This window comes from Cryobacterium sp. M15 (assembly GCF_002929675.1).
Lineage (GTDB): Bacteria > Actinomycetota > Actinomycetes > Actinomycetales > Microbacteriaceae > Cryobacterium > Cryobacterium lyxosi.
Genome location: NZ_PJJW01000034.1, coordinates 1 through 189,133, shown reverse-complemented (window position 1 = coordinate 189,133; position 189,133 = coordinate 1). Strand labels below are relative to the sequence as shown.

The window sequence follows — 189,133 nt, the reverse complement described above, 5'->3', positions numbered from 1 at the left end:
TACATTACGGCCACCACACCCACCCGTCAAAACGCCCCCCACCCGGGCGTGTCGCACCACCAGCATCCGCTCCCCCGAACGTGAAAAACCGGGCCCACGTTATGAACGTGGGCCCGGTTTATAACCTGGGCCCAAGGACGGGGCCCAGGCCCCGTCCCAAAAAGCAGGGGCTAGTAGCGGTAGTGGTCTACTTTGTAGGGGCCTTCTACGGGAATGCCCAGGTAGCCCGCCTGCTCGGGCGTAAGCACGGTCAGCTCGACGCCGAGAGCGTCGAGATGCAGGCGGGCGACCTTCTCATCCAGCAGCTTCGGCAGCACGTACACGCCAACGGGGTACTTCTCCGGCGAAACGTACAGCTCAATCTGCGCGAGGACCTGATTGGTGAAGGAGTTGCTCATAACGAACGAGGGGTGACCGGTGGCGTTGCCCAGGTTCATCAGGCGCCCCTCCGACAGCACGAGCACGCTACGCCCGCTCGGCATGCGCCATTCGTCGACCTGCGGCTTGATCTGCACCTTGACCGCCCCCGGCAGCGACTCGAGCGCGGCCATGTCGATCTCGTTGTCGAAGTGACCAACGTTGGCGACGATGGCGAGGTGCTTCATGCGCAGCATGTGGTCGACACCGATGACGTTGAAGTTTCCGGTGCCACTGACGAAGATGTCGACCTGTTCGACGACGGAGTCGAGGCGGGCGACCTGAAAACCGTCCATCGCGGCCTGGAGCGCGTTGATCGGGTCGATCTCGCTCACGATCACCCGAGCGCCTTGGCCGCGTAGTGCTTCGGCGGCTCCCTTGCCAACATCACCGTAGCCAGCGACGAAGACGACCTTGCCGCCGATCAGCACGTCCGTGGCCCGGTTGAGTCCGTCCGGCAGTGAGTGGCGAATGCCGTACTTGTTGTCGAACTTGCTCTTGGTGACCGAGTCATTCACGTTGATAGCCGGAAATAACAGTTGTTTGCCCGCGGCAAGCTCGTAGAGTCGGTGGACACCGGTGGTGGTTTCCTCGGTGACGCCGATGAGATCGGCGGCCACCAAGGTCCAGCGGTCGCTCGATTCCGCGAGCGAGTGACGGAGGGCGGCGAGGATGACTCCATATTCGTGGCTGTCATCGGCAGCATCCGCTGGTACGGCGCCGGCCAGTTCGAACTCGCGACCCTTGTGCACGAGCATGGTGGCGTCGCCGCCGTCGTCGAGGATCAGGTTCGGGCCGGTCCACGCGGCTCCGGCCGCAGCCGCTTCGGCGCTCCAGTCGAAGATCTGCGACGTGCACCACCAGTACTCCTCAAGGGTCTCCCCCTTCCAGGCGAATACGGGAACACCGGCCGGGGCATCGGCTGTGCCGGTCGGGCCCACCGCGATCGCGGCGGCCGCGTCGTCCTGCGTGGAGAAAATATTGCAACTGGCCCAGCGCACTTGAGCACCGAGTGCAACGAGGGTCTCGATCAACACGGCGGTTTGCACGGTCATGTGCAGCGATCCGGCGATGCGGGCGCCGGCGAGCGGCTTGGTCTCACCGAATTCGGTGCGCAGAGCCATCAGCCCCGGCATCTCGTTTTCGGCCAGGCGCAACTGATGGCGGCCAGCCTCGGCGAGCGACACATCGGCGATCTTGTAGGTGAAGGTGGAGGGCACGGTGGGTGCGGCGACAGTCATGCTGCTATCTTGCCATTTCTCTCTGAACGAACTCCACATTGTTCTGCTGGTGCGTGGGCAGGCCACCCAGCGAGCGGATGCCACCCCCACCAAGAATGGGTCACGGCAGCGTCGGGCTTTCAACGTCGGGATCGTCGGCCAGAAGCCGGTGGCGTATGAGGTGCCAGCCACGCGGAGCACTCGTGCGTTCCGCATGTCGAGAGCACAGGTCAAAGCTGTGTGGTTCCGCTTGAATGGAGAGCGGGCCGAGTACTGCCAGGGACTCCCCATAGTCAAAGGTGAGCGTGGCCACCGAGGGTTCGAGGCAGGCGACACGAGAACACGGGCGGAATGTCATTGCCTGTAAGGGTAGCCGCTTCCCGGCCGCCGTAGGATGGCAGCATGTCTCGATCCCGTCGTTCAGCAGCGCCCGAACCGACGGTGCGCGGTCGCGGACGCGACCGGCACGGCCGCGGCATCCGTAGTTCGGCGACCGGCCCGTTCCTGCCGCCACTGCGCACCCGCATCGACCTGTTTGACATGACGATCGCCAGCACAATCGAGTATTTGCGCGGCGTCTGGCCGGAAGAACTGGGCAAATCCGTGTTCGAGGTCGCCTCCGGACCGCCCTCGGTCATACCCGGCATTGGCGTGGAACGCTGGATGGTGACGCCGGAGACGAACCGCGTCGTGTTCTACCGCCTGCCGATCCAGCGCCTGTCACGCCTGCACGAAAACGATGAGATACACCAGCGCATGATGATCGAGACCTGCGTCTTTCGCGGCGTCGCCGAACTGCTCGGCAAAGACCCCTGGGACCTCGCGCCGGATCGCTTCCGCCACTTCTAGGTATCGGTCCACGCCCGGCGACCACCGCGCGGGTGTCGCCGGCACGTGTGCGAGATGGTGACACGTGATCGAATCAGTGCACTTCTCCGACGCCTGCCGCGAGCAGATAACCGGTTCGACCGGCATCCGCCTTTCGGACCGATCCTCGCTATGACTGGGATCGCGGCCTTTCGGCGCGATGAGTCGGCGTGTCAGCGCGTCTGGACGTTTGCTGTATTTAGTAACAGAAAGATAACAGATCGGGGCAATTCCAAACCGATTCCGGGATGGAGCCGAACACCATGCAGACCCCAACACCACCTGCTCTATCGACGGAAAAGGATTCATCCTATGCGTACATTCACCAAGGCCACCATCGGTTTCGCCTCTGCTGGAATTCTCATCGCCGGCCTCGCCGGCTGCTCGTCGGACGCCGGCACGACGACCCCGGCGCCCGCTTCGAGCTCAAGCTCGTCCAGCTCGGCCGAAGCCACGCCGACGCCGCTCGCCTCGATTCCCAGCCTCTCCGGTGTTGACACCGCCGTGTTGCTCGACGCCGACTTCGGCGCTGCACTGACGAGCCTCGGCCTGACCGCCGGAACCGTGGGAACGGCCACTCTCGAAGAAGGCAGCCTGCACTTTCCGATCTCCGGTGGCAACGTGGACTACTACGACCCGGCCGAAAGCTACCGCCCCTTCGTTCAGGGCTCCATTCAGCACGAGGGATCCGGATTCTCGCTGACCGCCGGCGATACCGTCGTCGAGCTGACCAACTTCACCATCGACCCCGGCACCTCGGAGCTCTTCGGTGACGTCTCGGTCAACGGCGAGTCCGCCGCCACCCAGGCCCTGCTGTTCGACCTCTACGGTTCGACCCTGGAGCCGCTCAAGATGGAAGGCGACAACGCCATCCTCACCGGCACCACGGTTCACATCTCTTCCGTCGCCGCCGGCCTGCTGAACTCCACGTTCAGCACCGACGCCGTCACTGACCAGATGCTCGTTGGCATCGCAACCATCACCGCCGCCACCAAGTAGTGGCTCGGCTCTCCACGAGCGAATAGGCAGTACAGCAAAGATCGGGGCCCGCCACACGGCGGGCCCCGATCTTTGCGTGCCCCGGGCCGCTTACGGTTCGCGGCACTCGGTAGGGAAGCGGGCACCCGTTCGTACGAGTGCCCGCTTCCCTACCGAGTGCCACGACACGTTTGCGCCAGACACGACTGGACCACGACACGATCAAGCCCCGGGATGCGCCAGCGGGCGTTCAGCGCATCAAACGGATGCCGCCACCCGGCTGCGCAGCTCGTCGCGCACGCTCACGGCAAGGTCGGGGTGGTCGACGAAGACCCCGTCGATTCCGCTGCCCATGACCGCCGCGAACTCGTCGCGCCAGTGGCCGAAACTGCCCGGCTGATCCCCAAGGCGACACGACGCGGTAAGAAAAGCATTCTCCGGCCGCAGGGTCCAGCAGAAGATGTCCAGCCCGGCCGCGTGGGCGTCAGTAACGAGAGAAGAAATCACCAGGTCGCCGACGGCATCCGCCTCGATGATCAGGGATTTGTCTACGCTGATGCCGTCGACGGTGCTACTGAGGGCATCGAGACCGGTTGCGGTGAGGTAATCGGAGTAATACGGCGCTCCGGCGCCGAGCCGGGCGACCTGATCGAGGGGCTGACCGGTTGCGGCGATCAGGAACACGCCTCGAGCGGTCATGCCGCGTGCCGCAATCTGCTCAAGCACGGTCGCCTCGAAGCTCTCGATGATGAGGCGGTCGTCGTCGTCGTTCCAACCGGCCGCGCGCACCTCGTCGACGAACAGCTCGTCGAGGGGCAAGCCGATCGAGGCGAAATAGGCGGCGTTCTTGATCTCCGCGACCATGCCGAGGGGGCGCCGAGAGGTGTTTGAGGCCTCGTCGATAAGCTCAAACAGGTCGCTCAACCTCATGATCGGGTATCGGTCGTCGTGCTGCGCATTCTGCGGGCGCACGTGTGCAAGACGCTCCCGGGCGCGCAGAGTGGCCAGTTCGGCCCAGGTGAAGTCTTCGGTGAACCAGCCAGTGAGGGTGTGACCGGCGAACTCCTTGGTCGTGCGGCGGCCGGTGAACTCGGCACGAGAAGCGACATCCGTGGTGACGGAAATGTCGTTTTCGTGGCGCAGCACCAACACTCCATCTCGGGTGGCGACGATGTCAGGTTCGACCGAGTCGGCGCCGAGCTCGAACGCGAGGGCGTAGGCGGAACGGGTGTGTTCGGGGCGGTAGCCGCTGGCTCCGCGGTGACCGATGACAAGAGGGGACATCTGCACACCGTAACGCCGACGAGTGACACCGACGGTCGGTTCAGGTGAACACCCGCTGAAGTTTTGACGCGGTGCAGGCGAACGCCACGCGACAACTGCGCGTATACGCGTAAATCGGCCGATCAGCTATCGATACGTTGCCTAACCTGACAGAGTCTGCTGCTTGGCCGACGGCACTTTTCAGGGGGATTTCAGCGCATGCCCACCATCGAGGACCTGCACCGCGGCACTGCGTCAGCGGTAGCGGCCCCGACGAACGTCACGACACCGGCGCCGCGCCGCACATTCACCCCGCGCAAGAAAAAGAAACCGTGGAAATCGTGGCTGCTGTTTCTACTGTTCGCCGGGCCGAACGTGGCCCTGCTCATCGTCTTCACCTACAAGCCACTCCTGCAGTCGCTCTATTACTCGACCCTGCAGTGGAACCTGGGTTCGGCCTCGGCAATTCCGGTGGGTCTTGGCAACTATGTCACCTGGTTCAACGACCCCGGCACGGCTCGGGTCGTCACGGTCACCCTGATCTTCACCGTCGCAACCGTGGGCGGCGGCATGGTGATCGGCCTGCTGTTCGCGGTGTTGCTCAACCGCAAGCTGCACGGCCGCGGCGCCGCCCGCACCGTTATCGTTGCGCCGTACGTGCTCTCCGGGGTCGCGGTCGGCCTGCTTTGGCTGTTCGTTTTCGACCCGAACTTCGGCATCACTGCGGCGCTGCTCGACGCCATCGGCGTGGCCTCACCGCCCTGGTACAACGATCCACAGTGGGCGCTGGTCATGGTCATCATCGTCTACCTCTGGAAAAACGTCGGCTACGTCGCGCTCATCTATCTGGCGGCCCTGCAGTCGGTGCCCCGAGACTTGCTCGAGGCGGCGTCGCTCGACGGCGCAACGCCGGTGCGCGCATTTCGCAACATCGTGCTGCCGCTGCTCGGCCCGACGACCTTCTTTCTGTCGATCACGACGCTGCTGAGCTCGTTGCAGTCCTTCGACATCATCCAGGCGATGACCAAGGGCGGACCGCTCGAAGGCACCACCACGATGATGTACCAGATCTATCAGGAAGGCTTTCAGGCCGGTCGAGCCGGATATTCTTCCGCGGTCGCGACGATTTTGTTCGCCGTCTTGCTCGTGGTCACTCTGATTCAAATGAAGTACGTCGAGAAACGAGTGCACTACTGATGTCCACGCCTACCTCGACCTCGCGTCGCCGTACACCGCTTCAACTCGGCGGCTACCTTGGTCTGATTCTGGCCATTGCGATCATGATTCTGCCGCTGGTCTGGATGTTCCTGGCCGGGTTCAAGGAACGCGACGAGATTTACACGGTGCCGATCCAGTGGCTGCCCGACAGCTACGACCTGTCAAACTATGCCGCAGCCCTGGCCGCCGTGCCGTTCGGAAACTTCTTTCTCAACAGCACCATCACCACGGTGATCGGCGCCGGACTGAAAATGTTGCTCGGCCTGACCACCGCGTACGCTGTCGTCTTTCTGGAGTTTCCGTTCAAGAAGTTCGTCTTCGGCCTGGTGATCTTCGCCCTCCTGGTCCCGCAGCAGATCGTGATGATTCCCAACTTCACCCTTGTGGCCTCGCTCGGGTGGATCAACACGTATCAGGGCATCATCGTGCCCGGCCTCGCCAGCGCGTTCGGCACCTTTCTGTTTCGCCAGCATTTTCTGACCCTGCCGATCTCCATTCTCGAAGCCGCAGCACTCGACGGAGCCAGTCACTGGACCCGCCTCTGGCGTTTCATCGTGCCCATCTCGGCACCAACCATCGCCGCGGTGGCTTTGATCTCGATCGTCTCCGAATGGAACGAATACCTCTGGCCGTTGCTCGTCGTCGACCGCTCCGACATGATGACGCTGCCGGTGGGACTGACCCTGTTGCAAAACAACGACGGCGTCACCAACTGGGGCGTACTGATGGCCGGCACCGTGCTGGTCACCGTGCCGGTGCTCATCGCGTTTTTTGCGCTACAAAAACGCATCATCGCCGGGCTGACCGCCGGCGGCGTAACCGGCTGACGCATCGGCATCCGGTTATTCAGCGGATGCCGCCCCTCAATTTTCCACTCGAGACCACCCCCCACCAGGAGAGTTCTATGAACACGACACCCTCGTTCACCATCAACCGCCGGCAGATCTTGAAGCTCGCCGCCGTGTTCGGCGCCACGGCCACCCTTGCCGCGTGCAGCGGACCGTCGCTGGGAGCGGGCGCCGGTGCCGCTGACGTCGCGGTAATGGACTGGACGGGCATCACACCAGCCAAGGAAATCACCTGGTGGAGCAACCACCCGGGAACCTCGAAGCTGATCGAGGAAGAGATCATCAAGCGCTTCCAGGCCGAGAACCCGCAGATCACGGTGAACCTGGTCACGGCCGGCGCCAACTATGACGAGATCGCGCAGAAGTTTCAGGCGGCGTCGGGCACCAACAGCGTGCCCGACCTCGTGCTGGCCAGCGATGTGTGGTGGTTTCGCTACATGATCAACGGCCAGATTCTTCCGATCGACGATCTTGCCCGGCACCTCGAGATCGACACCGCCGACTTCAACAAAACCCTGTACGACGACTACACCTTCACCGGCAACCACTGGGCCATCCCCTACGCCCGCTCGACGCCGCTGTTCTATTACAACAAGGCCGTCTGGGCCAAGGCCGGGCTACCCGACCGCGCGCCCAAGACCTGGGCCGAATTCGATGAGTGGGCACCGAAGATCCAGGCCGATGGCGGTGTGACCCCCCTCGGTCTCGGCAAGGGTGCGTCCTGGGCTGCGTGGTGGTTCTGCAACATGCTGTGGGGACAGGGCGGTGCCTACTCTGACGAGTGGACGATGACGCTTGACACCCCCGAAGCGATCGCGGCAGCGGACTACTTGCAGTCACTGATTTACGACAAGAAGGTCGCCACCGTAGCGGCTGTGGACCAGGTCGCCGACTTCGGCGCCGGTCTGACCGGCTGCATCATGGGCTCGACCGGATCGCTCACCGGCATTTTGGAAGCCGCCAACTTCAAGGTCGGCACCGGCTTCCTGCCGGAAGGGCCCGAAGGCCAGGCCTGCCCGACCGGCGGAACCGGCATCGCCATCGCCGCCGACCGCACCCCGGAGCAGCAGTTGGCCGCCGGCATGTTCTTGAAGTTTCTCACCAACTCCGAGAACACGGCGTACTTCTCCTCGAACACCGGCTACATGCCGGTACGTACCTCCGCCCGCGACGGCGAGACGATGACCAAGGTCTACGCCGAGTTCCCGCAGTTTCGCACGGCCGTCGACCAGCTCGAGACCACCCGCTCGCAGGACTGGGGCCGCGTCTTCGTGCCGAACGGCGACAAGGAGCTCACTACAGCGCTGGAGAAGATCATGCTCCAGCAGACCGACCCGGCCGAGGCGTTCGCGGTCGCGAGCACGGCGATCGCAACCTCGTTCGACGAGAACGTGAGCGCTTACCTGTAGTTTCGGGGTTTTGTGGAAGCGGGTCCGCCGAGCAGGCGGGCCCGCTTTTGTGCGGGTGGAGATGGTTTCCGGGCGTTCGATGCTGATTTCGGATCGAAGCTCACTGGGTCAGCAAAGCGACTGGCCCGCGATGCCGGTCAGGGCCTTCAGCGCCCGGCCGCCGTAGACGGCGCGAGTTCGGCCAGTTCCGCGTCAAGATCGTCGTCGAGAGGGAAGTGACGTTCTGTATCCGCGCCAAGGTCTGTCACTCCGATGGCTCGATAGAATTCCGCAACCGCCCGGCGTCCATACGCCTCATGGTCGAAGGCGCTCGCGACGACGTCTCCGCGCAAGAAAGCGGTGAGGCCGGCCGCGAGACCTGCGTCGGTCTGCGGAACGACGAGACCGGCGGCCTGCGGCAGCGCATCGTGAACGGATGCGAAGGCCACCGTCACCACCGCGCGCCCCAGTACCAGTGCTTCCAGAATGACCATCGGGGCGCCCTCGTAGTCGCTCGACAGCACGAAGCAGTCCGCTGCCGCGAGCACAGGGTAGGGATTGGCGAGCGCTCCGGTCAGGGTGACCGCGGCCGACAGCTCCAGATCGAGGATCAGCGCTGTGAGTTCGGCTTTCAGTGGCCCCGAGCCGACAATGACGAGCCGGGTGAACGGATTCCGAGCGTGCACGAGGGCGAACGCCCGAATCAGTCGGGTCTGGTTCTTCTCCGGAGAGAGGCGCCCGATGGTGACGAACGTGGTCGTGGCTGCGGTGGCCGGCGACTCGATGCACGGCTGGGACACGTCAGCCGCGCCGCGCAGGATTCGTTCGACGTCGACGGTGTTGTGCGCAACTGTGAACTTGGAGCGCGGCGCATAAGCGGCGAGCGCTTCGGCATTGATTTCGGAAAGCGCCGGCGACACGGAGACCAGGTGGTCGTACCGGTCGTAGCGGGCGAAGGTCTCGGTGAGGCCGCGCAGCATCCGCTTGACTCCCCCGATGGCGCGGTGGGCGTCGGCGCCGAGGTCATTGTGCAGCCAGATCGAGCGCACGGCGGGAGGCGAGTGCAGCAGTAATTCAGCCCAAAATGGACCGTAGCCGCTGAAATCCACGACGTGATCGAAACGGCTGTCGCCAAAGCAGCGGGTGAACTCCGCAGTGAAGTCGGCGTCAGCCGCGGAGGTAGCACGGGCTCCGGACGTGATGCGCGCTCCGAGCGAACCAGCCCCGCCGGGGGCGTCGGCCCGAGCCGCGCGGCGACGAGCAAGCCGCTGCCTCACTCCGCCATTCATGCCGCCGATACGGGCGAACTGTCGCACTCGCGGGTCGATCAGGCGCTGGTTGGCGCGACGGGCCGGGGCTGCACTCTTCGCGAAGGTGACCGAGATGTCAAACCGTTCGTGGTCGATGGCGCCGAGCAGGTTGAGTGCGGCAGAGGTGATGCCGTTGGGCTTCATGCCGCCGAGATAGATGAGCACGGAGGTGCGGACGGCGGCGGACGGCACGCGCAGCAGCGGACTGGAGTCGGCACCGCGAAAGACGATGTCGATCACGCGGGCACTCGCAGCGCCGTCATCCTGGCCGACATAGTCGTGTTGGGCGATTCGATAGCGCTCGGTGAAGGCCGGCAGCCTTCCATGGTCTGCGATTTGGCCAATGAATGCGACGACCTCCGCTACCGTGCGACAGACCGGGCCGGGCAGCTCAGTCGGCGCCAGGTAGAGCCCCCGGGTCTGCTCGAAGTCGGTGAGGTCGGGCGTGAAGAACACAATCGGCAGACCGGTCGCGAGAAAGTCGAAGAAGATGCTCGAGTAGTCCGTGACGAGTATGCCGGCGAGCCCGAGCACGACGTTGGTAGGCAAGTCGTTCGGCACCAGAATCCGGGCGAGGTCCGCGCGGCCGGAAGCGAGTGCGTGCACAGCCTGGTGAGTTTTCAGCAACACGATATAACGACTGCCGTCGATTCCGGCTTCGATGTGCCGAACGCGCTCGAGCAGGGCGTCGAGGTCGTCGTCGGGGTGGGCGAAGGAGGAGCCCTTCCACGTGGGCGCGTACAGCACGATCTCGCGGCCACCGGGGTTGAGCTGCGCGAGCCGGGATCGTGCGCTTTGGGATTCCGCCGCGGAGAGCGTCTGCCGGTCGATGCGGGGGTAGCCGGCCAGCAGCATCCGTCCGTGAAAGATGCCGTCGAGTTTGTAGGCGCGCTCATACATTTGACGGGCCATGAACGGGTTGGCGGCGAGCAGATAGTCGGCACTGACAAAGTTGCGCACGATATTGGACGTCCCGAAAGCGCCGTCGGCCATGTCGTAGCCCATGTGTTTGAGCGGCGTGCCGTGCCAGGTGTTGAGGTAGATCTGGCCGACTCGTTTGGAAAATTGCGGTGGAAAGGTGGCGTTGCTGATGAGGTAGCGGCTCGTGGCGAGTGCCCGATAGTAGGCGGGCGAGCCGCTTTTCACAAAGCGCACCGTGCGATCGTGGCGAAATTCCCGGCGTGCCAAGCGCGGGTCCTTGAGCGCCCAGACATGCCGTAAGTGCCCCTGATCAGGCGTATTACGCAGTTGCCGGAACAGTGCCTCTGGGTTGCAGAGCAGCCCGGATCCGTTGAACGCTTCGTACAGCACGTGGTGCGGGCGAATCGGACGGGTACGCCAGTAGGCGTGGGCTTCGTAGCGTACCGCCCGACGGATGCGGCCAACCAGCCTGGTGAGGCGGCGACGCGGCCCATCGCTCCAGCGTGAAAGTACGGGAGCGAAGAGCAGCACGAGCGTGCCCAGTTTGGCGGCGAGGCTTGAAGCAGGGGGCCCAGCGATTTGGAAGGCGACGGGTTCAGTGTGGGGCCGGGGCGGCAGTGCGGGCACGGTCACAGCGCCGGGTACGCTGTCGGGAGGCTGAGGCCGCGCTCGGTGAGCACGCCGCGCAGCCGGGTGGGATAGTCGGTGATGATGCCGTCAACTCCCAGGTCGACGAGGGTGTGCATGAGCGCGGTCTCGCTGACCGTCCATGGGATCACGGGCAGTCCGGCGGAATGGGCTTCGGCCATGAGCTCGGGCGTGACCGTCTTGAACGTTGGCGACAGCGCGTCATAGCCCTTTGCGGCAGCTGCCCGGGCGACGGAGCCGTCGTAGTCGTCGATATCGATCCCACCGAGGTGCACGCTTCTGCCAGGCTGGCCCACTTCGAGCCAGTCGTCGTCCTGGGCAAGGGCGACAAGTCGCAGCTCGGGCGATATGCGCCGCACGAGGTCGAGGGAGGCCCAGTCGAAACTCTGCACGGTGATTCGGTCGGCACGGCCTGAGACCGCGATGGCGGCGACGACGGCGCGCGTGAGCGCCATCATTTCCCCTTCACCGGTTGGGCCTGGGGTTTCGATCTTGGTCTCGATGTTGAGCTGCACGGTGTCGGCCTGGTGAGCGTCGACGAGCGCGAACACGTCGGCCAATTCGACGATCATGTTGCCGGGCACGTTGTGCTGCTCCGGATAGCCGGGCAGCTGCTGGTATCCGCAGTCCAGCGTTTGAATCTGGGCAAGAGTCAGTTCGCGCACGCGCGTGCCTGCATAGGGGAAGGCGGGGTCCTTACGGAAGGCGGCCTCCGTGTCGCGGCATTTGCTCGTGGTGAGCACATCGTCGTGCCAGACGACGACGGCGTCATCGCGGGTGAGGTGCGTGTCGAGTTCGAGCGTGCTGACGCCGAGTTCGAGCGAGGCAGCGAAGGCGGCGAGGCTCTCCTCGGTGTGTTCACCGCGGCCGCCACGGTGAGATTGCAGGTCGAAGGCGGCGCTCTGGTCGAGGGGCGCAGCTGCCCGGGCCGGTTCGGCGAGCGCCGACTCTCCTTGCGCGGCCACGACAGCCCCGCCAACCAGAACCGTACTGAGGGCGGCGGCCGCCGCGATGATCAAAATCTTGCGCATGCCGGCACTCTTTCGTGGATCGCAGTACGCCGAAAAGGCGCGCTGCTGCTCACGTTATGGAGCCGAGGTGACCGGCATCCACCGCGCAGCCGTCAGGCGGATGAACTCTGTGTGAACACGAACGGGTGACGCATCCGTTTCAAAACTCCGGGGCCGGCGCGACGCAGTGACACGGCGACGATCACGATGACCGCGATCGCGATCGACACCCGGGTGAGCTCCGGGTTCGGCACGAGCAGCCGCAGAGTGAGCGCCATCGGAACGAGCAGCCATTCCCAGCGGCCGCTGAGTGCCACGAACGGCAGCAGCAGCAGCGCATACCAGGGGTAGCGGGGGCTGAGCACGAGCAGGGTCGCGCCGATCATAACCAGTTGCCCGACCCAGGGCCGGTTCTGGTCGGTGGTGAGAATCACCAGCACGGCGACCACGGCCAGGATCAGGCCGGCCACGATAATAGCGGATGACCCCGGCGCGACCAGAGACACCAGCGCGAACCGAGAGCCGTCCTGGTAACCCTCCTCACTCAGGTAACCGGGCAGGTAGCCCAGCACCCCGATTCCGGTGGCCAGCACATAGGGCACATACAGCAGCGCAAAGCTGAGAACGGATGCCGCCACCATGCGCCAGCCGCCCCGCTTGAGCAGGGCCGGCGCCGCCAGTACCGGGATGAGTTTGGTACCGATCGCTATTCCAAGCATGATGCCGCCGCGCCAGACCTTTCTGGTCGAGACCAGAAAAACGGCTGCGACGACGAAGATGACGCCGAGCATGTCGACGTGCGAGTTGGTGACGGCCTCGGTCGCCACGAGCGGACACCAGGCCCAGAGCGCCGCATTTCTTTCATCGAGGCCGCGGCGGCGCATTCCAACCAGCAGCATGACGGTGGTACCGAGGCTCAGCAGCAGCCCGGCGAACTGCAACGGCCAGTAGGCGGGGCCGGGACCAGTGAGAAAACGTACGCCGGCGAAGAAGATCTCGCTGGCCGGCGGGTAAATCGTGGGCACGGCCGTGCGGTTGAGGGCTGAGCAGAGCAGATCGCCGTCGGTCGTGCGGGCGCGCGCAATGCGCTCGCCGATGCAGACTTCCGTGCCGGCGGCCGTGGTCTGGGGCGCCGGGAAGAGCCAGTCTGGTCTCAGGGAATCGAGGCGGGCATCCGCTGGTGTGAAGGCGTAGGGGCTGATGCCATTATTTTGTACGATGCCGTCCCACGCATAGCGAGCCGAGTCGGTGCTCGTGTTGGGTGGACCGACCATAGCCGCGCCGCCGATCAGCGCGGAGCCAGCCAGGATCAGAGCAACCACAGCCCTGCCGTTCACGCGACGCAGCAGCCACCAAGCCAGGCCGAACAGGAGCCAGAGCGCACTGGTGACCAGCACGAGTGGTATCTCGTCGCGGTCGGGTGCGAACAGGTGGAGGGTGCTGACGCTGAACGCGGTGAGGGCAGCGCTGAGCACGAGCAGTCCCGAGATCAGAATAAGTCGCACCAGACCATCCTCACCTACCTCTGCCCAATCGCGATGTTTTCGGGGAAGCGCGAGTGAGAAACCTGCAGACTGTAAGGCCTTCGGGGTAAACGCTCCTCGCCCAAGGTGACGGGGGAGCAGGTCGAGATTCTGCGGTCCGGCAGCGAGGATGCTGCTTAGCCCCACCCCTCGGGTTCAGTGAGCACGATCAGCGAAGTGACGCAGCGATCTCCGTCGCGACCAAAACCTTCATCGTGCTTCTCCTGAGTCTCGGCACGAGTCTCAGCGAGTAGATACCCATCACGCTAGTGACACCCACCGACAGTGCGGTGGGTCAGGGAGCGAAACCTCCCGGTAATGGCCTCAATGCGCCTGACCGACCCGGCCAGCCCGATGAAAAATGATTCCGACCAGCGACTTTTCTGGGAATAAGTTTGGCCATGTGCACATCGTAAGAAATTCACACCGCTTTTAGCGACCGTGTGGTGATGAAATAGAAGCATGCGGCGATTGATGTACGAGGCCCAGCGAGCGCTGGCATCGCCGGTGCGCAATCCGCGGATGGCGACAGTGATCGGGCGGCTGCTCGGCGCCGCTTTTCTGATCTGCTTCGGCACCGGCCTGTACAGTCATTTTTTGCAGGAACCCCTCGACTGGATGCGATTTGCGACGCGACCGGAGTTTCTGTACCAGGTGACGCAGGGCACGCACATCATCGCGGGAATCGCCTGCTTTCCCCTGTTGCTGGCCAAGCTGTACATCGTTTTTCCCAACCTGTTCGCCTATCCCCCGGTACGCGGGCTCGTTCATTTTCTGGAACGGGCCTCGATCGCCCTTTTTGTGGGCGCCTCGCTCGTGCAGATCACGATGGGGCTGCTCAACACTTTTCAGTGGTATCCGTGGCCGTTTCCGTTTCGGCAGGTGCACTTCGCGCTCGGCTGGGCGCTGATCGGGTTGCTGGTTATACATATCGGGGTGAAACTCCCGATGATCACTCGGTACTGGAGCAAGGGGTCCCTAGACAGCGAGCATCCGGAAGACGTGTACTCGGTCGATCGGGCTTCCAACGCGGAGGCCGTGCGATTGTGGGGCAGCAGCCGGCCCGGCGGCGTGACCGGGCGCGTACTCGATTACATCGACGCGACGCCGCGCACCCTGATCAGTAGCGTCAGTCGGCGCGGATTCCTCACGACGGTCGGCGTGGCCACCACTGCCGTCGTGGGCCTGACCGCTGGCCAGACCTTCACGCCGCTGAACGCGGTCAACCTGTTTGGGCCGCGTAAGAAGGGCGTCGGCCAGCAGGGCGTTCCGGTGAACCGCACGAGCGAGCAGGCCAAGGTAGCGGATGCCGCCCTGGCCGCGGGGTGGACCCTCACCGTGGCGGTGGCCGGCACCGAACGCTCCTTCACCCGTTCCGAGTTGCTGGCGCTGCCGCAGACCGAGGTTCAGCTTCCGATCGCCTGCGTCGAGGGCTGGAGCCAGATGGCCCACTGGCGCGGCGTGCGATTGAGCGACCTGGCCGACTTGTTGAGCGCCGACCCGGACACCTCGTTTCGTCTGATCAGCCTTGAAGAACGCGGCAGCTTCAGCAAAACCCAGATGGGCCGCGAGTATGTGCGGGACCCGCTCACCCTCGTCGCGCTCGAACTGAACGGTGAGACGCTCGACCTCGAGCACGGGTATCCTGCGCGCATGATCGCGCCGGGCCGCCCCGGCGTACTGCAGACCAAATGGCTCAGCCGAATCGAGGCGATCTGATGACGACGAGTAGGACGGGGCTGAATCCCCCGCCGGCCGGAATCCCGGCGTCGACCAGCCGACGGATGCGCAGCATCCGCCTGGCTCTGCTGGGTCTCGGTGTGCTGCTGCTTGCCTGGGGCGCGTTTGTGATGTTCGATTCGGTGCGGCTAACCCGCATACCGGGGGTCGCCCTGTGGATTGCGGCGGCGATTGTGCTGCACGATGCGATTCTGGCGCCGATCGTGTTCGCGTTCGGGATCGCGCTTCGGCGTGCCGGTCGGCGCGTAACCGGCACGGTCATTGCGATCGTTCAAGGCGCAATAGTGGTCGGGTCGATCGTGTCGCTGATCGCGGTGCCGACGCTCGTGGCGAAGAATTTCGCACCCGCGAATCCGACCGTGCTCCCGCTGAATTACGGACTGAACCTTGCGATCTTCTGGCTCCTGCTGGCCCTGGTCACCGTGGGGCTGTCGGTATGGGCTTTCCTGCGCTGGCGGAGCCCGGTCGAGGCCTTCCCGGATGACTCCGGGCGGTGACGTGCCGAGCTCCGGGCCCACCTTGTGGCCGTGGGCCAAGTTTATAGACTGGGCCCATGGACGGGGCCCGGGCCCCGTTCGTGGGTGCAGGATGGCAGCTAGGAGCGGGCCAGGCGGGCGAAAGAACGGCCGCCTCTGGTCCATTCGGCGACCTGCACCAGTCCGACCTTCGCGGCCCGACGACACAGGGCGCTGACGCCGAGTTCGGCCCACGGGAACGCGTCGCTCGTGTGTCCGGCGGCGTCATGCAGGGTACCTTCGTAGGCGAGGTCGTGCTCGGGGTCGCGGTGCACCTCAACGACGAGCACACCGTCGACGGCGAGCAACGACGCGCATCGGTCGAGCAGGGCGTCGGGATCACCACCGATGCCGATGTTGCCGTCGACGAGCAGCAGGGTCGCCCAGGTTCCCTCCAACGGAATGTCGTCGAAGACGGAGCGTTGCAGAACGGCGAGACCGGCCGCGAGGGCGATTCGCACGGCGGTCGGCGACACGTCGATTCCGAGGGCGCTGAGTCCCGCGTCGAGGGCGGCTTGAATCATGCGGCCCGGTCCGCAGCCAATGTCGAGCACCGGTCCGGCAGCCCCGTCGAGCAAGGAATGGTCGATCGGATCGGCTCCAGCGCTCCAGCGCCCGGCGTGCATTGTCGACACGCGCATCGGCGTGCCCGGGTCGGCACCGGCCCGATTGCCGTGGAGGTAGAGCACGTTGTCGTCGCTCTGCAACGCCTGGGCATACGGTTCGGACCCGCCAGCTCCGAACGTGCTCGGGCGGCGAAAGCGTTCCGCGGTCGCGCGGTCCACGTTTTCGACTGTGCCGTTTGCCCACTGCTCCCACAGGCGAGGCGACACGAGGGTCACGAGCGCGCCCCGCTCAGGGCTGTGGGCAGAAAATCGGCGTTCTGCAGGCGAGCGGATGCCCGCACCCCCGCGAAAGCACGCGCGAAGCGCGTGCGGGGGGCGACCGAGGCGACGGTGTGAGCATCCGTTATGGTGTCGATATCGGTGAGTGTCGGCAGGAGGCGCACGCTGAGCCCGGCCTCGTCGAGGCGTCGCAGCTGGTGGGCACCGGTGTCGGAGCGGCTCATCGGGACACCCCGGAGCAGCGTTCCACTCGGGCTTTTCAAAGCGAGCGCCCAGAAGCCGCCGTCGTCGGCCGGGCCGAACCAAGCATCCGTTTCGTCGCCCCAGTCCGTGAATACGGGGGCGAGCAGCTCAGCACTGACCTGGGGGGTGTCCATTCCGAGCAGCAGAGTGGGCTCGGCGAGGGTGTCGAAGATGGCAGCGAGGCGTTCGTCAAGGCCTCCAGTGCTCTGCGGCAAAATTTCCCACGCGGAGGCCTCCACCGGCGCAGTCACGCCATCAAACGCCAGAATGTAGCGCGTTGCCGGCAATTGTGACGCAACGGCGAGAGTGTCAGCGAGGCTGGCGGCGGCGAGTTCAGCCGCCTGCTCGAGCGAGAGCGGCGGGTGCAGCCGGGTCTTGACTTTGCCGGGCAGGCATTCCTTGGCAATGACGACGATCGCGGTCATGAGCGGGCCTCGTTCCGGATGCTGGGGTCGATGTTGGCGGCAGCGGCTGGTCTTCTGTAATCGGTACTGAGCAGCGCGGACATGTCTTTGATGGCGGTGAGGGTGCCGCGCACGGTTCCGGTCACTTTGCTGCGGCCGACGCGCGGCGCGTAAGGGGTATCGACTTCACGGATACGCCAGTTGGCCGCTGCGGCACCCAGAAACATCTCCAGCGGATACCCGCTACGGCGATCGATGAGGTCGAGGGCGAGAAGGTGGTCTCGGCGCGCCGCTCGCATAGGGCCAAGGTCATGAATATTCACACCTGTTGTTCGGCGCAGTCGCCAGGAAAGATAGGTATTTGCTAGACGGGCGTGCGGAGGCCAGGCGTTGCGGGTGGTGGGGCGGCGGCGCCCGAGCACGAGATCAGCCTCGTCAGCGCTGATCGGGTCGACCACGAGCGGCAGGTCGCGGGGGTCCATCGAGGCGTCGGCGTCGCAGAATGCCACGATCGGAGCCGTGGCCGCCAGGAGACCGGCGTGGGCAGCGGCACCGAATCCGCGGCGATTTTCGTGCACGACCTGTGCGCCGAGACTACGGGCGATTGCGGCCGATCCGTCGGTCGAGCCGTTGTCGACAACGATCGCGCGGTAGCCGACCGGCATGCGTTCGAGAATCCACGGCAGGGCCTGCGCCTCGTTCAGGCAGGGCAACACAACGTCCACCCGGAAATTGATCATTAGGCGAACTTAGGCGGGATGTCTGGGTGTGCGGGGTGAAAAAGATTACGAAACACGGAAAAAAGCTGGGGAACCCGTGTGGAAAGTGTTCCTCGGCGGGCGGATGACAGTGCCGGGTGGGCGCGAAACACTGGCGCCACCCCGGCGACCGAGCCCCGGTTCCAAATTCGGGCTCGCCCCGGTTCGTCCCGAAGGCAAAGGCATCCGCCTGGCTGGTGCGCGCGCGGCGGCGGCGCGCCTAGTCTGGGGGGGTGCCCCCCACCCAACATTTTGCGCCGCCCCAAACGGATGCCCTCGCTGGCCGCCGCGTGCTCGTCATCGAGGACGACCCGATGGTATCCGAGGTGGTCGGGCGGTACCTGCGCGCCGCCGGATTCGTCGTGGATGAAGCCACCGACGGGCTCGCCGGCCTGCGTCAGGCCGAAATCGCCCTGCCCGATCTGGTGGTGCTGGACCGTATGCTGCCGCTGCTGGATGGTATCGAGGTATGCCGGCGGATCCGAGTGAACTGGGGCGCGTTACCGGTGATCATGCTGACCGCGCTCGGCGAAGAGGAACACCGCATCGAGGGCCTCGAAGCTGGCGCCGATGACTACCTGGTCAAGCCGTTCTCGCCGCGGGAACTCGTGCTGCGGGTGGAGTCGGTGCTGCGGCGAAGCAACACCGAGTACATTCCGGAGGGGATTCTCGATGTCGGCGACTTCTCGCTCAACCTGGCCGCGCACGAGATTCGACTGCGCGGCCAGCCGCTCGTGCTCACCGCCCGCGAGTTCGATCTGCTCGCCTATCTCATCTGGCGGCCGTCGAGGGTGCTGACCCGCGAGGAGTTGCTCCGTTCGGTCTGGGGCTGGGAGTTCGGCGACCTGTCCACGGTGACCGTGCACGTGCGGCGGTTGCGGGAGAAGATCGAGGCCGACCCGGCGCATCCGCTTCTCGTCACGACGGTGTGGGGGGTCGGGTACCGGTTCGATCCGGTTCCGCTCGGCGCCAGCGAAAGCAGCGTTGATGAAGGCAGCGTTGACGAAGGCAGCGTTGATGAAGGCAGCGTCAACGAAAGCAGCGTCGACGAAGGGTCTCGATGAGCGCTGAGATGTTTGCGACCGTCGTCGGCATCGCGCTCGGGTGCGCGCTCGTCGTAGGGGCGCTCGCCCTGCTGACACTGCGCCTGCTGTCGCGGGGGTCGCTCGTGATTCAGGTGGTCATTGTCGCGTTCGCGACCATTGCGTCGGTGGTCAGCGGAACGTCTGCGGTGGCGTCGCTGATGTATATATCGGCGCACGACCTGAACATGTTCTATACGGTGGCCATCGTCGCCGGAATCGTGTCGCTCGTGATGGCCGCGGTGCTGGGGCGCTCACTCGCGCGCGACAACCAGTATTTTCGGGCCGCGGCAGCAAGCATCGGCCGCGGCGAAGCCGTTACATCCCCGGAGCGGCATACGAGTACGGAGTTCGCCTCGCTCGCGGGGGAACTGGCCGAGACGGCCGATCGACTGACCGAATCCCGCGAGCGGGAGGAACGCATGGAGGCGTCCCGCCGTGAAATTGTGGCGTGGATCTCGCACGACCTCCGCACGCCCCTCGCCGGTATACGCGCCATGGCCGAGGCCCTCGAAGACGGCATGGCGCCAGACCCCGAGCGTTACTACGTGCAGATCCGTGGGCAGGTCGACCGGCTCAGCGGCATGGTCGATGACCTGTTCGAGCTGTCCAAGATCCACGCCGGAACCCTCCAGCTCCACCTCGAACGGGTCGCCCTGTATGACTTGATCAGCGACACAGTCGCCGATCTCGCGCCGGTCGCCCTCGCAAAATCCCTCCACCTGCGGTTCGAAGGCGAGCGCGGTCTCACGCTGCAGGCGGATGCCCGCGAACTCGCCCGCGCGGTCGGTAACCTGGTCATGAATGCTATTCAGCATTCCCCGGCCGGAAGCGCTATCGTCGTCTCGGTCACCGCGCACGCCGACGGGCGGGCGGTGATCTCGGTCGTCGATGCGGCCGGAGGTATTCCCGAGCGGGACCTTGGCCGGGTGTTCGAGGCCGGCTGGCGAGCGAGCGAGCCGCGTACCGCGTCCGCTTGCGGAACCGGCGCCGGCCGCAGCGGCGGTGCCGGGTTCGGCCTTGCGATCGTCGAGGGAATCGTGCGTGCACATGCTGGGCAGGTGACCGTGACCAATGTTGAGAACGGATGCCGGTTTGAGCTGCTGTTGCCGCAGCATCCGCTGGCGTGACGGGGTTGGTTGCTCATTCAGGAAAACGAGGTGCGGCCGCCGGGGCCCGCCCGAAAAAATGAGCGGCAGCCTGTGAAAATCTCCCCGGCTTGCGTGAATCGGCCGCTGAGCGCACGCGCGGGGCTCGGTCAGGGACGCACTGCTGCGCGCAGCGGGGCCGTGGCGAACTCGCGCATACCGTCTTCGAACGAGACCTGAGCCGACCAGCCGAGTTCGGTGCGCAAGCGCTCGGAGGACGCGGTGATGTGCCGCACATCGCCGAGCCGATACTGCCCGGTCACGATCGGAGCCAGGCTGCCCGCCGTAGCAGCAGCGAGGGCGGTGGCCATGTCACCGATGGTGTGCACGATTCCGCTGCCCACGTTGAATGGGCGCACAGCTCCGGAATGCGCGGATCCCTCCCAAGCGGTGAACTCCAGCGCGGCCACGTTGGCCGCGGCAACATCTCGCACATGCACGAAGTCGCGGCGCTGGCGCCCGTCTTCGTAGACCCGCGGAGCCTCACCGCGCTCGATCGCCGACCGAAACAGTGACGCGACTCCCGCATAGGGCGTGTTCTGCGGCATGCCCGGACCATAGACATTGTGGTACCGCAGGGCGGCAACGCGCCCGCCGGTCGATCGAGCCCAGGCCGTGGCGAGGTATTCCTGACCGAGTTTGCTGCTCGCGTAAACGTTGCGCGGGTCGAGCGGATCAGTTTCAGTCACTAAAACGGGTTCGAGCGCCTGCCCGGTCTCGGGATCGAGGGGGTCGAAGCGTCCGGCGTCGAGGTCGCTCGCGAGGCGCGGGCCCGGCCGGGTGGGTCCGTTCGGACCACGGTAGCTGCCCTCGCCGTAGACCACCATGGACGAAGCCAGAACCAGGCGAGAGATGCCATGCTCGGTCATCGCGGCCAGCAACACCGCCGTTCCTACCTCGTTGCTGTGTACATAGTCGGGGGCATCGGCAAAGTCGACGCCGAGGCCTACCTTGGCGGCTTGGTGGCACACCACGTCGATGCCGGCGAGGGAGCGGGCGACCGTGGCGGGGTCGGTGACATCGCCGTGCACGAACTCCACACGCGGGTCCAGCCCCGCCGGCCGAGCGTTCCCGGCCCCGAACCCACGTTCCGAACCCGGAACGTGGGGAAGCACCGAGGCAGGGCCGTGAACGTCGGCGCGCAGGGAGTCGAGCACGCGCACCGTGTAGCCGTGGGCAAGAGCGGCATCGACGATCGCGGACCCGATGAAGCCTGCGCCCCCGGTGATGAGCACGACGGTCATGCGATCTCCGATGCCACGCCACGTGCCAGCACGGCGTCGACCTCGGCCGGGTCGATGAGCTCGCGCGGGACGAAGTCCGTCGGCAGGGCACGCAGGATCCCGTCGATCGCGGCCAGGATGCGTGGCTGGGCGTCGCGCAGGCGACGGAACACGGCCGACGCGGTGACGGCATCCGTCTCGCTGGAGGTTGTGATGACAAACGGCGTGAGGCTGCCGGAATCAGCGGCGTCAGCGGCGGCGACCGGGGCCAGGCCGGCGTCGGCGTCGGTCACGAACGACAGGTTGACCGTGGCCATGTTGAGTTCGCCGGCCAGCACGATCTCGGGGTAGGCGGTCATGTTGACGATGTGCGCGCCGATCGACCGGAACCAGACCGACTCGGCCCGGGTCGAGAACCGCGGGCCCTGAATGACGACGACGGTTCCGGTCGGCGCGAAGTTCTCGCCGAGGTCCTCGAGCGCGCGTACGGCATAGCCGCGCAGCGACGGGTCGAACGGGTCGGCGGCGGAGAGGTGCTGCACCGATTCCCGGTCGTAGAACGTGTCGGGGCGACCGCTCGTGCGGTCGATGAACTGGTCGGTGACCACGAGCAGCCCCGGCGCGTACTCCGGAGTGACGCCGCCGACGGCCGACGAGGAGATGATCGCGCGCACTCCGATCGAGGCGAGAGCCCAGATGTTAGCGCGGTAGTTGATCCGGTGCGGAGCGACACTGTGGCCACTGCCGTGCCGCGGCAGGAACGCGACGCGGCGACCGGCGCGCAGGCCGATCGTGACCAAAGCGGTTCCGTAGGGCGTCTGCACCTGGTGCGTCACGGCGCCGGATGGGTCGATGAGTTCGTAGAGTCCGGAGCCGCCGATCACGGCGATCTCCGCCCGGGCGGTTGGGTCGGCCACAGGGTCAGCCACAGAATCGACCACGGGGTCGACTATCGAGGCAGTCGGGTCAAGCGTCACAAGCGGCTCCCAAGCGGGTTACAAGTCGAGTATCCAGTGTGCCATCGAAAGCTGCATGCCGCGGCAGCCCGCCGCTGCCACACAGGCTCCTCACACGTTCCGGGCCTGGGCCCCGTCCCCGGGCCCAGGTTATAAACTGGGCCCACGGTCCGGGCCCGGGCCCCGTCCACGGAGAGCTAGTGCGTGTAGACGCGGATCGAGGACGCCAGCGGCCCGGGCGGGTTGAGCGCGAAGGACGACAGCACCCCGTCCCCGGAATAGTCCACGAGCGCCCAGAGTTTCAAACCACCGCTCACGACGTAGGTCGCTCCGCTAGACACCGGTACCGTGGCGCTGGATCCGGCGTCGATCTGGAGGTCGACCGGGGTGCCTTGGGTGGGCGTGAGGGTGAGTGCGGCATCCTCTGCCCCGCCGTTGACCAGGTGCAGGGTCGGCGATGGACCGGCGGCCACGGCTACGGTGAAGGAACCGACCAGCGGTGCCGAGGCAGAGAACCAGCCGAAGTCCTTTCCGCCGGCACTGTCGGTGGCGGTGCGCGCGGCCGCGACGATCGGCTCGTCGGAGCGCAGGTGCACGGAGAAGCTGCCCACGGCCAACGGCGCCAGCGGAATCTCGGTGGCGATGCCGGGTTCGACGTCCACCTGGGTCGACGTTCCCTCTGTAGAGCCATCGGCACTCGTCACTCCGATCTGCACCGTCGCCGCGCTGGAGCCCGGCACGAATACCCGAATCGACGGGGTGTCAGCGTTGAAACCCTCGCCCGTCGTGACTGTCTCAGCGCTGACGGCCGCCATCACGCGCACCCCGGCAATGATCTGGTTGGTGGCGGGCGTCGCGGTGACGCCGACGATCTCGACTCCGCCCGGTTCGATCCCCTGAATTCTGCTCTGCTCCAGTGACGCAGCCACCTGGCCGCCGCGCGATGACACCTGCAGCACGGGCGACTTCAGGTTCGGCGCGAGGCCGGCCAGTGAGATGACCCGCTGCTCACCCGGCTGCACCAGAATGCCGGTCGCTCCGGGCGCGTCAACGAGGCCGCTCTCGCCGAAGACCATCACGTCGACGGTCGCGAGCACGGGGGTCGGGTTGCTCAGCAGCAGCAGGCTGGTGCTTCCGATATCGGTCGACCCCCCGACGATCCAGCTATCGCTGACCGCTTCAGCGCAGGCAGCGACGGCGAGTCCGCCAATGGTGTCGGTGGCGGCAACCTGCGACTGGCTGCCAGCCACCAATGGCGGCACGGTGGCACCATTCTGCACGGGAACGGTCAACACCAACGGCGGCTGCCGACCGTTCGAATCGTCGACCGCGGTGATCTCGGTCACCTGCGGCCGAATCTGTTCCAGCGACACCGCATCAACGGCGCCATACACAGCGGATGCCGCCCCCACACTCGACGCGGACTGCGCCTGCGTCGAGTCCTCGGCGAGGGTCAAAAGCGGCCCGGGGCAGACCCGCTGTTGCTCGCTCGGCAGGGGCAATATCTCGCTGGATTGCGGGCCGCGTTCGATAGTCGGCAGGGTCACGAGCGTGGCTGCGCCGAGCGTTGCAACGACGACGGCGATGCCGACGAGGCCGAGCACACCGCGTCCGGCCCGGCCGCCGATGCGGGCAAGTTGGCTCTTATCGGGCATTGTCGTCCTCCACGGAATCGGCGGTGCCACCATCAGGTGCTTCCAGTTTGGTGCCGACGCCGGTCTCCCGGTCTACCGCGAGGTCGGCTTCGAGGTCGGTGCCGAGCGGCACGTCCCGGTCGGTATTCAGGTCAGACGCAACCGAGCCCTTTCCCCGCCGCACCCGTCTAGGCTTCTGTTTGGCGTCAGCGCGGGCCGCCCGGCGTATCGCGTCCCGATTAGCCTGCCGCACAGCTTCACGGCCGGCGCCGATGGGCAGCGACAACAGCACCGCGCTTCCCACTACGGCGAAGGCGATGAGCAGGGTCACAAACCCGAAGACGCCGCCGGCGCGAGCCGGTATGGGCATAGACGCCGCAGTATCCGTTTCACCGAACTGCCACAGGCGGCCGAACTCGGTGTCGCCGACCGGAGCGAGCGCCGAGTTGCCATCGAGGGCGGTTTCGGTGCGCAATGCGGTGTCGGCGGCGTCGATGCTGGAACCGGCCGGCTGTAAGACGATAAAGCGGATGCCCAACTCGGCCAGGTCCGCGCTGGCGTCGCGTCCGCTGCGTGAAGCCAGGTTGCCGGCAAGCTCCGCGAGCATTTTCTCACGGACGCTGAGGGTCTGGTCCGTGCTGTCCAGAGTGGATTGTTGGTTCAGGGTGGCGCCAACGCCGCGCTCGATTGACGCGAGCAGGCCGCCGTCGGCCTGCGGGGTGAGCTTGAGCGTGCCGACCCGGTTGTCGATCTGGGCTTCGGCGGCGACGAAGGCCGGCTGGGTCTGTCCGGTTCCCTCGCGCACGACCGCGGTGCCGACGTGCAGTGAACCAATGAGCGGGAGTACCACCACGGCCAGGGCGAGGGCTGCGACAACGCCGGGCGTCGAGGCGAACCGGCGCAGCGAGCGCAGACCGATAATGAGGGCGCCGACCAGGCCGAGCCAGTACAGGCTGAGGCCCGCACCTGACCAGACGCGCACCGGTTCGGCTCCGATCGCGGCGAGCACGAGCTGGTTGGCGACGAGGGCTGTGCCCAAGCCGAGCAGCGCGACCAGCCAGGCGCCGCTGGCCAGGCGCGCGCCGGGCAGCAGCAGCGCCAGCAGGGCGAGCACGGCCAGAGGCGCGAGCAGGATGGGCACGAACAGTTGCGGATCGAAGCCGACGATCCCGAACCGGTCGAGCACAGCCGCCCAGCCGTCGGAGCCGGGCAGCCCGAGCAGCAGTTGCAGGGTGGGGGCGTGCCCGCTGGGCACGGGCAGGCCCGGGTCAGCGACGAGGGCCAGCCAGTCCCCGCGCAGACCCCGGTCGAGAATGAGCGGCAGCGCCAGAGCGAGCGCCGGCATCGGAATACCAATGAAGCGCATCACCCGACGGCCGGCCAGGGCCACGCTGAACAGCCAGCCCACGAGCAGTGCCGGGGCCAGCGACGGCGCGCAGGCCGCAACGGCAGCGAACAGCAGGGCAGCAGATGCCGACGCCGACCAGGTGCGCGCGGCGGCGAACCAGGCGAAGAACAGCCAGGGCAGCAGCAGGTGCACGAGAATCGCGGCGGGGCGTCCGGTGGCGAGGGCGATCAGGAACGTCGGGGCCAGCACCCAGAGGGCTGCGGCCAGGGCCCGCAGGCTGCCGCGGTCGGTCAGTCGGGTTGCGGCCATCCACGCGCCGATTGCTGCGAGCGGAAAGGCCAGGGCGTAGACCAGCACGAGCGCGAACGAGGGCGACCAGAACGCGATCGAGCCGAGCACGGCCACGACCGCGGCAAAGGGGTCGGCCGCTCCGACGAAGCCGAGTCCGAGGTCGCGCCAGCCGTAGCCGACGCTCGCCCACAGTTCGGGCAGGCTCGGTGAAAGCGGCAACAGGCCGCCGCCGGTCAGGGTGTCGGCGCCGAGCAACGGCACCATCATGATGATTCCCACAACGGCCGCGGCCAGCATGGTCCAGGCGCCGCCGCCGGAGAAGAATCGAATTTCGGGCCGTTCGCCGTGCAGGCCGAACAGGCTCGCCTCACGCTTGAGCGCGTGCCGTCGGCGCACTTCCGCTGAGGGAACCCGCAGGGTCGCAATGGCATCCCAGCCGAGAGTTCGGGTCCTGGCGAAGGAACGGCGGGCATTGCCAACGCGCGTTCCGTTGAAAGCGGCGCCGAATGCCGCAGCGAATTCACCGACAATCGCGCCCGGTTCTTTGCGCAGCAGTTGCCCGATCGATCGGAGAAAGGCGAGCGGCAGTAGAGACAGCCAGTGAAAAACCAAGGTCCAGGCCGGAGCATAGACCAGGCGGCGATGCAGTTGGGCCGAGCGTTCGGCCCGTACCCGACGGCGACGGAGGCGCCCCCGCGAGGACTGGTTTGGTCCGGCAACACCGTCACCGGCCGATGCCACACGAGCAGCCGGTACGACCGACACCCGATACCCGGCCAGGCGCACGCGCACGCAGAAGTCGAGCGAGTCGTCCACGGTCGGCAGAGCCGGGTCGAATCCCCCGAGCTGTTCCCAGACCATGTGGCGCACGAGCAGACCGCCGGCGCTGACGGCGAGCACGTCGCTCAGGCCATCGTGCTGGCCCTGGTCGAGTTCGCTCTCGACCAGGGTGACGGTGGTACCGGTCGGCGTCATCGACTCACCGAAGTTGTGGATATATTCACCGGCGATCCACTCCATCGCCTTGGGTCCGGCGACGGCTACCGAAGGGGCGATCTCGAGTGCGTCAACGAGCACCTCGAGCGCAGTCGGATCGGGCGCGCTGTCCTGGGCGAGCAGCCAGAGCAGCTCGCGATCGTGCGTGGGCGGCGGCGTCACGCGCACGGCGGCAGCGATCGCCTGTCCAAAGTGCAGATCGGCGTCGGCGGCAATGAACTGCGTCGGCCCGAATTCGGCGAGCAGTTGCGCGGTCGCATCGCTTGAGCCGCAGTCAACGGTGATGACAATGTCGGGTTTACGGGTCTGTAGCGACAGCGCCTTGAGAGTTCGCTCAAGGTGTTTCGCGCCGTTTCGGGCGACAAGGATGGCGGTGACTCTCGGTTGCATAACAGAACCAGCCTAGGTCGGGATCGGCGGGCGGCCCTGAACCGAGAGGGCGCGCCTCGAATATTGGCTGGGCGGATGCCGCAATTTCCGTTCACACACCGCGTCGCGACAACGGTCCGATCAGGAATCCGCTTGGGCAGGCCGGGCGTGACCCGACGAGCGAACGCTAAGCGCGCTTACGCAGTTTGCGGCGCTCGCGCTCAGACAGGCCGCCCCAGATGCCGAACCGTTCGTCATTACCGAGCGCGTACTCGAGGCACTGGTTACGAACCTCGCAGCCGGAGCAGATTTTCTTAGCGTCGCGCGTGGAACCGCCCTTTTCAGGAAAGAACGCCTCGGGGTCGGTCTGCGCGCAAAGCGAGTCGGCCTGCCAGGCCAACAGGTTTTCGTCACCGAGATCTTGTCGTATTCCCGGAACACCGAGGGTGACGGGGTCAACGAACCAGTCCTCTGGTACTCCGGAACGATAGTCAGGTATAGCCATATCGTCTCCCAGCGCTCGCTCCGCACCGTTTAGTGCTGTACCTAATTACACCGGTGTAATTCGATAACGTCAAGTCGCGGATCGTAAACCCTCAATACGGGCTAGAGGGTTACGACGCGCCGACGGTGACGACGAATTCGCACGTTCGAGGGCAGCAAGCGAGATGCAATGTTGCGAACGTAGCACGATCAGGCCCGGAGTCGGCGTGTCGCTGCCCTCAGTGCACGAAGGCGCGCGAGGAATCCCAGGCGCTCTGCACCATCTGCTCGAGGGTGTGGCTCATGCTCCAGCGCAGATCACGGGCCGCCAGCGCGCCGGAGGCCACGATGCGATCCGGATCACCGGCGCGGCGCGGGCCGATCTCTGGCACGAAGTCGATACCGGTGACTCGGCGCACGCTCGCCATGATTTCACCGACCGAGACGCCGTCGCCACTGCCGAGGTTGTAGACCGGCTCGATCGCGTCGCCGGCGTCGAGACGGCGGGCTGCGGCGACGTGCGAGAGCGCAAGGTCGGCCACGTGGATATAGTCGCGCACGCAGGTCCCGTCGGGCGTGGCATAGTCGTCGCCGTTGATGCGCGGGATGCGCCCATCGAGCAGCGCGGCGAAGATCAGAGGAAAAAGGTTGTGCGGGCTGGTATCGCACAGGGCGAGGTCACCGGAGCCGACGACGTTGAAGTAACGCAGCGAGGTGTGGCGCAGCCCGGTTGCGACGGCCTGATCGCGCAGCAGCCATTCGCCGATCAGCTTGGATTCGCCGTAGGGCGACTCCGGGTTCTTCGGTGTGTCTTCGGTGACGAGGTCCGTGCGCGGCGTGCCGTAGACGGCAGCGCTCGATGAGAACACGATACGGTCGATCTCAGCCGAGTTCATGGCGGCGAGCAGCGTGGCGGTCGCCGTCACATTCTGTTCGTAGGTGTGCAACGGTCGCTGCACCGAGACGCCGGCGTACTTGAATCCGGCAACATGCACGACGCCGCTCACGTGATGCTCGTGAAAGGCCTGCGACAGGGTTCCACCGTCGAGCACATTCGCCCGAATGAACGGGACCCCGGCCGGCACAAACGACTCGTGGCCGCTCGAGAGGTCATCGAGCACGACCACGTCGAGGCCTTCAGCCTGGAACGCACGCACCACGTGGGATCCGATGTAGCCCGCTCCGCCGGTTACCAACCATGCCATGACGCCCCGTTCGTTCGTGCGACACTCGGGTGCGCCACCGCTACAGGCTAGCGCCAGCGAACCGTGGCATCGTACTCGTCGGCCATCAGGGGTGTTCTCCGGCTATAGCCATCGCGCCGAATGGCGCGAATCGTGCCCAGAATAGCGGTGACGGCGAGGGCTGTGAGGAGGAAAAAGAGAATGAACATGGCAGAAATTCTATGAATTGTGCTTTTCTGCCGCGAGTGTCAGAGTCGTCACTGTTTGATACATTCCTGCCAATTTTGACGAGAGGATGCTCATGCTCCAGAAAATCGTCTGCGTCACCCTCCCGGGTCTGGCGCCGTTTGAATTCGGTGTGATCTGCGAGGTGTTCGGTATCGACCGCAGCGCGCAGGGCGGGCCATCCTTCGACTTTCACGTCGTGGCCGCCGAACCCGGACCGATCCGCGCCAAGATCGGCTTCGATATCGTCGTGCACGACGACCTGTCAGCCGCGGCCGATGCCGACCTCATCGCCATTCCCGGCTATGAGAAAGGCGAGCCCGTCGACCCGCGCGTGCTGCAGGTGGTACGCGACGCTGAAGCCCGCGGCGCCTGGGTGCTCAGCGTCTGCAGCGGTGCATTCGTGCTCGCCCAGGCCGGCATCCTCAATGGCCGCCGCAGCACCACCCACTGGATGTACACCGACGCCCTCGCCCGCTCGTTCCCCGAGACGACCGTCGACCCCGATGTTCTGTTCGTCGACGACAGCCACGTCGTCACCGGGGCCGGCACCGCCGCGGGCATCGACGCCGCGCTGCACATCGTGCGCACCGAACTCGGCGTGACGGCCGCCAATGTCATCGCCCGCCGCATGGTCGTGCCGCCGCAGCGCGACGGCGGGCAGTCGCAATACATCGAAGCATCGGTCGTCGACTGCCAGAACGAATCCTTCGCCGCCGTCACCGAGTGGATGCTGCGCCACCTCGACCAGGACTTGCCGGTCGACCTGCTCGCCCGCAAGTCGCTCATGTCGCCGCGCACCTTCGCGCGCCGGTTTCGTGCCGAGCTCGGCACGACGCCCACCCGCTGGCTCAACCGGCAGCGGCTGCTGCGGGCGCAGGAACTGCTCGAAGACTCCTCGCGCAGCCTCGAAGCAATCGCCGTCGATACCGGTTTCGGCGGAGCCGCCGTGATGCGTCACCACTTTCTGCAGGTGCTGCACACCACCCCTACCGCCTACCGCCGGGCCTTCGGCGCCCGCAGGGTCGGCTAGTCGATCGGGCGTGCTGGTATTCGTCGAGAACCGGGCTACGCGCCGGGCATCGCGAGAAAGACCTCGCCGGTGCCGGCAAACGTCAAGGTGCCCTCATCCGGCGTGATGTATACGGCCTGGCCGTGCTTGAGCGGTCGCGACGACGCGCCGCCCGCGATCAGAAATCCGCCGGCCGTGCAGATCGCGATGGCCGGGCCGGTGAGGGTGACCTGTCGCATCGTGACGGGCGCCGGCGACGCGGCGTCCGCATCCGCGTGAATGCGCACGAGCTCGAAGTCGGCAACCCCGGGCCGATACCGTGAAACGCCATCCGCGAGAATGCTCGGAGCGAGGAGCGGCGACGTCGCCGGAGTGAAGTCGAGCACCGCGAGCAGCTCCTCGATGTCGATGTGTTTGGGGGTGAGCCCGCCGCGCAACACGTTGTCGGAGGCGGCCATCACCTCCACGCCGAGTCCGGACAGATACGCGTGGATGCTGCCGGCCGGCAGATACAACACCTCACCACGCTTCAGGGAAACCCGGTTCAGCAGCAAAGCGAGCACGATTCCGGGGTCGCCGGGGTACTCGGCGGCCAGCACGCGCACCGCCGCCAGCTCATTCGCGTAGCCGATGATTGCTCCCCCGCCGGCTAGGAACTTAGCGTGCTCGGCGAGCAGGACCACCCGTTCGACCAGCCATTTCACCTCGCCGGAGTCGCCTCCGCGGCCGTCACGCAACAGCCAGTCCACGGTGTCGCGCAGGCCCTCGGCCAGGTGCTGCTCGAGCAGGTCGATGGCGGCGGCCTGCGGGTTCTCGTTCGCGAGGTCGAGCAGGCGCAGCTCGGCGATGATGCCGCGCACCTCGGCGAGCGGGCGGAACCCGCAGAGCGCTTCGAACGTGTCGCTGAGCGCAAAGAGAAGTTCGGGCTTGTGGAAAGGGTCGCGGTAGTTGCGGTTGCCGGCGTCGACGGCGATTCCGGCCTCGTTCTCAAGCGCGAACCCCGCACGGGCCTGTTCGGTCGTCGGGTGCGCCTGCAGCGACAGCGGGCGTCCCGCGGCCAAAATCTTCAGGAGGAACGGCAGGCGCGGGGCAGTCGTGGCCGCCGTGGCCGAGCCGGCGGTATCCGCTTGCCGCGTCGCCCAGTCCGCTCCGAGTGCCACCGCCGGCGAAGCCGCGATCCAGCCAGCGAGGTCGGTGGAACCGCCCGCCTGCTCCGCATCCTCGATCACCGAGGGAGAGCCGGCGTGGGCCCCGAGCCAGAGCTCGGCCTCCGGCCCGCCCGACGGCGTATGACCGAGCAGATCGGCGATGGCTCGTGTGGAGCCCCAGGCGTAATCGCGCGGGGTATTGGTGATGCCCACAAACATTTTCGGCTCCTTCGTACGCTGTTTAGACCAAACTACCAACCGACTTCAATCATCCAGCCAACGACCCTAGGCTGACGGCTAGACCGGTTGCGTATCGACCGCCTATTTTGCAACGGAGCATCCATGACCTTTGAGCTACTCGGCAGCGACATCTTCGGCTATGAAAACCTTCTCACCGCGCCCGAGCAGGAGGCCATCCTGAAGCTGCGCGCCTACCTCGACCAGGAGATTCGCCCCATCGCGAACGGATGCTGGGAGCGCGCCGAATTCCCCGCCCAGATCATCAAGCCGCTCGCCGAACTCGGTGTGTACTCCTTCGGCTGGGACGAAACGAAACCGTTTACGAATTCGGCCGTGTTCCGTGGTTTCGCGGCGTTGGAACTGGCGCGAGTGGACGCATCCGTTGCCACCTTCGTCGGCGTGCAGAACGGGCTGTCGGCCGGGTCGATTGCGGCCTGCGGCTCCGCCGAGCAGCGCGCCGAGTGGATTCCGCGCCTCGCCTCGGGCGAGATCGTGGGAGCGTTCGGGCTGACCGAGCCGCTCTCCGGCTCCGATGCGGCGCAGGGCCTGCGCACCACTGCGACCCGCACGGGCGATACCTGGACCTTGAACGGCGCCAAGCGCTGGATCGGCAACGCCACCTTCAGCGACGTGACCATCATCTGGGCCAAGGACACCGCCGACAACCAGGTCAAGGGCTTCATCGTTCCCACCAACACCGCCGGCTACTCGGCCACCAAGATCGAGGGCAAGATCAGCCTGCGCACGGTGCAGAACGCCGACATCACCCTGACCGACGTGGTCGTGCCCGAGAGCCTGCGCCTGCAGAACGCCAATTCGTTCAAGGACACCGCCAAGGTGCTGCGGGCCACGCGCGCCGAGGTGTCCTGGGCTGCCGTCGGCAATGCCATCGGTGCCTACGATGCGGCCGTGGCCTATTCGAAAAAGCGCGAACAGTTCGGCAAAGCCATCGGAGGTCACCAACTCGTGCAGGATCTGCTGGTGAAGAGCCTCGGCAACATCACCGCGAGCCTTGGCATGGTCGTGCGGGTATCGCAGCTGCAAGACGAAGGCGTGCAGCGCGACGAGCACTCCGCGCTGACCAAGGCCTTTACGACCAGCCGTATGCGGGAGAGCGTGGCGTGGTGCCGCGAGCTGTTCGGAGGCAACGGCGTGACCCTCGAGTACAACGTGGCTCGGCACTTCGCCGACGCCGAGGCCATCTACTCCTACGAGGGAACCCGGGAGATGAACACCCTTATCGTGGGCCGCACCATCACCGGCCAGGCCGCCTTCGTCTGAGCTGATGCCAACGGCCCCGAACCCACGCGCGGGGGTGCGCCCGGACCCCGGCGCGGGATACGGTGTCGGAATGAGACCACAGCAGCGCGGCTCGGCGTGACCACCGACCAGGGGCTCGACGCGATCGTCGTCGGATCCGGCCCGAATGGCCTTGCCGCCGCCGTCACCCTCGCCCGCGCCGGCCTCAGGGTGCGCGTCTACGAGCGCAACCCACAGATTGGCGGCGGGGCGGCGACCGCCGAACTCACCCTGCCCGGGTTCCGCCATGACGTGGGGAGCGCCGTGCATCCGCTCGCGCTCGCCTCCGAGTTCTTTCAGAAGTTCGGCCTCAAGGACCGCATCGAACTTAGAGTTCCCGAGATCTCCTTCGGGCATCCGCTGCCCGGCGGCCGCGCCGGCGTGGCCTGGCAGGATATCGAACGCACTGCCGCCGGCCTCGGGCGCGACGGCCTGGCCTGGCTGCGGCTGCTGGGGCCGCTCGTGCAGAATATCAACGCCATCGCCGAGCTCACCGGGGATGCGCTGCTGCGCGTACCGCGGCATCCGCTCATGCTGGCCCGCTTCGGGCTGCGCACCCTCGAGCAGGGCAGCCCGGCCTGGAACTGGCGCTTTTCCGGCGTGACCGCGCCGGCGCTGCTTACCGGAACGTTCGCTCACTCGATCGGGCGGCTGCCCAGCCCCTCCACCGCTGGCGCCGGGCTCACCCTCGCCGCGCACGCACACGCTCGGGGCTGGCCCATTCCGATCGGAGGAAGCGGCGCCATCGTGCAGGCTCTCGCCGACGACCTGCTCGCACACGGCGGCGAAATCGTGACGGATGCCGACATCACCAGCCTGAAAGAGCTGCCGCCGGCCCGCATCGTGCTGCTTGACGTGACGCCGCGCGCCCTCGTCGACCTCGCCGACGGGGCATTGCCCGCTCGCTACGCCGCATCGCTCACGAGCTTTCGCTACGGTAACGCGGTCGCCAAGGTGGATTTCGCGCTCTCCGAACCGGTTCCCTTCACCGCGACCGACCTGCGGCGAGCGCCGACCCTGCACGTGGGCGGCACCCGCGCCGACCAGGCCCTCGCCGAGAACGCCGTCGCCCGCGGACGGCACGCTGAGTTCCCCTACGTGCTCGCCGCGCAGCCGAGCATTCTCGACGCCACGCGCGCTCCCGCCGGAAAACACACACTCTGGGCCTACACGCATGTGCCGGCGGGCTCCACCCACGACCAGACCGAGCAGATCACCCGGCAGATCGAACGCTTCGCCCCGGGATTTCGCGACACCATCCTCGCCTCCTACAGCCAGACTGCCGCGCAAATGCAGAACCACAATCCCAATCACGTGGGCGGTGACATCGCGGCCGGAGCGATCAGCATGACCCAGCTCGTGCGCCGCCCGGTGCTCTCCGGCGACCCGTGGCGTACCCCACTCGCCGGTGTCTACCTGTGCTCCTCGTCGACTTCTCCCGGCCCGGGCGTGCACGGCATGTGCGGCTACCGCGCCGCCCTGAGCGCCCTGGCCCACGAATACAACGTCGTTGAGCCGCCCGATCTCACACCCCACAAGGGCAACTAGGGTCCATCCCGCTGCCGAGTCGACCACGAAACGTCACGTGCCGCGCATAACTCCTGCAATTTGAAGCTGTTGGGACAGACACCCGCGTAATTCCGGGCGAGTCGTGTGAACACCAAAGGGAATTGCAGGAGTTATGCGCCTTCGCCCGTAGAGACCAGCCTGATCGGGGGCCGCTCATCGACCCCTCAGCCACCCCGAAACCCCCTGCGCATCCACTTGCGCCAAGACCAACCCCAAGAAGGTCCGATGCCCGTGAACTATCACACCCTCGCCTGTCTCCCCGAACAGGTCTTCGCGGCGCGCACAAAGCGGATGCCCCGCGCGCCTGAGCGAAGACGCCGCCGGCCCAGCCCGCCTCGATCCCACTCCCCTGAACGGCCTGGCATCGCTTACCGCACCACGGAGCCCTCCGCCGCCTCGTCCACCGGACCGAGGGCCACGCCGACCAGCGGCGCGGAACCCGGCGCACCAACACCGGTAATCTGAAACCATGTCCGCCGTGCAGAGTCGCCTCGCCATTCGACTCTTCGCGACCTTCGTCTGGTTCACCGTTCTGGCCGGCCAGTTCTGGCGCAACCTCGGCGGCTGGTGGGGCTTCGGCGCCATCGCCGTGATCGTGGTCGTCGGCAGCATCATCGGCCTCAGCACCCAACGCGCCAATGCCCGCAATCGCGCCGCAGTGAACGCCGCAGTGAACGCCGCAGTGAACGCCGCAGTGAACGCCGCAGCATCAGACGACACCCCCACCGACCGCGACATTGCAAGAGGCCACACCTACCAGGCGGCGCTGGCCCCGCCCCTGAACTGGCGCAAGTTTCCCAAGACCATCACCGCGTTTTTACTGTTGGCCACCCTGTCGATCGCGTGGTCGTACTACCCGGGGGCATCCGCTCTCGGAATCACCCTGCAACTCATCACCACCCTGGCCGCCCTGTTTCTGGCCGTCACCCTCACCTGGCCGGAGCTGCTGCGCACCCTGGCCGCCGCGCTGCGCTGGGTGCTCGCGCTGAGCCTCGTGTTCGAGCTGTTCGTGGCGGTTGTCGTACAACACGAAGTGCTGCCCTTCTTCGTCGATTACGGCACCGACGACGTGCCGAAGGCGTTCTACTGGAGCCGGGGCCTGCTGCTGAATGGCGGCCCGATCGAGGGCATCGTCGCCAATCGCAACCTGCTCGGATTCATCGCGCTAACAGCCGTCATCGTCTTCATCGTGCAGCTGCGAGCCCGCACCGTCAGGCGCAACTCCGGCCTGGTCTGGCTGGCGCTGGCCGTCGGCATGCTGCTGCTCACCCGCTCTGCCACGGTCACCGTGTCGCTCGTCGCGGTCGTCGCCGCCCTGGTCTTCGCGCTCTGGGCCAGACGGGTGCACGATCAGCACCGACGGCCGCTGTATGTCGTGGCGGCGGCATCCGTTCTGGCGGTGGGAGCAGCCCTCGCCCTGTTCTCCTCGCAGCTGTTCGGGCTGCTTGGTCGCAGCGACGACCTCACCGGCCGCTTCGATATTTGGGCCAGCGTCACCCAGCTCGCCCTGGAACGACCGGTGTTCGGCTGGGGCTGGGTGAGCTACTGGGTGCCGTGGGTGGAACCGTTCAACGGCCTCGCCGTGCGCAAGGGCGTCACCTACCTGCAGGCGCACAACGCCTGGCTTGACGTGTGGCTGCAGCTCGGCATCGTCGGCGTGGTTCTGTTCGCCGCGCTGGTCGGCTCGACCCTGTGGCGGGCCTGGTTTCTCGCCGTCGACCGGCCCCGTCTCGGCGTGAAAGACACCGAACCGTTCGCCGTGTCGGCCCTGCTGCCGCTGCTGCTGCTCGCCGCGCTGATCGCGCAAAGCATCGCCGAAAGCCGCCTGCTGATCGAGAGTGGCTGGGTGATTCTCATCGTGCTGGCTGTGGTCACCAAGCGGCAGCAGCACGCGCCACGGCCGATGCCCTGACGCCAGCGCGGTAAATTAGAGGATGCCCAAGCTGCCCGACGCCCTGCGGCGCGTACTGGCGTCGCCGAAATTCGCGGCTGCGCTCACGCTCGCCATTCTGACCACCGCGTTTGGCACCCACCTGCTGCGCAGCGTGATGGGCTGGGCCGGTCTCATCGGCATTCTCGGCGGCCTCATCGTGCTGGCCGTGCTCTCACTGCTCGCCCGCCGCCCGATCGTGGAGTGGCACGGTCTGTTGCCCATCTCGATCATCGTGTTCGTGGCGTGGTGCACGCTTTCCGGCGTGTGGAGCGGCTACGTCTCCGAGACCATCATCGGCGTCAGTTACCAGATCACCGTGGGGTTCCTCGCCATCTACGTGGCCCTCGTGCGCGACACGTTCCAGGTGGTGCGCGCCACCGGCGACGTGCTGCGGGCGCTGCTCGCACTCTCCATCGTGCTCGAAGTGCTCTCGGGGCTGCTGCTCGACCTGCCGATCGCTTTCCTGGGTGTGGCCGGTAACATCGACCAGCTCGGCCCGATTCAGGGCGTGTTCGGCTCCCGCAACGTGTTCGGTCTCATCACCCTCATCGCGGCCGTCACCTTCTACGTGGAGCTGCGCGCCCGGTCCATTCCGCGCGGCCTCGGCATCGGCTCCATGTGGCTGGCCGGCATCTGCCTCGTGCTCACCCGCTCCCCCGTCATCGTGGTCGTCGCCATCTGCGTCACCGTCGCCGCGCTCGCCCTTTATGGTTTGCGTCGCGCCCCCGTCGACGGCCGACGGATGCTGCAGCTCGGCCTCCTGAGCGCGGCTCTCGTCGCCGCCGGCGCCGCCTGGCTCGGACGCATCACCATCATCGACGCCCTCAACGCCGGCAGCGAGTTCGAGGTTCGGTACTCGCTGTGGAGCGAGATGTGGCGGCTGGTGGACCTGCATCCGCTCGAGGGCTGGGGCTGGGCCGGATTCTGGCCCCGAGACGTCACGCCCTACGGCTGGATTGAATTCACCACCGGACGCCTGCACGCTACCGGGCTCAACGCCTACCTCGACGTGTACTTTCAGGTGGGGCTGATCGGCTTTCTCGCCTTTCTCGCCTTGGTGCTGCTGGCCTTCGTGCGTTCCTGGCTGCTCGCCTCGAACAAGCGCTCGCTGGCGTATGTCTGGGCACCGCTCATTCTGGTCACCCTGCTGGTGACCAGCGCCGCGGAAAGCACCATTCTGTTCGAGTTCGGCTGGCTGCTGCTCGTGATCTGCTCGGTCAAGGCCGCGCAGGGCCTGAGCTGGCGCAACGCCCTGCCGCACAAACCGCACCCCGACGCGCTGTAGCGTCCCTGGGCGCGCCAGTGCCGCGTTCGCCCACCATGAATTGAATGTTTGTGCGCCACCACTCGTATTCGCTCAATATGAGTTCGTCAAGGCGAATGTGACTTCGCCAGAAACGTGAGTTGATCCCCGGTTCTGCATGCGTTAATGAAGGACCGCGTACGAATTCGGTTATTTGCCGAAGGACTCTCGCAAGGCAACGATGCCTTCATCTGTTGCACCATCGAAGATGATTTGGCCGTGCGACAACACAACGACGCGATTACAGAGGTCCTCAACCTGCGCCGCAGAGTGGGACACAAATACGATCGTGCGCCCTTCCGCCTGAAACTCACGAATTTTCGCCATGCACTTCTCTTGAAACGGCTCGTCCCCGACAGAGAGCACCTCGTCGACGAGCAGAATGTCCGGGTCGACGTGCACGGCAATGGCGAACGCGAGACGCACGTACATACCCGAGGAATAGAATTTTACCTGCGTGTCGATGAAATCACCGATCTCCGAAAATTCCACAATGGAGTCGAAGTATTCCGCAGTCTGCTTCTGAGTTAGTCCGAGAATGGACCCGTTAAGAAAAACGTTCTCGCGACCGGTGAGGTCTGGGTGAAACCCGGCCCCAAGCTCGAGGAGCGCAGCGAGACGACCACGTCGTTCTACTACTCCGTCATTCGGCTGAATGATGCCACCGATCACCTTGAGCAAGGTGCTCTTGCCCGAACCGTTGGCCCCAACGAGACCGATGCTACTGCCTGCCTTGATCTCCAGCTTGATATCTCGCAGCGCCCAGAAGTCTTCTTTGTGCCGGCGCGAGCGCCCAAAGTTCACGATCCGCTCCTTTAAGGATTTGTCCTTACGAATGACGAATCGTTTGGACACGTCGTTCGCCCGAATGACGACAGGCGGGTTCTTGATCTCCGGGAGGTTGAAAAGCGATGACATTAGATCTCCTGCGCGAAGTTGCCTTGGAGCTTCTGAAAGACGCGCTGGCAAATGATGAGTAGAACCAAGCCAACGACGGCGACGATAGCCAGTCGAAGGTCAAGATCAGCGGGCCACGGCTGCGGCAAGATGCTCACACCGTCAATGAGACGGGTCTCGGATCCCGCTTGCCACATGCCTTTTTGAAAGGCAAGTACCGCGTTCGATATCGGATTGAGCAGAAAGACGTTGGGCAGCCAGGACGGCACGTCGACGGCGTTTACCACGTAAGACCAGGCGTAGACGATGGGCGAGGCCCAGAACAGCAAGAGCATGGCGACTTCGACGAGATACTGGATATCACGTAGATACACGTTGAGTGCCGAGAGCAGAATCGCAAAAGCAATTCCGTAGATCAGGACGATCGCAATCGCGACGGGTACGTAAAGCAGATTCCAAGATACTGGAAATTGTCCCAGAACGATGGTGGCCAGGATAAGCACCGACATCTGCACCGCAAAATTGAACAGAGCAGAACCCGTGGCGGCGAGCGGGAAAATTTCCCGCGGCAGGTAGACCTTTTTGATCAACCCAGCGTTGCTCACGATCGACATTGTTCCGGCCGACACAATTTCGCTGTACAGGCCCCAGATAGTCAGCCCCGCGAACACGAAAATCGCGAAGTCGGGGATACCCCGGGCGGCACCGAGAAACTGCCCAATGGCTACGTAGTAGATAAGCAGCAACGTCAGCGGCTTGATCAGGCTCCACAGAAAGCCGAGGCTGCTGTCCTTATAGCGGGCTTTCAGCTCGCGACGAATCAGCAGGTCGAGCAATTCGCGGTGCGCCAGGAGCTCCCGAATAGAAGCCCAAAACCCGCCGATGGCGCCTTCTTTCGATGAGGAAGACGTTTGGAACGGAAGAGTTGAGAGGCGATCAGAACGTTCTTGCGCGGTGCTAGACATTGTGCTCCGGAATATCGTGGACGACGGCCAACCGACCGAGAGATAAATGCCTTGGGCAGCGTTTTCCCATTGGGCGATGGCGCTTAAGCCTACGTGTTGGGATCAACACCTGACACCGTTCGTCATGCGATACCCTCATGGCCGACGAAATAGGTCCACAAATCAGAGGCGTACGCATCCCACGTGCGCGGCACCCGCAGCACGGCTTCGGCGGTGAGTTCGGCGAGCACCGCATCATCCGTCAAAAGCGTGCGCATCGCTGTGCCAATGCTGTCATCATCGTAGGGGTCCACGAGCAAGGCCCCGCCACCGTCGTCGGCAATCTCGCGCATGCTCCCGTAGTTGGAGGTCACGACGGGTGTCCCGCAGCTGAGCGACTCCGCAACAGGAAGGCCGAAACCCTCGTTGAATGAGGGAAACACGCTGAATCGGGCAAGCCGATAGGCCGCCCACAAGACGGAGTCCGCAATCGCCGAGGCGGTCACGATCGACCGGCCGTTCTCCTCGAGGCGCTTCGCCTCTAGCATGAAGGCCTCACTCTTCCATGAGTTGCCACCGATGAAGACTAAGCGAAATCGCAGGCCTTCCAGCCACAACGCCTCGGCGGCAGCGAGCACGGCAACGTGATTTTTGCGCGGTTCGTGGCTGCCCACTACGAGCACGAGCGGTTCGTCTGCCTCGAGTTCGAACAGTTCTGACGCCGCAGCGAGAGCATCATCGGAAACGCTCTCCGAGCTGGACGCCAGGCTGATCGGGTGGATGTCCGGCCCGGCAATACCCGCAGCCGACAACATCCTCTTCCAACCTGAGTACTCGCCCCCGGCCGCGTACGAGATGGTCGAGACCCGATTCATGTGTGCGACCGCGCCGAGGTTTCCGGCGAATGCGGCCGGCATGCCCTCACCGACGGTTTCCACCGAGGTCAAGGGAACGCAGTCGAACCCGATGACACCGGTGTCGGTGCCGGAATATTGGGCTAGCGCCCCCAAACGTTCGGTGCGCCATGTTTCAGCACCGAGCTCGGGAAGAATATAATTACCGCCCCAGGGCACGATTCGAATGTGTGGAACATTTTCAACCGCCGACGCTGGCTTCGTTCCGAACAGCGCACGGGCACGTTCATCGGTTGAAAGGGGGCGTAGCGCGCGGCCGTCTGTCGTCCAGGTCACGAGCACGATGTTGTGATTACTATCCCAGCGCTTGATCGTTTCTCGAGCTACTCGCTGAATTCCGGTAGCGAGTTCCGTCTGCGAGGTGTGAAAGACATCAACCAAGACCGAATCGGTCAGCACCTCGATGGTTGCGCCATGAATGGCCGTGGCCTTTACTCCGAGAGAAATCAGTTTTCCCACGAGGTGGTCGATCCCAAGAAGCTGCACCTGGCGTTGCGCCCAGCGCACCTCGTGTTGGCTCGGCAAGTCGCCGGTCAACACCGACCACGCCAGCCACAGGTGCCGTGCATCGGGTGTCGCGGTAAGCAGCCGACTCACATCGGCCACTGCCGGAGTGCGAATCGTGTCAGTGGATGCGGCCTGCTCGGTGCGCAGCGTGCGCACGAGCAGGACGATGCGCGCCTGCATCTTCGGAGGAATGATCATTCGACGACCCCCACTTCGGTAGAAAGCGATGCGTGCCACAGTTCGTCTGCGTAGTTGTCCCATGACCGTGTCGGGCGCGCCAAAATTTCCTTTTTCAAGGAATCAACGAGCGCATCATCGGTCAAAAGCAACCGCATCGCTTCTCGGATGGAATCATCGTCCCTCGGGTCGACCAAGACGCAACCGCCCTGGCGGGCGATGTCGCCCACACTGCCGTAGTTACTGGCGAGAACGGGGGTTCCGTGCGCAAGAGACTCGCCTACGGGAAGCCCATACCCCTCGTGCAGCGATACAAAAACTGAGAATCGAGCACGCTCATAAACTTCAAGCAACGTTTCGTCGCTGACATTGAGCATGATCGTCACGGCCCGCTTGTTTTTCTTTACCAAACCAAGAACTTCCTGAAAATCACCGCTCAGCTCGACAGCGTCACCACCGACGAAAACAAGCTCAAAGTTCAGGCCTTCGCGCCACAATAATTCCGCCGCCACTAAAATTGATGTCTGGTTCTTACGAAACTCGCGCGTGCCGACCGACAGCACAACAGGCCAGGCTGATGTCGAGGCGCTCGACCCAGCCTTGGCCGTGACAGTGTCCACCGGCAGCGGGATACTCAAAACCTGAGGCCCGGCGATACCCTGCATTCGCACAGCGTCTGCGAAACCGTTGAATTCCTCAGCGGCAGAGTCGCTGATGGCCAGCACCTTGCTCATGTATTTCACCACGGACAGATACTGCGCGTATTTATTGGAGTCTTCGCGCGTGACCAGGCCCGCACTCACAATGGGAATGGCATCGTAGCCGATCGCCACAACCTTATTGCCGGAATACCGGGCAAGGCCGCGCAGCGCTTCGGTGGACCTGATATTGCAAACCTCCGGAAAGACAACTGTCGTCTTCCACGGCACGATCGTTTCATCGTCGTGCAGGGCGCGCAGTCCGGGGCGAATAGTGCGCATGGTGCTGGTCCATTTCAGAACGAGGTTACGTTCCTTCTTGGTGACACCCCGCATGACCGTTCCGTACTCCGTCCAGACGGCGAGTTCAAAGACTCGTTTGGACGCCCAGCGGGTGAGGGTTTCCCGCACCACGCGCTGAATGCCAGTGTTGTGACCGTGAGTGGCCGAGAAGTCGACGTCCACAACGGGACGGTCTGAGACAATCCGAATTTTTCGCTTCACGCCGCCTTCTCGGCATGCGCCGGCCAGGGTGCAATCGAGTACGACGAGAAAGGCGTCCCCCGCGTTGCCCCCGAGGAGCCTTCGCCGAAAGCGCTGTACTTCCTCTGCGCTTGGAAAAGCGCCGGCGACGATGACGAACGCCAGCCAGACACGGTCAAGGCTCGGATCGTCCCACAGCGCCCGTGCCAAGCGGTCCAGGATGAATGATGTTGATTCCCCCGTGGCGAATGACTCGCCCGCGACGAGGCGCGGCCACCCTTCGAGAAGGCGCGCCCGCAGAGCATCCAAATCGCCGGGCATGAACATTGGCTCAGTTGCGGCGTCGATTGCCAATGGCCCTCCTGAGATATCCGCTCGACTTGGAAAGAGCGCGAAGGTATCCAACACGGGCCGCCTTGATCTGAATGTCCCTGACCACGCGAAGTGGTTTGGTAACGCGCCAAGACAAGCTAGAGCGCATGCCGTTTACGATGGCGGATACTGAGGCATCTGACTTCGCAACGGCGGCCCAGTGTTCCAGAGTGTGTTGACGCAGCTGTTCATTTTCTTGAAGAAGCTCATCTCGCTCTCGACGGAGCTGGAGTTCTGCATCGGCTATGTCGGACAACGCGACCTCATTTTCAACAACAGTTTGATTCGTACGTGCAGCGGATGCCACACGTCGACGATTGCACTCAGCTTCGCACGCGAAATGGCCGGGCTGGAAAGCATGAGTCTATCTAACCTCGCTGGCACCCCAGAGCGGCTGCGACGCCTCCCAGAACCGGACCGTTATACTTGGCCAGTGCGACCATGCCCTCGATTCTTCGGGGACAAGCCGTCGTCAGGCACATCACTAGGAGCGATCGTTGGGTTCGGATCACGGCACGCCCTTTGTGTTGTCCATCATCATCCCGTCCTACAATTCGGCACGGTGGCTTACTTCGACACTGAGCGCCCTGCAGGTCGCGCTTGCCAAAACCGAGTGGCGGGCCGAGGTCATCGTCGTCGACGACGGATCCACCGATGACAGCGTGGCAGTGATCGCAGCGCTCCTACCTGAATTCAAGTATCCCTTGCGAGTCGTTTCGCAATCTAATCAGGGGCGGTTCCTCGCGCGGTGGAGAGGGCTGCAAGAATCGCAGGGAAGCAACGTTTTATTGCTCGATTCCCGGGTGCTGCTGGCACCGGATTCACTCCACCACATCGCACAGGTTCAACGAGATAGCCCCAGTGAGACAGTCTGGAATGGTCATGCGGTAACCGACCCGACATCCTCGCTCGTCGGCCACTTCTGGGAAGTTCCAATTCATATCTTTTGGGGTGGCTACCTCGCGCACCCACGCCCGACTCAACTGACCTTGCAGAATTACAACAGCCTCCCCAAGGGCACCGGCGTCTTTCTAGCACCTCGCGAACTTCTGATCGCCGCTTGCGAACATTCCTGGCCGGTCGGGGATGCCGCGCTCGCCAGCGATGACACAAAGGTTCTTCGCTTCATTGCCGAGGCGCAGCCCATCCGCCTTGATCCCGGGTTCATGGCTATTTACCGTCCGCGCACAACAGTCAGAGCCTTCATCTCGCACTCTTTCGGCCGCGGCACTTTTCTCGTCGACAGCTTTGGCGGCACGTCTTGGCCCTGGAATCTTGCCTTGGCAGTGAGTGCAGTCGCGCCTGTGGCAATTCTTGCCACACTGGTATTCCTCGTTGCCGTCAACCAGATCCTGCTCGCCGCTGGCTTCATCGTTTTCTGTATACTCCTCCTGGTTGCCCCGGCTGCTGCGGCCGCCGCGCGACGCTGCCCAGCCCGAGGGATTCAGTCGTACTTTCTCTACGCTGCCGTGTTCATCTTTCCTTACTGGATCGGGCTTGTTCGCGGTCTGAAAGTCCATGGAACCAAACTCCTGAGCGTGCAGCGCACGCTCGCAACCACTGGCGGGACACAGGCCAAATGATCATCTTCTGTTACGGAACGACTGCCGAAGCGATTAAAGTCGCTCCAATAATGCGACGGTTGTCGGAACGCGGCATTCCCTTCGAGCAATGGTTGACACTTCAGCAGTCTGATCGGCTGCTCGACGCGCTTCCGGGGCTCGGACTGCCCAGTCCCGACCGCATCATCGTCAATGGCCGGCACGGCCGCCCTCTCACCGGGCTGGGGGACGTACTGTTCTGGCTATCCCGCATCGTACGTTGGACGGTGGTGAATCTCAGCAGGGCGCGACGTAAGCTTGGTAAGAAAAGCATCATTGTAGTGCACGGCGACACTATGACGAGCGTCGTCGGAGCCGTGCTCGCTCGCATGCTCGGCGCGGACTGCGCCCATGTCGAGGCGGGTTTACGTTCGGGCAACTGGCGACACCCATTTCCTGAAGAGTTGGATCGGCGCATCGTCGGCCGCATCGCTCAGATTCACTACGCACCATCACCGGAAGCCGAAGCAGCGCTTCGTGGGCGCAAAAACGTCGTGCCAACCCACGGCAACACGGTTATTGACGCAATTCTGGATCGTGCCAGCAGCCAGGGAACTAACGTTGAAGCCCCATACGGCATCGTGTTACTACACAGGTTTGAATTTCTCAACAATTCACCGCTAGTCGCCCGCACTTTAGAGTCGCTCGCCAACAGTTCCCCGCTCAAGCTCCTCCTCGTTCTGGACGACCACGCACGCCATGCGTTGCGGGAACAGCTGCCCAACCTCGACCCGACGAAGTTCGAGTTGCGTGACAAACTGTCACATGCCCTCTTCGTAGAACTGGTCACTTCAGCGAGTTTCGTCGTAACCGACTCAGGCGGCGTGCAGGAAGAGACCGCACTGCTGGGCATTCCCACCCTGATTCACCGCATTGCCACGGAACGCTCGGAAGGGCTAGGGCACAACGCGGTTCTCTCGCAGTGGAATGTGGATACCCTCACAACATTCCTCAACACCTACAGCGAGTACCGTCGCCCCGTTAGCCCGCCGGAGGACTCACCCTCTGAACTGATCGTAGAGGACCTCATCTCTCGTGGTTATCAAAACTGAACTGGCGGCGGTATCGGTCGTTGTTCCTGCGTACCAGGAGGCAGCAAGCATCGTCGAGGCGCTGACCCGGCTATCAATGGTGCTGGGGACCACCGACCGTGACTACGAGATCATTGTGGTTACCGACGGTTGCACCGACAATACTGCCGAACTAGCGAGAAAGATCGGCCTACCCCACCTCACCGTTCTTGAGTATGCACAGAATCAGGGCAAGGGCTACGCCCTGCGATACGGTTTCGCCCGCACGGCGCATCCACTTGTCAGTTTCATTGACGGCGACCTCGACCTTGACCCGGCTGTTTTGCCGGCATTCTTCGCACTGCTTGACAGTGGGGCCGCTGACGTTGTCGTAGGTTCCAAGGTGCACCCGGAATCTCAGGTCAGTTATCCGCTCAAACGACGCATCGCAAGCCGGGTATTTCGACTTGCGACGCGTCTGGCCACCGGGCTCAACCTCGGGGACACTCAGACGGGAATCAAGGCGATGCGACGAGAACTCGTGGCACCCCTTATCGCCCGCTGCACCGCAACGGGGTTCGCCTTCGACCTCGAGCTCTTGGCGGCTCTGTCAGACCACGGCGCTCAGGTGGTCGAGGCACCCGTCATCCTGAACTTTGATTTCACCAGCACCATCCGAATCTCTTCTGCCGTGGCAGCATTCGCTGACCTTGCCAAGGTCTCCGTGCATCGGCGTCACCTGCGCCGCCTCGAGGCACGAGCCGGCTCATCACTATGACGACCGAGCCGACCCCGAGCTTTTTGAAACGGCACTCGGCGCCGCTCATGACAGTTGGCATCTTGAGTATCGGCGGGATCGCGGCGACCGGTGGGTTCCACGTCGTGACCGGCCGGGGACTCGGACCTGGTGCGTTTGGGTTGTTGGCGGCATTCTTGGCCATCGTCAACATCGCGTCCATCGGGGCATCCGCCCTGCAGAACTCAGTTGCCGTGGTGACCGCCCGAGACCTGCACCTGCCGCCCAACGAAAATCCACGCCGGCGCTTCGGTCTGGACAGTTCAACCTTTGAGGCGCTGGTGCTCGGCCTCGCAGGAACAATCGTGGTCGCCGTCGCCGCTCCGGCGCTGGCCGACGTGCTCGGCACGAGCACTACCGCGCTCTATCTTGCGTCGCTCACGATCATCCCGGGATTCTTGTTTTCTCGAGCCCAAGGCATTTTGCAGGGTGTCGGTGACGCCCGATCCGTGGCGGCCTGGTCAACCGTTTCCCAAATTCTTCGACTTGCTTTCGCAGCTGTAGCCATAGCGACCGGTCTGGGTGCTGTCACCGTGCTCGTCGCTGTTCTCGTAGCGATCTGCGCTGTGACCGTCGGCGCTATGTGGCAGGCCAGCCGCTTGTCGGTGCATTCCGCCGAGATTCCGTTCAATACGAACAGTGTTGTCTTGCTGTTGCTGACCATATCTTTCGCCTGGATCACCAATATCGATGTCATTCTCGTGCGGGGCGGTACCACGGAGCTTGTCTCGGGGGCCTTCGCGGCCGCCGCAGTCTTGACCAAGATGATGCTCCTCATTCCCACCACGCTTTCTTTGTACCTCCTGCCGCGTTTCGTGGCCCGTCAAGGTGACCACAAAACGGTTCGATTCGGTATCAACGTCGTTCTCCTCACCGTGCTGGGAGGCGGCCTCGCCATGATGGTTGGGGTAACCGTGCTCGGTGGACTAATTGTGCACATCCTCTTCGGTGCGGGTTACTCGATGGCCGTTGGTTTTCTTCCGTGGCTCACTCTTGCTTACCTACCGTGGGCGATGGCCCAGGGCCTGTTGATTCGCCTGACGGCGACCGGCTCAAAGTCGGCACTAGTCGTGTTGCTCTCGGCCGCCGGAGCCCAATGGATCGCAGCGGGCATCCTCCTACCAAATGTCGAGGCCATGATTGCTGCAATCGGAGTGATTGGCGCTCTCACCCTGGCTCTCTTCTACCTTCGCCACCTGTTCACCAGCAAAAACGTCATCGAGGCTTCAGATGCTCCTGCTTAAAAAACTCGTCTGGCCCGTCTTCGGCTCAGTCATGCTCGCTTTGAGCTTTCTGGCGGCTACCCGGGTTCCTATTGTCGGCGACGACTTTCAGGCGCTCCAGGAAGCTTTCGTTCGGAGCGGCGGAGACCTGGCCGGTTCCATCGCATACGGCTGGACCGCTGGCATGCAGGCTGGACATTTCAACCCGGTGGGGCAGCTGCTAGGAGCGGTCTACCACTTCGCGGCCTACGAATTCAGCGTGGTCTTTCAGATCACGCCCCAGTTCTTTCACGTTGCCTCCTCGTTGGGACTGATCTGGCTCACCACGCTCGCAGCCAGCTATGTCGTGGTGTGCGCCGCAAAGTTCGTGCGGAACACCAGCGCGCTTCCGCTCGGGCCGATCTTTGCCCTCGTCGCCACGATCACCGGCCTCACGCTGCAGATTCATCCGTGGTCAAACGACCCCGTGACCACCTACAGCATGGCCGGATTCGGCTCTGCTGCCGTCGCGTTCTTGTTGCTGGCCCTGGCCCTGCGCGCCCTCAGCCCAGGCACTTCTCGTTGGGGCGGCCCCGTGGCTGTCGCCGTGGTCAGCGTCTTTGCGGTGCTCTACTACGAAATGCTGGTCGCTGCCGTTGCCGCGACGGCTGTGGTGTACGTGGGCGCGATACTGCCTCGGGCCGATCGCACCCGGTCGAGCGTGAGGAAAAGCCTGCTTCTTCTCATAGTCGGCGTGGCGCTTCCGGCCGTTGTGTTCGTCGGCGGGCGTCTTTTAGCCGCTCCGGCCGCCTCCAGCGGTTATACGGGAACCTCCGTGGCGCTCGGCCCCGACGCCCTGCGCACCTGGGTCTTCTCGATGGTCAGCACCCTGCCGGGTGGCGCGTGGTCCTACTCCATGTATCGGATTAACCCTCTCGCGCTCAGCCGACCGGCCGTGGTCGTCGCCGGCCTGCTCTGCCTGGGCGTAATCGGCCTGGCAATCATCTGGTGGAAGTCCGCTCCCATCCGACTCGATCCGACTCGGCGTCTCTGGGTGCCGGCCGGGGCACTGTTCACCCTGTGGGCACTCAGCGTCGCGGCCCACGCGGTTACACCCAAGTACATCTCGGAAATAACGTCTCCGGGGCTCGTGTACCTTTTTTATGCGGTTGGAGTAGTGTGCGCCGCTGTATTCCTCGCCATTGTGGTCCTAATTCTCCCCCGCACTGCGCTGTTGAAGACCAGCATGATCGCCCTGCCGTTGCTGTGCGCCTTCGTCGTGGTGCAGCAAGCAGTCAACTGGACCCTGGGCGACCTCATGCGGTCGGCATATTCGTCCAATGCTCAACTCGCAGCGGTCTCGACCAATGAAACTTCCTCCGAAGCGGAACGGTGTGCGGCCTTGCAGTTGTGGCTAGAAAAGCCCTGGCCTGAGTACTACGAAGATTCCGTGACAACCAATATCGAACGTAACTTCGAGACAAGTTTTGACGACGAATTCTGCGGGCTGGCAATCGCGGTTCCGGCCAAATGAACACTTAGGGTGCACAGATTCATTTCGTTACTCTGGCGACGTTCTAAGTTAGGCTTGTTGGGAATATAAGTTGACCCGGCGCCGAGCTTTGCCAATTTGAAACTGCTTAGGAACAGATAACATTATGAACCGTCGATTTTCTGCCAGTGTGGTCGCTCTGGCGACCTTGATAGTCCTAATGATGGGGCTCGGCACCGTTCCCGCTTCGGCCGCAACGGCATCAGATTTTAATCCTGGTTACCTCATGAGCGATTCGGTCTTTTTCGACAGTGCGTCGATGAACCCGGCTCAGGTACAGCAATTCCTCAATGACCATAGCAATCCCTGCAAAGCTGGCTATACCTGTCTGAAGGACTACGGTCAGGCGACACAAACCATCACCGCCGACAATCCTTTCAACTTTGCTCCGAGCGGCGCACGTTACTGCAATGGATACATCGGCTCGTCCTGGGAATCGGCGGCCTCGATCATCGCGAAAACCGCAGTCAGCTGCGGAATTAGCGCGAAAGTGCTCATCGTCCTCTTGGAGAAGGAACAGGGCCTCGTATCGGCAACCGCTCCCAGCTCTCGAAGCTACAGCGCTGCTACCGGAAACGGCTGTCCCGATACATCAGCCTGCGATCCTGCGGTTTCCGGGTTTTTCTTTCAGATGTACCACGGGGCCAGAGCATTTCAGCGCTACGTAAAGAATGCCGGCGATTACGGATTTCAGGCCTTCCAAAATAAGAACGTTCTCCACCACCCCAACTCTGCTTGTGGAACACAAGCGGTCTATCTCGCTAATGCGGCGACCGCCGCTCTCTACAACTACACGCCTTATGTACCGAATGCTGCGGCTCTGAACAATCTCTATGGTTCCGGAGATGCGTGCTCGTCCTATGGCAACCGAAACTTCTGGCGTATGTATACCGACTGGTTCGGTTCCCCCATCTCCGGATTGAACAACAAAGACGCCCTCTCTCTCGTGCATTCCGTCTACAACGATGTTCTTGGGCGCAGCCCCGACGCTGCAGGACTCGAGACTTGGCGCGGCTACCTGATCGGTCGGGGATGGCCCGTCACCCAGGTCGCAAATTCCATTCTCTACAGCGACGAATACCTCGTCACCCAGATTAAGCTGGCCTACACGAACGTCCTCCATCGCGAGTTCGACCAAGCCGGTCTCAATGACTGGTTGAACCGAATCAAAATTGGCACCGCAAACGTCGATGAAGTTCAGATGACCTTCATGAAAAGTCTCGAGTACTACGAAAATGCTGGCTCCACACCGTCCGGTTTCACAAACGTGATGTACCAAGACATGCTCGGTCGCTCGGCGGGGCCACAAGAACTCTCGTACTGGGCCGATCAGGCCGCGCAGTTCGGCACAGCACGCAGCGTAAATGGCATCTGGAATTCAACAGAATCTGCGGCTCGACGGATCGCCCTGGTCTACAACCAATTCCTCAAGCGCGGAACAGATGATGCCGGCATTCGCAGCTGGACGCCTCTTGTCATCGCCCAAGGTAACCAAGCCGTTCGATCGGCCGTGCTGAGCAGCGCCGAGTACTTGCAGAACGCTCGAAACCGCTACCCGCAGTAGCGCTTCGAAGCGTCTACTAAGCTGATTCGGTCGGCATTGCGCCGAGCATCATGTGTCTCTGCCGTCTTCATCCCCTGAACTAGGGATCTGATCCAAAGGAAATCTATGCCCCGCGCTCTCATAACCGGCATCACCGGTCAAGACGGACTGTATCTCGCTGAACTGCTCCTCTCCAAGGGGTACGACGTTTACGGGTTCATGCGCGGCCAGAACAACCCCAAGCGCGAACTCGTGGAACAGACCGTTCCGGGCGTGAAGATTCTCACGGGCGATCTGACCGATTTGTCAAGCATTCTGCGGGCGCTTGAAACCGCGCAGCCCGACGAATTCTACAATCTCGGCGCTATTTCCTTTGTCGCTTACTCATGGGAAAACGCTCACATGACGAGCGAGGTGACGGGCTTGGGCGTACTGAACGCCCTTGAAGCCGTGCGTCTTTACTCGCACGACGAGCCACATAAGGTGCGCTTCTACCAGGCCTCAAGCTCGGAGATGTTCGGTAAGGTTCAGGCCGTCCCGCAGAAGGAAGACACTCTTCTCTGGCCACGCTCTCCCTATGGTGTTGCCAAGGTCTACGGCCACTACATGACGATCAACTACCGCGAGTCCTACGGCATGCACGCTTCGTCCGGCATCCTGTTCAACCACGAATCCCCCCGTCGTGGCCCGGAGTTCGTGACACGCAAGATCAGTATGGCTGTGGCACGCATCTCGCTGGGGCTGCAGGAGCACATCACGCTCGGAAACATCGACGCCCGCCGCGACTGGGGTTTTGCCGGCGACTACGTCGACGCCATGTGGCGCATGATGCAGCAGGAGACTCCCGATGATTACGTCATCTCGACGAACGAAACCCATGAAATCCGCGAGTTTCTCGATCTGGCTTTCCGCAGGGTGGGCATTGACGACTGGGCACCGTATGTCAAGCAGGACCCTCGTTTCATGCGCCCTGCCGAGGTCGACCTACTGATCGGCGATTCCACCAAGGCGCGCACTACCCTCGGCTGGGATCCGAAGGTGGGCTTCACAGAACTAGTTCAGATGATGGTCGACAATGACCTCGCTGAACAGAAGCTCAACCTGGCTTAAGCGCACATGGCATCCGTCGTCGTCACCGGAGTCACCGGACAGGATGGCTCGTATCTCGCCGAACGCCTCATCGGCGACGGGTGGGACGTTCACGCGATCGTTCGCGACGGAAAACATGCCGACGAGCAGGAGATTACCCCCGGCGTGACCGTTCACGCCGGGGATCTTGTCGACATCGCGTCCATGCGGTCGGTAATCGACGTCGTCGAACCCGACCTAATCGTGAACCTCGCCGGAATCAGCAGTGTGGCGCAGTCGTGGAGCCAGCCCGAACTCACCGCCCGCGTCACGGGACTCGCTGTGTCCGGCCTGCTCGCTGGAGCATGGGATCTTCAGGAACGCCTGGGGCGCCCGGTCCGTTTTGTACAGGCATCCAGTTCGGAGATATTCGGCGCTGCCGAGCAACGTCCTCAGACCGAGACCACACCGATCGCGCCAATCTCCCCCTACGGCGCGGCCAAGGCCTACGCGCATCATCTAGTCGGTGTCTATCGGGGCCGTGGCTTGTTCGCTTCATCGGCCATCCTCTACAACCATGAGTCTCCAAGGCGCCCCGAGACCTTCGTGACTCGCAAGATAACCCGAGGAGTAGCCCGCATCGTGAACGGCGATTCAACCTCGTTGCTGCTTGGGAACCTTGACGCGCGGCGTGACTGGGGCTGGGCGCCCGACTATGTCGATGCGCTCCTGCTCATCGCCGAGGCCGACGCCGCAGATACCTTCATCGTGGCAACCGGAGTCGAACACAGTGTTCGCGACTTCGTAGCCGCTGCGTTTGCTGCGGCCGGAATCTCGGACTGGAAGTCGCTCGTGGAACTCGACCCACGGTTTGCCCGGCCCGTCGACGCCCCAATCATGCTGGGTGACAACTCAAAGATTCGCGAGACACTTGGATGGTCACCTACGTTGAGCTTTGACGAAACCGTTCACGCCATGGTGACCCACGACCTCGAGCTGCTCGCGTAATCAAGTGGCTCGCCATATTCCCGACCGTCCGGCTACCCTGAATCGCGGTCCGCTCGTTTTATTCGACGCTACGGCCGTGCCCGCCAATCGTGGCGGAGTGGGCCGATACGTTGACGGGCTCCTGGCCGAGCTGGGAGGGCGTATTGAAATTGCCTGCCAGTTGCGCGATGCCGCGCACTTTCGCAGCATTGCTCCCCACGCCGCCGTACTGCCACAGGCGATAGGCATTGAGTCCCCGGTTCGGCGCCTGATCTGGGAACAACTACAGCTACCAGCCCTTGCGCGGCGACGCGGAGCCACGGTCATTCACTCCCCGCACTACACACTCCCGCTATTCACCACACGCGCCCGCGTCGTCACCCTGCACGATGCGACGTTCTTCAGTGATCCGCACGTACATACTTGGCTCAAAGGTGCATTCTTCCGCCTGTGGACGCGCATCTCCGTGCGCCTGGCCCGACAAATAATTGTGCCGAGTCAAGCAACGGCTGACGAGGTCAACCGTTACACCCGCCGCCACGTTACTTTTGTTGTAGCCCACCACGGAGTTGACTTCGACGTCTTTCATCGGCCGACACCGCAACAGATTCAGCAGGTCTCGAAAGAATATGACCTGGGTGAACCGGGTTGGATCACATTTCTGGGCACACTCGAACCACGCAAGAACCTGCCAGCGCTCATTCGAGCGTATGGGCTCGTCGCCACGTCCATGGCCGGCAGCGGTCTTCTGATCCCCCCGCTGGTCCTGGTGGGCGCGCGGGGTTGGGACTCGACCATCGAGGCTGAAATTGCGGCCTTGCCCGCTGTAGCACGGGTCAAAACGCTCGGCTACGTGCCCGCCAACCAACTGAGCGCAATACTCGGAGGGGCGGCCGTCATGGTCTACCCGAGCCTGGGAGAAGGCTTCGGTCTTCCTGTGCTCGAGGCAATGGCCTGCGGAACTCCCGTGCTTACAACGCGCTGCCTGGCGCTCCCCGAAGTTGGGGGAGATGCAGTTGCTTATAGTGAAACAACTGAAGTCTCGATTGCCACAGAATTGCTTGCGCTACTGTCGGCCCCGGACCGACAGGCCGACCTTTCCATGCGAGGCGAGATACGGGCACACTCTTTCACGTGGTCTAGCTGCGCACGTACACATACGCTGGCTTATCGCCGTGCGCGCGCGATCTAGCCGCACCCTATTTCCCGGCCACGTTTGCGAGTCTCGAAGCGACACCGTCAAATCGTGCGTTGCGATTCAGCAATTTCATTGAGTCCCTCTAGACTAGCTAGGGCTATTTCAGTCAGATCTACGAGTGTGGCGTAATCAGAAAACGCTACAACCGGTCGGGGCGTCGGATGCTCAAACTGCGGTGGGTTCAAATATGCCGAGGGGACAAATTGAACATAGACAAAGACCGGCGGGTTCTCATAACGGGTGCGTCCGGCGTAATCGGCGTTGCCGTACAGGACTTATTGTCAGCTCAGGGCTACGACGTTGTCGCTGTTTCTTCAGTTGATGCTGACCTTACCGATGAGAGCGCTACATTTCGCTTGGTTCAGTACGTGAAACCCAAGTTTGTAATTCATCTCGCTGCGCGCGTGCACGGACTCATGGGCAATCTGCACCAGCAGGGCGCGATGTTTTATGACAACGCGCGAATCAATTCCAACGTCGTCGAGGCATCACGCGTCGCAGGCGTATCAAAAATCGTCGCCATGGGTTCAGTAGCGATGTATTCAGACTCGGTCGAATTGCCCATGAACGAGGCGGACGTCTGGAACGGCGCACCGCACGCTTCCGAGGCTGGTTACGCCCACGCCAAACGGGCGATGTTGGCACAACTTGAGGCTTACAAAGACCAGTATGGACTCGATTATGCTTTCGCATTATCAACAAATCTATTTGGTCCACGGGATCGTTTCGATGAATTGCAAGGGCATGTCTTGCCGTCTCTCCTGTCAAAGTTTCATCGCGGGGTCGAGTCCGGCGATCCAGTAACCGTTTGGGGTTCGGGCACGCCAACACGCGACTTTCTGTATAGCAAGGACGCGGCAATTGCTCTTCAACTTCTTTTGGAAAAAGGCACAGGTGTTTACAACCTGGCCAGCGGTCGCCATCACTCCATACGGGACACGGCCGCGTTGATCAGTGACATCAGCGGCTACACCGGAGAAGTCCAGTGGGACCGTAACAAGCCCGATGGTCAGTCTGCACGCGCCTACGACGTGACCAGAATCACGGATCTCGGATGGGAATCGACAACGACGTTCGAAGACGCTCTCCGTGAAACTTACGCGTGGTACTCGAACAACACAGTGCTGGCACGGAGGTAACTACATGACGTTCAAGTCGTATGCTCAAAACTTTGAAGACGTCTTGCTGAACCGGGTCTTTGGCGACGAAAAAGCTGGCACCTACATTGATGTCGGTGCCGCAGATCCCGAGCTCGACTCGGTCACGAAGGCCTTCTACGATCGTGGCTGGACGGGGATCAACATCGACCCGCTCCCGGCTTCCTTCGACCGCCTCGTGCAAGAACGATCTCGCGACGTTAACTTACAAGTGGCTGTCGGCAGCGCAGAAGGTCAAACTACTTTTCATATCGTCGATGCCTATCCCGAGTTATCTACGACGGTCGCCGTGATCGCCGCACAGTATGCGGACACCGGCCGAGTCCTTAACGAGTTAGAGGTACCTGTTCGAACGCTAGCCTCCATCTGCGCCGAGCACGTATCGGGCCCAGTGCACTTTCTGAAAATTGACGTGGAAGGTGCCGAGGCGGAAGTTCTGCGCGGCGCGGATTTCACCCTCGTACGCCCCTGGATCGTTCTGGTCGAGTCCGTCACATTTGGCTCCTCAACCGGAGAGACTCCCGACTGGGACAGCATCCTGCGTGATGCGCACTACACGTTTGCGTATTTCGATGGTTTGAATCGCTTCTATGTGGCCGCTGAGCATGCCACCCGATTAATCAGTTTCTTCGCACTTCCAGTAAACGTTCGGGATGATTTCACCGTTGCAACCGAGGACCGTGCCAACCTAGCCGTCTCTAAAATCGTGCATCTTCTCGGCTTAGACAGTACGGCAGGAACACATGAGATTCTTGAAAGGGCGACTGTGCTGATTTCAGACAGAATTTCCTTCGAGAACGAGGCCTTGGACGCATCCTCTCGCCTTCGGGATATTCAGGTCGAACTACGTGCAACATCCGATGAACTCGACGCCATGAACCAGCAGTCATTTGAGCGAGAAAGACACATCGCTTGGCTCGCTATGGAACGCTCACAGCTTCGAGCAGCTGTGCGACAGCAAGAAGTGACTCACGCGGCAGAAGCAGAGCGCCGATCTTTAGATTTCGACGAGATCGTGCGCCAACGTGACGAAGCTGTCATTCGAGTGCACTCACTTCAGACCAGCGCTTCATGGCGGATCGCTCTGCCATTGCGTGCAGCGCGTCATCCAGCGTCCTATCTCCGAAAGATGCTCAATCGATGACACAATCAGACTTAGCCGCCAAAGGCATCTGTGTCATGGGCCGCTCCGACTTTCACACCGGTATCGGCACCGTCTCAAACGCGGCACTGGAACTATTTTCACGGGTCGTACCCGTTGGGTTTTACCCTGCACGCAACAGAGGTGCGATCTCGACAGATACGATTCACTTACCCGGCGGTCGAGTTGTCCCCATCACGCGTGAGGCAACCAACCATGCCGTCTATTTCTTCTGTGATGTGCTCTGGAATGGCGCAGATGACCTGAACTATACGGCACTGCCTCACGATGGTTTCAAAATAGCCCACATGGCATACGACTCCGATGAATTTCCTCCAGAATGGGTGGTTATTCTAAATGAGCGCTTTGATCTTGCACTGTTTACCAGCAGATACTTAGAAGAAATTGCCGTAAGGTCCGGTGTCCGCATTCCGGTCGGAACTCTTCCCGTTGGATTAGACATTGAAGGACTACTCGCAGAGAAGTACATCGCCGCGCATCCAAGGCGCGTTCGGTTTGGTAGTGTTGCTGCTTTCCATGAACGCAAGCGTCTGGACCTCCTCGTCGAGTCATACATCGAAGCATTTGGCGATAGAGATGACGTAGAGCTCGTTATCCATTCCAACCTCGCCTCGGGCTCCACCTTCGAGCGTGTACAGGCGCTCACGGCGAAGGCCCCCGGGGCTCGCATCACCTTGACGTACGGCAACCTATCCGACGCTGAGAAGAATGACCTGCTCTCGTCCATGGATATCTACGTGTCCACGTCCAGCGGAGAGGGGTACTCGATCGGACCCCGAGAAGCTCTCGCCCTGGGGAAACCACTCGTACTGTCTGGAATTCCCGCACATCGCGATCTTGGTGGCGTGCCAGGCGTATTCTTCGTCGAACCCACAAGCCGGGTTCCTGCACGATATCCGGAAATTGACAACCGGGTCTTTGGACGACAATCAGACTTCTCGTCATCTGACTTTGCGCAATCGATGTCCGAGGCGCGAATTTTCACCCTCTCCCCTGATGCTAAGGCGACAGCCGCTCAGCGCAAGGAGTTGGCCTCTCAGTTTTCGCTCTCCGCACTGGCTGCGCCGTACCAGTCACTCATCGATCGGGATGCTCGCGCCGTTCGTCCCGATGCACCATGGTCAACTTTTGTCCATTTCCCTGACCAAATAGACTCACTTGTTCGGCCGGCTGGCGGGCGTCACGGACAAAGAATCGGTGCCAGGAAGGTTGTCGTCCAGGCCCACGATGGTGGCTTCTTCTCTCTCTTCAACGCCTTTCTGAGCCACCTCGTTTGGGGCCTTCGTGACTCGAACGTTTCAATGGTTATCCCAGACTGGGACGCGGGGCGTCTCATAGAACGAGACGGCCACCCGGAAAGCTATTGCTATAGTCGCCCCGAAGACGGAAATATGTGGCTCGAACTCTTCGAACCTCTTTACGACCTGACCCCTGATGAAATGAACGACGCAGACTTCATTTACGCAAACTCAGTTTTACCTGAATTGCGGCACAATGAAGCTCGCGAGCCTCTCCTTACTTATACAAACGCGTTTGAACTTTATCGGGCGCCATGGTTCAGACAGTTCCGAAGCCAATACAGCCGAGTCTTACAGGAACATGTTCGGCTGATCCCTCCCCTGCAGTCCGAGCGAGATAATTTCGTCAATACCACGATGGGTGGCCGTTTCGTCGTCGCAGCGCACGTCAAGCACCCGAGTCATTCTGTTGAACAACCGGGTGGTTCGATGGCGGAACGCTATCAATATATTGATGAAGTTCGCCAGGCCTTGACGAAACGAGGGATCGTCGAGAGTTCGGACGACTGGCGGGTGTTCGTAGCAACCGATCAAGATCGAGTGGTCAAGCTCTTCAATGAAGAGTTTGGTGACAAGGTCATTCGCTTCGACGACGTTGCACGCGTAAGTGTCGAGTCCGATATTGCCTTCGACACACTTTCCAAAGAAGAACGAAATCAATCCGGTTTTCAATTGCAACACGTTATGGCGGCTGACACCAGTAATTGGTCATCTCGACTGGCATGGGAAGTCTGGCGTGATGCTGAAGTAATGGCACAAAGCGATGTCCTCATCCACGCAGTTAGCAATGTAGCCACGGCCGTTTCCTACATGGGGAAGAATGTCGAAATGGTCTACTGCGATCCCAAGGTATAGCAACGGAAGCTAGCTATCCATCTAATACCTTGATGCTCCGATAGTTTTAGGTGTCGTAAGGTCATAACAGGTGGCCTGATGCCATTTTTCAACAGCTCATGACGTCCGCGGTCGGTCGGTGAGCTACATTTGGCGGGCGCGGAGTCTTCCGTGTTCCAGACCACCATCGTGCATCCGCCCTTATGCACGATCGTGAGTTGCAAATTGACAACCAAGAAACGATGAACAGTTAACAATGACAACTGAAGTTATAACTGTCAAGAAGCCGCTTAGGGTTTTGTCACAGCCTCGTCGTCGTTTTTACCGCCGCGTAGGGCTACAGCAAGTGTTGACAGTCGCAGTCGTTCTAATTCTCCTTGAACTAGTTGTCTTCGGCGACTACTTCAGCGGGGCAAATACGCCACAATTCGACTTTGTAGGGTACAGCGAAGAGGCTTTTGCATGGTGGCACGATGGCACATTTTTTTCCCCAGCCCAGTGGATGCCCTATATGTGGGGTGGATACCCCGCGGTCTCGAATCTCCAAAACAGTTCCTTCTACCTCCCCGTTGGACTTGTAGCGAGCATTACACCGTTTAACCTAACTGCTTCGGCCTGTCTCTCTGCCCTCCACGTTGCATTTGGCGCCTTGGGCGCTTATATGTTTGCGCGCGCATTCGGTCTTCGTCACTTCGCCGCGTTACTCGGGCTAGTCGGCTGGTTCTTCGTTATCGGCAATTATTCAAATGCAGCCCAGCTCGACATCATGCGCGCGTATTCTTGGGTGCCGTGGATATTTCTGGTCATATCGCCACGATGGCCGTGGCGCTCTTGGTGGGCTTATCCGATTGCAGCCCTGATTCTGTGGCAAGCTGCCTTGGGCATCTATCCGGGCATGCTAATTGCGGGTGTCTACGCCTCTGTCACTTGGGTCGCCTTAAACCAATTTTTGTACCGGCCACGATTCAGAACGTATTTACTCCCAATCTTTCTGGTGGGTAGTGCTGCGGTTGCCATGACAATGTTGCGATTCCTTCCCGCGCTCAATGCACGTGGCTACTATCCTGCAGTTCTTCTCGACACCTCAAATTTCAACTTTCACACTTTAAGCACTTTCTTTTTTCCACCCCAGAACATCGCCGACGGACTGGACACCTTCGGCCTCTACTTCCTTCCGGTCCCGCTGTTTGTGCTCCTCGTATTTGTGCCATGGAGGAGTCTCTTAGCGAAAGCACTCATTTCCGTGCTCCTAGCGTCAGTACTGATTGGGCTTCCATTCTGGCCATGGCATGATTTAGTTCAGTTACTCCCAGGCATGTCACTGAGCAGGTTTCGTGCCTCCGACTTCAAAGTCTTTATTCTGTTTGCGATTTGCATGTTGGCGGTCATGGCTCTCGATGAGATTCTTCAGAGTCGCGATTCACGAACAAGCCCCATGTTCACAGCCTTATCCCGCACCACCAAACGGCCGCCTCGAATATTTAAAAGTTTTCCATGGCAAACAGGGATGATTTTTCTGCTGGTTCTGGGGGTATTTTGTTTGGGTCTGAGGTATTCCCCACTGAATCCGTCGAATTGGTTAATCCAAGCTGAAATTCTCGTCGCGTCCGCTGCGATTGTCATATTCAGTACCCGTCGGATGAAAATGATTTCCCTGAATACAGCCGCTGGTGCTCTCGTCTTCTTGTCACTGATCTCAGGGACGCATTACGTATACTCCATCTCGAACGCATGGACCGTTTCGCGATCTGCTGTCGAAGAAGCCAACCTCGGAGAATCCGTAGATTCGCTGATCCAGGAGAGAATCCCAGTCACGACTTCGCCAGGGCGTCCCGCACGCATCGCCCCCCCCGAGCCGCCGAGCGATTTGGAGTCGATCGCGCGGCACTACGGCTCCGCTTTTTATACAGGGGATGACTCCTTTTTTGGATATGTCAATCTCCGCGGCACCCAAACGTACGAGATGATTAAAGTGTCTTCATATTTGCCTGACGAGCTCGGCGTTGCATCGAGAAAATTTTGGACCGCCCCTGGAATAGTTGTGGAATCTGTAAATAGTCAACTGCCTAGCGTCGCAACTACCGCCGCATGCGTTGCCGATGGACTCTGTGGCCCTAATCTGCGATCGATTCCGCTGGCATACTCGGACGGATCCTTCGTTTACGAAGTTGAATCCGCCGCAAATATACGGGTCATTTTGAATGACGCTCATTATGTGGGTTGGTCGGCGCAAGTCTGTCCGCCCACAGGCAGCCGAGGAGAGTGCATGCCAGTGCATTCGGAACGTGGACCGTCAGGTGAAATAGCCGTAGATCTTCCCACGGGACATTGGCAGCTGGAGTTGGACTACACGCTACCGGGGCAGAGAACCAGTTGGATTCTCTTTTGGGGCGGAGTTGGGGTCGTGGCTTTGAGCAGCATTGGTGCCGGAGTGCTATCCAGCCGGCGCGGGCGTACCGATCGAGTCCCAAACCGCGACTGAAAGTAAGCGAGACGTGGCTATTACTAGTCATCCACCTCGAATCGACGCATTTTCCGTATTTGCACATAGATGATCGTAGAATCTGCCACGCGGAGCAGCCCCATAGACTGCTTATACAGTCAGTAATGTTAGGAATGTACTTTGAGCCACCCAGGGATAGCAACTTCAGTTCCCATGAACGACCTTTCGCGCGGCATCGCGCGCGACCGCACCTCGTTGGATTCAGCGGTAGCGGCGGTACTCGACTCCGGGTACGTAATTATGGGTCCGCACCATAATGCATTCGAGTCGGCTCTGGCCAAGTATTTGGGCGTCGATCATGTGCTAGGGGTAGCCTCCGGGACCGACGCGCTGGAGATTGCAATCAAGGCCGTAATGCCTGCAGGGAAGACATCCGTAATGACCGCCGGCAACGCGGGGGGCTATACGTCGACCGCTGCACGACGTGGGGGATTTCAGGTGCGGTATGCCGACATTGACCCCAACTCACTCTGCCTGAGCCGACAGACTGTTTCTGACGCACTCACCGATGACATCGGGGTGGTCGTGGTCACTCATCTGTACGGCAATCTCACAGACATTTCAGCGATCGTTGCACTGTGCCATGAACGGGGAATTCGCGTGGTCGAGGACTGCGCACAAGCGATTGGAGCCCGCCGGGATGACGGAGCTGCCGGTTCATTTGGCGACATTTCTGCTACAAGTTTTTACCCGACAAAAAATCTCGGGGCAATCGGTGACGGTGGGGCCATCGCAACGAACAACGCTGACTTCGCGCACAGAGCGTCTCAACTACGCCAATACGGGTGGGTGTCCAAATATCGTGTTGCGGTCCCCGGAGGCACAAATTCGCGGCTCGATGAATTACAGGCGGCCTTCCTCTTGGTTCGGTTGCCACTGCTCGATGCTTTCAATGAACGGCGTCGAACAATCGTGCAGAGATATGGCGCTGCTGCGACGAAATCTCCATTGCAAGTTCTCGCAGCGGACGGGCCCCATCACGCCGCCCATCTTGCTGTTGCCCTATCGCCGCGGCGTACTGACGTGCGCGAACAGCTCCTAAAAAAGGGCGTCGTTACCGACGTACATTTCCCAGTGCCAGACCATCAACAAGTCGGTTTTGGCGCCCTACCGCAATCTTTGCCCCACACCGAGAGAGCGTCACTCGAAGTATTATCACTACCCTGTTTTCCAGAGCTGACGGACGAAGAAGTTGACCTGGTATGCGATGCTATTCGAACCCTCGAATGAATAACACGATTACCTACTCGATCGTGGTTCCTGTCTATGGAAATGCCGGGAGCATCACTGACTTATTGGAAAGGTTGGAAGGGATTTCCTTTCAACTCGACAGAGAACTCGAAGTTGTCTTCGTCGTCGATGGATCTCCGGACGATTCTTATGACGTTCTGACCGCGCAACTCCCCAACGCGACATTCGCGACTCAACTCTTGCAACACTCGCGCAATTTTGGCTCCTTCGCGGCCATTCGCACCGGAATGGCACACGCGCGGGGCGACTTCATCGCCGTAATGGCAGCCGACATGCAGGAGCCACCGGAACTAGCAATAGAATTCTTTCGCGTCCTCGCATCCGGTTCCGCAGATGTCACCGTCGGACGACGAGAAAGTCGTCACGACCCTCGTTTGAGCGGGTTCTCGTCATCGGCCTTCTGGCGGCTGTATAGAAAATGGGTATTTCCGGATATGCCCGAGGGTGGCGTCGATATTTTCGCTTGCAATCGTGCCGTAGTCGAGGAAGTCCTTCGATTGGACGAATCGCACAGCAGCTTGGTTGGGCTGCTCTACTGGGTTGGTTTTCGGCGTGTCGAGGTGCCCTATCACCGCCTGCAACGCGAGCACGGCGAAAGCGGTTGGTCGTTCTCGAAGAAGCGCAAGTATCTGCTGGACAGCATTTTCTCATTCACCGATCTCCCGTTGCGCCTCCTGATAAGCATCGGTTCGACTGGAGCCGTGATTACAGTCCTGTCGGCATTTGCCGTTCTTGCATCTTTCCTTCTGGGGGGTATTCGTGAACCCGGATATACGCCGCTTATGTTGGTGATCTTGTTCTCCACATTTACGCTCTTAGTCGCGTTAGGAATTGTCGGCTCATATGTTTGGCGCGCGTTCGAAAACACCAAAAGACGACCCGGTTCCATAGTGATGACCCGCTGGGCCTCAAGCGACAACGCCCTAAGTGAGCGAATGCCCAACCACACCGAGGAGAAGAAACCATAGCCATGGCAACCCCATTCGTACACGCCCAAGGAATCTGTGAATCCATAACCGTCGGTTCAGACACAACGATCTGGGCTTTCGCGCATGTGCTTGCGGGCGCCGTTATCGGCCGAAACGTCAATATCTGTGATCACGTTTTCATCGAGAATGATGTGATCGTGGGCGACCGGGTGACTATCAAATCTGGGGTTCAGCTCTGGGATGGTATTGAGCTGCAGGACGACGTCTTTGTGGGCCCGAACGCGACCTTCACCAATGACGGGTTCCCCCGAAGCAAAAAGTATCCCGAGAGCTTTCCCCGCACGATCGTCGAAAAGGGAGCCTCCATCGGCGGAGGAGCCGTTATCCTCCCCGGAATCCGCATCGGCCGAGACGCCATGATCGGTGCCGGAGCAGTGGTCACCCGCGATGTGCCACCGTTTGCCATCGTCGTCGGCAACCCTGCCCGCATCACCGGATACGCCGACAGCGAGGGGCACCGTCTGGTGTCCACGGAGTCCGCCCCGCTCACATCCGGGCACGTTCCGGTTAGTAAGTCTCTCGTCCAACTGCGCAAGGCGACGGACATGCGCGGAAGTTTGGTCGTAGCCGAGCTCGGCGCCGATCTCCCGTTTGTACCGCAACGGTTTTTCATCGTCTACGACGTACCGTCAAGGGACGTGCGTGGCGAGCACGCACATCGCACGTGCGAGCAATTTCTTACCTGTCTCAAGGGAAGTGTGCGCGCAATCGTTGACGATGGCGCCAACCGGGAAGAGTTCCTGATCGACTCTCCTGACATTGGCCTGTACATGCCAGCGATGACCTGGGGCACACAGTATGCGTATTCGCCAGATGCCGTGCTCGGCGTCTTTGCATCCCTGCCCTACGACGAAGCCGACTATATCCGCACGTATGCCGAATTTCGGGCCGCCGTCAACGCGTAGAAGGACATTTCTTTCATGCACCGATTTTGGAACCGGCTGGCTAAACTTGCCCGCGACCAACGTTTGCGATTTCTGGCTGTTGGCGGTACAAACACCGTGGTCGGCTACGCTCTGTTTGCGGTTTTCGACTTATTTGTTTACGCGGCCGTGCCATTCGGCTATCTTCTTAGCCTGGTGAGCGCATACGCTATCGCCATCGTTCTGGCGTTTGTACTGTACCGTCGGTTCGTTTTCCAAGTCACCGGGCGAGTCTGGTCAGACTTCGTGAAATTTGTCAGCGTTTATTTGGTCGTAATTGGGGTGAACCTGGTGACGCTGCCATTGCTCATCGAAGTCTCAGGATTGAATTCGCTCGTCGCGCAGGCGATAGTGCTCATTGCGACGACTTTCATGAGCTTTTTCGGCCACCGCGACTTTTCGTTCCGCCGCGAACCCGAAGCTGAATCCTGAAAGAGATTATTCCGAGCGTGTGGCGAGTAGTTCACCGAGATACCGGCCATAACCACTCTTGCGCAGCGGTTCAGCCAACGCCGCCAGCTGGCCATTATCAATCCAGCCGGCGCGCCAGGCGATCTCCTCGATGCAACCGATTTTGAAACCCTGGCGATCTTCAATCACGCGAACGTATTCGCTCGCCTGCATCATCGACTCGAATGTGCCCGTGTCTAGCCAGGCAGTGCCACGGTCGAGTACCTGCACGTGCAGCTTTCCTCGATCCAGATAAGCCTGATTAACTGTCGAGATCTCCAGCTCACCCCGTGCGCTCGGCTCGATCGACTTCGCAATCTCTACAACGTCGTTGTCATAAAAGTACAGGCCGGGCACCGCGTAGTTGCTCTTGGGGACAGCCGGTTTCTCTTCAATGGATACAGCACGCATCTCGCTGTCGAACTCGACGACGCCATAAGCACTCGGAGCGGCGACGTGATACGCAAAGATTACGGCACCGTCTACGTCCGCGTTTCCCTGAAGAGCCGTACCGAGACCCGCACCATGAAAGATATTGTCGCCCAGAACGAGGGCGACGCTTTCGTCGCCGATGAACTCTTCACCGATTGTGAAGGCTTGGGCGAGACCGTCGGGTGAAGGCTGCACGGCATATTCGATACGCATGCCGAAGTCGGAACCGTCGCCAAAGAGGGCGCGAAATTGCTGGTTGTATTCGGGCGTTGTGATCAGTAACACTTCGCGTATTCCGGCCATCATGAGCGTTGACAACGGGTAGTAGACCATCGGCTTGTCGTAGATGGGCATTAGCTGCTTGGAAATGCCCTTGGTGATCGGCCATAGACGTGTACCGGAGCCGCCTGCGAGAATGATGCCGCGCATGAATCAGTCCTTTGTTCTGAGTGAGTCGTAAAACGAGCGGCATTCATCCCAAGACGGGAGAAGGGCCGCGGCCGCGGCCTCCTGAAGTGACGGCGCCTCGATGTCCTTTGGCGACAGCGAACGCGATTCCAAGTCCGCGGGAAAAACCAGATTGATGTCGAGGTCGAGCGGACTAATTCCGTGCTCCCGTTCCGGGTTGAAGGTGTCCGAAACAAGATACGTCACGACGGCATCGGCGGTCAGCGCGACAAAAGCGTGGCCCAATCCTTCAGACAGGTACACGCTGCGCCGGTCGACATCGTCGAGCAAAACCGAATCCCACTCACCATAGGTTGGCGAACCTATCCGAAGGTCAATGGTGTAATCGAGAACCGCGCCGTGCACCGCCGTAACGTACTTCGCCTGTCCGCGTGGAACGCTGGCAAAATGGATACCGCGCACGACTCCCCGACGAGACACAGACAAATTGGCCTGGCGCAGGTCGAGTGCATGCCCAACCGCCTGCTCGAGCTGGTCGAATCGGTACCACTCAAGAAATACCCCGCGATCATCCGCATGTTGTTTTGGGGTCATTTCGTAGGCATCGGGGATGGAGAGCTCACGAATCTGCACGCTGCGCAGTCTACACAAGGGCTCCCCGGTAGAATCGACGAGACTCACCCGCGAACTGAACGGTACTGGCACGCATGCATCTTCTCGTCCCCGGTTGCACCGGCGGTATCATTCTGCGAAACCTCCCGGAAGCCGTGCAAGGGTGATCGCGGTTGTCACGGTCAGTCACGGATCTGACGATGTTCTCCAACCGTTTCTGGCCAGCGTTGCTGCCGCCTCGCGGCATCCCCTCACCATCGTCGTCGTAGATAACAAACCGGAGGGAAGCTCAGCGAGGAATATAGCCGCCGACTTTGGTGCCAGCTACGTGACGGACGTGAACCGTGGCTACGGGCACGGCATTAATCTGGGGGTTGCCAGCCTTAGAGATGCCGCCGACTGGATTCTGGTCTGCAACCCTGATCTGGTACTTGAACCCGGCTCGATTGATTGGTTACGCGGCTGTGGAGAGTCTGACTCACAGATCGGGGCGGTCGGCCCACGCATTCTCAATGCGGACGGCACGACCTACGCATCCGCGCGATCGCTACCGTCCATTCGCACGGGGATCGGCCATGCGCTCTTCGCCAACGTCTGGAAGAGTAACCCGTGGACGAGACGCTACCTTCACGTCAGTGCCGCTGACCCACACCAACGAGACGCTGGGTGGCTGTCGGGAGCGTGCCTCCTCATCCGAGGCTCCGTGTTTGAACAACTCTCTGGTTTCGATGAGTCCTACTTCATGTATTTCGAAGACGTGGATCTCGGCTACCGCATGCACAAGGCCGGCTATCGCAGTGTCTATGAGCCTGGCGCTGCAGTTACTCATACCGGTGCGCACTCCACGCAAACCGAATCGGCACGCATGTTAAAGGCCCACCACGAGAGCGCGAATCGGTTCCTCGCCCGCAAGTATCACGGGCACTTACTCTGGCCACTAAGAAAGGTCCTTGCTGCGGGCCTCGCCGTTCGTTCACGCTTTCAGCAGCGACACTGAGGCAGCTGACCTCAAATCGGTCTGCGTACAATTGGCGTATGGGGGAAAGAAAAAAATTGAATACTGCAAGAAAATCATCGTCGCGCGTGATCGCGGTTGGCTTCAAGAGTCCCGGGCATGAACATCAACTTTCATGGGTAATATTCTTGAGCTTTATTGGGGCCACGCTCGTTATGGGCGTTGGTGTATTCAGATACGACGCGTGGGCCTATTGGGAGACTGCGCAATCTGCCTTCGGTCCACGACCGGGAGTTGAAGAATACTACTGGGGCCTCCGCGGAGTGCTCGGCAACTTCATGTTTTTGCCAGCGGCTGGCCTAGCCAGACTCTTTGGCGCAGGTTTTGATGGCTTCTTCGTTCTGCTCCAGAATGCCCTGCTCTTTGCTGCATTCGCGTCTTTCTTGTTACCCCGCTGTGTCGCCATTTGGCGACCTGTCACAGCCCAAATTCGACTCCTCGGGGCGCTCCTCGCTTGGATAGTTCTTGTCGGTTTCGCGCCTTACCCACTGGTAGACGCGTACCCGGCGATCGCCATATTTGGCATTCTGGTGTTACTCCAATCGACCAGAAGCTCCGTCTTGGTCTTGGCGGGGGTTTTTGCGGGAATTGCTGTCAATATCCGGCCGTCTTACCTCGTTGTAGTCGGAGGATTCTTAGTCGTGGCGTTTATTTGGCGTCAGTGGAGAGGTATCTGGTTTGCCTTTGGCATACTCGTCGGGCTCGTCCCACAACTCATAATGAATGTAATTCGAATCGGCGAATGGAGCCTTTGGCCACCACTTTCTGCCTCTCTTGTGTCTCTTCAGGCGGAGTACGGGTCCTATGTAGTGCGTTATGACACTCTTTTCGGCGCGGATGCGCCCCAACAGTTCTACTGCTCCCCCGGAATGGCACAGGCATTGACGCTGCCTCTTCCTCAGACAGCCGGAGAGCTCGCATCCGCGTTTCTCTCACACATACCCACCTCAGTAGTGTTTGCGCTGCAAAAAGTAGGAGCGTCACTTCACTGGCCGCTTTCTACTCCGTATACAACTTCAAACGTCGGCGTGGATGGACTCTTCGCGCTGGCCATCACACTCATTACTGTCTGTGGTATTTCGAGTCTTCTTTTTACAGTTTTTCGAAAGCGTCTTGGCGAACGATGGCGGCATTCGAGTTGGCTAGCGGCTGCTCTGGCTGGTGTTGTCGTCATTGGCGGCACTCTCACCATCGTCGCATCGGCTTCCGAGAGTCGTTTTGCATTGCCGTTAGTACTGATTGGAGTCCTCGGCTGCGCATCCTTAGGCAACGCTAAGTTACGCAATTTTTGGCAAAAACATCGATATTGGATAGCGTCCACGGCCCTTATTGCTGTCGTCGTTTGGTTCTTCGGTGTGTCCGGTCTCCAGCACCCCGCACCCGCCGGTCCAGTCGACCAAGGGATATGTGCTTCCCTTTGATCGACCACGTTGCCGTGCCCAGCCCGCCGTCTACTAGACTCGGCGCGCCACGTTCCCGAATGAAACGGTTAGGTTTTATGAGAATTCTCGTCACCGGCGGCGCCGGTTTTATCGGCTCCAACTTTGTTCGGCGCACGATCGAAGACAAATACCCGGGCTTGGAAGGCGCCGAAGTCGTGGTGCTCGACGCACTGACCTACTCGGGCAACCTCGAAAATCTCGCCCCGATCGCCGATTCGCCGCGCTACTCGTTTGTGCACGGCGACATTCGCGACGGCAAGCTGCTTGACACCCTGTTTCCCGGGCTCGACGCGGTGGTGCACTTCGCCGCGGAAAGCCACGTTGACCGCTCAGTGATGGATTCGACGATCTTCGTCGAGACCAACGTGCTGGGCACCCAGCAGCTATTGGACGCGGCGCTGCGCCACAAGCTCGCCCGGTTCGTGCACGTCTCCACCGACGAGGTCTATGGCTCCATCGCCGAAGGCTCCTGGAACGAGGAGCGGGCGCTTGAGCCCAACTCCCCCTACAGCGCGTCGAAGGCCGGCAGCGACTTGCTTGCCCGCAGCTACCACCGCACCCACGGCCTCAACGTGTCGATCACGCGCTGTTCGAACAACTATGGCCCGTACCACTTTCCCGAAAAGGTCATTCCGCTGTTCGTCAGCAACCTGATCGACGATGCGCACGTTCCCCTCTATGGCGAGGGCAACAACATTCGCGACTGGCTGCACGTAGATGATCACACCCGCGCCATCGCGATGGTGCTCGTCGGCGGCCGCGCGGGCGAGATCTACAACATCGGTGGCGGCACCGAGCTCACCAACAAGGAGCTCACCCAGTTGCTGCTCACCTCGACCGGTAAGGACTGGTCGTACGTTGACCGCGTCGCCGACCGCCTCGGTCACGACCTGCGCTACTCGGTGGACATCTCCAAGATTCAGGCCGAACTCGGGTACGCCCCGGAGGTGCCCTTTGAACAGGGACTCGCCGACGTGGTGCAGTGGTACCGCGATAACCGTCAGTGGTGGGAACCGCTCAAAGCTCGTGCGGCGCTGACTTAACCGACAGCCATTTGGCCGCAGTCAGACAGATACAGTGGGAGTGCTGCGTCAGTGATGATTTCCGCGCGTTTTGGTAGTCACGCGTAAATTCACGTGTTGCTATTCAGAAGACTCAATCCCTGGAGGACCACATGACGTATCGGATTACCGGAGCGCGCCGTTCGCCGGGGTGGGACATTCAGTTGGCCCTCGCAGGGTGCCTCGTATTCGCAGGTGCGGTGCACCCGTGACCGGTACCGAGGTATTCGTGAGCTATGCCCAAAATCGTGAGGACGTCGTGCTCTGGCGCGCGCTAGGCCACATTGTCGATGGTGTCTATATCGACGTCGGGGCGAACCATCCGTCCGAGGATTCAGTCACCCGCAGCTTCTACGATCGTGGTTGGAGCGGAATTGCAATCGAGCCCAGCCCCGTCTTCGCCGCAAAATTTCGGGCCGAACGCCCACGCGACGTGGTTGTCGAAGCCGTCGTTACCGACAGTGCTGAGAAGATTGGCACCCTGCACATGATTAACGAAACGGGCCTTTCTACTCTCGTCGACTCCATTGGTCAGCGCCATTCGGAGACGGGGTTTGACGTGATTGACATCGAGGTCGCGGCGCGACGTCTCGATGACGTGATCGCAGCTACCCGCTACGCCGCCGGCGAAATCCACTTCATGTCAATCGACACCGAGGGTGCCGAGGGCGCAGTGCTCCGCTCTCTCGACTTCACTCGTTTTCGCCCCTGGGTACTGATTGTCGAGGCCACCGAACCGCGCACGACAGTGAGGAATCACGAGAGCTGGGAACCTCTGGTGCTCGCCGCCGGATACTCGTACTGTCTCTTCGACGGAATCTCGCGGTTTTACGTGGCTAACGAGAGGCGCGGGGAATTACAACCCAAACTCGACCATGGGGCATGCTTTTTCGATCAGTTCGTGACGGTGCGTGAGATCGAGCTCAACGAAACGATGCGTCGATTGAAATCGACGATTCAAAGTGAGACTGCGCGAAACACCCGTCTCGAGGCCGAACTAGCCAGCACAGTGCGCACGGTTTCATGGCGGTTAACGCGGCCCTTGCGTTTCATCCGCTCAATTATTCACCCTGGAACAGAGAAAAAATGACAACCCTGCGCGTGATTGTGGAACAGATGAATTCACCGGTGCCGGGCGGCATCGGTCGATACACCGAAGAGCTCACTCGACAGTTGATCTCCACTGCGCCCGACGACTGCGACGTTGAAGGTGTGGTGTGTGCGTCGACGCCGGAGAAATACGAATCCGTCTTGGATCGACTACCCGGCCTGGCCAGCCTGTACAAGACGAGTCTGCCGCGCCGCGAGCTTGCGGCTGCCTGGCAGCTGGGGCTAACTTCCCTGTCCGGCGGCGGCATGGTTCATGCGCCGAGCTTGTTGGCACCGCTGCGGCGGCACAATCGAGCAACCGACCAGAATCAGGTCGCGGTGACTATTCACGACGTCGTACCGTGGACGCACCCGGAGACTCTGACACCACATGGAGTCACGTGGCACAAAGCTATGGCCAAGCGGGCTAGAAAGCACGCCGACGCGATCATCGTGCCGACCCACGCCGTGGCGCGCGCGCTGTCTGAGATCATAGACTTCGGTGACCGAATCCGTGTGATCGGGGGGGCCGTTAGCAGCGAACTGCGCTTGCCGATGAACGCGGATGCTCGTGCCGCTGAACTGGATTTACCAGACGAGTTCATTTTGACCGTCGGCACGCTGGAACCGCGCAAAGGGTTGACCTCTTTGATTAGCGGGCTAGGTCTGCGCGGCTCTCCCGACCTGCCGTTGCTGATCGTCGGGCCGCAAGGCTGGGGTGACCTGGATGTCGCCGCGGTGGCCGACGAGGCGGGGCTTGCAGAAGGGCGTGTGCGGGCACTGGGCTTCGTCACCGACTCCGATCTCGCCTTGATTTTGTCCCGTGCGACCGTGTTCGTGTATCCGAGCCAGGCGGAAGGATTTGGACTTCCGCTACTCGAAGCGATGAGTTTCGGCACGCCCGTGGTGCACAGCGACGCCCCCGCGCTCGTCGAGGTTGCCGGAGGCGCCGGCATGGTGGTGGCACTCAACGACCTCACCGGGTATCCCGAACGACTGGTAGCAGCCATCGCGCGCGTACTCAGCGACACGGATTGGAATACCGCTCTACGGCTGAGGGGTCTGGACCGGGCGAAAGCCTACAGTTGGCGGGACTCTGCCGAGCGAGTCTGGCAGTTGCACGCGGACTTGTAGCACCGATTTGCGTCGCATACCGATGACCATCAGTAGGACGCCAGCAGAAATCAGGTAGGCTCCCAAAGGTTTCGTCTAATCACGGGCGCGCCGACCTCTGGTGTAGCACTGCGGCACTGGGCTGTGGACGAACCGCTCAAGACCCATGGGGCTGAACTAACATGACCCGATATCTGATCACCGGCGCCACCGGCATGCTGGGAAGCGACCTGCGGACGGCCTTGGCCGGCCGCGAGGTGACGGCTCTCGGCCGGAGCGATCTCGACGTGACCGACCTCGAAGCAGTCAAGGCTGCCGTCGCCGGGCACGATGTCATCATCAACTGCGCCGCCTACACCAAGGTCGATGATGCCGAAATGCATGAAGATGAGGCCTACCAGGTGAACGCGGTGGGGCCGTGGAACCTGGCGGTGGCGGCATCCGCTCTGCAGGCGAAGCTCGTGCAGATTTCAACGGACTACGTCTTCGACGGCAGCGCGACCACGCCCTATACCGAGAACACACCGCACAGCCCGATCTCGGCCTATGGCCGCACCAAGGCAGCCGGCGAAGAATTCGTGCAGGTGGAGAACGGCGCGCGCAGCTACATCGTGCGCACCGCTTGGTTGTACGGCAAGAACGGACCGAACTTCGCCAAGACCATGCTCAAGGCCGCTGGCACGCGCGACACGCTGAACGTCGTCAACGACCAGGTCGGCCAGCCCACCTGGACGGTGGACCTAGCCGCGCAGATCGTGCTGCTGCTCGACTCCGACGCACCCGCTGGCATCTACCACGGTACGAACTCCGGTCTGGCGTCGAAGTTCGACCAGGCTCGAGACGTATTCGCCCTGGCCGGACTCGACCCCGAGCGTGTACTGCCGACCGACAGCTCAGCCTTTGTGCTGCCCGCACCGCGGCCGGCCTACTCGGTACTCGGCCACGCCAACTGGACTGCCGCCGGGCTCGCACCGATGCGCAGTTGGCAAGACGCTCAAGCCGAAGCGTTTGCCTCCGGAGTTTTCGAGACAGCATGATCACTCTGCGGGTAGTCATCGACCAGATGGTCGCCCCGGTTCCGGGAGGTATCGGGCGTTACACCGAGGAACTCACCCGCGCGCTGATCGCAACGGCACCGGCCGAGTGTGACGTTGAGGGCATCGTCTCGTCGTCGACCCCCGCACAGTATGAAATCATTGAGGTCGCCCTGCCGGGCCTGGCCAACGTGCACAAGACGAGCCTGGCCCGCCGGGAGCTGGCCACAGCCTGGGCTCTTGGCGTGACCGCGGCGTCGGGTACCGGCCTGATCCACGCACCAGGGCTGCTTGCCCCACTCCGCCGTCACAACCGGGGGGACGACGGCACTCAAATCGCGGTGACGCTGCACGACGTGCTGGCGTGGACGCATCCGTCATCGCTGACCCCGACGACAGTGGCCTGGACCAAGGGCATGCTCAAACGCGCCCGCAAGCACGCCGACGCGATTGTTGTGCCGAGCCACGCTGTGGCGCGGCAGCTGACCGAGATTATGGACCTGGGCGACCGGGTGCGCGTAATCGGCGGCGCCGTGGGTCGGCGGCTCGTACTGCCGGCCATGCCCTTGGTGGAGGAGCGCCTGCAGGCGCTGGCGCTGCCGTCGCAGTACATTCTGACATCAGGGTCGCTCGACCCGCGCAAGGCCGTCACGGCGCTGATCACGGCGCTCGGGCTGCCCGGAGCACCGGACCTGCCGCTGATCGTGCTCGGACCAGACACCTGGGGCGAACTCGACCTGGCCTCGGTCGCCGATGAAGCAGGACTGGCACCGGGGCGCGTACGCGCCCTGTCGGGGCTGAGCGAATCCGACCTCGCTGTCGTGATTGCCCGAGCGAGCGTGTTCGTCTACCCGAGCCTCGAAGAGGGCTTTGCGCTGCCGATCATCGAGGCCTTCCACTTGGGTACGCCGGTCGTGCACTCCGACGCCCCCGCCCTGCTCGAAGCCGCCGGCGATGCTGGCATTGCCGTCGAGCGAGCGGCCAAGGGATACCCTGAACGGCTTCTTGACGCCGTGGATCGAGTTCTCGGCGACAGCGCGCTGCGGGGCCGCCTGCGCATCGTTGGCGGCGACCGGTCGCGGGCCTTCAGCTGGCGCGACTCCGCCGAGCGGGTCTGGCAGCTGCACGCGGACCTGTAACCCCTGACTATTCAACGGCCGACTCGCAACGACCTGACGCACTGGTATCCAGCCGTTGTCTCGCACCACGCAAATGCGGCGGCGACTACTGTGCGGGGGTGGCGGTGGGTGCCGGGGCTAGGGCTGCGGCGACCATTGCCTGGATGGCGACGTAGTCGGGGTCCTCGGGGTCGATACCGTTCTCAGGAATCAGGGGCACCGAGATGACGGGCAGTCCCTTGGTCTTGGCGGCGAGGTTCACGAAGTAGCCCAGCATGCCCTGGGGAACATCTGTTTTGATGACCTCAGTGCCTGCAGCAGCGATTCCCTGAAATTTAGTCAGCACATTTGCTGGGTTGAACTGGGCAACCAGCGCTTCTTGCAGTTGGGTCTGGCGTCCCATGCGGTCGTAGTCGCTGGTCGTATGCCGAGACCGTGCGTACCAGGTGGCGGTCGTGCCATCCATGTGTTGGGGGCCCACCTCGATCCAGCCCTCAACTTCTTTGAGCTGCTCGTCACCGCCGATTGGAAGCCGTTCAGACACCGTGATGTCGACGCCGCCGAGAGCGTCGATCAGGTCGGAGAATCCCTGCATGTCGATAAGAACGAAATACTGAATGGTGAGTCCTGTGATGCCCTGCGCTGCCTCGAGCGTGGCCTGGATACCCGGGGAGCTACCCTCGGCCACAGCGTTGGGATAGTACTCCGGCCGTTTGAGCTCGGCCTCGGTGAAGATGGAGTTGAGCATGCAGGCCGATACGTCGCATCCGTCGATGGCGCCGTAGCCCTCTGGGTACAGGGCGCCAAGCGAGGACCCGGCCGAGAACGGCGCGTCCTCGAGGTTGCGGGGCAGGCTGATGGTTGTAGCCTGGCCGGTCGTGGCGTCGATGCTGACCACCGACAGGCTGTCGGGTCGCAGACCGAGGCGATCAGCTCCGGCGTCACCACCGAGCAGCAGGATATTGTAGCGGCCATCGACCGGCGGTTCGCTCGGACCGGCGACGAACACGGAGGAGAGGAATTCGCTCGCCGACGTGGCGACGAAGGCGCCGTAGCCGGCGGTTCCACAAACCACGACCATGAGCGCAGTCGAGAACGCGGCGATGATCGGGCGGGCGCCCGGCGCGGCGCGACCCAACCTGATCAGGCTGAGGGTGTTGAGCGTGAGCACGAGCCAAGTGACCGCATAGAACGCGAGCACCGCGGCCGCAGCCCACAGGCCGATCGTGCTCGTGAACACGCGAAGCACGACTGCCGGCCACAGCAGGTAGACAGCGCCGGCGATGATCGCAGCGGTGATCAGTGTGAGGGTGGCACCGAGGCCGAATCGGCCGAGGCGGCGATTGCCGGCCAGCACCTGCGCCGAGCCGGGCAGAACGAAATTGAGTACGACAAGCCACCACGCACGCGTCGTCATGATGCGTGCGGAGCCGGAATTCGGGTGCCGGATCGGGTCTGTCACACGGCCCTGGTTTGTCACACTGGTCATAATCGCGTTTGGAGGTCCCGGTTCTTCTGCTCGACCAAATCTGCGAGTTGCACGGAATAGTCTTCGAGTTTGATGCGCAGGGTGTCATCGCTCGTGGCGAGAATCTTGATCGCGATCAGCGCGGCGTTCTTCGCCCCGCCGATCGACACCGTCGCAACGGGCACGCCTGCTGGCATCTGCACGATCGACAGCAAGGAATCGAGGCCGTCGAGCAGCCCGAGCGGAACGGGTACGCCCACCACGGGCAGCGTCGTCATGGCGGCGAGCATGCCGGGCAGATGCGCCGCTCCCCCGGCTCCGGCGATGATCACCTTGAGGCCGCGGGCCTGCGCGCTGCGCCCATAGTCAAGCATTTTCTCGGGCGTGCGGTGCGCCGAAACCACCTGAACCTCGTGCGCGACCCCGAAGTCCTTGAGGGTCTGCGCTGCGGCGCTCATGACGGTGAAGTCCGAGTCGCTGCCCATCACCAAGCCGACCAGCGGCGCGCTAAAGCTCGCAGGCACGCTGGATGTCTCGATATTGTCTGGCACGCAGATGATCCTATTGCTCACTGCTGAAAGATTTGTGCAGTGGCACGCGCTTGGTAGGCAACTTCGTCGAGATCGTCGCCGCTTGCCGTGACATGGCCCACCTTGCGGCCGGGCCTCGATGCCTTGCCATAGTTGTGCACTTTCACGAGCGGATGCTGCGCCAGGCCCGCCTCATATCGGTCACCCAGCGAGCCTGACGCGGGCCCGCCGAAGATGTTCACCATGACCGTCCACGGGTCCCGGGCACCGGTCGCACCGAGCGGCAGGTCGAGCACCGCCCGCAGGTGTTGCTCGAACTGGCTGGTCGTGGACCCGTCGATCGACCAGTGACCGCTGTTGTGCGGGCGCATCGCCAATTCGTTGATGAGGAGGCGCTCATCCGTTGTTTGAAACAGCTCAACGGCAAGCACCCCGGTGACGCCGATGCCCTCGGCCACGGCCACTGCGATGTCGGTGGCGACGTCGGCGAGCCGACCCATGGAGTGGGGCGCCGGCGCGATGACCTCGGCGCAGACGCCGTCGCGTTGCACGGTCTCCACGACCGGCCAGACCGCGATTTCACCGCTCGGGCGCCTGGCGACCACTTGGGCGAGTTCACGGCTGAAGTGCACGAGCTCTTCGACCAGCAGGGCGCCGCCGTTGCCATCTTCGGCGAGCGCCTGGAACCAATCATCGACGTCGTGTTCGTGGCTGACCACGCGCACGCCCTTGCCGTCGTAGCCGCCGCGGGCGGTCTTCACGACGGCGCGGCCGCCGTGGTTGGTGAGAAATTCGGCGAGCCCGGCGACGTCATCGATGCGCGCCCAATCCGGCACCGGCAGACCCAGCTCGGCAAGCTTTTCGCGCATCAGTAGTTTGTCTTGCGCGTACAGCAGGGCGTCGGGTCCGGGGTGCACCGTGATGCCCTCGCGCACGAGTTCGCGCAGAATCTCCTGGGGCACGTGTTCGTGGTCGAAGGTGATCACGTCAACGGTCTTCGCGAAGGCGAGAACCGTGGCCAGGTCGCGGTAATCACCGACGCTCACGGCCGCGAGCGCGGCGGACATACCATCGGCTTCGGCGAGAACCTTCAGCTCGATGCCGAGGTTCACGGCCGCGGGAATCATCATGCGGGCGAGCTGGCCCGCTCCAATCACACCGACGGTCAGAGCCATCTGTTCACCATTTTCTCTGCAAGCGTTCAGCTAAACCCATGTCTTAACCCAGCCCGAAAATTTCGTAACGCCATAGACTTCGAGACTTGAGTGCTTTGTACCCCACTTTACCGAACGTCGAACGGATGCATGTCGATCACCCTGAAGCAGCGCCTGCTCAGCTTTCTGAGTCAGGGCCTCAAGTTCGGTGCCGTCGGTGCACTGGGCTTCGTGGTGGACTTCACGGTGTTCAACCTGTTGCGCACCACCGTGCTGGATTCCGCCGATGTACACGCCGGCCCCATCTACGCCAAGGTCATCTCGACGGTGCTGGCCATTCTGGTGAACTGGCTGGGCAACCGGTACTGGACTTTCAGCAAGAACCGCCAGGACCACACGGCGCGGGAGGGCCTGGAATTTCTCGCGGTGAGCCTCGTGGGCATGGGCATTGGCATCGCCTGCCTGTGGTTCAGCCACTACGTGCTCGGCTACACCAGCGTTCTCGCCGACAACATCTCGGGCAACATCGTCGGCCTGCTGCTCGGGGCAATATTTCGTTTCACGCTCTACCGCTACTGGGTGTTTGCACCGAGCCGGAGCGGAGCGCCGGCATCCGCTGGTATCGCTCTGGTCAGCACGCGCACCGGGGCGATTCGGTTAGCGGCGACCCCAGAACGCTGACTCTGCAGAGGGGGCTGACTGCTCCTGCCGGCGGGAGCTCATGACGGTGCTCGCCTTTTCCATGAGGTCGTGCAGCGTGCTCTGCACGAGGTCGACGTTGGGAACGTCTGTCAAGACCAGCGGATGCTCCAGCCCCGAATTGATCAGCACCGTACCCGAGTGAAACCCGGCCTGTACCCAGTTCTGCCGCACGCTCACGTCGTAGCCGCGACTGTGCAGTAGCTCCTGGCGGGTGCGCACGAAGAATCCGTGGCGAAAGATGATGCGGCGGGTGGTGATCGTGTAGCGCTTGGTGAGCCAGGCGGCGAGCGGCAGCAGCCAGCCCAGTACGGCAAGCGCGATGGCGCCGCCGAGCACAGCGGCGTTCTGCCACGGCTCCGCCATGTTGCCGAAGAAATACCCGGTACCGCCGGCCAGGGCGAACAGGAGCAGCGTCGGCCAGACCAGCACGCGAGCGTGCGGGCGCAGGCGAGCGATGACCTTTTCGGGCCGGCTCTCTCGGGCATAGCCGGAGGATTCGGTCTCGTTGGTCTCGCCCTGCGTTTTCTTCTTCATTACTTCTATTAATACCTCAGGTGGGTGACATCGCCGGCGGCGACAGACCGTTCCTCGCCATCGGCCTGATTGACGACGGTCAGCCGGCCGCCAGCGTCAATGCCGGTGGCGGTGCCGATTAGGTCGGTGCCGCCGGGCAGTTCTACGCGCACGACACTGCCGAGCGTGCCACAGAGCTCGGAGACGGCGGCATGCAGGTCGCTCTGGACGGCGTCGCCGTTGGCTGAGGCAAACGCCCGGTACAACGTGACGAGCTCGTGCAGGTAGGCGGCGAGCACCTGATCGGGGTCGGGCGCGGTGCGGGTGACCAGCAGCAGCGAGGTGGACGTGAGGGTGGGCAGGTCGTGTTCGTCGAGGGAGAGGTTGAGACCGGCGCCGATGATGATGCCGGTCCCGTCGGGCAGCAGCTCGCACAGGATGCCGCACACCTTGTAGCCGTCGATGAGCACGTCGTTGGGCCATTTGAGGGTCGTGTCGTGGCGGGGGTCCTCGGCCTCTTTGACCCCTTCGACGGGCTTCATGTTCGCCTCGACGACTTTTTTCACGGCGCGGGTCATGGCGGCTCCCGCCAGCAGGGGGAACCAGCCGAAGGCGTGGGGCGGCACCTTCGGTCGCACGAGCACGGAGATGGCCAGGGCTTTGCCGGTCGGGGCCGACCAGACGCGGCCGAGCCGGCCACGCCCCTGGGTCTGGTTGTCGGTGACGATGACCGAGAGGTCGGGCCAGGCGGCGGCATCCGCCGTGGCTTGTTCTTTGAGCACATCGTTGGTGGAGGTGGCCTCGGAGCGGTACTCGAACCGGCTCACCTCGGTACGGCTGAGCGAAAACTCCATGGTGGCGACCCTCTCGTCGGCATAACTCCTGCAATTCTGTCGAATCTGGCCTCAAAACACCTATTTCGAGCTGTTTTTGACCAAATTGCAGGAGTTATGAACGTGGCGGAAGAGTTTTAGCTGGCCAATGGACCGCTGGAGGGGGGAAACGTGCAGTGTTGGCCGGCAAAGTTGTGGAACATCGTCAACGGGGACCGTGCGGGGGGTGCCGGTAGAGTGAAATGGTGACTGACAAGACGCCCGCCGCGGCACCCGACCTGTATACGACGGCGGGAAAACTCGCCGACCTCAAGCTGCGTTATCACGAAGCCGTGACGGCCAGCGGGGCGACCGCCATCGAAAAGCAGCATGCCAAGGGCAAAATGACCGCCCGCGAGCGCGTCGACCTGCTGCTCGACCAGGGCTCTTTCGTGGAGCTCGACGAGTTTGTACGACACCGCACCGTGGCTTTTGGCATGGAGAAGAAGCGGCCATACGGCGACGCGGTCGTCACCGGAACCGGCACGATCCACGGCCGCCAGGTGGCCGTGTACTCCCAGGACTTCACCATCTTCGGCGGGTCGCTCGGCGAGGTGGCCGGCGAGAAGATCATCAAGGTGATGGACCTCGCCCTCAAGACCGGGGTCCCCATCATCGGCATTCTCGATTCTGGCGGAGCGCGCATTCAGGAGGGCGTCGTAGCCCTCGGCAAGTACGGCGAGATCTTTCGCCGCAATACGGCCGCCTCCGGTGTCATTCCACAGATCTCGATCATCTGCGGTCCGGCCGCGGGCGGAGCGGTCTACTCCCCCGCTCTGACCGACTTCGTGATCATGGTCGACAAGACCAGCCAGATGTTCGTCACCGGCCCCGACGTCATCAAGACCGTCACCGGCGAAGACGTCGGCATGGAAGAGCTCGGCGGAGCCCTCACCCACAACAAGGTCTCCGGCGTCTCGCACTACCTTGCCAGCGATGAGCCCGACGCGCTCGACTTCGCCCGTGCCCTCTTGAGCTACCTGCCCGACAACAACCTGGCCGAGTTGCCCGTGTTCGACAGCGACGTGGAACTCGAAACAACGGATGCCGACCGTCGCCTCAACACGATCATCCCCGATTCGCCCAACCAGCCCTACGACGTCAAGACCGTCATCGAGCACATCGTGGACAACGGCGACTTTCTCGAGACGCAGCCGTTGTACGCGCCGAACATCGTCGTGGGGTTCGCCCGGGTCGAGGGCCGCTCCATTGGAATCGTCGCCAACCAGCCCAACGCCATGGCCGGCACCCTGAACATCGAAGCCGGCGAGAAGGCCGCACGCTTCGTACGGTTCTGCGATGCGTTCTCCATCCCCATCCTCACCCTCGTCGACGTGCCCGGCTTCCTGCCCGGCACCGACCAGGAGTGGACCGGAATCATCCGCCGCGGCGCGAAACTGCTGTACGCCTACGCCGAGGCCACCGTGCCGCTCGTCACCGTTATTCTGCGCAAGGCCTACGGCGGCGCGTACATCGTGATGGGCTCCAAGCAGCTCGGCGCCGACACCAACCTGGCCTGGCCGACCGCGGAGATCGCTGTCATGGGCGGCCAGGGCGCCGTGAACATTCTCTACCGCGCCGAGATCAAGGCGGCCGAACAGGCCGGTGAAGACGTCGCAGCGGTGCGCACCCGCCTGGCCAACGAGTACACCTACAACGTGGCGAGCCCGTTTCTCGCGGCGGAACGCGGCGAACTCGACGGCATCATCGAGCCGGCGGCTACTCGGGTATCGGTCATCAAGGCGTTGCGCGCTCTTCGCACCAAGCGGGCGAACCTGCCCGCCAAGAAACACGGGAACATTCCGCTGTGAAGACATCCCATACCGCGATGCCGGCTAACACCGCGCGGCCGAAGCCGTCAGAGTTCGATCCGTCGGAGCTGGTTTTTGTGACCCACCGTGTCAGTGCTGTCGAGGTGTCGGCGGTGACCGCCATCATCCGCGGCCTGTTGCGGGAAGAATCCGACGAGCGCCGGGCCGCGCCGGAACTCGGTCAGAGTGCCTGGCAGCAAAACCAGCGCCCTATTCGGGTGCCGGTGCACCCGGGCGCCAACCGCTGGCGCGGCTTCACCGGCTAATGCGTGCATCCACCGGTGCGTCTGTCCTCCTAAATGCCGACTGTCAGCATGAGTTTGATAGTGCAGACTAGTAAGGCTCGGTGACGCTCTTGGAGTGCCACCACCGATCATTCGCTATCTAGGGTAAGCGAGCGAATGTGTTGGGGGCGGGAACGGATGGCATTCGGGTTGTCGTCCTTTCTCGAATAATCGAAAGGGGATCAGCTTCGGCTGATCCCCTTTCGCGTATGCCCCGCCTGACGCCGTCAGCCTCAGTCGGAAACGACGCGCGCGACCTTTCGGGGAATTTCTATCCACAGGTCTACTTCTTCTTCACCGGACGAGTCCGGTCCGAGGGCGCTCACGGCCGGGTCAGGGCTGCTCAGGCCCACCACGGTGACCGCGATGGTCGCGCTGTCGGCAGATGTACGAGCAATGATCCTGTCGGCCGTGGTGCCGCCGATGGCGGTTGCCAGGGTGTTGAGCACGATCTCCAGGGGGGATCCGCTGAGATCGTCTATCCCGCCTTCATCGAGCAGGGTGACGCTCGCACCGCGTCGACGGGCGGCCATGACCTGTTCGCGCACGGCGTTGTTCAGCAGACGCCGCCCACGGATTTCGTCGCGAATTGCTGCTTCGAGTAGTCGGCACTCCTGCCGGTCGTCCTCACTGAGATCGCCATCGCTTTCGCTGATGCGCCGCAGCATGGGCATGGCCAGTCGCATGGTTTGGGTCAACCGCACCTGGCGCTCATAAAGGTGGGCCTCCTGAGCGGCATGCCATCCGCTCGCCTCCCGCTCGGCCCTTCCATACTGGCGGGCATCCCGGTTGGCCTTCACGAGTGCTCTCGACAGCAGCACGGCCGCGACGACCCAGACCACGCTGCCGATGACGCCCAAGTGCCCCAGCTCGCCAACACCGGCCCAGACGACACTGTGCAGCACGAGCGTGCCGACACCCAGCAGGGCCAGCTGCGGGCGTTTGCGGGCAGCAGTGATCGTCATGAGGGTGCCGATCGCGGCCACGTACCAGGTTGCATACCCGAGCGTGCCGGAGGATCCGTCGAGCTGGCTGCCCACGATCAACGGAATCGCCACCGAAACACCCACGTTGAACAGGGCCAGCGGCAGTGACATGCGCATGGAGCTGCTAGTCCAGAGACTCGCGACCGTCGCCACGACATACAGGCTCATCGCCGCCAAAATCGGCGTTGCCGACGCCGGCTGGTCGAGCGAATATACGCCGAGCAGCACATGGTAGCCCGAGAAGAAAGCGGCCACGATGAGCGCCAGGGTGCGAGAAACAACCACGGAACCGGCCATCATCGGGTGCCCGCGTCTCGCCCGGACGACGAGCCCCTCGCCTCGGCCGACGGGTCACCGCTCACCTGGTTTGGCGCGTCGGGCCGCGGCCAGGTGAGGGTGATGGTCGTGCCGTGGCCCAGGCTCGTGCGCAGAACGGCCACGCCACCGGCGGTGGCCACTCGGTCATGGATCGACACGCGCAGCCCCAGCCGGCCGCTGGCGACGCTGGAAACGTCGAAACCGCCGCCGGTGTCGCTGATGCAGATGATGCATCCGCTCTGGTCGTCACCGCCCACCGTGACGGTGCGCGATTGTGCGGGACCCGCGTGCTGCACGCTGTTGACCATGGCCTGCACGCTGGCCGAGTAGAGCGCCTCTGCGGCGTGCTCGGGAAGAGTGAGGCCGGCCACGCACAGCTCGGTCACGGTGAACATTCCGGTCGCCATCGCGGCGGAACGAATGCGCGCCGCCAGCTGGCTGACGCTGACCGCGGCATCATCGACGTTTCGTTCTCCGCTGGCCACCTGCAAGCGGATGATGGCGCTGCGCGCCATAGCGGCGGCCAGCTCGGCTCCCTTGGCATTGCGCACGCCTGCCGCCGAGAGCAGCGTCGCAAGCACACTGTCGTGCACGATGGAGTCGACCTCAACCCGTTCCACCTCAGTCGCGTGATGTCGCACCGCTACGGCGTATTTGGCGAGTGCGTTGGACTGGGCAGTATCGACCCGTGCTGTGGCCTGGCGCAGTACGTAGATGATGATGAGCACCGTTCCGCCGAGCAGCATGGCGTAGAAAGTGTCGAGCACGGCGACCAGGTTCTCGGCCTCGCCGCCGGAGGGCAACACCCGCAGGAGCCCAAAGGTGGCCGGAGTAATCACGGTGTAGACGACCGCCCACGCCAAGGGCAGTGCAATTGCCGCGCACGAGGTGGCGACACCGCAGAGGTACCAGAGCCACGGTTTACTCTCGAGCACCGCGGTGGGATCGATCATGAGTGGCGGCCATACAAAAAGTGCGGCAAGATACACGGCCGCCACTGCGCCCGCAGCGGTACGGATGCCCTCCCGGGTCAGCGTCGCAGTGACGAAGATCACAATCACGAGTGCCAGAACGATCGCAATGGGCACGGCCGCCGAAGCTTTGCGGCTGTCCAGTTGCTCGAGCATGACCGGCAGGGTCTGCAGGGCGAAGATCACGGCCACGGCGGCCACCGACCGCGACAGCACAATTTCGATCTGGGCGCGGCTGATCGGGTTGCGCGGCTGCCGCGCGCGGTCGAACAGGCTGCCGTCGACCTGGAATCCGTCGTCACCGACCTCGGTGAACGGTTTAGTTGCCGTGAAGACCAGGGCACCCTGGCGGTTCTGGTCGCCCTCGCGGGCGGCCCGTTTAGACACCGCGGTCAGCTTCGGTGGCGTCGAGCCCGGGCAGGATTCCGTCTTCGACGGCGCGACGCAGCAGGTCGACCTTGGTCGGAGCGGGACGCCCGACCTCGACATACTTCACCCGAATGCGGTCGAGGTATTCGCGGGCGGTGGAGTGCGCAATACCGAGCTGCATGGCGACCATCTTGAGCGGCAGTCCCGAAGCATAGAGGTGCAGCACGTCGCGTTCGCGGCGACCGAGCTGCGCCTTGGCGAAGTCGCGGTCGGCGTCGATGGCGCTGGCCCACTCGAGGTTGTTGAGCACATCGCCTCGAGCAACGGATGCGACGGCTGCCATGACGGTGGTGGTCGGGGACGACTTGGGAATGACTCCGGCAGCGCCGGCAGCAAGGGCTTCTCGCACCGAAGCGACGCGGTCGGCAATGCTGTGTACAAGCACAGCGGAGCCGGTGGTCGCCGCCAGGTGCACGTTGTCGGTGACGAGAGACCCGTCGCCGAGCGAGAGGTCGAGCACGATCACGTCGCAGGCGCGCCCGGCGAGGCCGTCGACGAGTCCCTGAGCGGTTGCTGCAGCAAACAAGACTTCGTAGCCGGCGTTCTCGCAGGCGGCTTGCAAGCCCAGTCGCACCGACTCATGGTCGTCGACAATTCCGACCCGAACGGGGGCGTCGGGGGGGATGGATGGTGCGGAATCAATAACTGCGTGGCTCACGGTAGGGCTGCCTTTGGTTTGTCTGGTGTCAACGATAGCTATTTGCAGAGCAGTGCGACGGCCTCGACGTGGTGGGTATTGGGAAACAGGTCGAAAGCACGCAGGTTCTTCAGCTCATACCCCTGCGTCCGAAACAGCGCCACGTCACGGGCGAGAGCCACGGGGTCACAGGCTACATAAACGATTTGTTGTGGTGCGAGGGCGACCAGCTGGTCGACGACGGCCTTGCCGGCGCCGGAGCGCGGCGGGTCGAGTACCACCGTCGCGGCGGCGAGACGGGCCCGTTCGGAGGCATCCGCCTCGCGCAGCAGTCGTTGCAGAAAACGGTCGACCCGTTCGGCTTCGGCGGTCGCGCCGGCCCATTCCTTGAGGTTGCGAGCGGCGAAAGCGACCGCTTCGGGGTCGCTCTCGACCGAGGTGATGCGGGTTGTCGGGCCGAATTTATCGCCGACGGCCGCGGCAAGCAGGCCAACACCGCCGTACAGGTCGAGGTTGGAGGCGCGCGGGTCGAACATGGCGGGGTCGATGATGTTCTGCACCGCGTGATAGAGGGTGTCGGCAGCCATCGAGTGCACCTGCCAGAAGCCCGAGCGGTCTAATTCGAACTCACGGTCGGCGACGATCTCGTGAATGAGACCGTGCGGCACTCGCTTGGGCTTACCGTTCATATCTTTGGCGGAGACGAGCACCTGCACGTCGCCCTTGCTCGGCGCGACCAGGTCGACTGTCGCAGCGTTGTGGAACAGGGTGTCGAGCGGGGCGCGCAGTTCGAGCTCGTGCTCGGCAAGCGGCAGATCATCGACCGGGATGACGCGGTGGCTGCGGGCTGCGTACGGGCCGATGGTTCCGTCTGCGGCCACGTGCAGACTGACTCTGGTGCGCCATCCGGTGCCGTCCATCGCGTCGCCGGGGCTGGCCTTCGCGCTGACCGCGACCGGCTCCACAACGACATCAGTGCTGATCCCGGCCATGCGCTGCAAGGCATCGGAGAGCACCCGGCGCTTGAGTTCGCGTTGAAAGCCGAGCTCGATGTGGCCGAATTCGGCGCCGCCGGCGCGGTCTTCGGGGGCGCGATCAACGGATGCCGCACTCCAGATGTGCGGCTGACGTTCGGGGGCTTCGTCGAGGACGGTGACCGTTTCGGCGCGCCAGAAGCTCTTGTGATTGGCCTCGGTGAGGCGGGCGCGCACCCGTTCACCGGGAAGGGTGTCGCTGACGAAAATCACGCGCCCCTCGTGACGGGCGATGAAGATTCCCCCGTGGGCGACGTTGGTGATATTCAGTTCAAGCTCGTCGCCGACACTCGCCGAGGATGTCGGCTCAAAGGCCTGGGGCTGGTGACTCGTGTTGCTCATCTAATGATGATCCCACACCCCCTCGCCGACTGTCCCTCCTGGCCTGCTTGAATAGACGCTCACCCTTCGTCGAAAGGACCGCATGCGCCTCTACCTGGCTTCCACGTCTCCGGCCCGCCTCGCCCTACTGCGCGCGGCCGGCATCGAACCCGTCCTGATCAACCCCGACGTCGATGAGGCTCGGGTCGTCGCCGAAACCGAGGCCGCGGTGGGCTCGGCTCTGGAGCCGCGCGTGCTCGTGGAACTGCTGGCGCGCGCGAAAGCGGAAGCTGCGGTATCCGCTTCGCTGCCGAAGCCGCTGACCGGGCTGTTGCTGGGCGGCGACTCGGTGTTCGTGCTCGACGGCGTCATCTACGGCAAGCCGCACACCGCTGAGGCCGCTCGGGAACGCTGGGAGCGCCAGCGCGGGCGCACGGGAACGCTGTATTCAGGGCACTGGCTGATCGAGGTCGCCGATGGCGTGCCTGGCCGGGCGATCGGCGCGGCCGTGGCGGCCGAGGTGACCTTTGCCGACGACCTCGACGACGCCGAGCTCGACGCCTATGTCGCCACCGGGGAGCCTTTGTTTGTGGCAGGCGCATTCACCATTGACAGCCTCGGCGCTCCCTTCATCACGAGCATCGTCGGCGATCCATCCACCGTGGTGGGGTTGTCTCTTCCGACGCTGCGGCGGCTGGTGCGCACTCTGGGGCACGAGTGGCCGACCCTGTGGAATCGCCCCGGAGCACTGTAATTGTAGGCATTCACAATAATCTGCCGGGTCTTTTTGTGGGACAGAACCAAAAGGGATGCGACGACGGGCAATAGGCTAAGTGATTGTGTCACTCATAACGAAGGTCCTCATCGCCAACCGAGGCGAGATCGCCGTTCGGGTCATCCGTGCCGCGAAAGACAGTGGAATTCTTTCTGTCGCCGTCTACGCCGACCAGGATCGCGACTCTCTTCATGCCCGCCTGGCGGATGAGGCGTACGGTCTCGACGGCACCACCAGCGCCGAAACGTACCTGGTCATCGACAAGATCCTCTCGATCGCCCGGCGTTCCGGCGCCGACGCCGTGCACCCCGGCTACGGCTTTCTGGCCGAGAATGCCGACTTCGCCCGCGCCGTGATCGGCGCAGGCCTGACCTGGATCGGGCCCTCTCCCGAAGCCATCGAGCAGCTCGGCGACAAGGTCTCGGCCCGCAAAATTGCCGAAAAGGTCAACGCCCCCATGGCGCCAGGCACGTTAAACCCCTGCAGCGACGCGGCCGAGGTACTCGCCTTCGTTGACGTGCACGGCCTGCCCGTGGCGATCAAAGCTGCCTTCGGTGGTGGCGGGCGCGGCCTCAAGGTGGCCCGCACCCGCGACGAGGTCGCCGAGATGTTTGATTCAGCCACCCGGGAGGCCATCACAGCTTTTGGTCGCGGCGAATGCTTCGTCGAGAAGTACCTCGATTCCCCCCGCCACGTCGAGACCCAATGTCTGGCCGACATGCACGGCAACGTCGTCGTCGTGTCGACCCGCGACTGCTCGCTACAACGCCGGCACCAGAAGCTCGTCGAAGAAGCTCCGGCTCCGTTTCTCACCGATGCGCAGCGCGACGAGATGTACCGCGCTTCCAAGGCCATCCTCAAGGAGGTCGGCTACGTCGGTGCCGGCACCTGCGAGTTTCTCATCGGCCAGGACGGAACGGTGTCGTTCCTCGAGGTCAACACTCGCCTGCAGGTTGAACACACGGTCTCCGAAGAGGTCACCGGCATCGACCTGGTGCGCGAGCAGTTCCGCCTCGCCGAGGGTGGCGAGCTCACCTACGGTGACCCCGTCGCATCCGCTCACTCGTTTGAATTTCGTATCAACGGAGAGGATGCCGGCCGCGGCTTTCTGCCAGCGCCCGGCCCGGTACACGTGTTCAAGCCCGCGGGCGGTCCCGGCGTGCGCGTCGACACCGGCGTTCAGTCTGGTGACGTGATCAGCGGATCGTTCGACTCACTTTTGGCCAAGCTCATTGTCACCGGCGCGACCCGCGAGGAAGCCCTCGAGCGTTCGCGCCGGGCTCTCGACGAGTTCGAGGTGGCCGGCCTGCCCACCGTGCTGCCCTTTCACCGCAAGGTCGTGCGCGACCCTGCCTTTGCGCCGACCGACGGCAAGCCGTTCACCGTCTTCACCCGCTGGATCGAGACCGAGTTCGAGAACGACATCGAACCGTGGAGCGGCAGCATGGAAGACGCCGTCGGCCAGCAGAAACGCCACAGCATCGTCGTCGAGGTGGAGGGGCGGCGCATTGAGGTCACCCTGCCCACTCGACTGTTACCCGGCGGCGCAAGCGCCCGCTCGGTCGGCCCAGCCCCGAGGCGTCGCGGCGGCCTGCACTCCGTCGACACCGCCACCGGAGACGCCGTCACGGCGCCAATGCAGGCGACCATCATCAAGCTGCTCGTCGCCGAAGGTGACACCGTGGTCAAGGGAGACCTGCTGCTCGTACTCGAGGCCATGAAAATGGAGCAGCCGCTCGTTGCCCACCGTGACGGCACGATCGGCAACGTTGCCGCTATCGTCGGCGAAACGGTCTCCTCTGGCAGCGTTCTGCTCACGGTCTCCGACGCCGCCTAGCTTTCGCCGTCGCCGCCTAGTTTTCGCCGTCGCCGCCTAGTTTTCGCCGTCGCCGCCTAGTTTTCGCCGTCGGCTGCGGGTTTTCGACAGCCTGCGCATGCGTCGTTGACGAGGTTGGGGGCAGGGCATCCGCTCCCACGGCCCACCTCGAAAACTAACCGATGAAGTCCAGAGCTAGAGGACGATGTGCATGGCGCGCGCCGCATCCGTTATGGACCCGGTCAGGGAGGGATAGACCGGGAAGGTGCGTGCGACTTCGTCGACGGTGAGCCGGTGCTCGACGGCCAGGGCGAGCGGAAAGATGAGTTCGCTGGCCTTGGGGGCGACGATAACGCCCCCGATGACCGTGCCGCTGCCGGTGCGGGCGAACAGCTTCACGAAGCCGTCCTTGATTCCCATCATTTTGGCCCGCGGGTTTTGCGAGAGCGGCAGCTTGTAGATCTCACCCTGGGCGAGCCCGTCTTCGATCTGCTTCTGGGTGTAGCCGACGGTGGCGATTTCGGGCTGGGTGAAGATGTTCGCGGCAACGTTGCGAATCTCGATCGGATTGACGGTGTCCCCCATGGCGTGGAACACCGCGGTGCGGCCCATCATCGACGCCACGGATGCCAGGGGAATCTCAGTCGTGCAGTCGCCGGCTGCGTAGATGTTCGGAATCGAGGTGCGCGCGACCCGGTTGACCTGGATATGTCCGGAGTCGGTGATCTGCACGCCGGCCTGCTCGAGGCCGATGTTGGCGGTGTTCGGAATGGAGCCGACGGCGATAAGGCAATGGCTGCCTTCGACCGTGCGTCCGTCTTCGAGCATGGCGACGACGCCGGTCTCGGTGCGCTCGACCGAGGAGGCCCGCGACTTGGAGAGCACGATCATGCCGTTACGCTTGAAGACGTTTTCGATGACGTTCGCGGCATCGGCGTCTTCTCCGGGCAGAACCTGATCACGGCTGGAGATGAGAGTGACCTTCGCGCCGAGGGCACGGTAGGCCGAGGCGAACTCGGCGCCGGTGACGCCGGAGCCGACCACGATGAGGTGTTCGGGAATGGCTTTGAGGTTGTAGAGCTGGGTCCAGGTGAGGATGCGCTCACCGTCGGGTAGCGCTGACGCGAGCACGCGGGGGCTGGCACCCACAGAGACGACGACAGTGTCGGCGTCGATGCGGTCGAAGTCGGTGGCAGTTGAGTCGCCGGAGGTGGCGACGATGATGCCGGTGGTGCCATCGAGACGGCCGTGGCCCTGAACATAGCGCACGCCGGCACGAATGAGGGTGGCCTTCATGTCTTCGGACTGCTGGCGAGCGAGGGCGAGCAGTCGTTTATTCACGGCGGCCAGGTTGATGGCTACCTCGGGGCGCAGGGGCTTGCCGGTTTCGCCGCGCACGAAGAACTGCACACCGAGGTCGGTCGCTTCGCCGATCGAATTCGAGGCCTCGGCCGTGGCAATAAGGGACTTGGAAGGGACGACATCCGTTATCACGGCGGAACCGCCGACTCCGACGCTTTCGATGAGGGTGACGTCGGCACCCTGTTGTGCTCCGGCGATGGCCGCTTCGTATCCGCCGGGCCCACCGCCCAGTACTGCGATGCGTTGCTTGCGTTCGAACTCATAGGCCATGTACCTATTCTCTCAAGGCGCGCAGTTCCCTCCAAACCGGTTCATCGACCGCACAGTCCGCATGACCGTCGAAAAGAGCGAAATTGAGCCGAATATTCGTCTCGGCGCTCGTTCGGCGCGCCGATGAGCAGAATTCGCTCAGAATCTCCGTGCCCGAGGCGGGGGTTCTAGAGTAGTCAAATGTTCACGAACGAGATCAACCCGTTAGACCTGCCCGAAACAGATCCGTTTGAGGCAGCACAGTCGGCCGCCGCGGAGATCGCCGGCATCACGGGGGTTCCCCGACACGACATCGCTCTCACGCTCGGCAGCGGCTGGGCCAGGGCCGCCGACCTGATCGGCGAGACCACCCACACAGTGGCCGCCGCAGACATCACCGGGTTCAGCGCTCCCGCCCTGGCCGGCCATGCCGGTACCCTGCGCTCCATTCTTCTTCCGAGCGGCAAGCGCGCCCTCGTGATCGGTGCCCGCACGCACTATTACGAAGGTCACGGTGTACGCCGGGTCGTGCACAGCGTGCGCACGGCGGCGGCGACCGGAGCGACGACGATGATTTTGACCAACGGGGCCGGCGGCATCCGTGAATCGTGGACGCCGGGCACCCCGGTGCTCATCAGCGACCACATCAACCTGACTTTTGATTCTCCGGTCGAGGGCGCGAACTTTGTCGACTTGACCGACCTGTACTCGAAGCGGCTTCGCGATCTCGCCCGCAGCATCGACCCGACGCTCGACGAGGGCGTGTACTGCCAGTTTCGCGGGCCGCACTACGAGACCCCGGCCGAAGTGCAGATGGCCAAGGCGATCGGCGGTCACATCGTGGGCATGTCGACCGCGCTCGAGGCCATCGCGGCCCGGCAAGCCGGAATGGAGGTGCTCGGCCTCTCGCTCATCACCAACCTCGCCGCCGGCATTCAGAAGACGCCGCTCAGCCACGGCGAAGTCATCGAAGCCGGCGCGCTGGCCGAACCGGTGATCAGCGCGCTCCTCGCCCGGATCGTGGCCGCGCTGTGACGGGCTCCGACCGGCCCGACGCTGGCCATCCCGATAACACCGACGACCGGCCGACCGAGCGCACCGGCGGTCGCCATTCCGGCCCGCCAGCGGATGCCGCGCCGCAGGTCACGCCGCCAGCCACCCCGGATGCCGCGCCGGCGGTTCTCGACGCGGACACAGCCGATGAGTTGCGCACTCCGACCCGCGCCCTGCCGATCACGCACAACCCCGACGACGCCTCCGAACCCACGGTCGCCATTTCGACGATCATGCACGACAGCGACGACGCCGGCTTCGAACCGACCGTTGCCATTTCGACGATCACGCCTGGCAGCGCTGAGAGTGATGACGTCGACGAGCTTGCGACTGCGCCCGTGGCACACGAGACACCCGAGACCTCGACCGATCGCACCGTTGCGCTGCTGCAGACCGCGCGGGCCTGGCTGAACCAGGATCCGGACCCGGAAACGCAGGCGCAACTTCGCGTTCTGATCAACGCCGTCGACGACGGCGATACCACGGCCCTGTCCAATCTGCACTCGCGCTTCGACACCCGGCTCGCATTCGGCACGGCCGGGCTGCGCGGTGAGATCTCCGCCGGACCGAACCGCATGAACCGCGTGCTGGTCTCGCAGGCAGCGGCCGGCCTCGCGACCTACCTGCGTCGGCGTGCTGCTTCTGGCGTCACGCCGTCGGTGGTCATCGGCTACGACGGACGCAAGAACTCGCAGGTCTTCGCAACCGACACTGCGGCGATCATGGCTGGAGCGGGGGTGCGCGCCATCCTCTTGCCTCGTCTGCTCCCGACACCCGTACTCGCCTTCGCGGTACGGCACCTCGACGCGAGCTGCGGCGTGATGGTAACCGCCTCACATAATCCTGCGAACGATAACGGCTACAAGGTCTACCTGGGCGGCGCGAACAATGGCGCGCAGATCGTCTCCCCCGACGACTTGGCCATCTCGACCGAGATTCTGCGCGTTGCCGCCGACGAACACGTTCTGCACCTGCCGCGCGGCAGCTATGAAACCGCCGAGGAAGACGTCGTGCACGCCTACATCGCGGCGACGGCCGGCCTCGCCCACAGGCCCCGCGCGCAGGTCAACGCGGTGTACACCGCGATGCACGGCGTGGGTTGGGACACCACGCGTCGGGTGTTGGAGAAGGCCGGATTCGATCTGCCGACCCTCGTCGATGCCCAGATCGCACCGGACGCCGCTTTTCCAACCGTCGCCTTTCCGAATCCGGAAGAACCCGGAGCGCTGGACCTGGCCTACGAGAGTGCGCGCGAGGTGGGCGCTGAACTCATCATCGCCAACGATCCGGATGCCGACCGCCTCGCCGTGGCCATCCCCGACCTGTCCAGTGCGAGCGGGTACCGCCGACTCAGCGGCAATGAGGTCGGCGCGATTCTCGGTTGGCGGGCGGCGGCCATGGCTCCGGCGAACGATCCCGACGCTTTGCCCACCGTCGATGCCGGCACCCTGGCCTGCTCGATCGTGTCGTCACCGGCACTGCATGCGGTCGCGGATGCCTACGGCCTGCGCTTCACAGAAACCCTCACCGGCTTCAAATGGGTGTCGCGGGTGCCCAACCTGGTTTACGGGTACGAAGAAGCGCTCGGCTATCTGGTCAACCCGGGTACCATCCGCGATAAGGATGGCATCTCGGCCGCGGTGGCGCTGCTGTCGCTGGTGAGCGATCTCAAGTCGGAGGGAACGACCCTCGCCGGCTATCTCGACTCGTTCAGCGAGAAGTTCGGGTACTTCGCCTCCGGACAAATCTCGGTGCGGGTCTCTCAACTCTCCACGATCGCCCTGGTCATGACGCGCCTGCGGGAATCCCCACCCACCCACGTCGGCCGTATTCGGGTCGATGAAATCGACGATTTTCGGTGGGGGCTGGGCGAGCTGCCGCCGAGCGACGTGTTGCGCATCCGCTTGACCGACGGGTCACGCGTGATGGTGCGCCCGAGTGGAACCGAGCCAAAACTCAAGGTGTACATCGATACCCGCTGCACGGTCGGCACTCTGGTGGAGCGCCGTTCTGCCGCGCAGGCCGCCCTCGACGAGCTCGATCGGGGCATGCGGGCGCTGATCGCCTAGGTGAAGCCTCCGGTGCGGCGTGGGAAGATCCGCTCGCCGGGCCCACCTTTTGACCGTGGGCCCAGTTTATAAGCTGGGCCCGCGGACGGGGCCCGGGCCCCGTCCGCGACAGCGGTGGGCTGGAACCCGAAACGCGGGGTTCTAGGAGCCCAGAGCGATGTCGAGTTTGACGACCAGTTCGTCGACATCGAAGTAGTTGTTGATGACGATGACGTCGGCGTTGGTCTTGCCGATCGCGTCGACCAGCTCAGACGAGGTCAAAATGACCTGGGCGTCGGCCGCGGCGGCGCGCACGCCGGCGACATCGGTAGCCAGCACACTCGCATCGATGTCGAGGCGTTCGAGCGCGCGCTCCGTATTGACTTTGAGAATGGCGGAGGTACCCAGGCCGATACCGCACATCACGACGATCTTCATGAGGCAGTCCGCTCGAACACGCTCTGCACGAACTCGGCGTTGGTGGCGCCGGCCAGGGCCGGAATCACCGTCGGGTCGTTGAACACGTTGGCGAGTTCGGCGACGAACTGCAGGTGGTCGTCGGCACCGGCAACGGCCAAGCCCACGATCACGCTGACCGGGTCGTTGTGGGGGTGCCCGAAGGTGACCGGCTCGACGAGGGTGACGACGCAGAGTCCGTCTGTGAGAACATCCGCTCCCGGGCGGGCGTGCGCGAGCGCCAGGCCGGGCGCGATCACGATGTAGGCACCGAATTCGCGAATCACCTCGATCATGCGCTCGGTATAAGCGGATGTGGCGGCACCGGAACGCACGAGGGCGTCACCGGCCGCCGTGATGGCGGCCGGCCAGTCGTCGGCGTGCGCACCGATCGTGATGGCGTCAAGCGGGAGATGCGGCAGGGACATGATTCCTTCGGTTCTGCGGGGTGGTGCTTGGTGCGCTGGCGCTTTGGATCAGCCAGCGTCAGGCGTCGCCGAAGCCGGCTTCGATGGCCTCGACCAGCTCTTCACGGTCTTCCAACGGCAGGAACGCCGCGTGGGCTGCGTTGAGCTGGAAGATCTCGAGGTCGCCGACGTCGTAGCCGAAGGCATCGGCAAGCAGGGCCAGTTCCTGGGTGAGGGTGGTGTCGCTCATCAGACGGTTGTCGGTGTTGACGGTGACCTTGAAACCAAGCTGGTAGAGCAAGTCGAACGGGTGGTCGAAGAGTTCCTCGCCCCAGGCGGCGACCGCCCCGGTCTGCAGGTTCGACGAAGGACTCAGTTCGAGCGTGATCTCGCGATCGCGCACCCACTGGGCCAGCGGGCCGAGGGTGACGAAGGTGTTGTCGTCGTCCTGGCGTTCGATGGTGACGTCTTCGGCAAGTCGCACGCCGTGGCCGAGGCGCAACGCACGGCCGTCGAATAGGGCGCTGCGAATGCTGTCCAGGCCGTCGGCCTCGCCAGCGTGCACGGTGACCGGCATGAATTCGCGGGCGAGCAGGTCAAACGCTGCGCGGTGGTTGCCAGCTGGAAAGCCGGCTTCCGCGCCGGCGATGTCAAAGCCGACAACGCCGTCGAAGCGGTAGCGCACGGCGAGTTCGGCGATCTCGAGGCCGCGGTTCGCGTGGCGCATGGCGGTGATGAGCTGGCCGATGCGAATGCTGCGGCCTGACTCTTCGACGTTCTCGATGCCGGCTTCGATGCCGTCCTGCACGGCTTCGACGACCTCGTTGAGGGTGAGGCCGCGGGCCAGGTGCTGCTCGGGAGCCCAGCGCACCTCACCGTAGATGACGCCATCGTCGGCGAGATCCTCGACGAATTCGCGGGCGACCCGGCTGAGTCCCTCGCGGGTCTGCATGACCGCGGTCGTGACGTCGAAGGTCTTGAGGTATTCCACGAGCGAACCAGCGTTGGACTGGTCGGAGAACCATTCACCGAGCGCGTCGGCATCCGTCGTGGGAAGCACGAATCCGATGGAGTCGGCCAGTTCGATGATGGACTGCGGGCGCAGGCCGCCGTCGAGGTGGTCGTGCAGCGAAACCTTGGGCAGGGTGTTGATGCTCGTGCCGCCGCCGGGCATGAGGAATTCCTCGATCACAGTCATACGAACAAGCTCCTCGTTACGGGGGGCGGCTGTGAACTACAACCGCGCGCTCAGCTTATCGGAGCGGCTCTGGGCGGACCATGAGAAATGCGGCCAGCGGAATCGTCGATGCTCTCGGGCGCGTCGGCGACCCGCCGCAGCGCTCGGCCGCCTGACCGCGCAGCCGTGAATCCGCCGCAGGCCTCGGCCGCCGCGTGACTTCCACTCTCCAAACGGGGTTGGATGGAGCTCTACGACAAACGGGAGCCCCATGACCACGCGCGCCAAGCACCTCCCCGACATCCAGGTTCCCGACCTGCACGGCAAGCTTGCCGTCGTCACGGGCGCCAACAGCGGCCTCGGATTCGGCCTCACCGGCCGCCTCGCCCGCGCGGGCGCCGAGGTCATCCTCGCCGTGCGCAACGAGGACAAGGGTGCAGCGGCCGTGAGACGCATTCGTGAGCAGACCCCGGAGGCGAGCGTCAGCATCCGTCGTCTCGATCTGGCTTCGCTGTCGAGCATCGCCAAATTCGGTGCGGAGCTCACGAAAGAAGGGCGCCCGATCGATATTCTGCTCAACAACGCCGGCATCATGATGCCACCGGTGCGCGACGAGACCGAAGACGGCTTCGAGCTGCAATTCGGCACCAACCACCTCGGCCATTTCGCGCTCACCGCTCACCTGCTGCCGCTGCTGCGCGCCGCCACAACGAGCCGGGTCGTGAGTCTTTCAAGCCTGATCGCCCGCACCGGACGCCTCGATTTCAACGACCTGCACGGCTTGCGCTACCGGCCGCACCGCGCCTACGCGCTCTCCAAGCTCGCCACGCTCGTGTTCGCGCGCGAACTCAACCGGCGCAGCGTCGTCGGCGGCTGGGGTCTGCGCAGCATCGCCGCGCACCCGGGTGCAACCGTCACGAACCTGCAGATCACCGGACCCACCCACAAGGGAGCCTCGGCCCGGGTCTTCCTCGCCGTCAACGAAGCCACCCACCACATTGGCTGGATCTGGCAGCAGATCGACCAGGGCATCCTGCCGGCCCTCTACGCGGCGACGAGCCCGGCAGCGGCCGGCGGCGGCTACTACGGTCCCGGTGGATTCGGCGAACTCACCGGCGCCCCCGCGCCCGCCAGGCTGCCCCCGCGATCGCTCGACGAAGCGGATGCCCGCCGTCTCTGGTCGCTGTCCGGGGAACTCACCGGCGCCACCTTCCCGGCCGTGTAGTTTCGCTGTTGATGACTTTCACGAGCACCCGCGCCAGGCGCTTCCGAATGATGTGGTCGTTGGCTTCCACGCGGTGCATGGTGACGTGGCGCATCCGCTCGATAATGGTCATGCTGCCCTGCGCGATGAATGCGTCGAACGCTCCGTAGATCACGTCGACCGGCACCGTCAGGCTCGCGATGTCGCTCACCACGGTCTGCGATTCGATACAGTGCTCCATCGATTTGATGAAGGGGGTCCAGGTCTTCTCGGTGAGTTCGAAGATGCCCTTGGGCAGCAGGCGCGACATGATCGCGGCGTTGGCGAGCGTGAATTCCTTGTTGGCGCGCAGAAAATCGTAGGCCCGCAGGTACGCGCTGACCCGCGCCCTGACCCGCGAATCACCGATGTCGCTCGGTGAGACGTAGACCGGCGGCCCGACCAAGACCACGCGTGATACCGTGCCGCGACCGGCCAGACGCCGCCAGAATGTCGCGACACTGCCGTGTCTCTCCATCGCCGCGTAGCGCGTACTGATCAGGCTGCCCAGCGAGTGGCCGACGAGCACGAACGGCTCGCGTAACTTCAGCGAGCGGATGGTCGCGGCCAAGGCCCCGACATGATCCTCCAGTCGATACTGGCAACCGATCGGCGCCGGCGACTGACCGAAGCCCAGAATATCCACGGCAATCACGCGATGGTTCGGCGTCAGCAGCGGAATCACCTCGTAGAAGGTGATCGAAGACGATGCGATGCCGTGCACCAGGAGGACGACCGGGCCGGTGCCGGCATCCGTTGCGACGTGCAAAAGTGGTGGGCAGGACCGACGCGTCGTGCGCATCCGTTCCGCCCACCAGGACATGCGCTAGGTATCGTCGCGCAGCGTGGCCTTCAGGTCATTTTTAGCCTCGGTCGCGTTACGCTCGGCTTCAGCATGCTTCACGTCGCCCTCGGCCTGCTTCACCTTGGCATTGGCTTTAGCCTCGTCGACCTTGTCATCGATGCGGTCCTTGGCGTCGTCCACTGCTCGACCGATCTTCTTGCCGGTGGCATCGAGTGCATCCTTGGCATTGTCGACGAATCCCATGTTGTCCTCCTGATCGTGTGAGCGGTTGGGTTGAACCGCGTATTCCAAGACCATACTTCGGGGGCTGGGCGCCGAGTCCCAATTGTGATCCGACTCCCAGACTGCCCCCAGACACTGCCCCCACAACGCTCGGTACGGTGAGGTATGGGACGAACGTGGGGTGTCATCGCGGTTCTTCTGACGGCCGTGTTGCTGGCGGGGTGCACGGCAAACAGCGGCAGTTCCGTGACCACGGATTCGTCGGGAAGTATCTCCAGCGGGGCTGTTCCCGCTGAGGGTGACAAGGCGGGCGACGGAAGCCTGGTCACCGGCACCACGGGCGCTGTGAAGACCACGAACCGCGACGTCATCACCACCGGATCCATGTCGATCACGACCACCGACCCGGTCGCGGCAAGCGAAACCGCCGTCACCCTTACCGAACAGGCCGGCGGACGGGTGGACAGCCGCAGCGAAAACCCGGCCACCGACATCCAGCCGGCCAGCGCGCACCTCACCCTGCGCATTCCGTCCGACGAACTCGACCGCACCCTGGCCGATCTGAAGAAGCTCGGCACCCTCAACTTCGTGACACTCACCGCCGAGGATGTGACGCAGCAAAGCCAGGACCTCGACGCCCGCATCACCGCGCTCACCACCTCGGTCGACCGGCTGCTCGCGCTGATGGCCTCCGCCACTACGACAGCAGACCTGATCAGCATCGAAAGTACGCTGTCGAGCCGGCAAGGTGAGCTGGAAAGCCTGCGGTCCCAGCGCGACTTCCTCGCTGACCAAATCGACTACTCGACCCTGCAACTCGACCTGGTCTCGGAGGGTACCGTCGCCGCGGGCGGCCCCGACAACTTCTGGACCGGCATCACCGCCGGCTGGAGCGCCCTCGCCGCAGCCCTCGGCGGCCTGCTGATCGGCCTCGGAGTGGCCCTGCCCTGGCTCGTCGTGCTGGCGATTTTTGGGGCAATTGTGTTGCTTATCGTGCGGTTGTTCACACGCCGGCGCAAGGCTGCATAGGCTTGACTATGTGACCGAGTTTCTCCCTGCGCCAGCCCTGCTCGAAACGCCTCCGGCAGCGCCCGTTTCCCTACCCACAAGCGACCAAAACGAGCCGCTGCTCTCTGACCAGATCCTGGCGGGCATCCGTTCGCGAGCTGCCGGTTACGACCGGGCCAACACGTTCTTCTCCGACGACCTCGAGGAGCTCGTCGCCGCCGGTTACCTGCGTGCCCTCGTGCCGATTCGGTTCGGCGGACTCGGTCGAACCCTGCAGCAGACTGCTCGCGCGCAGACCCAGCTCGCCGCGCATGCCCCGGCCACCGCTCTCGGGGTGAACATGCACCTGATCTGGACGGGAGTCGCCGCGAGCCTCTACGCGCAGGGCGATCACTCGCTCGATTTTCTGCTCGAGGAGGCCGGCCGCGGCGAAATCTTCGCCTTCGGCGTGAGCGAACCCGGCAACGACCTCGTTCTCTTCGGCTCGACAACGGATGCCATCCCCGAGCCAGACGGCGGCTACCGGTTCACCGGCACCAAGGTTTTCACCTCACTCTCCCCGGCCTGGACCCGGCTCGGCACCCTGGGCCTCGATTCTTCCGACCCGGGCGACCCTGCGATCGTCTGGGCGTTTCTCGATCGAGCGGATGCCGGCATCCACTCGAAAGACGACTGGGATACCCTCGGCATGCGCGCCAGCCAGAGCCAGAGCACTGTGCTGGAGGGCGCACGCGCACGCCCCGACCGGGTCGTGCGCAAGCTGCCGGTCGGCCCGAACGGCGACCCGCTCGTGGCCGGAATTTTCGCCAACTTTGAAATTCTGCTCAGTGCGGTGTACACCGGTATCGGCCAGCGGGCGCTCGAGCTCGCAGCCCTGGGCGCGCACCGACGTACATCGCGCAAGAACGATGGGCGCACGCACGCACAGGATCCGGTGGCACGCTGGCGGGTGGGCGAGCTCGTCATCGCGATGGACGGCATCTACCCGCAGATCGACGCCCTCGCTCGCGCGGTCGACGAGCAGACCTGGCAGGTCGGTCCGGCCTGGTTCGCCCAGCTGTCCGGGCTCAAATATCGGGCCACCCAGAACGCCAAGTTTGTCGTCGATACCGCCGTGCAGGTCGCGGGCGGCTCCGCCTTCAACGCAGGCTCCGAACTCGCGCGGCTCTACCGCGACGTGCTCGCGGGTCTCTTCCACCCCTCCGACGCGGACTCCGCGCACGCGACCGCCGCCGCATCCGTTTTGGGACCCCTCGATGTGCGCACCTCATGAGTTTTAGCAAAACCACCGCCATCTCACTCGACCACTCCGGCTACACCCGGGCAGTGCTCGATCTCACCATGCGTCTCGCCGAGGTCATCTTCACCGCCGGTGCCGGCGCCGAAGATGCGACCGCCGCGATGATCGCGCTGACCCGCGCGTACGGGCTCAAGGGCACCGACGCCAATATCACGCACACAACCATCACGCTCACGCAGGAAGATGTGTTGACGCACGAGTCGATCATTCGCAGCCGCAATGTGAAGTACCGCACGCTCGACTATTCCAAGCTCACCGCGACGTCGGAGCTGATCGCGGACATCATCGAAAAGCCGATCGAAGTCGCCGAAGCCCGAAAAATTCTGGCGACGATCGTGAGCTCCAAGCCGCAGGTACCCAAGCAGTGGCGCCGCGTCGGCTGGAGCCTCGTCGGCGCGGGCGCCGCCGTGCTCATCGGCGCCGGCCCGACCGTGATCATCGCCGCGTTCGTGGCAACCTGGATCATCGACTGGATCACCTCGGTACTCGACCACCGCCAGGTTCCTCTGTTCTATCAGACCGTCGTCGGCGGCGCGATCGGCCCGATCATCGCCGCAATCGTGCGGCTGATCGATCCCACAGCGAACCCCTCGCTCGTAGTCGTAGCGACCATCATCATGCTCCTGGCCGGAGTGACAACCTTCGGCGCCGTGCATGACACCCTGTCGGGGTTTTATCTCACCGGCACCGCCCGAATGGTGGAGGCCCTGCTCATCACGGCCGGACTGGTCACCGGAGTCTCCGGTTCCGCGCTGTTCCTGGCTCGCTTCGGACTGTTGCTCGAGATCGATTCGAACCCGATCGTGACGCTCGCTGTCTTGCCGGTTCTGCTCGTGGCAGCGATCGTGATCGTGATCGGGTTTGCCCTCGCCGTGCAGGTACCGTGGCGTGCGTTCTGGGTGGTCTGCGTGCTCGGCGCCCTCGCCGAATTCTTGTTCGTCGCGGCCTTGGCCGGTGGATTCGGCCTGGTTGGCTCATCGGCGGCGAGCGCCCTCGGCGTCGGGCTGTTGGCCGCTGTCACCGCCCGCATCGTGCGTACCCCGCCGCTGGTCATCATGGTGACGGCTCTCGTGCCGCTGGTGCCCGGACTCACCCTGTTTCGCGGTCTGCTCATGCTCTCAGAAGGCGACATCAACGGGCTGCTTTCGCTCCTCACTGCGGCGGGTATCGCCATGGCCCTGGCGGCCGGCGCCCTGCTGTCGCAGTACATCGTGCAGATCGTGTGGGGCCCGGCACGCCGGCTGCAGCGCCGCTTCGTCGGGCCGCTCATGGCCCTGCCGGTGCGGCTCGGTCGGGACTCCACCAAGCGCATCTAGCGCGTTGCGGCATCCGCTTTCCCAGCGGATGCCGCAACGCCGCCGATCAGTTGGGAACGTCGGCTTCGCCGCCTGCTTCAGCGACGTCTTCCTCCACGAAACGGTACGGGATGGGCTCATCGGTTTCGCGCCCGCGCTTGTAGGTGCGGGTGATCGTTTCGGTGTCCTCGATCTCTTCGAGCACGATCACGTCCCGGTATTGCCCGTCGATATATTCCAGCTCCACCTCTGTTCCGGCGGCGATCGGGTTCGGTCCAAAGAGTACTGCCCGGTAGGTGGCGCTATGGCTCATGACGGTGACCTTTCAACGAGGTGAGGGTTTCGTAGAGCGTCAGCATACGACACACCGGCAGTGGGTGCACAGGGCTTCGGCCGAGTTGACCGGTTCTCACGCGACGCTCGCACGGTGAGATGACGTTTGCGGCAAATCCGCGTATTCTCAAGGTGACAGGGCCCCACGGCTCGGCGCGAAGGAGTACACAATGGCTGATAAATCACCGAAAAAGGATGCGACCAAGAAGGTTGCCGACAAGTCCCTCAAGGAAAAGAGGGCCGACAAGAAGGCGAAGTCTGAAGAGACCGCTTCCCGGGCCCGCAAGAGCTAGGTTTCAACCAGCGCATGGGGTGCCGCCACGGTCGTGGCGGCACCCTCTTTCTGCTCTGTCCGCATCCGCTTGAACAGGAGCAGTCATGACCCTGCCCACCGAAGACACCCGCGTGCTCTACCCGAGCGGCGCCATCGATACGCAGGCGACAGTGTTGCATTCCGAGCCGCTCAGCGACGGACGCGTCGCCGTGCTGCTCGACGCGACCTGCGTGCATCCGGTCGATGCGGGCTGGCCCGACCAGGGGCCCGATCTGGCGCTGCTGCACCACGGCGCGGCCTTCTGGCCGGTCGAGGACTGCATCGTGGGAGCCACCGACGGATCGGCACTCTACATCGGCGACGACATTCCGGTGGCTAAGGGAACACCCGGTTGGGCCTTCGTCGTGGTGCACGTGGTCGACGCGACCGGATTGAACGCCGGCGACACCGTCACCGTCGAGGTGGACGAAGGCCTGCGCGATGCCACGAGCGCCGGGCACACCAGTTGCCACCTGGCTTCGCTCGCCCTCAACGACGCCCTCGCTGGCCGCTGGAAGAAGGAGGTACGCACCGACGCCCTCGGCGCCCCCGACTTCGACGGGCTCGCCATCGACGAGTCGTTGATCGGGCCGAACGCCTCCGTCGACACCTACCGCCTCGGCAAGTCTGTGCGCAAGAAGGGATTCTCGGTCGACGGTCTCGCCGAGGCGCTTGCCTCGGTTGAAGCGACCGTCAACGCGACCCTCGCCGGGTGGGTGGGAACAAAGGCCGAGGTGCGCATCGACCGCGACGGTTATCTTTTGACCGATCGCCGCTATTGGGTCTGCGAGCTGCCCGACGCGAGCGTGCGCATCCCGTGCGGCGGCACCCACGTGACCTCGCTCGGCACGCTTGGCGCCGTGACCGTGACTCTCACCCTGCACGACCTGGATGGCACCGACATACTCACCATGAACACGTCCGCCACGCGCTAGCTTCGCGCATTCGGGGCAATGTGAGGGGCCATCAGCGCCTGAGGAGTAGCACTATGCATGGTGTTCAAGCGAGAGATTGCGCAATTCCTCCCATCGGCGCAGAATTCAGGGGTACCAGGTCAGAGAGGACCCGCCATGAGCACCGTCATTGACAGCCCCGAGGTCGGCAGCGCCGCAGCGGATGCGACCACCCCCGAGTTCTTCACCGGTTCCACGAACGACTTCTTCTCCTACGAAGATCTACTCACCCCCGAGGAGCGGCAGCTCGTGGCCGAGGCCCGAGCGGTCTTCGAGCGTGACGTGCGCCCGGTCGTGGCAGAGCATTGGAACAACGCGACTTTCCCGTTCGAGATCATCCCCGTGCTCACCGCCCTGAACTTGGTTGAACTCTGCGCGCGCGGCAACAACTTTCTGCTGCACGGCTTCATGACCCTCGAGCTCTCGCGAGTGGATGCTTCGATCTCCACCTTCGTCGGTGTGCACAGCGGCTTGTTCGCAGCGGCCATCGCCCAGCTGGGCACCGACGACCAGCGCGAACGATACCTGGACGACGCCATCTCCCTGCGCAAGATCGGTGCGTTCGCGCTCACCGAACCGGAGCACGGCTCCGACGTCTCCCGCAATATGGAAACGACTGCGACCCGGTTTGGCGACTCGTGGACCCTGAACGGCGTCAAACGCTGGATCGGCAGCGGAACCTTCGCTGCCAACGTGCTGGTCTGGGCGCGCGACACCGCCGACGACCAGATCAAGGGTTTTATCGTCAGCTCGGCCCTGGACGGGTTCACGGCCGAAAAGATCGAAAACAAGATCGCACTGCGCATCGTGCAGAACGCCACGATCACCCTGGACCACGTCGTGGTCGCCGAACGTGACCGCCTGCCGGGAGCCACCAGCTTTCGCGACACCAACCGGCTGCTCACCAATTCCCGGGTCTGGGTGGGCTGGCAGACCGTCGGACTGCAGTTCGCGACCTACGACTATGCGCTGCGTTACGCCCTGGAACGCCAGCAGTTCGGCAAGCCGATCGCGTCGTTCCAGCTCGTGCAGGAAAAACTCGTGCGCATTCTGGAGAACGCGACGACCTCGCTCGGCACGATGGTGCGCATCGCCCAGCTACAGCAGGCCGGCACGCTGCGGCCCGAACACGCCGCGATGGCCAAGGCCTCCGCCAGCGCTCGCATGCGGGAATCCGTGGCGCTTGGCCGCTCGGTGCTCGGCGGCAACGGAATCTCCACCTCCTGGGGCATGGCCCGCGTCTTCGCCGACGCCGAAGCGCTCTACACCTACGAGGGCAGCTACGAAATCAACACCCTCGTCGTCGGCCGCGCCATCACGGGTATCTCCGCGTTCCAATAATGCTCGAGCTCGGCCATCCGCTCGCCGAACCGTAACTTTCTCGCCAGTCGTGGCGGACAGGGTCACGCGGGCAGGGTCACGCGGGCAGGGTCACGCGGGCAGGGTCACGCGGGCAGGGTCACGCGGTGAGCATAACTCCTGCAATTTGCACGCTCGTCAGAATTGCACTGCGAATTCACGCGGAAGTCTGCACAGGGTCTGGAAAATTGCAGGAGTTATGCTCCGGGGATGGCGGGCACACCTGCCCCCATGCACTCTTCCGGAGCGATTCGTCCGAGAACAAGCCTTTTCGTGCAGAAAAGTTGCGCGGATTGTTGAACAATCATAGGCTTTCTGACAATCAGTGACCGTCGGTGCTGACTCGTATCCCAAAGAAGTGAGCAGCGCCCATGGCCACGACCACCACACGCAAACCTAAAAAGCTCAAGAACAAACACCGTGGGGCGCTGCTCGGGGCGATGTTTCTCATGGCCACCAGCGCGGTCGGCCCCGGATTCATCGTGCAGACCACCACCTTCACGGTGCAGCTCGGCGCCGCCTTCGCGTTCGCTATCCTGGTGTCGATCCTGGTGGACATCGCCGTGCAGCTGAACGTGTGGCGGGTGATCGGGGTAAGCGGCAGGCGCGCCCAGGAACTCGCCAACACCGTGCTTCCGGGTGCCGGCTGGTTTCTCGCCGCCCTCATCTGCATCGGCGGTCTCGTCTTCAACGTGGGCAACATCGCCGGAACCGGCCTCGGCCTCAACGTTCTGTTCGGCATCGACCCGAAGATCGGCGGGCTCGTGTCGGCCGCCGTCGCCATCGCCATCTTCCTGAGCAAGCGCGCCGGCGTGGCCCTCGACAAGATCGTGATCGTGCTCGGGGCCGTCATGATCCTGCTCATCGGCTACGTGGCCATCGTGTCGAAGCCACCGCTCGGTGAGGCACTCCGAAACACCGTTATCCCCGACAACATCGACTTTCTCATCATCACGACCCTCATCGGCGGCACTATCGGCGGGTACATCACCTATGCCGGGGCGCACCGCATGATCGACGCCGGTGTTTCCGGCCCTGACAATGTGGGCGAGATCACCAGGAGTTCGATCCTCGGTATCATCATCACCGGCGTCATTCGGGTGCTGTTGTTCCTGGCGATTCTCGGAGTCGTCGCCGGCGGCGTAGCGCTCACGAGCGATAACCTCGCCGCCGAAGCATTCCAGTCAGCGGCCGGCAACATCGGTCTCAAGCTGTTCGGTGTGATCCTCTGGGCCGCCTCGATCACCTCGGTGATCGGTGCCGCCTATACGTCGATTTCGTTCGTCACGACCGCCAGGACCTCGCCGCGGGTGCGCAGCATCGCCACCTGCGTGTTCATCGCCGTATCGGCCACGGTCTTCACCCTCCTCGGCCAGGCCCCGGCCACCCTGCTCATCATGGCCGGCGCGGTGAACGGGCTGATCCTTCCGGTCGGCTTCGCGGTCATCCTCTGGGTGGCGTGGCGCCGCCGCGACCTGCTCGGCGGCTACGTCTATCCCCAGTGGCTGCTCGTCAGTGGAGTCGCCGCCTGGCTGCTGACCCTGTACCTCGGCTACCGGTCGCTCGGCGGCCTCGTGCAGCTGTGGACGTAACGACCTTCGACCGGGCAAACGTCACCCCCGCCGAGGCCCGCGCACTGTTTCGCGAGGGCCTCGCCACGCCGACGGCGGGCTGGTCGAGTGGCTTCACCCAGGCCAACCTCATCATCGTGCCCCAAGAGCAGGCCTTCGACGTTCTGCTGTTCGCCGAACGCAATCCCAAGCCGTGCCCGATTCTCGGCGTGCTCGAAGCCGGGCAGACGACCGGCCCACTGCTGGTCGGCGGCGACATTCGCACCGACGTCGGCCGCTACACGGTTTACCAAAACGGTGAACTCGTCGACGAGCCGACCGACCTCTCGGCCTGGTGGCGCGACGACCTGGTGACGTTCATCGTCGGCTGCAGCTTCACCTTCGAGGCGGCGCTGCAGCGCGCGCACATTCCGATCGCGCACATCGAGCAGGGCCGAAACGTGCCGATGTACCGCACGAACCGGCGCTGCGCATCCGCGGGTAACATGGTGGGACCCCTCGTCGTGTCGATGCGGCCGATCCATGCTGACCGGGTAGCGGATGCCGCGCGCATCACCGCCCGCTACCCCGCCGTCCACGGCGCCCCCGTCCACATCGGGGATCCAGCCGAGCTCGGCATCCGTGACCTCGCCAGCCCCGATTTCGGAGACGCGGTGACGGTGGCCGACGGCTTCGTGCCCGTGTTCTGGGCCTGCGGAGTCACCCCGCAAGCGGCCGTGATGGAGTCCCGACCGCCGCTGGCGATCGGCCACGCCCCCGGCCACATGCTCGTCACGGACGCCCGCGACGCCGATTATCTGGTGCCGTAGCGCGCCGCTACGCGCGGGAATGCGCCTCGAGCAGCTGCTCCTCCGCACGGCGCAGGTAGTCGACCATGAGCGCGGCCGCCGCCTGGCGGTCCCCGGCCTCGAACCTGTCGAGAATGACGGCGTTGTCGTCGATGTAGGGCGCGTGAAAGAGCGGATTGGCCACCATCGAGTGGAACACCAGCCGCATCTCGGCGAGCACCTGCGTCATCTGCGCACTGAGACGGTCACTTCCAGTCAGCGCGACGACGCCCGCATGAAAGTCCTGATTGGCGCTCGCCATGCCCGGCACAGAACCGTTATCTCGGGCGGCCCGGGCGCGCGCGATCGCGGCGTGGAGGGCATCCGTTGTCGGGCTGGTCGACCAGGTGAGGGCCGCCGATTCCAGAAAGCGCCGCACCCGGTAGATCTCCCGGATGTCGTCGGCGGTCGGACGGGTGACGAAGACACCACGATTGGGGATGCGGGTGACGACGTGCTCGCGGGCGAGGGTGGCGAACGCCTCGCGCAGGGTGTTGCGGGAGACGCCGAGCACCTCGCAGAGCGGCTCCTCCGACAGCTTGGCACCGGGTGCGAGCTGACCGGCCGAGATGCGCTCACGCAGCATCGACGCCGCCCACAGGCCGGTTTCGGTGTGGCGCGCGTCGACGCTCTGGCGACGCAGGTCGGGCAGGATCTCGTCGAGGGTCATAGGCACAGCGTATCCATTCTCCGGTGCGGGTCAGGCTTCGATCCCCGCGACGATGGCGTTCACGGGCACGGCGTCGCCTTCCGCCACGAGGAGTCCGACGAGCGTTCCGGAGCGGTGCGCGACGACCGTCGATTCCATCTTCATGGCCTCGAGCACGAGCAGCGCCTCGCCTTCGACCACCGTTGCGCCGGCCTCGACGAGCCACTTTACGACGGTGCCGCTCATGGTGGAGCGCAGTTCGGCCGGGTCGGCTTTCGGGATCGACGCCACTACGGCAGCAGCGCCGCCCTGCGCGAGGCCGCCGAACAGGTTCTCTGGCAGGCCCAGGGCCACCCGTCGCCCGTCGAGTTCGATCGTGATGGTTCGGCGGCTGACCGCCGGAACGGCCGGGATGAGTGAGGAGTCAGCGACGAGCTGCTCGGCGAACTCTGTTTCGATCCAACTGGTGTACACGCCAAGCCGGTCGGGCCCGGTGAACGAGGGAAGGTCAACGACCGCCCGGTGGAACCCGAGCACGGTGGGGAGGCCCACGATCTCAAACTCGGCGAGCGCGCGGCGGGCACGTCGCAGGGCCTGCGGCCGGTCAGCGCCGGTGACGATGAGCTTGGCGAGCAGAGAATCGAATTGCGGGGCGACGGCATCCCCGGAACGGATGCCGGTATCCACCCGGATTCCCGGCCCGGTCGGCACGGTGAACGTGGTCACGGTCCCGGGTGAGGGCAGAAATCCGCGGCCAGGGTCTTCGGCGTTGATGCGAAATTCAAACGAGTGGCCACGCGACACCGGATCCTCCGACACCGGCAGCCCGTCTCCGGCGGCGATGGCCAGCTGGGCGAGCACGAGGTCGACGCCGGAGGTCTCCTCGGTGATCGGATGCTCGACCTGCAGGCGGGTGTTGACCTCGAGAAAGGAGAGGCTGCCGTCGTCGGCCAACAGGTACTCCACGGTGCCGGCGCCGACATACCCGGCCTCCCGGCAGATCGCCTTCGCCGAGGTGTAGATGAGATCGCGCTGGTCTGCGGTAAGAAAAGGGGCCGGTGCCTCCTCGACGAGTTTCTGGTTGCGGCGTTGCAGGGAGCAGTCGCGGGTGCCGACGACGATCACGTTGCCGTTCCCGTCGGCCAGAATCTGGGCTTCGACGTGCCGGGGCTTGTGCAGAAAGCGCTCGACGTAGCATTCGTCGCGGCCGAAGGCGGCAACGCTCTCGCGCACTGCCGAGTCGAACGATTCCTCGATGGCGTCGAGTTCCCAGACCACCTTCATGCCGCGGCCTCCGCCGCCGAACGCCGCTTTGATGGCTACCGGAAGCCCGTGTTCCTCGGCGAAGGCGCGTACCTGGGCTGCGCTGTCGACGGTACCGTTCGAGCCGGGCACGAGCGGAGCGCCAACACGCACGGCGATCTCGCGGGCCGACACCTTGTTGCCGAGCATTCGGATGCTTTCCGGGCTCGGACCGATCCAGGTCAGGCCGGCGTCCTGCACGGCCTGGGCGAAGTCGGCATTCTCGGAGAGAAAGCCATAGCCGGGGTGCACCGCGTCAGCGCCGGCCCGGCGGGCGATGGCCAGCAGTTTCGGCACGTTGAGATAGGTGTCAGCCGGGCTGTTGCCGCCCAACGCGTAGGCCTCCGTGGCCAGGCCAACGTGGAGAGCGTCGGCGTCGACATCGGCGTAGACAGCCACCGAGTCGAGCCCGGCGTCCGAGCAGCCACGAATGATGCGCACGGCGATTTCCCCGCGGTTGGCGATGAGTACTTTGTGCACGGTTCAGCTTTCGTTCAGGGTTTCAGAAGTGATGGCGAGAAAGCGGATGCGTGCGCCGGTGCCGAGTTGAGCCGCCTTGTCCAGGTCGGTATGCAGCACCACGCCGAGTACCGGGTAGCCGCCGGTGACCGGGTGGTCGGCGAGGAACAACACCGGAAGGCCCGAGGCGGGCAGCTGGATGGCGCCGGAGACAGTGCCCTCGCTCGGCAGTTCGCCGCCGCGCGCGCGTTCGAGGGCTCGCCCGTCGAGACGCAGGCCGATGCGGTTGGACTGCGCGGTGACGGCCCAGTCGGTGCGGTCGAAATCAGCGAGCGTGTCGGCGCTGAACCAGTCGGCGCGGGGGCCGGGAATGTAGCGCAGCACGGTCACTGCGGCCGGCGGGTCGACCGCGGGTTCAGCGGCACCGACCACGCTCGTTGGCGGAGCCGGCAGCACGCGCAGTACGGTGCCGGCCAGAAGCGGCCCCGGCCCGATTCCCGACATCGAGTCACTCGAGCGGCTGCCGAGCACGAGCGGCAGGTCGAAGCCGCCGCGTACGGCGATATAGCTGCGCACGCCCGACACGGGGGCGTCGAGGGTCAGCCGTTCGCCGACGTGCAGCGCGAACGGCGCGTCGGTGGGCACGACGCGGGGGGCGGCATCCGTTCTGTCGATCGTGATGAGAACCGATGCCCCTGCTACCGCGAGAACCTGCTCGGTGCGCGCGTCGAGCACGAGGCCGCCGAGGGCGTTTTCGAGTACGGCGGCGGAGGCGAGGTTACCGACCAGCCGGTTGGCGCGGCGCAACGCTCCGCGGTCGAGGGCGCCGGCACCGGCCACGCCAAGGTGGGCGAGGCCCGGGCGGCCGAGATCCTGCACGGTGGTCTGCGGCCCGGGTTGTACGACGACGAGGTCGGCCGGGAGGTCGACGATGTCGGTCCCGATGGCCGTCGGCGCGGCGCGCACAAACTCACGCACAGCGCGAAACTGTACCCGACTGCCGGGTTGGATGAGGGCCGGCTGGTCGCGGTCGAGGTTCCACAGGGCAGCATCGGTGCGACCGATCAGCTGCCAGCCACCGGGAGTGACCCGCGGATAGACCGCCGAGTAGGCGTCGGCGAGCGCCACCGAACCGGCCGGCACGGCCCCCCGCGGAGTACTGCGTCGGGAGACCCGCAGGCGGTCGTCGCCGACGAGGTACGCGAAGCCGGGGGCGAAACCGCCGAACGCGGCGGTCCACAGCTGCCCGGTGTGCGCCGCGATCACGCCGTCTGGGCCGAGGCCGGTGAGTTCGCCGACCTCGTCGAGATCGTCCCCGTCGTAGATGACGTCGATGGTCACGAGGCCCTCGTGAGCGCTGGCGACCGTGTACGGTTCGATCGCGCGCAGCAGCTGCGCAAAGCCGCGAGCGGATGCCGCCGAGTCGGCCGTCACCAGCACGGTTTCGGCGGCGGCGACGAGGTCCACCTGGCCGGGCAGCGGATACTCGCGCAGTGCTTCGTATAGCCCGAGCACCTCGCTGAGGCTGCCGAGCTGCACAAGCACGGCCCGGTCGCCGACCGGACGGATGGATCGAATATGGGTAGGCATCCGCTACACGAAACTAGCGATCGAAACGCCGGCACCCAGCAGCGCGGAACGCACCGCCGCAGCGAGGCGCACCGCGTCAGGGGTGTCGCCGTGCAGGCAGATACTCGTCGCCGGCACAGCGATGACCGAGCCGTCGATGGCCACCACAGTGCCGTCGAGGGCGAGGCGGATGACCTGTGCGGTCACCGCCTCGACCGAGTGCAGCACGGCTCCCGGCAGCGTGCGCGACACGAGACTGCCATCGGGGTTGTAGGCGCGGTCGGCGAAGGCCTCGGACACGGTGCGCAGGCCGGCGGCCCGGGCGAGGCGTTCGATCTCGCTGTTGGGCAGCACCATCAGCGGCAGCGTCGGGTCGACGGCGAGTACGGCGTCGACCACGGCCTGCGCCTGCACCGGGTGGTGAGCGATGGTGTTGTAGAGGGCGCCGTGCGGTTTCACGTAACGCACCGCGGTACCGGCGGCGCGCGCGAGGGCCTGCACGGCGCCGATCTGGTAGATCACATCGTTGCTGAGTTCGGCTGCATCCATCTCGATGAAACGGCGGCCGAAGCCGGCCAGATCGCGGTAACCGGGGTGTGCGCCCACCGTGACGCCGGCAGCGGCGGCCGCGGCGCAGGTCGCGCGAATAGTCGTTGGATCGCCGGCGTGGAACCCTCCGGCCACGTTGACGCTCGTGACCGAGGCGATGATGGCGCCGTCGTCGCCGAAGGTCCAGTTGCCGAAGGACTCTCCGACGTCGCTGTTCAAATCGATGGTTGCCATAGGTTCTATGCTGCCGTATCGGTCGGGTTTGTTAGAGCGGATGCCGATAACAGCGCATCCCAGGCGAAGGTTGCAAGCCAGTGCGAGGACATGAACTCCGGCGCCACGACGGCCGCGAGTCCGGCCCGAAGCAGGGGGTCCCTGGCGGCGTCCAGGGCCGCCACCGCCGGTGCCGACTCCGGCGTCTGGCCCAGGGCAGCGAGAATGCGCGTCACCTGTCCGGCGCGGGAGAGGTTCAGCCCGTGCAGGTGCACGAGATATCCGTCGGTCTCATCGGTGACCCGAAACGGGCGCACGATGCGCGAATCGGCCGTCAGGCGGGGCAGGAACGATGCGAACCAGGCTGCGAATTGCTCGGGCGCAAGTACTCGGCGCAGCAGGTCGGCCTCGCTCAGCCCGGCGGAGAGAAAGTCCTGGCCGCTCATTTCCCAGTCACCGGGCCAGTCGGCATCCGCGTGGAACCAGGTGAGGGACGCGGTTTCGCAGGCTAGAGCAGCGTCGGCGCGGTCGAGGGTTCGAAAAGCGTCGAGCATCAGGCCGAGCCCGAACGCCGAGTTGGTGTGCAGACCGTGACGCACCGGCCATTCGGCTTTTTCCACCCAGGCCATGAACAGTTCGGCCACGATGTCGACAATCGGATCGAGAGCGGATGCCCACCCACGAATCTCGGCGTCGGTCGACGCCGCGCAGGTGGCCGCGAGCCGGACCAGCCAGGCCCAGCCGTATGGTCGTTCCCAGCTGGGGTCGGCGAGCAGATACGCGCCCTCGACGCGCAGCTTCCCGGCCGTGAGGTTGGCGCCGATCGCCTGACGGAGGGCGGCGTCCCGCTCGCTGTCCAGGCCGTGCTCGAGCAGCATCACGCCCAAGGCGTGCATGTGCACGCAGGAATGCCAGTCGAAGGAGGTGTAGAAGGCCGGGTGAATCTGCTCGGGCGTTGGTCGGTCATCCGCTGAATGCGTCGTGTGGTGGGCCGAATGCGGATACGGCCTGGCCAGATTGTCGAGAACGATGTCGGCGTACGTCGGCGCCAGCCCACCCAGTAGCGCGGATGCGTCGAGAACGGTTGGTGCGTCGGGCATGGTGCTCCACTTCGTTGTGCGGTTGAGAAGCGAGAAAGTACATCAGGGCAACGTTGACGCCGAGCATGGGCACGCCGGTGCCGACCTGGGCCTTGATCACACCGTACTAATCCTTCATTTCCAGCAGGGCGGAGGGAACGAGGTTGAAGTTGGCCGCCAGGGGTGTGACCTGGGTGCCGCAGAAACCGGAAAGCATGCCAATGGCGCAGACGGCGGCCGGGTTGCCGGCGAAGATCTGCACGAGTACGAGCGAGCCGATCGCGGCGGTCATGATCGGGAATGCCGCGAAGGCATTGCCCATCAGCGCCGTGAACAGGAACATGCCCGCGCTGACCAGGAACACACCAATCAGTACGCGCATATTTCTCCCAGTAGCGCCCGCGTACCCGGGTGCGCCAAACAAACATGTGATCACCGGGGGTATCGCTCGCCATTTTTGAGCGGATGCCCGATCAGCGTTTTGCAGAGACTATTGAATTGTTGAACAATCCTACAAGCTTGGGCCGTAACTTCTACGGCCCCCAATCGCTCGATCGCGTCAAATCTAAGAGAATTCTCACGATTGCCTTGGTCCGGGCTTAGCTGCGGACGCCACACTAAGGAATGGATTGTCGATGGGAGGCCTCATGAACGCTCGCAGTATCTGGACTCGACCGCTGCTCTGGATCGCCGGCGCGGGGGTGGGGGCGGTTCTGCTCGTAGCACTGGCGTCGGTTCTGGCCGATTCGCTCGCCATCGCCGAGCAGCCGGGGCGATCCATCGGCGTTCCGGCCGTGTCCGTGCAGCCGAGCGGGGCATCCACTGGGGCGGCAACACCGGATTCAACGCCGAGCGCTGAACCGACGAGCACCGAACCAACGAGCACCGACCCCACCGGCACCGACCCCACTGACAACGACCCGACCGGTACCGACCCGACCGGTACCGACTCGACGGGCACCGAACCGGCCGTCCCCAGCGCCGCCCCCGAAGTCGTTCCCGCTCAGGATCCCGTCGTCGTGGACGATCATGGCGGTGACAACCCCGATCACGATGATGATATCGGCGTTGACGATTCCGGTGGAAGCTCCGGTTCGGGCCGCAAAAGCGGCTGATCCCTGTGCATGAGAGCGCTCTCATGCACTTCTCGTGCCGGTCTTATCGGCGTGCGGTTGATTGATCCTGTGGAGATCGACACCACGACATCAACCCTCCGCCTACCAGGCGCAGACGAAAGGCCACCCCATGTTTCAGATGACGAAGAAGCACACCATCACCCTCGCAACCCTCGGCCTCGCCGGGTTGATGTCGGTCGGCGTCATCGCCGCCCAGGCGAACACCGCCCCGAACGTCGTTGCTCCGACCAGCACGTCGAGCAGCAGCCCAGTCGCTACCGGTACTCCCGATGCCCCCGACGACAGTGACGGGCGCGTCGGCAGCGGCAACGGAATCGACGATCAGTTCGATGATGCGATCAGTAACGATGTGAACGACGCCCCGGACGACAGTGACGGCCGCATCGGTTCCGGCCACGGCGCCGACGACGTGACCGTCGCCCCCGATGACAGTGACGGCCGAGTCGACAGCAACTCCGGCTCCGGCAACGCGGTCACAGGCAACGCGGTCACGGTCGACGACTCCAGCAACTCAGGTAGCGGCAGTGATTCCGGACACGATGACCACAGCGACAACAGCAATTCCGAAAGTGACGACTCGGGCCACGAGGACAGCGGCGACGACTCGGGCCACGGCAGCGATCACGAGTAACCCGCTCAGCCGCGGAATGGGCTGTCGCCTCAGGTGAGTCGGTAGCCCATTCCGCGTACCGTTTCAATGTGCTCCGCACCGAACTTGGCGCGCAGGTACCCCACATAAACGTCGACGATGTTCGACCCGGGGTCGAAATCGTAGCCCCAGACCCGGCTGAGCAACTGTTCCCGGCTCAGCACCTGGTCGGCGTGGCGCAGAAATTCTTCGGCGAGCGCGAACTCTCGGGCCGAGAGATCAACCTGCCGGTCCCCCAGTGTCGCCCGTCGGGTCCGCAGGTCGAGCTGCAGCCCGGCGACGCTGAGTACGGTGCTCGTCTCGCGCGGGGCTTCCGCCATGCGCAGGCGCACCCGGGCCAGCAGTTCGTCAAACCGAAACGGTTTCGACATGTAGTCGTTGGCGCCGCCCTCGAGGCTCGCAAGGGTGTCTTCGGCGGAGTCGCGAGCGGTCAGCACGACCACCGGCAGCTCCGACCCGTCGGCCCGCAGCTGTCGTAGCACCTCGTAGCCGTCGAGTCCAGGCAGCCCGATGTCCAGAATCAGCAGGTCGAACCCGCCGGTGATGGCGTAGTCGAGGGCATCCGTTCCGGTGCGCACCACCACGGTGGAGAACCCGGCGGCGACGAGTCCCTTCTCGATAAAACTGGCGATGCGGTCTTCGTCTTCGGCGATCAGAATGCGGCTCACAAGCGGATGTCCTTCAGTTCGGGTGTCGCAGGCGCCGAGTCGGCGGGGAGGTCAATGGTGAACGTAGCGCCGCCGCCGGGGGTCGGGGAGATTAAAACAGTCCCGCCGTGCGCCTCGGCGATGGCCGCGACGATGGCCAGGCCGAGGCCGGAGCCGGCCGGCCCACGTCCGCGAGTTCCTCGCTGAAACCGGTCGAAGATGCGCGGCAGCAGTTCGTCACTGACGCCCGGGCCGTGATCGCTCACCCAGAGCTGCAGGCGCGGCCGACCGGCGGCATCCAGTGTGAGGGCGCTGCCGAGCTCGATCGCTCCGGTCGGCGCGCCGTGGGTGACCGCGTTGGCGGCCAGTTGCAGCAGCGCCTGCGTCAGCTTGGCGGCGTCGACGGCCACGACCACGTCGGCCGTCGCCGTGGTGACCCAGCTGTGCGCTGAGAGCGCGCCCGCGTTCTGGCGCACCCGTTCGACCAGCGCGGCAATATCGGCGGGGTAGCGTTGGGCGAGCGCCGACCGTTCGACCTGTGCCAGAGCGGAGATATCGCGTACGAGGCCGCCCATGCGGTCGAGTTCGTCGATCGCGAGGTCGCGGGTGGCCGCGACATCGGCCGCGCTACTGGAATTCATCAGCTCGAGATGCCCGCGCACGATGGTGATCGGCGTCTTCAACTCGTGACCGACATCGTCAAGCAGCTGGCGCTGCCCGGTGAGCGCTCCCTGCAAGCGGTCGAGCATCTCATTCACGGTCGAGGTCAACGCCGACACGTCGTCGTGGCCAACGACGGGGATACGTTCGCTCACATCCGACGCGGTGATGCGCGCGGTGGCTTCGCGCAGGCCACGGATCGGGCGCAGCAGGCGCCCGGCCACGACCCAGCCGACCAGCCCGACGACCATCAGGGTCGCGAGGCCCACGAATAGATAGGTGCGGGACGCATCGGATACCGGCCGCAGTTCGGCATTGACATCAAAAGCGGCAATGAACGTGCCCCGCGCCGGATCGCCATCGACGGAGACCGGCACGAAGACGTAACGCAGCAGCCGGCCCGACGCCGTGACGGTGCCGAGCACGACCTCGCCCGTGGCCGTTTCAACCACGCTGCGCGCAACGAGCACGTCGTCGGCCAGCCGAAAATCGACGGCACGCGGTTCCAGCGCCGCCACCCCGTCGATGACGGCGAGGGTGCTTTCGTTGGTAGCCGGACGCACTCCGGCGATGACGGCACGCAGCGCACCGCGCACATCGACGGCTGCCGAATCTGCGGCGACGATACGCGCGTCGTCAACGGTGTCGGTGAGCACCGCGTCGATCTCGATCAATGTGCGTTCTCGCTGCACCACGTAGGCGGTCGTTCCGGCGATCGCCAGTCCGGCCGCGGTCACGAGCAGAATCGCGGCCAGAATGCGCACGCGCACCGACAACGCGGGGCTTCGTCGCCGCGCGCGCACACCGATCCGGTCCGACATGCACTCAGTATGGCGGGTGCCGCGGTCGGTCGACCATTCGAACGAAATGCACCCCAGGAAAGCTGCACCCATAAAGGGTGGACAACGAGATCACTGCCAAATACTGTATTGTTTCTGGCGGTTAATTCGTTAGCTGGATGTGATTGATAACTGGAGTGAAGCACATGATGCGTAGCAAAGTGAAGGCCGGCGCCCTCTCGGCGCTTTTGATCGGCACGTTAGTCGGTGCTGGCGGGTTCTTGTCGACCGGCGCAGCCTCCACCGCCAGTGTGCCGGGGGCCGTTATTACGTCTTCCTCGGCGGATGTCGACCGCTGGGTCGTCCCACAAACGCAGCAGGGCGGTGACTACTGGACACCGGAGCGCATGCAGGGTGCCATTCCGGGGGAGGTCCTGGTGCAGGACAACATTGTGGCCGGGGCGATCGGCACTGTCGCTGCCGGGGCGACCTCTCTGGTAGCCCCGCAGGAGGCCGACCCCGAGCAGTCGCCGACGGCCTCCCGAATCTCGCCCGTCTCCCACATCGGCAAAGTCTTCTTCACCCTCGGCGGCACCGACTACGTCTGTTCCGGCAACTCCGTCTCGGCTGTAAATGAGAACACGGTCGTCACCGCGGGGCACTGCGTCAACGAAGGCCCCGGCGCTTTCGCGTCACGGCTCACCTTCGTGCCGGCCTATGAAAACGGCTCGGCACCGTTCGGCCAGTGGAATGCCACCGAGCTGTACGCTCCTACCCAGTGGACTAACAGCGGTGACATCAGCTATGACACCGGCTTCGCCGTCGTGTCCTCACTCACCGGCATGTCATTGAGCGACACCGTCGGCGCGTCGGGCGTCACGTTCAACCAGAGCCGTGGCCTCACGTACACCGCCTACGGTTATCCAGCAGCCGCGCCGTTCGACGGTGAGACCCTGCAGTCCTGCTATGGCACTGCCACCCCTGACCCCTACGGCCAGAGCCAGTCGCAGGGCATCCCTTGCAACATGACCGGCGGATCGTCGGGCGGCCCGTGGATGATCGGCAGCGGTTCCACTGGCCTGCAGAACTCGGTCAACAGCTTCGGCTACAACAACATCGCGGACACCATGTTCGGGCCCTACTGGGGGTCGGTCATCGAGAACACCTATGTCGCCGCATCCGCGTGACCCGAGCGACGCGAACCCGGTTGCCCGGCGGCGCCTCGATTCCGATGCCGCTGACTGGACTGAGGAACAGATGCGAGCGGCCCGGCCGCGCATACTCCGTCTGAACCCCGACGGGTCGCGCGAGCTCGACGACGCAACCGCCGTGCCGGAGGCCGAGCGCGCGGACGACGTGGATACCCCGCCGACAAAATCCTGAATCACTGAAAGCCCCATCCGCGACGTGGACGGGGCTTTCAGTGATTGATCTGACGACTAGACCAGAGCAGTTTCCCCGACCGTGAATGCGGCCTCGGTGGTATCTTCGATGTCCTGCAGGCTCACGCCGGGGGCACGTTGGCGCAAGACCAGGCCGGTCGGCGTCACGTCGAAGACGGCCGTGTCGCTGATGATGCGATCGACAACACGCACGCCAGTCAGTGGCAGGGTGCACTCGGTGACGATTTTTGGCGTCCCATCTTTCGCGACGTGTTCGGTCAGCACCACTACGCGCGGACTGCCCGCCACGAGGTCCATCGCGCCGCCCATGCCCTTGACCATTTTACCGGGAATGGTCCAGTTGGCGAGGTCGCCAAGCCCCGAAACCTGCATGGCGCCGAGGATCGCAACCTTCACGTGACCGCCGCGGATCATGCCGAACGAGGTGGCCGAGTCAAAGATCGCCGCCCCCGGCAGCATCGTGACGGTCTGTTTGCCGGCATTGATGAGGTCGGCGTCTTCCTCGCCCTCCCACGGGAACGGCCCCATGCCGAGCAGTCCGTTCTCGCTCTGCAGCGTCACGTGAATGCCCTCAGGCAGATTGTTGGCCACGAGCGTCGGGATGCCGATGCCGAGGTTCACGTAGTCGCCGTCACTGAGTTCCTGCGCCGCGATCGCGGCCATTTCATCTCTGGTCCAAGCCATGGTTTTCTCCTCAACTACAAGCTAGCCAGCACGGGGCGGCTGCGCACGGTGCGCTGTTCGATGTCTTTGACCCGGGCTGAGGCCTGGATGAGGCGCTGCACGTAGACACCGGGGGTGATGACGTGGTTCGGATCGATATCGCCGGGCTCCACGATCACCTCGGCCTCAGCGATGGTCACGATACCGGCGGTGGCGACTACCGGGTTGAAGTTGCGGGCAGTGAACCGGTACTCGAGATTGCCGAGAGTGTCGGCACGCCAGGCCTTGACCAGCGCAACGTCGGCGACGATGCCGCGTTCTTGAAGGTAGGTTTCCCCATCGAAGTCGGCGAGCGGCTTGCCCTCGGCGATCAGCGTGCCGACGCCCGTCTTGGTATAAAAGGCGGGGATACCAGCGCCCCCGGCCCGCAACCGCTCGGCGAGCGTGCCCTGGGGGCTGAATTCAACCTCGAGCACGCCGGCCAGAAACTGTTCGGCGAACAGCTTGTTCTCGCCCACATACGAGGCGATGACCTTGCGCACCTGCCCGGCCTCGAGCAACACGCCCAGGCCCTTGCCGTCGACGCCCATATTGTTCGACACGACCGTGAGATCTTTCACACCGGATGCCCGCACCGCGTCGATGAGATCGGCCGGGATTCCGCTGAGCCCGAAACCGCCGACCGCGAGAACCATCCCATCGCGCAGAACGTCGTGCAGCGCACTGCTCGCGCTGGCCTGAACCTTGGACATACTGTCTCCTCCTTGAGCGGTGTCGAGCGTGCTGTCCACGCCGTGGACACCACCTCTTTACGTCATGGTATTCAGAGCCGATAGACCCTGTCAATCAGCATCATCTTGCGACTCCACTCCGTGAACAGTAGGCTGCAAATCATCCACATTATGGACAGAGGCATAGATATGGTCGCTCAGCCACCCACACGTGAGGCGCAGACGGCACGCGGCGGCACACCATTAGCGCTGGCGCAGCCGGTGCAGGGCGCACAGGTCGTCGGCCGCATCGCCCTGCTGCTGCGCCTGGTCGGTCGAAATCCCTTCGGCACTCCCCTGGCCGAGATCGTGCGCGACTCCGGCCTGACCCGGCCTACCGTGCACCGGCTGCTCACGTCGCTGGCCGCCGAGGGCCTGCTCGACCACGATACGGTGCGGCACACCTGGCACTATGGCCCCGAAGTCTTCGTCATGGGAACCATTGCTGCCGCCCGCTACCCGATCGAAGAGCTTGCCCGGCCGAGCCTCGTGCGCCTGGCCGAGGAGACCGGGGAGAGCGCGTTCCTCTCGATCCGGCGCGGCGCCGAAACCGTGTGCCTGCTCCGTGAAGAGGGCAGCTTTCCCATCCGCTCCTTTGTGCTGCACGAGGGTGTGCGCTTTCCGCTGGGGATCGCATCTGCTGGACTGGCCATTTTGGCCTACCTACCCGCGGCTGAAGTGGATGCCCTCCTCGACGACACCGAGACATTCGCCGCTCGCTGGGGCGGCCAGCACTCCCCCGCCAGCATCCGCGCCAACCTCGAACGCACCCGGGAAACCGGCTACGCGGTGAATCCCGGACTCATTCTGGAGGGCAGCTGGGGCATGGGCGCCGCGATCTTCGATCGCAGCGGCCGCCCCGGCTGGGCGCTCTCGCTCACCGGCATCGAGCCACGGTTCAAGCCCGAGCGGCAGAGAATCCTCGGCCAGCTGCTCCTCGACGAAGCCAGCCGCATCACCCAGACCCTGCAACGCCCACCGATCGCCTAGCGGCCTGCGCGGGGAATGAGAAAAGTCCCGGCCGAGGCCGGGACTTTTGCACCAGTGTGGTGGAGCTAAGGAGATTCGAACTCCTGACCTTCTCATTGCGAACGAGACGCGCTACCAACTGCGCCATAGCCCCAAACTGCCTTTGAAGAATATCACGGGCTGACCGACAGTTTTGCCGCTTCGAGCGCGAGGCGGCAATTAGACCGCGCGACGGCGACGCAGCACGGCGTCGAGGTCGGTCATGCCTGGGATTGTCTCGCCGACAATACCCATCGACGCGAATCGGTTGGGCACCGCAGCAGCAGTCGCCGCGACGACCGGCCGCGCGATCGGCGTGACCACCCGGTTGGCCTCCTCCGCGAGCGCGGCGGCACGACGGGCAACCTCCGCTTCAGCGGCTGCCCGGCGCAGCTGGTTGGCCGCTTCAACGGATGCCATCGCCGTCTGCGCGATGGAGCCGCGCGAGAGGTGCAGCGCTCGCGGCACGGGTTGCGGCGTCCAGGTGGCAGCGGCGACCGGAGTCTTTTCCAGTTGGACGGGCTCGAAGGTTTGCCGGATCGGCACGGACAGCGCCACCGGGGCTTCGACTCGAACGATGCGCGCCGAACGGGCGACCGTGGCCAGTCTTTCGAGAATGCCGAACGCGGCGATCATGACGACTCCGCCGCCAACCAGTGCGGAGAATGAACCGGCCAGAGCGGGAACGATCCCCGACATCGCCAGCACGAAACCGGTCAGCAGAATGAGCGAGACCACGCGACGAAAGCGACGAAGACGCCGAAGTTTCTTCACCGGCGACTCTGGGAGGCGCGGCGCGGCCGCGGCGGCCACAGCGGCGGCGGCGCGGCGAACGTCGCTGGCGGCATCCGCCTTCGCCTGCGCTTCCGCCCGCTCCGATTGCTCGGCCCTCGCCAGAACCCGTTGCTGCTCGGCAACGGTGCGGGCGTTCGCTTCAAGCCGCACTTGCTGCGGAACCTCGGCGGTTTCGGCCAGAATGCGCAGTGTCTGCTGCAATCGCACCGCGTTTCGTTCGGTTGCCTGGAACTGCTTGCGGCGCGACCAGGTGGGCATCAAGTAGGCAACCCAGAGCACAGCAGCCACCGCCACCATGACCCCGCCACCCAATGCCTCACTACTCATGTTGACAACGGTAAGAGGCGCGGGCACATCCGACGAGGATTACTCTCGGTGTGTCACCCAAGTTAATACACTGATTCCGCCCCCGAACAGGGTGGTTCGTAACCGTCATCGGGTGATGACGGTTACCGGATGCGCGGCCGACTCCAAATCTGCCGCGGTGACGCTCGCGGCAGCCTCAGGCACCAGGCCATCCTGCCAGCGGCGCATGACGCCCTGGCTGAGTTCCTCGGCGATCAGGCCGAAGCAGAAATGGTCGCGCCAATCACCGTTGATGTGGATATATCGTCGGCGCAGGCCCTCATACCGAAAGCCCAGCTTTTCGACGACGCGCAGGCTGGCCTTGTTCTCGGGGCGGATGCAAATTTCTATTCGGTGTAGGCCGAGCTCGTAGAAGCAGTAGTCGGTCGCGAGCGCCACGGCCGTGGGGGTGACCGACTGGCCGGCAAACTTTTCACTCACCCAGTAGCCGATCGTGGCCGACGACAGCGATCCCCAGGTGATCGACGACACGTTGAGTTGACCGGCCAGTTCACCGTTTTGTTCCACGATGAACGGCAGGCCGTTGCCCGACCGCGAATGCGTCAACAGGCTGCGGATGCTCGCGCGCGTGTCGAAAGACATCGGCGCGTAGGGGTTGGTGGCCTCCCACTTGCGCAACCACGAGCGGTTCGCCAGCAGTTCGCCCTCGAGAGCGCGCGAATCGCGCAATCGGATGGGACGCAGAGTGACTGCCCCCTCGCGGAGGGTCGGGATTGCGATCGGCACGGTTTGCCTGTCTGTCGTGGGTTGGAAGCTGGGTGGAGCGGGGAAGATCGTTAGTCGAGTGCGGCGACGAATTCGCGCAGCCAGGGCTTGAGGTCGGCACCGAGATCTTCACGATCGACGGCGAGCTGCACGATCGCCTTGATGTAGTCAAGCCGGTCGCCGGTGTCGTATCGACGCCCACGAAAGATGAGGCCGTACACGCCGCCGGTGGACTCCGGGTTGACGGCCATCTCCTGCAGGGCGTCGGTCAGCTGAATCTCGTTGCCCTTGCCGGGCGCTGTGTGTTCCAGAATATCGAAAACTTCGGGCCGCAACACGTAACGGCCGATGATGGCGAGGTTGGAGGGGGCGTCTTCGCGGCTGGGCTTCTCGACGAGGCCGGTGATGCGCACGACATCGGGGTCATCGGTCGCTTCGACCGCAGCTGCTCCATACATATGAATCTGCGCGGGGTCGACCTCGAGCAGGGCAACGATGCTGGCGCCACGCTTGACCTGCTCTGCGAGCATGCGGGTCAGCAGCGGGTCGCGGGAGTCGATGATGTCGTCACCGAGCAGCACCGCGAACGGCTCGTTTCCCACGTGCATGCGCGAGCGCAGCACGGCGTGGCCGAGTCCGCGCGGGTCGCCCTGCCGCACATAGTGGATGTCGGCAAGCTCGTTGGATTCACGCACCTTGGCCAGCCTGGTCTGGTCCCCTTTGCGTTCCAGCAGCGCTTCCAGCTCGGTCATTCGATCGAAATGGTTCTCCAGGGCGTTCTTGTTGCGCCCGGTAACCATCAGCACGTCGCTGAGCCCAGCCGCAACAGCTTCTTCGACGACGTATTGAATAGCCGGTTTATCAACGACGGGCAACATCTCTTTCGGCATGGCCTTGGTCGCTGGCAGGAAACGTGTTCCCAGTCCAGCTGCGGGAATGACGGCTTTAGTTATCGGGGTACCCATGGGCACTAGGTTAGTGGCAAGTAGGATGCCTTATATGTACTCCGACATAGCTCATCGAAAGCGTGCGCTCAGAGCGGAATTACGCGAACGCCGTCAGAACCTGACATCCTCGGAGCGCGACTTCGCCACGGCCGGTTTCACGGAAAATCTGCAAAGCCTCGTTCTCGACCTGTCCGCGCGGTCGATCTCCTGCTATCTGTCAGCCCGCAACGAACCGGATACCCGACCTTTTCTCAACTGGGCCACGGCAGAGGGCATCCGTATCCTGTTTCCGATTTCGCGCGAAGACGGCCTGCTCGATTGGACCGTCGGCGACGGCGACGAGGAATTCACCGGAATTTCCGGCGTACCGGAGGCTGTGGGAACCCTGCTCGGGCCAATCGCCATCAATGACGTCGACCTCATCATTGTTCCAGCGGCAGCCGTGGACGAATCGGGATTGCGCATGGGCTGGGGTCGCGGCTACTTCGACAAAACCCTCGGCTCGATGGAGAAATGCCCGCCGGTGTACGCCATGGTCTTCGACAGCGAATACCTCGACGAAGTTCCCCGCGAGGTGCACGACCAGCCTGTGAACGGCCTCATAACTCCGACCCGAATCATCGCTTTCTAATCGTTTCACCGCCCGTGACCCCGGTTCTGAACCTGCGGGGGCCCATGCGCGCATAACCTTAGTCTTGGCAGGCGTTTGCCTGCTGGCCCAACCAGCTGGAGATGCAGTGCCTACCTACTCTTACCGTTGCACCGCGTGCGACACCGCTTTCGATATCCAGCAGGCCTTCACCGACCACTCGCTCACGGTGTGCCCGACCTGCCAGGGAAAGCTGCGCAAGGTGTTCTCTTCGATCGGCGTGACCTTCAGTGGCTCCGGTTTCTACAGCAACGACTCCAAGTCGGATTCGAAGCAGTCCAACCCGAATCTCGACCGCAAGCCAACCGAAAAGTCTGCCGACAAGACCGACTCGACGTCAAGCAAGCCTGCTGAGAGCAAATCCGAAAAGAAGTCCGACAGTACGCCGGCGAAGAAAGACAGCTCGTCGCCGTCGTCGTCATCCTCAGTTCCGACCGCGAAGGCGTCTTAGATAGATGGCGCTGGCAAAGACGGTCACCCGAGTCATCCGTTTGGAGCACCCCGTGATCAACGGTTTCAAAGAATTCATCATGCGCGGCAACGTCATCGACCTCGCGGTCGCCGTCGTCATCGGCACGGCGTTCACCGCCGTTGTCACGGCCATCGTGGTCAACATCTTCAATCCGCTGATCGCCGCCATGTTCAACGCTGAAACATTGGCCAAAGCGCTACCGATTGCGTTGGGGTCCGGCGAGAAACCGCCCACCATCTTGCTCGGTGCGGTCATTGCAGCCGTCATCAACTTCGCACTCATCGCTGCTGTGGTCTACTTCGTCTTCGTCTTGCCGCTGAACAAGTTCAAGGAGTCGCAGGATCGCCGTCGCAGCGCTGGTATCCCGGCGGCCGCCGTCGTGGATCCCACGACCGAACTCGATCTGCTCACGGAGATCCGCGACCTGCTGGCCAAGAACGCTGCAGCCGACCAGGGTCCCAAGCACTAGCAGCTACCAGTGCGGTGGGCGATCCTGCCGCAACTGCGCCTCGTTCGCGCTGGGCGCGCTTCCGGTGTGCGCCACGCCCCCTTCTTCGCGGAGCACCGGCGGGTGCGGGTTTGGGTCGGTATCCGGTGCTGGCAGCAGCTTGGCGCGCCGAGCCGTGCCGCCAGCCTTCACGATTGGCTGGCGGGCCGATCCGAGGAGCGGCTTACCCTCCGAGCCACTCACGCGCCCGGACGTTTCGGGGTGATGGTGGGAGCGTCGCCGGTCGAAAAGGGCCGGGCATCCGCTAGCGGAACTCCGGCGATTGCAGCCACGCGTGCCGCAACGGCGTCGGGGTTGCTGAACAGTTCGAAGCTGTGCACGCGCAGGTAGTGCCAGCCGAGCCGGCGCAGCACCTCAGGGCGCAGCCGCAACGACTCGCGCAGGCTTGCACGATTGACGACGGCATCCGTTTCGACCACGATCGCGCGGGTTCCGTAAGAAGCAGCCAGGGCGAGCTTGCCGCGGTGGCCGAGGCGCACACTGAGACCGAGCTTTTCGAGGCGCTTGCCGAGATCGACCAGCATGGCTTCGCTCGCGTCGGGAACCTGCACCTCGTCACGACGGGCTTCGGTCTCGCTGAGAACCTGAGATAGGGCGAGGATACCGTGACGCTGGCGGTCTTCGTCGATGTCGGCGGGGCGAAAGCAGGAGACGATGTCCAGCGCGCGACGTGCACGGGTCATACCGATCGCGAGCAGGCGTTCTCCACCGGGTTCACCGAGGGAGCCGAAGTTCGACAGCAGGCGACCGTGCGGAGTGCGGCCGTAGCCGATCGAGAAGATGACGCGGTCGCGGCTCTGCGCCACGGCCTGCTCGAGGGTGAGTACGGTGAATGGTTCACTGCGGTCTTTGAGAATGAAATCGGAGAGGTCGGTGCGCTTGGCAAACGCCGCGAGCACGGCCTGCTGCACGCGCACGGCATGCCGGGTGCTCGCGGTGATCACCATGAGCGATTCGCGCGGACGCTTTGAGGCGTGGTCGAGCACGAGGTCGACGACCTTCACGACCTCCGCGTCGACGCTCTCGATGGCGCCGCTGTCGGCGTCGGGCATGCCGCGGCCGCCGGCCACATAGTTGATGGTGAGGCTTCCGTGGCCGAGATAACTTCCGGCCCAGGGCAGGGAGTCGATGCGTCCGCCGTAGAAGCGGTGGTTGACGAGCTCGGCGAGGTCCTCACCGCCAGCCCGGTAGCTGCGGGTGAGGGTGAGGGTTGGCAGCAGCTCGCCGAGGCGGGCCAGGGCAGAGTCGGCGTGCAGGGCGTCCACCGATGCGTCGGGCGCGGCGGTCTCCCCCGAGCCGGCAATGCCGGTTTCGAAGGCTGACGGCGTCTGGGTGACCGGATCGCCGAACGCCACGATCTGTCGGCCGCGGCGAATCGCACCGACGTTCTCGGCCAGGGTCGTGGCTCCGGCGTCGACCAGTAACACGGTATCGAACGTGATCTGGTCGCTGATTCCGGCGATTTCGTAGGGTGAGGCCAGCCAGACCGGGGCGAGCACTCGACCGAGGTGCGGTGCGACCTCATTGAGCCGGGCTGGGGTGGCACGGTCGGCGCGCAGCAGGCGTCGCAGCTGGTCCGCTTCCTCGGGAAAGTCGACGACGCCGATCTTCCAGGTTTCGGCGAGCAGCCAGGCCAGCAGCTTGCCGGTAGCGGATGCGTGCGCTTCGTCGACGAGTTTGAAATCAGCCTCGAGGCGGTCCAGTACCTGGGTGTTGGCGCCCAGCAGTGCCCGGTCGCTCGCGAGCATGATCTCGAGCACGGACTGCCACCAGGCCAGCTCGAGCTCGACGGCGACGTTCTCTTCCGAGACGTGACGCTGGGACAGGTCGGTCATCAGCGGGTCGAGGTTGTGCTCGCGCAACGTCGCCAGCAGCGCTGTGCGCTCGTGCAGGTTCGCGAGCACCTCGCTCTCAGCGGCGAGGCCCGAGATCATCGATACGAGCTCATTCAGCTGACGCCCGGCAAGGACTCGGGGCGTGCCGCTGGTGCCGAGCGGAATGTCGAGCAGACCGAGGTCTTCCCACACTCGCTGAAAGGCAACGTGCACGTCGTTGATGCCCACCGGCACCTCCGGAGTGACGCCGGCGGCCGCGTAGCGCTGCCAGAGCGTGCGCTGGCCCTGGATGCGCCGCAGGCTCTCGTTCATGTCGGTCACCCGCACGCCGGGGCGTTGGTATTCCTCGGCGAGTTTTCGCAGCCTACGCCGACTGGCCGAACTCATCTCAGACGATTCGCGCCGCGACGACGTGGCGGCGATCAACTCGGTGAGAGACCGGTCGTAGACGCCAGGCTGAAATTTGTCGAGGGTTTCGCGAATATCCAGCAGCAGACGCAGGTAGATACCGAGTTCATTGATCGTCTCGAACGGGCGCAACCGGGTCTGACCGATCAGGCCGTTAGCGCGTTCAAGCAGCCGCGGTAGTTCGATCTGGTTGATGCGTTTGGCGAGCTGGTGCGAGTTGGAGGCATCCGCCGTGGAGGTGAACGAGGCCCCGTACCAGGGCGAGTCGCCAGGCCCGTACCGAAATTCGCCGAGAACAGCGGCCTTGATCAGGGTGTTCGCGGCGGCCGCCCGCGAGTGTGCGAGAAGCTCGAGGGCGTGCCGGTCGAGACGAGCAGTGGTCGACGGCGGCTCGGGCAGCTGGGCGAGCCGGGCCAGTTCGCCCAGGGCGTCGAGCACAGAGACACCGAGAGCGGAGTCGCGACGAGTGAGCGCCGAACGGTAGTCCAGCAGCACCTTGCGCAAGCGCACGAGGGCGTCATCGACGTCGCCGACCCGCGGCTGGACCGCTTTCTCGTTTCTTGTGATCGACGCGATCAGGTCGCGTCGCAGGGTGCGCGGGGTCACGGCAATGCCGGGCAGTCCCACTTGTACGAGGCGGCCGTGGATGCCATCGAGGCTGGAGCGGCGGGCGCTCACCACGAGTACCCGCTTGTGCTGGGCCACGAGCGAGCCGATCGCGTTGACGATGGTTTGGGTGCCGCCGGTGCCGGGCAGCGTTTTCACCACGAGGGAGTTGCCGGCCGCGATCTGCGCGACGACGTTCTCCTGCTCGGAGTCGGCGTCACCGAGCAGCGTGTCTGTGGCGGGCGGGCGGGCGTCCTGGCCGATCGGTACGACCGGGTTATACGCGGTCTCGATGTTGCGCCGAGCGGTCATGTTACCGGCAACGGCGTCGAGCAGAGGGTGGTCGAGCGATGAGGCATCGGCGGCGAGCGCCCGGCCGACATCGGCGAAGCTCGACACAACGAGGCGCGGTACGACGTTGAACCAGGGCAGGTGCGAGGTGAGTCCGCGTAGCCGATCAATCACCGGCTGCGGCTTGAACGCACCATTGGTGATGGCGAGCGCCACGAAAGCGTCGGCGTCGAGCACGATCTGAAACTGGTCCTTCAGGGCTCGGGCAAGCTCAGGGTTGAGAAAGGGCTGCCCCTTGAGCTTGAGCTCATAGTCGCGTCCATACCGGCGAATGGCGAGGGGACGCAGCAGCACCGGGGCACTGTAGTCGACGTCTTGGTAACGCCACTCGGCGAGGCCGATGGCGAGGTTGACCGATTCGAGGCCGCGCATGGAGCGCAGTTCGATGCCCTTCTGCGTGATCTCGTTCGCGGCCAAACGGGCGTTGCGCAGCGCCAACTCGTCGCGAATGAGGTTGGACAACAGGGTGGTCTTGCCGATGATGAACTGCGGCAGTCCGCCAGGGTGCGTGGCGCTCAGTTCGATGCGGGTGCGAGCCTCGTCGGTGAAGTGCAGCAGCGGCGACCGACCGCCGAGCGCGGCAAGTTCGTCGCGCCAACGCTGCCAGACCGGCTCAGCAATATTCCCGGCCGTGAAGGCCGGGTCGCCCAGACTGAGGTTGTGTGGACTGGTCACGTTTTGCGGGTCGACAGGGACGGCGCCCAGGTACTTGGAAAGCACGTCGTCGTCGTCTTGTTTTCTATCGAGGTGCCACACAGGCCTACCCTAATTGCGAAAACACCGGTTTGCCCTGAGGCGGCCGGGGTTTCGCGCGTTTTAGAGGCAATCGTGGCACTCACAGCCAGTCCCGACGTTTGAAGACCGTGTACAGGGTGACGCCCATCGCGAGCATCAAGGCGAGGGCGAAGGGGTAGCCCAGTGCCCAGTGCAGCTCGGGCATATGGTCGAAATTCATGCCGTAGATCGTTCCCACCAGGGTCGGTGCGAACAGGATGGCCGCCCAGCTCGAGATTTTCTTGACCTCTTCACTCTGGGCCAGGCTGGTCTCGGACAGGTGGCGCATTTCGTCGTTCTGGCGTTGCCCGACCAGAGTGCTGTGCACGGTGAGGGCGTTCTGCAGCAGCTGCCGGAACGCGTCACCGCGTTCCACGATGCGCAGGGTGTGGTCGAGTACGTCGCGCAGGTGCCGGTGCAGTTCGAGGTCGACGTTGTATTTGTCGAATCCACGCTGCATCGACTCGAACATGCCGACAAGCGGCTGGGTGGCCCGCTGAAACTCGATCACCTCCCGAGACAGGGCGTAGATGCGACGGGATACCTCGGGGTCACCGTCGAACAACTGGTCTTCGATCTCGTCGATATCGTTCTCGAGCCCGGCCACGACCGGCCCGTACTCGTCGACAACCTGGTCGAGGATGGCATAGAGCACGGCCTCCGGGCCGAGGCCGAGCAGGTGCGGGGTGCTTTCCATGCGTTCGCGTACCTGCGCGAGGTCGGGCGATTCGGCGTGGCGAATGGTGACCACGAAATCCGGACCGACGAAAACGTGCAACTCACCGAATTCGACGCGCTCCTCGTCGTCCATGTAGCGTGCCGGGCGCAGCACCACGAACAAAATGTCGCCGTACCGTTCAATCTTCGATCGCTGATGGCCGGCGAGCGCATCCTCCACGGCCAGATGGTGCAGGCTGAACTCGGTGGCGACGGCACGCACTTCCAGCTCGCTCGGCCGGTACAGGCCGATCCAGGCGAAACCCTTGTTCTGCTTCATGACTTCAAAGGTCTCGTCGAGCGTGTGCGGGGTGGACACCCGGTGCCCATCCACGTAAACCGCGTTATCAACCAGCGCCATCGGCTCTCCTTGTTCGATCTTCTAGTGTGTCATTCGCCTTCACCGCCCGGTAACGTTTGAGGGTGCCGCAACCGGATGTCTCCCTTTTTCTGGCTCCGCGCGCGCCGCTCCCCCAGACCGACCGCGCACGACTCGCCGCCGCCGTTGCCCGGGTCTGCCCGAATTCGGGCCCCGTCACCGTTCAGCAGCGCTGCGAGCGCTGCGGCGGAGCGCACGGCCGCCCACGCGTACTCGCTCCCGACGGGGTGCACGTGAGCCTGAGCCGTGCCGGCGACACAATGGTCGTGGCCGTATCGGTGGTCGGGCCGATCGGTGTCGACCTCGAGAGCATCAGCGCCGTCGGGCGCGCCGGGTTCGACGACGTGGCCTTCAACGCGCTCGAGCGCGCAACGCTGTTCGAGATACCGTTCTCCGACCGCAATCGGGCGCGCGCGGGCCTCTGGACGACGAAGGAGGCGCTGCTGAAGTTGTCGGGTGAGGGTCTGGCGGTGGACCCGCGGCACGTGACGGTGGGGTGGACTGGCGCGGGAGCATCCGTTTTATTGGACTGGCCCACGGCCACCCTCGACCTGGCCCGGGTGCACTTGGCGAACTTCGACGCTGGCCCCGGCCTGATCGGTACGCTCGCCGTGCTCGGCGGGGCGGCCCCACGAGTATCGGTGCGTTAGAGGCTCGGCAGCGCGCTCTGCTGCACCCAGCGGGCGACGAAGCCGCCGATCGCCCGACTGCCGGTGTGTTCGGAGAAGAAATCTACGAAGTCCTCGGTCGAGACCTGCCCAAAACGCCGAGCCGCCGTGTAGGCGCGCAGTGCCGCGAAGAAGGCCTCGTCACCGAGAGATTTGCGAATGGCGTGCAGGGCGAGCGCGCCTCGTTTGTAGACACGGTCATCGAACATGGCGTGCGGGCCGGGGTCACCGACGACGATGTCGCGGGGCAGCGCCGCAACCCGGCCGCGGTGCAGCACAGCGAGGGCGTCGGCCGTGCGGCCACCGCGCTGCTCCTCCCAGAGCCATTCCGCGTAGCACGCGAAACCCTCCTGCAACCAGATGTCCTGCCAGCGGGCCACAGTCAGGCTGTTGCCGTACCACTGGTGCGCCAGCTCGTGGGCGATCAGCCGGTCGCTGCCGTGGTTACCGTCAACATGGTTGCTGCCGAATATGGCCAGGCCGTGGGCCTCCAAAGGAATCTCCAACTCGTCCTCGGTCACGACGACCGAGTAAGACGCGAACGGATATGACCCGAACCGGTCGGCGAAGAATGCGATCATCTCGGTGAGGCGGGCGAAGTCGGTTTCGACACGGGTCGCGAGTCGGGCGGGAAAGTACAGACTGTGCGCGACGGGAGCGTCGGCGAGGTCGCGGCGGCGGTAGCGGCCGATCAGCACCGTGGCGAGATAGGTCGCCATCGGCTCGCGCACGTCGAAGGTCCAGCTGGTACGGCCGGAGCGGCTCGACCGGCTCGATAGCACCCCGTTCGACACCACGGTGTAAGCCGATTCGCAGGCGATCTCGATGCGATAGGTAGCCTTGTCGCTCGGATGGTCGTTGCACGGAAACCAGGACGCGGCACCACAGGGCTGGCCGGAGACGAGCACGCCGTCGTCGAGTTCTTCCCAGCCCACGTCGCCCCAGGCGCTGCGTACCGGATGCGGCGCCCCGCGATAGCGCACCACCACCTCGAACACGGCCCCGGCCGCGATCGTCGTGGCGAGACTGATGACGAGTTTGCGTGAAGAGTGCGTGACCTTGGTCGGCCGCGCACCGTTCACCAGCACTTTTTCGATGCTCAGCCCCGCGAAGTCGAGGCTGAACCGGTCGAGGGGCATGAGGGCGCGTGCGGTGATGATCGCGGTCGCGTTCAAGCGGTTGGTGGCTACCCGATAGGAGAGGTTCAGGTCGTAATGTTCCGCCGTGTAGCCGCCATTGCCGCCGGTGGGAATATAGGGGTCGCCAGCGCTAATCGAGCCGTAGGTCGTGCGCACAGTCTGAGCCATCGTCTTACTATTCCTTGCTCAACGATCCCATGGCGGCTGATGCCACGGCGTGATCGGGTTGCCGGACCAGAGCGAACCGGGCGGCACCCGTTCGCCGCGCATCACGAGAGAGCCGGGCCCGACCGTCGCCCCGGCATCGATGGACGCCGCCGGCAGGATGACTCCGTTCGGGCCGAGCGTGGCGCCCTCGGCGAGCACGACCGCGTCGAGCTGCATGATGCGATCGTGAAACAGGTGGGTCTGCACGACACAGCCGCGGTTCACCGTGCTGCCGGCGCCCAGCCGCACCAGGTCAGCTTCGGGCAGCCAGTACGTTTCGCACCAGACGCCCTTTCCCACGGTGGCGCCGAGGGTGCGCAGCCACACGGCGAGCGCCGGCGTGCCTGAAGCTTTCTCCGCGAACCAGGGTCGGGCAACCATCTCGACGAAGCTGTCCGAGACCTCGTTGCGCCAGATGAACGAGGACCAGAGCGGATGCTCCGAGGCGTCGATGCGCCCGACCAGCGTCCACTTGACCACCGTCGTAACGCCGGCGGCCACCGCACCGGCCGTCAGCATAACCACACCCGAGAGGCCGATCGCCGCGCCGAGGCCGAGCTGCAGCCACAGCAGGTCCAGCAGGGCGAGCACCAGAAGCGCGATCCACGCGGTGGTGAAGCCGGCCACGATGCGCAGTAGTTCCCACAGCGACCGGGCTATTTTCAGGCGAACGGGAGGGTGGAAGGTTCGCGAGTCGTCGGCATCCGTTTGCCTGCGGCGCAGGCGGGCCGGCGGGTTGCCGAGCCAGCTCGAGCCGCGTTTGGCCTTGCGAGGCGTCGACGAAAGCACCGCGACGAGCCCGTTGCGCGGCACGGTGCGGCCGGGGCCGGCCATGCCGCTGTTGCCGAGGAAGGCCCGGCGCCCTACCTTGGCTGGCCCGATGTGCATCCAGCCGCCGCCAAGTTCATAGCAGGCGACCATGGTGTCGTCGGCGAGGAATGCGGCTGGCGCGATGGTCGTCAGCGAGGGCAGCAGCAACACGGTCGATGCCTCGACATCGGCACCGACTTTAGCCCCGAGCAGTCGCAGCCAGGTGGGCGTGAGCAGGCTCGCATAGACCGGAAACAACACGGTGCGGGCGCCGTCGAGGATACGTTCGGTCATCCAGACCTGCCAGCCGATGCGGCTGCGCACCGGATAGTAGCCTTCCCGCAGGCCCACTCCGAGCCCGCGCACAAAGGCAATCACCAAAAGCGCATAGGCGAGCCCGCCGACAATGACGGCTACCGGCATGATCAGGGCCGCGCGCAGCACGGCAACGCCGAGGTTATCGGCGTTGCCGACAGCGGCGCCGACGATGAGCACGCCGAGCACGATTGCGATCGTGGGGATGGCGGTCATCGCCACCGATCCGGCCGCGAAGGCGCCGAGCCAGCGACTGGCACGCGGCGGACGTTCGGCCGGCCACGGGCGGCGGCCTGACCCCACGCGATGAGCAGGGGAACCGGCCCACCGCTCCCCGGCTGGTACACGCGACGAGACCACGGAACCGGGTTCAACCTCGGCGCCGTTGCCAACGTGGGCGCCCCCGAGAAGGGTGCTGCGGGAACCGATCCGGGCATCGGCACCGACATGCACATGGCCGATGCGCAGCACGTCCCCGTCGATCCAGTGCCCGGCCAAGTCGACCTCGGGTTCGATTGAGGCCTGCGCGCCGATGGTCAGGAGCCCGGTAACCGGGGGCAACGAGTGCAGGTCGACGTCGGAGCTGATCTCAGCGCCGAGGGCCCGCGCGTAGTAACTGATCCAGGGCGCCCCGGCGAGGCTCGCCGCGTCGACGAGCAGCGCGATCTGCTCGGCCAGCCACAGCCGCAAGTGCACGGACCCGCCCCGCGGATAGTTGCCAGGCATCACGTCGTGCAGCAATAGTCGGGCCGCCACGACGGCGATGAGCATTTTGCCGGGCGGGGTCACGAACAGTACAAATCCAAGCGCTACCCACCACCACGACAGGGTCGGGCCGAAGGTTGCGCCGGCCAGGCTGAGCAGATTGTTGGCGATGGCGAGGTAAACCAGCCAGCGGGCGCCGCTCAGCACGTGCAGCGGAATGCCGAGCACCGTCTGTGCGAATTGACTGCGAGCAGGCGTCGGCAGCACCTGCCGCACCGCCGGCGGTGTCAGGGGCGTGCGGGCGTCGAGTTCCTCGGCGAGCGACCCGATACGCGGGTGGTCGTACAAATCAGCGACGGTGGTTTCGGGGTGGCGGGCGCGCACGGCCGACACGAATTGGGCGGCCGAGAGCGAGCCGCCGCCCTGGGCGAAGAAATCATCGTCGGGCCCGGTCACCGGCACCCCCAAAATCGAAGCCCATGCCTCCGCCAGCCACGCCGCCGTCGGCGACAGCGCCCCCACATCATCGTCCGACCCGGGCTGCGAGGCGGGCAATGGCCACGGCAATGCCGCCCGGTCGACCTTGCCCGAGATGCGGGTGGGTAGCGCATCGACGATGGCGAGCAGCGGCACGAGCGCGGCGGGCAGTTCTTCCCGCAGCCTGGCAAGTGCGGCCTGCCGGTCGAATGGTGTTCCGGCAGTCGCGAGGGCGATGTAGCCGACCAGAACGTGGTTGCCGGCAGGGGTGGTCTGCACCACGGCGGCACCGCCGGCCACTCCGTCGAGGGCGCCCAGGGCGGCATCCACTTCGCCGAGTTCGATACGTCGCCCGCCGAGTTTCACCTGGTCGTCGGCGCGGCCGGCGAAGACCAGACCGGCCCGGTCGAAACGCACGAGGTCGCCGCTACGATAGGCGCGGTGCCAGCCGAGCTCGTCGTGCGGAGCATACTTCTCGGCGTCTTTCTCGGCGTCGAGGTAACGGGCCAGGCCCACGCCGCCGATGATGAGCTCGCCGGTCTCTCCCTCGGCGACCCGGTTGCCGTGAGCGTCGACGACGGCGAGGTCCCAGCCGTCGAGCGGCAGGCCAATGCGCATCTCACCGACACCGTCGACGAGTGCGCCGCAGGCCACGACGGTCGCTTCGGTGGGGCCGTAGGTGTTCCACACTTCCCGGCCGCGGGCATTGATGCGGGCGACCAGTTCGGGCGGGCAGGCCTCGCCGCCGAAGATCAGCAGCCGCACTGCCTCGAGCGATTCTTCCGGCCAGAGTGCGGCGAGGGTTGGCACGGTCGAGACTACGGTGATGCCGTGGGCGATCAGCCAGGGACCAAGGTCGGCACCGCTGCGCACCAGGGAGCGCGGGGCCGGCACCAGGCAGGCGCCGTTGCGCCAGGCCAGCCACATCTCTTCACAGCTCGCGTCGAAGGCCACCGACAGGCCGGCCAGAACCCGGTCGCTGGTACCAATCGGCTCATCGCGCAGAAACAGTCCGGCCTCGGCGTCTACGAAGGCGGCCGCTGAACGATGCGTGACCGCAACGCCCTTGGGTAAGCCCGTCGATCCGGAGGTGAAGATGATCCATGCGTCGTCGCCGGGCGTGGGAATGCTTTCATTCGGTAAGACCAATGCCGGGTCGTCGTGCGGCGGCACGGGGCGCCCCCGGAGCGACTGCAGGTCGAGGCCCGCACGCGGCGCAAAAAAACTGCTCTCCCCGATGATGCCGACGACGTGGGCCTCGGCAAAGACCAGCCGTGCGCGTTCTTCCGGGTCGTCGGCGTCGACTGGAACGTAGGCGGCCCCCACGAACAACGTGGCCAGAATCGACACATACAGGTCGCGCGTACCAGAGGCAATGCGAATGCCCACGGTGTCCCCTCGGCGTACTCCGGCCAGGCTCAGCGCGTTCGCCTGGGCCTGCACGCGCTGCAGCATGCCGCGATAGCTGATGGTGCCGACCGCGTCTTCCAGGGCCAGGGCATCGGGATACTTCGCCGCGGTCTGCGAAAGGATGTCGACCAGGGTGCGGGCGGGCTTTGCCCGGTGGCCCGCCACGAGTACAGCCTGGGTGTGCCCACTGTCGCCAGCTGGGCTGTACTGGTGCTCGCTCACACGACTCCTCGTTCAGGTCGTGGCACTTGTACGGCACGCCGCGAAGGTAACAGTCTAGAACTCTCTCGGAACGCGCGGGTGCTGCACACGATCGAGGCGGTCTTTGGCTTGTCGCCGCTCGGCGTTACCGCCGTCCCCATCGCGAGCCGAAACGAATATCCGGCAGTCTGCTTAATCCAGTGCCTTCGCCCGCGCCTTTTCCAGGGCGCGCTCGCGCATCGCGAGGAACAGCGGGAACGTGAAGGCGAAGGCGGTGATTCCCGAGAGGGCAACGTACAGCCAGCCTCGCTTCATGCCGAGCCGTCGCGCCTCGACGATGATCAGGATGCTCCCGGCCACCGCAGCGATGAGCAAGTCAACGGTGAGCGATGAGACCGCCGGTCCGCTGCCCACCCAGTCGACGATGAAGTCGCGCATCTGCACGATCGCGACAACGTTGTAGGTCCAGGTCCCAGCGAGCCCGACGAGACTCAGTCCGAGGTAGACGAGAGCGAGCGGCGTCCAGTGTTTGTTCATACCGGCATTATGCCCGCCGCAGGTTTGGGGCAAGTCCCTGTTGGATCTCTCTGCCACCGGGGACGCCTATGAAATTGAGATATAAACCGTTGTCAAACCGCACTTCTGGTTGTTCTCTGGTGCCCCTGGAGGGATTCGAACCCCCGGCCATTTCCTTAGGACGGAATTGCTCTTCCACTGAGCTACAGAGGCGGGCGTCGTAAGTTTAGCCGATCAGTCCGCACAGTCGAGCGCGCCACCCACGTTGTCACGGGGCAAGCTCTGCCCCGTCACTACGCTCGTGATCGCGACGTTGATTTCGACACTTCTGTTGGCCGAGCGGAAGAGCGCCGTCCTAGGCGGCCGGGGCCAGATAGGCGTCCCATTCCTGCTCGGGGCGCTCGACTCCCCGCACAATCCAGGTCGTGCCCTGCGGCATCCGTGGGGTGAAGCGCAGCTTCCAGCCCATTTCGGCCGGGGTGTGGTCGCTCTTGAGGTTATTGCACCGCAGGCAACACGCGGCGAGGTTGTCCCAAGTATCACGGCCACCGCGCGAACGCGGTAACACGTGGTCGATCGTGGCAGCCGACTTGCCGCAGTAGCAGCAACGATGCTCGTCACGTCGTAAGACTCCCCGGCGACTGACCGGGACCAGGCGCGACATGGGGATGCGCACGTACCGCGTGAGCAGAATGACGCTCGGGCGATCCCACGAGCCCGAGGTCGCGAAAACGGGGTGGCCCTGATCGGACTGCACGATCGTCGCTTTCTGGTTCATCACCAGAATGAGCGCTCGTTTGAACGAGACGACGGCGAGGGGCTCGTAGCCCGCATTGAGTACCAGTGTGCGCATGCGCTTCCTTTCGAAGGAGACTGGACGGCTTCCAGCCATTCGAACTACATCCGATGCGTAATGAACAGGAGCACGACGGGGCGAAAAAGAGTACAAAAAAAGGCGCCGTCACAATGACAACGCCCTATGGCTGCTCACACAGCTCTTCTCGCTCTGACAACTATGCCGAAAGCACTCGCGACCGCGCACATCCATGGTGTGGATAGTGCGTCGCTTATGCACTGGCTCTCCTTTTTGAACCTACAAACTACATCAGGGCACTAGGTTAACCCACAAATGGCGCAACAGGTGAACCTGTATGCGCCATTTGTGTGAGCTGTAACCCAGTGTTCACTGGAAGGGGCGAATTAGATGCCGATTCGCACGATGTAGTAATCGCTGGTCCAGATGGGCTGAATTCGCACGGACTGGCCGGTGTATGGCGCGTGCAGGATATTCCCGTTGCCCGCGTAGAAACCATCGTGACCGTCCATGATCACCAGATCGCCTGGCACGGCGTCCTCGATCGAGATCTTCGTTCCGGCCGCTGCCTGGCCCACAGAGGAGTGCGGCAGGCTGATCCCGAACTGCGCGTAAACGTACATAATGAAGCCGGAGCAGTCGAACCCGGCCGGTGTGGCGCCGCCATAGACGTACGGTGTGCCCTGGTACTGCGAGGCGACATTGAAAACGGATGCGAGATCGAAGTTCGGGTACGTCGGGTTTGCCAGGAACTCAGCAACACTCGGACCGGAATAGCTCGCTGCATACGTGGTCATCTGCGCAGCGACCTCAACACGACGGGTTTCCGCGGCGGCGGCAGCGACGGTTGCAGCGGCGGCGGCAGCAAGCTCTTCGGGCGTGGTCGCCGTGAACCCTTCGCGAGCGACGCTCACGGTTGCCGCCTGGGCATCGACTTCAACGGCCTGCGCCTGCGTCTTGGACATCTCCGTGGACTCGGTGGCCTTGAAGGAGACGTCTTTCGAGCCGGGAGCAAAGGCATATGCCGGGAGCGCCATAGTGGCAACGAGTCCGGTAGCGAGGGTCATGACGACGATATTGGCGATACCGCCACGTCGCTTCTTCGGGGCAGCTCGAGGCAGGGCGCGGTCAGGGCGTACCGACGATTCCACTTTTTCCAGAGAATCCGCTGTTCGGCTCAGCCCGCGACGGGACCGTCTCGTTCCTAATGCAGCCAAAGTTTTAACCTCCGGCGCCTCGACAACACCAGGTTGTCGTCCCGTCCACTTCGCTAATCGCGGGTGTATTCGTAAATCAAGAGACGGGGTAAGCAGGCGTCTTGACCAGAGTCCTTCGACCATTCATGGTCTGTGGGACCCCCCGAGGCTACAAGAGCGACGCGCATTTGTCACCCTGAAGCGGCGCATTTCTAACGGATTGGTAACGAACCTGCGAGCAGGTCGAAACGACTGGCTCGATTCACGGCCCTGCGAACCCGGTGAAATTTCAGTGAGCGACCGGGCTGTGGCCGATCGGTGTCGTAACGAAAATGTGCCCGGCTACCTCATTGGGGAGCTCCAAACCGGCACCGAAACCTTCGACCTGAACTAGAACGTACGATCCGGCAGCCGAAAACACACCGGTCGCGCCGGGCATGACGCCGCTCTGTTTGAGCTGCAAGAGCAGCTCGGGGTCGAACTGCACCGGTTCACCGAGACGGCGGATGACTGCGGTCACCGGCACGGTCGAACTCGCCACCACCGACAGCACGTTGGTCACGCCCGCCATGAAGGCGACTGCCGGCGAATCACCGAGCTCGTCAAGCCCCGGAATCGGATTGCCGTAGGGAGATTCGGTCGGGTGACCGAGCATCTCCAAAATTTTGCGTTCGACCTGTTCGCTCATCACGTGTTCCCAGCGGCAGGCTTCGTCGTGCACGAACTCCCACTCGAGTCCGATCACGTCGCTGAGCAGGCGTTCGGCCAGGCGATGCTTGCGCATAACGTGCACGGCCTTGCTGCGGCCGGTCGGGGTGAGTTCCAGGTGCCGATCGCCGGACACGATGACGAGGCCGTCACGTTCCATCCGCGCGACGGTCTGCGAGACGGTCGGGCCGGAGTGTCCGAGTCGTTCGGAGATGCGGGCCCGCAGGGGCACGATCTGTTCTTCCTCCAGGTCGAGGATCGTGCGGAGATACATTTCGGTGGTGTCGATCAGATCGCTCATCCGAAGCCCTTCATTCGGCTCGTGCGCGCACCGCTCATCGAGTGATAGAACGGCGCTCAGTTGGCGGCCTCGGCAGTGGCCCGCACAGCGTCCCAAGCCTACCCGCCCGTAGCAGGGCAACTAGAATCGCCGTATGGCCGACCTACTCATACCCACCGATCTACTCCCCCTCGACGGACGATTCGGCTGCGGCCCATCGAAAATCCGGCGCGAACAGCTCGACCATCTTCTCGGATTCGGCACCGGAGTACTCGGCACCTCGCACCGCCAGGCACCCGTGAAAGACCTCGTCGGCCGCGTGCGCGCCGGCTTGGGTGAACTGTTTCGCATTCCTGACGGCTACGAAGTCGTGCTCGGCAACGGCGGCTCGACCGCGTTCTGGGACGCCGCAGCCTTTTCCCTCATCGAAAACCGCGCGCAAAACCTCGTCTTTGGCGAGTTCGGCGGCAAGTTTGCCAAGGCTGCGGCTGCCCCTTGGCTTGCAGCTCCCGACGTAATCACGGCCGACACCGGCTCACGCAGCGATTTCGTGGTGCGTGAGGGCATTGACGTCTACGCCTGGCCCCAGAATGAAACCTCAACGGGCGTCATGGCCCCGGTCAACCGGGTCAACGGTGACGCGGGCGCGCTCACCGTCATCGACGCCACCAGTGCCGCCGCCGGCATCGACTTCGACGCGAGCCAGGCAGATGTCTATTACTTCGCGCCTCAGAAAAACCTCGCTTCGGACGGCGGCCTGTGGCTCGCCTTATTCTCACCGGCGGCCCTCGAACGGGTCGAACGCATCGCAGCGAGCGGCCGGTACATTCCCGAGTTCCTTAGCCTCAAGAATGCTGTGGACAACTCGCGCCTGAACCAGACGCTGAACACGCCGGCTCTCAGCACTCTTCTGCTGATGGAGAACCAGATCGACTGGATCAACCAGAGCGGCGGCCTGAAGTGGGCGTCATCGCGAACGAGGGAGTCGTCATCCGTTCTCTATGACTGGGCGGCGGGCGTCGACTATGCGACCCCATTCGTGGCCGACCCGACGCACCGTTCACAGGTCGTCGTGACGATCGACTTCGACGACGCCATCGACGCCTCAGCGATCAGCAAAACCCTGCGCGCCAATGGAATCGTCGACACCGAGCCGTACCGCAAGCTCGGCCGTAACCAACTGCGCATCGCGACCTTCACGGCCATCGACCCTGAAGACGTCAAGAAGCTCGTGGCATCCATCGAGCACGTCGTGGCGCACCTCTGAAATTAGCTGCACGAAACGAAACGAACTGAAACGCAACGAAAGGATCGGACGATGCGCCTGTGGTTGAAAGACAGCGAACGCCGGCCCGATCCGCTGCCCGCACGAACGGATGCCCGCACGGCACTGATATTCGGCACCCTGCTCTGGCTGGTCGCACTCGGCGCCGCCCTCTTCTTTGAAGAAGCGGCGCCGGGTGCCTCAAAATCAGGGGCGGCGAGCGCGCCGGGAACGGGTTGGTGGCTGTGGTGCACTGTGATCGGCGTCGGCCTCGGCCTCGTTGGACTCGCCTGGGTTCAGTTCCGCCGCCGCTAGCGCTTCGTTGAAGTCGATGCCGTCCAGAGCATCAAGGGAGTCATCCGCGTCATCGTCGACCAAATCTGCGTCGTCGACTGGATGCTCGTCTGACCCGTCATCGTCGTCGTCGTCGTCATCGTCGTCATCGTCATCGTCGTCGTCGTCGTCGTCATCGTCGGCATCCGCTGCAATGTCGTCATCGACGAGACGATCCGACCACGGCACCCACTCGGGCGCGAGCAGCGAGTCACCGCCGGGCGTGAGCTCGGTTTCAAGAACCTTCGGCTCGGAATTCTCGTCGACCCGCGCAAGACTCACGGTCCAGCGCCAGCCCGGATAGCCGGTCAGCAGGCAGTCGAACAGCAGCGACACTACGAGGTCGCCTTCGTCGATGTGGCCGATGACCTCGCCGATCGTGTCGTCCGTCGTGATTTCCAGCAGCGCCGTCCGCGCCAGCTCAACGGCCGCGAGCAGGGTGGCATCGGTCGGCTTGTCCGATTTCGTCGGCTGCGCCTCGGTCGCCTGCGCCTCGGTGACCTCAGGCATCCAGTTCCTCGGCGACCTTGCGCAGCATCGCCGCGATCTTCTTACTGTGGCTTGATTCGGGGTACCGACCGCGCTTGAGATTTGTGCCGATACCGTCGAGCAGCTTCACCAAATCTTCAACGATGATCGACATATCGTCGGCTGGCTTACGGTTGAATTTAGACAGGCTCAGAGGAGCTTCGATCACGCGCACCGACAGCGCCTGGGCGCCGCGTTTGCCGTCGGCGATACCGAATTCGAGCTTCGCACCGGCCTTGATGGTTACGCCGGACGGCAAAGCGGAAGCGTGGAGAAAGACCTCCTGACCGTCATCGGATGTGATGAAGCCAAAGCCTTTCTCCTCGTCGTAAAACTTGACCTTGCCGGTGGGCATCTGAACCTCACTTGAGTTTTGGGCGCACAATATAGTGCGGGATGTAAACCCAGCATATTCGGTTGCGGCACCCGCGTGCCCGTATCCTTAGGCTGTGACCAATCAAACTCCGCAAGCCGTCAGCCGGCTTGAACGTGTGCTCGCTTACATGGTGGCGAGCGTGGTGGGGCTGTCGATTCTCGCGTTCCTTGCGGTGATCATCGCGACCGCGATGGGCGTCGGTCAAAATGACGGGTTCAGCCGCGGCTTCTGGCCGCCGATCTTCATCCTGCCGCTCTACGGCCTGCCCATCGGTTTCGTTCTCATCATCGTGCTCATCATCTCTGCGGGAGTTCGCCGCAGTCGCGAAGCTCGACGAGACCGCGAGTAATGCTCGGCCTCGCATCGAGACTTCGGGTCCTGCCCGATGCTGAGCTGCGGCACGTCATCAAGGTGCGCGGCGTTTCTGCGAACGGCATCCACGACTTCTTCGATCTGGCCGAAGCCCTGCTTGATGCAGACAATGTGCAACTGGCCCTCAGCCACCTGGACCGCTCGACCCTTGCCGTTCTGGCCGTGGCCGGACAACTCACCAGCAGCAATTCCGTGCCGACGCTGGTCGCGGTGACGAATCGACTGTTTGAACTAGGCTCGACCGAGGTCACGCTGGCCGATGTGGCCCGCCGGGTCGACAGCCTGCACGCCGTGCTCTTGGCCGAGCGAAACGACGGATGCTGCATTCCATACGACGCCGTCTCGGCTCATTTGGCGCACTGGCCGGCTCAGGGTCTACCGGGTACCGCCGACCTCGCCGTCACTGCGCCCCCGGTTACCCTCGCCGCCGTGCCCGACACCGAGATTGCGTTCATCGACCAGCTGGCCGCTGAACGCGCCTTCGGGATGGTGTCGTCGATCGCCGAGCTGGTCAACGAGCTGTGTCGCGAGCCCGCCCGGCAGCTCAGTCGGGGTGGGCTCGGCCTGCCCGACATCAAGCGCCTCGCCGCCGTAATGACGGTCGACGTCGATCTGGTTGCCCCGATCCTGGCCTTGGCCTCCCGGGCCGACCTGCTCGCCCAATCCGACGGTTATTGGATGGAAACCGAGGCCGGCGAGGCCTGGCTGCTCGAACACACGACCACTCGTTGGGCGGCCTTGGCCGTGGCCTGGTTGGCGGCGCTCCCTCCGACCGTGGCCGACATTCTTCCGCGCCAGGCCGGGCTACCCTGGGGTGACGGACTGACCGCGTTTATCGCCTGGCTCTATCCGGCCGGCGGCGAGTGGATGCTCTCCCAGCTAACCGAGTTCGCCCGCGACGCTGAGTTGCTCGGTATCACTGCAAGCGACACCACCAGCACGGCCGGCGCCAACGTGCTGCGCGGTGACCTCGAGGTGGCCGTCGACATCATGGCGGGCGCGCTGCCGGCTGAAGTCGGCGCGGTGTATCTGCAGCACGACCTCTCGATCGTCGCGCCCGGCCCACTTGCACCGTCGATCGACTCCCGGCTGCGCGGGATGGCGGACGTGGAAAGTCGAGAACTCGCGTCGAGTTATCGCATCACAGCCGCATCCGTCAATCGCGCGCTGGCCGCGGGCGAGAATGCAGACTCGCTGCTCGCTTTTCTGGCGTCGATCTCACTGACCGGCATTCCACAGCCGGTGGATTACCTCATCAACGAATCGGCTTCGCGGTACGGTCGGGTGCGAGTGGGACGTCTCACCGACGGGCCGAATGCCCCGATCGCCCCGCCCGGCAATGACACCGTTTTTCTCAGCTACGTCTGCTCAGCTGATGCCGCGCTGCTCGGCACTATCGCCGTCGACCAGACTCTGGCGCCGCTCGCACTCGTGCGCGCCGGCGACAGCGAACACCTGCTCAGCCGCTTCGCCGGTGACGCCGTGTTTTGGGCGCTGAGTGACGCACGTTATCCCGTCGCTGCCGAAGACGACCTCGGTGAGATCGTGCACTTGCGCCGACACCAGATCGCCCGTGTCACGCTGACACCAACGGTTGACACCACCCGCAACCTGATCGATAAGCTGCGGCTTCGTGCTGAAAGTGGCGTTTCAGTAGCGGATGCCTGGCTTGCCCGCCAGCTCGACACCGCCATCAAGGCCAAGCAGACCATCCTGGTCAGTATCGCGATGCCCGGCGGCGCGGTGGTGGACTACCTGCTCGAACCGGCCAGCGTCAGCAACGGACGCTTCCGAGCCCGCGATCGGCGGGCCGACATCGAGCGCACCCTGCCACTCAAGAGCATCCTCAGCATCACCCCGGCCCCGTGACTGCTTGTGCGCGGCAGCGGCCGGTACCGTAAAAACTGCCGAACGGGCGTAGAATTAGGGGTTATGTCTGATGGCCCCCTGATTGTGCAAAGTGACCGCACGGTGTTGCTCGAAGTTGCCCATCCTCTTGCCGAGGATGCTCGTCACGACCTCGCCGTTTTCGCAGAGCTCGAACGCGCCCCCGAGCACATCCACACCTACCGCATCACGCGGCTGGGCCTGTGGAATGCCCGGGCGGCGGGGCACGATGCGTCCGACATGCTCGCGACGCTCGAGAAGTATTCCAAATTCGCCATACCTCAGACGGTCAGCGTGGATATCACCGAGACGGTCGGCCGCTACGGGCGACTCGTCATTGAACGTGACCCCGATGGTGCCCTCGTACTGCACAGCAGTGACCAAGCCGTTCTCACCGAGATCGCAGGGGCGAAGCGCATTGCGCCACTGTTGATCGGGCATCCTTCCCCGGAAACGTATCTCGTCGGAGCCTGGGCCCGCGGGCAGCTCAAGCAGGAACTGGTGAAGCTCGGGTGGCCCGCCGAGGACCTTGCCGGGTACACACCAGGCACCCCGCACGATATTGCGCTGAAAGAAGACGGCTGGTCGCTACGTGACTATCAGAACAAGGCCGTAGCGAGCTTCTTTGACGGCGGCAGCGGCGTCGTCGTGTTGCCCTGTGGCGCTGGCAAGACCCTCGTCGGCGCCGGGGCCATGGCCACCGCGAAGACCAACACGCTCATTCTGGTGACCAACACCGTCTCGGCCCGCCAGTGGCGCGACGAACTGCTCAAGCGCACGACGCTGACACCAGAGGAGATCGGCGAATACTCCGGACAGGTAAAAGAGGTCAAGCCGGTGACCATCGCGACGTACCAAATTCTCACGGCGAAGCGCAAGGGCGAGTACGCCCACCTTGAGCTCCTCGACGCCATGGACTGGGGCCTGGTGATCTACGACGAGGTACACCTGTTGCCCGCTCCCGTGTTCAAGCTCACCGCCGAATTGCAAGCGCGACGCCGCCTCGGCCTCACCGCCACCCTGGTGCGCGAGGACGGCCGCGAGGGCGATGTGTTCAGCCTGATCGGCCCGAAGCGGTTCGACGCCCCATGGAAGGAGATCGAGGCCCAGGGCTTCATCTCCCCGGCCAACTGCTACGAGGTACGCATCGACCTGCCGCAGTCCGAGCGACTCAGCTATGCCGCCGCAGCGGACGATGAGCGCTACCGCATGGCCGCGACCGCGCCGGCCAAGCTCGGCGTGGTGCAGGCGCTGATCAAGAAGCACGAGGGCGAACGCATCCTCGTGATCGGCCAATACCTCGACCAGATCGATGAACTCGCCGAGGTCTTGCATGCCCCCCAGCTCACCGGTGCCACCCCGATCGACGAACGCGAACGTCTATATCAGGCGTTCCGCGTGGGCGAGGTGAAGGTACTCGTGGTGTCGAAGGTCGCGAACTTCTCGGTCGACCTGCCCGAGGCGACCGTGGCCATCCAGGTGTCTGGTTCGTTCGGCTCCCGCCAGGAAGAGGCCCAGCGCCTCGGCCGACTGCTGCGCCCGAAGGAATCCGGCCTGTCGGCGAACTTCTACACGCTCGTCGCCCGCGATACCGTCGACCAGGACTTCGCGCAGAACCGCCAGCGTTTTCTCGCCGAACAGGGCTACAGCTACACGATCCTCGACGCGCAGAGCCTCACCGCCCAGACCCTGGTCGCCTGACCCGTGTCGCCTGACCCGTGTCGCCTGACCCTGGTCGCCTGACCCGTGTCACTACGGACGGGGCCCGGGCCCCGTCCCCCGGCCCAGCTTATAAACTGGGCCCCGGAACATAAGGTGGGCCCAGCGCATGCTGCCCGCCCCCTCAGGAGTGTCGGCGGGCATACCGCAGGAACAGCATGTCGCCGGCGCGCAACACGTGCAACAACTCCATAGCGCGGGTCGCCGCGCTTGTGCCGACCGCGATGCGCCCGGCAGAGCCCCCCTCGAGCACCGGGGCGAGGCTCAAGCAGAGCTCGTCGACCCGGTCCGCCGCCACGAGGTCGCCGAATAGGTGCGGACCGCCCTCGCAGAGAATCTGGGGCAGACCGCGCTCGGCGAGCTCCGCCACCATGCGTCGCGGGTCAACCCTGTCCTCGCCGCAGTCGACCACATCAGCGCGCGAGGCGAGCGCCACCCGCCGGTCGGTCGGCGCTGCGGCATGGGTCAGCACAATTGGTCGGGTCACCGCATTGGTGAACACCGGATGCTCGGGGTCAAGATCCAGCCGACCCGATACGATTGCGACCCGGGGCTGGGCGGCCAGGCCGGCCTGCACGCGCCAGGTCGCGTCATCCGCTGGCAGCAGAATGCCGCCATAGCCCTCGGCGCGTACCGTTCCGGCACCGACCAGAATGACATCGGTGAGCAGCCGCAGGGTGTCGAAGACGATCTTGTCGTCGGCGTTGTTCAGGCCGCCGCTGAGCCCCTCATGCGTTGCAGCACCATCGAGGCTGGCGATGAAGTTGACGCGTACCCGCGGCACCGATCGGGCGGCCACTCGGTAGTGCTCGATCAGTTCGGCCCGAGGTGGCAGTTCGACCCGCATCAGGCGAGGTTGTGGCGCTCGTAGGCGGGCTCACGAAACCCGAGGATGGCCTCGGTCATGCGCACGGCGTCGACAGCGGCCCGCACGTTGTGCATGCGCACGATGCGGGCACCCTGCAGAATGCACACCGTCATGGCGGCCAGAGAACCCTCCACGCGTTCGCCGCGTGGCCGGTCCAGGCTCTCCCCCACGAAATCTTTGTTGGACACGGCGACCAGGGTCGGCAGGCCGAGTGCAGTGATCTCGCCGAGCCGCCGGGTCAGCTCGAGCGAGTGTCGGGTGGTCTTGTTGAGGTCGTGGCCCGGGTCAATGATGATTCGCTCTCGCAAAACGCCGCGTCCCATAGCCCGATCGACCCGGGCCAACAGAAACTCGCTGACATCGGCGACGACGTCGTCATAGTGCGGCGCCGGGTGCGGCCTGCGCGGCGCGGCCAGGCTATGGGTTATCACGAGTGTGGCGTCGCTGTCCGCGACGATGTCGGCCATGGCTGGATCGTGTACGCCGGTAGTGTCGTTGATCACGTGCGCGCCGGCGGCGATGCTCGCGGCAGCCACTGCGGGGTGAAAGGTGTCGACCGAGATGACCACGCCCGAGCCGCGCAGCGCCTCGACCACCGGAACTACACGGTCGATCTCCTGCTCGATGGGCACTGCCGGCCCGGGCGCGAATTTGGCACCGCCGATGTCGATCCAGTCGGCCCCATCGGCAATTGCCCGATGCGCCGCCACAACGGATGCGTCGAGCGCGAACGTTGCGCCTTGGTCATAGAACGAGTCCGGCGTGCGATTGACGATGGCCATCACGGCCACCTCTCGATCGAAGTTGAAGGTGCGGCCGCCGATCACCCGGCGCGGGGCATCTATTTGAGGCAACGTCAGTGCTGTTTCGGGGGTCGTGCGGTTCATAGCGGTCCTCACCTGTGAAGCGAATCGATCGTCCATGACCATCATGTCGGTAATCCGCGTCCCGCAACGGATATCTGCCACCCATCTCCGCACACACCGTTCACTATCAGCAAAGCTCCAGCTAACGCGCAGATACTGGGGACATGACTGACGGCCCCCGCATACTTATCGTCGATGACGAACCCAATATCCGCGATCTCCTCACCACCAGCCTCCGCTTCGCCGGTTTCGCCGTGCGCGCTGTTGGCAATGGCGCACAGGCCATCTCCGCCGTACTCGAGGAAGAACCGGACCTCATCATTCTCGACGTCATGCTGCCGGACATGAACGGCTTCGGGGTTACGAAACGCCTGCGTTCGGCCGGTTACACCGCCCCGATCCTGTTCCTGACCGCAAAGGACGACACCGAAGATAAGATCACCGGCCTCACCGTCGGCGGTGACGATTACGTGACCAAGCCATTCAGCCTCGACGAGATCGTCGCCCGCATCAAGGCGATCCTGCGTCGCACCATGCACGCTGACGAAGACGCCGTGATCCGTGCTGGCGAGCTCACCATGGATCAGGACACCCACGAGGTTCTCGTCGGCACGGAAGCCATCGAACTGAGTCCCACCGAGTTCAAGCTGCTGCGCTACCTCATGCTCAACCCCAACCGCGTGCTGTCCAAGGCGCAGATTCTGGACCATGTCTGGGAATACGACTTCAACGGTGACGCCGGAATTGTGGAGAGCTACATTTCCTACTTGCGCCGCAAGGTCGATGTGCACTCGAGCGAACCACTCATTCAGACCAAGCGTGGCTTCGGCTACATGCTCAAGGCTGCCAAGGCTTAGTCCCAGAGAACTTTCGTAGGCTGAAGTCCCATGCACGAAACCCTGTCGAGACGGTGGAGCAGCATCTCCCTCCGTTCCAAAATCACCGGCGTCACGGTGCTGATGCTCACGCTCGGCCTGCTTGTTTCAGGCATCGGGACCATGGCAATGCTGAAGCAGTACGTGGTGACACAGGTCGATACGCAGCTGCAGGTCGACACGCAAACCGCGCTCAGCGGCTACTCGTCGAGTGTGTTCTCGCAGGGAGACACCGAGGGCGTTGCATCGGACTACTTCGTGGCACTCTACGACCAGGACGGCACCCTGATCACGCGCACCTGGCAAGAACGCGACCACGCCGAACTGCCGGTCGTGGGCATGCCGCTCGACCTGAAACGGGTCTCTCAGCTCGACGGCCAGATCCAAACCCTGTGGGACGCTGCCCACGACACCGAGTTTCACGCGATCATGGTTCCCGTCGTGATCAGCCCTACCGGCACCTATGGCACCCTCGTCATGGCGGTGTCGCTGCGGCCGACCGAGAACACCATGGCTACCTACCTCACGATCTTTCTCGGCTTCGGCGCTGGCGTTGTCTTGATCGGGGCCATGCTCACCCGGGTGCTCGTCACGACCACCTTCGTGCCGCTGCGTGAGGCAGAGCAGACCGCCGCGGCCATCGCCGACGGTGACTTCAGTCAGCGCCTCGGTGGTGCCACCCCGAACACCGAGGTCGGTCGCCTCAACCGTTCGCTCAACATCATGCTCAGCCGCATCGACCGCGCCTTCAAGGACCGCGCCCGCACCATCGACCAGATGCGCCGTTTCGTCGGCGATGCGAGCCACGAATTGCGCACCCCCCTCGTCTCCGTTCGTGGCTACGCCGAGCTATACCGCATGGGCGCGCTGCAGACGCCCGAAGATGTTGCCCAGGCCATGGAACGCATCGAAAAAGAGGCCATCCGCATGGGCGGCCTGGTCGAGGATCTGCTGGAACTGGCCCGTCTCGATGAAACCAAGCCGCTCGCTTTGACTCCGGTGGATCTCGTTCCACTGGCCCGCGACGCCGCCCTCGACACCATGGCCAGTTCCCCCGGCCGCCAGGTCACCGTTCTCACTCCCCCGCCGCCGGTTAAGCCGCGCGGCGACGACCTCGGCGTGACTCTTGACGGGGACTCGGGTGAAATTCTTCCAGTCGGGAACGACTCATCGGAGAGCGTCACCACCGGCACCATCACCCGGCCGTCGGGGACCGGTACACCAACCGGAGCGATCGCCTTTGCCGGAGCCACCCTGGCCCGGCTGCGTACCCGCAAGCCCCGTCGGGGAAGCCCCGTTATGCCCGACGCCGACCTGACCGCACTGCCGGTGGATACGCTACTACCGCCGATCGTCATGGCTGAAGAGAATAAGATTCGCCAGGTCATCACCAACCTCATGGGCAACGCGATGCGCTTCACCGCCACTGACAGCCCGATCGAACTCGAAGTCATGGTGGATTCGCAGACCCAGCGGGCATCGATCGCCGTGATCGACCACGGCGAAGGTATTCCGCCGCAGATTCGAGAGAAAATCTTTCAGCGCTTCTGGCGCGCCGACTCCTCTCGCGCCCGTGAAACCGGCGGCAGCGGGCTCGGGCTGGCTATCGTCGCCGCAATCGTCGCGAGCCACAACGGCACGGTCGACGTCGTCGAAACCCCGGGCGGAGGCGCGACTTTCCGCGTTTCACTCCCGCTCGCCGGCACACCGAGCGCCCCGCAGCACGCGCAGCCCGTCATTCCGTAGGTATTTCGCCGCACCCTCCACAGGTCACCAGCGGCGGCATGCGCGCACAGATCCGTTTCGAAGAGCGGATGCCGCCCGCCCACCTTCTACGCTCACAGTCACCAACCACTGTTATGTAGGAGAAGGGCACACCATGACAAGCTTCCAGGTCGACAGCGATGCGGTACAGAGTACGGCGAGTACCGCCCGTGGCACCATTGCTCGCGTGCAGGCAGATGTCGGCGACCTCAACGCCCAGCTGACCAGCCTCGAAGGGTTCTGGACCGGCCAGGCTTCCGCGGCCTTCCAGGGGGCCTTCGCCGAGTGGCGCGGCATGCACCAGCAGCTGGAAGAAAGCCTGACTCTGCTCAATCAGGCCCTGAGCGTTGCCGGGCAGCAGTACGCCGAGACCGAGCAGGCCAACACCCGTCTGTTTGTGCGGTAGGCATCCGCTGTAATCGTGGACCGCCGGTCATCCCTTGAGCAATGAGTTGCCCGATCCCTGCGGCCACAAACTCACGGGCGGCCGTGTGACATGCGCAAAGTGGGCGCCTCCCGAGGGAGACGCCCACTTTGTGGTGTTTGTTGGTGCTGGCTCGGACTTAGAAGTCCATGCCGCCCGAGGGGTCGCCGGCCGGAGCCGAGTTCTTCTCGGGCTTGTCGGCGACGACGGCCTCGGTGGTGAGGAACAGTCCGGCGATCGACGACGCGTTCAGCAGCGCGGAACGGGTGACCTTCACCGGGTCATTGATTCCGGCAGCGATCATGTCGACGTACTCGCCGGTGGCGGCGTTGAGGCCCCATCCGACGGGCAGGTTGCGCACCTTGTCGGCGACGACGCCGGGCTCCATGCCGGCGTTGAGCGCGATCTGCTTGAGCGGGGCGTCGATGGCCACGCGCACGATGTTGGCGCCCGTTGCCTCGTCGCCGACGAGGTCAAGGACAGCCTTGCTCTCGAATGCGGTCTTGCCGGCCTGGATGAGGGCGACGCCACCACCGGCGACGATGCCCTCTTCAACGGCAGCCTTGGCGTTGCGCACTGCATCTTCGATGCGGTGCTTGCGCTCCTTGAGCTCAACCTCCGTAGCGGCTCCGGCCTTGATGACAGCAACGCCGCCAGCAAGCTTGGCGAGGCGCTCCTGGAGCTTCTCGCGGTCGTAGTCGCTGTCCGTGTTCTCGATCTCGGCGCGGATCTGCGAGACGCGACCGGCGATGGCTTCGACGTCACCGGCACCCTCGACGATCGTGGTCTCGTCCTTGGTGATGACGACCTTGCGGGCGTTACCAAGCAGGTCGAGCGTGACGTTCTCGAGCTTGAGGCCGACCTCTTCCGAGATGACCTGTCCACCGGTGAGGATGGCGATATCCTGCAGCTGAGCCTTACGACGGTCTCCGAAGCCCGGAGCCTTGACGGCGACGGACTTGAAGATGCCACGGATCTTGTTTACAACGAGCGTGGCGAGGGCTTCGCCGTCGACGTCTTCCGCAATGATGAGGAGCTGCTTGCCGGTCTGGATGACCTTGTCCACGATGGGGAGCAGGTCCTTGATGTTGGAGACCTTGGAGTTGACGATCAGGATGTAGGGGTCTTCGAAGACCGCTTCCTGACGATCAGGGTCGGTGACGAAGTACGCCGACAGGAAGCCCTTGTCGAAGCGCATGCCCTCGGTGAGCTCGAGCTCGGTGCCGAAGGTGTTCGACTCCTCGACGGTGACAACACCTTCCTTGCCGACCTTGTCGATAGCCTCGGCGATGATCGCGCCGATTTCAGTGTCTCCGGCGGAGATCGACGCGGTCGCGGCGATCTCTTCCTTGGTCTCGATCTCCTTGGCGCTGGCGATGAGCTCGGCGATGACAGCTGCCGTGGCCTTTTCGATACCGCGCTTCAGGCTGATCGGGTCAGCGCCGGCTGCGACGTTGCGCAGGCCTTCGCGAACCAGGGCCTGGGCCAGGACGGTCGCGGTGGTCGTACCGTCGCCGGCAACGTCATCCGTCTTCTTGGCGACCTCTTTGACGAGTTCCGCACCGATCTTCTCGTACGGGTCGTCGAGTTCGATCTCCTTGGCGATGGACACACCGTCGTTGGTGATCGTGGGGGCGCCCCACTTCTTCTCCAGAACGACGTTGCGGCCGCGCGGGCCGAGGGTGACCTTGACGGTGTCGGCCAGAATGTTCAGGCCGCGCTCAAGCCCACGACGGGCCTCTTCATTGAATGCAATGATTTTTGCCATATGTGTAACTCGTCCCTCCCGGACGTTCCAAACGATGATGGGGTTGGCACTCAGGTGACGAGAGTGCTAAGTCGATTCTGGCACTCTGGGGTCGAGAGTGCAAGCGAGCATCTGGGGTTACACCGGGCCAGCTGCAGACCGTCAGGGAACGAGATCGGTCGAGCCGGTGCCGTTGGGCACCAATTGAAACCAGGTATTGCCCGGAGCTAGCCGAATTGTTACTCCATGAGCGTCGACGAGGCGGATCGGTGCGGTCTGAGAGCTCTTGCTCCAGGTGGCCGCAAGCGTCTTTCCACCGGTCGAAATCGACGCTTCACCCGAAGAGATGAGTTCGGTCTTGGGGATGCTTTGGTCGACGGTGACGTCCACCCGCAGCACCACAACATTGGTGGCCGCCAGCTGCACACCGTCGCCGGTGAGGTCGGGCGCGCCGTCCTGCGCGCGCAGGTAAGCGGTGGCTTCAGCATTCCAGGTCCAGCTGCGGGCACTCGAGTTGGAGAACCGGGTGTTGACCACTGAAATCGGAGCGCCATCCACGACAGCAGACGCTCCGGCGAGCGTGGCCGCATAGGCGTACTGCTGGGCAGGCGGGGCAACTGTGACGTTGCGGTTCGCGAATTCAGAGGCGGCGAGGATTACGTTGTGCGGGGCCGCAGTAGCTTTCGATCGGGAGAACAAACCGGTCGTGTCGTAGTCAAAGATGGCGCTGATCTGACCGGTCGCGGTCATGGCATCGACGAATCGCTGCTGGCCGCCCGAATACGAAACGAGGCCGCCGAACGGGGCGATAATATCGGGGTCCATCGGGCGGATCGACCGTACCGGCCCGACCTGGTCGGGAATGCTCGACTGCCACACGGCGACGTACCGGGTGATGCCACCTTCGACCAGTTCTTCGAACACGAGGTCGGTGCGGTCGATCGCGACCTGCGGGCGGGCGGCCACGTGGTTGTCGATCTTGGCCGCGAGGGAGGGGTGCGCCGACGACCCGACTGCCACAGCAATGCCGGTGAGCGGTGCGATCTCCGTGGCGGCGGGGGCACCATAGCCCGAAGCCCAAGCGGGGGTTGGAGTCCGGGTCGGCGTCGCACTACTGCCGGAGCATCCGCTCAGCAGCAGTGCCGGCACGATCAGAGTGAGCAAGACCGCGGACTTCAACGGTCGTGTCGTGCGGGCTGTTTTTTTCTTGGTCACCGGTAAACACTAATGCCGCCCGTTGCAGCGGGCGGCATTAGGTGGGGGACAGACCCCGATTACGGCGTGTGTCAGGCCGGTCGAACCGATTCAGCCTGGGGGCCTTTCGCTCCGGCACCGACCTCGAAGACTACCTGCTGGCCTTCTTCAAGAACCTTGTACCCGCTCATGTCGATGGCGGAGTAGTGGACGAAAACGTCTTGCCCTCCCCCATCGACAGTGATGAAGCCGAAACCCTTTTCAGCGTTGAACCATTTCACGGTTCCGTTCGCCATGTGTTACTCCTTGCTCAATTTCGACGGCACCGCCCATTGGCTGTTCCGGGCCCTGTCGCAAAAACTGCGTTCATTCTGTGCGAGCAGCAAATCCCCGAGAGCAAGTCTTCTGTTTCAAGTTACCTACTGGTGCAAGTTACCTTGGGCGAGCGTTCTTGATCCGGGCGGGTATTGCCCGAACAAAATGTTTGACCAAGTCCAGATAGTACTGAAGCCACGGCGAAAGAATAGGGGCTTGACGAACCGGGCAATGCCCACTATGCCCGAAGTTTTGACTGCCTGTCAGCCTGCTGGCAGCGCATAGTCGTTGCCGACGACGACGGTGAGGGCCGCTCCCGAATCGACGAAGCTGGTCGAGACAACGATCTTCGATCCCGGCAGTAAAGCCGCGACGCCGCGTGCGGCGCCTTCTTTGCTGGCATCGGCGTAATAAACGACGGTAATCGGTTCGGTGTCGGTGCTCGCATTGCCGGTGGCGCTGACCACCCAGCCAGCGGCGGTAAGCGTGTCGCTGACGGATGCTGCGACGCCGTTCCTCGCGGAGCCGTTCAACACATTCACGGTCAGCGCCGGGTCGACGGTCGCTTCGGCGGTCGGAATAGCGGTCTCGGTGGGGACCGGAGTCGAGCCCGGCGACGACAAGCCGGGGATACTGGAAAAGTCGAGGCGGTTGTTGATCGCGAAGATTCCGACCACTCCGACCGCGATCAAGAGCACGGTGGCGCCGAGCGCCCACCAGAACCCGATCCAGCCGCGGCCCCTTCTACGGGGAGCACGGTGGGCACCGACTCGGTCGAGGGCATGCATATGGGTGTCGAAACGGTCTTTCGCAAATTTTCGCGCCATAATGATTGGATCCTTGATTGGCCGGTCGCCCCATGCCGGCGAAATGCGGTCAGATACTAGTCGTGAGCGGGCAGCGAACGACTGGCGCGCGCCTCGGATCGGGCGGAACGCATCCGCTGCAGTCGGTTCACGAGCATCGGGTCGAAGGCCAGTGCCAACGGTGAGTCGACCAGCGCCGCCAATAGTTGATAGTAGCGCGCGGCCGAGAGACCGAAGGTGGCGCGGATAGCCTCTTCCTTGGCGCCGACATGCCGCCACCATTGCCGTTCAAAGGTCAGCACGGCTGCATCGCGTTCGCTGAGTTGGGTCAAATCAGGTGCGCTTCTGGCGGGCGGAGCGGAAGGTTGTGCGTGGGTCGGTGTTCTCTCACTCATTGATGTATCTTTCCCCCAAAGCAGTTTTGACGGAACATCCGACGCACTCATCCTATTTGCGAGCGACTGGATGTTGTCTCCGGCACGCCCGGAACGCCGGAGTTGCGGGGTCTATCGCCGTGCAAACACTGCGAAACGGCCGGGCCTGGAATGCGGGTACTGCCACACGAGTTTAGGCTGAGTAGACGTTGTCCGTTTGTGGACGGCCGGATCGAAGGGACATCCACCATGGACTACGCAATCAAGAAGTCAAACAGCGAGTGGCGCTCCGAACTGGGCGACGAAAAATTCGCAGTGCTGCGCGAGGCTGGTACCGAGCGCCCCGGCACCGGCAAGCTGCTCGACGAGAGTCGGGCTGGCACGTACACCTGCGGCGCCTGTGACGCCGAGCTGTTTAAGAGTGGCACCAAGTTCGATTCCGACTGCGGCTGGCCAAGTTTCTACGAGTCGGTACGACCCGAAGCGGTCGAGCTGCTCGAAGACCGTTCGCTCGGCACCGTGCGCACGGAGGTCCGCTGCGCAAACTGCGGCTCGCATCTGGGTCACGTTTTTCCCGACGGATTTGGCACCCCGACCGGCGATCGCTATTGCATGAACTCGATCTCGCTCACCTTCACGCCCGCCGAGTAGAGCGGTGAGCCTGCCTCCCTCAACAACGAATGTTGTCCCGTCTGCGGTCTTCCAAGCCGTCAATTGCCGGCGCAGCTACTCCAAAGTGACGGCGTTCGCGCCTACCCGGGCCGAGTTGTTGCCCTTGGTAGGCGCAGCGGCGCGGGTAGCCGATCACGGTGCGCTGCGGCCGTGGCGCCTGCTCGAACTACGCGGCGAAGCGTTGGAACGGCTGGGAGCGGCATTTGTGGCGGCATCCGCTTGTCAGGGCAGCGAGGCCGTCAAACTAGCCGGCAAACCGTTGCGGGCGCCACTGCTGATTGCCGTCGTCGCCGTGCGGCGGGCCAGTGACAAGGTGGCCGACTGGGAGCAGGATGCGTCGGCGGCGGGCGTCGCACACCTGCTCACGCTACTGCTCGACGACGCCGGCTGGGGTGCGATGTGGCGCACCGGACCGTTCGTGCGCGCGGCAGCGGTGCGTGCGGTGCACGGCCTCGCCGACAACGAGGAACTGCTCGGATGGCTGTATGTCGGCGGGATTCCGGTGGACTGCAAGCCTGGTGTGCGGCTGTCGATAGACCCCGTCGAGTTTCTCGAAGTTCTGTGATCGAACGCTGGTTCTCGGCGCTGGTTCTCGGCACGAGTTCTCGGCACGAGTTCTAGGCGGTAAGATGGCCGGGGCGACGCCAGCGCACCGCGGCAATGACCACGGCCACGAGCGCCAGCGCGGTCCCGACGATGGTCGTCACGCCGAGCGGATGCCCCGACGTTGGCGCGAGCAGATCCAGCGCGAGGGCGCAGACCAACTGGCCGGCCACGATGCACAGGCCGAGCATGAGTACCCCGGTGGTGCGCACGACGACCGCGGCCCCGGCGATGAAGACGCAGCCGATGAGTCCGCCGGTGTAAAGCCACGGATTCGCCGGCAAGTCGAACGCGAAACCGACCAGCAGGCCGTGCACGAGGGCGGCGAGTACAAGGGCGATGGTGCCGGTGAGAAAGTTCAGAAAGGTCGCCGTGAGCGCGCTTTGGGCAGTGACTCGCACCTGACCGTTGACGGCCTGCTGCCAGCCCTGGCCGATACCGGCGATCAGCGGCAGCGCTAGCAGCCAGAGCGCGCCGCTGCCGCGCAGCTCGCCGCTCACCGTGAAGGCGACGGCGATCAGGGCGAGCACGGCACCAATGATTTTGGACGCGTGCAAAGGACGTCGCCCGCCCGGGCCGATGCCGAAACGGTCCATGAGCACGCCGCTCACGGTTTGGCCGGCCACTACGGCGACCGTGAACAGGGCGATGCCGAGCGGTGCGGCAACGAGCCCCTGCGACAGCACGAACAAGGCGCCGGCCAGTCCGCCGAACAGGTGCCACCAAGACAGGTGGTTCGCTGCAACGCCGCGCGCGACGAGTTGCAGGCCACGGCGTCCGCTGCGGAACACGATGAGTCCGAGGCTGAGAACAATCAGACCGGAACCGAAAGAGATGACGGCGGCGGTGAATCCGTCGCCGATTCGGTGCCCGAGTTCGCCGTTCACCCGTGATTGCACGGCGTACAACGCACCGATCAGCACGGAGAAGACGAGGGCTAGCCAAACCGGCACAGCGGATGCCGCGAGCGCGGTCGACGCATCCGTTCGTTTTCGTGCGCGGGCCTGGGTCACCTGGTAATTCTACGAGAGAGTACGTTGCCGCGCCGCCCGGCCTACCGGGACCCTCCGACCAACCCTGGGCCGCTGGGCCGCTGGGCCGCTGGGCCGCTGGGCCGCTGGGCCGCTGGGCCCACCTTATGACCCCGGGCCCAGTTTATAGACTGGGCCCACGGTCCGGGCCCGGGCCCCGTCCGTGAGAGACAGCGCGGCGAGAGTCAAGCGGCGCGCACTTGGATCTGGCCGGGGGCGGCTCCGTCGCTGCCGAAAACCAGGCGGCGGTTGGCGATCTTGTCGGTGAAGAAGCGGTCGTGGCTGACCACCACGACGGCGCCGGGAAAGTGCACGAGGGCGCGTTCCATCACCTGGGTGCTCGACATGTCGAGATGGTTGGTCGGTTCGTCGAGCAACAGCACCGAAGCTCCGGAAAGCAAGCATTGGGCCATCGCCACGCGGGCGCGCTGCCCACCTGAGAGAGCACCGATCTTCTGCTTGAGATCGGCCTCACTGAACTGGAACATGGTCAAAAAACGGTTGACCGACTTTTTCGTCGCGGTGAGGGCAAGACTGCCGGGCATGGCGTTGACGGCATGGCTGACGGTATCGGTCTCGTCGAGTTCGGCCAGAATTTGATTGTACGAGACGACGCCGGCGCCGCTGGCCCAGGCGACCGAGCCGTGGTCGGCCGTCTCCTCACCGGTGAGCACCCGCAACAGGGTGGTTTTGCCGCTGCCGTTGCTGCCGAGGACGACGATGCGGTTGCCGCGGCGCACCTCGAAGCTGAGGTCTTCGAACAAGAGTTTGTCGCCGTAGCTCTTGGCGAGGCCATCGACCCGACACAGCACGTCCTTGACGTGCAAATTGCCGTAGATCTCGGTGATGATCTGGTCTACCGGGCGCGGCGTGCGCGACTTCTTGATGTGGGCCAGCTGGTTGCCGAGCTGGCGACTCTCCGCCTTGGCTGCTTCCCGACGGTCGGCGATTCCCTCGGCCTCGAAGGCAAGCAGCTCGGATTCGTGCACGAACTGAGCCTGAAGAGTCTTGAGCCGAAACTGCTTCTGCACGATGTACTCACCGAAGTTGCCGGGATACTCGTGCAGGTGAAAGTTTTCCACCTCGATAATGCGGGTGACGACGGCGTCAAGAAACTTGCGGTCGTGGGAGACGACGATGGCGGCACCCTTGAAGCTCGTGAACCAGGCTTCGAGCCACTCAACGCCGGCCACATCGAGATAGTTGGTGGGTTCGTCGAGCAGCAGCACGTCAGGGGCTTCCAACACGATCTTGGCCAGGGCAGCACGGTTGCGCCAGCCGCCGGACAACTCGTCAATCGTGCAGACGCGGTGCGCCTCGCTGAACCCGAGGGTGGTCAGCGCGGTGTCAATGTGGCGTTTGTAGTCCCAACCGTCCAGGCGGTCCATCTCCTCGAATAGCTCGCCCTGCCGGGTGATCAGCCGGTCGAGTTCTGCGCTGGCCGAAGCGTCGAGGGCGATTGCCGCGTCAATCGCCGCGAGTTCAGCCTCAATCGCTTTCACGTCCACGAACAACGCGTCGAGCGCTTCGGTGATGGTTTGGGCGCCGTTGAGTTCTGAGAACTGGGAAAAGTAGCCGACCCGAATGCCGTCCTCGAGCGTGACCTCGCCGGTGTCGGGCGAGACCTGGTCGAGGATGAGCTTGAGAATGGTGGATTTGCCGGAGCCGTTCTTGCCGATCAGGCCGACCCGGTCACCGGGTTCCAGGCGAAAGAACGCTTCGCGCAGAATCTGCGTGTTCTCGAAGCGAATACTGACGTCGTTCAGCCGGATCAGGCTCATGCGTGTTTCCTCTCAGGGCGCGCGGGCATCCGCACCTAAAAACCCCGCCATCAGTGTACGTGGCGACCCTGTTTTGCCCGGCGGCTGAGGCCATAGGGTAGGCCCGCGACGCATCGCCGTAGCCACGCCGACCTCACCTGCTGCGCCAACCGCATCGCGGGCGAGCGCCCATCCGGCTGTAAACCCACTCACGCTTCTGGCGTGGGAGTCGTGGGGCCGGCCACGGGACTTGAACCCGTAACCCCCACTTTACAAGAGTGGTGCGCTACCAATTGCGCCAGGCCGGCATGAGGCACGGGGCCTCAGTCCACCATCCTAAATGATTTCAGCGCTGCCACGGGCAACAGCCAAGCGGATGCGCGTGGCGCGAGTTGAAGCATCCGCTTCGGCGATGTGGCGCACTAACCGCCGGGGGTGGGATCTGGCGTCGGCGTTGAGGTGGAATACGTCTCGCCAAGGGCCACCTGTACGAAGGATGCGAACTCTTTCGGGTCTTCGAGCGATCCGGTATATGGCTTGCCGTTGACCAGGATGGTCGGCGTTCCGATGATGGACTCCATTGAGGAATTGGGGATAGGACCGTCGAGCGCACGGTTGGTTGCCGCTGTGACCCACGACTCGTAGGTGCCGTCCTCGATGCAGGCATTGATGTCGGAGAGGGCTGTGTTCACACCGGATTTCCGGACGACGGTTTTGATCTCGTCGTCGCTGCGGCCGGGCGATGTTTCTTTCGGCTGGTCGACGAACAGGGCCGAGCTGAAGGCGAAGAAATCATCCGGTGAGTAATTGGCGACGCACGCTGTCGCGTTCGCTGCGCGCAGGGAGTACTTGGTGCCGGCGGATTTGCTCGTGAGAATAGCTACCGGGTGGATTTCCACTGTTGCCGCGCCGGAGTCGACCCATTGGGCGATTTGTTTGTTGTTGGCGTCTTCGAAGTCGCCGCAGAGCGGGCAGAGGTAGTCGACGTAGATCCGGATGTTGGCTACGGCGCCGGTGGTATCCGGTTTGGATGGCCTCGGGTTTGCGTCGGGCTGCAATGCGGGTGTCAGAGAAGTGACCATTCCCTCGCCGATGAGAGCGCCGTCACTGGCCATGTTCTTCGGGCCCGGACCGGCCGGTTTGATCGAATTCATGATGATGACGGAAACCAATACGACGATCGCGACGGCTGCGATCGCGATGCCGCCTTGCAAAAATACCTTGTTCCGGCGGTCCTTCTTTTTTTGACTGACTCGAAGCTGCTTGGCTTTTACCCGGGCGGCGTCACGCCGCCGGTTTTTTGCGGGACTGCCGTCGCCTGATCCGCCAATAGTCATAAAAAATCGCTTTCCAGAAGAGGGAGCGCGCGTGAAGGCGCCTCTGAGATAGTAGGTCCCGTGACTGGGAATCGACCAAACGGGTCGCGGACCCGCGCCGGAACATCCGTCGTGTAATATTGAAGCAAACGCGTGCCGTAGCACACGAAGCATGAATCCTATTCACAACGGATCGTCCGGCACGTTCCTGCCGGTGAAGGAGAAATAATTATGGCTTCAGTGACCTTTGACAAGGCAACCCGGCTGTACCCGGGGTCCACCAGGCCGGCTGTTGACCAGCTCGACCTCCAAGTCGCGGATGGCGAATTTCTGGTCCTGGTCGGCCCGTCCGGCTGTGGCAAGTCCACGTCACTGCGCATGCTCGCCGGTCTCGAAGAGGTCAACGACGGCAGTATTTTCATCGGCGAGCGGAATGTAACGGATGTTCCGCCGAAAGACCGCGATATCGCCATGGTCTTCCAGAACTACGCGCTGTACCCGCACATGACCGTCGCCGAGAACATGGGTTTCGCGCTCAAAATCGCCGGCATCAACAAAGATGAGCGCGCCGCCCGCGTGCTCGAAGCGGCCAAACTGCTCGATCTGGAACCATACCTCAGCCGCAAGCCGAAGGCACTCTCCGGCGGCCAGCGTCAACGCGTTGCCATGGGCCGCGCGATCGTTCGTCAGCCGCAGGTGTTCCTGATGGATGAGCCGCTCTCCAACCTCGACGCCAAACTGCGCGTGCAGACGCGCACCCAGATCGCTTCGTTGCAGCGTCGGCTCGGCGTCACCACCGTCTACGTGACCCACGACCAGACCGAGGCTCTCACCATGGGCGACCGGATTGCGGTCCTGAAGGACGGCGTCCTGCAGCAGGTCGGTTCGCCTCGCGACCTGTACGCGAAGCCGCAGAACGTGTTCGTGGCCGGTTTCATCGGCAGCCCCGCGATGAACCTGTTCCTCGCGGACACCGTCGATGGCGGCATCAAGTTCGGCACGGCCACCGTTCCCGTGCAGCGCGAGACGCTCGCCAACTCGACCGGCAAGAAGGTGACCGTCGGCATTCGCCCGGAGGACATCCAGATGTCGTCCGCCGCCGGCGAAGGCCTGCAGATCGAGGTCGACCTGGTTGAGGAACTCGGCGCTGACGGCTATCTCTACGGTCACTCCACGATCGAGGGCAAGCGCACCGACATCGTCGCGCGCGTCGACGGCCGTTCGCACCCGAACGCCGGTGAGACGGTGTACCTCACGGCCACGCCGAACCACCTGCACGTGTTCGACGCGGAAAGCGGCCTGCGCCTCGGCGGCGCCGTCACCGACTAGTCAGTATCGTAAAACGGCTGGAGGGAGTGCGCTCCCTCCAGCCGTTTGTTGTTTGTTAGGGTCAAATAATGAGCGGTTCACTCAACATCACGTCGGCTACGGTCGATCCTGCCCTGCTCGACCTGCCGTGGCAGCTGCCCCTCGACGCCTGGCCGAATGAGAACATCGCCTCACTGCCCAAGGGCATCTCGCGCCACCTCGTGCGGTTCGCTCACTTGAGCGGTCGGGTGGTGGCCATCAAAGAGACCACGAGCGAGATGGCCAAGCGCGAATACGACATGTTGCGCACCCTGGCCAACCTCGAGATTCCCTGCGTCGAGCCGGTAGCCGTCATCACCGACAGAACGGATGCCGCGCTCGACCCGCTTAATTCGGTTCTGGTTACCCGTCATCTCAAGTTCTCACTCCCGTACCGCGCGCTGTACTCGCACGAACTGCGCCCGGATACCGCCACCCGGCTGGTCGATGCCCTCGCGGTGCTACTGGTGCGCCTGCACATGATCGGTTTTTTCTGGGGCGACGTCTCGCTTTCGAATACCCTGTTTCGTCGCGACGCCGGCGCCTTCGCCGCCTACCTCGTCGATGCTGAAACGGGACAGCTGTACTCGGGCGGTCTCTCGAACGGCCAGCGCGAGAACGACCTCGAAATTGCCCGGGTGAACATCGCCGGCGAGCTGATGGATCTGGAAGCCGGCGGTCGCGTCGCCGACGAGTTGGACCCGGTGCGCATCAGCAACGGCATCGTCGCGGCCTATCGGCTGCTCTGGCAGGAACTCACCGGCTCCGAGTCCTTCTCCAACTCCGAACGCTGGCGAATTGCGCAGCGGGTGGAACGTCTCAATGACCTCGGCTTCGACATCGAGGAACTCGCCATCAAGACCGACAGCACGGGTTCAAGCGTGCGCATCCAGCCGAAAGTTGTCGACGCTGGCCACCATCAGCGCCGGCTACTGCGCTTGACCGGCCTCGACGCGGAAGAAAACCAGGCCCGCCGTCTGCTGAACGACCTCGACTCTTATCGGGCTGCCTACGGTGACCCTGGAGCGGACGAAGAAATGGTCGCGCACGAGTGGCTGGTGCGGGTGTTCGAACCGGTGGTGCGCGCCATCCCCGAGGAGTTGCGAGGCAAACTCGAACGCGCAGAGGTGTTTCACCAGTTGCTCGATCACCGCTGGTTCATGGCGCAAAACCAGGCGCGGGATATTCCGCTCGCCGAGGCCGTGACTTCGTACGTGCAGGACGTACTGCGCCACCGCCGCGACGAGGCGACCGTGATCGACCCGCTCACCGGAGCCATCACCCTGCCGATTCGCATGCAGCTGGGCGACGACGCGTCCGCTGACCCCGACGATGCCGATGACTGGATGCTCAAGGTCTAGCCTTCTGTGGTTTCCCTGGCCCGTTCGGTACTTCCCTCTCGGACGGGGCCCAGGCCCCGTCCACGGGCCCAGTTTATAAACTGGGCCCAGGGTCACAAGGTGGGCCCGGCGCAGTGGCGACGGAAATTGGCGCCATTTAGGGTACGCGCGGGGCGCATCCGCTACAGGTTTACGCGCGCGGGACGTCGTGCTGAATCATGAATTCGGAGAATAAGCGAGGAGAGTAGGCCGTGTCCCAGTCCCAGCGGTCGAAGCTGGTGACTTCAGGACGCAGGAGATTTTCTCGATTCTTCTCGGCGACGACCACGTCGTCCGGGTGCCGGTCGCCCAATAGTGCGCCCCGGGTGTACTTGATTTTGCCGTCGAATTCGCCGATCTTGCGCACTCCGCGCCAGAAGAAGTCGACCCAGTACTCTCGGCCCTGCACGACGAAGCGCACCTGAAGTTCGGGTATCTCGAAGCCCAACTCGGCCATGCGTACCCGGCTCAACGACTCGCCCGGATTGGCAGACAGCGGATTCGCGAAGTCTATGACCCGGCGCACCGTTTGGCTTCCGCGTCTGGGATGCACCATCGCCAGTTCGGCGTAGAGGTCGTCCTTGCAGAGTACCGGAGCACTGCAACTGCCCTGCCGGCGTTCCCGCTGCCCGCGCTCCTGCTCCACGCGCAGGGCGTGGTCCATCATCGTGACGCCGACGAGAAAGCTTGAGGTTGCCGCCACATCGATGAGGGTGCGCGTGAGAGTGGTAGCGACGCATCCGTTTATCGTGATCGACTCCGGCTCGACCACGCTGCGATGGCTCATGGTGAATCGGGCGCTGCTGCCCCCGGCCGCGTCGTTGTTGATCGCGTGCACGACTGTAGGCCAAGGTCCGATGATGGGCAGGTTGTACAGTACCGCCGCCGAATGATGGGAGAGGAGAAGCGGTTCCTCGGCCGTGAACACGGTGGCACGAACGAAGAGTCGATAATGGGCGTCGCTCTCGGCCCTGCGCCAGGTGTCCCCCGAGGCATAAACTCCGCGACGGATGCGTACCAGCTCACCATTCGCAAGCAGTGCGCGCACGGCCCGCGTGTTCAGCCCCGCCGCCCACAGGGACTCGGCGAGAATTAGGCCACCGTTGTGGGCACTTGGAACATCCAGAAGCTCAAGCATGACTAATTGTCATCATGCTCAGGACGTGGAAGGTGTGACGTCGACTGATCTGTGGAAAGCGGGCAGCAACATCCGCTGTGGAGGGCGGTCACTGGTCGGGGACGTTCAGTCAATCGCGATGGTCGCCGGGCCCACCTTATGACCGTGGGCCCAGTTTATAAACTGGGCCCGTGGACGGGGCCCGGGCCCCGTCCACAAAGGAACGAGGCTACTGCTTGGCGGCCTTTGCCTGCTTGATCTGGGCACGCAGGCGCGCCACCTCGTACAGGGTGACTCCGGCAGCGATTCCGGCGTTGAGCGACTCGGTCGCAGCACTGATGGGAATCGAGACGATCGCGTCGCAGGTCTCGGTGACGAGGCGCGAGAGCCCCTTGCCCTCGCTGCCGACGACGATCACGACGGGCCGCTCCGCGAAGCCCGTGCCGAGGTCGGGCAGCGACACGTCGCCGTCGCCGTCGAGACCAAGCACGAACACGCCCTGCGCTTTGAGCGCTTTCAGGGTCTGGGTGAGGTTGCTCGCCATGGCAACGGGGGTGCGGGCGGCCGCTCCGGCGCTGGTCTTCCAGGCCGAGGCGGTCACGCCGACCGAGCGACGCTGCGGCACGATGATTCCGTGGCCGCCGAACGCAGCGGTCGAGCGGATGATCGCGCCCAGGTTGCGCGGGTCTGTGATGCCGTCGAGGGCCACAAACAGCGGCTTGTGGCCGCGGCTGATGGTGAGTTCGAGCAACTCCATCGGGTGCGCGTACTCGTAGGCGGGAACCTTGAGCGCGAGCCCCTGGTGCACGGCGTCACGACCGGCAAGCCGGTCGAGTTCGGGGCGCATGACCTCGAGGATGGGGATGTTGCGGCTCGTCGCCATGAGCAGCACCTCTTTGACCCGTTCATCCATTTCGATGCGTGCGGCGATGTACAGCGTCAGCGCAGGGATCTTCGCGCGCAGCGCCTCGAGCACCGAGTTGCGGCCGGTGACAATCTCGTGCTCGTCGATCTGCTTGGCCCGACGAGTCGAGGATCCGCCGCCGCCGGTGTTGCCAGTGCCGCGCTGGGGTGCACCCTGCGAGGCGCCGCGGGCGCCGCCACGAGGGGTGCCTCCACGGGCTCCGCCTCGGTTGGCGGACGCATCCGCTGCGGGACGCGAGTTGAAGCCACCGGCCGCGGTGAACCGCTCCGCCGCCGCCTTGCGCTTACCGGCGGGGTGGTACGGACGGTCTTCGGCCTTCGGCGTGGGCTTTTTACCCTCGAGCGCCTGGCGCCCTTGGCCGCCGGAGCCGACCTGGGCTCCGCGGCTGCCCTTGCGCACCGATCCGGTGCGCGATTTGCGGTCTAAGTTCTTCATCAGTCAAAGCTCCAATGGGCACCCGACGGGGTGTCTTCGATGGTGATTCCGGCGGCGACGAGTTCGTCCCGGATTCGGTCTGCGGCCGCGTAGTCGCGGTTTTCCCTGGCGAGGTTGCGGTCGCCGAGCAGTCGCTCGACCAACGCGCTCAGGGCCACCATGGCCGGTTCGTCCGTCGCCACGGCCCAGCCGGGCGACAAAGGGTTGATTCCCAGTACTTCGCTCATCGCGAGTACTCCACTGCGAGCGGATGCCGCAGCGTGCAGGTCTTCGGCATCCAGTGCAGCGTTGCCGGCACGCACGGTGTCGTGGAGTACGCCGAGCGCCTGCGGAACGGCGAGGTCGTCGTCCATAGCCACGGCGAAGTCATCCGGCACGATCTCGACGCCGGTTCCGGCGAACCGGGTTCCGGCGAGCCTTCGGTCGGCACGGTCGAGAAAACTTTCGACGCGCTCGAGGGCAGCTTCAGCCTCGAGCAGCGAACCGTCGTTGTAGTCGATGGTGGAGCGGTAGTGGGCAGCGCCGAGAAAATAGCGCACGACGATGGCGCGGGCCTGGCTGAGCAGTTCGGCCGCAAACACCGAGTTGCCAAGCGACTTCGACATCTTCTGACCGTTCACGTTCACCAGGCCGTTGTGCACCCAGTAGTTCGCGAAGTCACTGCCGGCCGCGTTGGACTGCGCGAGCTCGTTCTCGTGGTGCGGAAACCGCAGGTCGAGGCCGCCGCCGTGAATGTCGAAGTGCTCGCCGAGGTAGCGGGCGGCCATAGCGGAGCACTCGATGTGCCAGCCCGGACGGCCCTGCCCCCACGGCGAGATCCAGGCGGCGGAGGCGGGCTCGCCAGCCTTGGAACCCTTCCAGAGGGCGAAGTCGCGCGGGTCTTTCTTGCCGCGTGGGGAGGCGTCCGTTGCCGCTTCCATATTGCCGGGCGACTGGTGGGTGAGGGCGCCGTAGGCCGCCCAGCTCGCACTGTCAAAGTAGACGTCGCCCGACGAATCAGGGGCGGCATAGGCGTGACCACGCTCGATCAGGGTAGTGATGAGGGTCTGCATCTCGGTGATGCTCGCCGTCGCCCGCGGCTCGTAGGTGGGGGCGAGAATGCCGAGTCGCTGGTAGCCGGCGGTGAACTCGAGCTCGTAACGGTAGGCGAGGGCCCACCACTGCTCGCTCGATCCTTTCGCGTTGATCAAAATTTTGTCATCGATGTCGGTGACGTTGCGCACAAACGTGACGTTCAGTCCGCGGTAGCTGAGCCAGCGACGAAGCTGGTCGTAGACCAGGGCACTGCGCAGATGACCGATGTGCGGGCTGGACTGCACGGTGGGTCCACACACGTACATCGAGACCTGGCCCGCTTCGAGGGGGACGAAGTCACGCAAGGCCTGCGCCTTCGAATCGTAGAGTTGCATGGTCACGCCTCCCAGTTTAGGTCAGGGGTCTGACCCGGCTCGGGCAAGGGCGCAGGCGCGGCCGGCTGCCCGACGGACCGACCTGCGCAAGGTGCGAGGTAGAGCAACGCGGTGGCCGTCGCCGCCACACCTTCACCGCGGCCGGTAAAGCCGAGCGCGTCGGTCGTCGTCGCGGCAATATTGACCGGTGCGAGGAGGATTCGGGCGAGTAGCGTTTCTGCTTCGCCCCGACGCGGCGAAAACCTGGGGCGATTGCCGATAATCTGCACCGACACATTGCCGATGAGATAACCGGCGGCGGCGACCAGGCGCACGGTCTCGGTGAGGAAAATCTCGCCGTGTGCATCGGTGAATCGGGGGTCGGCCGTGCCGAAAACGCTGCCGATATCCCCCAGTCCGGCGGCGCCGAGTATGGCATCACAGATAGCGTGCGCGACGACATCGCCGTCGCTGTGCCCGCTCAGGCCGCGTTCCCCTGGCCAGTACAACCCGGCCAGCCAGAGCTCCGTGGTGGCGTCGGTAGCGAACGAGTGCACGTCGAGGCCCGTGCCGATGCGCGGAAGGTGCCAGGCGGGCGTCGGGGACGCAGTCGCCGCGTGCAGGATGGCCTCGGCACGTTCGAGGTCTTCGGGGGTCGTGATCTTGAAGGCGAGCGGATGGCCGGCAATAACGCTCACCGGGAGTCCGGCGTCGGCGACGAGGGCCGCATCGTCGGTGTGGGCCTCGAACCGGCCGTTCTGCGCGGCCCGGGCGTGGGCATCCGCGAGCATCGAGCGCGGAAAACCCTGCGGGGTCTGCACTGCGGAGAGCTCAGAACGATCGACGGTGCCGAGGATGGCGCCGGAATGAGCGATGCGCTTAATGGTGTCGACCAGGGGCAGCCCCGGAATAATGCCGTGTCCGGTGGAACGCACCGCAGCGACGACCTCGTCACAGAGGACGGCGGGGGTGAGCGCGCGCGCGGCGTCGTGCACGAGCACGATATCGATGCTCGGCATCAGTGCACTCATGCCCCGGTCGACCGAGTCCTGCCGGGTGCGCCCGCCTTCGATGATGGTGACCGTGCGCGAAGGAGGCGCGGCGATACTGGTGGACGTGGCGGCGGGACTGAGCGGAGGCGGCGTAGTGGTGTCGGGCGCCTCGTGACGGGCGGAGACCGAAGCGGCGATTCGTCGGGCATCCATCAGCCGGTCGATGGGGGCAACCACGATGACTTGCACCGCTTCACGCATTGCGAAGATCGAATCCAAGGCACGATCCAGGAGGGGGCGCATCTGCAGTAGGACGAATGCTTTGGGTTCGACGTGCCCGAGGCGGGAACCACTTCCGGCGGCCACGACGATGACGGCAACCGAGGGTGCAGCCGCTAATGCAGGTGAATCAGTCATATCTGGAGGGTATCTATCCGGGGGTCGGGCTGGAGAGCATGGTCAGGACAAGCAAGCAAAAAGGCGACGCCTGTCGGCGCCGCCTCTCACGAAGCACAGTGATCGAGCTGGGCTCGGAAGTTCAGGAAGCAAGGACCTCGTCGAGAACGGTGGATGCTTTCTCTTCGTCGGTTTTTTCGGCCAAGGCCAACTCGCTGATCAGAATTTGTCGGGCCTTGGCCAACATCCGCTTTTCACCGGCGGACAGGCCGCGGTCCTGGTCGCGGCGCCACAGGTCGCGCACCACCTCGGACACCTTGATCACATCGCCGCTGGCCAGCTTTTCGAGATTAGCCTTGTACCGACGGGACCAGTTGGTGGGCTCTTCGGTAAACGGTGCCCGCAGCACTTCAAAAACCTTGTCGAGGCCATCTTGGCCAATAACATCGCGAACGCCGACGAGATCAACGTTCTCGGCAGGAACTTCGATCGTCAGATCTCCCTGCGTGACGTTCAGCTTGAGGTACAGCTTTTCTTCACCCTTGATGATGCGAGTTTTCACCTCGGTGATCATCGCCGCGCCGTGGTGGGGATACACGACGGTCTCGCCAACCTCAAACAGCATGGATGTGATCCCTTCAGCGGACTAGAGTTTACCACAGCTAAGAGGTGCTACAGTACGCGCGCCCCCGCGAGGCACGTCGACGACAGTCGCGCCCCCAAACTCGCCGCTAAGCTAATAGCACAGGGAATTCTGCAGCGTCGGCCCACCGCCGAACGCTGCTTCAGTAGTGGAGGTTTTGTGAGAGCGCGCATCGCTGCATCCGTTGTATTGGCGGCTGGCATTCTGTTGGGCACGAGCGCGTGCGGGTTTTTCGCACCCCCGGCCACCTCGATCGCCTACAACGCGAGTGACGGTGTCAGCGGCGATGTGGGCGAGATTCACATTCGCAACGCTCTGCTGATCTCGACCGACGGGGAACTGGCCAATCTGGTCGTCTCCGTCGTGAACCCCACAGACGCCCTGCAGACCCTGCTCGTGCAGTACGAGTCGAGCACCGGAAAGGTGTCGCAGCAGGTGCCGGTTGAGGCCAACACGACCGTGACATTCGGCACAGAGGGCGCCCCCTCGGTGGTTCTGGACAACATGGCCAGCCAGCCCGGCTCGCTGTTTCCGGTGTTCTTCCAGTACGGAGAAGAGACCGGTATCGAGCTTTTGCTGCCCGTCCTCTCCGGCGCCCAGAGCGAGTACTCGACCCTTCTACCCACGCCAGCACCGACCGTGACACCGATCCCCACGGAAGTACCGACCGTGACACCGACCCCCCCGGCCACGCCTTCCGCGTAACCCGCGCAACACACGAAGCAGGCCGCCATCCCTCAGGGACGGCGGCCTGTTTCGTTTCTCCCTAGGCTTCGAACCGGTACCCGAGACCGCGCACGGTTACGAGCATGACCGGATCGGATGGGGCTGCCTCGATGCGTGAGCGGATGCGTTTGATGTGCACGTCGAGCGTTTTCGTGTCACCAAAGTAGTCGGTACCCCAGACTCGGTCGATGAGCTGGCCGCGGGTCAGCACGCGACCGGCGTTTCGCAGCAGGAACTCGAGCAATTCGAATTCTTTCAACGGCATGTTCACGAGCTCGCCGGAGACTGTCACGGCGTGCCGTTCCACGTCCATACTCACGGTGCCAGCCGTGAGCATGGTGTCCACGTCGGCTGCACTCTGATCCTCGTGCCGACGCAGCACCGCACGAATGCGGGCGACCAGTTCGCGCGTTGAATACGGCTTGGTGACGTAGTCATCAGCTCCGAGCTCAAGACCAACGACGATGTCAATCTCGGAATCTTTTGCGGTGAGCATGATGATGGGTACGGTCGACCGAGTTCGGATCTCTCGGCACACCTCGGTGCCGGGGATGCCGGGCAGCATCAGATCGAGCAGAATGAGGTCGGTGCCGTTCTGGTCGAACTCGCTGATCGCGCTCGGTCCGTCTTCGGCGACGACGACCTCATAGCCCTCGCGTTCAAGCAGAAAGCTCAACGGTTCGCTCAGGGCGCTCTCGTCTTCAACTAAGAGGATGCGTGTCATTGTGTGTCTCCTGCGGTCGCACGAGCGACCGTTCGCGGTTTGTTCGGGCGTGGTTCGATGATCGGTGCAGCCGCCTCCGGAAGGCGGATGGTGAAAGTGGATCCGCTGCCAGGCTGCGACCAGACGCGAATGTCGCCGCCGTGGTTTTGCACGACGTGCTTGACAATGGACAGGCCGAGGCCTGTCCCACCGGTATGCCGCGATCGAGCCTGGTCGACGCGGAAGAAGCGTTCGAACACCCGGTCGAGGTCGCTCTCGGCGATGCCGACTCCCTGGTCGGTAACGGTGATCTCGACGATGCCCTTCTGCAGGCGCACGCCGACGCCCACTCGCGACCCCTCGAGGGAATAGTTCACCGCGTTTGCGACGAGGTTATGCACGGCGACGGTGAGTAGAGCTTCGTCACCGAACACCCGGGCCCCGGACTTCTTGCCGATGACGATCGTGATGCGCTCGGCCTCGGCGACGACCCGACTTTGATCGACCGCTGCGGCGACGATGTCGTCGACACTGAGAATCTCCGGTTCCGCGAGGGCATCCTGCGCCTGCAACCGGGACAGCTCGATGATCTCCTGGGTGAGGCGGCCGAGCCTCGCCGACTCCGTCGTCAACCGGTTGGCAAAGCGGCGAACCTGCTCCGGTTCATCCGCTGCCTGGTTGAGAGCCTCGGCGAGCAGACCGACGGAGGCGATGGGGGTCTTCAGCTCGTGGCTGATATTGGCCACGAAGTCGCGGCGCACCTCGTCGAGGCGAAAGGCTTCGGTGCGGTCCTCAGCCAACATCAGCACATAGCGCGTGCCGAGTCGGGCCAGGCGCACCCGAAAGCGCATGCTTGCGTCGCCGAACGGGCCGCGGGACAGCACCAGGTCTTCGGAGATCGGCTCGCCGGTCTGCCGTACCTGACGGGCGAGTTCGAGTAGTTCGGGGTGCACCAGCTGCTGGTTCCAGACCAAGCCCAGAGTGAGAGCGCCCGGGCTGGTCTTGATGACGTTGTTCGACGGGTCGAGCACGACCCCAGCGGTCTCGAGGGCGTCGAGCACCTGATCGATACCGTCGGGCACAGCGGGGTTGACGACATCCGCAGCGCGGCGGCCGTGATGCTCGGCGACATGTATGAGCGACACGAAACCCGCGCCGACACCGAGTCCGAGCGCCAGCGACAGCAACACCAGCCACGTCGATTCCATCTCTACAGATTACTGACAGTATCCGTCCCCCGTTCGCAACGCACCTGCGCCGGACCCTGTACTTTAGTTAGTGTTCAAGTGGGCGGCACCTGCCGTTAACCTAAATTCGACACCATAAAGCGGTGGCCAAGGCTGGTCACACAGATCGTGCGTGTTCGCGCGGCCGAAAGGATCACCCTATGCGCGATGTATTCCAACAGGAACTCGCCGAAGTTCAACACCGACTTGTCGATATCGCCCGGCTCGTCGCGATTTCTATGGACAAAGCAACACGCGCCTTCAACGAGAGCGACGTGAGTCTGGCCGAAGAAGCCATCACCGAAGACGAGAAGATCGACGAACTCACCGTTGAACTCGATGAACTCGCCATCACCATTCTCGCGCGCCAACAGCCGGTCGCCCGCGACCTGCGCATCGTGGTCAGCGCCCTACGCATCAGCGCCTCTCTCGAGCGGATGGGCGACCTCGCCACCCACATCGCCCAGCTGGCCCGGTACCGGTTTCCCGACAAGGTCATCCCCAAGGGTCTGCGCGGCACCTTCGCCGAGATGGGCGCCCTTGACGTGGTCATCGCGAACATGCTCACCGAGTTGCTCACCAACCAAAACATGCAGCTCGCCGACAAGATTCGCCACGAAGACGACAAGGTCGACGCCCTGCACCTGAGCGTGTTCGACGCCGTGCTCGGCGAAACCTGGAAGGGACTCGCCGCCGACACGGTCGACGCGACCCTGGCCAGCCGTTACCACGAACGTTTTGCTGACCACGCAGTCTCCATCGCCAAAAAGGTGCAGTACCTCGGCACGGGCGCCTGGCATCAGGACGACCGCGACTGAATTCTTGATCAAGAAAGGCCCCGGAGCATCCGCTTCCGGGGCCTTTCTTTGTAGGTTCATTGCGGCCATATTCGCATAACTCCTGCAATTTCTGCACCGACAGCGGGCCGACCGCGTCATCACGCGGGACGTGCTGCGGTGTCGAAGAATTTGCAGGAGTTATGAGAATGAACCGGTGTACACCGGGCCTGTCGCGTGGGCGCGCAGGCTACTTCGTGTTGCCCTGGGCGGCCACGGCGGCCGCGCCGGCCGCAGCAGCTTCGGGGTCGAGGTACTCCCCCGGTGCGAGCGGCATGAGGTCCTCGCCGAGCCGGTAGACGAGCGGAATTCCGGTGGGGATGTTCAGCTCGGCGATGTCGGCGTCGCTGATGCCGTCGAGGTGCTTGACCAGGGCGCGCAGGGAGTTGCCGTGCGCGGTGACCAGCACGGTTTTACCCGCGCGCAGGTCGGGCGCGATGTCGGACTGCCAGTAGGGCAGCATCCGCTCGACGACGTCCTTGAGGCACTCGGTGCGGGGCAGGTCGGAGCCGAGGCCCGCGTAGCGGACGTCGTGCGCCTGCGAGAACTCGCTCGAGTCGTCGAGTACGGGCGGTGGGGTGTCGTAGGAGCGGCGCCAGAGCATGAACTGCTCCTGGCCGAATTTTGCCTGGGTCGCGGCCTTGTCAAGGCCCTGCAGCCCGCCATAATGGCGTTCATTGAGGCGCCAGGAACGCCTCACCGGAATCCAGGAGCGGCCGGACTCGTCGAGCGCGAGATTCGCGGTCTGGATAGCGCGGGAAAGCAGGCTGGTGTGCAGCACGTCGGGCAGCAGGCCGGCATCCCGCAGCAGCGCGCCGGCGCGCGCGGCTTCACTGGCGCCCTGCTCGCTCAGGGGAACATCCACCCAGCCGGTGAACAGGTTCTGCTGGTTCCAGGTGCTTTGGCCGTGGCGGAGGAGGACGAGTGTGTATGGGGCAGGCATGTGCCAACTCTATCGAGCGGCGGGGTGGCCTCAGTGACCGGGCGTGCGGATGCCCAGGCGAGGCAGACGGGGGATGTCAGCAACGGACCCGGCCGACTGCGGCACGATAATCTCCTGGCTGGCCGAGATGGAGATCCCCTCGGAGGCGACGTACAGCGTCGACGCAGCCGGAATGGTGCGCTTGATCACCGCGAGCGCGATCGGCCCGAGCTCGTAGTGGATTCCGCTCGAGGTGATGACGCCGACGGTGACCCGCTCGGCTTCCTGCTCGGGCCTGACGCGGTCGGCCTGGACCGGGTCGCCCGGGGCAGGCAGCACGCCCTCTGATCCGTCGAGGTGCAGCATGACCAGCCGGCGCGGCGGGTGGCCGAGGTTGTGCACCTTCGCGACGGTTTCCTGCCCGCGATAGCAGCCCTTGCTCAGGTGCACGGCGGTGCGCAGCCAGTCCAGTTCGTGCGGGATACTCTTCTCATCGACCTCGCGGGCCCGGCGCGGCCGCCAGGCGGCGATGCGCAGCGCTTCGAGGGCGAGGAGTCCTGCGGGTTTCACGGACGAGGTAGCTGCGGCGCCGGTGGGCGTGACGGTCACGGTTCCGGCGGCCAGGGCATCGCGCAGGGCCGGCAGGCTGGCCCGGGCCACGAGGGTTTCCGTGTAGGTCCAGTGGGTTCCGGGGTGCTCAGGGGTTTCGGCGTACTGGTAGCCGCCGCGGGCGACGTGCGCCCACGGGTCCAGCCAGGTCAGCGGCACGTCGTTCGGGGCTGCGGGAGCGATGCCGACGGTGGCGGGGGCATCCGTCATGGCGCCGATTGTGGCGTAAGCGAGAGTGTGGTCGACGACCTGCACGCGCAGCATGAACTTCATGCGGTCGAGGAATTTCTGTAGGCCGGGCAGCTCGGCAGCCTCGATCAGAAGCCAGGTCTCGACGCCGTCGTCGAGCACGCGGATGGCGTATTCGAGACGTCCGGTGGGGTCTAGCAGCAACATCTCGGTGGATTCGCCCGGTGCAAGGCTTTTCAGTTCCTGGCTGGCGATGGAATTGAGCCAGGTGAGGCGGTCGGGGCCAGCGACGGAGAGCACGCCGCGGTGGGACAGGTCGACGATGGAGCTGCCGGCAGCGAGCGTGCGCTGCTCGATCATAGGGTTGCCGTAGTGCGCGGCAACACCGGCGTCGATTCCTTCGGCTTGCACCGCGCCGGGCAGGCCGAGCAGCGGGGAGGAGGTCGGGGCCGGGTCAGTCATGTCGCTCAATTCTGCCGGCCCGGGTTGTGGGCGGCCATCGTGCTTCGATGCGTGGGTCATCACTATCAACAGTACGACCACGCGATTTATTCGGTGGAGGGCGGGCGCACGAACTTCACCGCGCGACCGNTATGGCCCTGGGCCCAGTTTATAAACTGGGCCCAGGGCCCGGGCCCGGGCCCGGGCCCCGTCCAAGAGGGTGGGGTGGGGGCGGTGGGGGCGGTGGGGGGCTATTGCACTCGGGCCAGGCGGCCGGAGGCGTGGGTGCGCAGATCCTGGCCGAGGGCGGCGATATCCCAAGCCCAGAGCAGGTGGTTGTCGACCAGGCCGTAGAGGCGGGTGGCAGCAGCGTAGGGCTTGGCGCCCGCGGTGCGCAGCACGGCATCCGTTGCGAGATCGATGCGCGGACCCTTGACTTGGCCGAGGTAGAGCTCGGCCACACCGCCGGGATGCACGAGGGTGACCTCAATGTCGAAGCCGCCATCACTGTTGCGCAGCGTTTCGACGGCGGCAGCCGAGGTGAACGGACGCTCGCCCGTTCCTGGCAACATGCCGGGGCCGGGGTCGCCGTCACCCTGGTGACGGCTGAGCCGCCAGTATCCGGTTTCGGTGACCAACGGTGTTTTCTCGTCGGACATCATCTCGGGTGGTAGCGCTTGAGGCAGTGCGGGGGCCACGCCGTCGGCATCGGTTTCGGCAGGAGCGGACGGGCCAGCGGATGCAGCGGCATCCGTTTCGTGGGAAGCGACCTCGGGCTCAAGCCAGGTATAGGAGCTGTAGTTCAGGTGTGGCAGGCCGTCATGGCTGAAGCTGATGCGGTGGCCGAAAGTACGACTGACCGACTCTTCGCCGATCTTGTATTCGAGTACGCCGGAGCCTTCCCACACTCCGATCAACCAGGAGAGCGGAACGAGTTCGGACGGCAAACCGACCGGCAGGTCACGCATGCGTGGTTACCGCTGCCCCCGGAACAGCTTGAACACGACCATGCCCGATACCCAGGCGATCGACAAGCTGGCCAATCCGAGCAGGCCCAGGAAGAAAAGTTCAAGCGCTAACAGATCCATGCTAGTGAGTCTAGTGCGAGCGGTCAGATCGAGACGACGATCGTGGCCGCCACCAGAATAACGATGGCTCCGGTGATGCTCATGGTGACCCGTTTGACGTAGCCCTCTTTGGTTCGGGTGGCGATCTGCAGGCCCAGCGTAACGAGGGTGCAGACAGCCAATGTGAGGCCGATCCAGCTGATCTCCGACCCGTCGGTGGCGAGAATCGCGGTAAGAATTGCGCCCGCAATTGCCAGTACCCACACGGTCGCGATCGTTTTCCAGTGCCAGCTCACGTGTCTATTCTGCCTGACCGCCCGCGTTTCATGGCACGCTAGTATAAATTTCGAGATACTTGGAGGGCGCGAGTGGCGCAGTTGTTGATCCTGACCTCGGTGGCCAACAATGACGTGCTCCCCGCGCTGGCGTTGCTGTCACACAGCGCGAAACTGATTCCCGCCCAGGCGGATCAACTGATCAATGCGCCCGATTCAGATCTCATTCTGGTCGACGCCCGCAGCAACCTCGCCGCGGCCAAGTCGCTGTGCCAGATTCTGCGGACCATGGGCAGCTCCACTCCCCTGCTGCTGGTAGTCACCGAAGGCGGCCTCGCCGCTGTCAGCCCCGATTGGGGCGTCGACGACGTCATTCTCGACACGGCCGGTCCCGCCGAAGTGGATGCCCGCATTCGCCTGACCGCAGGGCGCCTCGCCCACACGGTGCCGTCGAACACGATTCGTGCCGCCGGAGTGGTCATCGACGAAGCAAGCTATTCAGCGAAGGTGCACGGCAAGCCGCTCGACCTCACCTACAAGGAGTTCGAGTTGCTGCGGTTTCTGGCGGCACATCCGTCGCGCGTTTTCACCCGTGAACAGCTGCTGAGCGAGGTGTGGGGCTACGACTATTTCGGGGGAACCCGCACGGTCGACGTGCACGTGCGGCGCCTGCGCGCCAAGCTCGGCGACCAGGAGTCGCTCATTGGCACGGTGCGCAACGTCGGCTACCGTTTCACTGTGCACGAAGAAAACGATGAGCGGGTTCCCAATTCTGTCCGCGCTTAGTACAGCGGATGCCGCTGGGCTGGCTACCTTTCACCAGGTCGCCGATTCCGCGCTGGCCTTCGACGGCTACGCGCCGTTCAACGAGCAGGCGCTGTATGACCTGCAGGCGGGCCGGCGTACCGCCTATCTGGTGCGAATGAACGAACTCGTCGTCGGGGCGTCGCTGGGAGGGCCGGGCGAGATTGACCTCGTGATCAGCCCGACCTATCGGCGGCGCGGGTACGGGCGCATGGCGGCGCACGAACTCGCGCAATCCGAGCCGGATGGCGTGACCGCCTGGTCGCACGGCGATCATCCAGCAGCCCGGGCGCTCGCGAGCGAGCTGCATTTCGTCGCTGCGCGCACGTTGCTGGAAATGCGCAAGCCCCTGCTTGACGAGGCGACGGCATCCGCGCCGTGCACTGATGAAGATATTTCGGCGTTCCGGATGGGGATTGACGAGCCGGAGTGGGTGGCGCTGAACGCGCTCGTGTTTGCAGCACACCCGGAACAGGGCGCTATCACCGAGGCTGACCTGGCGGCGCGGCAGGCGGAGTCGTGGTTCAACGCCGATGACTTTCTGATTTTACGCAACGCCGACGGCCGCATGATCGGCTACAACTGGCTCAAGGTCGATGGGACGATCGGCGAGATCTATGTGGTGGGGGTGCATCCGGATGCCGCTGGCCGCGGCCTGGGACGAGTGCTCATGCAGGCCGGTCTGCACCGCCTGGCCGACGCTGGGTGCACGACCGCCTCGCTCTATGTCGAGGCCGACAGCTTCGGACCGGTGCACCTGTATCGGACGCTGGGTTTCGTCGACCACACGGTCGACGTGCAGTACCGCCGCCTCACCGACTGAAGGCACCTCACGGGTCGCCATGCAGGTCACGGCCGGAAGAAAACCAAAGTTGGGGAGCAGCGCTGCGCGCGCGTGACACGCGACACGCCGAAAAGTCAACGGCTGCCGGATTATTTCGCCAGACGTTCACCCCGTTCGTCGCGGTGGCGTGACCAAGGGTGTCAGGATGGTCAGATGGACGGCGAAATCACCCAAGCAGACTCGGGACTCACAGACTTCGATGACGACTTTGACCCACTCATCGAAAAACTTGACCCGGCGCTGCCCGACGACCGCTACCTCGACCGCGAACTGAGCTGGCTCGCCTTCAACCAGCGCGTTCTCGAACTGGCCGAAGACGAGAGTCTGCCCGTGCTGGAGCGCACCAACTTTCTGGCCATCTTTGCCAGTAACCTCGACGAATTCTTCATGGTGCGTGTCGCTGGTCTGAAACGTCGTATCCTCACCGGACTCGCGGTACCGACCAACGTGGGTCGAGCTGCCCAGGACGTGCTCAGCGACATCTCGGCGGCCGCCCACGCCCTGCAGAATCGCCACGCCCTCGCCTTCCAGAAACTCGTGCGCCCCGCCCTCGCCAACGCCGGGGTCGACGTCGTGGCCTGGGAAAGCCTGGATGACGCCGATCGCCGATCACTGCGCACCTATTTCTCGAACCAGATCTTTCCGGTGCTGATGCCCCTCGCGGTCGACCCGGCGCATCCGTTTCCCTATATCTCCGGCCTGTCACTGAATCTGGCTGTGCGGGTGCGCAACTCCAAGACCGGCAAGCAGGAGTTCGCCCGGCTCAAGGTACCGCCGATGTTGCCGCGGTTTGTGCGGGTGGATCGCACCGAGTCGGTCGACTGCATTCGCTATATCGCGCTGGAGGACCTGATCGCCAACCAGCTCGGCGACCTGTTCCCGGGCATGGAAATTCTGGAACACCACGTCTTTCGGGTCACCCGCAACGAAGACGTCGAAATCGACGAAGACGAAACCGAGAACCTGATCAAAGCGCTCGAGAAAGAGCTGCTGCGCCGCCGGTTTGGCCCGCCCATTCGGCTGGAGGTCACCGAAGACATGGACGACGTCACCCTCGGGCTGCTCGTGCGTGAACTCGACGTGACCGAGCAGGAGGTCTATCACCTGCCAGCGCCTCTCGACCTCGGCGGCCTGTTCGACCTGCGCATCGACCGCCCGGACCTGCACTTCGTCAAGCACGTGCCCACAACGGCCGCTCAGCTGCTGCCGAGCGAGCCGAACGCCGAGCAGGACATCTTCGCAGCGGTCGCCAACCGCGACGTGCTGCTGCACCATCCCTATGAGTCGTTCGCGACGAGCGTGCAGACTTTTCTCGAGCAGGCCGCCGCCGACCCGAACGTGCTCGCCATCAAACAGACGCTATACCGCACCTCGGGCGACAGCCCCATCGTCGAGGCACTCATCGCCGCCGCCGACAGCGGCAAGCAGGTGCTCGCCCTGGTCGAGATCAAGGCCCGATTTGACGAACAGGCGAACATCACCTGGGCCCGCAAACTCGAGAAGGCCGGCGTGCACGTGGTCTACGGCCTGGTGGGCTTGAAAACACACTGCAAGCTCGCCCTCGTGGTGCGCTACGAGAAGGGCGTGCTGCGGCACTACAGCCACGTCGGCACAGGAAACTACAACCCCAAAACCAGCCGTATCTACGAAGACCTCGGACTGCTCACAGCCGATGCCCAGGTTGGCAAAGACCTCACCCGCCTGTTCAACGAGTTGTCGGGTTATGCCATCGAGAAGAAGTTCAAGCGGCTGCTGGTCGCTCCGTTGCACCTGCGGAAGGCCTTGCTCAAACACATCGCGATCGAGACCCAGAATGCGCTCGACGGTAAGACGAGTGGCATCCGGATCAAGGTCAACTCCATGGTCGACGAGGCCATCATCGACGCGCTGTATCGGGCCAGCCAGGCCGGCGTACAGGTAGACGTCTGGGTGCGCGGCATCTGCAGCCTGCGACCCGGCGTCGCGGGCATGAGCGAGAACATTCGAGTGCGGTCCATTCTGGGCCGGTACTTGGAACATTCGCGCATCTTCTCCTTTCACAGCCTCGGCGGCACCCAGGTGTACATCGGCAGCGCCGACATGATGCACCGCAACCTCGATCGCCGGGTCGAGGCGCTCGTGCGGCTGGTCGATCCTGAGCACCTGGTCGAGATCGACGAACTGTTCGAGCGAGCGATGGATCCGCGCACGTCAAGCTGGTGGCTCGACGAAACCGGCCAGTGGACCCGCCACGACGTCGACGAAAAGGGCGGGCACCTGAGCGACATGCAGAACAAGCTGATGCGGCAAATCAGTGCGCGCAAGCGGCCGACCGGACGTCGCTAGTGGCCGTCAAGGCTAACGACCCCGCCGTTTACGCCGCCGGCGCCGTCTGCTGGCGACTGGTCGAGGGTCGCATGCAGGTGCTGCTGATCCACCGCACGGTACACGGCGACGTGACCATTCCCAAGGGCAAGGTGGACCCGGGCGAAACGCTGCCCCGCACCGCGGTGCGCGAAGTAGAGGAAGAGACCGGGCTGGCCGTGGCCCTCGGTGTGCCGCTCGGCGTGTCGCACTACGACATGCCAGACGGCCGCACCAAGATCGTGCACTATTGGGCCGCCGAGATTACGCCCGATGCCATCGCGCACTCCACCTTTGTGCCGAACGGTGAGGTCGCCGCCATTGAATGGGTCACCATCAAGAAGGCGCGTACCTATCTGAGCTACCCGGCCGACGTCACCATTCTCGAGGCATTCTCCGCTTTGGTCGACGCTGGGGTGACCCGTACCTTCGCACTGATCGCGCTGCGGCACGGCAAGGCGGCGCCGCGCACCGGCGCCCTGCCCGACGCGCGTCGTCCGCTGACCGCTCGCGGCGTGAAGCAGGCGGCGAGCCTGGTCGACACGATCATGGCGTGGCGCCCGCTGCGCATAATCTCGAGCACGGCAACGCGATGTGTCACGACCGTGGCGCCGCTGGCTGCCGCCACGGGTATCCCGATCAAGCAGACCGACCTCATCAGCCAGGACGCACTCGAAAGCGGCGAAGCGGATATTCGCGGCGTCGTCGGCAAGCGCGTGCGGGCCCGCAAGACGGCCGTGCTCTGCAGCCACGGGCCCGTACTGCCGGAGATTTTGCGCGAGGTCGCGCTCGCGACGGGAAGCCAGACGTCGTCGGCACTGTCGGAGGCAGCGAACCTGGACACCGGTGGATTCACGATCGTGCACTTGTCGTCGGAGAATCCGGCGGCCGGCATCCTCGCGATAGAAACATACCCCGCGACGGCCTAGTCCGGTCAGCTGACGCGTGACGCGAGCCGGTGCGGAAGCCGCGAGCATCGTCTGATCACGCGCGAGACCCCACTGATGAGGGCCGTAGATGCTTCAAGCGTTATCTCTCGTTTACCTTCTGTTTACCAATAGGTCGGGCGATGGTTACTTCAAATCCCTAACGTCGTTTACGGGCCAGCACCGGCTTGTATAAGCACACACAGTCTTGTCAAAACCCTGAAAGGGAATACACGTGAACTTCAAGCGTTTCGGCCGCCCCGCGGTCATCGCCATTGCCGCAGGTCTTGCTCTCTCGTCCTGTGCAGCAAACGAAGGAGCCACCCCGGCGTCCGACGAAGCATCCGCCAGTACCCTCACCGGCACCCTCAACGGCGCCGGCGCCAGCTCGATGGATGCCGCCCAGCAGGCCTGGATCGCCGGTTTCCAGACCGCCAACACCGGCGTCACGATCAACTATGAGCCCTCCGGCTCCGGCGGCGGCCGCGAAGCCTTCATCGCCGGCGGCACCGACTTCGCCGGCAGCGACTCCTACATGAGCACCGACGAGCTCGCCGGCGTGTTTAACTCCTGCGCTCCCAACAGCAAGGCTGTCGACCTGCCGGTCTATATCTCCCCGATCGCAGTGATCTTCAACGTCGATGGCGTTGACGAACTCAACATGGATGCTGACACGCTCGCCAAGATCTTCTCCGGTGCGATCACCGCATGGGACGACGCGGCCATCGTTGCGCTGAACCCCGACGCAACGCTTCCCTCCGATATCATTCACGCCGTACACCGCTCAGATGACTCGGGTACCACCAAGAACTTCACCGACTACCTCGGCCAGACCGCACCGACCGTGTGGACCGAAAAGGCCTCGGACACCTTCCCGTTCCCCGGCGAAGGCGCGAAGGGCACCTCGGGCGTCGTTGACGCTGTCACCAACGGCACGAACATGATCGGCTACGCCGATGCCTCGCAGGCCGGCACGCTCAGCACCGCCAAGCTCATGGTCGGCAGCGAGTTCGTGGCTTACACCCCCGAGGCCGCGGCCGAGGTTGTCGCCGGATCGCCCCTCGTGCCCGACCGCGCAGCCGATGACCTGGCGCTCGACCTGAACCGCAAGACCACCAATCCGGCGGAATACCCGCTGGTGCTGGTGAGCTACGCGATCGTCTGCAACGAATATGCGGACGCAGCACAGGGCGAGCTCGTCAAGGCTTACATCGAATACATCGCCAGCGCTGACGGACAGGCTGTTGCTGAAAAATCCGCCGGTGTCGCACCACTGACGGACAAGCTCGAAGCCGACGTCGCTGCGGTTCTCGCGACCGTCAAGTAACAACTCCACACACCTGCCCGGTCTGTTCTCGCACACCTGCGAGGGCGGATCGGGCAGACTGGGGTGTACGGCCAGTTGCGTCCAGCCGCATGGCACCCCCGTTTTACATACTTTCACCAGCTCGACGCTTTTAGGAGACCGGCATGACCACCGCTGCCGCCACGACCATCAAGGCCAGGCAACGCCCCGGCGACCGCATCTTCTCGTCGGCCACCGTGATTTCCGGAAGCCTGATCCTCGCCATGCTCGCCGCCGTGGCCATCTTTCTTCTCGTCGAGAGCCTGCCCGCGTTCGTCGCAGGGCCAGACGACTTCAGCGGAGACGTCACCAATTTCTGGTCGTACGTGGGTCCGCTCGTCTTCGGCACGATCTACTCGGCCGTTCTGGCACTGCTTATGGCCGTTCCGGTCGCCCTCGGAATCGCCCTGTTCATCTCACACTTCGCACCGCGCAAGCTCGCGCAGGGCCTCGGCTACCTGATCGATCTGCTCGCCGCCGTTCCCTCGGTGGTCTTCGGCCTTTGGGGCATCGGCGTGCTGGCGCCACTCGTGCAGCCGTTCTACACCACCATCGTGGACTGGTTCGGTTGGTTCACCCCCCTAGCCGGCCCGGCTTCGGGCACCGGCCGCACCATCTTCACCGTGTCGATCGTGCTCGCCGTGATGATTCTGCCGATCATCACCGCCATCTGTCGCGAGATCTTTCTGCAGACCCCGCTATTGCATGAGGAAGCGGCCCTGGCCCTCGGTGCCACCCGCTGGGAAATGATTCGAATGGCCGTGCTGCCGTTCGGCCTGCCCGGCATCATCTCGGCGTCGATGCTCGGTCTCGGCCGTGCCCTTGGCGAGACCATGGCCGTGGCTATGGTGCTCTCCCCCAGCCCGGAAGTGATCTTCCAGCTGCTCACCGCGCAGAACTCCAACACCATCGCCGCGAATATCGCGCTGAACTTTCCGGAGGCGCACGGCGTCGGTGTGAACATTCTGCTCGCGACCGGCCTCGTTCTGTTCATCGTGACACTGCTCGTGAACATGCTGGCCCGGGTCATCATCAACAGCCGTAAGGCATTTTCGGGAGCCAACTGATGTCATCCGTTCTGGAAGCTTCACCGCTGACGAACTCGCTCACCGCCGGCAAGCTGCCCCGGCGCGCGTCGCTGTGGGTTTTGCTCGCCAGCTGGGCCGTGTCGGCCGCCTTCTTCGCGATGCTTTACCTGTCGGCAGCGGTAGACGGCTTCAACATTGTGGGCACATTCGTGTTCGGTACCGTGCTGTACTGCGTGGCTATCTATGTGCTCTCCCGCCTGGTCGAGGGCTCGCGCAAGGCCAAAGACCGGTTGATGACCGCGCTGGTGACCGCAGCGTTCGTCATTGCCCTGTTGCCGCTCATCTCGATCATCTACACGACCACCGTGAACGGGCTACCCGCGTTTCTCACGCCGACGTTCTTCACCTCTTCGCAGCGCAACGTGGTGGGCGCAGGCGGCGGCGTGCTGCACGCCGTCATCGGCACGCTTTTGGTGACCGGCATGGCCACGCTCATCTCGGTGCCGATCGGGCTCCTCGCCGCGATCTATCTCGTGGAATATGGTCGCGGACGCCTATCCAGGGCCATTACCTTCTTCGTGGATGTGATGACCGGTATCCCCTCGATCGTTGCAGGGCTGTTCGCCTTCGCCCTGTTCGCGCTTTTGTTCGACGATCCCGGTATTCGCTTCGGTTTCGGTGGAGCCATCGCGCTGTCGGTGCTGATGATTCCCGTGGTGGTGCGCTCGAGCGAAGAGATGCTCAAGCTCGTGCCGAACGAACTGCGTGAAGCCGCTTTTGCACTCGGGGTGCCGAAGTGGCTGACCATTCTCAAGGTCGTGCTGCCAACATCCATCGCCGGAATTGTGACCGGAGTCATGCTGTCGATCGCCCGTGTGATCGGTGAGACGGCGCCGCTGTTGATCATTGCCGGGTTCACGTCGAGCATGAATTACGACCTGTTCAGCGAGCGCATGATGACCCTGCCGGTGTTCGTGTACACCCAGTACGCCAACCAGGGCGCCGACTCGCAGGCCTTCATCGACCGGGCCTGGGCCGCGGCGCTCACCTTGATTCTGATCGTGATGCTGCTCAACGGCCTCGCCCGCCTGATCGCCTACTGGTTCTCGCCCAAACTGGGCCGCTAATTTTTCATTCAGTATAGAAAGGGACTTATGTCCAAGCGCATCGAAGTCAACGACCTCAACGTGTACTACACCAATTTTCTAGCCGTCGAGGGCGTCTCGATCGTCATCGAGCCGCGCACGGTGACCGCGTTCATCGGGCCGAGCGGTTGCGGTAAGAGCACATTCATTCGCACGCTCAACCGCATGCACGAAGTCATCCCCGGCGCCCGCGTCGAGGGTGAGGTGCTCATCGACGGCAACAACCTCTACGGACCGGGCGTTGACCCCGTGCTCGTGCGTCGCCAGGTGGGCATGGTCTTTCAGCGACCCAACCCGTTTCCGACCATGTCGATCCAGGACAATGTGCTGGCCGGCGTGAAGCTCAACAACCGTCGCATGTCGAAATCGGATGCCGACGACCTCACCGAAAAGGCCCTCCGCGGCGCCAACCTGTGGAACGAGGTGAAGGATCGCCTGGGGCGCCCCGGATCGGGCCTGTCGGGTGGGCAGCAGCAGCGACTGTGCATCGCCCGCGCCATTGCCGTCGAGCCCGACGTGATTCTGATGGACGAGCCGTGTTCGGCGCTCGACCCGATCTCGACGCTGGCCATCGAGGACCTCATCGAAGAGATGAAGCAGGAGTACACGATCGTGATCGTGACGCACAACATGCAGCAGGCTTCGCGGGTGTCTGACCGTACGGCGTTCTTCAACATTGCGGGCACCGGCAAGCCGGGCAAACTCATCGAGTACGACGACACCACGACGATCTTCTCGAACCCGACCGTGCAGGCGACCGAGGACTACGTGTCTGGACGGTTCGGGTAACCCTCCCTCAGCCGCCGAACAGGGCGGCGCCGAAGGTAGCGCGGCCGGCGAGCAGCGTGGCAGCCACGGGCATCCGTTCAAAAACGGCATCGGAGACCTGTAGCGGGTCACCGTCGAGAACGGCAAGGTCGGCGATGTCGCCAACGCGCAGGTGGGTGCGGCCGCGAGCTGACGCGGCCAGTGCCTGGCTACGGGTAATGACCTGGTCGGGGCGCCAGGCTTCTCGGCCGTCACTACGAGCCCGGGACGACGCTGCGCTCATGGCGGTGAGGGGGTCGAGGGGGGCGACAGGGGCGTCGGATCCGAAGGCGAGGGTGGCGCCGGCGTCGAGCAGCGAGCGCAGGGCGAAGACGCGGTCGGCTCCGGCGGCCCAGTTGGATTCGATGGTGTCGCGGTCGTCGAGGGCTTGCTCCGGCTGCACGCTTGCCGTGACACCCAGACGGGCAAAGCGGACGAAATCCTGGGCCTGCAAGAACTGGGCGTGTTCGATGCGGCCTGCGGTGCCGCCGGGGTTGTCACGGCCGATGGTGCCAGCGCGCTCGAAGGCGTTGAGGGCGACGGTGTTGGCCGCGTCGCCGATAGCGTGCACCGCGGGCAGCAGCCCGGCTTCCCGCGCCTTCAACAGAATCTCGGTGAGCTCGTCTTCGCCCACGACGAGCACCCCGTGCCCACCGACCGGGTATTCGTTGACGCAGAAGGCCGTGCGGGTGTTCAGCGACCCGTCGATGAGCAGCTTGAGCGGCCCTACGCTGAGCAGGCCGCGGGTGTCTGCGATGAGGTCGCCGGTGTGCATCCGCTCGTCGACGGCGCGGTCAAGGTCGGCCACGTAGACGCCGGCATCGATGCGAAGGGCATCGAATCCGCTGCTGATGCGGCGCTGCCACGGGTCGCGGTTCCAGGTCATTTCAAAGTCGACGACACCGACGACACCGCGGGCGGCGGCCCGGCTCCCGGCCTGGGCGGTCAGAACGTCGACTTCGGCATCGGGTAGCTGGCCAAGTGCCAGGGTGAGGTCGAACGCGGCCTGCTCCCTCAGCAAGCCGGACTCGTCGACGTACACGTCAAAGCGCACAGCGGCCGCGCTGTTGAGCCAGACGCAGTGCAGGTCATGGCTGATCAAAGCGGTCGGATGCCCCTCTGTCGCCTCATCGAGGCCGCGCAGGGTCGGCCAGTCAGCCCAGGTCGCGTCGCGAAATCTCACTCCGATCAACGGGGTCGACTGCGCGGCCGTGGTGATCTGCGCGCGCACGAGCCCGAGGGCCTCATGGGCCGAAGAGGCCGCGGAGAGGTCGAACCGGGCTCCGGCGAGCGCCCACTGGGTCATGTGCACGTGTTCATCCCACAGGCCGGGAATGACGGTGCGGCCCTCGAGGTCGATGGTGGGGGCATCCGTTTTGGTGTGTGCAGGCGCGATCTGCGTGATGACTCCGTCTGAGATATGCACGTCGCAGAGCGTGCTGTTGCCGGGCTGCGTGACGGAGCGCAGAACGAGATCGGGCATGGATCGTCTTTCACTCAAGGGGCAATGTGTCCCCTTGCCACAGTACAGGCGGGTGAGCGGTGGATCCGTTGACCAGTTTCGACTCCTTCGGCGAAACTTTCACTTTGCTCGCGTACGCGTAGCGAGCCAGACCAGCGAGGCAACGGCCCGCGAGAGTACCGCACGAGACTTTCAATGAGAATTCGTCAGCAACCCGTAGATATCTACGGTAGAAATCGCTACGGTATGAGGCGTTCAAGGCACACATTCACCTCGATCCGTGCCGAACCGACCGTTCTGACAGGAAATCTCTCATGCTCAAGAAGCTTTTTGCAATCACCGCCCTCGCCACGCTGGCCGTCTTCGCTGTGCCAGCCGCAGCATCCGCTGTAACGTACGTTCCGAACGGCAGTTCGAGCCCGGAGGTGACCGGCGCCGTTGTCCCTCCGGACGAGGGGTATGTCGGCTCCGAAGAGGCATACGTGGGCTACGTCGGGCTTGCCTCCACGGGCTATGACGCCTCCGTGCTGGCGATTTCGGGCGGAACCGCCGCGCTGCTGCTCGGGCTGACCTTCGTCACCACGACCGCGGTGCGACGGAAGCGCGCCGAAGGCGCGGCGCGCGCATAAAGCGGGTGCCAGCCGCCCTCGTGGCACCGTCTAGGGACGAGCGCACTCCAAGGAACCGGTGCCCTCGTCCCTCAACGGTGCCGCGAGCGCTCAACACCTGCCCGGTGGGAAAACGGCGGGTGTCGACCCGGAATGATACTGCCAGCAGCCCCGAAAACCACCCGGCGCTGGACCCGACACTAGGCGCTCGGCGGAGCGATCTTGAGGGACTGCAGTTTCTCCTGGAGCACTGCACCGATGCTTTCGCTGTAGGTCGCGGTGAGATGACTGGAGTCGGCGTACACGGCTGATTTGTCAACAAAGGCGGGGCATAGAGCCTCAATGCAGAACCAGGACTGGGTGTTGATGAACGTCGTGCCAGCCATGGTCGCGGCGCTCGCTTCGGCACGAAGAAGAACCTTCCAGTCGTCTTGAATCGAACGGATGCAGTTGCCCGGCTGAGACAAGGGGGTGTAACACGACTGCAGATTTTCTGCACCGGGAGGGGTCATAAGGCTGACTTTCGACGCGCGTGCGGGCAGCTCGGCAAGCGCGGCCGCGTAGGCAGCGGTCCATTCGGATTCCGCGGCCGGCCCTTCAGCCTGAGACGCCAGTCGTTTGATGGAGAGAAAGGAATCGGAGAGGATGATCAGGTCAGGGTCCAGTTGCCGCACCTTCTGCTGCGCCCAGTCGGTGAATGATCCACACTCGTCAAACACTGTGTCCCGGGCACGCGGGTCGAGGACATCCGTTCGCGCGATTGGGCAACTCTCCTTGGTGAGTGCCTGTATCGAGTAGCCGAGGGGTTCGAGCGCCGAAATCACGGCCGGAAGCCAGCTGGTGGCGATGGAATCGCCCAGCACAACGGCGGTGCGTGTTGGAACAGCTGCACCGTAGGAGCACAGATCGAGATTGCGATCGGTGACGTTCAGACAGCCATTTTCGGTCCATTGCGGAACACGCTGATCGGCTAAATTGACGATGGGCGGGTTGAACTCCGGCCACGTTGAAGCCAATAGCGCCGATGAAAGCTGCGCCTGTACGGCGTCGGCCTGCGGCGCTAGGGAGGCAGCCGTCGAATCTTTGGGAGCCGCCGGCACGTAGCCAGCTGCGGGGTTGGGTGACAGCGACGGGAGGATTGCGAGGAAGACGACACCGAAGGCCACGAGCGTGGCGCCGGCAAGCCCGTTGCGTTTTAGTGCGGGGCCGTGCTGTCGCCGCCAGGCGGACCACTCAAAACGGCGGCGCTGGCGGGACGTCTTGCCGCCGAGCCACGGTGATTTATGCAGGGGCCGCTCGACCAGGTTGTAGGCGAGCACCGAAAGCACCGCGATGCCCACGAGAACGAGGACGTAGTACCGAAGCGAAGACGGCGAAATCAGCGTACCGGCCAGAATGATGACCGGGAAGTGCCAGAGGTACAGGGAATAGGAAATGTTGCCGAGGTAGACGCTGACCCGGTTAGTCAGCGGATAGAGGAAACGCTGTTCACCCCCGATGCCGGCTGCGATAACGAGGGCTGCGGCGACGACCGGGAGCACAGCCCACGGCGCAGGGAAAGGCAGGGTTTCATTGATGACGAAGATCGAGAAGACGATCCCGAGCAATCCCACCCACGCGAGAATCGGACGCGCTCGCGCCGGAATCTGTGACCACCACGGCGACGTTATGGCGATGAGCGCGCCCACACCGAGTTCCCAAGCACGTGTAAAGGTGGAGAAATAGGCCAGGGTCGGGTGGGCTTGCGTGTCGAACATGGCCCACCCGAACGACACGACGATGATGAGTGCCATGACGACGCCGGTGACAAGACGTCGACGATTAACCCCCACCTTGGCGGCGACGATCAACACGGCGAGCATCAGCCCCGGCCAGACAAAGTAGAACTGTTCCTCGACGGAGAGGGACCAGTAGTGCTGCAGGGGTGAAATCGGGCCGTCCGCCAGAAAATAGTCCGTGCCGGCGGCCGCGAAGTGCCAGTTCGCCGTGAAGAAGAATGCCCAGATCGCATCCCAGAACGTCTGGTCAAACCGGCCCCTGTTGAACAAGAGCAATGCCGCGCTAAGGGTGACCAGCAAAACGAGCGTCGCTGCCGGGATGATGCGCTTGATGCGGCGTTGATAGAAGACGGTGAAAGAGATGTGATTTGTTCGCTCATGCTCGCGCAGCAGTAGGCCGGTGATGAGGAAGCCGCTGATTACGAAAAAGACATCGACACCCACGAAACCGCCGGACGGCCACGCCCAGATATGGTCGAAGATGACGGCCACGACGGCGAGCGCACGAAGTCCTTGAATATCGGAACGGATGCCGCTCGGTTTATTCTCCTGCGCCCGTGGGATCTGAGCAGTGGGCGACATTGTTCTCCCTGCGATTGGGGGTCAGTGTACATTCAGCGCCGGATGCTCAGGTGCTGCAGGATGGCGGCCAAGGCCTCAAAAAGACCGTGATGAGTCGAGGGTAGTAGATCATGAGGATTGCGCGCCATTCGTTTCGGCTTGTCGATGGCGTGGCACCCCGGAAGAGAACGTGCTGGGCTGGGGTGCGCGAAGAGGCGGGCCTCGCGTGCTGTGTGCACGTGGGGCCCGCCTGGTTCCTGCGAGGGAGTTCTGGGGTG

At 63.9% G+C, this 189,133-nt stretch carries 170 protein-coding genes, 3 tRNA genes and 3 pseudogenes; 87 read left to right on the top strand and 89 right to left on the bottom strand.

The window, feature by feature from the left end:
• Window positions 1-170 precede the first annotated feature (170 nt).
• A complete protein-coding gene (ahcY, locus tag CXY83_RS06615; RefSeq protein WP_104196571.1) occupies window positions 171-1,658 on the bottom strand; it encodes an adenosylhomocysteinase in 1,488 nt (495 codons plus the stop codon).
• A 100-nt stretch (window positions 1,659-1,758) separates the two neighbouring features.
• On the bottom strand, window positions 1,759-1,995 hold the full coding sequence (locus CXY83_RS06610; protein ID WP_104196570.1) for a DUF3499 family protein: 237 nt from the start codon (window positions 1,993-1,995) through the stop codon (window positions 1,759-1,761).
• A gap of 44 nt (window positions 1,996-2,039) precedes the next feature.
• Here CXY83_RS06610 and CXY83_RS06605 point away from each other — a divergent pair, with 44 nt between their 5' ends.
• Together CXY83_RS06605 and CXY83_RS06600 are read left to right on the top strand one after the other, a co-directional pair.
• Window positions 2,040-2,486, top strand: a complete 447-nt coding sequence (locus CXY83_RS06605) for a metallopeptidase family protein (RefSeq protein WP_104196569.1) — start codon at window positions 2,040-2,042, stop codon at window positions 2,484-2,486.
• Between the two features lie 330 nt (window positions 2,487-2,816).
• The gene (locus CXY83_RS06600) at window positions 2,817-3,503 is read left to right on the top strand and encodes a hypothetical protein (RefSeq protein WP_104196568.1); all 687 of its coding nucleotides are present in this window, start codon (window positions 2,817-2,819) and stop codon (window positions 3,501-3,503) included.
• A 237-nt stretch (window positions 3,504-3,740) separates the two neighbouring features.
• Here the strand turns inward: CXY83_RS06600 and CXY83_RS06595 are convergent, their stop codons facing one another.
• Window positions 3,741-4,766 (bottom strand): glycerophosphodiester phosphodiesterase family protein, encoded by a 1,026-nt coding sequence (locus CXY83_RS06595; protein WP_104196594.1) that lies wholly within the window; start codon window positions 4,764-4,766, stop codon window positions 3,741-3,743.
• 198 nt (window positions 4,767-4,964) lie between these two features.
• Between CXY83_RS06595 and CXY83_RS06590 the strand changes: the two genes are divergently transcribed.
• The 3 genes from CXY83_RS06590 to CXY83_RS06580 all read left to right on the top strand — a co-directional run bounded on the left by CXY83_RS06590 (window position 4,965) and on the right by CXY83_RS06580 (window position 8,220).
• Complete coding sequence (locus CXY83_RS06590) at window positions 4,965-5,942, top strand: carbohydrate ABC transporter permease (RefSeq protein WP_104196567.1); 978 nt, start codon at window positions 4,965-4,967, stop codon at window positions 5,940-5,942.
• On the top strand, window positions 5,942-6,790 hold the full coding sequence (locus CXY83_RS06585) for a carbohydrate ABC transporter permease (protein ID WP_104196566.1): 849 nt from the start codon (window positions 5,942-5,944) through the stop codon (window positions 6,788-6,790). Before CXY83_RS06590 ends, CXY83_RS06585 begins: the two co-directional genes overlap by 1 nt.
• Window positions 6,791-6,867: 77 nt before the next feature.
• Window positions 6,868-8,220, top strand: a complete 1,353-nt coding sequence (locus CXY83_RS06580; protein WP_104196565.1) for an ABC transporter substrate-binding protein — start codon at window positions 6,868-6,870, stop codon at window positions 8,218-8,220.
• Between the two features lie 146 nt (window positions 8,221-8,366).
• Here CXY83_RS06580 and CXY83_RS06575 read toward each other — a convergent pair whose 3' ends face one another.
• The 3 genes from CXY83_RS06575 to CXY83_RS06565 all read right to left on the bottom strand — a co-directional run bounded on the left by CXY83_RS06575 (window position 8,367) and on the right by CXY83_RS06565 (window position 13,593).
• A complete protein-coding gene (locus CXY83_RS06575) occupies window positions 8,367-11,063 on the bottom strand; it encodes a glycosyltransferase (RefSeq protein WP_233200651.1) in 2,697 nt (898 codons plus the stop codon).
• Window positions 11,060-12,109, bottom strand: a complete 1,050-nt coding sequence (locus tag CXY83_RS06570) for a glycerophosphodiester phosphodiesterase family protein (RefSeq protein WP_104196564.1) — start codon at window positions 12,107-12,109, stop codon at window positions 11,060-11,062. Before CXY83_RS06570 ends, CXY83_RS06575 begins: the two co-directional genes overlap by 4 nt.
• Window positions 12,110-12,201: 92 nt before the next feature.
• The gene (locus CXY83_RS06565; protein WP_104196563.1) at window positions 12,202-13,593 is read right to left on the bottom strand and encodes a glycosyltransferase family 87 protein; all 1,392 of its coding nucleotides are present in this window, start codon (window positions 13,591-13,593) and stop codon (window positions 12,202-12,204) included.
• 480 nt (window positions 13,594-14,073) lie between these two features.
• On the opposite strand from CXY83_RS06565, the gene CXY83_RS06560 reads away from it, so the two are divergent.
• On the top strand, window positions 14,074-15,330 hold the full coding sequence (locus CXY83_RS06560; protein WP_104196562.1) for a molybdopterin-dependent oxidoreductase: 1,257 nt from the start codon (window positions 14,074-14,076) through the stop codon (window positions 15,328-15,330).
• The gene (locus tag CXY83_RS06555; RefSeq protein ID WP_134571177.1) at window positions 15,330-15,848 is read left to right on the top strand and encodes a hypothetical protein; all 519 of its coding nucleotides are present in this window, start codon (window positions 15,330-15,332) and stop codon (window positions 15,846-15,848) included. The genes CXY83_RS06560 and CXY83_RS06555 overlap by 1 nt, the downstream gene beginning before the upstream one ends.
• 98 nt (window positions 15,849-15,946) lie before the next feature.
• On the opposite strand, the gene CXY83_RS06550 is transcribed toward CXY83_RS06555, so the two are convergent.
• The 3 genes from CXY83_RS06550 to CXY83_RS06540 are packed head-to-tail and all read right to left on the bottom strand — an operon-like array spanning window position 15,947 to window position 18,098.
• The gene (locus tag CXY83_RS06550) at window positions 15,947-16,708 is read right to left on the bottom strand and encodes a bifunctional 2-polyprenyl-6-hydroxyphenol methylase/3-demethylubiquinol 3-O-methyltransferase UbiG (protein ID WP_233200650.1); all 762 of its coding nucleotides are present in this window, start codon (window positions 16,706-16,708) and stop codon (window positions 15,947-15,949) included.
• Window positions 16,705-17,379 carry a DUF2064 domain-containing protein gene (locus tag CXY83_RS06545; RefSeq protein WP_104196560.1) on the bottom strand — a complete coding sequence of 225 codons (675 nt, stop codon included), beginning with the start codon at window positions 17,377-17,379 and terminating at the stop codon, window positions 16,705-16,707. The genes CXY83_RS06550 and CXY83_RS06545 overlap by 4 nt, the downstream gene beginning before the upstream one ends.
• Entirely contained in the window at window positions 17,376-18,098 is a 723-nt protein-coding gene (locus CXY83_RS06540; protein ID WP_104196559.1) for a glycosyltransferase family 2 protein, read from the bottom strand. The genes CXY83_RS06545 and CXY83_RS06540 overlap by 4 nt, the downstream gene beginning before the upstream one ends.
• A 251-nt stretch (window positions 18,099-18,349) precedes the next feature.
• Here CXY83_RS06540 and CXY83_RS06535 point away from each other — a divergent pair, with 251 nt between their 5' ends.
• The gene (locus CXY83_RS06535) at window positions 18,350-19,180 is read left to right on the top strand and encodes a response regulator transcription factor (RefSeq protein ID WP_233200649.1); all 831 of its coding nucleotides are present in this window, start codon (window positions 18,350-18,352) and stop codon (window positions 19,178-19,180) included.
• Window positions 19,177-20,328 (top strand): sensor histidine kinase KdpD, encoded by a 1,152-nt coding sequence (locus CXY83_RS06530; protein ID WP_104196557.1) that lies wholly within the window; start codon window positions 19,177-19,179, stop codon window positions 20,326-20,328. Before CXY83_RS06535 ends, CXY83_RS06530 begins: the two co-directional genes overlap by 4 nt.
• 128 nt (window positions 20,329-20,456) lie before the next feature.
• On the opposite strand, the gene CXY83_RS06525 is transcribed toward CXY83_RS06530, so the two are convergent.
• The 7 genes from CXY83_RS06525 to CXY83_RS17630 all read right to left on the bottom strand — a co-directional run bounded on the left by CXY83_RS06525 (window position 20,457) and on the right by CXY83_RS17630 (window position 29,039).
• A complete protein-coding gene (locus CXY83_RS06525) occupies window positions 20,457-21,590 on the bottom strand; it encodes an NAD(P)-dependent oxidoreductase (RefSeq protein WP_104196556.1) in 1,134 nt (377 codons plus the stop codon).
• Complete coding sequence (locus CXY83_RS06520; RefSeq protein ID WP_369831132.1) at window positions 21,587-22,546, bottom strand: MTAP family purine nucleoside phosphorylase; 960 nt, start codon at window positions 22,544-22,546, stop codon at window positions 21,587-21,589. The genes CXY83_RS06525 and CXY83_RS06520 overlap by 4 nt, the downstream gene beginning before the upstream one ends.
• Before the next feature lie 176 nt (window positions 22,547-22,722).
• A complete protein-coding gene (locus tag CXY83_RS06510; RefSeq protein WP_104196555.1) occupies window positions 22,723-24,180 on the bottom strand; it encodes a DUF5719 family protein in 1,458 nt (485 codons plus the stop codon).
• The gene (locus tag CXY83_RS06505; protein WP_104196554.1) at window positions 24,170-27,184 is read right to left on the bottom strand and encodes a glycosyltransferase family 2 protein; all 3,015 of its coding nucleotides are present in this window, start codon (window positions 27,182-27,184) and stop codon (window positions 24,170-24,172) included. Before CXY83_RS06505 ends, CXY83_RS06510 begins: the two co-directional genes overlap by 11 nt.
• 166 nt (window positions 27,185-27,350) lie before the next feature.
• Complete coding sequence (locus tag CXY83_RS06500) at window positions 27,351-27,668, bottom strand: WhiB family transcriptional regulator (protein ID WP_104127507.1); 318 nt, start codon at window positions 27,666-27,668, stop codon at window positions 27,351-27,353.
• A gap of 217 nt (window positions 27,669-27,885) precedes the next feature.
• Complete coding sequence (gene galE, locus CXY83_RS06495; protein WP_104196553.1) at window positions 27,886-28,851, bottom strand: UDP-glucose 4-epimerase GalE; 966 nt, start codon at window positions 28,849-28,851, stop codon at window positions 27,886-27,888.
• A 47-nt stretch (window positions 28,852-28,898) separates the two neighbouring features.
• Window positions 28,899-29,039 carry a hypothetical protein gene (locus CXY83_RS17630; protein ID WP_158251855.1) on the bottom strand — a complete coding sequence of 47 codons (141 nt, stop codon included), beginning with the start codon at window positions 29,037-29,039 and terminating at the stop codon, window positions 28,899-28,901.
• A 92-nt stretch (window positions 29,040-29,131) separates the two neighbouring features.
• Here CXY83_RS17630 and CXY83_RS06490 point away from each other — a divergent pair, with 92 nt between their 5' ends.
• Window positions 29,132-30,088, top strand: a complete 957-nt coding sequence (locus CXY83_RS06490; protein WP_104196590.1) for a GlxA family transcriptional regulator — start codon at window positions 29,132-29,134, stop codon at window positions 30,086-30,088.
• Between the two features lie 35 nt (window positions 30,089-30,123).
• On the opposite strand, the gene manA is transcribed toward CXY83_RS06490, so the two are convergent.
• Complete coding sequence (gene manA, locus CXY83_RS06485; protein WP_104196552.1) at window positions 30,124-31,434, bottom strand: mannose-6-phosphate isomerase, class I; 1,311 nt, start codon at window positions 31,432-31,434, stop codon at window positions 30,124-30,126.
• Between the two features lie 123 nt (window positions 31,435-31,557).
• On the opposite strand from manA, the gene CXY83_RS06480 reads away from it, so the two are divergent.
• From CXY83_RS06480 to CXY83_RS06465, 4 genes are all read left to right on the top strand, one after another.
• A complete protein-coding gene (locus CXY83_RS06480) occupies window positions 31,558-32,736 on the top strand; it encodes an acyl-CoA dehydrogenase family protein (RefSeq protein WP_104196551.1) in 1,179 nt (392 codons plus the stop codon).
• 96 nt (window positions 32,737-32,832) lie between these two features.
• Window positions 32,833-34,302 (top strand): NAD(P)/FAD-dependent oxidoreductase, encoded by a 1,470-nt coding sequence (locus CXY83_RS06475; protein ID WP_104196550.1) that lies wholly within the window; start codon window positions 32,833-32,835, stop codon window positions 34,300-34,302.
• 490 nt (window positions 34,303-34,792) lie between these two features.
• Window positions 34,793-36,235, top strand: coding sequence for an O-antigen ligase (locus CXY83_RS06470; RefSeq protein WP_233200647.1), 1,443 nt, complete (start codon window positions 34,793-34,795; stop codon window positions 36,233-36,235).
• 22 nt (window positions 36,236-36,257) lie between these two features.
• Window positions 36,258-37,541, top strand: coding sequence for an O-antigen ligase family protein (locus CXY83_RS06465; RefSeq protein ID WP_104196549.1), 1,284 nt, complete (start codon window positions 36,258-36,260; stop codon window positions 37,539-37,541).
• Between the two features lie 183 nt (window positions 37,542-37,724).
• Here CXY83_RS06465 and CXY83_RS06460 read toward each other — a convergent pair.
• From CXY83_RS06460 to CXY83_RS06445, 4 genes and pseudogenes are all read right to left on the bottom strand, one after another.
• Window positions 37,725-38,477, bottom strand: a pseudogene (locus tag CXY83_RS06460) (ABC transporter ATP-binding protein); the annotation flags it as partial.
• A complete protein-coding gene (locus CXY83_RS06455) occupies window positions 38,477-39,421 on the bottom strand; it encodes an ABC transporter permease (protein ID WP_104196547.1) in 945 nt (314 codons plus the stop codon). The pseudogene CXY83_RS06460 and the gene CXY83_RS06455, both read right to left, overlap by 1 nt.
• 122 nt (window positions 39,422-39,543) lie before the next feature.
• Window positions 39,544-40,215, bottom strand: a complete 672-nt coding sequence (locus CXY83_RS18570) for a glycosyltransferase (protein WP_369831133.1) — start codon at window positions 40,213-40,215, stop codon at window positions 39,544-39,546.
• Window positions 40,216-41,015: 800 nt separating this feature from the next.
• On the bottom strand, window positions 41,016-42,533 hold the full coding sequence (locus CXY83_RS06445; RefSeq protein WP_146069877.1) for a glycosyltransferase: 1,518 nt from the start codon (window positions 42,531-42,533) through the stop codon (window positions 41,016-41,018).
• A gap of 542 nt (window positions 42,534-43,075) precedes the next feature.
• On the opposite strand from CXY83_RS06445, the gene CXY83_RS06440 reads away from it, so the two are divergent.
• The 19 genes and pseudogenes from CXY83_RS06440 (at window position 43,076) to CXY83_RS06365 (ending at window position 64,057) form a co-directional block, all read left to right on the top strand.
• Window positions 43,076-44,134 (top strand): glycosyltransferase family A protein, encoded by a 1,059-nt coding sequence (locus CXY83_RS06440; protein ID WP_233200655.1) that lies wholly within the window; start codon window positions 43,076-43,078, stop codon window positions 44,132-44,134.
• A gap of 50 nt (window positions 44,135-44,184) precedes the next feature.
• Complete coding sequence (locus CXY83_RS06435) at window positions 44,185-45,204, top strand: UDP-N-acetylglucosamine 2-epimerase (RefSeq protein WP_233200646.1); 1,020 nt, start codon at window positions 44,185-44,187, stop codon at window positions 45,202-45,204.
• Window positions 45,188-45,940, top strand: a complete 753-nt coding sequence (locus tag CXY83_RS06430) for a glycosyltransferase family 2 protein (RefSeq protein WP_104196543.1) — start codon at window positions 45,188-45,190, stop codon at window positions 45,938-45,940. The genes CXY83_RS06435 and CXY83_RS06430 overlap by 17 nt, the downstream gene beginning before the upstream one ends.
• Before the next feature lie 47 nt (window positions 45,941-45,987).
• A complete protein-coding gene (locus CXY83_RS06425; RefSeq protein WP_146069876.1) occupies window positions 45,988-47,202 on the top strand; it encodes a hypothetical protein in 1,215 nt (404 codons plus the stop codon).
• Window positions 47,189-48,694 (top strand): hypothetical protein, encoded by a 1,506-nt coding sequence (locus tag CXY83_RS06420; protein ID WP_104196541.1) that lies wholly within the window; start codon window positions 47,189-47,191, stop codon window positions 48,692-48,694. Before CXY83_RS06425 ends, CXY83_RS06420 begins: the two co-directional genes overlap by 14 nt.
• A 124-nt stretch (window positions 48,695-48,818) precedes the next feature.
• The gene (locus tag CXY83_RS06415; protein ID WP_104196540.1) at window positions 48,819-50,276 is read left to right on the top strand and encodes a DUF4214 domain-containing protein; all 1,458 of its coding nucleotides are present in this window, start codon (window positions 48,819-48,821) and stop codon (window positions 50,274-50,276) included.
• 105 nt (window positions 50,277-50,381) lie between these two features.
• Window positions 50,382-51,365 (top strand): GDP-mannose 4,6-dehydratase, encoded by a 984-nt coding sequence (locus tag CXY83_RS06410; RefSeq protein WP_104196539.1) that lies wholly within the window; start codon window positions 50,382-50,384, stop codon window positions 51,363-51,365.
• 6 nt (window positions 51,366-51,371) lie between these two features.
• Entirely contained in the window at window positions 51,372-52,331 is a 960-nt protein-coding gene (locus CXY83_RS06405) for a GDP-mannose 4,6-dehydratase (protein ID WP_104196538.1), read from the top strand.
• Between the two features lie 4 nt (window positions 52,332-52,335).
• Window positions 52,336-53,502 (top strand): glycosyltransferase family 1 protein, encoded by a 1,167-nt coding sequence (locus tag CXY83_RS06400; protein WP_233200644.1) that lies wholly within the window; start codon window positions 52,336-52,338, stop codon window positions 53,500-53,502.
• Window positions 53,503-53,711: 209 nt separating this feature from the next.
• On the top strand, window positions 53,712-54,647 hold the full coding sequence (locus CXY83_RS06395; RefSeq protein ID WP_199184906.1) for a GDP-L-fucose synthase: 936 nt from the start codon (window positions 53,712-53,714) through the stop codon (window positions 54,645-54,647).
• A gap of 4 nt (window positions 54,648-54,651) precedes the next feature.
• Window positions 54,652-55,809 (top strand): FkbM family methyltransferase, encoded by a 1,158-nt coding sequence (locus CXY83_RS06390; protein WP_104196536.1) that lies wholly within the window; start codon window positions 54,652-54,654, stop codon window positions 55,807-55,809.
• Entirely contained in the window at window positions 55,806-57,980 is a 2,175-nt protein-coding gene (locus CXY83_RS06385) for a glycosyltransferase (RefSeq protein ID WP_158251852.1), read from the top strand. The genes CXY83_RS06390 and CXY83_RS06385 overlap by 4 nt, the downstream gene beginning before the upstream one ends.
• Before the next feature lie 235 nt (window positions 57,981-58,215).
• Window positions 58,216-60,441: a hypothetical protein gene (locus tag CXY83_RS17365; RefSeq protein ID WP_146069875.1), complete on the top strand. Its 2,226-nt coding sequence runs from the start codon at window positions 58,216-58,218 to the stop codon at window positions 60,439-60,441.
• A gap of 174 nt (window positions 60,442-60,615) precedes the next feature.
• Entirely contained in the window at window positions 60,616-61,692 is a 1,077-nt protein-coding gene (locus tag CXY83_RS06380) for a DegT/DnrJ/EryC1/StrS aminotransferase family protein (protein WP_104196534.1), read from the top strand.
• Window positions 61,689-62,681 (top strand): glycosyltransferase family 2 protein, encoded by a 993-nt coding sequence (locus CXY83_RS06375; protein WP_104196533.1) that lies wholly within the window; start codon window positions 61,689-61,691, stop codon window positions 62,679-62,681. Before CXY83_RS06380 ends, CXY83_RS06375 begins: the two co-directional genes overlap by 4 nt.
• Before the next feature lie 2 nt (window positions 62,682-62,683).
• Window positions 62,684-62,779: pseudogene (locus tag CXY83_RS18565) on the top strand (hypothetical protein); the annotation flags it as partial.
• Between the two features lie 228 nt (window positions 62,780-63,007).
• A pseudogene (locus tag CXY83_RS18560) lies at window positions 63,008-63,133 on the top strand (isomerase); the annotation flags it as partial.
• A 33-nt stretch (window positions 63,134-63,166) separates the two neighbouring features.
• On the top strand, window positions 63,167-63,607 hold the full coding sequence (locus CXY83_RS18555) for an FdtA/QdtA family cupin domain-containing protein (protein WP_255408740.1): 441 nt from the start codon (window positions 63,167-63,169) through the stop codon (window positions 63,605-63,607).
• Window positions 63,608-63,622: 15 nt separating this feature from the next.
• The gene (locus tag CXY83_RS06365; protein WP_104196531.1) at window positions 63,623-64,057 is read left to right on the top strand and encodes a GtrA family protein; all 435 of its coding nucleotides are present in this window, start codon (window positions 63,623-63,625) and stop codon (window positions 64,055-64,057) included.
• Between the two features lie 6 nt (window positions 64,058-64,063).
• Here CXY83_RS06365 and rfbA read toward each other — a convergent pair whose 3' ends face one another.
• Together rfbA and CXY83_RS06355 are read right to left on the bottom strand one after the other, a co-directional pair.
• On the bottom strand, window positions 64,064-64,936 hold the full coding sequence (gene rfbA / locus CXY83_RS06360; protein WP_104196530.1) for a glucose-1-phosphate thymidylyltransferase RfbA: 873 nt from the start codon (window positions 64,934-64,936) through the stop codon (window positions 64,064-64,066).
• Between the two features lie 3 nt (window positions 64,937-64,939).
• Window positions 64,940-65,548: a dTDP-4-dehydrorhamnose 3,5-epimerase family protein gene (locus tag CXY83_RS06355; RefSeq protein ID WP_104196529.1), complete on the bottom strand. Its 609-nt coding sequence runs from the start codon at window positions 65,546-65,548 to the stop codon at window positions 64,940-64,942.
• A gap of 142 nt (window positions 65,549-65,690) precedes the next feature.
• Here CXY83_RS06355 and CXY83_RS06350 point away from each other — a divergent pair, with 142 nt between their 5' ends.
• The 7 genes from CXY83_RS06350 (at window position 65,691) to CXY83_RS06320 (ending at window position 73,420) form a co-directional block, all read left to right on the top strand.
• Window positions 65,691-66,524, top strand: a complete 834-nt coding sequence (locus tag CXY83_RS06350; protein WP_233200642.1) for a glycosyltransferase family 2 protein — start codon at window positions 65,691-65,693, stop codon at window positions 66,522-66,524.
• A gap of 38 nt (window positions 66,525-66,562) precedes the next feature.
• On the top strand, window positions 66,563-67,963 hold the full coding sequence (locus tag CXY83_RS06345) for a hypothetical protein (RefSeq protein WP_146069874.1): 1,401 nt from the start codon (window positions 66,563-66,565) through the stop codon (window positions 67,961-67,963).
• A 77-nt stretch (window positions 67,964-68,040) separates the two neighbouring features.
• A complete protein-coding gene (gene rfbB, locus CXY83_RS06340) occupies window positions 68,041-69,027 on the top strand; it encodes a dTDP-glucose 4,6-dehydratase (RefSeq protein WP_104196526.1) in 987 nt (328 codons plus the stop codon).
• 226 nt (window positions 69,028-69,253) lie between these two features.
• A complete protein-coding gene (locus CXY83_RS06335; RefSeq protein WP_158251851.1) occupies window positions 69,254-70,135 on the top strand; it encodes an FkbM family methyltransferase in 882 nt (293 codons plus the stop codon).
• Entirely contained in the window at window positions 70,132-71,268 is a 1,137-nt protein-coding gene (locus CXY83_RS06330; RefSeq protein WP_104196524.1) for a glycosyltransferase family 1 protein, read from the top strand. The genes CXY83_RS06335 and CXY83_RS06330 overlap by 4 nt, the downstream gene beginning before the upstream one ends.
• A 161-nt stretch (window positions 71,269-71,429) precedes the next feature.
• A complete protein-coding gene (gene rfbD, locus CXY83_RS06325; protein WP_104196523.1) occupies window positions 71,430-72,284 on the top strand; it encodes a dTDP-4-dehydrorhamnose reductase in 855 nt (284 codons plus the stop codon).
• Window positions 72,281-73,420, top strand: a complete 1,140-nt coding sequence (locus CXY83_RS06320; RefSeq protein WP_104196522.1) for a glycosyltransferase family 1 protein — start codon at window positions 72,281-72,283, stop codon at window positions 73,418-73,420. The genes rfbD and CXY83_RS06320 overlap by 4 nt, the downstream gene beginning before the upstream one ends.
• Before the next feature lie 85 nt (window positions 73,421-73,505).
• On the opposite strand, the gene CXY83_RS06315 is transcribed toward CXY83_RS06320, so the two are convergent.
• From CXY83_RS06315 to CXY83_RS06305, 3 genes are all read right to left on the bottom strand, one after another.
• On the bottom strand, window positions 73,506-74,888 hold the full coding sequence (locus CXY83_RS06315; protein WP_233200641.1) for an LCP family protein: 1,383 nt from the start codon (window positions 74,886-74,888) through the stop codon (window positions 73,506-73,508).
• Window positions 74,885-75,352: a 5-(carboxyamino)imidazole ribonucleotide mutase gene (gene purE / locus CXY83_RS06310; RefSeq protein ID WP_104196585.1), complete on the bottom strand. Its 468-nt coding sequence runs from the start codon at window positions 75,350-75,352 to the stop codon at window positions 74,885-74,887. Before purE ends, CXY83_RS06315 begins: the two co-directional genes overlap by 4 nt.
• Before the next feature lie 83 nt (window positions 75,353-75,435).
• A complete protein-coding gene (locus CXY83_RS06305) occupies window positions 75,436-76,572 on the bottom strand; it encodes a 5-(carboxyamino)imidazole ribonucleotide synthase (protein WP_104196521.1) in 1,137 nt (378 codons plus the stop codon).
• Window positions 76,573-76,701: 129 nt separating this feature from the next.
• Between CXY83_RS06305 and CXY83_RS06300 the strand changes: the two genes are divergently transcribed.
• On the top strand, window positions 76,702-77,232 hold the full coding sequence (locus CXY83_RS06300) for a GtrA family protein (protein WP_104196520.1): 531 nt from the start codon (window positions 76,702-76,704) through the stop codon (window positions 77,230-77,232).
• On the opposite strand, the gene CXY83_RS06295 is transcribed toward CXY83_RS06300, so the two are convergent.
• On the bottom strand, window positions 77,209-77,787 hold the full coding sequence (locus CXY83_RS06295; protein WP_233200640.1) for a PH domain-containing protein: 579 nt from the start codon (window positions 77,785-77,787) through the stop codon (window positions 77,209-77,211). The two genes, CXY83_RS06300 and CXY83_RS06295, sit on opposite strands and share 24 nt — an antisense overlap.
• Before the next feature lie 8 nt (window positions 77,788-77,795).
• Entirely contained in the window at window positions 77,796-78,620 is an 825-nt protein-coding gene (locus CXY83_RS06290; RefSeq protein WP_104196519.1) for a biotin--[acetyl-CoA-carboxylase] ligase, read from the bottom strand.
• A gap of 221 nt (window positions 78,621-78,841) precedes the next feature.
• Between CXY83_RS06290 and CXY83_RS06285 the strand changes: the two genes are divergently transcribed.
• Together CXY83_RS06285 and CXY83_RS06280 are read left to right on the top strand one after the other, a co-directional pair.
• Window positions 78,842-80,449 (top strand): acyl-CoA carboxylase subunit beta, encoded by a 1,608-nt coding sequence (locus CXY83_RS06285; RefSeq protein WP_104196518.1) that lies wholly within the window; start codon window positions 78,842-78,844, stop codon window positions 80,447-80,449.
• Window positions 80,446-80,715 (top strand): acyl-CoA carboxylase epsilon subunit, encoded by a 270-nt coding sequence (locus CXY83_RS06280; protein ID WP_146069873.1) that lies wholly within the window; start codon window positions 80,446-80,448, stop codon window positions 80,713-80,715. The genes CXY83_RS06285 and CXY83_RS06280 overlap by 4 nt, the downstream gene beginning before the upstream one ends.
• A gap of 251 nt (window positions 80,716-80,966) precedes the next feature.
• Here CXY83_RS06280 and CXY83_RS06275 read toward each other — a convergent pair whose 3' ends face one another.
• The 4 genes from CXY83_RS06275 to CXY83_RS06260 are packed head-to-tail and all read right to left on the bottom strand — an operon-like array spanning window position 80,967 to window position 85,450.
• Window positions 80,967-82,004 carry a hypothetical protein gene (locus tag CXY83_RS06275; RefSeq protein ID WP_233200638.1) on the bottom strand — a complete coding sequence of 346 codons (1,038 nt, stop codon included), beginning with the start codon at window positions 82,002-82,004 and terminating at the stop codon, window positions 80,967-80,969.
• Window positions 82,005-82,015: 11 nt separating this feature from the next.
• Window positions 82,016-83,395, bottom strand: coding sequence for a sensor histidine kinase (locus CXY83_RS06270; RefSeq protein WP_104196516.1), 1,380 nt, complete (start codon window positions 83,393-83,395; stop codon window positions 82,016-82,018).
• On the bottom strand, window positions 83,388-84,095 hold the full coding sequence (locus CXY83_RS06265; RefSeq protein WP_104196515.1) for a response regulator transcription factor: 708 nt from the start codon (window positions 84,093-84,095) through the stop codon (window positions 83,388-83,390). Before CXY83_RS06265 ends, CXY83_RS06270 begins: the two co-directional genes overlap by 8 nt.
• Before the next feature lie 38 nt (window positions 84,096-84,133).
• On the bottom strand, window positions 84,134-85,450 hold the full coding sequence (locus CXY83_RS06260) for a class I SAM-dependent RNA methyltransferase (protein ID WP_104196514.1): 1,317 nt from the start codon (window positions 85,448-85,450) through the stop codon (window positions 84,134-84,136).
• A gap of 82 nt (window positions 85,451-85,532) precedes the next feature.
• On the opposite strand from CXY83_RS06260, the gene CXY83_RS06255 reads away from it, so the two are divergent.
• Both CXY83_RS06255 and CXY83_RS06250 read left to right on the top strand, forming a co-directional pair.
• Window positions 85,533-86,183, top strand: a complete 651-nt coding sequence (locus tag CXY83_RS06255; protein WP_104196513.1) for a nucleoside triphosphate pyrophosphatase — start codon at window positions 85,533-85,535, stop codon at window positions 86,181-86,183.
• Between the two features lie 85 nt (window positions 86,184-86,268).
• Window positions 86,269-88,041: a biotin carboxylase N-terminal domain-containing protein gene (locus CXY83_RS06250; protein ID WP_104196582.1), complete on the top strand. Its 1,773-nt coding sequence runs from the start codon at window positions 86,269-86,271 to the stop codon at window positions 88,039-88,041.
• A 174-nt stretch (window positions 88,042-88,215) separates the two neighbouring features.
• On the opposite strand, the gene CXY83_RS06245 is transcribed toward CXY83_RS06250, so the two are convergent.
• Window positions 88,216-89,652 (bottom strand): NAD(P)H-quinone dehydrogenase, encoded by a 1,437-nt coding sequence (locus tag CXY83_RS06245; protein WP_104196512.1) that lies wholly within the window; start codon window positions 89,650-89,652, stop codon window positions 88,216-88,218.
• Between the two features lie 180 nt (window positions 89,653-89,832).
• Here CXY83_RS06245 and CXY83_RS06240 point away from each other — a divergent pair, with 180 nt between their 5' ends.
• Both CXY83_RS06240 and CXY83_RS06235 read left to right on the top strand, forming a co-directional pair.
• Window positions 89,833-90,666, top strand: coding sequence for a purine-nucleoside phosphorylase (locus tag CXY83_RS06240; protein WP_104196511.1), 834 nt, complete (start codon window positions 89,833-89,835; stop codon window positions 90,664-90,666).
• Window positions 90,663-92,753 carry a phospho-sugar mutase gene (locus tag CXY83_RS06235; RefSeq protein ID WP_233200637.1) on the top strand — a complete coding sequence of 697 codons (2,091 nt, stop codon included), beginning with the start codon at window positions 90,663-90,665 and terminating at the stop codon, window positions 92,751-92,753. Before CXY83_RS06240 ends, CXY83_RS06235 begins: the two co-directional genes overlap by 4 nt.
• Window positions 92,754-92,894: 141 nt before the next feature.
• Here the strand turns inward: CXY83_RS06235 and CXY83_RS06230 are convergent, their stop codons facing one another.
• From CXY83_RS06230 to CXY83_RS06220, 3 genes are read right to left on the bottom strand one after another with little or no spacing between them, the layout of a single operon-like run.
• Entirely contained in the window at window positions 92,895-93,170 is a 276-nt protein-coding gene (locus CXY83_RS06230; RefSeq protein WP_104196510.1) for a PTS sugar transporter subunit IIB, read from the bottom strand.
• Window positions 93,167-93,616, bottom strand: a complete 450-nt coding sequence (locus CXY83_RS06225; protein WP_104196509.1) for a PTS sugar transporter subunit IIA — start codon at window positions 93,614-93,616, stop codon at window positions 93,167-93,169. The genes CXY83_RS06230 and CXY83_RS06225 overlap by 4 nt, the downstream gene beginning before the upstream one ends.
• Window positions 93,617-93,674: 58 nt before the next feature.
• Window positions 93,675-94,793, bottom strand: coding sequence for an adenosine deaminase (locus CXY83_RS06220; RefSeq protein ID WP_104196508.1), 1,119 nt, complete (start codon window positions 94,791-94,793; stop codon window positions 93,675-93,677).
• A 250-nt stretch (window positions 94,794-95,043) separates the two neighbouring features.
• Between CXY83_RS06220 and CXY83_RS06215 the strand changes: the two genes are divergently transcribed.
• Entirely contained in the window at window positions 95,044-95,997 is a 954-nt protein-coding gene (locus CXY83_RS06215) for an SDR family oxidoreductase (protein ID WP_104196507.1), read from the top strand.
• On the opposite strand, the gene CXY83_RS06210 is transcribed toward CXY83_RS06215, so the two are convergent.
• Both CXY83_RS06210 and CXY83_RS06205 read right to left on the bottom strand, forming a co-directional pair.
• Window positions 95,969-96,838: an alpha/beta fold hydrolase gene (locus CXY83_RS06210; RefSeq protein ID WP_104196506.1), complete on the bottom strand. Its 870-nt coding sequence runs from the start codon at window positions 96,836-96,838 to the stop codon at window positions 95,969-95,971. The two genes, CXY83_RS06215 and CXY83_RS06210, sit on opposite strands and share 29 nt — an antisense overlap.
• Window positions 96,839-96,841: 3 nt before the next feature.
• Window positions 96,842-97,063 (bottom strand): hypothetical protein, encoded by a 222-nt coding sequence (locus CXY83_RS06205; protein ID WP_104127647.1) that lies wholly within the window; start codon window positions 97,061-97,063, stop codon window positions 96,842-96,844.
• A 144-nt stretch (window positions 97,064-97,207) separates the two neighbouring features.
• Here CXY83_RS06205 and CXY83_RS06200 point away from each other — a divergent pair, with 144 nt between their 5' ends.
• From CXY83_RS06200 to CXY83_RS06190, 3 genes are read left to right on the top strand one after another with little or no spacing between them, the layout of a single operon-like run.
• Complete coding sequence (locus CXY83_RS06200; RefSeq protein ID WP_104196505.1) at window positions 97,208-98,071, top strand: DUF4349 domain-containing protein; 864 nt, start codon at window positions 97,208-97,210, stop codon at window positions 98,069-98,071.
• A gap of 37 nt (window positions 98,072-98,108) precedes the next feature.
• Window positions 98,109-99,323, top strand: coding sequence for an acyl-CoA dehydrogenase family protein (locus CXY83_RS06195; RefSeq protein WP_199184907.1), 1,215 nt, complete (start codon window positions 98,109-98,111; stop codon window positions 99,321-99,323).
• Window positions 99,320-100,666 carry a threonine/serine exporter ThrE family protein gene (locus CXY83_RS06190; RefSeq protein WP_104196504.1) on the top strand — a complete coding sequence of 449 codons (1,347 nt, stop codon included), beginning with the start codon at window positions 99,320-99,322 and terminating at the stop codon, window positions 100,664-100,666. Before CXY83_RS06195 ends, CXY83_RS06190 begins: the two co-directional genes overlap by 4 nt.
• A gap of 46 nt (window positions 100,667-100,712) precedes the next feature.
• Here the strand turns inward: CXY83_RS06190 and CXY83_RS06185 are convergent, their stop codons facing one another.
• Complete coding sequence (locus CXY83_RS06185; protein ID WP_104196503.1) at window positions 100,713-100,958, bottom strand: hypothetical protein; 246 nt, start codon at window positions 100,956-100,958, stop codon at window positions 100,713-100,715.
• A 190-nt stretch (window positions 100,959-101,148) separates the two neighbouring features.
• Here CXY83_RS06185 and CXY83_RS18340 point away from each other — a divergent pair, with 190 nt between their 5' ends.
• The 5 genes from CXY83_RS18340 to CXY83_RS06165 all read left to right on the top strand — a co-directional run bounded on the left by CXY83_RS18340 (window position 101,149) and on the right by CXY83_RS06165 (window position 105,983).
• Window positions 101,149-101,271, top strand: a complete 123-nt coding sequence (locus CXY83_RS18340) for a hypothetical protein (protein WP_255408738.1) — start codon at window positions 101,149-101,151, stop codon at window positions 101,269-101,271.
• Window positions 101,272-101,356: 85 nt separating this feature from the next.
• Window positions 101,357-102,226 (top strand): metal-dependent hydrolase, encoded by an 870-nt coding sequence (locus tag CXY83_RS06180; RefSeq protein WP_104196502.1) that lies wholly within the window; start codon window positions 101,357-101,359, stop codon window positions 102,224-102,226.
• 135 nt (window positions 102,227-102,361) lie between these two features.
• Window positions 102,362-103,585, top strand: coding sequence for an acyl-CoA dehydrogenase family protein (locus CXY83_RS06175; protein ID WP_104196501.1), 1,224 nt, complete (start codon window positions 102,362-102,364; stop codon window positions 103,583-103,585).
• A gap of 389 nt (window positions 103,586-103,974) precedes the next feature.
• A complete protein-coding gene (locus CXY83_RS06170; RefSeq protein ID WP_233200636.1) occupies window positions 103,975-105,195 on the top strand; it encodes an NRAMP family divalent metal transporter in 1,221 nt (406 codons plus the stop codon).
• Window positions 105,186-105,983, top strand: a complete 798-nt coding sequence (locus CXY83_RS06165) for a putative hydro-lyase (protein WP_104196500.1) — start codon at window positions 105,186-105,188, stop codon at window positions 105,981-105,983. Before CXY83_RS06170 ends, CXY83_RS06165 begins: the two co-directional genes overlap by 10 nt.
• A 7-nt stretch (window positions 105,984-105,990) precedes the next feature.
• On the opposite strand, the gene CXY83_RS06160 is transcribed toward CXY83_RS06165, so the two are convergent.
• The 6 genes from CXY83_RS06160 to CXY83_RS17820 all read right to left on the bottom strand — a co-directional run bounded on the left by CXY83_RS06160 (window position 105,991) and on the right by CXY83_RS17820 (window position 112,203).
• On the bottom strand, window positions 105,991-106,671 hold the full coding sequence (locus CXY83_RS06160; protein WP_104196499.1) for a GntR family transcriptional regulator: 681 nt from the start codon (window positions 106,669-106,671) through the stop codon (window positions 105,991-105,993).
• A 30-nt stretch (window positions 106,672-106,701) separates the two neighbouring features.
• On the bottom strand, window positions 106,702-108,432 hold the full coding sequence (locus tag CXY83_RS06155; protein ID WP_104196498.1) for a biotin carboxylase N-terminal domain-containing protein: 1,731 nt from the start codon (window positions 108,430-108,432) through the stop codon (window positions 106,702-106,704).
• Between the two features lie 3 nt (window positions 108,433-108,435).
• The gene (locus tag CXY83_RS06150; RefSeq protein WP_104196497.1) at window positions 108,436-110,001 is read right to left on the bottom strand and encodes a 5-oxoprolinase/urea amidolyase family protein; all 1,566 of its coding nucleotides are present in this window, start codon (window positions 109,999-110,001) and stop codon (window positions 108,436-108,438) included.
• Window positions 110,002-110,004: 3 nt separating this feature from the next.
• Complete coding sequence (locus CXY83_RS06145) at window positions 110,005-110,763, bottom strand: LamB/YcsF family protein (protein WP_104196496.1); 759 nt, start codon at window positions 110,761-110,763, stop codon at window positions 110,005-110,007.
• Window positions 110,764-110,768: 5 nt separating this feature from the next.
• On the bottom strand, window positions 110,769-111,842 hold the full coding sequence (locus CXY83_RS06140; RefSeq protein WP_104196495.1) for a DUF2891 family protein: 1,074 nt from the start codon (window positions 111,840-111,842) through the stop codon (window positions 110,769-110,771).
• Window positions 111,843-111,948: 106 nt separating this feature from the next.
• Complete coding sequence (locus CXY83_RS17820) at window positions 111,949-112,203, bottom strand: 5-oxoproline transporter, DUF979 family subunit (RefSeq protein WP_199184910.1); 255 nt, start codon at window positions 112,201-112,203, stop codon at window positions 111,949-111,951.
• Window positions 112,204-112,468: 265 nt separating this feature from the next.
• Here CXY83_RS17820 and CXY83_RS06130 point away from each other — a divergent pair, with 265 nt between their 5' ends.
• A complete protein-coding gene (locus tag CXY83_RS06130) occupies window positions 112,469-112,936 on the top strand; it encodes a hypothetical protein (protein WP_146069872.1) in 468 nt (155 codons plus the stop codon).
• A 130-nt stretch (window positions 112,937-113,066) separates the two neighbouring features.
• The gene (locus tag CXY83_RS06125) at window positions 113,067-113,588 is read left to right on the top strand and encodes a hypothetical protein (protein ID WP_104196493.1); all 522 of its coding nucleotides are present in this window, start codon (window positions 113,067-113,069) and stop codon (window positions 113,586-113,588) included.
• A 29-nt stretch (window positions 113,589-113,617) separates the two neighbouring features.
• Here the strand turns inward: CXY83_RS06125 and CXY83_RS06120 are convergent, their stop codons facing one another.
• Both CXY83_RS06120 and CXY83_RS06115 read right to left on the bottom strand, forming a co-directional pair.
• The gene (locus CXY83_RS06120; RefSeq protein WP_104196492.1) at window positions 113,618-114,274 is read right to left on the bottom strand and encodes a response regulator transcription factor; all 657 of its coding nucleotides are present in this window, start codon (window positions 114,272-114,274) and stop codon (window positions 113,618-113,620) included.
• On the bottom strand, window positions 114,271-115,734 hold the full coding sequence (locus CXY83_RS06115; RefSeq protein ID WP_158251850.1) for a cell wall metabolism sensor histidine kinase WalK: 1,464 nt from the start codon (window positions 115,732-115,734) through the stop codon (window positions 114,271-114,273). Before CXY83_RS06115 ends, CXY83_RS06120 begins: the two co-directional genes overlap by 4 nt.
• 164 nt (window positions 115,735-115,898) lie before the next feature.
• Between CXY83_RS06115 and CXY83_RS06110 the strand changes: the two genes are divergently transcribed.
• Both CXY83_RS06110 and CXY83_RS06105 read left to right on the top strand, forming a co-directional pair.
• On the top strand, window positions 115,899-116,879 hold the full coding sequence (locus CXY83_RS06110; protein ID WP_104196490.1) for a serine protease: 981 nt from the start codon (window positions 115,899-115,901) through the stop codon (window positions 116,877-116,879).
• The gene (locus CXY83_RS06105; protein ID WP_104196489.1) at window positions 116,860-117,075 is read left to right on the top strand and encodes a hypothetical protein; all 216 of its coding nucleotides are present in this window, start codon (window positions 116,860-116,862) and stop codon (window positions 117,073-117,075) included. The genes CXY83_RS06110 and CXY83_RS06105 overlap by 20 nt, the downstream gene beginning before the upstream one ends.
• A 56-nt stretch (window positions 117,076-117,131) precedes the next feature.
• On the opposite strand, the gene CXY83_RS06100 is transcribed toward CXY83_RS06105, so the two are convergent.
• On the bottom strand, window positions 117,132-117,779 hold the full coding sequence (locus CXY83_RS06100) for a CoA transferase subunit B (protein ID WP_104196488.1): 648 nt from the start codon (window positions 117,777-117,779) through the stop codon (window positions 117,132-117,134).
• Window positions 117,780-117,793: 14 nt separating this feature from the next.
• A complete protein-coding gene (locus tag CXY83_RS06095) occupies window positions 117,794-118,510 on the bottom strand; it encodes a CoA transferase subunit A (protein ID WP_104196487.1) in 717 nt (238 codons plus the stop codon).
• Between the two features lie 168 nt (window positions 118,511-118,678).
• Here CXY83_RS06095 and CXY83_RS06090 point away from each other — a divergent pair, with 168 nt between their 5' ends.
• Window positions 118,679-119,518, top strand: a complete 840-nt coding sequence (locus CXY83_RS06090; RefSeq protein WP_104196486.1) for an IclR family transcriptional regulator — start codon at window positions 118,679-118,681, stop codon at window positions 119,516-119,518.
• Window positions 119,519-119,575: 57 nt separating this feature from the next.
• Here the strand turns inward: CXY83_RS06090 and CXY83_RS06085 are convergent.
• The 4 genes from CXY83_RS06085 to galU all read right to left on the bottom strand — a co-directional run bounded on the left by CXY83_RS06085 (window position 119,576) and on the right by galU (window position 122,367).
• Window positions 119,576-119,651 (bottom strand) — tRNA-Ala (locus CXY83_RS06085).
• A gap of 65 nt (window positions 119,652-119,716) precedes the next feature.
• Window positions 119,717-120,658, bottom strand: a complete 942-nt coding sequence (locus tag CXY83_RS06080; RefSeq protein ID WP_104196485.1) for a hypothetical protein — start codon at window positions 120,656-120,658, stop codon at window positions 119,717-119,719.
• A 105-nt stretch (window positions 120,659-120,763) separates the two neighbouring features.
• Complete coding sequence (locus tag CXY83_RS06075) at window positions 120,764-121,423, bottom strand: GNAT family N-acetyltransferase (protein ID WP_104196484.1); 660 nt, start codon at window positions 121,421-121,423, stop codon at window positions 120,764-120,766.
• Window positions 121,424-121,473: 50 nt separating this feature from the next.
• Window positions 121,474-122,367 (bottom strand): UTP--glucose-1-phosphate uridylyltransferase GalU, encoded by an 894-nt coding sequence (gene galU / locus CXY83_RS06070; RefSeq protein WP_104196483.1) that lies wholly within the window; start codon window positions 122,365-122,367, stop codon window positions 121,474-121,476.
• Between the two features lie 34 nt (window positions 122,368-122,401).
• Between galU and CXY83_RS06065 the strand changes: the two genes are divergently transcribed.
• From CXY83_RS06065 to mscL, 3 genes are all read left to right on the top strand, one after another.
• On the top strand, window positions 122,402-122,980 hold the full coding sequence (locus CXY83_RS06065) for a 5-formyltetrahydrofolate cyclo-ligase (RefSeq protein WP_104196482.1): 579 nt from the start codon (window positions 122,402-122,404) through the stop codon (window positions 122,978-122,980).
• A 106-nt stretch (window positions 122,981-123,086) separates the two neighbouring features.
• Complete coding sequence (locus CXY83_RS06060) at window positions 123,087-123,449, top strand: FmdB family zinc ribbon protein (RefSeq protein WP_104196481.1); 363 nt, start codon at window positions 123,087-123,089, stop codon at window positions 123,447-123,449.
• A gap of 4 nt (window positions 123,450-123,453) precedes the next feature.
• Window positions 123,454-123,939 (top strand): large conductance mechanosensitive channel protein MscL, encoded by a 486-nt coding sequence (mscL, locus tag CXY83_RS06055; protein WP_233200635.1) that lies wholly within the window; start codon window positions 123,454-123,456, stop codon window positions 123,937-123,939.
• Window positions 123,940-123,942: 3 nt separating this feature from the next.
• On the opposite strand, the gene CXY83_RS06050 is transcribed toward mscL, so the two are convergent.
• From CXY83_RS06050 to CXY83_RS06040, 3 genes are all read right to left on the bottom strand, one after another.
• Window positions 123,943-124,161 carry a hypothetical protein gene (locus CXY83_RS06050; protein ID WP_104196480.1) on the bottom strand — a complete coding sequence of 73 codons (219 nt, stop codon included), beginning with the start codon at window positions 124,159-124,161 and terminating at the stop codon, window positions 123,943-123,945.
• Complete coding sequence (locus CXY83_RS06045; RefSeq protein WP_233200634.1) at window positions 124,158-127,934, bottom strand: AAA family ATPase; 3,777 nt, start codon at window positions 127,932-127,934, stop codon at window positions 124,158-124,160. Before CXY83_RS06045 ends, CXY83_RS06050 begins: the two co-directional genes overlap by 4 nt.
• A gap of 79 nt (window positions 127,935-128,013) precedes the next feature.
• The gene (locus tag CXY83_RS06040) at window positions 128,014-129,030 is read right to left on the bottom strand and encodes a magnesium and cobalt transport protein CorA (protein WP_104196479.1); all 1,017 of its coding nucleotides are present in this window, start codon (window positions 129,028-129,030) and stop codon (window positions 128,014-128,016) included.
• 62 nt (window positions 129,031-129,092) lie between these two features.
• Between CXY83_RS06040 and CXY83_RS06035 the strand changes: the two genes are divergently transcribed.
• On the top strand, window positions 129,093-129,698 hold the full coding sequence (locus tag CXY83_RS06035; RefSeq protein ID WP_104196478.1) for a 4'-phosphopantetheinyl transferase superfamily protein: 606 nt from the start codon (window positions 129,093-129,095) through the stop codon (window positions 129,696-129,698).
• On the opposite strand, the gene CXY83_RS06030 is transcribed toward CXY83_RS06035, so the two are convergent.
• From CXY83_RS06030 to CXY83_RS06000, 7 genes are all read right to left on the bottom strand, one after another.
• A complete protein-coding gene (locus CXY83_RS06030; protein WP_104196477.1) occupies window positions 129,695-131,023 on the bottom strand; it encodes a M1 family metallopeptidase in 1,329 nt (442 codons plus the stop codon). The genes CXY83_RS06035 and CXY83_RS06030 overlap by 4 nt on opposite strands.
• Before the next feature lie 18 nt (window positions 131,024-131,041).
• Window positions 131,042-135,001, bottom strand: a complete 3,960-nt coding sequence (locus tag CXY83_RS06025; RefSeq protein WP_104196476.1) for a Pls/PosA family non-ribosomal peptide synthetase — start codon at window positions 134,999-135,001, stop codon at window positions 131,042-131,044.
• A gap of 171 nt (window positions 135,002-135,172) precedes the next feature.
• Window positions 135,173-135,517 carry a DUF2834 domain-containing protein gene (locus tag CXY83_RS06020; protein ID WP_104196475.1) on the bottom strand — a complete coding sequence of 115 codons (345 nt, stop codon included), beginning with the start codon at window positions 135,515-135,517 and terminating at the stop codon, window positions 135,173-135,175.
• A gap of 117 nt (window positions 135,518-135,634) precedes the next feature.
• Window positions 135,635-135,709, bottom strand: a tRNA-Arg gene (locus tag CXY83_RS06015).
• Window positions 135,710-135,851: 142 nt separating this feature from the next.
• Window positions 135,852-136,349, bottom strand: a complete 498-nt coding sequence (locus tag CXY83_RS06010) for an HNH endonuclease (protein ID WP_104127589.1) — start codon at window positions 136,347-136,349, stop codon at window positions 135,852-135,854.
• A 347-nt stretch (window positions 136,350-136,696) separates the two neighbouring features.
• Complete coding sequence (locus tag CXY83_RS06005; RefSeq protein ID WP_233200633.1) at window positions 136,697-137,461, bottom strand: C40 family peptidase; 765 nt, start codon at window positions 137,459-137,461, stop codon at window positions 136,697-136,699.
• A gap of 334 nt (window positions 137,462-137,795) precedes the next feature.
• Entirely contained in the window at window positions 137,796-138,515 is a 720-nt protein-coding gene (locus CXY83_RS06000; protein WP_104196474.1) for a metal-dependent transcriptional regulator, read from the bottom strand.
• Window positions 138,516-138,648: 133 nt separating this feature from the next.
• Here CXY83_RS06000 and serC point away from each other — a divergent pair, with 133 nt between their 5' ends.
• Window positions 138,649-139,761, top strand: coding sequence for a phosphoserine transaminase (gene serC, locus CXY83_RS05995; RefSeq protein WP_104196473.1), 1,113 nt, complete (start codon window positions 138,649-138,651; stop codon window positions 139,759-139,761).
• Between the two features lie 204 nt (window positions 139,762-139,965).
• On the opposite strand, the gene CXY83_RS05985 is transcribed toward serC, so the two are convergent.
• Window positions 139,966-140,601, bottom strand: a complete 636-nt coding sequence (locus tag CXY83_RS05985) for a DUF3027 domain-containing protein (RefSeq protein ID WP_104196471.1) — start codon at window positions 140,599-140,601, stop codon at window positions 139,966-139,968.
• A complete protein-coding gene (locus tag CXY83_RS05980) occupies window positions 140,594-140,974 on the bottom strand; it encodes a cold-shock protein (protein WP_104196470.1) in 381 nt (126 codons plus the stop codon). Before CXY83_RS05980 ends, CXY83_RS05985 begins: the two co-directional genes overlap by 8 nt.
• A gap of 94 nt (window positions 140,975-141,068) precedes the next feature.
• On the opposite strand from CXY83_RS05980, the gene CXY83_RS05975 reads away from it, so the two are divergent.
• The 3 genes from CXY83_RS05975 (at window position 141,069) to CXY83_RS05965 (ending at window position 144,955) form a co-directional block, all read left to right on the top strand.
• Window positions 141,069-141,344, top strand: coding sequence for a hypothetical protein (locus tag CXY83_RS05975; protein ID WP_233193282.1), 276 nt, complete (start codon window positions 141,069-141,071; stop codon window positions 141,342-141,344).
• The gene (locus tag CXY83_RS05970; RefSeq protein WP_104196469.1) at window positions 141,344-143,236 is read left to right on the top strand and encodes a helicase-associated domain-containing protein; all 1,893 of its coding nucleotides are present in this window, start codon (window positions 141,344-141,346) and stop codon (window positions 143,234-143,236) included. The genes CXY83_RS05975 and CXY83_RS05970 overlap by 1 nt, the downstream gene beginning before the upstream one ends.
• Before the next feature lie 63 nt (window positions 143,237-143,299).
• Window positions 143,300-144,955, top strand: a complete 1,656-nt coding sequence (locus CXY83_RS05965; RefSeq protein ID WP_104196468.1) for a DNA repair helicase XPB — start codon at window positions 143,300-143,302, stop codon at window positions 144,953-144,955.
• A 142-nt stretch (window positions 144,956-145,097) separates the two neighbouring features.
• Here CXY83_RS05965 and CXY83_RS05960 read toward each other — a convergent pair whose 3' ends face one another.
• Both CXY83_RS05960 and folP read right to left on the bottom strand, forming a co-directional pair.
• Window positions 145,098-145,820 carry a pyrimidine reductase family protein gene (locus tag CXY83_RS05960; RefSeq protein WP_104196467.1) on the bottom strand — a complete coding sequence of 241 codons (723 nt, stop codon included), beginning with the start codon at window positions 145,818-145,820 and terminating at the stop codon, window positions 145,098-145,100.
• A complete protein-coding gene (gene folP / locus CXY83_RS05955) occupies window positions 145,820-146,728 on the bottom strand; it encodes a dihydropteroate synthase (protein WP_104196576.1) in 909 nt (302 codons plus the stop codon). The genes CXY83_RS05960 and folP overlap by 1 nt, the downstream gene beginning before the upstream one ends.
• Window positions 146,729-146,871: 143 nt before the next feature.
• On the opposite strand from folP, the gene CXY83_RS05950 reads away from it, so the two are divergent.
• The 3 genes from CXY83_RS05950 to CXY83_RS05940 all read left to right on the top strand — a co-directional run bounded on the left by CXY83_RS05950 (window position 146,872) and on the right by CXY83_RS05940 (window position 149,752).
• A complete protein-coding gene (locus CXY83_RS05950; protein ID WP_092112483.1) occupies window positions 146,872-147,564 on the top strand; it encodes a response regulator transcription factor in 693 nt (230 codons plus the stop codon).
• 30 nt (window positions 147,565-147,594) lie between these two features.
• The gene (locus tag CXY83_RS05945; protein WP_104196466.1) at window positions 147,595-149,328 is read left to right on the top strand and encodes a HAMP domain-containing sensor histidine kinase; all 1,734 of its coding nucleotides are present in this window, start codon (window positions 147,595-147,597) and stop codon (window positions 149,326-149,328) included.
• Between the two features lie 133 nt (window positions 149,329-149,461).
• A complete protein-coding gene (locus CXY83_RS05940; protein WP_104127599.1) occupies window positions 149,462-149,752 on the top strand; it encodes a WXG100 family type VII secretion target in 291 nt (96 codons plus the stop codon).
• Between the two features lie 157 nt (window positions 149,753-149,909).
• Here CXY83_RS05940 and groL read toward each other — a convergent pair whose 3' ends face one another.
• The 5 genes from groL to CXY83_RS05915 form a co-directional block, all read right to left on the bottom strand.
• Entirely contained in the window at window positions 149,910-151,538 is a 1,629-nt protein-coding gene (groL, locus tag CXY83_RS05935) for a chaperonin GroEL (protein ID WP_104127600.1), read from the bottom strand.
• A 141-nt stretch (window positions 151,539-151,679) separates the two neighbouring features.
• Complete coding sequence (locus CXY83_RS05930; protein ID WP_104196465.1) at window positions 151,680-152,732, bottom strand: DUF3048 domain-containing protein; 1,053 nt, start codon at window positions 152,730-152,732, stop codon at window positions 151,680-151,682.
• A 71-nt stretch (window positions 152,733-152,803) separates the two neighbouring features.
• Window positions 152,804-153,007, bottom strand: coding sequence for a cold-shock protein (locus tag CXY83_RS05925; RefSeq protein ID WP_035834941.1), 204 nt, complete (start codon window positions 153,005-153,007; stop codon window positions 152,804-152,806).
• Window positions 153,008-153,289: 282 nt separating this feature from the next.
• A complete protein-coding gene (locus CXY83_RS05920) occupies window positions 153,290-153,853 on the bottom strand; it encodes a LytR C-terminal domain-containing protein (protein ID WP_104196464.1) in 564 nt (187 codons plus the stop codon).
• Between the two features lie 56 nt (window positions 153,854-153,909).
• Complete coding sequence (locus CXY83_RS05915; protein WP_104196463.1) at window positions 153,910-154,227, bottom strand: DUF3263 domain-containing protein; 318 nt, start codon at window positions 154,225-154,227, stop codon at window positions 153,910-153,912.
• A gap of 228 nt (window positions 154,228-154,455) precedes the next feature.
• Here CXY83_RS05915 and msrB point away from each other — a divergent pair, with 228 nt between their 5' ends.
• Window positions 154,456-154,857 (top strand): peptide-methionine (R)-S-oxide reductase MsrB, encoded by a 402-nt coding sequence (gene msrB, locus CXY83_RS05910; RefSeq protein WP_104196462.1) that lies wholly within the window; start codon window positions 154,456-154,458, stop codon window positions 154,855-154,857.
• A 4-nt stretch (window positions 154,858-154,861) separates the two neighbouring features.
• On the top strand, window positions 154,862-155,443 hold the full coding sequence (locus CXY83_RS05905) for a nitroreductase family protein (protein ID WP_369831131.1): 582 nt from the start codon (window positions 154,862-154,864) through the stop codon (window positions 155,441-155,443).
• Between the two features lie 52 nt (window positions 155,444-155,495).
• Here the strand turns inward: CXY83_RS05905 and CXY83_RS05900 are convergent, their stop codons facing one another.
• The 4 genes from CXY83_RS05900 to CXY83_RS05885 all read right to left on the bottom strand — a co-directional run bounded on the left by CXY83_RS05900 (window position 155,496) and on the right by CXY83_RS05885 (window position 159,609).
• Window positions 155,496-156,494: a DMT family transporter gene (locus CXY83_RS05900; protein ID WP_233200632.1), complete on the bottom strand. Its 999-nt coding sequence runs from the start codon at window positions 156,492-156,494 to the stop codon at window positions 155,496-155,498.
• Between the two features lie 203 nt (window positions 156,495-156,697).
• Entirely contained in the window at window positions 156,698-158,293 is a 1,596-nt protein-coding gene (locus CXY83_RS05895) for an ABC-F family ATP-binding cassette domain-containing protein (RefSeq protein ID WP_104196461.1), read from the bottom strand.
• Window positions 158,294-158,504: 211 nt separating this feature from the next.
• Window positions 158,505-158,580: transfer RNA gene (locus tag CXY83_RS05890), tRNA-Thr, on the bottom strand.
• Between the two features lie 114 nt (window positions 158,581-158,694).
• A complete protein-coding gene (locus CXY83_RS05885) occupies window positions 158,695-159,609 on the bottom strand; it encodes a thioredoxin domain-containing protein (RefSeq protein WP_104196460.1) in 915 nt (304 codons plus the stop codon).
• 210 nt (window positions 159,610-159,819) lie between these two features.
• Between CXY83_RS05885 and CXY83_RS05880 the strand changes: the two genes are divergently transcribed.
• Both CXY83_RS05880 and CXY83_RS05875 read left to right on the top strand, forming a co-directional pair.
• Complete coding sequence (locus tag CXY83_RS05880) at window positions 159,820-160,917, top strand: ABC transporter ATP-binding protein (protein ID WP_104196459.1); 1,098 nt, start codon at window positions 159,820-159,822, stop codon at window positions 160,915-160,917.
• Between the two features lie 68 nt (window positions 160,918-160,985).
• Window positions 160,986-162,296, top strand: coding sequence for a DUF4032 domain-containing protein (locus CXY83_RS05875; RefSeq protein ID WP_104196458.1), 1,311 nt, complete (start codon window positions 160,986-160,988; stop codon window positions 162,294-162,296).
• Between the two features lie 169 nt (window positions 162,297-162,465).
• Here the strand turns inward: CXY83_RS05875 and CXY83_RS05870 are convergent, their stop codons facing one another.
• The 5 genes from CXY83_RS05870 to CXY83_RS05850 form a co-directional block, all read right to left on the bottom strand.
• Window positions 162,466-163,452, bottom strand: coding sequence for a type IV toxin-antitoxin system AbiEi family antitoxin domain-containing protein (locus tag CXY83_RS05870; RefSeq protein WP_104196457.1), 987 nt, complete (start codon window positions 163,450-163,452; stop codon window positions 162,466-162,468).
• A gap of 208 nt (window positions 163,453-163,660) precedes the next feature.
• Window positions 163,661-164,791: a 23S rRNA (guanosine(2251)-2'-O)-methyltransferase RlmB gene (gene rlmB, locus CXY83_RS05865; protein WP_104196456.1), complete on the bottom strand. Its 1,131-nt coding sequence runs from the start codon at window positions 164,789-164,791 to the stop codon at window positions 163,661-163,663.
• Entirely contained in the window at window positions 164,791-166,206 is a 1,416-nt protein-coding gene (gene cysS, locus CXY83_RS05860) for a cysteine--tRNA ligase (RefSeq protein WP_104196455.1), read from the bottom strand. The genes rlmB and cysS overlap by 1 nt, the downstream gene beginning before the upstream one ends.
• The gene (gene ispD, locus CXY83_RS05855; RefSeq protein ID WP_104196454.1) at window positions 166,203-167,588 is read right to left on the bottom strand and encodes a 2-C-methyl-D-erythritol 4-phosphate cytidylyltransferase; all 1,386 of its coding nucleotides are present in this window, start codon (window positions 167,586-167,588) and stop codon (window positions 166,203-166,205) included. The genes cysS and ispD overlap by 4 nt, the downstream gene beginning before the upstream one ends.
• A 121-nt stretch (window positions 167,589-167,709) precedes the next feature.
• Entirely contained in the window at window positions 167,710-168,192 is a 483-nt protein-coding gene (locus CXY83_RS05850) for a CarD family transcriptional regulator (RefSeq protein ID WP_104192043.1), read from the bottom strand.
• Window positions 168,193-168,369: 177 nt separating this feature from the next.
• On the opposite strand from CXY83_RS05850, the gene CXY83_RS17360 reads away from it, so the two are divergent.
• Window positions 168,370-168,915, top strand: a complete 546-nt coding sequence (locus CXY83_RS17360) for a hypothetical protein (protein WP_146069871.1) — start codon at window positions 168,370-168,372, stop codon at window positions 168,913-168,915.
• A gap of 61 nt (window positions 168,916-168,976) precedes the next feature.
• Here the strand turns inward: CXY83_RS17360 and CXY83_RS05840 are convergent, their stop codons facing one another.
• A complete protein-coding gene (locus CXY83_RS05840; protein ID WP_104196452.1) occupies window positions 168,977-169,660 on the bottom strand; it encodes a response regulator transcription factor in 684 nt (227 codons plus the stop codon).
• The gene (locus CXY83_RS05835) at window positions 169,657-170,847 is read right to left on the bottom strand and encodes a cell wall metabolism sensor histidine kinase WalK (protein WP_104196451.1); all 1,191 of its coding nucleotides are present in this window, start codon (window positions 170,845-170,847) and stop codon (window positions 169,657-169,659) included. The genes CXY83_RS05840 and CXY83_RS05835 overlap by 4 nt, the downstream gene beginning before the upstream one ends.
• A gap of 179 nt (window positions 170,848-171,026) precedes the next feature.
• Between CXY83_RS05835 and phoU the strand changes: the two genes are divergently transcribed.
• Window positions 171,027-171,683 (top strand): phosphate signaling complex protein PhoU, encoded by a 657-nt coding sequence (gene phoU / locus CXY83_RS05830; protein WP_104196450.1) that lies wholly within the window; start codon window positions 171,027-171,029, stop codon window positions 171,681-171,683.
• Window positions 171,684-171,891: 208 nt separating this feature from the next.
• Here the strand turns inward: phoU and CXY83_RS05825 are convergent, their stop codons facing one another.
• The 4 genes from CXY83_RS05825 to CXY83_RS05810 form a co-directional block, all read right to left on the bottom strand.
• Window positions 171,892-172,644 (bottom strand): phosphoglyceromutase, encoded by a 753-nt coding sequence (locus tag CXY83_RS05825; protein WP_104196449.1) that lies wholly within the window; start codon window positions 172,642-172,644, stop codon window positions 171,892-171,894.
• A gap of 30 nt (window positions 172,645-172,674) precedes the next feature.
• Window positions 172,675-173,883, bottom strand: a complete 1,209-nt coding sequence (locus CXY83_RS05820; protein WP_104196573.1) for a folate-binding protein YgfZ — start codon at window positions 173,881-173,883, stop codon at window positions 172,675-172,677.
• Between the two features lie 230 nt (window positions 173,884-174,113).
• Window positions 174,114-174,830, bottom strand: coding sequence for an FABP family protein (locus tag CXY83_RS05815; RefSeq protein ID WP_104196448.1), 717 nt, complete (start codon window positions 174,828-174,830; stop codon window positions 174,114-174,116).
• A gap of 143 nt (window positions 174,831-174,973) precedes the next feature.
• Window positions 174,974-175,225 carry a hypothetical protein gene (locus CXY83_RS05810; protein WP_104196447.1) on the bottom strand — a complete coding sequence of 84 codons (252 nt, stop codon included), beginning with the start codon at window positions 175,223-175,225 and terminating at the stop codon, window positions 174,974-174,976.
• A gap of 72 nt (window positions 175,226-175,297) precedes the next feature.
• Here CXY83_RS05810 and CXY83_RS05805 point away from each other — a divergent pair, with 72 nt between their 5' ends.
• The 8 genes from CXY83_RS05805 (at window position 175,298) to pstB (ending at window position 184,428) form a co-directional block, all read left to right on the top strand.
• The gene (locus CXY83_RS05805; RefSeq protein ID WP_104196446.1) at window positions 175,298-175,990 is read left to right on the top strand and encodes a response regulator transcription factor; all 693 of its coding nucleotides are present in this window, start codon (window positions 175,298-175,300) and stop codon (window positions 175,988-175,990) included.
• A complete protein-coding gene (mshD, locus tag CXY83_RS05800) occupies window positions 175,959-176,831 on the top strand; it encodes a mycothiol synthase (protein WP_104196445.1) in 873 nt (290 codons plus the stop codon). Before CXY83_RS05805 ends, mshD begins: the two co-directional genes overlap by 32 nt.
• A 174-nt stretch (window positions 176,832-177,005) precedes the next feature.
• Window positions 177,006-179,177 carry an RNA degradosome polyphosphate kinase gene (locus tag CXY83_RS05795; protein WP_104196444.1) on the top strand — a complete coding sequence of 724 codons (2,172 nt, stop codon included), beginning with the start codon at window positions 177,006-177,008 and terminating at the stop codon, window positions 179,175-179,177.
• Window positions 179,177-180,124: an NUDIX hydrolase gene (locus tag CXY83_RS05790; RefSeq protein ID WP_255408737.1), complete on the top strand. Its 948-nt coding sequence runs from the start codon at window positions 179,177-179,179 to the stop codon at window positions 180,122-180,124. Before CXY83_RS05795 ends, CXY83_RS05790 begins: the two co-directional genes overlap by 1 nt.
• Window positions 180,125-180,356: 232 nt before the next feature.
• Complete coding sequence (gene pstS, locus CXY83_RS05785; RefSeq protein ID WP_104196443.1) at window positions 180,357-181,448, top strand: phosphate ABC transporter substrate-binding protein PstS; 1,092 nt, start codon at window positions 180,357-180,359, stop codon at window positions 181,446-181,448.
• A gap of 143 nt (window positions 181,449-181,591) precedes the next feature.
• A complete protein-coding gene (pstC, locus tag CXY83_RS05780) occupies window positions 181,592-182,533 on the top strand; it encodes a phosphate ABC transporter permease subunit PstC (protein WP_104196442.1) in 942 nt (313 codons plus the stop codon).
• Window positions 182,533-183,621 (top strand): phosphate ABC transporter permease PstA, encoded by a 1,089-nt coding sequence (gene pstA / locus CXY83_RS05775; protein ID WP_104196441.1) that lies wholly within the window; start codon window positions 182,533-182,535, stop codon window positions 183,619-183,621. Before pstC ends, pstA begins: the two co-directional genes overlap by 1 nt.
• Window positions 183,622-183,648: 27 nt before the next feature.
• Entirely contained in the window at window positions 183,649-184,428 is a 780-nt protein-coding gene (pstB, locus tag CXY83_RS05770) for a phosphate ABC transporter ATP-binding protein PstB (RefSeq protein ID WP_104196440.1), read from the top strand.
• Between the two features lie 7 nt (window positions 184,429-184,435).
• On the opposite strand, the gene CXY83_RS05765 is transcribed toward pstB, so the two are convergent.
• A complete protein-coding gene (locus CXY83_RS05765; RefSeq protein WP_104196439.1) occupies window positions 184,436-185,929 on the bottom strand; it encodes an amidohydrolase in 1,494 nt (497 codons plus the stop codon).
• 293 nt (window positions 185,930-186,222) lie between these two features.
• Between CXY83_RS05765 and CXY83_RS05760 the strand changes: the two genes are divergently transcribed.
• Window positions 186,223-186,537, top strand: a complete 315-nt coding sequence (locus CXY83_RS05760) for a hypothetical protein (RefSeq protein WP_104196438.1) — start codon at window positions 186,223-186,225, stop codon at window positions 186,535-186,537.
• A 179-nt stretch (window positions 186,538-186,716) separates the two neighbouring features.
• Here the strand turns inward: CXY83_RS05760 and CXY83_RS05755 are convergent, their stop codons facing one another.
• Window positions 186,717-188,876: an acyltransferase family protein gene (locus CXY83_RS05755; RefSeq protein WP_104196437.1), complete on the bottom strand. Its 2,160-nt coding sequence runs from the start codon at window positions 188,874-188,876 to the stop codon at window positions 186,717-186,719.
• Window positions 188,877-189,133: the final 257 nt, after the last annotated feature.

Coding starts and splice junctions, on each gene's coding strand:
- CXY83_RS06580 (WP_104196565.1), top strand. CDS start 6,868: ATGAACACGACACCCTCGTTCACCATCAACCGCCGGCAGATCTTGAAG.
- CXY83_RS06315 (WP_233200641.1), bottom strand. CDS start 74,888: ATGACCAGTGTGACAAACCAGGGCCGTGTGACAGACCCGATCCGGCAC.
- CXY83_RS06100 (WP_104196488.1), bottom strand. CDS start 117,779: ATGGCTTGGACCAGAGATGAAATGGCCGCGATCGCGGCGCAGGAACTC.
- CXY83_RS06130 (WP_146069872.1), top strand. CDS start 112,469: ATGAACGCTCGCAGTATCTGGACTCGACCGCTGCTCTGGATCGCCGGC.
- CXY83_RS06210 (WP_104196506.1), bottom strand. CDS start 96,838: ATGTCCTGGTGGGCGGAACGGATGCGCACGACGCGTCGGTCCTGCCCA.
- CXY83_RS05980 (WP_104196470.1), bottom strand. CDS start 140,974: ATGCCCACCGGCAAGGTCAAGTTTTACGACGAGGAGAAAGGCTTTGGC.
- CXY83_RS05815 (WP_104196448.1), bottom strand. CDS start 174,830: ATGCGTGACCTGCCGGTCGGTTTGCCGTCCGAACTCGTTCCGCTCTCC.
- pstB (WP_104196440.1), top strand. CDS start 183,649: ATGTCCAAGCGCATCGAAGTCAACGACCTCAACGTGTACTACACCAAT.
- CXY83_RS06375 (WP_104196533.1), top strand. CDS start 61,689: ATGAATAACACGATTACCTACTCGATCGTGGTTCCTGTCTATGGAAAT.
- CXY83_RS06105 (WP_104196489.1), top strand. CDS start 116,860: ATGTCGCCGCATCCGCGTGACCCGAGCGACGCGAACCCGGTTGCCCGG.
- CXY83_RS06345 (WP_146069874.1), top strand. CDS start 66,563: ATGGGGGAAAGAAAAAAATTGAATACTGCAAGAAAATCATCGTCGCGC.
- CXY83_RS06260 (WP_104196514.1), bottom strand. CDS start 85,450: ATGAGCAACACGAGTCACCAGCCCCAGGCCTTTGAGCCGACATCCTCG.
- CXY83_RS06605 (WP_104196569.1), top strand. CDS start 2,040: ATGTCTCGATCCCGTCGTTCAGCAGCGCCCGAACCGACGGTGCGCGGT.
- CXY83_RS06080 (WP_104196485.1), bottom strand. CDS start 120,658: ATGAGTAGTGAGGCATTGGGTGGCGGGGTCATGGTGGCGGTGGCTGCT.
- CXY83_RS06540 (WP_104196559.1), bottom strand. CDS start 18,098: ATGATCAATTTCCGGGTGGACGTTGTGTTGCCCTGCCTGAACGAGGCG.
- CXY83_RS06175 (WP_104196501.1), top strand. CDS start 102,362: ATGAGCACCGTCATTGACAGCCCCGAGGTCGGCAGCGCCGCAGCGGAT.
- CXY83_RS06555 (WP_134571177.1), top strand. CDS start 15,330: ATGACGACGAGTAGGACGGGGCTGAATCCCCCGCCGGCCGGAATCCCG.
- CXY83_RS05940 (WP_104127599.1), top strand. CDS start 149,462: ATGACAAGCTTCCAGGTCGACAGCGATGCGGTACAGAGTACGGCGAGT.
- CXY83_RS05895 (WP_104196461.1), bottom strand. CDS start 158,293: ATGAGCCTGATCCGGCTGAACGACGTCAGTATTCGCTTCGAGAACACG.
- CXY83_RS06285 (WP_104196518.1), top strand. CDS start 78,842: ATGGTGACTGACAAGACGCCCGCCGCGGCACCCGACCTGTATACGACG.
- CXY83_RS05850 (WP_104192043.1), bottom strand. CDS start 168,192: ATGCTGTTTGAGGTTGGCGAGACCGTCGTGTATCCCCACCACGGCGCG.
- CXY83_RS06420 (WP_104196541.1), top strand. CDS start 47,189: ATGCTCCTGCTTAAAAAACTCGTCTGGCCCGTCTTCGGCTCAGTCATG.
- CXY83_RS06465 (WP_104196549.1), top strand. CDS start 36,258: ATGCCCAAGCTGCCCGACGCCCTGCGGCGCGTACTGGCGTCGCCGAAA.
- CXY83_RS06020 (WP_104196475.1), bottom strand. CDS start 135,517: ATGAACAAACACTGGACGCCGCTCGCTCTCGTCTACCTCGGACTGAGT.
- CXY83_RS06010 (WP_104127589.1), bottom strand. CDS start 136,349: ATGCGCACACTGGTACTCAATGCGGGCTACGAGCCCCTCGCCGTCGTC.
- CXY83_RS06090 (WP_104196486.1), top strand. CDS start 118,679: ATGGTCGCTCAGCCACCCACACGTGAGGCGCAGACGGCACGCGGCGGC.
- CXY83_RS06115 (WP_158251850.1), bottom strand. CDS start 115,734: ATGTCGGACCGGATCGGTGTGCGCGCGCGGCGACGAAGCCCCGCGTTG.
- pstC (WP_104196442.1), top strand. CDS start 181,592: ATGACCACCGCTGCCGCCACGACCATCAAGGCCAGGCAACGCCCCGGC.
- CXY83_RS05970 (WP_104196469.1), top strand. CDS start 141,344: ATGCTCGGCCTCGCATCGAGACTTCGGGTCCTGCCCGATGCTGAGCTG.
- CXY83_RS06490 (WP_104196590.1), top strand. CDS start 29,132: ATGCTCCAGAAAATCGTCTGCGTCACCCTCCCGGGTCTGGCGCCGTTT.
- CXY83_RS06180 (WP_104196502.1), top strand. CDS start 101,357: ATGACCCTGCCCACCGAAGACACCCGCGTGCTCTACCCGAGCGGCGCC.
- CXY83_RS06380 (WP_104196534.1), top strand. CDS start 60,616: ATGAACGACCTTTCGCGCGGCATCGCGCGCGACCGCACCTCGTTGGAT.
- CXY83_RS06470 (WP_233200647.1), top strand. CDS start 34,793: ATGTCCGCCGTGCAGAGTCGCCTCGCCATTCGACTCTTCGCGACCTTC.
- CXY83_RS05840 (WP_104196452.1), bottom strand. CDS start 169,660: ATGACACGCATCCTCTTAGTTGAAGACGAGAGCGCCCTGAGCGAACCG.
- CXY83_RS05880 (WP_104196459.1), top strand. CDS start 159,820: ATGGCTTCAGTGACCTTTGACAAGGCAACCCGGCTGTACCCGGGGTCC.
- ahcY (WP_104196571.1), bottom strand. CDS start 1,658: ATGACTGTCGCCGCACCCACCGTGCCCTCCACCTTCACCTACAAGATC.
- CXY83_RS06330 (WP_104196524.1), top strand. CDS start 70,132: ATGACAACCCTGCGCGTGATTGTGGAACAGATGAATTCACCGGTGCCG.
- CXY83_RS06365 (WP_104196531.1), top strand. CDS start 63,623: ATGCACCGATTTTGGAACCGGCTGGCTAAACTTGCCCGCGACCAACGT.
- CXY83_RS06455 (WP_104196547.1), bottom strand. CDS start 39,421: ATGTCTAGCACCGCGCAAGAACGTTCTGATCGCCTCTCAACTCTTCCG.
- CXY83_RS06390 (WP_104196536.1), top strand. CDS start 54,652: ATGACGTTCAAGTCGTATGCTCAAAACTTTGAAGACGTCTTGCTGAAC.
- groL (WP_104127600.1), bottom strand. CDS start 151,538: ATGGCAAAAATCATTGCATTCAATGAAGAGGCCCGTCGTGGGCTTGAG.
- CXY83_RS06245 (WP_104196512.1), bottom strand. CDS start 89,652: ATGGCCTATGAGTTCGAACGCAAGCAACGCATCGCAGTACTGGGCGGT.
- mshD (WP_104196445.1), top strand. CDS start 175,959: ATGAGCGGGTTCCCAATTCTGTCCGCGCTTAGTACAGCGGATGCCGCT.
- pstA (WP_104196441.1), top strand. CDS start 182,533: ATGTCATCCGTTCTGGAAGCTTCACCGCTGACGAACTCGCTCACCGCC.
- CXY83_RS06000 (WP_104196474.1), bottom strand. CDS start 138,515: ATGAGCGATCTGATCGACACCACCGAAATGTATCTCCGCACGATCCTC.
- rfbA (WP_104196530.1), bottom strand. CDS start 64,936: ATGCGCGGCATCATTCTCGCAGGCGGCTCCGGTACACGTCTATGGCCG.
- CXY83_RS18570 (WP_369831133.1), bottom strand. CDS start 40,215: ATGTTGTCGGCTGCGGGTATTGCCGGGCCGGACATCCACCCGATCAGC.
- CXY83_RS06255 (WP_104196513.1), top strand. CDS start 85,533: ATGCGCCTCTACCTGGCTTCCACGTCTCCGGCCCGCCTCGCCCTACTG.
- CXY83_RS06415 (WP_104196540.1), top strand. CDS start 48,819: ATGAACCGTCGATTTTCTGCCAGTGTGGTCGCTCTGGCGACCTTGATA.
- CXY83_RS06410 (WP_104196539.1), top strand. CDS start 50,382: ATGCCCCGCGCTCTCATAACCGGCATCACCGGTCAAGACGGACTGTAT.
- rfbD (WP_104196523.1), top strand. CDS start 71,430: ATGACCCGATATCTGATCACCGGCGCCACCGGCATGCTGGGAAGCGAC.
- CXY83_RS06140 (WP_104196495.1), bottom strand. CDS start 111,842: ATGCCCGACGCACCAACCGTTCTCGACGCATCCGCGCTACTGGGTGGG.
- serC (WP_104196473.1), top strand. CDS start 138,649: ATGGCCGACCTACTCATACCCACCGATCTACTCCCCCTCGACGGACGA.
- CXY83_RS06150 (WP_104196497.1), bottom strand. CDS start 110,001: ATGCCTACCCATATTCGATCCATCCGTCCGGTCGGCGACCGGGCCGTG.
- CXY83_RS06435 (WP_233200646.1), top strand. CDS start 44,185: ATGCGACGGTTGTCGGAACGCGGCATTCCCTTCGAGCAATGGTTGACA.
- CXY83_RS06500 (WP_104127507.1), bottom strand. CDS start 27,668: ATGGCTATACCTGACTATCGTTCCGGAGTACCAGAGGACTGGTTCGTT.
- CXY83_RS06290 (WP_104196519.1), bottom strand. CDS start 78,620: ATGGAGTTTTCGCTCAGCCGTACCGAGGTGAGCCGGTTCGAGTACCGC.
- CXY83_RS06525 (WP_104196556.1), bottom strand. CDS start 21,590: ATGACCGTCGTGCTCATCACCGGGGGCGCAGGCTTCATCGGGTCCGCG.
- CXY83_RS06220 (WP_104196508.1), bottom strand. CDS start 94,793: ATGACTGTGATCGAGGAATTCCTCATGCCCGGCGGCGGCACGAGCATC.
- CXY83_RS06240 (WP_104196511.1), top strand. CDS start 89,833: ATGTTCACGAACGAGATCAACCCGTTAGACCTGCCCGAAACAGATCCG.
- CXY83_RS06560 (WP_104196562.1), top strand. CDS start 14,074: ATGCGGCGATTGATGTACGAGGCCCAGCGAGCGCTGGCATCGCCGGTG.
- CXY83_RS06295 (WP_233200640.1), bottom strand. CDS start 77,787: ATGAAGAAGAAAACGCAGGGCGAGACCAACGAGACCGAATCCTCCGGC.
- CXY83_RS06320 (WP_104196522.1), top strand. CDS start 72,281: ATGATCACTCTGCGGGTAGTCATCGACCAGATGGTCGCCCCGGTTCCG.
- CXY83_RS05835 (WP_104196451.1), bottom strand. CDS start 170,847: ATGGAATCGACGTGGCTGGTGTTGCTGTCGCTGGCGCTCGGACTCGGT.
- CXY83_RS06505 (WP_104196554.1), bottom strand. CDS start 27,184: ATGCAACCGAGAGTCACCGCCATCCTTGTCGCCCGAAACGGCGCGAAA.
- CXY83_RS06300 (WP_104196520.1), top strand. CDS start 76,702: ATGTCGATCACCCTGAAGCAGCGCCTGCTCAGCTTTCTGAGTCAGGGC.
- CXY83_RS06480 (WP_104196551.1), top strand. CDS start 31,558: ATGACCTTTGAGCTACTCGGCAGCGACATCTTCGGCTATGAAAACCTT.
- CXY83_RS06160 (WP_104196499.1), bottom strand. CDS start 106,671: ATGACCCTCGACGAGATCCTGCCCGACCTGCGTCGCCAGAGCGTCGAC.
- CXY83_RS06205 (WP_104127647.1), bottom strand. CDS start 97,063: ATGGGATTCGTCGACAATGCCAAGGATGCACTCGATGCCACCGGCAAG.
- CXY83_RS06545 (WP_104196560.1), bottom strand. CDS start 17,379: ATGACCGCGATCGTCGTCATTGCCAAGGAATGCCTGCCCGGCAAAGTC.
- CXY83_RS06595 (WP_104196594.1), bottom strand. CDS start 4,766: ATGTCCCCTCTTGTCATCGGTCACCGCGGAGCCAGCGGCTACCGCCCC.
- CXY83_RS05915 (WP_104196463.1), bottom strand. CDS start 154,227: ATGAGTGAGAGAACACCGACCCACGCACAACCTTCCGCTCCGCCCGCC.
- msrB (WP_104196462.1), top strand. CDS start 154,456: ATGGACTACGCAATCAAGAAGTCAAACAGCGAGTGGCGCTCCGAACTG.
- folP (WP_104196576.1), bottom strand. CDS start 146,728: ATGAACCGCACGACCCCCGAAACAGCACTGACGTTGCCTCAAATAGAT.
- CXY83_RS06170 (WP_233200636.1), top strand. CDS start 103,975: ATGGCCACGACCACCACACGCAAACCTAAAAAGCTCAAGAACAAACAC.
- CXY83_RS06030 (WP_104196477.1), bottom strand. CDS start 131,023: ATGGCTCAGACTGTGCGCACGACCTACGGCTCGATTAGCGCTGGCGAC.
- CXY83_RS17365 (WP_146069875.1), top strand. CDS start 58,216: ATGACAACTGAAGTTATAACTGTCAAGAAGCCGCTTAGGGTTTTGTCA.
- CXY83_RS06590 (WP_104196567.1), top strand. CDS start 4,965: ATGCCCACCATCGAGGACCTGCACCGCGGCACTGCGTCAGCGGTAGCG.
- CXY83_RS06585 (WP_104196566.1), top strand. CDS start 5,942: ATGTCCACGCCTACCTCGACCTCGCGTCGCCGTACACCGCTTCAACTC.
- CXY83_RS05925 (WP_035834941.1), bottom strand. CDS start 153,007: ATGGCGAACGGAACCGTGAAATGGTTCAACGCTGAAAAGGGTTTCGGC.
- CXY83_RS06065 (WP_104196482.1), top strand. CDS start 122,402: ATGTACTCCGACATAGCTCATCGAAAGCGTGCGCTCAGAGCGGAATTA.
- CXY83_RS06110 (WP_104196490.1), top strand. CDS start 115,899: ATGATGCGTAGCAAAGTGAAGGCCGGCGCCCTCTCGGCGCTTTTGATC.
- CXY83_RS06600 (WP_104196568.1), top strand. CDS start 2,817: ATGCGTACATTCACCAAGGCCACCATCGGTTTCGCCTCTGCTGGAATT.
- CXY83_RS05945 (WP_104196466.1), top strand. CDS start 147,595: ATGCACGAAACCCTGTCGAGACGGTGGAGCAGCATCTCCCTCCGTTCC.
- purE (WP_104196585.1), bottom strand. CDS start 75,352: ATGGGCAGCGACTCGGACTTCACCGTCATGAGCGCCGCAGCGCAGACC.
- CXY83_RS05885 (WP_104196460.1), bottom strand. CDS start 159,609: ATGACTATTGGCGGATCAGGCGACGGCAGTCCCGCAAAAAACCGGCGG.
- CXY83_RS06185 (WP_104196503.1), bottom strand. CDS start 100,958: ATGAGCCATAGCGCCACCTACCGGGCAGTACTCTTTGGACCGAACCCG.
- CXY83_RS06305 (WP_104196521.1), bottom strand. CDS start 76,572: ATGGCTCTGACCGTCGGTGTGATTGGAGCGGGCCAGCTCGCCCGCATG.
- CXY83_RS05825 (WP_104196449.1), bottom strand. CDS start 172,644: ATGCCTGCCCCATACACACTCGTCCTCCTCCGCCACGGCCAAAGCACC.
- CXY83_RS17820 (WP_199184910.1), bottom strand. CDS start 112,203: ATGCGCGTACTGATTGGTGTGTTCCTGGTCAGCGCGGGCATGTTCCTG.
- mscL (WP_233200635.1), top strand. CDS start 123,454: ATGGCGCTGGCAAAGACGGTCACCCGAGTCATCCGTTTGGAGCACCCC.
- CXY83_RS06510 (WP_104196555.1), bottom strand. CDS start 24,180: ATGCCCGATAAGAGCCAACTTGCCCGCATCGGCGGCCGGGCCGGACGC.
- CXY83_RS06610 (WP_104196570.1), bottom strand. CDS start 1,995: ATGACATTCCGCCCGTGTTCTCGTGTCGCCTGCCTCGAACCCTCGGTG.
- ispD (WP_104196454.1), bottom strand. CDS start 167,588: ATGACTGATTCACCTGCATTAGCGGCTGCACCCTCGGTTGCCGTCATC.
- CXY83_RS05875 (WP_104196458.1), top strand. CDS start 160,986: ATGAGCGGTTCACTCAACATCACGTCGGCTACGGTCGATCCTGCCCTG.
- CXY83_RS05765 (WP_104196439.1), bottom strand. CDS start 185,929: ATGCCCGATCTCGTTCTGCGCTCCGTCACGCAGCCCGGCAACAGCACG.
- rlmB (WP_104196456.1), bottom strand. CDS start 164,791: ATGAAGAACTTAGACCGCAAATCGCGCACCGGATCGGTGCGCAAGGGC.
- phoU (WP_104196450.1), top strand. CDS start 171,027: ATGCGCGATGTATTCCAACAGGAACTCGCCGAAGTTCAACACCGACTT.
- CXY83_RS06125 (WP_104196493.1), top strand. CDS start 113,067: ATGTTTCAGATGACGAAGAAGCACACCATCACCCTCGCAACCCTCGGC.
- CXY83_RS06405 (WP_104196538.1), top strand. CDS start 51,372: ATGGCATCCGTCGTCGTCACCGGAGTCACCGGACAGGATGGCTCGTAT.
- CXY83_RS06530 (WP_104196557.1), top strand. CDS start 19,177: ATGAGCGCTGAGATGTTTGCGACCGTCGTCGGCATCGCGCTCGGGTGC.
- CXY83_RS06200 (WP_104196505.1), top strand. CDS start 97,208: ATGGGACGAACGTGGGGTGTCATCGCGGTTCTTCTGACGGCCGTGTTG.
- galU (WP_104196483.1), bottom strand. CDS start 122,367: ATGGGTACCCCGATAACTAAAGCCGTCATTCCCGCAGCTGGACTGGGA.
- CXY83_RS05965 (WP_104196468.1), top strand. CDS start 143,300: ATGTCTGATGGCCCCCTGATTGTGCAAAGTGACCGCACGGTGTTGCTC.
- CXY83_RS05795 (WP_104196444.1), top strand. CDS start 177,006: ATGGACGGCGAAATCACCCAAGCAGACTCGGGACTCACAGACTTCGAT.
- CXY83_RS06225 (WP_104196509.1), bottom strand. CDS start 93,616: ATGTCCCTGCCGCATCTCCCGCTTGACGCCATCACGATCGGTGCGCAC.
- CXY83_RS06095 (WP_104196487.1), bottom strand. CDS start 118,510: ATGTCCAAGGTTCAGGCCAGCGCGAGCAGTGCGCTGCACGACGTTCTG.
- CXY83_RS17630 (WP_158251855.1), bottom strand. CDS start 29,039: ATGTTCATTCTCTTTTTCCTCCTCACAGCCCTCGCCGTCACCGCTATT.
- CXY83_RS06230 (WP_104196510.1), bottom strand. CDS start 93,170: ATGAAGATCGTCGTGATGTGCGGTATCGGCCTGGGTACCTCCGCCATT.
- manA (WP_104196552.1), bottom strand. CDS start 31,434: ATGTTTGTGGGCATCACCAATACCCCGCGCGATTACGCCTGGGGCTCC.
- CXY83_RS05985 (WP_104196471.1), bottom strand. CDS start 140,601: ATGCCTGAGGTCACCGAGGCGCAGGCGACCGAGGCGCAGCCGACGAAA.
- galE (WP_104196553.1), bottom strand. CDS start 28,851: ATGGCATGGTTGGTAACCGGCGGAGCGGGCTACATCGGATCCCACGTG.
- CXY83_RS18340 (WP_255408738.1), top strand. CDS start 101,149: ATGGCTGATAAATCACCGAAAAAGGATGCGACCAAGAAGGTTGCCGAC.
- CXY83_RS05820 (WP_104196573.1), bottom strand. CDS start 173,883: ATGACTGACCCGGCCCCGACCTCCTCCCCGCTGCTCGGCCTGCCCGGC.
- rfbB (WP_104196526.1), top strand. CDS start 68,041: ATGAGAATTCTCGTCACCGGCGGCGCCGGTTTTATCGGCTCCAACTTT.
- CXY83_RS05950 (WP_092112483.1), top strand. CDS start 146,872: ATGACTGACGGCCCCCGCATACTTATCGTCGATGACGAACCCAATATC.
- CXY83_RS05760 (WP_104196438.1), top strand. CDS start 186,223: ATGCTCAAGAAGCTTTTTGCAATCACCGCCCTCGCCACGCTGGCCGTC.
- CXY83_RS06145 (WP_104196496.1), bottom strand. CDS start 110,763: ATGGCAACCATCGATTTGAACAGCGACGTCGGAGAGTCCTTCGGCAAC.
- CXY83_RS05920 (WP_104196464.1), bottom strand. CDS start 153,853: ATGGCGCGAAAATTTGCGAAAGACCGTTTCGACACCCATATGCATGCC.
- CXY83_RS05870 (WP_104196457.1), bottom strand. CDS start 163,452: ATGCTTGAGCTTCTGGATGTTCCAAGTGCCCACAACGGTGGCCTAATT.
- CXY83_RS06215 (WP_104196507.1), top strand. CDS start 95,044: ATGACCACGCGCGCCAAGCACCTCCCCGACATCCAGGTTCCCGACCTG.
- CXY83_RS06385 (WP_158251852.1), top strand. CDS start 55,806: ATGACACAATCAGACTTAGCCGCCAAAGGCATCTGTGTCATGGGCCGC.
- CXY83_RS05755 (WP_104196437.1), bottom strand. CDS start 188,876: ATGTCGCCCACTGCTCAGATCCCACGGGCGCAGGAGAATAAACCGAGC.
- CXY83_RS06425 (WP_146069876.1), top strand. CDS start 45,988: ATGACAGTTGGCATCTTGAGTATCGGCGGGATCGCGGCGACCGGTGGG.
- CXY83_RS06570 (WP_104196564.1), bottom strand. CDS start 12,109: ATGCGCAAGATTTTGATCATCGCGGCGGCCGCCGCCCTCAGTACGGTT.
- CXY83_RS06190 (WP_104196504.1), top strand. CDS start 99,320: ATGAGTTTTAGCAAAACCACCGCCATCTCACTCGACCACTCCGGCTAC.
- CXY83_RS05960 (WP_104196467.1), bottom strand. CDS start 145,820: ATGCGGGTCGAACTGCCACCTCGGGCCGAACTGATCGAGCACTACCGA.
- CXY83_RS06040 (WP_104196479.1), bottom strand. CDS start 129,030: ATGGCGCTGGTTGATAACGCGGTTTACGTGGATGGGCACCGGGTGTCC.